Genomic DNA, 172,262 nt, shown 5'->3' on the forward strand with positions numbered 1-172,262 from the left:
CCGAGAGGTGTGTTGATAGACAGAATTTGCCTGGCGGCTGTAGCGCGGTGGTCCCACCTGACCCCATGCCGAACTCAGAAGTGAAACGCCGTAGCGCCGATGGTAGTGTGGGGTCTCCCCATGCGAGAGTAGGGAACTGCCAGGCATCAAATTTAGTGTGCTGATATGGCTCAGTTGGTAGAGCGCACCCTTGGTAAGGGTGAGGTCCCCAGTTCGACTCTGGGTATCAGCACCAATTTTTCGGTTAAAGTTTGGCACTTAGAAAAGAATTTGTCTGGCGGCTGTAGCGCGGTGGTCCCACCTGACCCCATGCCGAACTCAGAAGTGAAACGCCGTAGCGCCGATGGTAGTGTGGGGTCTCCCCATGCGAGAGTAGGGAACTGCCAGACATCAAATAAAAACAAAAGGCCCAGTCGAAAGACCGGGCCTTTTGTTTTATCTGTTAAACGCCGGGCTGTATCCGGCGCATGACTTTAATGAATAACCTGCGACAAAAACGCACGAGTGCGTTCAGATTTGGGGTGAGCAAAAAACTCATCCGGTGCTGCCTGTTCAACAATCTCGCCAAGATCCATAAAGATCACCCGGTCGGCCACTGTACGGGCAAAGCCCATTTCATGGGTAACACACAGCATGGTCATGCCTGATTGTGCCAGACCTATCATGGTATCAAGCACTTCTTTTACCATTTCAGGATCCAACGCTGATGTGGGTTCATCGAATAACATGATTTTAGGTTTCATGCACAGTGAGCGTGCAATGGCTACGCGCTGTTGCTGCCCACCAGAGATTTGCCCGGGATATTTATGCGCATGTTCAGCAATGCGAACTCGCTCAAGGTAGTGCATTGCCAGAGCTTCAGCCTCTTTTTTTGGCATCTTTTGCACCCAGATCGGTGCCAGCGTGCAGTTTTGCAGGACCGTCAAATGAGGAAAGAGATTAAAGTGCTGAAAGACCATGCCAACTTCTTGTCTGACGCGCTCAATATTGCGGATATCTTCATTGAGTTCGATCCCATCCACCACAATACGTCCTTGCTGATGCTCTTCCAGATGGTTGATACAGCGGATAGTTGTCGATTTACCCGAACCGGAAGGTCCGCATAATACGATGCGTTCTCCCTGCTTTACCTTCAGGTTGATGTTTTTCAGGACGTGAAACTGTCCGTACCATTTGTTGACGTTTTCCAGCGTAATCATCGCGTCGGTAGACGGCATTAATAATTGGCTCATAAATTCCTCAGTGCGGTGTACGCCCGGTGTTAAAACGTTTTTCCAGATGTTGGCTGTAACGCGACATGCTAAAACAGAAGATCCAGTAAATCAGTGCAGCGAAAACATATCCTTCCGTCGACATACCCAACCATGCAGGGTCCACAGTTGCCTGCTGCACGCTACTGAAGAGATCAAACAGGCCGATGATGATGACCAGACTGGTATCCTTAAACAGGGCGATAATCGTGTTAACCAGACCCGGAATAACCAGCTTGAGGGCTTGCGGAAGAATGACCAGCCCTTGCATTTTCCAGTACCCTAACGCCAGTGATTCAGCGGCTTCATACTGACCTTTTGGTAGGGCCTGTAACCCTCCGCGAACCACTTCTGCGACATACGCCGACTGGAAAAGAATCACGCCGACCAGCGCCCGGATAAGTTTGTCGATACTGGTCCCTTCGGACATAAACAGAGGAAGCATGACCGAGGACATAAAAAGGACGGTAATCAACGGCACACCGCGCCAGAACTCAATGAAAATGACGGATAAAATCCGCACGACTGGCATATGAGACCGACGTCCAAGCGCCAGTAAAATACCCCACGGAAGCGCGCCCGCAATCCCCACGGATGCAATGATAAGCGTCAGTGTTAATCCGCCCCACTGTCGGGTTTCTACGCGCTCAAGTCCGAAAAAACCACCGTACATCAACCACCAGACCACCACGGGATAAACGACGGCCCAGACGGCGATATAGCGGCCACGGTGAGGAATAGATTTCCAGAACATAGGGACGATAGAGGCCAGGCCAATGATCAGGGCCAGATTTACGCGCCAGCGCTGATCGTGGGGATAAAGTCCATACATGAATTGCCCAAAGCGTTCATGAATGAACACCCAGCAAGCCCCTGCTTTGGTGCAGTCTGCGCGGGTTGAACCGACCCAGTTGGCCTGAAAGAATACCCAGTTCAGCAGTGGCGGAAGAAATGACCAAATCAGCCAAATGCACAGCAGCGTGAGCAGGCTATTTGACCAACTGGAGAACAGGTTTTTACGCACCCAGAGTAGACTGCGGCTTGCCGGGTTACTGTTCTGACGCGAGGGGTGAGACAGCAGTGCTTTTGTCATCATGGCTCCTTAGCGCTCAATCAGTGCAATACGGCGGTTATAAATATTCATCAGCAGAGAAATGCTCAGGCTGATGATCAGGTACACCGACATCGTGATAGCAATGGTTTCAATGGCTTGCCCTGTTTGATTGAGTACCGTGCCGGCAAACAGTGAAACCATATCCGGATAGCCAATGGCGGCCGCAAGTGAGGAGTTTTTGACGATATTCAGATACTGGCTGGTTAATGGGGGAATGATGACGCGCAGCGCCTGTGGGATGATCACCTGGCGCAGTGTCACCGGATTTGGTAGACCCAGCGAGCGTGCTGCTTCATGTTGGCCATAAGGAACGGCCTGGATTCCCGCTCGAATAATTTCTGCAATAAACGCCGAGGTATACACTGAAAGCGCCAGCGTCAGGGCAGCCAGTTCGGGAATAAGCACCATACCGCCACGGAAGTTAAAACCGCGAAGGGCGGGGATATCCCAGTGAAGCGCTGCGCCAAACAGCCACTGTGAGATCATCGGTAAAAGCACGATCAGCGCCAGAGCTGTGGGCCAGGTCCGGCGTAGCTGACCGGTTTTAGTCTGGTGCATTCTGTTGTAGCGAAATAGCCCGATAGTGACGACGATAGCGATAATTACAGCGCCGCAAAAGGCAAAAAATCCTTCTCCTATTTGCGGTGCCGGAATATAGAGTCCCCGGTTACTCAGAAACATCAAGTCCAGCGCGTTAACGGCCTGACGTGGGCCGGGCAGGTTACGTAATACGGCGAAATACCAAAAGAAGATCTGCAGCAGCGGCGGTATATTGCGGAACGTTTCGATGTAGATCGTCGAGAGCTTTCGTAATAACCAGTTATCTGACAGGCGTGCCAGTCCGAGAAAGAAACCAATAATTGATGCGAAAACAATACACAGTGCAGAAACCAATAGCGTATTGAGCAGGCCAACGATAAAGACACGGCCATACGTATCGCCTTGCTCGTAATCGATCAGATGCTGGACAATACCAAATCCGGCGCTGCGATCGAGAAAAGAGAATCCCGAGGTAATACCGCTATTGTTCAGGTTATTTATCGTGTTATGGATGAGATAGACCGCAATGCAGATGACCGCAATGACGGCAAGTATTTGAAATAACCAGGCGCGGACCGCAGGGTTAGCAAAGGATAACGATCCTTTTACGATTGAGCGGCGATGGAACATAAGAAAACCTCGGTAACTATGACTCTGGACTGAGCGCCGCAGTCGCGGCGCCCGTTACATCACTACGCATTAGCGCACCGGCGGCGCATATTGAATGCCACCGTTATTCCAGAGGTTGTTCTGTCCACGTTTGATCTTCAGTGGGCTTTCCGATCCCACGTTACGCTCAAAGATCTCCGAGTAGTTACCTACCTGCTTGATAATGTTGTAAGCCCATTTGTTATCAAGCTTCAGATCCTTGCCATAATCCCCTTCTTTGCCTAACAGGTGTGCCATATCCGGCGTTGCAGGATTAGCCGCTTTTTCATCGACGTTTTTCGAGTTAACGCCCATTTCTTCCGCATTCAGCATGGCGAACAGCGTCCAGCGAACAATGGAGAACCACTCATCGTCCCCACGACGTACGACAGGTCCCAGCGGTTCTTTAGAAATAACTTCTGGCAGGACAATCCACTCCGCAGGATTACTCAGCTTGATTCGCAGGGCGTACAACTGAGACTGGTCGGAAGCCAGCGTGTCGCAGCGCCCAGATTCCAGAGCTTTAGCTGATTCATCCGAGCGGTCAAAGGTGACAGGGGTGTACTTCATGTTGTTGGCTTTAAAGTAGTCAGCCACGTTCAGTTCGGTATCTGTTCCTGCCTGGATACAAACCGTTGCGCCATCCAGCTCTTTAGCACTCTTAAGACCCGCTTTATTGTGGGTAAGAAAACCAATGCCGTCGTAATACGTTACGCCAGTGAAAGACATTCCCATTCCTGCGTCACGAGAGGAGGTCCAGGTGGTATTACGAGAGAGCATGTCGACTTCACCTGATTGTAGTGCGGTAAAGCGTTCCTTGGCGGTGAGCGGGGTATATTTTACTTTGCTATCATCGCCAAATACGGCGGAGGCAACGCCACGACATACGTCGACATCAATACCTGAGAACTTACCGCTTGCATCGGCATAAGAAAAGCCAGGCAACCCGTCACTGATCCCACACTGCACAAAACCTTTTTTCTTTACGGCATCAAGTGTTGCGCCGGCATGTGCCTGATTTGCAACCGCAAGCAGCACGCCGGCCGCAGCCAGGCTGGCTATTATCATCTTTTTCATAGAGCATCCTGTGTGGAGGAATTATTGTTATGGAAACGTTCTGAAAACGTCTTTTACCTGTCTGTGGCTATGGCCATACTCTTTTAAGCAAAGGTAGTGCCAGGTTTTTGCGCACGATTATTCGACGCAATATCCAGAGTGTAGACAGGAAAAAATAAATGCAGCGCCCTGAAGTGGTGCAAAATTGAAACGTAAGCCACATTTCGGCGCAAAAAATTTAAAAATCAAACCGGACGCGTGATAACGATTTCGTACGTTAATATTGATGACGTGAGAATAATGAAAAGAAAGCGCGCTGTTACGAAGAACTGAAAAAATGCTAATTTCAAATCGTGGATATGTGAGGAAAATCTATAATAATTTTATTATACGTTGAGTGCTATATACCAACGTTTTGTCTTATATGAAGATTTAATTCTTATTGCAAAAAGCGCGGTACCCACCGCGCTTTTAAGAAGATTTATTTGGTCAGGGCGACTATCCCAAGCGTCAGCCCGGCAACGGCTGCTGCGCCACCGGCGATGGCACCGGCTGTTTCCCAGTTATCCTGCGTGGTGCCTTTCATACAGGTATTGGTATGAACCAGGCGTCCCTGATCGTCGTAGACAGGTACGCAAGGAGAATCGTGTGCACAGCCGGCCAGGAATGCGGTAAGCAATGCAACGGATATTAATCTTTTCATGGTGTTACCTCAAAAATAAGCGTTTCGCTAATTGAGCAAAGACAAACGCTAAGCCATCTGCGAACTCGGCGATTATTTTACCACTTCTTAAAAAAATACTGACATGAGGAATAATCTCAATTCATGTGGATTGTAAAAATAATGGATAAAAAGAAAGGTGACTGGCGAGTTTTTCAGGAAGGGTTTATTAGAAATAAATGGCTATCTTATTAATAAATAAAGAGGGGCATCTTAGGTGAAAAAGGCGTCCGAAGACGCCTTTATTTTACAAATTAAACGTTGCGCCGACTAAAACGCCGTCTGACGACAACGAAGAAGACGGGGACGAAGAAGATTGCCAACAATGTCGCGGTCAGCATGCCTCCCATTACGCCTGTACCGACCGCATTCTGTGCCCCGCTACCCGCTCCGTGGCTGATAACCAGAGGCATAACCCCCAGAATAAACGCCAGGGATGTCATCAGGATTGGACGAAGACGCATGCGTGACGCCTCCAGTGTGGCTTCAATCAACCCTTTACCTTCTTTATCCATCAGGTCTTTGGCAAACTCCACGATAAGGATAGCGTTTTTGGCGGAAAGACCGATGGTAGTCAGCAGACCTACCTGGAAGTAAACGTCGTTATTCAGACCGCGTATGGACGCCGCCAGAAGCGCACCGACCACGCCGAGCGGTACAACCAACATGACTGAAAATGGAATAGACCAGCTCTCATACAATGCGGCGAGACACAGGAAGACGACAATTAACGAAATAGCGTATAACGCAGGTGCCTGATTGCCGGAGAGCCGTTCCTGATATGACATCCCCGTCCAGTCATAGCCGATACCGGTTGGCAGCTGTGCTGCCAGGTTTTCCATGAGCGCCATGGCTTCACCGGTGCTTCGACCCGGCGCGGCCTCTCCCAGTATTTCCATTGATGGCATACCGTTGTAACGCTCCAGGCGGGGTGAACCATAAATCCAATGCGACGAACTGAACGCAGAGAATGGCACCATTTCACCATTCCCACTACGTACGTAGAGATTGTTGATGTCATTGGGTAACATACGGAACGGCGCGTCAGCCTGAACGTATACCTTTTTCACTCGGCCATGATCGATAAAATCGTTCACATAGGTGCCGCCAAGGGCCGTGGAAATCGTTTGGTTTATATCCGACAGACTTACGCCTAACGCCTGGGCTTTTTCCTGATCAATATCCAGCTTAAATTGTGGGGTATCTTCCAGACCGTTAGGGCGCACGCGCACCAGCAAATCTGGATGTTCTCTCACCATACCCAGCAACTGGTTCCGGGCTTTCGTCAGTTCTGTATGACCGAGGTTAGCCTGATCAATTAACTGAAAATCAAAGCCGGTCGCGGTACCCAGTTCAAGAATGGCAGGCATGTTGAACGGGAACACCAGTCCATCTTTAATCTGGCTGAACGCCCTGGTCGCACGTTCGACGATAGCCGTCACGCCGTTTTCATCGCCCGAACGCTCTTCCCATGGTTTGAGGCTAATAAAGACGATACCGGAGTTCTGTCCCTGGCCGCTAAAGCTGAAGCCATTAACGGTGAACACCGATTTTACGTTCGCTTTTTCCTGGTTCAGGTAGTAATTCTGAATCTGATCCAGCACCTGCTGTGTGCGCGTCTGTGTCGCACCGGCAGGAAGTTGCACCATTGTCATAAAGACCCCCTGATCCTCTTCGGGCAAGAAGGAGGTAGGGAGGCGTAAAAACAGAACAGCCATTCCGCCGACGATAAGAACATATAGCAACAAGTAGCGTCCGGTTTTGCGCAGAATACCGCTGATACTATTGCTGTAATGCCCGACGCTTTTATCGAACAGGGCGTTAAACCATCCGAAAAAACCGCCTTTCTTTTCAACATGTCCGGCGGAAACGGGTTTTAGCAGCGTTGCGCAAAGCGCTGGCGTAAGAATGAGGGCGACCAGAACAGAAAGCGCCATCGCTGAAACAATGGTCAGAGAGAACTGGCGGTAAATGGCGCCGGTCGAGCCGCCAAAGAACGCCATGGGGATAAATACCGCCGAGAGCACCATCGCGATCCCGACCAGTGCGCCCTGGATCTGGACCATGGATTTCTGCGTCGCCTCTTTGGGCGGCAGTTTCTCTTCCGCCATGACGCGTTCGACGTTTTCTACTACCACGATGGCGTCATCGACCAGCAGGCCGATGGCCAGCACCATTCCGAACATCGTTAGCGTGTTGATGGAGAATCCGAATGCGGCGAGGATCGCGAATGTTCCCAACAGCACGACAGGCACTGCGATAGTTGGAATCAGCGTGGCGCGCAGATTTTGCAGGAACAGGTACATCACCAGGAAGACGAGGATGATGGCTTCAAACAGCGTTTTCACCACCTCGTTAATCGAGATTTTTACAAATGGTGTAGTGTCATAGGGGTAAACCACTTGCAAACCTTGCGGGAAGAAAGGTTGTAACTCAGCCAGCTTTGCTTTGACGCCTGCGGCAGTATCCAGCGCGTTTGCACCGGTCGCCAGCTTAATGCCCAGGCCTGTTGCAGGCTGACCATTAATTTTCGTCACCATGTTATAGTTTTCGCCGCCGAGTTCGATGCGGGCTACATCTCTGAGGTGAACCATTGAGCCATCCTGGCCCACCTTCAGCGTTATGCGGCCAAACTCTTCCGGCGTTTTCAGGCGCGTCTGAGCAATAATGGAGGCATTAAGTTGTTGACCCTGGACGGATGGTGCGCCTCCCAGTTGGCCTGCGGCAATCTGATTGTTTTGCGTTCTCAGTTGATTGATAACGTCCAGCGGAGTCAACTGATATTTGTTCATTGCGTTGCTGTCGAGCCAGATGCGCATTGCGTACTGTGCACCAAACATCTGGACATCGCCGACACCTGCTGTTCGGCTTATTGCGTCTTTAACGTTAGACGCCACATAGTCGGAAATATCATCCTGCGTCAGATTGTTATTATCGGAGACAAAACCCGCCACCATCAGGAAACCGCTACTGGATTTCTCGACGCTGATCCCCTGCTGCTGTACTTCCTGTGGCAGTAAGGGCATCGCTAACTGTAATTTGTTTTGCACCTGGACCTGTGCGATATCCGGGTCAGTACCCGACTCAAAAGTCAGAGTAATGGTGACGCTCCCGGAGGAATCGCTGGTGGAGGACATATACATCAGGTTATCGATACCGTTCATATTCTGTTCGATAACCTGCGTAACCGTGTCTTGTACTGTCTGCGCATCCGCACCTGGGTAGGTGGCAGAAATAGCGACCGCAGGAGGTGCAATGGTCGGATACTGTGCAACGGGCAGTTGCATGATTGCCAGAGCCCCTGCCATCATCAGAATGATGGCCAGAACCCAGGCAAAAATAGGGCGATTGATAAAAAAGTTAGCCATGTCCGGTTACCTTATTGCGCAGTTTTTGCGGCTGGAGTTTCGGTATCGGTGGTTGCTTTAACCTTTACGCCGGGACGCGCTTTCTGCAATCCGCTGACGATAACCTTATCGCCAGGCTGTAAGCCCTCGCTGATTAACCACTTATCACCTATCGCCTGTGTAGCAACGACGGTGCGAGCCTCGACCTGACTCTTGTCATTGACAACCATCACCGTTGCATCGCCGCGTGGCGTACGTGTTACCCCTTGTTGGGGAACGAGAATGGCATTCGGCTGGACGCCTTCATCAATACGAGCACGCACAAACATGCCCGGCAGCAGCGTGTGCTGTGGGTTAGGGAATACGGCCCTGAGGGTGATGGATCCGGTACTTTCATCAACGGTGACATCAGAGAACTGCAACGCACCTTTCAGCGGGTACGACTGACCATTTTCCATCACCAGTTCGACGGTACTGCTGGCGCTGTCTTTATGCAGGCTCCCTTGCTCAACGGACTGTTTAAGGCGCATAAAGTCATTACTGGACTGTGTTACGTCGACGTAAATAGGATCAAGTTGTTGCACGGTAGCAAGTTCAGTTGCCTGGCCATTCGTGACTAATGCGCCTTCGGTGACGTTAGATTTACCGATACGTCCGCTAATGGGCGATGTCACTTTGGTGTAGGCCAGGTTGATACGAGCGCTTTCGACCGCCGCTTTTGCCGCGATAACGGAGGCATCGGCCTGGCGAGCATCAGCAATGGCCTGATCGTACTCTTGCTGGCTGATGTACTTAGTGCCAACCAGCGGGACATAACGTTTTACCGTTAAATGTGCGATAGCTGCTGCCGCTTCACTCTTTGCCAGTTCGCCTTTGGCGCTGTCGTAGTCGGCCTGGTAAGTCGCAGGATCGATCTGATAAAGCGACTGACCGGCTTCAACATCGCTTCCCTCGGTGAAATTCCGTTTAAGTACAATCCCGCTGACCTGAGGACGGACTTCAGCAATACGAAATGCTGTTGTGCGCCCAGGTAATTCGGTCGTCACGGCTAAAGGCGCCTTTTCGACGACATGGACAGTCACCTGCGGCTCTGCGGGGTGAGCTTGTGTTTCTCCCTGATCGTTACAACCGGCGAGTAATACAGCGGACATGATGATGAATGAGGGCAGGAGTGAAAACCTGGCATTTTTCGTCATTTCTATTCCTTAAAAAAACGAACGCTCGTTATTAACCGGGTAACGCAGAGGCGATAACGCGCACAAGTGAAAATAATGGTTGGCTATCCTACAAATTATTAGCTTGCGATGTAAGCAATACTTATTTATGGGCGCGATACACGGCACGTAAAAACAAAAAAGGATTTATCTTCGGTTGTTTCATTATGGTTTTAATAGTAATGCAATGATGCGCATAAACACATATTGAAATAAGTATTTGGTTGGTGAATATATTGGTGGTTGTTATTTGTTTTGTTTATTCGTGTGCAATATCCATAATTAACTGTTTTAGAACTCGTCTAAATAAACGCTAAGTGATACATTTGTTCCGTTTAGCAAATATTACATAAGAAAGTTAATCATTCTCTACCTTACCTCAGACAGTCGAAACCATGGCCAGAAAAACGAAAGCTGATGCCCTCAAAACACGACAGCACCTGATAGAAACAGCGATTATGCAGTTTGCCGTGCGTGGTGTTAGCAATACGACGTTAAACGACATTGCGGATGCCGCCAGCGTGACCCGGGGGGCGCTCTATTGGCATTTTGAAAATAAGACGCAATTGTTCAATGCGCTATGGTTACAACAACCTCCATTACGCGATCTTATTCAGGATAAGCTTATTGGTCGTTGGGGTGATAATCCTTTACAGCGGCTGCGTGAAAAGTTTGTGGTGGGATTGCAATATATTGCACAGAATCCTCGCCAGCAGGCATTAATGCAAATTTTATATCATAAATGTGAATTTCATAACGATATGATATCAGAAAAGACCATTCGCGATAAAATAGGTCTCAGTCATCAAAGCATTCGTGATTCACTGCAAAAGTGCGTGGATGAAAATCTGATTGCCACCAGTCTGGATTTAGATGTCATCATCATTATTCTGCACGGTAGCTTTAGCGGAATAATAAAAAACTGGTTAATGAATCCAGTGAGTTATGATTTGTATGGGCAAGCGCCAGTATTAGTTGATAACGTATTAAAAATGTTAAGCCCAGACGGCTGTGTAATGCAATTAATGCAGAGTGAAAATCAGCCAGGATAGTTTTAGCCGCCAGGGCCTGACGGCTGTCGACGTTTTTTTCGTCGTGCTATTCGAGGTCGACGCAGTTGACCAGCTTGAGGGGGTTTACAGAATTCATATTCCGGCACTTATCGTGCTCCGTTGTCATCAGCTCTATCCACTGAATGAGCAGCGCATCAAAGAGAAAAACGAAGACCGCAAAAACAACCAGCCACCAATACTTGCGAATCATTACCAAACCCTGTGTATTCATGCCCAAGCGTGCAGGGAATATACACGAAATCTGCAAGCTGAAAAGCAGACTTACAATGCCTTTACTTTGCTGAAAGATCGCCGCTCTTTGCTGTTAATCGACTCTTTTTAGACAGATTTTTTGTCTTCCGCTTTTTCACCTTTGCAAGTTCATTCTCTGAAAAATGCGAACCAATGCTCATTCTTCTGAGCCCCATTTTTACGTACTCGGCATTGATTTCAATCCCGACAAACTTGCGACCTAATTCCACGGCAGTGGCACCGGTAGTGAAGCTACCGGCAAACGGATCCAGCACGCTGTCATCTGGACTGGAGGAAGCCAGAATGATGCGTTCAAGGAGGGCTTTGGGTTTTTGAGTCGGGTGATTTTCGTATTCGTCCATCAGATAACGAACGCGTGGAAACTCCCAGACATTGCCTGGTACTTTTTTCTGGTTGTAAGGTTGGGGCGGGTTCTTTCTGTAGTCTATCAGTGCACGTTTAGCGCCCGTTTTGGCTTCAACCAAAATATCATCACGATTAAACGTGTAGTTTTTCTGATCTTTTACCATCATCAGAAGCGGTTCATACATCGAACCAAAGTGATTTTTGGCCTGCACCCCGGAGCTATCGTATGACCACACGATACGGCTCTTGATGGTAAAGAGCTGGCGGCATTTGAGATCGATGTACGGCATGTTCTCCGTACTGTTCATGATGTACATGGTGCCGTGTGGTTTGAGAATGCGATGGCACTCGTCAATGCACTCAAACAGCCATGCCAAAAATGCCTCTTCGTCCCAGGATTCCACCATCCCGTCAAAGTCTTTACCGATGTTATAAGGTGGGTCGGCGAAAATGAGATCGACGCTTTCTGACGGCAGCTTTTTCAGTTCGGTCAGAGCATCACCCAGGATTATCTTTTTAGATTCATCGCCAAAATAGACAGGTTCACATCTTGCGTTCATCGCCAAAGCCTCCCGTGTGACGTTAATAAAAAAGGCGCTTCCCCATGCCGAGTAGCGCCTTTTAAAACAAACATTTCGCTGATTAGTATCAGTTCATGCCGTATTTTTTCAGTTTTTTACGCAGCGTACCACGGTTGATGCCCATCATCAGGGCAGCACGGGTCTGGTTACCGCGGGTGTATTGCATCACCATGTCCAACAGGGGCTGTTCTACTTCAGCCAGTACCAGCTCATAGAGATCGTTAACATCCTGACCATTCAATTGAGCAAAATAGTTCTTCAGTGCCTGTTTAACCGAGTCACGCAGGGGCTTTTGAGTTACCTGATCCTGAGAGTTAACGGTAGAAACGGTCAGTACGTCAGAATTTACGCGTTGTTCGAACATAGTTCTGTCAGCTCTTTATTTCTGTTTACGCAAAATTTTCGAAGTATGCCTCCAACGCCGCCAGCTGTTCGCTGGAATCTTCAATGGCGTTGAATGTGCGCCGAAACTGGTCATCCGGAGCGTGTTCCTGGAGATACCAGGATACGTGTTTACGCGCAATTCGGTACCCTTTTGCCTGACCATAAAAGTCGTGCAGTTCCCGAACGTGCGCACAAAGCAAGCGCTTCACCTCTGCCAGAGGCAGCGGGGGCAGCAGCTCCCCAGTGTCCAGATAATGCTGGATTTCCCGAAAGATCCAGGGTCTTCCCTGAGCTGCACGTCCTATCATCAGGGCATCCGCCCCCGTATAGTCGAGTACAGCTCTGGCTTTATGCGGGTCAGTAATGTCGCCATTCGCGATAATCGGAATGGAAACTTTCTGCTTAACTGCCCGAATACTGTCGTACTCAGCATCTCCATTGAACAAACAGGCGCGGGTGCGTCCATGAATGGTCAGAGCCTGAATGCCACAGTCTTCAGCCAGTTGGGCAATCTCTACGCAGTTACGGTGTTCCGGAGCCCAGCCGGTGCGAATCTTGAGTGTGACAGGAACGTCCACTGCATTGACGACCTCGGTTAGTATTGATTTCACTAGATCCGGGTACTGCAAGAGGGCTGAACCTGCGAGCTTGCGATTCACTTTTTTAGCCGGACACCCCATATTGATATCAATAATCTGGGCGCCGCTTTCCACGTTAATACGTGCGGCATCGGCCATCTCAACAGGGTCGCTACCGGCAATTTGCACCGTGCGAATTCCTGGCTCATCAACGTGCACCATCCGTAAACGAGATTTGTCACTTTCCCAAACCTGCGGGTTAGAAGACATCATCTCGGATACCGTCAATCCTGCTCCCATCTCATAGCACAGCGTCCTGAATGGTCTGTCAGTGATGCCAGCCATAGGTGCTGCGATCAGGCGATTTCTGAGCTGGTATTGTCCGATGCGCATGAGTTAAGAAATGACCATACTGTGACTGCAAGGCGGCGTATATTACGCATTTTTCGCACGAGATGAAAGGCCAAACTTTGACCAATCCACTGAGGTGGATCAATGAATTGCTGGTTAAGTACACAGTTTCAAATTAAAATCTTTAATAATCAGTTTGATACGTGGTTGTGCTAATTTTTCATCCGTTTATAAATTCCGAAAACTTCTCTTTTTTTATTACGGCCAGCCTCAGGTTATCAGGATAAAAAGCTGTTTTTGTGAGCAAATAGTGGCTTTGTAATGCGATCTCGCTCTCATTTCCGCAAATCCTTTTGCGAAAAAAAGAGCGATTATTGCGTTACCAACGGTAACGAGAGGGGATTATTTTTTCTGACCGGTAATGCGGCACCACTCTTCTTTCTCGATAACCGGATCGAGCGTAAAGAGTTCGGCATAGGCCTCACAGACGCTTTCCGCCTGGCTGGCAAGAATGCCAGAAAGACCCAGTAAACCGCCCTCAACGGGCAGTACGCTGATTAACGGTGCCAGTTCACGTAATGGGCCTGCGAGGATGTTTGCGACCACCACGTCGGCTTTCATCGCCTCTGGCTGGTCTTTCGGCAGATAAAGCTCCAGACGCTCAGAAACGCCATTACGCTGGGCGTTATCACGGCTGGCCTGAATTGCTTGCGGATCGATGTCTACGCCGATGGCTTTTGCCGCACCCAGCTTCAGTGCCGCAATGGCAAGAATGCCGGAGCCGCAGCCGAAGTCGATGACGGTTTTGCCGTTTAGATCGAGACCGTCCAGCCATTGCAGGCATAGGGAAGTGGTGGGGTGAGTGCCGGTACCAAACGCCAGACCCGGGTCCAGCATCACGTTGACGGCATTCTCATCCGGGACATCGCGCCAGCTTGGGCAAATCCACAAACGTTCACCAAAGCGCATCGGGTGGAAGTTATCCATCCATTCGCGTTCCCAGTCTTTGTCTTCGAGCTGTTCGATTTTATGCGCGAAGCCTGCACCCAGCAGCGGATGCTGCTCCAGGATGGCAACCACTTCTTTCATGTCGGTTTCTGCATCGAACAAGCCGATAACGTCGGTATCTCCCCACAGGCGAGTCTCGCCCGGCAGAGGCTCAAATACCGGCGTATCATGCGTGTCCTGGAAAGTAATGGAAACGGAGCCCGCTTCCATCAGCGCATCGCTCAACTCTTCAGCGTTGGCACCGGTCGTGTTCAGTTTCAGTTGGATCCATGGCATGGCAAAACTCTTTTATTTATCAGTAGTCAATATGGCGGCTTGCGGGACGGCAGAACCGAAACGGTTGCCGATCAGGAAAGCCAGCAAGCTTATCAGTAACGAGGGCACAATCGGGTGGAAACCCAGGTACTGAATGTTAAATGTAGCGAGTACGGCATAAAGAACGCCGCCGATAATCATCGCGCTCAAAGCGCCCGCCGCGTTTGCACGCTCCCAGTACAGGCCCAGTACCAACGGCCACAGGAAGACGGCTTCCAGCCCGCCAAACGCCAGCAGGTTAAGCCAGATAATCATCTCTGGTGGTTTCCAGGCGGCCAGTAGCAGTAACGCGCCGAGCAACAGGGTAATCACTGCCGACATGCGCTTCAGCCGGGTTTCGTTTTTCAGCTGTTCCGGACGCAGGTTCAGGTACAGATCCTTAATGATCGTAGCGGAACTTTGCAGCAATTGGGCATTGATCGTCGACATGATCGCGGCCATGGGGGCCGCGAGGAAGATCCCAGCAGCTACCGGCGGCAACACTTTGACCATTAGCGTAGGGATAACCAGATCCGGCACTGTCAGATCAGGGATCACCGCACGCCCCAACGCACCCGCCAGATGCATACCAAACATCAGGATCGCCACTACGATGGTGCCGATGATAATGCCGCGGTGTACAGCTTTGCTGTCTTTATAAGAGATGCAGCGTACTGCTGTATGCGGCAGCCCAATTACGCCAAAGCACACCAGTACCCAGAATGAGGTCATGAACGTGGGTGACAGAATGTCATCCGCGCCTTGCGGCGAGACCAGTTTAGGGTCGATAGTTTGCAGGGTTACCACCGCATTGCTGAGGCCACCGGCAGCATGAACGACGCCGACCAGCAGAACAATAGTACCAATCAGCATCACCATACCCTGCATGGTGTCGTTCAGTACGCTGGCGCGAAAACCGCCGAACGCCGTATACAATGCGATACTGACGCCAAAAATAAGCAAACCGGTTTCGTAAGGTATACCCGCAGCGGTTTCAAGCAAACGTGCGCCGCCAATAAACTGTACGGTCATTGCTCCGACAAACGCGACCAGCAGGCTAAGGCTTGCCAGCCACACAAGCAGGCGACTCTGGTAGCGGGCAAACAGCATATCGTTGAGGGTAACGGCATTATAACGGCGCGCCAGAATCGCGAATTTCTTACCAAGAATCCCCAGAGAAAGCCAAACGGCGGGCAACTGGATCATCGCCAGCAGCACCCATCCCAGCCCGTATTTGTAAGCGGCGCCAGGACCGCCAATAAACGAGCTGGCGCTAATGTAGGTTGCCGTTAGCGTCATGGCTAATACGACCCCGCCCATCGAGCGGCTGCCGAGGAAATATTCATTCAGGAAAGTGCCGGTCGATCTCTTACGCATGGCGTAAACGGAAAGACCGAAGACCACCAACAGATAGGCGACCAGCGGCAAAATAACTTCAAGCTGCATCGTCATCCTCCAACGGAATGTCGCGATAGATAAACTTCACCATCGCCCAGCACAGCACGATGAAAACCAGCGGCGTTAGCAGGCAGGCCATTTCGAACCAGTGTGGTAAGCCGGTAAAACCGAGCGTGGAATCTGGTAAGTAAGCGGCCACTAACCATGTGGCAAGATATAAAAGGGTCAGCCACAGCGCCCAGCGCGCCTCTTTATGGGCCTGAACAAAACGAGCGTCCATTTTTTGTCCCTTGTGGATAAAGAAAGCGGGGATTGTACCTTATGGCACGTGCGGGAGGGGAGAAAAACAAAAGGCCGGAATTTCCGGCCTTTTCAGTTAACGCACGCTTACTTTTCCTGAAGTCCGAGTTTTTTCTCCAGATAGTGGATATTGGTTCCACCGTGCTGGAAATGCTCGTCATTCATGATGCGGATCTGCAGATCAACGTTGGTTTTGATACCGTCGATGATCAGTTCCTGCAACGCGTTTTTCATACGGGCGATTGCTACGTCGCGGTTTTCGCCATAGCAGATCAGCTTACCGATCATTGAGTCATAGTACGGAGGTACGGTGTAGCCTGCGTAAATATGAGACTCCCAGCGCACACCAAAGCCACCTGGCGCGTGGAAACGCGTGATTTTACCCGGGCTTGGCAGGAAGGTGTTCGGGTCTTCGGCGTTGATACGGCATTCTACCGCATGGCCTTTAACCACAACTTCATCCTGCTTGATGGACAGCGGTTGTCCCGCAGCGATGCGCAGCTGCTCTTTGATCAGGTCAACGCCGGTGATCATTTCGGTTACCGGGTGTTCAACCTGAATACGGGTGTTCATTTCAATGAAGTAGAACTCGCCGTTTTCGAACAGGAACTCGAAAGTACCTGCACCGCGATAGCCGATATCAACGCACGCTTTGGCGCAACGCTCGCCGATGTAGCGACGCAGTTCCGGAGTAATGCCCGGTGCTGGCGCTTCTTCGACGACTTTCTGGTGACGACGCTGCATGGAGCAGTCACGTTCTGCCAGATAAATCGCGTTACCCTGACCGTCCGCCAGCACCTGAATTTCGATGTGGCGTGGGTTTTCCAGGTACTTCTCCATGTAAACCATGTCGTTGTTGAAAGCCGCTTTCGCTTCCGCTTTGGTCATGGAGATGGATTGCGCCAGTTCGGCATCGCTGCGCACGACGCGCATACCGCGACCGCCGCCGCCGCCGGAGGCTTTGATAATAACTGGATAACCGATGCGCTTCGCATGAGCGCGGTTAGCGTCCATGTCGTCGCCCAGCGGGCCGTCAGAGCCTGGGACTGTTGGTACGCCAGCTTTCTTCATCGCGGTAATTGCGGACACTTTGTCGCCCATCAGGCGGATGGTGTCGGCTTTCGGGCCGATGAAGATAAAGCCGGAACGTTCTACCTGTTCAGCAAAGTTGGCATTCTCTGAGAGGAAGCCATAGCCCGGGTGAATTGCCACTGCGCCGGTGATTTCAGCAGCGCTAATGATAGCCGGGATGTTCAGATAGCTTTTTACGGACGGAGCCGGGCCAATACAGACCGTCTCATCCGCCAGCAATACGTGTTTTAAATCGCGATCCGCGCTTGAATGCACAGCGACAGTCTTGATGCCCAGCTCTTTACAGGCACGCAGAATACGCAGGGCGATCTCACCGCGGTTGGCGATAACAATTTTATCCAACATGTTCGCCTCGTTATTCGATGACGACCAGCGGCTCGTCAAATTCTACCGGTTGACCGCTTTCTACCAGAATCGCTTTCACTACACCGGATTTGTCGGCTTCGATCTGGTTCATCATTTTCATGGCTTCAACGATGCACAGGGTATCGCCCGCATTCACTTTCTGGCCGATTTCGATGAACGCTTTCGCATCTGGGCTCGGGGTGCGGTAGAACGTACCAACCATTGGGGAGCGTACGATGTGACCACTGATTTCCGCTGCTGCCGGAGCTTCCATACTTGGAGAGGCAGTTTGTGCGACAGCGTTAGACAAAGCTGGCTGCTGCATCACTGGTGCAGCATAAGCCTGTTGCATCATTGGAAAACTTGCAGCTGGCGCCGCACGGCTGATGCGTACAGACTCTTCGCCTTCAGAAATTTCCAGTTCGGAGATGCCTGATTCTTCAACCAGCTCGATCAGTTTTTTAATCTTACGAATATCCATGAGTGGGTTCCGTACTCTTTGTTTAGTGAGATTGTGACAAGCGTTTTACCGCCGTCTGTATAGCATTTTTATAACAGTGAGTGACAAGATGCCACGCATCTCAGGCATTGCACTGGGTGCGGTTGCCATTAAGTGAGATTGCCAGACTTGTTAGTCATTGTGCGGCTATCTTCTGCCATTTTCGGGTAAAAGACAAAATATACCTTCAACATGCGAATGTCACCCTTTCAGCGCTCTAAAAACGCTACCGGGGATAGCAAAGTCGCACATTATAACTATTTCGTAGCAATTGGCAGCTAAATACTGGTCTTATCAGGGAAGATAATCAACCGTTAACATGTAAAGAAAATCTGATCGTCCACATTTTGTAACGCACTGCACATAACGTGAAACTACCGCCACCACTGGCGAAACTTCTTGTAACGGCAGGCTAACAACACCACAGCGAGTGCTGCATAAATAATCGGTTGAGGGGAGATAATTTTTACCGACCACAGATAATGTATGGGTGCCAGGATCGCCACAAAATAGACGAAGTTGTGCAAATACTGCCAATTTTTGCCCAGTTTTCGCTGAGCCGACTGGGTGGAGGTTAACGTGAGGGCGAATAATATGCCCCAACTGGCAATGCCCAGCATCAAATAAGGTCGCGTGATTAATTCCCGTCCTAACAGCGCCAGATTATGAATGCCCAGTTCCAGGAGTGCGTAGCTGGTTAAATGCAACGTTGCCCAGGCGAAACACCATAGCCCTAACAGGCGCCGTGTGCGTATCAATAATGGCTGTTTAGCGTAGCGCGCGAGGGGAGAGACCAGCAAGGTCGCCAGCAAGAATTTCAGAGCTGTCCTACCGGTAAAGTGCTGGATATCTTTGACCGGGTCTGCGCTCAGACTACCGTGATTCACCGCCCAAAATAGCCAGACAAACGGTAAAAAGCCGGCAAGGTGCAGGCAAACTTTCAGCCCGGTAATGTGCTTTGCAGTCAGGCGCACTCAAAAATTCTCCTGCAGGTTAAGACCACGGTACAGCGAAGCGACCTCGTCGGCGTAACCGTTAAACAGCAGCGTGGGTTGGCGCTGAACGTCCAGAATACCGCCTGCGCCAATAAAACGCTCAGTGGCCTGGGACCAGCGCGGGTGATCGACATGCGGATTCACGTTGGCATAAAATCCATATTCATTGGGGGCGGCCAGATTCCAGGTTGTCGGGGGGCGTTCGCGGGTTAGTTTAATACTCACGATCGACTTAATGCCTTTAAATCCGTATTTCCACGGCACAATTAAGCGAATGGGCGCGCCATTTTGTGGGGGAAGAGCTTTTCCATAAACCCCCACGGTAAGCAGAGTGAGTGGATGCATAGCTTCATCCAGACGCAGTCCTTCGATATAGGGATACTTGAGCCCGCCGCCAATAAAGCGATCTTTTTGTCCGGGCATTTCATCCGGTGCGTAGATCGTTTCGAAGGCGACATATTTTGCGTTGCTGGTGGGTTCAACCTGCGCCAGCAGTTTATGTAACGGAAAACCAATCCACGGCACGACCATTGACCAGGCTTCCACACAGCGCATCCGGTAAATCCGTTCTTCCAGTGGGAAACGGGCGGTCAGCGCATCGTGATCGAGGGTGAGTGGCTTTGCCACCTCACCACTGATTTTTAACGTCCACGGATCGGTTTTCAGACTGCCAGCATTGGCTGCCGGATCCGCTTTATCGAGACCGAACTCATAGAAGTTGTTGTAGCCAGAAACTTTATCCGCTGGCGTTAAAGGAAGCGAATTTTGCCAGGCGGCGGGTTTACTGAAATCAAGCGGCTTACCCGCGGGCGCGGGCGGGCGGTCATTCCCCTTAAACCAGCTAAGAAGGTCAGCCTGCGCAGAGAGGGGGAAAGACAACGCGGCGGCGCTGATTCCTAATGCTTTCAGTACCTGGCGGCGTTGCATAAAAAAAGCCGACTCGTCAGTGACGTCGGCTTCTGTAAATGGACGTAATTTCTTCATAACAGACTCCCGGCTTACGCGTCATAACTGACAGGGGACGCGTAGTTAATATGGCAGGGAGTCTGTAGATATGCCGCGAAATTTCGTTAATTAAGTGTAAATTTCTGCGCCAGAGCCTGTTACTTCACCTTCACCAGCGTACGACCTTGCACCTGGTTATTGATGATGGCATCGGCAAACTTCGGCGCATCCGCCAGCGTAATCTCCGTGGCGGCCTGAGCATAGAAAGAGTCCGGTAGATCCTTAACCAGACGCGCCCAGGCTTCTGCCCGGCGTGCCGGCGGGGTCATCACCGAGTCCACCCCTTGCAAACGAACGTTACGCAGAATAAATGGCATCACCGTCGTCGGCAGAGCGAAACCGCCAGCCAGGCCGCAGGCGGCAACGCAGCCACCGTAGTTCATCTGTGCCAGGACTTTTGCCAGAACTTTGTCGCCAACGGTATCAACCGCACCAGCCCACAGCTGTTTTTCCAACGGGCGAGATTCAGCAAATTCATCGCGGCTAAGGATACGGTTAGCGCCCAGGCTCTTCAGGTAGTCGTGAGTGCTTTCGCGACCCGAAACCGCCGCAACCTGATAACCCAGCTTATGCAGTAATGCCACGGCCGTGCTGCCCACGCCGCCGCTGGCGCCGGTGACGACAATTTCACCGTCTTGCGGGCGAATACCTGCATCTTCAAGCGCCATGACGCACAGCATGGCGGTAAAGCCAGCGGTACCGATGACCATGGCTTTACGTCCGTCCAGCCCTTGTGGCAGCGCAACCAGCCAGTCGCCTTTCACGCGTGCGCGTTCGGCCAGTCCACCCCAATGATTTTCACCCACGCCCCAGCCGGTCAGTAAAACTTCCTGACCTGCATGAAAACGGGGATCTTCGCTTGCGCGCACGGTACCGGCGAAATCGATACCAGGAATCATCGGAAAATTGCGAATGATTTTACCCTTGCCGGTGATAGCCAGGGCGTCTTTATAGTTCAGGCTTGACCAGTGGACATCCACCGTCACATCGCCTTCCGGTAGCTGATTTTCGTCGAGGGGTTGAACGGATGCGAGGGTTTTTCCGTCCTGCTGTTCTAAGATCAAAGCCTGCATAACCTGTCCTCAATTCGTATAGTGGATTGGAAAATTATTAATGAAGACTATACTCGCTAATCAAAACATGATGCCGATTCCGCGCAATAAATTGCCAGATATACCTAATTTGGTAGTATGCCCACACTGTTTGTATAAATGGACGGATTTTGCGTTCAGTTTTGCATTTTCGCGCCGCTTTATCACTTTCATGCCTGTTTCATAACTGTCGGAGTTAACACAAGGATGCGATTAACGACGAAATTTTCAGCTTTTGTGACGCTGCTTACAGGGTTAACGATCTTCGTAACTCTGATCGGCTGCTCGCTGAGTTTCTATAACGCGATTCAATATAAGTTCACCACCCGTGTTCAGGCGGTGGCGACGGCGATTGATACGCACCTTGTCTCCCGCGATGTCGTTGCGCTAACCCCGCAAATCGATGAACTGATGGTTTCGGTTGATATCGTGCGCGTCGAACTGCTACAGGGCGAACACGTGGTGTATGACCACTCCCGAACCAGCAGCTACCGCCCGGCGGGGACGAACAATCTGTATCGTGATGTCACCGTCCCGTTGGTCAAACACCCGGGCATGTCGCTGCGTCTGGTTTATCAGGATCCAATGGGCAACTATTTCCATTCGCTGATGACTACCGCACCGCTCACGTTGGCGATTGCTTTCATTATACTGATGCTCTTTTTGTCTGTGCGCTGGCTTCAGCGTCAGCTTTCAGGTCAAGAGTTGCTGGAGATTCGTTCAACGCGCATTCTTAACGGCGAACGTGGACCGAACGTGCGGGGGACTGTTTATGAATGGCCTGCGCGTACCAGTAGCGCGCTCGATATGCTGCTGACCGAAATTCAAAGTGCCCGCGAGCAACGTAGCCGACTGGATACGCTGATTCGTTCCTATGTGGCGCAGGATACAAAAACCGGGCTAAGCAACCGCCTGTTCTTTGATAACCAACTGGCAACGCTGCTGGAAGATCAGGAAAAAGTGGGATCGCATGGCGTCGTGATGATGGTACGCCTGCCGGACTTTACGCTGCTGCGCGATAGCTGGGGAATTACCCTTGCTGAAGAACAAATTTCAACGCTAATCAATTTGTTGTCGACTTTTATGACGCGCTATCCGGGCGCGTTGCTGGCGCGCTACCACCGTAGCGATTTTGCCATCCTGTTGCCACACCGCACGCTGAAAGAGGCGGAAAGTATTGCCGGGCAATTATTAAAAGCGGTAGATGCGCTTCCGGCTAATAAAATGATCGACCGTGCCGATATGGTTCATATTGGCATTTGTGTTTGCCGCAGCGGTCAGTCGACGGAACAAGTGATGGATCACGCCGAAGCCGCCACGCGGAACTCGGTATTGCAGGGTGGGAACAGCTGGTCGGTCTATGATGACTCACTACCGGAAAAAGGTCGGGGTAACGTACGCTGGCGAACGCTGATCGAACAGATGCTCAGCCGGGGTGGACCAAGAATTTATCAAAAGCCTGCGGTAACCCGTGAAGGTCGGGTGCACCACCGGGAGCTGATGTGCCGTATTTTTGATGGCAGCGAAGAGGTTATTTCGGCGGAATATATGCCGATGGTCCTGCAGTTTGGCCTGGCTGAAGAATATGACCGTCTGCAAATCAGCCGTCTGATCTTACTGTTGGGCTATTGGCCGCAGGAAAACCTGGCGATGCAGACAACGGTTGAATCGCTAATTCGCCCACGTTTTCAGCGCTGGCTACGTGATACGCTGATGCAGTGCGAAAAATCATTACGCAAACGCATAATTATTGAACTTGCTGAGGCAGATGTCTGTCAACATATCAGCCGGTTACAGCCCGTCATCAGATTGATGAATGCGCTGGGTGTGCGAATTGCCGTTACGCAGGCGGGTTTAACGCTGGTGAGCACCAGTTGGATCAAAGAGCTTAACGTTGAGTTATTGAAGCTGCATCCAAGCCTGGTGAGGAATATTGATAAGCGAACCGAAAACCAGCTCCTGGTGCAAAGCCTGGTGGAGGCTTGTTCTGGAACACCAACGCAGGTTTACGCCACGGGCGTTCGTTCGCGTAGCGAGTGGCATACGCTGACGGAACGCGGAGTTGCGGGTGGGCAAGGGGATTTTTTTGCCGCATCACAGCCACTTGACACTAACGTGAAAAAATATTCGCAAAGATACTCGGTTTAACCTGCCGTTTAATTCGTTTTCACGTAGAATAACGCGCGCTGTGCCTTCTGGGGGTGTGCTTGTCTGCTCGCCAGGTTGTAACAGCAAACATGCAGGTGAATGACCTTTGACAGGTTGCAAACAAAAGCGAGGAGTGCTGCTGATTTATTCAGCCCTGATGGACTCAGGCCGATTTTGTAACAAAGGAAACGAACTGCACTAATTTTCACCGTAGCAGATGATTTTTGCGCCTTGTCGCTGCTGCGTGTGGTTGGTAAAGTAAGCGGATTTTGTTTTCCGCCCCAGCTTTCAGGATTATCCCTTAGTATGTTGAAAAAATTTCGTGGCATGTTTTCCAATGACCTGTCCATTGACCTGGGTACCGCGAATACCCTTATTTATGTAAAAGGACAAGGCATCGTATTGAATGAGCCTTCTGTTGTGGCCATTCGTCAGGATCGTGCCGGCTCGCCAAAAAGCGTAGCCGCAGTGGGCCATGACGCGAAGCAGATGCTGGGTCGTACACCGGGCAATATCGCTGCCATTCGCCCAATGAAAGACGGCGTTATCGCTGACTTCTTCGTGACTGAAAAAATGCTCCAGCACTTTATCAAACAAGTGCACAGCAATAGCTTCATGCGCCCAAGCCCGCGCGTACTGGTATGTGTACCGGTTGGAGCAACTCAGGTTGAACGCCGCGCGATCCGTGAATCCGCCCAGGGCGCAGGTGCCCGTGAAGTATTCCTGATCGAAGAGCCGATGGCGGCTGCGATCGGGGCGGGTCTGCCAGTTTCTGAAGCAACCGGTTCTATGGTTGTGGATATCGGTGGTGGTACAACTGAAGTTGCGGTTATCTCCCTGAACGGCGTGGTTTACTCCTCTTCTGTACGTATTGGCGGCGACCGCTTCGACGAAGCCATCATTAATTATGTTCGTCGTAACTACGGTTCTCTGATCGGTGAAGCCACCGCAGAACGTATTAAACACGAAATCGGTTCCGCTTATCCGGGCGACGAAGTGCGCGAGATCGAAGTTCGCGGGCGTAACCTGGCAGAAGGTGTTCCACGCGGCTTTACCCTGAACTCCAACGAGATTCTGGAAGCCCTGCAGGAACCGCTGACCGGTATCGTGAGTGCGGTGATGGTTGCACTGGAACAGTGTCCGCCAGAACTGGCGTCTGACATCTCCGAACGCGGCATGGTACTGACCGGTGGCGGTGCTCTGCTGCGTAACCTTGACCGTTTGTTAATGGAAGAAACCGGTATTCCAGTTGTTGTTGCTGAAGATCCGCTGACCTGCGTGGCGCGCGGTGGCGGCAAGGCGCTGGAAATGATCGATATGCACGGCGGCGACCTGTTCAGCGAAGAGTAATCGGATGCAGGTAGGGTAGCCCGCGGGTTGCCCTTCCGCTCTGATACGAGAATACGCATAGACTATGAAGCCAATTTTTAGCCGTGGCCCGTCGCTACAGATTCGCCTTATTCTGGCGGTGCTGGTGGCGCTCGGCGTTATTATTGCCGACAGCCGCCTGGGTACGTTTAGTCAAATACGAACGTACATGGATACCGCCGTCAGTCCTTTCTACTTTATCTCAAATGGTCCTCGTGAATTACTCGACGGCGTTTCGCAAACGCTGGCTTCGCGTGACCAACTCGAACTTGAAAATCGGGCGTTGCGTCAGGAACTGCTGCTGAAAAACAGCGAGCTGCTGATGCTGGGGCAATATAAACAGGAGAACGCGCGTTTGCGTGAGCTGCTGGGATCGCCGCTGCGTCAGGACGAACAAAAGATGGTGACGCAGGTCATCTCAACGGTTAATGACCCTTACAGCGATCAGGTGGTGATCGACAAAGGGAGCGTTAACGGTGTCTACGAAGGTCAACCGGTTATTAGCGACAAAGGCGTTGTGGGTCAGGTCGTAGCGGTGGCTAAACTGACCAGCCGCGTGCTGCTGATTTGCGATGCGACGCATGCTCTGCCCATTCAGGTACTGCGTAACGATATCCGCGTGATCGCTGCCGGTAACGGCTGCACCGACGATCTTCAGCTCGAACACCTGCCGGCCAACACCGACATTCGCGTTGGCGATGTGCTGGTTACCTCGGGTCTGGGGGGACGTTTCCCTGAAGGCTATCCGGTTGGTGTTGTTTCTTCCGTTAAGCTGGACACTCAGCGCGCTTATACCGTGATTCAGGCACGCCCGACCGCAGGTCTGCAGCGTCTGCGTTATCTGCTGCTGTTGTGGGGCGCCGATCGTAACGGCGCAAATCCGATGACGCCAGAGGAAGTGCACCGCGTTGCCAATGAACGTCTGATGCAAATGATGCCGCAAGTTCTGCCTGCACCAGATGCCATGGGGCCGCCTGCGCCAGTGCCAGCTCCCGCAACAGGCGTGACTCCAGCGCCTGCGGGTACCACGCCGCCACAACCTGCTCCGCGTAAGCCGGGAGGACAGTAAGTGGCAAGCTATCGTAGCCAGGGACGTTGGGTGATTTGGCTCTCGTTCCTTATTGCACTGTTGCTGCAAGTCATGCCCTGGCCGGACGATATTCTGGTTTTCCGGCCAAACTGGGTACTGCTCATCTTGTTGTACTGGATCCTGGCGCTGCCGCATCGCGTAAATGTGGGCACGGGGTTTGTGGTGGGTGCCATACTGGATCTCATCAGCGGCTCCACGCTTGGCGTGCGCGCATTGTCGATGAGTATCATTGCTTATCTGGTCGCGCTGAAATTCCAGCTATTCCGTAACCTCGCGCTCTGGCAACAGGCGCTGGTGGTCATGTTGTTATCACTGGTCGTGGATATTATTGTTTTCTGGGCCGAGTTTTTAGTGATCAATGTCTCTTTCAGACCCGAAGTGTTCTGGAGTAGTGTAGTGAATGGTGTGCTTTGGCCATGGCTATTCTTACTGATGCGTAAAGTCCGTCAGCAGTTTGCGGTGCAATAAGGTTGATATGAATACTCTGTATCTTGCTTCTGGTTCTCCACGTCGTCAGGAGCTGCTCGCTCAGCTTGGTGTTACCTTTGAACGGCTGGTGCCTGGGATTGAAGAACAGCGACACCCGCAGGAGAGCGCGCAGCAGTATGTTTCGCGTCTGGCACGCGAAAAAGCGCAGGCTGGCGTGGCGCTGGCGCAGCGCGATTTGCCGGTATTGGGTGCGGATACCATTGTTATCCTTAATGGCGAAGTGCTGGAAAAACCACACGACGCCGCCCATGCCGCAGTAATGCTGCGCAAACTGTCGGGCAAAACGCATCAGGTCATGACCGCCGTGGCATTGGCCGACCGCCGGCACAGTCTGGACTGTCTGGTGGTGACGGAAGTGACGTTCAGAGCACTAACCGATGAGGACATCGCGGGCTATATTGCCAGCGGTGAACCAATGGATAAAGCAGGTGCATACGGTATTCAAGGGTTGGGTGGCTGTTTTGTCAGGAAGATCAATGGCAGCTATCACGCCGTAGTCGGCTTACCGCTGGTAGAAACGTATGAGTTGCTGACCAATTTTAACGCACTGCGTGAGAAAAGGGATAAACATGACGGCTGAATTGTTGGTAAACGTAACGCCATCGGAAACTCGGGTGGCTTACATTGATGGCGGTATTCTGCAGGAAATTCATATTGAACGTGAGGCGCGACGCGGAATCGTAGGCAATATCTACAAAGGTCGTGTAAGTCGTGTACTTCCGGGTATGCAGGCGGCTTTTGTAGATATTGGACTGGATAAAGCCGCATTTCTTCACGCTTCAGACATCATGCCGCACACCGAATGCGTGGCGGGTGAAGAACAAAAACAGTTCACCGTGCGCGACATTTCTGAACTGGTGCGCCAGGGCCAGGATCTGATGGTGCAGGTGGTAAAAGATCCGTTGGGTACTAAGGGCGCACGCCTGACGACGGACATCACGCTTCCTTCCCGTTACCTCGTCTTTATGCCAGGTGCTTCGCACGTTGGTGTTTCCCAACGTATCGAAAGCGAAACCGAACGCGAACGCCTGAAAAAAGTGGTGGCGGATTACTGCGATGAACAGGGCGGATTCATCATTCGCACAGCGGCGGAAGGCGTCTGCGAGGAGGATCTAGCCTCAGATGCTGCCTACCTGAAGCGCGTCTGGACTAAAGTCATGGAGCGTAAAAAGCGCCCGCAAACGCGCTACCAGATGTACGGCGAACTGGCGCTGGCGCAGCGCGTGTTGCGTGATTTTGCTGATGCCCAGCTTGACCGGATCCGCGTTGACTCTCGTCTTACTTATGAAGCGTTGCTGGAGTTCACAGCGGAATATATCCCCGAGATGACCAGCAAGCTGGAACATTACAGTGGGCGCCAGCCCATTTTTGATCTCTTTGACGTTGAGAATGAAATCCAGCGCGCGCTGGAACGCAAGGTTGAACTGAAATCCGGCGGCTATCTGATCATCGATCAAACTGAAGCAATGACCACCGTCGATATCAATACCGGAGCGTTTGTTGGGCATCGTAATCTCGACGACACTATCTTTAATACTAATATTGAAGCAACGCAGGCCATTGCTCGTCAGCTGCGTCTGCGTAACCTCGGCGGCATTATCATTATCGATTTTATCGACATGAATAATGAAGATCACCGTCGACGGGTACTGCACTCTCTGGAACAGGCGCTGAGCAAGGATCGCGTAAAAACCAGCATCAACGGTTTTTCACAGCTGGGCCTGGTGGAGATGACGCGCAAACGCACGCGTGAAAGCGTGGAACATGTGCTGTGCAACGAGTGTCCGACCTGTCATGGGCGCGGTACGGTGAAAACCGTGGAAACTGTATGCTATGAAATCATGCGCGAAATCGTGCGGGTACACCATGCATATGACTCCGATCGTTTCCTGGTTTATGCATCTCCGGCAGTGGCTGAAACCCTGAAGGGTGAAGAGTCACATGCGTTGGCGGAAGTGGAAATCTTTGTCGGCAAACAGGTTAAAGTACAAGTCGAACCGCTGTATAACCAGGAGCAGTTCGACGTTGTCATGATGTAATCTGGCCTGGTAAACGCCCAATGGCGATACCTTGCAGGCCGGAGAAGGCGTTCACGCCGCCATCCGGCAAGACGGTTTTGTGAGTCACATTTTTTGGTAGACAAGGAGAGGCGCGTGAGGCGATTGCCGGGGATATTACTGCTCACTGGAGCCGCATTCGTTGTCATCGCAGCGCTGCTGGTCAGTGGGCTGCGCCTTGCGCTGCCTCATCTTGATAGCTGGCGTCCGGCCATCCTTGGCAAGATTGAATCCGCCACCGGTCTGCCCGTCTCCGCCAGCCAACTTTCCGCTAGCTGGCAAAATTTCGGGCCTACTCTTGAAGCGCGCGATATCCACGCGCAGCTTAAAGATGGCGGTGAATTTTCGGTAAAGCGCGTTACATTAGCGCTGGATGTCTGGCAAAGCCTGCTGCACATGCGCTGGCAGTTTCGCGATCTCACCTTCTGGCAGTTGCAGCTGCGTACCAACACCCCCATCCAGCGCAGCGAAAGCGGTGATGGAATTGAAGCCGGCCACCTGAGCGATCTCTTCCTGCGTCAGTTTGATCATTTCGATCTACGCGACAGCCAGATTAGCTTTTTAACCCTCTCAGGCCAGCGTGCAGAACTGGCGATCCCGCAGCTTACCTGGCTTAACGGTAAAAACCGACATCGCGCTGAAGGCCAGGTCAGTCTCTCCAGTTTGACCGGGCAGCACGGTGTTATGCAGGTTCGAATGGATCTGCGTGATGACAACGGGCTGTTGAATAACGGTCGGGTCTGGCTGCAGGCCGACGATATCGACGTCAAGCCGTGGCTGGGTAAATGGATGCAGGATAATGTCGCGTTGCAAACCGCGCGTTTTAGCCTGGAAGCATGGATGACGATCAGAAAAGGTGTCGTTTCCGGCGGCGATGTCTGGCTGAAAAAAGGTGGGGCAAGTTGGCTGGGAGAGAGTCGTACGCACACGCTCTCCGTCGATAACCTGACGGCGCACATCAGCCGCGAGCAGTCGGGCTGGCAATTCTCCATTCCCGATACCCGTATCACGATGGATGATAAACCCTGGCCAAGCGGGGCGTTAACGCTGGCCTGGATCCCTGAACAGGAAGTCGGCGGCGAGAATAACAAACGCAGCGACGAGCTACGCATCCGCGCCAGCAATCTGGAGCTGGCCGGGTTAGAAGGGCTGCGTCCGATGGCGGCCAAGTTATCGCCTGCGCTGGGTGATATCTGGCGGGCCACGCAGCCGAGCGGCAAAATAGATGTGCTGGCGCTGGATATCCCGTTACAGGCAACAGAAAAAACTCGCTTCCAGTCCTCGTGGACCAATCTGGCCTGGAAACAGTGGAAGCTGCTGCCAGGGGCAGAACATTTCTCCGGTACGCTCGCGGGCAGCGTTGAAAACGGGGCGCTCACTGCTTCCATGAAGCAAGCTAAAATGCCGTATGAAACCGTCTTTCGCGCACCGCTGGAAATAGAGGATGGCGTAGCGACGCTAAGCTGGCTGAAGAATGATAAAGGTTTCCAGTTAGATGGGCGCAATATTGATGTTAAAGCGAAAGCGGTACGCGCACGCGGTGGTTTTCGCTATCTGCAGCCCGCCAATGATGAGCCATGGTTGGGCATTCTGGCAGGTATCAGCACCGACGATGGCTCTCAGGCCTGGCGTTACTTCCCGGAAAACCTGATGGGCAAAGAGCTGGTTGATTACCTCAGCGGCGCTATTCAGGGCGGCGAAGCGGATAACGCCACGTTGGTGTATGGCGGCGACCCGCATCTGTTCCCGTATCTACACAATGAAGGGCAGTTCCAGGTACTGGTGCCGCTTCGCAATGCGAAGTTTGCTTTCCAGCCCGACTGGCCCGCGCTGACTGACCTTAATATTGAACTGAACTTCATTAACGACGGTCTGTGGATGAAGACCGATAGCGTTAATCTGGGCGGTGTGAAGGCCAGTAATCTGACGGCTAACATCCCCGACTATGCCAAAGAAAAACTGCTGATTGATGCCGACATCAACGGGCCGGGCAAGGCGGTTGGACCTTATTTTGATGAGACGCCATTGAAGGATTCACTCGGCGCTACGCTTGAGCAGTTGCAGATTGACGGCGATGTGAATGCTCGCTTACATCTTGATATTCCGCTAGACGGCTCGCTGGTTACCGCCAAAGGTGACGTCAACCTGCGTAATAACAGCCTGTTTATTAAACCGCTCGACAGCACGCTGAAGAATTTGAATGGTAAATTCAGCTTTATCAACGGCGATCTGAAGAGCGAGCCGATGACCGCGAACTGGTTTAATCAGCCTCTGAACGTCGACTTTTCCACGACCGAAGGGGCGAAAGCCTATCAGGTAGCCGTGAATCTGCAAGGTGACTGGCAGCCAAGCCGCATGGGGATTTTACCGACGCAGGTCAACGACGCGTTGAATGGCAGCATAGCGTGGAATGGCAAGGTAGGAATCGATCTTCCGTATCATGCCGGGCCGACCTACAACGTTGAGTTAAAGGGCGACCTCAAGAATGTAAGTAGTCACTTACCTTCTCCACTGAATAAGGCGGCCGGTGAGGCGTTGCCGGTGAACGTTAAGGCCAACGGCAATCTGCGCAGCTTTGATCTGACCGGCAACGCTGGCAGCAAGAATCATTTTAATAGCCGCTGGCTGCTGAATCAGAAACTGACGCTTGACCGCGCAATCTGGGCGTCGGAAAGCCGCACCGTGCCAGCGTTACCCGATCAACAAGGCATAGAGCTTAATCTTCCCCCTATGGATGGCGCGCAATGGCTGGCGTTATTCCAGAAAGGCGCTGTGGATAACGTGGGCAGCAACGCTAACTTCCCGCAGCGCATCACGGTGCGTACGCCATCGTTATCCCTGGGCGGTCAACAGTGGAATAATTTGAGTATCGTTTCTGAGCCTGCGAGCAATGGCTCCACCGTGCAGGCGCAGGGCCGTGAAATTAACGCCACGCTGGCTATGCGCAATAATGCGCCGTGGCTGGCCAATATTAAGTATCTTTATTACAACCCAAGCGCGGCAAAACCGTCACAAAATAGTACGCCAGCCTCGCCGTTCTCAGCCATCGACAACGTCAGCTTCCGTGGCTGGCCGGACCTTCAGCTGCGCTGTGCCGAGTGCTGGATGTGGGGACAGAAATACGGGCGCATTGACGCCGATGTAGCGATTAAAGGCGACACGCTGACCTTGAGTAACGGTCTGTTGGATACGGGTTTTGCCAGACTGACCACCGACGGCGTGTGGGTGAATGCGCCGGGCAAGGAGCGAACGTCGCTGAAGGGTAAACTGAGCGGCAATAAAATTGACTCCGCAGCCGGTTTCTTTGGCGTATCAACGCCGATTCGCAATTCTTCATTCAACGTGGAGTATGATCTGCATTGGCGTAATCCGCCGTGGGATCCTGATGTAGCCTCGCTGAATGGTATTTTGCGTACCCGGCTGGGCAAAGGCGAACTTACCGAACTCAGTACCGGACATGCGGGGCAACTGTTACGTCTGCTAAGCTTCGATGCGTTACTGCGTAAACTGCGCTTTGATTTTAGCGACACCTTCAGCGAAGGCTTCTATTTCGACTCGATTCGCAGCACGGCGTGGATCAAAGATGGTGTGATGCATACCGACGACACGCTGGTGGACGGTCTGGAAGCCGATATTGCGATGAAAGGTTCAGTGAATCTGGTACGCCGGGATCTGGACATGGAAGCCATCGTTGCACCAGAAATATCTGCCACCGTAGGCGTTGCCGCCGCGTTTGCCGTCAACCCGATTGTTGGTGCGGCGGTGTTTGCCGCCAGTAAGGTGCTGGGGCCGCTGTGGAGCAAAGTCTCGATTCTGCGCTATCGCATCACCGGTCCGGTCGATAAGCCGCAAATTAACGAAGTTCTGCGTCAGCCGCGCAAAGAAAGCCAGCAATGATTTGACGGGGGCGAGTAATTGCCCCAATCTCAGTACATAGTATTGCCGGATGGCGCAGCGCTTATCCGGCCTACAGCAGCCTAACAACGTAGGCCGGATAAGGCGTTTTTTTCCGCTATCCGGCAGAATTAAATGAGTAATCAAAACGATGAGTCTGAACCTGGTAAGTGAACAATTGCTAGCGGCAAATGGCCTGAAACATCAGGATCTGTTTGCCATCCTGGGCCAATGGCCGAACGCCGTCTTGATTACGGCGATCTCTATTTTCAGTCGAGCTATCACGAATCCTGGGTTTTAGAAGACCGCATCATTAAAGATGGTTCTTACAATATCGATCAGGGCGTTGGCGTGCGCGCCATCAGCGGCGAGAAAACAGGGTTTGCCTATGCAGACCAGATTAGCCTGTTGGCGCTGGAACAAAGCGCTCATGCCGCGCGTACTATCGTGCGTGACAACGGTGACGGCAAAGTAAAAACGCTGGGGGCCGTGGAGCATCAGGCGCTTTACACCTCGGTTGATCCGTTGCAGAGCATGAGCCGCGAAGAAAAACTCGATATCCTGCGCCGCGTAGACAACGTGGCCCGTGCCGCCGACAAACGCGTCCAGGAAGTGACCGCCAGCCTGACCGGTGTTTATGAACTGATCCTGGTGGCCGCGACTGACGGTACGCTGGCCGCTGACGTCCGCCCGCTGGTACGTTTGTCCGTAAGCGTACAGGTCGAAGAGGACGGTAAGCGTGAGCGCGGCGCCAGCGGTGGCGGCGGTCGTTTTGGCTATGACTATTTCCTTGGCGACCTCGATGGTGAAGTCCGTGCCGACGCGTGGGCGAAAGAGGCCGTACGCATGGCGTTAGTCAATCTGTCCGCGGTAGCAGCGCCTGCTGGTACGCTGCCGGTAGTACTCGGCGCTGGCTGGCCTGGCGTTCTGCTGCATGAAGCGGTCGGTCATGGTCTGGAAGGTGATTTTAACCGCCGTGGCACCTCGGTATTCAGCGGTCACATGGGTGAGCTGGTGGCGTCAGAACTGTGTACCGTTGTGGATGATGGCACAATGGCGGACCGTCGTGGTTCTGTGGCTATCGATGACGAAGGGACACCGGGTCAGTACAACGTGCTGATCGAAAACGGCATTCTGAAAGGCTACATGCAGGACAAACTGAATGCGCGCCTGATGGGCGTAGCGCCAACGGGTAACGGTCGCCGTGAATCTTACGCGCACCTGCCGATGCCGCGTATGACCAACACCTATATGCTGCCGGGGAAATCCACGCCGCAGGAAATCATCGAATCCGTTGAATACGGTATTTATGCGCCTAACTTTGGCGGCGGTCAGGTAGATATCACCTCCGGGAAATTTGTATTCTCGACGTCCGAAGCGTACCTGATTGAAAACGGTAAAGTGACCAAACCGGTGAAAGGCGCAACGCTGATTGGCTCCGGTATCGAAGCGATGCAGCAGATTTCGATGGTGGGTAACGACCTGAAACTGGATAACGGGGTTGGCGTTTGCGGTAAAGAAGGACAGAGCTTGCCGGTGGGCGTGGGCCAGCCGACGCTGAAGGTGGATAACTTGACCGTAGGTGGCACCGCGTAACGACCCGGTCGCCGGATAGCGCTCAGCGTATCCGGCCTGGAATGTGCGTTGGCACTGAATGTAGGCCCGGTAAGCAAAGCGCTACCGGGCTTTTTTATTTCTCTTTGCCCCGGCCGTACATCCCCTGAAACAGCTGCGCCACATCGACAAAATAATCCGTCAGATAGTTAATCACCACCTGGACCTTGAGCGGTAGTTTGTCTTTTTCGGTATACAGCGCATAGACCGGACGTGGATCCGACTGGTAGCGGGGCAGCAGGATCTCCACTTCGCCACGATTGATCTCATTGATCACCCACATCAGCGGCACATAGGCAATACCCGCGCCTGCGGCCAGCCAGCGCACCAGCGTCATCGGATCGTTAGTCACGAAGCGCCCTTCTGGGATCAGGCGGGTAGAGATCCCCTCCGGAGCGATAAGTTCGAATTCATTATCCGGGCGCACGCTGTATTCCAGCCACGAGTGGTTACTGAGATCGGCGGGTTTTTCCGGCACGCCAAACTGCGCGAGATAGCTTTTAGCGGCGCAGACCACCATCGGCATGGTTCCCAGGCGACGTGAAAACAGGCTGGAGTCCTGCAACGCGCCGACGCGAATAACCACGTCCAGACCGTCGGCGATTAAATCCGGTGCCGGGATGCCTGTTACCAGATTTACCGTCAATCCTGGATACTCTTTCAGCATCGTTGCGGTCAACCCAGCGAGGACATTTTGTGCCATGGTTGAAGAACAACCAATGCGCAAGGTGCCGATGGGCGTGTTATTAAAGGCATAAAGCTGCTCGTGAACATCCTGTGCTTCGTGCAGCATCCGGCGGCAGCCCTGATAATAAATTTTACCGGCTTCGGTTAGCCCAATGCTGCGTGTGCTGCGGTTTAGCAGCTTGACCTGTAGCTCATCTTCCAGTTTAGAGACCGTCTGGCTTATCGATGAAACGCTCATTTGTAACTGTCTTGCGGCGGCGGTGAAGGAGCCCAGTTCGACAACTTTGGCAAACACCGACATACGTTTTAATCGTTCCATTGTTCACTCTGACTTAAAAGTGATTTAGATCACATAATATAGATAACAGCATAACAGTTACGTTAATATATTATTATTCAAATAACAGCTATGTCGCTCTCGCCTGGCTCATCCTTGCCCTTCTCTGCGGTGACATACGCTAGAAAATCTATCACCTGCACTCTCTTAAGCTACCAAGGTCAACATGAGTCTGTTTCCCGTTATCGTGGTGTTTGGTCTGTCCTTCCCACCGATTTTTTTCGAATTACTTTTGTCACTGGCGATTTTCTGGCTGGTGCGCCGGGTACTGGTTCCAACTGGCATCTATGATTTTGTCTGGCACCCGGCTCTGTTTAACACCGCGCTGTATTGCTGCCTGTTCTATTTAATAACGCGCCTGTTCGTTTGAGGTTGAAGTGAAAACACTAACAAGAAAACTCTCCCGTACGGCCACGACTCTCGTACTGGTCATTCTGGCCTTCATCGCCATTTTCCGCGCATGGGTGTTCTACACCGAGTCGCCGTGGACGCGAGATGCGCGCTTCAGCGCCGACGTTGTGGCCATAGCCCCGGATGTCGCCGGGCTTATCACTAACGTTAACGTTCATGATAATCAACTGGTGAAGAAAGACCAGGTCCTGTTTACCATCGATCAGCCGCGCTATAAAAAAGCGCTCGAAGAAGCAGAAGCAGACGTCGCCTACTATCAGGTGTTATCACAGGAAAAACGCCAGGAGGCCAGCCGTCGTAACCGGCTGGGCGTGCAGGCTATGTCTCGTGAAGAGATCGACCAGTCAAACAATGTCCTGCAAACCGTCTTACACCAGCTTGCGAAAGCGCAGGCGACCCGCGACCTGGCGAAATTAGATCTGGAACGTACCGTCATTCGCGCGCCAGCAGATGGCTGGGTGACTAACCTGAACGTCTACAGCGGCGAATTTATTACTCGCGGCTCTACGGCGGTGGCGTTGGTCAAACAGCATTCTTTTTATGTGCTGGCCTATATGGAAGAAACCAAGCTGGAAGGCGTCCGCCCTGGGTATCGCGCAGAGATCACCCCGCTGGGCAGTAATCATGTGCTGAAGGGCACCGTTGATAGCGTGGCGGCTGGCGTAACGAATGCCAGCAGCACGCGGGACGCAAAGGGTATGGCGACCATTGATTCCAATCTTGAATGGGTGCGTCTGGCGCAGCGTGTACCGGTGCGAATTCGTCTTGATGAGCAGCAGGGAACCCTGTGGCCTGCGGGGACTACGGCTACCGTCGTCATTACCGGCAAGCAGGATCGCGATGCAAGCCGGGAATCCTTCTTCCGTAAAATGGCGCACCGCCTGCGCGAGTTTGGCTAATCGTGATGGGCATTTTCTCTATTGCCAACCAGCATCTCCGCTTTGCGGTAAAACTGGCGTGCGCGATTGTACTGGCGCTGTTCGTTGGCTTTCACTTCCAACTTGAGACCCCGCGCTGGGCGGTGCTGACCGCCGCCATTGTGGCGGCTGGCCCGGCCTTTGCCGCTGGCGGAGAGCCCTATTCTGGTGCTATACGTTATCGCGGTATGCTGCGTATTGTCGGGACATTTATCGGCTGTATTGCTGCACTGATCATTATCATCAGCATGATCCGCGCCCCGTTATTGATGATCCTGGTGTGTTGTATCTGGGCCGGTTTTTGTACCTGGATCTCGTCGCTTGTGAAGATCGAAAACTCCTATGCCTGGGGACTTTCGGGCTATACGGCGCTGATCATCGTCATTACCATCCAGGCTGAACCGCTGCTGACGCCGCAATTTGCGCTCGAACGCTGTAGTGAAATAGTGATGGGGATTGTCTGTGCTATTGTGGCCGATCTGCTCTTTTCGCCCCGTTCGGTGAAACAGGAGATTGATGTCGAACTGGACAGCCTGCTGGTGGCGCAGTATCAGCTTATGCAGTTGTGCATTAAGCATGGTGACAGTGAAGAAGTGGACAAAGCCTGGGGCGATTTAGTCCGGCGTACGGCGGCAATGGAAGGCATGCGAAGTAACCTGAATATGGAGTCCTCACGCTGGGGGCGGGCTAACCGCAGGCTCAAAGCATTGAACACGCTGTCACTCACGCTCATCACGCAGTCCTGCGAAACCTATCTTATTCAGAACACTCGACCCGAACTGATCACTGATACCTTCCGCGAGTTGTTCAATATGCCGGTTGAAACGGTGCAGGATGTTCATAAACAGTTGAAGCGGATGCGGCGGGTGATTGCCTGGACCGGTGAACGCGAAACGCCGATTACGATATATAGTTGGGCTGGCGCCGCGACGCGCTACCTGTTGCTCAAACGCGGTGTACTGAGTAATACCAAAATTAGCGCCACGGAAGAAGAGATCCTGCAAGGTGAGCCAGTAGTGAAGGTGGAGTCTGCCGAGAGCCATCATGCGATGGTCAACTTCTGGCGCACCACGCTTTCTTGTGTGCTGGGAACTTTATTCTGGCTGTGGACCGGATGGACCTCCGGCAGCGGCGCAATGGTGATGATTGCGGTTGTCACTTCGCTGGCAATGCGTTTACCCAACCCGCGCATGGTGGCGATAGACTTTATTTACGGTACGTTGGCGGCGTTACCGCTCGGGGCGCTCTATTTCCTGGTGATTATCCCCAATACCCAACAAAGCATGTTGTTACTGTGCCTGAGCCTGGCGGTGCTGGGGTTCTTTCTGGGTATAGAGGTACAGAAACGACGGCTGGGATCAATGGGGGCGCTGGCCAGCACTATTAATATCATCGTGCTGGATAACCCGATGACCTTCCACTTTAGCCAGTTCCTTGATAGTGCGCTGGGGCAAATTGTTGGCTGCGTGCTGGCATTTATCGTCATTCTGTTGGTGCGCGATAACTCTCGTGACAGAACGGGTCGCGTGTTGCTCAACCAGTTTGTCTCGGCGGCGGTTTCAGCGATGACCACCAACGTGGTACGTCGTAAAGAAAACCATCTCCCGGCGCTTTATCAGCAGCTGTTTTTGCTGATGAACAAATTTCCCGGCGACCTGGCGAAGTTTCGCCTGGCGCTGACGATGATCATTGCGCATCAGCGCCTGCGCGATGCGCCGATACCGGTAAACGAGGATCTATCCGCGTTCCATCGCCAGCTTCGTCGCACTGCGGATCTCGTGATTTCCGCAGGAAACGACGACAAGCGCCGGCGCTACTTTAGCCAGTTGCTGGAAGAGCTTGAGATCTATCAGGAGAAATTAATCATCTGGCAAGCGCCACCGCAGGTGACCGAGCCGGTAAAACGACTTAGCGGGATGCTGCACAAATACCAGCATGCGCTGACCAGTAATTAAGAGTTGGAAACCGACGCTAAAGGCGTCGGTTTTTTTATGGCTATACTTACCTGAAAATGCAGGAGGTTCCTGCATATTGATGGTCTGTAGAGTGACTGGCGTCGGGATGGTGGCTATAGATGAACATCTATACATTTGATTTTGACGAGATAGAAGACCAGGGGGATTTCTACCGTGAGTTTACGCGCGCGTTCGGTCTCGCCCGGGAAAAGGTGGTTGATTTAGATTCTCTGTGGGAGGTGGTTATCGGGGACGTTTTACCGCTGCCGCTGGAGATTGAATTTGTTCATTTGCCGGACAAGCTACGCAGGCGATACGGCGCGCTGATTTTACTGTTCGATGAAGCGGAAGAAGAGCTGGAAGGACAGTTGCGCTTTAACGTTCGTCACTCAATGTAAGGCATAAAAAAGCCCCCGGCAGGCGGGGGCAAGTCGTCGGACTAGACGACGAGGGTTTATTTGTAGAGTTCTGCAGTCGCGTGCCAGTGAGCGCCTTCACGGAGTTCGGTGACGCGATAGCTGCTGGCACCCGCTTTTTCAGCTTTAGCGGCGATGGCCTGACGCATGTCCATTGGTGAGCTACCGATCTGAGATACGGAGATGCTGCCCATGGATTGCAGGTTCTGTGCTTCTTGTGAGTTCACCTGAGTCACTGCGGCGCTTGCACCGAAAGAGAGAACAGAAAGAAGGCTTAAGGTTGCAATAGTTGTTTTGATTTTCATGATATTTACCTCGTCGAATTCTTTTATTGGGGTCTGCGTTTCGTGACCCTCATCACAAAATCAAGTATACACTAATCACTCGATAAATTAATACCACGCTAATTGTTTCCGTGCGGATTAAGTGTTAAGAAAAATATTTTTTATAACCAAACAGAATTAAAAATAGGGTTTTAAACATCGGTTTTATAATAAATTCAATTAAATCAATGAGATATGAATTTTTGCAAAATGTGCGTTTTTAACTCTTCATATTCGCTATGTGAATGACTTTTGACGGTTAAACGCACCATTTGTTAAATCAATGACAGTGGATAATAGAGGGAGGAGGGTGGATACAGAGGTTTTCCCCGCCGCGAGGCGACGGGGAGGAAGTATTACAGTTCTTGTTCGAACAGTTCCAGAATGGCTTCGTACAAATCTTTTACCGTAAAACCCTTAGCTGGGGTGGTGAAGATGGTATCGTCACCGGCAATTGTACCCAGAATCCCTTCCGCTTTACCTAATGAGTCCAGCAGACGTGCAATCAACTGAGCAGCGCCAGGGCTGGTATGAATAACCACAACTGCATCGTTATAATCGATATCCAATACCAGATTTTTCAGTGGACTGGATGTTGTAGGTACCCCTAACTCTGCCGGCAGGCAGTACACCATTTCCATTTTCGCATTGCGGGTACGCACGGCGCCGAACTTGGTCAGCATGCGAGAAACCTTGGACTGATTGATATTATCAAAGCCCTGATCCTGCAACGCGAGGACGATTTCGCCCTGAGAGCTGAACTTTTCTTCTTTAAGCAGCGCTTTAAACGCCTTTACTAATTCTTCTTGTTTTGCCGAGCTTCGCATAAGTCACCCGTAATATGGCGGTAGAAACAACATTATTGTGCATACAGATGAATTTTTATGCAAACAGTCTGCCTTGTTCAAGGCTGAAATAATGTTATGAAAGAGCGGAATTTTATCAAATTTCGTTATCAAGAAACATGCCTGTGTCACGGCTCGCAAATAAGGTTAAAAGTAAATTAAATGTTATCAAATTGATGTTGTTTTGAGAGGTGGGTAGGGTATATTGTCAGCACCTGTTGGAAAGTTGCTCTACTGTGCGGGTGGTTTTGAATTACGTAACTTAGGTTTTATTTTACGTAAGTTAAATGCATAAAAGCCAAATTTGCGTGACTACGCATTCTTGACGCGTGGTTGTTGTATTCGTTGGATTTGTGAATTAAGGTCGCCGCCGCGGAGCAATAGACACTTTGCTTATCAATATAATAAGGAGTTTAGGATGAAAGTTGCAGTCCTCGGCGCTGCTGGTGGTATCGGTCAGGCGCTAGCATTACTGTTAAAAACCCAACTGCCTTCAGGTTCAGAACTCTCCCTGTACGACATCGCTCCAGTAACGCCTGGCGTGGCCGTTGATTTGAGCCATATCCCTACTGCTGTGAAAATCAAAGGCTTCAGCGGCGAAGACGCTACCCCTGCACTGGAAGGTGCTGATGTGGTACTGATCTCTGCGGGTGTCGCACGTAAACCGGGTATGGATCGTTCCGACCTGTTCAACGTTAACGCCGGTATCGTGAAGAACCTGGTGCAGCAGGTTGCTAAAACCTGCCCGAAAGCATGTATCGGTATCATCACCAACCCAGTGAACACGACCGTTGCTATCGCTGCAGAAGTGCTGAAAAAAGCAGGCGTATACGATAAGAACAAACTGTTTGGCGTGACCACGCTGGACATCATCCGCTCCAACACCTTTGTTGCGGAACTGAAAGGCAAGCAGCCTGGTGACGTTGAAGTCCCGGTTATTGGCGGCCACTCTGGCGTGACCATTCTCCCGCTGCTGTCACAAATCCCTGGCGTGAGCTTCACTGAGCAAGAAGCGGCTGACCTGACCAAACGTATCCAGAATGCGGGTACTGAAGTTGTGGAAGCTAAAGCCGGTGGCGGATCTGCAACCCTGTCTATGGGTCAGGCTGCAGCACGTTTCGGCCTGTCACTGGTTCGCGCGCTGAGCGGCGAAAAAGGCGTGGTTGAATGTGCTTACGTTGAAGGCGACGGCCAGTATGCTCGCTTCTTCTCTCAGCCGCTGCTGTTGGGTAAAAACGGCGTAGAAGAACGCCAGTCTATCGGCAAGCTGAGCGCATTTGAGCAGAGCTCGCTGGAAGGTATGCTGGATACGCTGAAGAAAGATATCACCCTGGGTGAAGAGTTCGTTAAATAACGCCTTTATGTAGGCCGAATGACGGTGTTTAACGCTTTATCCGTCCTACAAATATCGCGAATTTGACGCATAAAAAAACCGGAGCTATCTCCGGTTTTTTTACATCATTTCGTTTGTGATTTAGTTTGTAGCCGGGTATTCCTGAATCGTTACCTGCAGCGTCAACTGCTTGTCATCACGCATCACGACAACAGAGATAACCGAACCTGGGCGAATCTCTGCCACCTGGTCCATGGTTTCCAGCGCAGATACTGCCGGTTTGTTATTGACCGAAATAATCAGATCGTTAACCTGAATTCCTGCCTGCGCAGCCGGACCGTCTGGAGCCACTTCGTTAACCACAATCCCCTGAATTTGATCCATCCCGCCGCCCTGGGCGTGCAGTGGCGCAATTTCGCGACCGCTGATGCCGATGTAGCCACGAATCACGCGCCCGTCACGAATCAGCTTATCCATGATTTTGGTTGCCAACTGAAACGGAATAGCAAAGCCGATCCCTTCCGGGGTTTCGCCATCGTTGCTCTTATCAAATGACAGCGTGTTAATACCCATTAACTCGCCCAGCGAGTTGACCAACGCGCCGCCGGAGTTGCCGTGGTTGATGGAGGCATCCGTTTGCAGGAAGTTTTGCCGTCCAGTCGGGTTCAGGCCAATACGACCGGTGGCGCTGATAATCCCCTGAGTGATGGTTTGCCCAAGGTTGTACGGGTTACCAATGGCGAGGACGACATCGCCGATGTGCGGCACGCGTTTGTTATTAATTGGAATTGTCGGCAGTCCGCCAGTCGCGTTGATTTTCAGCACCGCAAGATCGGTTAACGTATCAGAACCCACAAGCAGCGCTTCGAATACACGCCCATCCTGCAACGCGACGATGATTTGGTCGGCATCATTAATGACGTGCTTATTGGTAATGATATAGCCGCGCTGATCCATGATAACGCCTGAGCCGAGTGTGCGGATCTCAAGCTGGTTATGTGCTGTGCTGTTCATACTACGGTTATAAACGTTAACGACGGCAGGCGCTGCACGGCGAACCGCCGGGTTATAGCTGGCGGGCGTTTCATCTGCACTGTCGAACTGTGGCGCGGTAAGCGTATTTATTTTTCGCAGAGAGGGCATCGCGGCCAGCAGAATAGCGCCGACGATTAAACCAATCGCGACCGAACGTAAAAGCTTCACAAACATGATGGCGGCGTCATTAATAAAGGGAACGGCAGCAGCATATCACGAGTTTACCGGACATCACACGGGGGGCTGATGTCCGGTTGCATGCGTTAACGCAGGAGCAGGTAAATACTCTCGTTACCGCGCACTACCTGCAGAGCAATGATCGACGGTTTCGTTTCCAGCACTTTACGCATTTCGGCGATCGAGTTTACACGATCGCGGTTAACGCCAATGATAACGTCATCTTTATGCAGACCGGCCTGCGCGGCTGGGCTACTTTTTTCAACGTTATCAATTTTGATGCCTTTGGTGCCGTCTTTAAGCTGACCGTCACTGAGCGTAGCCCCTTGCAACGCAGGAGCAATCATCTCCGCGCTGGCGGACGATGATGTACTGGTATCCAGGGTTACTTCAACCTCCAGCGGTTTACCGTTACGCAGCAGGCCCAGTTTGACTTTGGTCCCTGGTTCGGTTGTCGCTATGCGTGAACGCAGTTCGGCGAAGCTGTTGAGCGGTTTGCCGTTGAGGCTGGTAATGACATCACCAGACTTCACACCTGCTTTTGCGGAGCCAGAGTTAGGCAGAACCTCGCTGACAAACGCGCCGCGCTGCACGTCCAGTTTGAACGCTTTGGCGATATCGGCAGTCATTTCGGTGCCTTTAATTCCCAGCAGACCACGTTTGATTTCACCAAACTGCATCAGTTGCTGCGCCAGCGTGCGTGCCATATTGCTCGGGATCGCAAAACCAATACCGATGCTACCGCCGCCGGGGGCCAGAATCGCGGTGTTAATGCCAATCAGCTCACCATTGAGGTTAAGCAACGCGCCGCCGGAGTTACCCCGGTTGATGGAGGCATCGGTCTGAATAAAGTTTTCCAGACCTTCCAGGTTCAACCCGCTGCGACCCAAAGCCGATACGATGCCGGAGGTGGCCGTTTGCCCCAAACCAAACGGGTTACCCACGGCCACCGCGAAATCACCGACGCGGAGTTTGTCGGAGTCGGCAATGGCAATTTGCGTCAGGTTGCTGGGGTGTTGAATTTGCAGCAGAGCGATATCGCTCTGGTCGTCGCTGCCGATAAGCTTAGCGTCGAACTCACGGCCATCATTAAGCTGAACGCTGATTTTTTGCGCCTGATTGATGACGTGATTATTGGTCAGGACGTAGCCTTTGGCGGCATCAATGATGACCCCGGAACCCAGCCCTTCAAAAGGTTGTGCAGGTTGATCGGGAAGTTCATCACCAAAAAACTTTTTGAACTCTTCCGGGACTTTCTGCCCCTGAGCGGCGGTGCCTTCGACCCTTACGCTCACTACGGCAGGTAACACTTTCTCCAGCATCGGGGCGAGGCTGGGGAGCGCAGCCTGACCGGGAACCTGGCCGGGAATCGACGCTGCGGCTGGGAATGGCGCCGAGAGAGTTAACCCGACACTTAACGCTAATGCACTCAACAGCTGGGTGTGTTTTTTCATGGATCCTGCTCTCGTACCTTGAGTAAACGGAAGATGATTCAAAACAGTTTGATGTTATTGAATTTTCGGTTTGGTCACAATGAGGCTAACGACTAAATAATAGCTGGGACAGGAAGAGAAGCGGAGGGCGCAATTGCTGCGCCCAATAAATTTCTTAACGATGTGCAGTTAGTCGCGCTTTGCGCCACTACGCAGCAGGCCAGATGCGCCTTCAGAATAGTCACGCGGCATCTGAACCGGCGCCTGATCGTTACCCGCTTCGGACTCTGCCAGACGATTACGGAACGGATTATTTTCCGGTGACATACCCGGCAGCAGGTTGCTGGAGCTTTTAGCCATATGCTGATAGATCTGACGATAATCGTCCGCCATGTTATCCAGCAGTTCAGCGCTGCGGGCAAAGTGGCTCACCAGCTCTTCGCGGTACTCTTCCAGCTCAGCTTTATTTTTTTCCAGTTCGTACTGCAATGCCTGCTGTTGGCGTAATTTACGATTACCAAAACGCATGGCTACAGCACCAATAATGATACCGACGACTAACCCAATTAGCGCATATTCCCAGGTCATGAACATCTCCCGTTGTCTTGTGTTTCCGTAGGGTGTTGGCTTTAGGCTCCATGCCCGCGCCTGATTATGCCACTATAACCGCTAATCCCGTAGAAGTGGAATCCCGTGTTTATATCACGTAATGTAGAACGGCCTTTTTTTCGTCAACCGTGAGCGACGGCACATCGATTCTCAAGGAATAACAATAACATCATGCAAAGCCTTTCCCCGACATCGCGTTACCAGCAAGCCCTCAAAGACGGCAGTCATCAGCCCGACAACGTACAACAAGAAGCAGTGAATCGACTGGAAACAATTTTCCAGGCGCTTTCGACGCCAGCACGTCCTGCGCCGCAGGAGAGCGGACTGATGGCGCGTTTTGGCAAATTGCTGGGAAAACGTGGGTCACCGACCAATGCGCCGGTGCGTGGTCTGTATATGTGGGGCGGAGTCGGGCGCGGAAAAACGTGGCTGATGGATCTGTTCTTCCATAGCCTGCCGGGCGGGCGTAAACAGCGTTTGCACTTTCACCGTTTTATGCTGCGCGTCCATGAAGAGCTTACGGCCCTGCAGGGGCAGAGCGATCCGCTGGAAATCATTGCCGACCGCTTTAAGGCTGAAACGGACGTGCTGTGCTTTGACGAATTTTTTGTTTCTGACATCACCGACGCCATGCTGCTCGGCGGTCTGATGAAGGCGCTGTTTGCCCGTGGTATTACGCTGGTGGCAACCTCCAATATTCCGCCTGATGAGCTGTATCGCAACGGTTTGCAACGCACGCGTTTTCTTCCTGCCATTGATGCCATCAAACAGCATTGTGACATCATGAATGTCGATGCTGGCGTCGATTATCGTCTGCGCACCTTAACGCAGGCGCATTTGTGGTTGTCGCCACTGAATGAGGAAACCCGCCAGCAGATGGACAAGCTCTGGCTGGCATTAGCGGGAACGAAAGGTGAACACGCTCCGACGCTGGAGATCAATCATCGTCCGATGCAGACGCTGGCCGTCGAAAACCAAACGCTGGCGGTGTCGTTCACCACGCTCTGTGTCGATGCACGTAGTCAGCATGACTACATTGCGCTATCGCGTCTGTTTCATACGGTGCTGTTGTCTGATGTGCCGGTCATGACGACGCTGATGGAGAGTGAAGCGCGGCGTTTTATCGCACTGGTGGATGAGTTCTACGAACGCCACGTTAAGCTGGTGGTCAGTGCGGCCTCACCTCTTTATGAAATCTATCAGGGCGAGCGTCTGAAGTTTGAATTTCAGCGTTGTTTGTCGCGTTTGCAGGAGATGCAAAGCGAAGAGTATCTGAAGCGGGAACATTTAGCCGGTTAAACCTGCCGCAAATCACATAAAGGGGTCGATCTTTGACCCTGACTTCTCTATAATCTTGCGACCCCACGTTACGAGAGAGTTTTTTTCCCAAAACTTTCTATGCGCCGGCATAGGCTATTCGAAGGGGTAGGTTTGCTGGACAATGTCGTGTGAACCTCAACTGACAAAACGTTTGGGTGTTCACCAACGTGTAACTTATTTATTTGGGTAAGCTTTTAATGAAAACTTTTACAGCTAAACCAGAAACCGTAAAACGCGACTGGTATGTTGTTGACGCGACCGGTAAAACTCTGGGCCGTCTGGCTTCCGAACTGGCTCTGCGCCTGCGCGGTAAGCACAAAGCGGAATATACTCCGCACGTAGATACCGGTGATTACATCATCGTTCTGAACGCTGACAAAGTTGCTGTAACTGGCAACAAGCGTACTGACAAAGTGTACTATCACCACACCGGTCACATCGGCGGTATCAAACAAGCGACCTTTGAAGAGATGATTGCTCGCCGTCCTGAGCGTGTGCTTGAAATCGCGGTTAAAGGCATGCTGCCAAAAGGCCCGCTGGGTCGTGCTATGTTCCGTAAACTGAAAGTTTACGCTGGCAACGAGCACAACCACGCGGCACAGCAACCGCAAGTTCTTGACATCTAATCGGGATTATAGGCAATGGCTGAAAATCAATACTACGGCACTGGTCGCCGCAAAAGTTCCGCAGCTCGCGTTTTCATCAAACCGGGCAGTGGTAAAATCGTAATCAACCAACGTTCTCTGGAACAGTACTTCGGTCGTGAAACTGCCCGCATGGTAGTTCGTCAGCCGCTGGAACTGGTCGACATGGTTGAGAAACTGGATCTGTACATCACTGTTAAAGGTGGTGGTATCTCTGGTCAGGCTGGTGCGATCCGTCACGGTATCACCCGCGCTCTGATGGAGTACGACGAATCCCTGCGTGGCGAACTGCGTAAAGCTGGCTTCGTTACCCGTGATGCTCGTCAGGTTGAACGTAAGAAAGTCGGTCTGCGTAAAGCACGTCGTCGTCCTCAGTTCTCCAAACGTTAATTGTACTCTGCTTCGGCAGACAACAATTTGCGAAAAAACCCGCTTCGGCGGGTTTTTTTATCGTTACTGCTCTCCGTATAACCACGGTAATCCGCTGATTGCCACCTCTTTTTCCCCATTTCAAGAATCGACTCACCACAAAGGTCACAAAATCTGGTAAACTATCATCCAATTTTCTGCCCAAATGTCCGGTATCGTTCATTTTTTGTTTGTATTTTGAACAGTAATGGCTTTCCCGAATATGGGTGACATCACTTCTGGCTGGCCACTTAGTGGCTGGTAGCAGTAAAAATTCTGAATATACCTGGAGGTTTTCATGGCTGTCGCTGCCAACAAACGTTCGGTAATGACGCTGTTTTCTGGTCCTACTGACATCTATAGCCATCAGGTCCGCATTGTGCTGGCTGAGAAAGGTGTTAGTTTCGAGATTGAGCATGTGGAGAAGGACAATCCACCGCAGGATCTGATCGACCTCAACCCGAATCAGAGCGTACCGACACTGGTGGATCGTGAGCTGACCCTGTGGGAATCTCGCATCATTATGGAATACCTGGATGAGCGCTTCCCGCATCCGCCGCTGATGCCGGTTTACCCGGTTGCGCGTGGTGAAAGCCGCCTGTACATGCAGCGTATTGAAAAAGACTGGTACACGCTGATGAACGTCATCGTGAACGGTTCTGCTTCTGAAGCCGAAGTCGCGCGTAAGCGTCTGCGTGAAGAACTGCTGGCAATTGCACCAGTATTTGGCCAGAAACCTTACTTCCTGAGCGACGAGTTCAGCCTGGTAGACTGCTACCTGGCGCCGCTGCTGTGGCGTTTACCGCAGCTGGGCATTGAATTCAACGGTGCAGGTTCGAAAGAACTGAAAGGGTACATGACTCGCGTCTTTGAACGTGATTCTTTCCTGGCTTCTCTGACTGAGCCTGAACGTGAAATGCGTCTGGGCCGGGGTTAACCTGTATGGATTTGCCACAGCTAACACCACGCCGTCCGTATCTGCTGCGCGCATTCTATGAGTGGTTGTTAGACAACCAGCTTACGCCGCACCTGGTGGTGGATGTGACGCTTCAGGACGTGCAGGTTCCTATGGAATATGCGCGTGATGGGCAAATTGTTCTGAATATCGCACCGCGTGCGGTGGGTAACCTGGAACTGGCTAACGATGAAGTGCGCTTTAACGCGCGCTTCGGTGGTGTGCCGCGTCAGGTTTCTGTACCGCTGGCGGCAGTTCTGGCAATTTATGCTCGTGAAAATGGCGCCGGTACTATGTTCGAGCCGGAGGCCGCCTACGACGAAGATGTCGCCAGCTTAAATGATGACGACAACGACGCAACTGGTTTTGAAAGTGAAACGGTCATGTCGGTCATTGATGGCGATAAGCCTGACAATGGCGACGACAACGATCCGGATGACACTCCGCCGCCGCCTCGCGGTGGGCGTCCAGCGCTACGCGTAGTGAAATAAAAAACAGGCCCTTTGGGGCCTGTTCTGTTTTCTGCCTTCGGGATCAGTAAAACAGCGTGATGGTGGCTATCATATTGACCACAAATCCCACCGCCATCGGAATGGCCGTACGTTTTACCACTTCAAAGGGCGATACGCCCGCAATACCTGATGTCACCACAATGACCGCTGTAATGGGGGATACCGCCCGGGCCAGCGTAGTAGCAAAATGCATCGGCATAATCATCACTACCGCAGGAATATGTAGTCCGGCGGCAATATCTGGAATCAGGCTGGCAAAAGACATAAACGGCGCGTTACCTGACCCCATGACAATCGCACAGGCGGCAATGACCACGGCCATGATGATCATCACGCCGATACCGCCAAGGCCGGAATGCTCTGCACCTTTTATTACGGCGTCGACAGTCCCGATAGTCGTCAACCCTTTCGCAAAGATCTCACCGGCGACCACCAGCGTGACAACGTTGGCAAACTGGGTTCCCATGCCATCAAAGAAGGCCTGCACGTCATCCATCGTTTCGCGCAGATTATGTTTATGCAGGAACTCGACAAACATCGTCAGCGTCATGCTCATCAGCATGACCACCACCAGATTCAGCTCTGTTTTCATTAACCCCATATGTGCCAGGGCAAGCGAGCCCAACATCAGAAGCAACGGCATGACGGGTAGAATGGCGTAATAGAGAGGTGGCACGTTTTCCAGCGTCTTTTGTTCAGCGAATCCGTTGCTTTCCGGGAATGCTTTTTTATCAAACTGCCGCTGAACGAAAAAATGTGCAATAGCGACGGCGACGATAACGCACGATGCGACGGGTAACTGATAGTGAAAGAAGTAGGTAGCGATTTTCATGCCCGCCACCTGCGCGGCAAAAATAGAGTTGGTTTCCAGAATGCCCCATTCAATTGACATTGAAGTGGCAATGACCGCCACCGCGGATAAACGGCTCACGCCAAGACTGACCAGCGTCGGGAACAGCGTCACCATCAGCAGCATGCCTAACCCGGAAGCGCTGGTGATGAACTGCGCCATGATCTGACCAATCACATAGGTGGCGGCAAGAACAACATAGGGTGAGCGGATTAGCTTAAGCGGGCGGCTTAACAGGCTAACCATCGCTCTGCTGGCCCCCATCCTGTCCATATAACGGGCATAACCACCTACTGCCATGATTGATAACCCTAGTCCGGCCGCCCGATTGGAAAGCATACGCAGAATTTCGTTGTAAATATCGACCAGTAGATAGCCGCTGCTCTTGTCGTTAGCGACCAGCGCACCGTAGCCTAGCCAGACGCCGCAGATCATCAGGAAGATCCCCGCGGCTGCCAGCACTACCTGCGGTTTGTAGTTTTTGAGGATCAGGTAACCCATCGTTAATAAAACGATGACAGAGATAATGATGCCGAACATTGTTTCACTCCATGCCAGAGAAGAAGATAAATCCGGTAATAACGCTGTTGTCCAAACGGATGTTATATTTTTTCGGGCGATTTTTATGGAGTGAATATCTTATTTTTAATTCGATGTTTAAATTATTTATCGTTATAAAATAGATGGTTATGATAATTTATCACGTTCATATTCATAAATTTCACGAAGCGAATATGATTGTTTTCAATTAAAGATAAGCTGAATGTTTTAGCGTAACAAAATATCCGGATGCGTTAGACCGCCAATAAGCCCGACAGTCTGATTGACCATCATTTCACCCTGCTTTCGATCCTGTGTTAGGATAAACCCGCTGTTATTTGTCACCACGACTTAGCTGAATGGGCCCTATGAACGCATTTGATTCGCAAGCTGAAGACTCTCCATCCACCATTGGCCGTAGCTTACGCAACCGCCCGCTGGCGCGTAAAAAGCTGTCTGAAATGGTTGAAGAAGAACTGGAGCAGATGATTCGTCGTCGGGAATTTGGCGAGGGCGAACAGTTACCGTCTGAGCGGGAACTGATGGCCTTCTTTAACGTGGGCCGTCCTTCTGTACGAGAAGCGCTGGCAGCGTTAAAACGCAAAGGTCTGGTGCAAATCAACAATGGCGAGCGCGCCCGCGTTTCGCGTCCTTCAGCTGATACCATTATCAGCGAGCTGTCCGGTATGGCGAAAGATTTCCTCGCGCATCCCGGCGGCATTGCCCACTTCGAACAGCTGCGACTGTTCTTTGAATCCAGCCTGGTTCGATACGCCGCAGAACATGCGACGGATGAGCAAATCGACAGACTGGCGAAAGCACTGGAGATCAACAGCCAGTCACTCGATGACAATACGCTGTTCATTCGCTCGGACGTTGATTTTCATCGCATACTGGCGGAGATCCCGGGCAATCCCATCTTTATGGCTATCCATGTTGCGCTGTTAGACTGGCTGATTGCCGCCCGTCCGACCGTAGCCGACCAAGAGTTGTATGAGCACAATAACGTGAGTTATCAGCAGCATATCGCTATTGTGGACGCGATTCGTCAGCGCGACCCTGAGGAAGCTGACCGCGCACTGCAAGAACATCTCAACAGCGTTTCCGCTACCTGGCACGCCTTCAGCAAAAGTAAAAAATTGCGTAAGTAATCGCGATCCTGACGATCGTTTAGTGAGACAGATCGCACTATAAGCGTTCTGTATTGTATTGCTGCTTATTTGATCTGGTATAACAGGTATAAAGGTATGCAGTCAGATAACACTAATCATCATCAGAGGTAGCTATGGCAAGAGATTTAAAAGGCGTAATGCCAGCGTTGTTAACCCCATTCGATAGCCAACAGCGACTGGACATTGAGAGCCTGCGCCGCCTGGTGCGTTTCAACATTGGGCAAGGGATCGACGGGCTCTATGTCGGTGGGTCTACGGGTGAGGCATTTGTCCAAAACCGCGTTGAGAGAGAGCAGGTACTGGAAATTGTTGCCGAAGAAGCGAAAGGCAAGGTGACGCTGATCGCTCACGTTGGCACAGTGAGTACCGAAGAGAGCCAACAGCTGGCGAGTGCCGCGCATCGCTACGGCTTTGATGCGGTTTCAGCCGTCACACCGTTTTACTATCCGTTCAGCTTTGAAGAGCACTGCGATCACTACCGTGGAATTATTGATTCCGCTGATGGCTTGCCGATGGTGGTCTATAACATCCCGGCGCTGAGCGGCGTAAAACTGACGCTGGATCAAATCAACACGCTGGTGACGTTGCCGGGCGTTGGCGCGCTGAAGCAAACCTCAGGCGATCTCTATCAGATGGAACAGATCCGCCGCGCTCACCCCGATCTGGTGCTTTATAACGGTTATGACGAGATCTTCGCTTCTGGTCTGCTGGCGGGCGCTGATAGCGGTATCGGTAGCACTTACAACATTATGGGATGGCGTTATCTGGGAATTGTGAAAGCGCTCAAAGAAGGCGACATCCGGACGGCGCAAAAGCTGCAAACCGAGTGCAATAAGGTTATCGATCTGCTCATTAAGGTTGGCGTGTTCCGCGGCCTGAAGACGGTATTGCACTATATGGACGTGGTTTCTGTTCCGCTGTGCCGTAAACCATTTGCCCCGGTAGATGAACAATATCTGCCGGAACTGAAAGCGCTGGCCCAGCAATTAATGCTGGAACGCGACTGATCGGACGCCGGATAGCACAATGCTTATCCGGCCTGCAAAAACAAGACTCGTAGGCCGGATAAGGCGAATCCGCCATCCGGCACCACAACGAAAATAAAGATCGTCGGGAGAGTAAAATGAGTACTTCTACCCAGAGCATCCCGTGGTATCGCCATCTCAATCGGGCACAATGGCGGGCATTTTCTGCCGCCTGGCTGGGATATTTGCTTGATGGTTTTGATTTTGTATTAATCGCCCTTGTGCTGACGGAAGTACAAGGCGAATTCGGACTGACGACGGTACAAGCGGCCAGTCTGATTTCGGCTGCTTTTATCTCCCGCTGGTTTGGTGGGTTAATGCTGGGAGCGATGGGCGACCGTTATGGACGCCGCCTGGCGATGGTCACCAGTATCATTCTGTTCTCTGTGGGGACGCTGGCCTGCGGCTTCGCGCCGGGCTACACCACCATGTTTATCGCCCGCCTGGTTATCGGTATGGGGATGGCTGGTGAGTACGGCTCCAGCGCAACTTATGTTATTGAAAGCTGGCCCAGGCACCTGCGAAACAAAGCCAGCGGCTTCCTGATTTCCGGCTTCTCTGTAGGCGCAGTGATCGCCGCCCAGGTCTACAGCCTGGTGGTCCCGGTCTGGGGATGGCGCGCGCTGTTCTTCATCGGCATTTTGCCGATTATCTTCGCCCTCTGGCTGCGTAAAAATATTCCGGAAGCGGAAGACTGGAAAGAGAAACACGAAGGCAAAGCGCCGGTACGCACGATGGTGGACATTCTCTACCGGGGCGAACATCGGGTTATCAATATTGTGATGACTCTCGCCGCCGCAACCGCGCTGTGGTTCTGCTTTGCAGGCAACCTGCAAAATGCGGCTATCGTGGCGGTCCTTGGCCTGATATGCGCGTTTATCTTCATTAGTTTTATGGTGCAAAGCAGCGGGAAACGCTGGCCGACGGGCGTCATGCTGATGGTGGTTGTGCTGTTTGCCTTCCTTTACTCGTGGCCGATTCAGGCGCTGCTGCCAACCTATCTGAAAACTGAACTGCTGTATGACCCTTCCACTGTCGCCAGGGTGCTCTTCTTTAGCGGCTTTGGCGCGGCGGTCGGTTGTTGCGTCGGTGGTTTTCTTGGCGACTGGCTGGGCACGCGTAAGGCCTATGTCTGCAGTCTGCTGGCTTCGCAGTTGCTGATTATTCCAGTGTTTGCGATTGGCGGCTCAAACGTCTGGGTACTGGGTTTACTGCTGTTTTTCCAGCAAATGCTCGGTCAGGGGATCTCCGGGATCTTACCAAAACTGATTGGCGGCTATTTCGATACCGACCAGCGTGCGGCGGGTCTGGGCTTCACCTACAACGTGGGTGCACTGGGCGGGGCGCTGGCACCGATCATCGGTGCGCTGATTGCCCAACGACTGGATCTGGGCACCGCGTTGGGATCGCTCTCTTTCGGCCTGACATTTGTGGTGATCCTGCTGATTGGTCTCGATATGCCGTCTCGCGTACAGCGCTGGCTGCGGCCTGAAGCATTGCGTACGCATGATGCCATTGATGGCAAACCGTTTAGCGGGGCCGTGCCGTTCGGCGGCGACAAAAGCACCATGGTGAAATCCAAAAGTTAATCCGTTTGCCCGGTCCTGCGCCGGGCAATAGTCATAAGGGAATAAGCATGTCGTTACTTGAACAACTGGATATCAAGATTGCCGCGAACGGCGGGCTGATTGTCTCCTGCCAGCCTGTTCCTGACAGCCCGTTAGATAAACCGGAAATTGTTGCGGCGATGGCGCTGGCCGCAGAACAGGCTGGCGCGGTGGCGTTACGCATTGAAGGGGTGGAAAACCTGAAAGCGACCAGGGCGGTAGTTTCGGTGCCGATTATCGGCATTCTCAAACGTGACCTTGATGACTCTCCGGTTCGCATCACCGCATATCTCGAGGATGTTGATGCGTTAGCGCAGGCAGGCGCTGACATCATCGCCATCGACGGTACCGATCGCGTACGTCCGGTACCTGTAGAAACCTTACTGGCACGTATTCATCATCACCAACGCCTTGCGATGGCTGACTGTTCGTCCATGGCGGATGGCATGGCCTGCCAGAAACTCGGTGCCGAAATCATTGGCACTACCCTTTCTGGTTATACCACGCCAGAAACGCCCGAAGAGCCGGATCTGGCTCTGGTGAAGTCTTTAAGTGACGCGGGTTGTCGGGTGATTGCTGAAGGGCGTTACAACACGCCAGCGCAGGCCGCTGAGGCGATGCGTCATGGCGCATGGGCGGTGACAGTCGGCTCAGCCATTACCCGGCTGGAGCACATTTGCCAGTGGTACAACACAGCGCTTAAAAAGGCGGTGCTATGACCACGCTGTCGATTGATATTGGCGGCACCAAACTGGCTGTCGCACTGGTAGACAGCAGCCTGCAAATTCAAGAGCGTCATGAATTGCCGACGCCCGCCAGCAAAACACCGGATGCTCTGCGTACCGCGTTACAAGCACTGGTTGCGCCGCTACAGGGGCAGGCAACGCGGGTGGCGATCGCCTCAACGGGGATTATCCGCGACGGTTCTCTACTGGCGCTGAACCCGCACAACCTCGGCGGGCTGCTGCATTTTCCTCTGGTGCAAACGCTAAAAGATCTCACCGCTTTGCCGACGCTGGCAGTCAATGACGCGCAGGCCGCGGCGTGGGCTGAGTATCATGCGCTTGGCGGCGAGTACCGCGATATGGTGTTTATCACAGTCTCCACCGGTGTAGGCGGCGGGGTGGTAAGTGATGGGAAGCTGCTGACCGGGATTGGCGGTCTGGCCGGGCATCTGGGACATACGCTGGCTGATCCGCATGGGCCGGTGTGCGGTTGCGGGCGTGTGGGTTGTGTCGAGGCGATCGCTTCCGGTCGTGGGATCGCGGCGGCTGCCGAAGGCGCGCTTGCTGGATGCGACGCAAAAACCATTTTTAGCCGCGCCGGGCAGGGTGATGAGCAGGCCAGTCGGTTGATCCATCGTTCGGCACGTACATTGGCAAGGCTTGTCGCCGATGTGAAGGCCACGATCGATTGCCAGATTGTGGTGATTGGCGGCAGCGTGGGGCTGGCAGAAGGGTATCTGGCGCTGGTGGAAAACTATCTGGCACAAGAGCCTTCGGCTTACCACGTAGAATTACGGGCGGCGCATTACCGTCATGACGCTGGATTACTGGGGGCCGCGCTGTTGGCCCAGGGAGATTGATTATGATGTCAGATGAGTTGCGTTCATTGCCTTCTGCCGGATTACATCCGGTCTTGCAGCAGGCGTTAACGCTGGCTGTTGCGGCGAATCCGCAGGAGAAAACGCCAGGGCGCTACGAGTTGCAGGGCGATAATATTTTTATGAATGTTATGCAATTTGCAACGCAGAGCCCGGAGCAAAAGAAAGCGGAACTGCACAGGGAGTACATTGATATTCAGGTGCTGTTATCTGGTGAAGAACGCATTCTGTTCGGGATGGCTGATTCTGCTCGTCAGTGCGAAGAGATGCACGTGGAGGATGATTATCAGCTGTGTAGCCAGATTGCCGATGAGCAGGCGATGGTACTGAAGCCGGGAAGATTTGTGATTTTTATGCCGGGCGAGCCGCATAAGCCGGGCTGCGTGGTACAGGCTCCGATGGACATCAAAAAGGTGGTGATCAAGGTGCGCGCCAGTTTATTACACACCTGACGATGAGAGTGACGGTGTCGGATGGCAAGGCTTGCGCCATCCGACACCGGATATTACAACCTAGCGCTTAAACGTCACCGCTTCTGGCTGCGTCAGATGCAGCGTCGTTTGGCTCGGCACAGTCTCGGCAATGATTCGCCCGTGACGAATGGAATAACGTGCAGGCGTCTGGCGACGAACCGCGTCAAACCCATTCTCTGCCGGTAAAATCACCAGGTTCGCGGAATTCCCCACGCTCAGACCGTAGTCCTGCAGGTGCAGGGTTTTCGCGCTGTGGGTGGTGATCAGATTCAGGCCATCGTTAATTTGTCCGTATCCCATCAGCTGGCACACATGTAACCCCATGTGCAGTACCTGCAGCATATTCGCGGTGCCCAGCGGATACCACGGATCGAAGACGTCATCATGGCCGAAGCAGACGTTGATCTCCGCCTCCAGCATCTCTTTGACGCGTGTGACGCCGCGGCGTTTAGGATACGTGTCAAAGCGCCCTTGCAGGTGAATATTCACCAGTGGATTCGCGACAAAGTTAATGCCGGACATTTTCAACAGGCGGAAAAGACGGGAAGCATACGCGCCGTTATAGGAGTGCATTGCCGTAGTATGGCTGGCGGTCACGCGCTCGCCCATATTGTCGCGATGGGCCAGCGCCGCGACGGTTTCAACAAAGCGTGATTGCTCATCGTCAATTTCGTCACAGTGCACGTCGATAAGTCTGTCGTATTTTTGCGCGAGGGCGAAAATTTTGTGCAACGACTCCACGCCATATTCACGCGTAAATTCAAAGTGGGGGATAGCGCCAATGACGTCGGCCCCCAAACGCACGGCCTCCTCTAATAACGCTTCACCGTTGGGATAAGAAAGAATGCCCTCTTGCGGGAACGCGACAATCTGTAGCTCTACCCACGGAGCGACTTCTTGCTTCACCTCCAGCATGGCTTTCAGCGCGGTCAGCGTTGGGTCGGAAACGTCAACGTGAGTGCGGACATACTGGATGCCGTTGGCCATCTGCCACTTAAGAGTCTGCATGGCGCGCGCTTTCACGTCATCGTGAGTGAGCATTGCCTTACGTTCGGCCCAGCGCTCAATGCCTTCAAATAACGTACCAGACTGGTTCCAGCTCGGCTCCCCCGCGGTTTGCGTGGTATCCAGGTGGATATGTGGCTCAACGAACGGTGGGATTGCCAGGCCACCTTCGGCATCAAGCACTTCCCCCTGCGGCAACGTAACGGCGTCCTGAGCCTCAATTCGGCTGAAGCGTCCGTTTTCAACCGTGAGCTGCCACAATCCTTCGCGTCCCTGTAAACGCGCCTGACGAATGGTGATGTTATTATTCTGCATGGCTGACCTCTGGTGATTTAGCAAGGCTGCGATTGAAAAGTGGGTTCAGCAGGATATAGCTGAATACGCCGCCGAGTACGGCGTTGACGGGCACGATACCGGGAATATAGTGACCGGCGGCAATGCCCAGTGCAACGGACAGGATAGCTATCCAGTTTACGGAAATAAATTGTGCTTTGCTGAAGTCGGCATATCGGCGATGGTTCAGCAGATAGTCGGCGATAATCACTCCACCAATTGGAGGAATCGCTGCCGACAAAAATGTCAGCCAACCGACAAAGTTATTGTAAAGCCACAGTGCGCACAGTGTGCCGATAATACCGTTAGCCACCGACAACGAACGGCTGGAAAGGCCGGTAATATTGGCAAATCCCAAACCTGAAGCGTAGAGCGCATTGTCGTTGGTGGTCCAGATATTCAGGCCGAGAACCACAATTGCGGGCAGCAGCAGGCCCTGAGCAATCATTACGTCAGAGATGTCCGCCTGTCCAACAGCGGCGGCACCCGCAGCGCCGAAGATAAACATCAACGAGTTGCCAAGGAAAAATGCCACCATGGCAATCAGTACCGCACCTTTGGCGTTGCGGCCAAAGCGGACAAAGTCGGCGGTTAACGTGCCTGCGCTGATAAATGAGCCGACCACCAGCGCCAGTGCGGTGGAGAAATTCAGCGGTGTCTGCGGCACTATCGCTTTTAAATGGTCTAAACCGCCGACATCGCTCACCGCCAGCCAGACGGAGTAGCTGCCAAGAACGACGATGGCAGGTACGGCGATGATAGATAAAACGGTCAGCGCCGAGATGCCAAAAAAGATAGTCAGGGTCATCAACAGACCGGAAACCGCAATCAGAACATTGACGTCAATCCCCGTCGCTTTGCCAACCGGGATAGCAAACATGGCCACACCAACGCCAAACCAGCCTACCTGTGTACCGCCTAAGAGCAGTGAGGGAAGCCATGAACCTTTCAAACCAAATGAGTAACGTGCCAGAAGGTGGGTTGAGAGCCCTGTTTTTGCGCCGATAAAACCGAGAAATGCAGTGTAAATACCGAGGAGAAGATTACCGAAGAGAACTGCAAGGAAGAAATCATTATAGGAAAGACCGGTACCGAGTGTGCCACCGGTCCACATACTGGCGGAAAAAAATGTGAGTCCCAACATGACAAACGTTAGTGGAATCACGCCCTTCCGCGCCGCCAGAGGGACGGGGCCCTGGCTATAATTGTTGTCCTGCGACACAACGCCTCCATGAATTTTGCCCAAAAAATCCGCCGCATAATATACAGTTCTCAGAATAAAGCAAACGTTTCCGTATGTTTTTTTAGTTCTCTTTCACGGTGTTGATAGAGGGGAGGGGGCAGGGGTATTGCGAGGAATCTGGCATCTCATCAGCGTTTGAAGATGAGATGCCAGAGGACGCTTACTTACACTTCCAGGTAGTTCAGGATACCGTCTGCCGCTTTACGACCTTCGGCAATCGCGGTGACTACAAGATCCGAACCACGCACGATGTCGCCACCAGCGAAGATTTTTGGGTTGCTGGTCTGGAAGGCGTTATCGCTGCGTTCCGGAGCAATAATACGGCCCTGAGAATCCAGCTCGACGCTGTGCTCTTTCAGCCACTCCATACTGTGCGGGCGGAAGCCAAACGCCAGTACCACCGCATCAGCTGGAACAACGTGCTCGGAACCGGCGACGATCTCCGCGCGGCGACGCCCCTTCGCATCCGGTTCGCCCATTTCGGTGCGCGCCATTTTCACGCCGCACACTTTACCGTTGGCATTCACTTCCACGCCTAAAGGCTGGACGTTGAACTGGAACTCGACGCCTTCTTCACGCGCGTTTTTCACCTCGCGTTTGGAACCCGGCATGTTCTCTTCGTCGCGGCGATAGGCGCAGATTACGTGTGCCGCGTTCTGGCGAACCGAGGTCCGCACGCAGTCCATCGCGGTATCGCCACCGCCGAGAACAACGACGCGTTTGCCTTCCATGCTGATGTACGGCTCGTCACTGCTTTCGCCAAATCCCATCAACTGTTTGGTATTGGCGATCAGGAACGGCAGGGCATCAAATACGCCGGAAGCGTCTTCGTTTTCCAGCCCACCGCGCATCGACTGATAGGTACCTACGCCAAGGAACACGGCATCGTAATCCTTCAGCAGATCGTTGAGCTGCACGTCGCGGCCCACTTCCACGTTTAGTTTGAACTCAATACCCATATCGGTGAAGATTTCACGGCGACGGGTCATGACCTCTTTCTCCAGCTTGAATGCCGGGATCCCGAAGGTCAGCAGACCGCCGATTTCCGGGTGGCGGTCAAATACCACCGCCTTCACGCCGTTGCGGGTCAGCACATCAGCACAGGCCAGGCCCGCCGGACCTGCACCGATGATCGCCACGCGCTTGTCCGTCTGGCGAACGCCAGTCATATCCGGACGCCAGCCCATCTCGAACGCTTTATCGTTGATATAGCGCTCTATGTTGCCGATAGTCACCGCACCGAACTCATCGTTTAGCGTGCAGGATCCTTCACAAAGACGATCCTGCGGGCACACTCGGCCACAGACTTCCGGCAGAGTGTTAGTCTGGTGCGACAGTTCTGCCGCTTCAAAAATACGTCCCTCATTCGCCAGCTTAAGCCAGTTCGGGATGTAGTTATGTACCGGGCACTTCCACTCGCAGTACGGGTTGCCGCAGGAAAGACAGCGATCTGCCTGTGCTTTGGCCTGGCCTTCAGAAAACGGCTCGTAGATCTCGATAAATTCGATCTTACGGATCTTCAGCGGTTTCTTCGGTGGATCAACGCGCTGCAGGTCGATAAATTGGTATACGTTCTGACTCATTGCTGCTACCCCTTACTGCGCCTGCACACGCAGCTCTGCTGCGCTACGACTACGGTGACCCAACAGTGCTTTCACATCACTGGATTTCGGTTTTACCAGCGCGAATTTCGCCGAGAATGCTGGCCAGTTCGCCAGGATCTCTTCGCCGTGTGAAGAACCGGTATGTTGTACGTGCTCGGTAATCAGACCGCGCAGGTGTTCCTCATGAATAGCCAGCGAGTCCACGCTCAGTACTTCTACCAGTTCCGGGTTCACGCGTTTGCGGAATTCACCGTCTTCGTCGAGCACGTAGGCGAATCCGCCGGTCATGCCCGCACCGAAGTTGACGCCGGTTTTGCCGAGAATACACACGATGCCGCCGGTCATATATTCACAGCCGTTGTCGCCAATACCTTCAACCACGGTAATAGCGCCGGAGTTACGCACCGCAAAACGCTCACCCGCACGACCCGCAGCAAATAGGCGGCCACCGGTAGCACCATACAGGCAGGTGTTACCAATGATGCTCGCCTCATGGCTACGGAAAGCAGAGCCAACCGGAGGACGCACTGCCAGCAGGCCGCCCGCCATGCCTTTACCGACATAGTCGTTGGCATCGCCTGTCAGATACAGCTCCACGCCGCCCGCGTTCCACACGCCGAAGCTCTGGCCTGCGGTACCGCTGAAGTGCGCTTTAATCGGGTCAGATGCCAGCCCCTGATCGCCGTGCGTCTGAGCGATATAGCCCGACAGCGATGCGCCGACGGAACGGTCGGTGTTGCGGATATCGAACCAGAAGGTTTTGCTCTGGCGCTCATCGACAAACGGTTTCGCCTGCTGTAACAGCTGGGCGTTCAGCACGCCGTTATCAAACGGCGGATTGTTTTCAGTGCAATGCAGCGCTTTACCTGGATGCGGTTCAGCGGTTTCCAGCAGACGAGACAGCTCCAGTTTCTGCTGCTTGGCGGTAAACCCTTCCAGCTCTTTGAGCAGGTCGGTACGACCAATCAGATCCACCAGACGTTTCACGCCCAGTTGCGCCATCAGCTCGCGAGTTTCGCGGGCGATAAATTCAAAGTAGTTAGTCACTTTGAACGGCAGGCCGTGATAGTGGTTCTTACGCAGTTTGTCATCCTGAGTTGCCACGCCGGTTGCGCAGTTGTTCAGATGGCAAATACGCAGGTATTTACAGCCCAGCGCGACCATGGGGCCGGTGCCGAAACCGAAGCTTTCTGCACCCAAAATTGCCGCTTTAATGATATCGACGCCGGTTTTCAGACCGCCATCGACCTGCAGACGGATCTTGTGACGCAAACCGTTAGCCACCAGCGCCTGCTGGGTTTCCACCAGACCGAGTTCCCACGGGCAGCCCGCATATTTCACTGAGGAGAGCGGACTTGCACCGGTACCGCCATCGTAGCCGGCAATGGTAATTAGATCCGCATAGGCTTTCGCCACGCCGGTGGCGATGGTACCGACGCCTGGTTCAGAAACCAGCTTCACCGAGATCATCGCTTTCGGGTTGACCTGTTTCAGGTCGAAAATCAGCTGCGCTAAGTCCTCGATAGAGTAGATATCGTGGTGCGGCGGTGGGGAGATCAGCGTCACGCCCGGCACCGAATAACGCAGTTTGGCGATGTACGGGGTGACTTTATCACCCGGTAACTGACCGCCTTCGCCCGGCTTCGCGCCTTGAGCGACTTTAATCTGAATGACATCAGCATTGACCAGGTACGCTGGGGTTACGCCAAAGCGACCGGAAGCCACCTGCTTAATGCGCGACACCTTGTTAGTGCCGTAGCGCGCCGGATCTTCGCCGCCTTCACCGGAGTTCGAGTTACCGCCGATGCTGTTCATGGCTTCGGCCAGCGCCTCGTGTGCTTCCGGGCTTAATGCCCCGATAGACATCGCTGCGGTATCAAAGCGTTTAAACAGTTCGGTTGCGGGTTCTACTTCGCTAATGCTTACGGCTTCATCGCCAGGTGTAATCGCCAGCAGATCGCGCAGCGTGGCCGCCGGACGCTCATTGACCAGCTTTGCATATTCCTGATAGTCGCTGTACTCGCCGCTTTGTACTGCCTGTTGCAGCGTGCGCACCACGTCCGGGTTGTAGGCGTGGTATTCGCCGCCGTGAACGTACTTCAGCAAACCGCCCTGGCTGATAGGCTTACGCGCCAGCCAGGCATGTTTGGAGAGGTTCAGCAGATCCTGCTGGAAGTCGGTAAAACCCGCGCCGCTGATGCGACTGACCACGCCCTGGAAGCATAAAGCCACAACATCATCGTGCAGACCAACGGCTTCAAACAGCTTCGAGCAGCGGTAAGAGGCGATGGTCGAGATGCCCATTTTGGACATGATTTTGTACAGACCCTTGTTGATGCCGTTACGGTAGTTCAGCATCACGGTCCGGTAATCTTTGGCAATCGCCTGAGTGTCGATCAGACGTCCCAGCGTTTCATACGCCAGATACGGATAAATGGCCGTCGCGCCAAAACCGAGCAGAACGGCAAAATGGTGCGGGTCACGGGCGCTGGCGGTTTCAACGATGATGTTGGCATCGCAACGCAGGCTTTGTTCTACCAGACGTGTTTGTACTGCGCCAACGGCCATCGGTGCCGGAACCGGCAAGCGGTTTTTTGCGATATTACGGTCAGAGAGCACCAGCAGCACCGTGCCGTTACGCACCATCTGTTCAGCCTTATCGCACAATGCTTTGACGGTCTCTTCGAGCGTGGTTTCGGTCACGTCGAAGGTGATATCCAGTCGGTCAGCGCGATAATGCTCCTCTTTCATGGTGGTGAGCTGGGTGAAATCGGAGTACAGCAGGATCGGCGACTTAAAGCTCAGACGGTGCGCCTGACCTTCGGCTTCGCAGAAGACGTTCATCTCACGACCGATGCTGGTGGCCAGCGACATGACGTGCGCTTCACGCAGCGGGTCGATCGGCGGGTTGGTGACCTGGGCAAACTGCTGGCGGAAGTAGTCATAAATGATGCGCGGCTGGCTGGAGAGCACGGCAAACGGGGTATCATCACCCATTGAACCGACCGCTTCCTGACCATTTTCACCGAGCACGCGGATAACGGAATCCAGCTCTTCAGCGCTGTAGTTAAACTGTTTCTGGTAGCTGGCGAGGGTGTCATCGTCCAGTTCACGGCTGCCGACCTGATCGTCAGCCAGGTCTTCGAAAGGCACCAGACGGCGGACGTTCTTCTCCATCCACTCTTTGTAGGGGTGGCGGCTTTTCAGATCGTCATCGGTTTCAGCCGAATGCAGAATGCGCCCGCTGCGGGTATCGATAACCATCAGCTCCCCAGGGCCGACGCGACCTTTCTCAACCACTTCATCCGGCTGATAATCCCAGATCCCGACTTCAGAAGCGCAGGTAATCAGCTTGTCTTTGGTGATGACGTAGCGCGCCGGACGCAGGCCGTTGCGGTCAAGGTTACAGGCGGCAAAGCGACCGTCGGACATAACGATACCCGCCGGACCATCCCACGGCTCCATGTGCATGGAGTTAAAGTCGAAGAACGCGCGCAGCTCCGGGTCCATATCTGGGTTGTTCTGCCAGGCCGGCGGCACCAGTAGACGCATGGCGCGGATGATATCCATCCCACCAGCCAGCAGCAGTTCCAGCATGTTATCCATCGAGCTGGAGTCGGAGCCGGTTTCGTTAACGAACGGTGCGGCGTCGTGCAGATCAGGGATCAGTGGCGTCTGGAATTTATAGGTACGAGCGCGCGCCCACTGGCGGTTGCCGGTGATGGTGTTGATTTCACCATTGTGCGCCAGGTAGCGAAACGGTTGCGCCAGCGGCCAGCGTGGTACGGTGTTGGTGGAGAAGCGCTGGTGGAACAGGCAGATGGCCGATTCCAGACGCAGGTCCGCCAGGTCCAGGTAAAAGCGCGGCAGATCCGCCGGCATACACAGACCTTTATAGATATTGACCAGGTTCGACAAGCTACAGACGTAGAAGTCTTTATCTTCCTGGAGGCGTTTTTCGATACGACGGCGCGCGATGAACAGGCGACGCTCCATATCACGCGGACGCCAGCCCGCAGGGGCATTAACAAAAATTTGCTCGATACGAGGCAGGGAGGAGAGCGCAATTTCACCGAGAACACCTTCGTTAGTCGGCACGTCGCGCCAGCCGACAATCGACAGGGTCTCCTGCTGTAATTCTTCTTCTACAATGCGACGAGAAGCCGCTGCCAGCTCAGCGTCTTTATTTAAAAAGATCATGCCGACGGCGTAGTTTTTGGCTAAACGCCAGCCGCGCTCTTGCGCTACGATGCGGAAAAAGCGGTCAGGTTTTTGTAACAGCAGGCCGCAACCATCGCCGGTTTTTCCATCGGCAAGAATTGCGCCACGGTGCTGCATGCGGGCCAGTGCGTGTATGGCGGTACGCACTACCTTGTGGCTAGGTTCGCCTTCTATGTGGGCGATCAGGCCGAAACCACAGTTATCCCTCTCAAGGGATTTATCGTACAACATATCAGTGAACCTCCCCAGGCTCTGCGGGATTCCCATCTGGACCGTTGCGCACGGGCACACCAAGAGCATGGCGACGGGGTTTGCGTGTCATACGCTTACCTCGCATTCGCCCTCTTTATCCTTTTCGCACAGGTCAAACAAGTTTGAGGACTTGCTTCAGAGGGAATCTCAATTACTGCATAAATATGATGAGCAGACTGCTCATCCAGAAAGCTTCCAGCGGATTTCCAAGTTATCGGGAATCCACACACAGGTCAAATGGCAATCTTATTTATGCAAAAATGTGCTATTGGGCAATTAACTTTATGAAAATATTGAAATAAAAGGGTTTTATACATTGATATAACCTGAGGAGGATGCCCTGGGAAGTGTGATCTGTCTCACTGTAAGAGAGGCCGGATATCTCTCGTCCTCCCTTTGTTTATCGATATACTTGGCATTTTATGCTGGTTTTTAGAGTTTTGGCGTCTTAAAGATACTGTTTTTACGCTGAGAGTATAAGAAGATAAAAAAAACAGCTGGATATAAGGAAAAGTAATTATATTTTGAGTGAATGGAATTTCGATTATTTTGATTTGTTATGCAATAAATAAAGGCTCGCCAGGGCGATTGATCCAGGTCATCGCCGACTGGGGCAAAAAATGGCAGGCTTTGGCCTCTTTTCAAGGCGCGGTCTACCAGATTATGCAGTTACAGAAATTAGTCAATATGTTTGGTGGGGATCTTTCTCGCCGTTATGGGCAAAAGGTTCATAAACTCACGCTGCACGGCGGATTTAGCTGTCCAAACCGTGATGGCACCATCGGACGCGGCGGATGTACTTTCTGTAATGTCGCCTCGTTTGCCGATGAAGCACAGCAGCACCATTCAATTGCCGAGCAGCTTGAGCATCAGGCGCAGTTGGTCAATCGCGCCAGACGCTATCTGGCCTATTTCCAGGCTTATACCAGCACCTTTGCGGAAGTACAGGTGCTGCGTTCGATGTATCAACAGGCGGTCAGCCAGGCCAACATCGTCGGGTTATGCGTTGGGACGCGCCCCGATTGCGTGCCGGATGCGGTACTCGATCTGCTTTGTGAGTATAAAGACCTCGGCTATGAGGTATGGCTGGAGCTCGGTCTGCAAACTGCGCATGACAAAACTCTGCACCGGATAACCGCGGCCATGATTTTGCCTGCTATCAGAACACCACGCGGCTGGCGCGCGAGCGCGGGCTGAAAGTGTGCTCACACCTGATTGTTGGCCTGCCGGGAGAAGGACAGGCAGACTGTCTGCAAACCATGGAACGTGTGGTGGAGACGGGCGTTGACGGTATTAAGCTGCATCCGCTGCATATTGTGAAAGGCAGTACGATGGCAAAGGCCTGGGAAGCTGGACGGCTGAACGGAATTGAACTGGATGACTACACGGTTACCGCCGGGGAGATGATCCGCCATACGCCGCCAGAGGTGATTTATCACCGAATCTCTGCCAGCGCGCGTCGCCCAATGCTGTTGGCTCCGCTATGGTGTGAAAACCGCTGGACCGGGATGGTCGAACTGGATCGCTATCTCAATGCTCATGGTGTTCAAGGCTCTGCGCTTGGCACTCCGTGGATTCAGCCTGGGAGCTAACCATCCGGCAATCTGCGCCTGCTTGCCTGATGACGCTACGCTTATCAGGCCCACGTTGAATCTCTCCTCGGTCATTTCACCGATAACCTCCGCATTTCTTGCACAATCTTCAACGTCACGCTGAGAATTGAGTATTATTGTGCCAAGTTGTCGTGAAGGAACCCTCTATGAAGCAAATCCGTATGCTGGCGCAATATTACGTCGACCTGATGATGAAATTGGGTCTGGTGCGCTTTTCGCTGTTATTGGCGCTGGCGCTGGTCGTGTTGGCGATTGTGGTGCAGATGGCTGTCACCATGGTGCTGCATGGCCAGGTAGAAAGCATTGATGTTATCCGCTCTATCTTTTTTGGTCTGTTAATTACCCCCTGGGCCGTCTATTTTCTGTCAGTGGTGGTGGAGCAACTGGAAGAGTCCCGGCAACGCTTGTCACGACTGGTACAAAAGCTGGAAGAGATGCGCGAGCGCGATCTCAAGCTCAATGTGCAGTTAAAAGATAATATTGCCCAGCTTAATCAGGAAATTGTTGAGCGCGAAAAAGCCGAAGCGGAGCGCCAGGATACGTTCGAGCAGTTGAAGGTTGAAATCAAAGAGCGCGAAGAAGCGCAGATTCAGCTTGAGCAGCAGTCTTCCTTTTTACGCTCTTTCCTTGATGCCTCGCCGGATCTGGTTTTTTATCGTAATGAAGATAAAGAATTTTCCGGCTGTAACCGTGCCATGGAACTGCTGACCGGCAAGAGCGAAAAGCAGTTGGTGAATTTAAAACCGGCTGATGTTTACTCCCCTGAGGCGGCAGAAAAGGTCATTGAAACCGACGAGAAGGTGTTCCGTCATAACGTCTCGCTCACCTACGAACAGTGGCTGGACTATCCTGACGGGCGCAAAGCCTGCTTTGAAATTCGCAAAGTACCTTACTATGACCGCGTAGGTAAGCGGCATGGTCTGATGGGTTTTGGGCGCGATATTACCGAGCGTAAGCGTTATCAGGATGCGTTAGAGCGCGCCAGCCGCGATAAGACCACCTTCATTTCTACCATCAGCCACGAACTGCGCACCCCGCTTAACGGCATTGTCGGCTTAAGCCGGATCCTGCTGGATACGGATCTGACCGCTGAGCAGGAAAAATACCTGAAAACAATCCACGTCTCTGCCGTGACGCTGGGGAATATTTTCAACGATATTATCGACATGGATAAAATGGAGCGACGTAAAGTTCAGCTCGATAACCAGCCGATCGATTTCACCAGCTTTATGGCGGATCTGGAAAACCTCTCTGGCCTGCAGGCGCAGCAAAAAGGGCTGCGTTTTGTACTTGAGCCGACGTTACCACTGCCGCATAAGGTCATTACCGACGGCACGCGTTTGCGCCAGATTCTGTGGAATCTGATCAGCAACGCCGTGAAGTTTACCCAGCAGGGGCAGGTAACCGTGCGGGCGCGCTATGACCAGGGGAATATACTGCATTTCGAAGTTGAAGATTCCGGGATCGGTATTCCGCAGGATGAGCAAGATAAAATCTTCGCCATGTATTATCAGGTGAAGGACAGCAATGGCGGCAAACCGGCAACGGGAACCGGGATTGGTCTGGCCGTATCGAAGCGTCTGGCGAAAAACATGGGCGGTGATATTACGGTCTCCAGCCAGGCTGGCAAAGGCTCCATCTTTACGCTGACCGTGCATGCGCCTGCGGTAGCGGAAGAGATTGAAGACGCCTTTGAAGACGACGACATGCCGCTGCCAGCCCTGAATGTGCTGCTGGTGGAAGATATCGAACTGAACGTTATTGTCGCGCGTTCAGTGCTGGAAAAACTGGGCAACAGCGTGGATGTCGCCATGACCGGGAAAGCCGCGCTGGAAATGTTCACGCCGGGCGAATATGACCTGGTGCTGCTGGATATTCAGCTACCGGATATGACCGGTCTGGATATCTCGCGCGAGCTGACGCAAAAATACGCCCGTGAGGACCTGCCGCCGCTGGTTGCGCTTACCGCCAACGTTCTGAAAGATAAAAAAGAGTATCTGGACGCGGGAATGGACGACGTGCTGAGTAAGCCGCTGTCGGTTCCGGCGTTAACCGCCATGATCAAAAAATACTGGGATACCCGAAACAAAGAGGAGAGCACTGTGACATCTGAAGAGAGCAGTAAATCGCAAGCGCTGTTAGATATTCCTATGTTGGAACAATACCTCGAGCTGGTGGGACCGAAGTTAATAACCGACGGGCTGGCGGTGTTTGAGAAGATGATGCCGGGATATTTGAGCGTGCTGGAGTCCAATCTGACCGCACGGGATAAAAAAGGCGTTGTTGAGGAAGGCCATAAAATTAAAGGCGCGGCAGGTTCCGTGGGGCTGCGCCACCTGCAACAGTTAGGTCAGCAAATCCAGTCGCCAGATCTTCCAGCCTGGGAAGATAATGTTGCTGAATGGATTGAAGAGATGAAGCAGGAGTGGCAGCACGACGTGGCGGTATTGAAGGCCTGGGTGGCGAGCGCGGAAAAAAAATGACCCCGGCTTGACCGGGGTGCGCGAATACTGCGCCAACACCAGGGAAATCGTGGCTGCGCCGTAAATTATTATCATTGTTTACAAGGGCGCAGCCCTAATTTTCAGGCCGCACGCAGTTAAGATAGCAAATCTTAAATAATTTGTTACATGAATCAGTTAAATGTGTGAAGCGTAGCATTTAAATCATAATAACTAATATGTTTCAGCCAGTTGAGAAAGGAGTATCACGATGAAAAAAGTGGGTGTAGTGCTCAGCGGATGTGGCGTGTATGACGGCGCAGAGATCCATGAAACTGTTCTCACGCTTCTGGCGATTGCCCGCAACGGCGCTCAGGCTGTCTGTTTCGCACCGGATAAACAACAAGCGGATGTGATTAATCATCTGACCGGCGAGCCGATGCAGGAAACGCGTAATGTGCTGATTGAAGCCGCCCGTATAACACGCGGTGATATTCGCCCACTTGCTCAGGCTGTCTCAACGGAACTGGATGCGTTGATCGTGCCAGGCGGGTTTGGCGCGGCCAAAAATCTGAGCAATTTTGCCAGCCAGGGCAGTGAGTGCCGGGTTGATAGCGACTTAGCTGCGCTGGCGGTGGCTATGCATCAGGCGGGTAAGCCGCTGGGATTTATGTGCATTGCGCCTGCCATGTTACCTAAAATTTTTGACTTTCCGCTGCGTCTGACCATCGGTACTGATATTGATACGGCAGAGGTGCTGGAAGAGATGGGCGCAGAACATGTGCCTTGTCCGGTTGATGACATTGTCGTTGATGAAGACAACAAAATCGTCACCACTCCCGCCTATATGCTGGCGCAGGACATCGCTCAGGCTGCGAGTGGTATCGATAAACTGGTATCACGTGTGCTGGTGCTGGCTGAATGAGAAAAGGAGTTACCGCCTTTCTGCGACGTATCTTTCTGCGGGCGGTCGTTGTCCTCGCCGTATTCTGGGGCGGGGGCATCGCACTTTTCAGCGTGATGCCAGTCCCTTTCTCTGCCGTGATGGTCGAGCGGCAACTGAGCGCATGGCTGTCCGGTGATTTCGGTTATGTGGCGCACTCAGACTGGGTGAGCATGGATGAGATCTCTCCGTGGATGGGACTGGCGGTGATCGCCGCGGAGGACCAGAAGTTTCCCGAGCACTGGGGATTCGATGTTTCCGCCATAGAGAAAGCGCTGGCGCACAACGAACGTAATGAAAACCGTATTCGCGGGGCGTCGACGTTATCGCAACAGACGGCAAAAAACCTCTTTCTGTGGGATGGACGTAGCTGGGTGCGTAAAGGTTTCGAAGCCGGGCTAACGCTGGGTATGGAAACCGTCTGGAGCAAGAAGCGTATTCTGACCGTTTACCTGAATATTGCTGAGTTTGGTGATGGGGTTTTCGGCGTGGAGGCAGCGGCGCAGCGCTATTTCCATAAGCCAGCCAGTCGGCTGAGTCTGTCTGAAGCGGCCTTGCTGGCTGCGGTATTACCCAATCCTTTGCGTTTTAAAGCGAATGCGCCTTCTGGTTATGTACGTAGCCGTCAGGCGTGGATTATGCGCCAAATGCGCCAGCTAGGCGGTGAGTCGTTTATGCGGGAAAATAAGCTGTATTAATGGGTTTATTGCCGGATACGGATCCGGCCTACGGGAGTGTGACGTTGCCGTGTAGGCCTGATGAGCGCAGCGCTTCAGTTACTCGACTAATCTTCATCAAATCCTGAATTAAACAGGGCAATCACCGCTGCCAGGGCTTCCACTTCCTGTGGACCCGTGGCTTCAACTTCTATCTGACGCCCTTTGGCGGAATCCAGCATCAGCAGAGCGATAACACTGTTTGCCTCGGCTTCCGTTCCTTCATCATTACGCAGCAAAACTTCTGCTTCAAAACCCTGCATCAATTCAAACAGTTTCATGGCTGGGCGAGCATGCATACCCAGCTTATTCGTGATTTCAACAGTTTGCTTCACGGTCATGATTTACGTTTTTCCAGCGTACGATGGCGTGACTGTACGTTTTTACCGCGTGAGCGGAAGTAGTCTGCCAGCTGCTCTGCAATATACACCGAACGGTGTTTCCCGCCGGTACAGCCGATAGCTACGGTGAGGTAGCTGCGGTTGTTGGTCTCCAGCATGGGTAACCATAGCTCAAGATAGCTGCGAGTCTGGTAGATAAAATTGTGTACTTCTGTGTGCCTGTCAAGAAAGGCGGCGACGGGGCGGTCAAGACCGGTCATCGGGCGCAGCTTCGGATCCCAGTGCGGGTTAGGCAGGAAACGCACGTCAAAGACGTAATCCGCGTCAATTGGGATACCGTGTTTGAAACCAAAGGATTCGAATACCATCGTCAACTCGCGTTCACGCTTGCCCAGCAGGCGGGTACGCAACATTTCCGCCAGTTCGTGCACGGACATTTCGGAGGTATCCACGATCAGGTCAGCACGAGAGCGCAGCGGCTCCAGCAAATCGCTTTCCTTATCGATAGCGCTCTCCAGAGATAAGTTCTTGCTGGAAAGAGGATGCAGGCGACGCGTGTCGCTGTAGCGGCGAATCAGGGTGTTACGATCGGCGTCAAGGAACAGCAACTGTGGTGAGAAGCCTTCAGGCAGATTGTTCATTGCCTGCTCGAAAATCTCTGGGGACTCAGGCATGTTGCGCACATCAATGCTGACGGCCGCAGAAATCTGGCGATCGGCCAGAGTACGAGCCAGATCGGGCAACAGCACTACGGGAAGGTTATCCACGCAGTAAAAACCCATATCTTCCAGCGCTCGCAGGGCGACAGATTTTCCTGACCCCGAACGACCGCTGACGATCATCAGTACCATGTACTGTTTCTCCTCACAACGACAAAAAAGGATGCCATTGGGTTGTTATGCTTCATCCAGTCCACCTTCGGTGTCCGTGATGATTTGATACAACTCCTGGTCACTCTGTGCTGCGCGCAGGCGGCGGCAGATGGTTTTATCGGCCAGACGTTTGGCGACCAGCGACAACGTATGCAAATGCGTCTTGGTTTGGTCTGCCGGAACCAGCAGGGCGAAAAGCAGATCGACGGGTTGATTATCAATGGCGTCGAAAGCAATAGGCGTTTCAAGTTGCACAAACACGCCAACTGCGCGCATCGTGTCTTCTTCCAGCTTTCCGTGCGGGATAGCAATTCCATTACCGATGCCGGTACTGCCCATTTTTTCACGCGTCAGAATGGCTTCAAATACCACCTGAGAGGGCAAGCTGAGCTGTTTTGCCGCCAGTTCGCTGATGATTTCCAGCGCGCGTTTCTTGCTTTGGCAGTGAACGCCAGCGCGTGTACATTCCTGGTTAAGAACATTGCTCAGTTGTAGAGTCGTATCGTTATTTGTCATAATTTCACCTAAGCGCTAACTGTACAAATGGCCCGTTGTGCTACACAACAGGCCGTCCTGCACCCGCTAACTGCCCGGACAAGTTAGTGCTGTTTCAGTTTATCTTTATGTTTTGTTAACTGCCGAGCCAGTTTATCAATTAAACCGTCAATGGCGGCGTACATATCCTGACCTTCCGCGCTGGCATGAATTTCGCCACCGTTCACATGCAGTGTTGCATCCGAGATATGTGTCACCTTCTCCACTTTCAACACAATATAGACCTGATTAATCCGGTCGAAATATTGTTCTAGCTTGGCGAATTTTGTATTAACAAATTCGCGTAAGGCTTCAGTAATTTCGACGTTGTTTCCAGTGATGTTGAGCTGCATAGTGTCTTCCTTATCGGTTGGGTCAGACCAGCTGTTTGCGCTGGTTCGACGGCGGAATGGATAAAGACTCTCGGTACTTCGCAACAGTGCGGCGTGCCACCATGATACCCTGTTCTGACAGCATAGAGGTTAACTTGCTGTCACTCAGCGGTTTCGCGGGGTTTTCCGCAGCAATTAATTTCTTCACCAGTGCACGGATAGCTGTGGATGAGGCTTCGCCTCCGCCTTCAGTGTTAACGTGACTGGAAAAGAAATACTTCAATTCAAAAATGCCGCGCGGACTGTGCAGATACTTTTGCGTGGTCACTCGGGAAATGGTCGATTCGTGCATCTCGACGGCCTGGGCGATATCCGCCAGCACCATCGGTTTCATAAACTCTTCGCCTTGATCAAAGAAGGCTTGCTGCTGTTCAACGATACAGCGACTGACGCGCAGCAGCGTATCATTGCGACTTTCCAGGCTTTTAATCAGCCACTTTGCATCCTGCAGATTGCTACGAATAAACTGGCTGTCAGCGTCGTTGCGCGCGCTGTTGCACATGGCGGCGTAGTGCTGGTTAATCTGCAACCGTGGAATGCTGTCGCCGTTGAGTTCGACCACCCAGCGATCGTTATGCTTACGCACCAGTACATCCGGAATAACGTATTCTGGCTCCCCGGTCTGGATAGACTGCCCAGGTCTGGGGTCCAGGGACTGAATAAGATTGACGGCTTCTTTCAGCACATCTTCTTTCAGCCGGGTTACGCGCATCAGCGTGCGGAAGTCATGGTTGGCTAACAGATCGAGGTGATCGCTGATGATCAGGCGCGCTTCTTCCAGCCACGGCGTGGCTTTATCAAACTGGGAAAGTTGGATCAATAAGCAGTCGCGGAGATCTTTGGCCGCCACGCCCACGGGATCAAAACGCTGAATGCGTTTAAGCACGGCTTCGATTTCGTCCATGCCGACGTCGTCATCGCCCATGCTTTCGAGAATATCGTCCAGGGTTACGGTGAGATAACCGGTTTCGTCTACCGCATCAACAATGGATGTCGCAATTGCGCGATCGGTATCCGAGAACGGGGTCAGCTCCACTTGCCACATCAGGTAATCCTGCAGCGATTGCGTGGTCTCACCCTGATACACAGGCAGTTCGTCGTCGATGTAATCCCCGCTGGTGCCAGAAGGCGTACCGGCGGTGTAAATTTCATCCCAACTGGCGTCAAGCGGCAGCTCCTCTGGCATCTCTTTTTGTTCGAGAGCATCTGCGGTGTCGAGGGATTCGCTGTCCTGTTTTTCCTGGGTATCAATTTCGTCGTGAAGATCGGTTTGCTCGAGCAGTGGATTACTTTCCAGCGCTTGCTGAAGTTCTTGCTGAAGTTCCAGCGTGGACAGCTGCAACAGACGGATAGCCTGTTGTAGCTGAGGCGTCATCGCCAGTTGTTGGCTAAGCCTGAGTTGCAAACCTTGCTTCATGTTCAGAGTTGTTCTCTCCTGCGGTGACGTGAAGTCTTCTACCCTATCAGAGTCTGAAGTCTTCCCCAAGGTATACGCGTTTAACGTGCTCATCCTGCAGTATTTCTGTTGGCGTGCCATGCGCGATCAGGTGGCCCTGACTCACGATGTAGGCGCGCTCACACACTGCCAGCGTTTCGCGAACGTTATGGTCGGTAATCAGCACCCCAAGCCCGCTGTCGCGCAGGTGTTCGATGATCCGTTTGATATCAATAACGGAAATCGGGTCAACACCGGCAAACGGTTCATCCAGCAGGATAAATTTCGGATTCGCGGCCAGTGCGCGGGCGATCTCCACGCGGCGTCGTTCACCACCGGAGAGCGACTGTCCCATGCTGTCACGCAGGTGTTCGATGTGGAACTCTTCCATCAGCTCGTTGGCGCGATCTTCCCGCTGCTCGCTGGTAAGATCGTCACGAATTTGCAGCACCGCCATCAGGTTATCAAACACGCTCAGGCGACGGAAAATAGACGCTTCCTGCGGCAAGTAGCCGATGCCGCGACGCGCGCGCGCATGCAGAGGCAGTAGGCTGATGTCTTCGTCATCAATGATAATGTTGCCCGCATCACGCGGGACAATGCCGACCACCATGTAAAAGGTCGTTGTCTTGCCCGCACCGTTAGGACCGAGCAGACCGACGATCTCCCCGGAGTTGACGGTCAGACTGACATCTTCCACCACACGGCGGCCCTTATAGGCTTTTGCAAGGTTCTTTGCAGTTAATGTTGCCATAACGAATCAGTTACCTTTTTTCTCTGCCGGAGCCTTGTTTTTGTCCTGCAACTGCGACGGTACCAGAACGGTGGTGACGCGTTTGCCTTTATCGCTGAAGGCCTGCATTTTCTGCTCTTTCACCAGATAGGTGATCTTATCGCCCGTGATGTTGCTATCGAGCTGTTCCAGGTAAGCCTTACCGGTGAGAACGACGAAGTCTTTCGCCAGTTCATAATGCATGTGTGAGGCGTGGCCTTTAACCGGTTTACCGTTGTCCTGCATCTGGTAAAAGGTTGCAGGATTACCGTAGCCATCAATGACTTCTTTACCGTCTTCACCGCCAGGGCGGGTCACGACGACTTTATCGGCGTTAATTTTGATGGTGCCCTGAGTCACAATCACGTTGCCAGTAAAGGTCACCACGTTGCCTTGCATATCAAGAGACTGCTGGTCTGACTCAATGTGAATCGGCTGCTCGGTATCGCCGGTAACGGCGAATGCCGGGATGCTGGCGGCCAGAAGTGCGCTGGCAAGCACAAGATTAAGGCTGAGTTTGTTTGTTTTGGATTTCATATGAGGTTCTAACCTTTTCAATCAGCTCGGCGTTCTTGCTGCGTAAGTTGCCGCGCATCTTCAGTCCGCTGGAGTTAAATGTTGTGCCATATAACGTGACGAGATCATCGGAAGTGACGTCTTGTGTCACCAGGTTAATCTGTGCGTTATCGGTCGTAATTCTGCGTAGTTGAGAGTCGGGCACCAGGGCGTTGACCTCAACATGGCCGTACAGATATAGCATCCGATCGTTGGTCAATTTGGCTTTATCAGCCTTGATCGTCCAGGTCGGTACTTTATCCTTATCAAATGTGGTTAATACCGGTTGAGTAAACCACGAAACCGCTTGTTCCGAATAATATTCAACGTTTTGCGCGATCAAGTGATAGCTCAGTGCGCCTTCGGGACTATACACAACGGTATCAGTATGTTCGCTCTTATAGGTTGGCTCGTTGTTATTTACGACGACCTCAGCGGTGTCGTCTTTGTCTGCCAGATTAATACCAATCATCACAAGGACAGCCAGCGACAGTAGAATGATAACCCAACGTCTGGTTTTGCTCATATCGATTGCCCTTTGGCCTCGTCCAGTTTGCCCTGCGCCAGGAGTAATAAATCGCAGACTTCACGTACCGCGCCGCGTCCCCCATCGATGCGGGTGACATAATCGGCCCGCGGGATCAGCAAAGGATGAGCATCCGCCACCGCCACGCTTAATCCCACTTGTGCCATCACCGGCCAGTCGATCAGATCATCGCCAACGTACGCAACATTTTCAGGAGCGATCGCCAGTTTGCTAAGGAGATCGTTAAAGGCGACCAGTTTGTCTGACTGCCCCTGATACAAATGCGTGATCCCCAATGTGGCACAGCGATCTTCTACAAGTTTAGCCTTTCGTCCGGTAATAATGGCAACCTCGATACCGGAAGTGAGCGCACAGCGAATTCCGTAACCATCGCGGACGTTAAAAGCCTTCAGCTCTTCACCGTTGTTGCCCATATAAATCAGACCATCAGACAGTACGCCATCCACATCCAGGATCAGCAAACGGATGTTCTCTGCCCGGGTGATAACGTCTGTGCTGACGGGTCCATAACAGGTCGCAAGCGACGCACCTGCTTTACTCATTTTCTTTATCCTTGAGTTTCTTACACTACACCTGCACGCAGCAGATCATGCATATGTAACACACCAAGTAACCGGTCGCCATCAGCAACCATTACCGAGGTGATATGGCGGGACTGCATTAAGTTCAGGGCATCGACGGCAAGAATGCCCGGACGCACGCGAATGCCGCCAGGGGTCATCACATCGGCAATGCCTAACTGGCGAACATCAACGCCCATATCGAAGACGCGACGTAAATCGCCATCGGTGAAAATACCGTCAATCTTCATGTCATCATCGCAAATGACGGTCATGCCGAGATTTTTACGCGTGATCTCAAGTAAGGCGTCACGCAGGCTGGCGCTTTTAGTCACATGCGGGATCTCATCGCCCGTATGCATAATATCGTTAACGCGCAGTAAAAGCTTACGGCCTAGTGCGCCACCGGGATGAGATAACGCAAAATCTTCCGCGGTAAAGCCACGCGCTTTTAATAATGCCACGGCTAGCGCATCGCCCATCACCAGCGTTGCGGTCGTGCTGCTGGTCGGCGCCAGGCCTAACGGGCAAGCTTCCTTGGGCACTTTAACACACAGATGCACATCTGCCGCACGCGCCATGCTGCTTTCCGGACGACCGGTCATGCAGATAAGCGGTACATGAAGACGTTTTAACACCGGGATTAACGCCGCTATCTCATTGGATTCTCCGGAGTTAGAGATGGCGATGACTACATCCTGCGGCGAGACCATGCCCAGATCGCCATGTGCGGCTTCGCCTGGATGCACGAAAAATGAGGGGGTGCCGGTGCTGGCAAATGTGGCCGCCATTTTCCGCCCGATATGTCCAGATTTCCCCATCCCCATCACCACAACTTTGCCCGGGCAGCTGAATATTTTCTCGCAGGCGAGAGTAAAATTTTGGTTGATGTACTGATCAAGCTCCGCCAGGCCTTCACGTTCAATTGCCAGGACTTCCTTGCCTGCTTGCTGAAAGTCAAAACCCGGTTGCAACTCTAAGTGCGACATAATGCGTTTCCAGTTATCCAACGAGAAGTGGCGATAACCAATACAGCATCGCCAGCCATATGATAAAACCGCCGGTCAGCAGCGCACCCGCGCCGCGACCAATCTGGCGCGGACGTCGCCAGCAGAGTAGTGCAAAAATTACGCTCACCAGCAGCATGACGCTATAGTCACGGGTGAAGGCCATCGGATTAACTTCCCCCGGCGTAATCAGCGCCGGCAGTCCGAGGACGATAACAATATTAAAAATGTTCGCGCCGATGATGTTGCCGACGGCAATATCGTTTTCACCTTTACGCAGACCCGCAATTGCCGTTGCCAGCTCCGGCAGGCTGGTACCAATGGCGACAACCGTCAGCCCGATGGTGAGTTCGCTCATGGCGAAGTAGTTCGCCAGTACGGTTGCGTTATCTACCACCATACGTGTTGCCATTGGCATAATAATTAGCGCAATACCCAACCACAAAAAGGCGACCGGTAACCCGCCTTCGCGTGGCAGTTCCGCGATCTGCTCGCGGGTCAGGCTGTCGTTACCTTGTCGCTCAGCCAGACGGGCGATCTTAACAATGAATAACAGCCATAGCACGGCCAGAAGCAGAAGAAAGAAACCATCGCTGCGACTCAATTGCCCGTCATACAGGACCGATGCGGCTAAGATGCTTACCAGCAACATTAGCGGTAATTCACGACGCAGAACATCAGAATGCACGGTAAAAGGATGAATCAGCGCCGACAGGCCTAAAATAAGCAGTATGTTGGTAATGTTAGAGCCGATGGCGGTACCGACGGCTAAATCAAGCTGCCCGTTCATCGATGCGGCAACGGAGACAATTATCTCGGGTAACGATGTACCAATACTGACCACGGTCATCCCGATGATAATGGGGGGAATACCGAAGTTTCGACATAAAATGGATGCGGCAAATACCAGTCGGTCGGCACCGTAGACCACCAGAAGTAAACCAATTATTAACAGCGCCGTCGCTAAAAGCATCTAAAGTCCTTTCTTCAGGTATACTCGCCGGTCCACTTGAAGGATTTCTGGAAGCCGTCACGAATTCTTAATTTTGACTTTATGCGGCTAAAAAGTAAAACAAATGCCAGCTTTCGCTAACCAGGACAGGTAATAATCTGTAAATATGTTGGGTTCAGGGCTAAATTGAGCGCCAAGCTCTTCGATCAACGAGGCAATAGTAAAGGATGAATCAATGGGTCAGTCTGTGGCGAATCTAATCGATATGCGCGATGTCAGCTTTTCCCGAGGCGACCGCTGCATCTTTGATAATATTTCCCTGACGGTGCCGCGTGGTAAGGTGACGGCGATCATGGGGCCATCAGGCATCGGCAAAACGACGCTGTTGCGTCTGATCGGCGGACAAATCTCCCCGGATAAGGGCGAGATCCTGTTTGACGGCGAAAATGTCCCGGCCATGTCCCGTTCGCGTTTATTTACCGTGCGTAAGCGCATGAGCATGCTATTCCAGTCTGGTGCGCTGTTTACTGATATGAATGTGTTTGACAACGTTGCATACCCGTTGCGCGAGCATACAACGCTGCCTGCGCCGCTGCTGAAAAGCACGGTAATGATGAAGCTCGAGGCCGTTGGCCTGCGGGGCGCGGCAAAATTAATGCCTTCTGAATTATCCGGTGGGATGGCGCGTCGTGCCGCGTTAGCACGTGCTATCGCGCTGGAGCCAGACCTTATTATGTTTGATGAGCCGTTCGTCGGCCAGGATCCCATCACCATGGGCGTGCTGGTGAAGCTGATTTCTGAACTGAACAGCGCGCTGGGCGTCACCTGCGTGGTGGTTTCCCATGATGTGCCAGAAGTGCTGAGTATTGCGGATTACGCCTATATTATGGCGGACAAAAAAATAGTGGCCTACGGTAGTGCTCAGGCGCTGCAAGAAAATGCCGATCCGCGTGTGCGTCAGTTCCTCGATGGCATTGCCGATGGACCGGTTCCGTTCCGTTACCCGGCGGGCGACTACCACATCGATTTACTCAAAACAGGGAGTTAAGCCACCCATGTTGTTAAATGCGCTGGCATCACTCGGACATCGGGGAATAAAAACCCTCAGGACGTTCGGGCGAGCCGGATTAATGTTGTTCAATGCAGTTGTCGGCAAGCCGGAGTTTCGCAAACATGCGCCGCTGCTGATACGCCAGCTCTATAATGTCGGTGTCTTATCGATGCTGATCATTATTGTTTCTGGCGTGTTCATCGGCATGGTGCTGGGGTTGCAGGGATACCTGGTGCTGACGACCTACAGTGCGGAAACCAGCCTCGGTATGCTGGTGGCGCTGTCATTGCTACGTGAGCTGGGGCCGGTGGTTGCGGCGCTGTTGTTTGCCGGGCGGGCTGGATCGGCCTTAACCGCAGAGATTGGCCTGATGCGGGCGACCGAGCAGCTTTCCAGCCTGGAAATGATGGCCGTCGACCCACTGCGCCGAGTGATCTCCCCACGTTTTTGGGCCGGTGTGATTTCATTGCCGCTGCTGACGATTATATTTGTCGCGGTGGGGATCTGGGGTGGGTCGTTGGTTGGCGTAAGCTGGAAAGGTATTGATGCAGGCTTTTTCTGGTCGGCTATGCAAAATGCCGTCGACTGGCGTCTGGATCTGGTCAACTGTCTGATTAAGAGCGTGGTGTTTGCCATTACGGTCACATGGATTGCATTGTTCAATGGTTATGATGCTATCCCGACCTCTGCCGGGATTAGCCGGGCAACGACACGCACCGTAGTGCACGCCTCTCTTGCCGTTCTGGGGCTGGATTTTGTGCTGACCGCACTGATGTTTGGGAATTGAGTTCATGCAAACGAAAAAAAATGAAATTTGGGTCGGGTTATTCCTGCTGGTTGCGCTGCTGGCCGCGCTGTTTGTCTGCCTGAAGGCGGCGAACGTCACCTCAATGCGTACTGAACCGACTTATACGATTTATGCGACCTTTGATAATATCGGCGGTCTGAGAGAGCGCTCTCCGGTGCGGATTGGCGGGGTCGTGGTAGGACGCGTATCGGACATCTCGTTAGATCAGAAAACGTACCTGCCGCGCGTGACGCTGGAAATTGAATCGCGTTTTAACCATATTCCTGACACCAGTTCTCTGAGCATCCGTACTTCCGGTCTGTTGGGCGAACAGTATCTGGCATTGAACGTAGGTTTTGAAGATCCTGAGCTGGGAACGTCTATCCTCAAAGATGGCGGTACGATTCAGGACACGAAATCTGCGATGGTGCTGGAAGATATGATTGGTCAGTTCCTTTACAACAGCAACAGTAAAGGTGATGACAATAAGAATTCTGGCGATGCGCCAGCCGCAACTGAAGGCAATAATGAAGCCACTACGCCTGCGGGCGCAACGAAATAATCTCAGGAGAATCGACGTATGTTTAAACGATTGATGATGGTGGCTATGCTGGTGATTGCTCCACTTAGCGCGGCAACCGCAGCGGACCAGACGAACCCGTACAAACTGATGGATGAGGCGGCGCAGAAGACGTTTGACCGTCTGAAGAACGAGCAACCTAAAATCCGTTCCAACCCGGATTACCTGCGTCAGGTGGTCGATCAGGAACTGCTGCCTTACGTGCAGGTTAAGTATGCAGGCGCACTGGTACTGGGCCGCTACTACAAAGATGCGACACCGGCTCAGCGTGACGCCTATTTCGCCGCATTCCGTGAATATCTGAAGCAGGCTTACGGTCAGGCGCTGGCGATGTACCACGGCCAGACCTATCAGATTGCCCCTGAGCAGCCGCTGGGTGATGCGACCATCGTGCCTATCCGCGTAACCATCATCGATCCAAACGGTCGTCCTCCGGTACGTCTGGATTTCCAGTGGCGTAAAAATTCCCAGACGGGTAACTGGCAGGCGTATGACATGATTGCTGAAGGCGTAAGTATGATCACCACCAAACAGAATGAGTGGAGCGACCTGCTGCGTACGAAAGGTATTGATGGCCTGACGGCACAGCTGAAATCTATTTCTCAGCAGAAAATCACGCTGGAAGAGAAAAAATAATGACGCAGTCACTCACCTGGATGCGTGAAGGCGACAAGCTGGTGCTGGTGGGAGAGCTGGATCAGGACGTGTTAAACCCATTATGGGATGCGCGAGTTGAGGCGATGAAAGGGGTATCCTGTATCGACCTGAACCAGATTTCCCGGGTGGATACCGGTGGTCTGGCATTACTGCTGCACCTGATTAATGAGGGCAAGCAGCAGGGGAACAGCGTTTCGCTCGCTGGCGTTAACGATAAAGTGTACACGCTGGCGCAGCTTTACAATTTGCCTGACGACGTTCTTCCGCGTTAATTTTTGTAAGCCGGATAAGGTCTTGTGCCGCCATCCGGCAACTCCTCTGCGGGGGATCTGCCACTAAAGCCTTGTCTGATTTATCAGCGGGGCTTTTTGCTTATTTATGACAGCGCCACTTTGCTCTAAGATGTTGGGCTGTTTTCACTATCTGACGAATGAAGAGCCCATGGAAAATAATGAAATTCAGAGCGTGCTGATGAATGCACTCTCCCTCCAGGAAGTCCACGTTTCTGGCGACGGCAGTCACTTTCAGGTTATTGCCGTGGGTGAGATGTTTGAAGGCATGAGCCGGGTCAAGAAACAGCAATCGGTCTATGGCCCGTTGATGGAGTACATTGCGGACAACCGCATTCATGCCGTGTCGATTAAGGCGTTTACTCCAGCGGAATGGGCGCGCGATCGCAAACTTAACGGTTTTTGAGCTACGGGTGATATGCCGGTAGCGAAGATAAATTCTTAACAGAGAATAGAATAATGGATAAATTTCGTGTTCAGGGGCCAACCAAGCTCCAGGGCGAAGTCACAATTTCAGGCGCTAAAAACGCCGCGCTGCCGATCCTGTTTGCGGCGCTGCTGGCTGAAGAACCTGTAGAGATCCAGAACGTCCCGAAACTGAAGGATGTTGACACCTCAATGAAGCTGCTGAGCCAGTTGGGGGCGAAAGTTGAGCGTAATGGTTCTGTGCACATTGATGCACGTGACGTGAACGTCTTCTGTGCGCCGTACGATCTGGTCAAAACCATGCGTGCATCCATCTGGGCGCTTGGGCCACTGGTTGCCCGCTTTGGCCAGGGCCAGGTTTCACTGCCGGGCGGCTGCACCATCGGCGCGCGTCCGGTTGACCTGCACATTACTGGTCTGGAGCAGTTAGGCGCGACTATTAAGCTTGAAGAAGGCTATGTGAAAGCGTCCGTTGATGGCCGCCTGAAAGGCGCGCATATCGTCATGGACAAAGTGAGCGTCGGCGCGACGGTCACTATCATGTGCGCAGCAACGCTTGCCGAAGGCACTACCATCATCGAAAACGCCGCGCGTGAACCGGAGATCGTGGATACCGCGAACTTCCTGATTGCGCTGGGCGCAAAAATCACAGGCCAGGGTACCGATCGTATTACCATCGAAGGCGTTGAGCGCCTCGGCGGCGGTGTGTATCGCGTTCTGCCTGACCGCATCGAAACCGGTACTTTCCTGGTCGCAGCGGCAATTTCTCGCGGCAAAATTATCTGTCGTAATGCACAACCTGACACGCTGGATGCCGTTCTGGCGAAGCTGCGTGATGCGGGAGCGGATATCGAAGTCGGTGACGACTGGATCAGCCTGGACATGCACGGTAAACGTCCGAAAGCGGTCAATGTGCGCACGGCACCGCACCCGGCGTTCCCTACCGATATGCAGGCCCAGTTCACGTTGCTGAACCTGGTGGCAGAAGGGACGGGTTTCATCACGGAAACCGTGTTTGAGAACCGCTTTATGCACGTGCCTGAGCTGAGCCGTATGGGCGCTCACGCAGAAATCGAAAGCAATACCGTGATTTGCCACGGCGTGGAAACGCTCTCCGGCGCACAGGTTATGGCGACCGATCTGCGCGCATCTGCAAGCCTCGTGCTGGCAGGGTGTATTGCTGAAGGTACGACGGTAGTCGATCGTATTTATCACATCGATCGCGGCTATGAGCGCATCGAAGATAAACTGCGCGCGCTGGGCGCAAACATTGAGCGCGTGAAAGGCGAGTAATCGTCTACGTCTCTTGTAACCCCCAGTTCTGTGAACCGGGGGTTACTACTCATCAGTGTTCATTCAGGATTCTGTTTCTCTTTGCGTCCCCTCATCATCCGCGTTCTGTCGATAAACTCATGTGTTTTTGCATCGTGATAGCGTGACGGCCAAATCACCCACGGGTCGGTTCCCAACGATCGGGCGATAATCAACTCACCTTTTGGCCATGGGCGTGTTAACGCATTGGCCAGCGTTGATGAGCTTAATCCATTTTTACGTGATTCAGCGGCCATTGAGGTCCCTTTCTTGCGCAGCCCGGCGATGATATCGGCCGGATGCCAGTCAATCAGCTTGTTTTCCATAAACTCATCTCTCCTTTGGTTATCGACTTATGGTTCCACGATCGGTTGTGGAGATACTATAACGCCCGGAGAACGAATGTTCTAAAATGTTCATGTAAAGTGTGAGTATATTCAGAATATGCCAAATTTATGCGAAGGTTACTGGAGAGGGGGACGTGTTTATTGGAATTTATAAAAGCATCCCGTGCAGGGCACGGGATGATGAAAGATGCCGCAGGGTATTAACGGTCGCGCTGTACAGCGATATGCGCCAGACCAATCAGCGCTTCTCTCCACGGCGTATCAGGCAGTACCTGCAGCGCAGCGATGGCCTTATCAGCCTCTTCTTCTGCACGTTGGCGAGTCCACTCCAGGGAACCACAGGCGTTCATCGCTTCCAGAACAGGCTCCAGAAGGTGACGGCCATTACCCTGCTCAATAGCCTGGCGGATCATTTGTGCTTGTTCAGGGGTGCCGTGGCGCATGGCATGCAGCAGCGGCAGCGTTGGTTTACCCTCGTTGAGGTCATCACCGACGTTTTTACCCAGTTGCTCGCCATCCGCGTTGTAATCCAGCAAATCGTCAATTAACTGGAAAGCAGTACCGAGATAACGGCCATAATCCTGCAACCCTTTCTCTTGTTCTTCGCTGCAACCAGCCAGAATGCCAGAGCATTGGGCAGCCGCTTCAAACAAACGCGCGGTCTTACTGTAGATAACGCGCATATAGTTTTCTTCAGTGATGTCCGGGTCGTTGACGTTCATCAACTGCAAGACTTCACCTTCGGCGATGACGTTGACCGCTTTCGACATGACTTCCAGCACTTTCAGCGAACCGAGGCTGGTCATCATCTGAAAAGCGCGGGTATAGATAAAATCGCCGACCAGCACGCTGGCCGCATTGCCAAACGCCGCATTCGCCGTGGCTTTTCCGCGGCGCATGTCGGACTCATCCACAACATCGTCGTGCAACAGGGTCGCGGTGTGGATAAACTCGATGAGGGCTGCAATCGTAACGTGCGCATTTTCCTGGTAGCCAACTGCACGCGCGGCGAGTACGGCGATCATTGGGCGAATGCGTTTTCCGCCGCCGCTAACGATGTAGTACCCCAGTTGATTGATCAGCTGCACGTCGGAATTGAGCTGTTCAAGGATTGTCGCATTGACCCCCGCCATATCTTGCGCGGTTAACTCATTGATTTTTTCTAAATTCATCGCAAAAGCCGGGCTTCTCGCCCCGATTACCTCACTGTATCGGAAGGTAACGTCGGGTTTAGGGTTATAAATATATGCTGATTGTACTGAAAAAACGCCATAGATAAACGTTACCGTACGTGTTGTGTTTTTTTTCTTCATGTATTGACGTAGCACTTGTCAAAGGCTCGCGTTTTGCGTAATATTCGCGCCCTATTGTGAATATTTATAGCGCACTCTGAATCATCAAAAAGGTGTGCGCGGAAGCGGAGTTTTTTATGTACGCGGTTTTCCAAAGTGGTGGTAAACAACACCGAGTAAGCGAAGGTCAGACCGTTCGCCTGGAAAAGCTGGACATCGCAACTGGCGAATCTGTTGAATTCGCAGAAGTTCTGATGATCGCAAACGGTGAAGAAGTCAAAATCGGCGTTCCTTTCGTTGATGGCGGCGTTATCAAAGCTGAAGTTGTTGCTCATGGTCGTGGCGAGAAAGTTAAAATTGTTAAGTTTCGTCGTCGTAAACACTACCGTAAGCAGCAGGGCCATCGTCAGTGGTTCACTGATGTAAAAATCACTGGCATCAGCGCTTAAGTTAAGGGGAGCAGATTAAATGGCACATAAAAAGGCTGGCGGCTCGACTCGTAACGGTCGCGATTCAGAAGCTAAACGTCTGGGCGTAAAACGCTTCGGCGGTGAAACAGTTCTGGCTGGTAGCATCATCGTTCGTCAACGTGGTACTAAATTCCACGCTGGCTCCAACGTTGGTTGCGGCAAAGACCACACTCTGTTTGCTAAAGCAGACGGTAAAGTGAAATTTGAAGTGAAAGGCCCGAAAAACCGTAAATTCATCAGCATCGTTGCTGAATAAGTTTTTCGCGTCCCGGTAACGGATAAAAGCCCCGCAACACGTTGCGGGGCTTTTTACATTCGACGGCCGGTAAATACGCTCGTCGCGCCGTGATAACCCGGAAACGAGCCCTTGCAGGGAATACGGCATGAAGCAGCAGGCAGGTATTGGTATTCTGTTAGCACTCACAACGGCAGTATGTTGGGGCGCTTTGCCAATAGCGATGAAGCAAGTGCTGGAGGTGATGGAGCCTCCTACCGTGGTGTTCTACCGTTTTTTAATGGCAAGCATTGGCCTTGGCGCTATTCTTGCGGTTAAAAAAAAGCTCCCTCCGCTGCGTATTTTTCGCAAAGCGCGTTGGCTGATACTGTTGGCTATCGCTACCGGTGGGTTGTTCGGTAACTTCATTCTGTTTAGTTCATCCTTGCAATATTTGAGCCCAACGGCTTCGCAGGTTATCGGTCAGCTGTCACCGGTTGGTATGATGATTGCCAGCGTCTTTATCCTGAAAGAAAAGATGCGCGGTACGCAGGTGATTGGCGCCATTATGCTTCTGAGCGGCCTGGTTCTGTTTTTTAATACCAGTCTGATCGAAATTTTTACCCGTCTCACCGATTACACCTGGGGCGTTATCTTTGGTGTTGGTGCGGCGATGGTCTGGGTGAGCTATGGGGTCGCGCAAAAGGTGTTATTGCGCCGCCTGGCATCACCGCAGATCCTGTTTTTACTGTACACTTTATGTACGATTGCGTTGTTGCCGTTGGCTAAACCCGGTGTCATCACGCAGCTCAGTGACTGGCAGCTGGCATGCCTTGTATTCTGCGGCCTGAATACGCTGGTAGGATACGGTGCTCTCGCGGAAGCGATGGCGCGTTGGCAGGCGGCACAGGTGAGCGCCATTATTACGCTCACTCCGCTGTTTACGTTGTTATTTTCAGATTTATTATCACTGGCCTGGCCCGATTTCTTCGCCAGACCGATGCTAAACCTATTAGGTTATCTCGGTGCGTTTATCGTGGTTGCGGGCGCGATGTATTCCGCCATTGGTCATCGAATTTGGGGCGGTTTACGTAAGCATGAAACGGTGGTTTCGCAGCCCCGCTCAGGCGAATGATTTACGGAGAGTAAAATGAAGTTTGTTGATGAAGCATCGATTCTGGTCGTTGCAGGTGATGGCGGTAATGGTTGCGTCAGCTTCCGCCGCGAAAAGTACATCCCAAAAGGCGGTCCGGACGGTGGAGACGGTGGTGATGGTGGTGACGTTTGGCTGGAAGCCGACGAAAACCTGAACACGCTGATCGATTACCGTTTTGAAAAATCATTCCGCGCGGAACGTGGACAGAATGGCGCGAGCCGTGATTGCACCGGCAAGCGTGGTAAAGATGTCACGATTAAAGTGCCTGTAGGTACGCGTGTAATCGATCAGGGCACGGGCGAAACCATGGGCGACATGACCAAACACGGTCAGCGTCTGATGGTCGCTAAAGGCGGCTGGCACGGTCTGGGTAATACCCGTTTCAAATCCTCGGTCAACCGTACTCCGCGTCAGAAAACGATGGGTACACCGGGCGATAAACGCGATCTGATGCTGGAGCTGATGCTGCTGGCGGACGTGGGGATGCTGGGCATGCCAAACGCCGGTAAATCGACGTTTATCCGTGCGGTGTCCGCGGCGAAGCCGAAAGTCGCTGACTATCCGTTCACCACTCTGGTTCCGAGCCTGGGTGTGGTACGTATGGACAACGAAAAGAGCTTCGTGGTTGCCGACATTCCGGGTCTGATTGAAGGCGCGGCTGAAGGCGCAGGCTTGGGTATCCGCTTCCTGAAACACCTGGAACGCTGCCGCGTACTGCTACACCTCATTGATATCGATCCGATTGACGGTTCCGATCCGGTTGAAAATGCCCGTATCATTATTGGCGAGCTTGAAAAATACAGCCAGGATCTGGCGTCTAAACCGCGTTGGTTAGTGTTCAACAAAATTGATTTGCTGGATAAGGCTGAAGCGGAAGAGAAAGCGAAAGCGATAGCTGAAGCGTTAGGCTGGGAAGGTAAATATTACCTGATCTCCGCCGCCAGCCAGTTGGGCGTGAAGGATCTCTGCTGGGATGTGATGACCTTTATCATCGAGAACCCGATTGTTCAGGCTGAAGAAGCGAAACAGCCAGAGAAAGTCGAGTTCATGTGGGATGATTATCACCGCCAGCAACTCGCTGAAGTCGAAGACGAAGCAGAAGATGACTGGGATGACGATTGGGACGAAGACGACGAAGAAGGCGTTGAGTTCATCTACAAGCGTTAATCACATTAAAAACCCCGGCCATGTTGCCGGGGTTTTGTTTCCAGGTTTCAGAAGGCCGGATTAGGTGCGTTAGCGCTGCCATCCGGCAAACATACTCAGTTATTCTGATAAATATCCTTGTATAACCGGCTCTCGAAGCGGACCAGTGGAATACGGCGATTACGCTGATCAGCTGGCTCTACCGCATAACCAGACAGATACTGCACAAATGCCATGCGCTGACCGCTTGCCGTGGTGATGAAGCCTGCCAGGTTATAGACCCCCTGCAGTGAGCCTGTCTTCGCCGATACTTTGCCATCTACGCCAGCCTGATGCAGACCCGCACGGTATTGCAAAGAGCCGTCATGGCCTGCCAGCGGCAGCATGGTGATAAAATTCAGCTCGTTATCGTGCTGAGCGATATATTGCAGCACCTGCATCATGGTCGCCGGGGCAATCAGGTTATGGCGGGAGAGCCCAGAACCGTCGGCAATAATGGTGTTGCCGATATCAATACCCGCTTGCTGACGCAGAATCTGGCGTACGGCATCAGAACCTGCTCGCCAGGTACCTGGCACGTTAAATCGTGCATGGCCAATCATACGGAAAACGGTATCGGCAATCATGTTGTCCGATTTTTTCAGCATAATCTTAAGCAGGTCGTGCAGCGGCGCCGACTGCTTACTGGCTACCACGGTCCCCGGCTCGTTGACCAGCGTCTGGCGCAGCAGAGTCCCGCTGTAAGTGATACCAGCTTGTTTTAGCTCATCTTTGATAATCGCCCCGGCATAGCTGGCGCCGTCCTGAATAGCGAATGCCAGCGGCAGCGGATCGGCTCGTTGGGGCAGACATCCGGTCAACGTAAAGCGGTTGAGATCGCCTGGAACCACGTCCAGTTCACAATATTGCGCTTCGGCAGAGCCACGAGCGAGAGTACGCACCTGACTGAACATGGTGACCGGGTAGTAAGATGCCACGCGGATAAAGGCGAGATTGTTAGGTTTTTGCGCGCTATAGAGTGAAACCGAGAAACAGTTACGATCGACAATGGCTGCCGCGGGCGGTGCGCTAAAACACTGCGTCATGTCGTTCCAGGGCCAGCCAGGCGCTTTATCATGGCTGGCGAAAATGGAGGTGTCGATCATGACATTTCCGGCAATTTGCGTCACGCCTGATTTTTTCAGGGTTGCCACCATATTGCGAATATCCTGACGTTTTAGCGTCGGATCGGCACCAAATCGCGCCACTAAGTCACCTTTCAAAACGCCGCCTTCCACGTTGCCTTTAGTCTCAAGCGTGGTGGTAAAACGAAAGTCAGGCCCGAGCTGAATCAATGCCGCCAGCGCGGTGATCACTTTCTGGGTACTGGCCGGCAGCGCCATCTGCTGGCTATGGTAATCAATAGCAGGAGCAGGTGCGCCAACCTTCTGTACCATAAGGGCGAGGTTGGCCCCGGCAGGGAGCTGATTGATATACTCGTCGACGTTCGCAGCCTGAACGCTGAACGCTATACTGGCAGTCAATCCAATGGTAAATCTGGAAAATCGCATAATCTCGCGCTAACAACCTGGAAACAGGCCGTCATACTACGGCGCAACGCCCCAAAAAGTAAACGATGACCCATAGGGAACTCCAGGGTAAAATGATCATCAAATAGAGAATTGTAGCTGACCTGGGACCCTGAGCCCCGGGTCGGTATTTTTTTGCTTCTGACTCTGGCATGGCGTATGCCAGAGTGGGCTTAGCAGCCGGGGTGAGAGCAGCCGCCCCCTACAGGAATGTTCAAGAGGTATAACAAATGCAAGCTATCCCAATGACCTTACGTGGTGCTGAAAAACTGCGCGAAGAACTGGATTTTCTGAAATCGGTGCGCCGTCCTGAAATCATTGCCGCTATCGCAGATGCGCGCGAGCATGGCGACCTGAAAGAAAATGCAGAGTATCACGCGGCGCGCGAACAGCAGGGTTTCTGCGAAGGGCGCATTAAAGATATCGAAGCTAAACTGTCCAACGCGCAGGTTATCGACGTCACAAAAATGCCGAACAATGGTCGCGTAGTTTTCGGCGCGACGGTTACCGTGCTGAATCTCGATAACGACGAAGAGCAGACCTGGCGTATTGTCGGCGATGATGAAGCCGATTTTAAACAGAACCTGATTTCGGTGAACTCGCCTATTGCTCGTGGCCTAATCGGTAAAGAGCAGGATGACGTGGTGGTTATTAAAACGCCGGGCGGTGAAGTTGAATATGAAGTAACGAAGGTAGAATACCTGTAATTCGCATCTTGGTTAAGATGTTGATACATTGTAAAGAAAGGAAAAAGGCCGCTTAGCGGCCTTTTATCAACGAAGAGAGCGTGGCATTTTGCTCTCCTGCTAGCGGAAAATCCCGCGTTTTACACAAACTTCGTGTGCAACTTTGGGATATTCTTAGCGTGGCAGCGAGATTTTACGTTCTTTAGTCGGGCGATACAGTACCAGAGTTTTACCGATGACCTGTACATTGCAGGCGCCGGTTTCGCGTACGATAGCTTCCACGATCAAGGTTTTAGTATCGCGATCTTCCGAGGCGATTTTCACCTTGATAAGTTCATGGTGCTCTAACGCTTGTTCAATCTCGGCCAGTACCCCTTCGGTCAAACCATTGTTGCCAAGCATAACTACAGGCTTGAGCGGATGTGCCAGACCTTTCAGGTGCTGTTTTTGTTTAGTACTCAGATTCATCGTATATTTTTGCTTACGTTGGGATTGAAAACGGGTCATTCTACCGCCATCTCCCATATATCGCCAAATAGCTGTGTAGAAATTTACACCATTGGTTACGATGAACTGCCCTTTGGGAATGTGAAATGACAGGTAAAAAGCGTTCTGCCAGCTCGAGTCGCTGGCTTCAGGAACACTTTAGCGATAAATATGTTCAGCAGGCGCAGAAAAAGGGGTTACGTTCCCGTGCCTGGTTTAAACTTGATGAAATACAGCAAAGTGACAAAATTTTTAAACCGGGGATGACGATTGTTGATCTCGGTGCTGCACCCGGTGGCTGGTCGCAATATGCGGTTACGCAGATCGGCAACACTGGCCGCATTATCGCTTGCGATCTTTTACCTATGGATCCAATCGTTGGTGTGGACTTCCTTCAGGGCGACTTTCGTGATGAATTAGTCCTGAAAGCGTTACTTGAGCGCGTAGGTGACAGTAAAGTACAAGTTGTCATGTCTGATATGGCGCCAAATATGTGTGGAACACCGGCGGTGGATATTCCCCGGGCCATGTATCTGGTAGAGCTGGCGCTTGGAATGGCTCGTGATGTATTAGCGCCAGGTGGTAGTTTTGTAGTGAAGGTGTTCCAGGGCGAAGGCTTCGATGAGTATCTAAGAGAGATTCGCTCCCTGTTTACGAAGGTCAAAGTTCGTAAGCCGGACTCTTCTCGCGCCCGTTCGCGTGAAGTGTATATTGTAGCGACCGGGCGTAAACCATAACCGGTAGATTTCAAACGAAAGTTTGAAAGAAACTGGATATAGAGTATCCTGACGCTGTTTTTAACACAGTTGTAATATGAGGTTAATCCCTTGAGTGACATGGCGAAAAACCTAATTCTCTGGCTGGTCATTGCCGTTGTGCTGATGTCAGTATTCCAGAGCTTTGGGCCCAGCGAGTCTAATGGCCGTAAGGTTGATTACTCTACCTTCCTGCAAGAGGTCAATCAGGACCAGGTTCGTGAAGCGAAGATCAACGGACGTGAGATTAACGTTACCAAGAAAGATAGTAACCGTTACACGACCTACATTCCGGTTAACGATCCGAAGCTGCTTGATAACCTGCTGACCAAAAACGTCAAGGTTGTTGGTGAACCGCCTGAAGAGCCGAGCCTGCTGGCTTCTATCTTCATTTCCTGGTTCCCAATGCTGCTGCTGATTGGTGTCTGGATCTTCTTCATGCGTCAAATGCAGGGCGGTGGTGGCAAAGGTGCCATGTCGTTCGGTAAGAGCAAAGCGCGCATGCTGACGGAAGATCAGATCAAAACGACTTTTGCAGACGTTGCTGGTTGCGACGAAGCAAAAGAAGAAGTTGCTGAGCTGGTTGAGTATCTGCGCGAACCGAGCCGTTTCCAGAAGCTGGGCGGTAAAATCCCGAAAGGCGTTCTGATGGTCGGTCCTCCGGGTACGGGTAAAACCCTGCTGGCGAAAGCTATCGCAGGTGAAGCGAAGGTTCCTTTCTTCACCATTTCCGGTTCTGATTTCGTGGAAATGTTCGTGGGTGTCGGTGCATCTCGTGTGCGTGACATGTTCGAACAAGCCAAGAAAGCGGCACCGTGCATCATCTTCATCGATGAAATCGACGCCGTAGGTCGCCAGCGTGGTGCAGGTCTGGGCGGTGGTCACGATGAACGTGAGCAGACACTGAACCAGATGCTGGTTGAGATGGACGGCTTCGAAGGTAACGAAGGCATTATCGTTATCGCGGCAACTAACCGTCCGGACGTTCTTGACCCTGCGCTGCTGCGTCCAGGCCGTTTCGACCGTCAGGTTGTGGTTGGTCTGCCGGATGTCCGCGGTCGTGAACAGATCCTGAAAGTGCATATGCGTCGCGTACCGCTGTCTCCGGATATCGATGCGGCAATCATTGCACGTGGTACGCCTGGCTTCTCCGGTGCTGATCTCGCGAACCTGGTCAACGAAGCGGCGCTGTTTGCAGCTCGTGGCAACAAGCGTGTTGTATCGATGGTTGAATTCGAGAAAGCGAAAGACAAAATCATGATGGGTGCGGAACGTCGCTCCATGGTGATGACGGAAGCGCAGAAAGAATCTACCGCGTATCACGAAGCAGGCCACGCGATTATCGGTCGCCTGGTACCGGAACACGATCCGGTGCACAAAGTGACGATTATCCCGCGCGGTCGTGCGCTGGGTGTGACTTTCTTCCTGCCTGAAGGCGACGCAATCAGCGCCAGCCGCCAGAAACTGGAAAGTCAGATCTCCACGCTGTACGGCGGTCGTCTGGCGGAAGAGATCATCTACGGTGTTGAACATGTTTCTACCGGTGCGTCGAACGACATTAAAGTCGCGACTAACCTGGCGCGTAACATGGTTACTCAGTGGGGCTTCTCCGAGAAACTCGGTCCGTTGCTGTACGCTGAAGAAGAAGGCGAAGTGTTCCTGGGACGTTCTGTGGCGAAAGCTAAACATATGTCCGATGAAACGGCTCGTATTATCGATCAGGAAGTTAAACTGCTGATTGAGCGTAACTATGACCGTGCGCGTCGTCTGCTGAACGAAAACATGGACATTCTGCACTCGATGAAAGATGCGCTCATGAAATATGAGACCATCGATGCGCCGCAGATTGATGATCTGATGGCTCGCCGCGAGGTACGTCCGCCAGCGGGTTGGGAAGAACCGGGTTCTTCTAACAACAACTCTGGCAGCACCGGCAAGCCGAGTGCGCCGCGTCCGGTTGATGAACCGCGTGCGCCGGACTCTGGCACCATGTCAGAGCAACTGGGCGACAAATAAGTTATCGTTGATGATGACCGTGTTCTAATTTAAAACCCTGGGGCTTGCCCCGGGGTTTTTCTTATTTGTATATTCAAGATGTTATCAGGGATAAAACTATGAAACTCTTTGCTCAGGGGTCTTCACTGGATCTCAGCCATCCGCACGTCATGGGGATTTTGAACGTCACGCCAGATTCCTTTTCCGATGGTGGTGCGCACAACTCTCTGGTTGAGGCGGTAAAACACGCAAACCTGATGATTAACGCCGGGGCGACTATCATTGATGTGGGTGGTGAATCCACACGTCCAGGCGCGGCCGATGTGAGCGTGGAAGAAGAGTTGCAGCGAGTGATCCCGGTGGTGGAGGCGATTGCTCAACGTTTTGAAGTGTGGATTTCGGTCGATACTTCAAAAGCAGAAGTGATTCGCGAGTGCGCCAGAGTCGGCGCACATATCATTAATGACATTCGCTCACTCTCGGAGCCAGGGGCACTGGAAGCCGCAGCAGAAACCGGATTACCGGTTTGTCTGATGCATATGCAGGGTCAGCCGAAAACCATGCAGGAAGCACCAAAGTACGAGGATGTTTTTGCTGATGTAAATCGTTACTTTGTTGAACAAATAGCACGCTGCGAGCGGGCTGGAATCACAAAAGATAAATTGTTGCTCGACCCCGGGTTCGGATTCGGTAAAAATCTCACTCACAACTACACATTACTGGCACGTTTGGCTGAGTTTCATCATTTTAATCTGCCATTGCTGGTTGGAATGTCACGAAAATCAATGGTTGGCCAGTTGTTGAATGTGGGGCCATCCGAACGCCTGAGCGGGAGCCTTGCGTGCGCGGTCATTGCGGCAATGCAGGGGGCGCATATCGTTCGTGTCCATGACGTCAAAGAAACCGTAGAAGCGATGCGTGTGGTGGAAGCCACATTGTCTGCAAAGGAAAATAAACGCTATGAGTAATCGTAAATATTTTGGCACCGATGGGATCCGTGGTCGCGTAGGCGACGCCCCAATTACCCCTGACTTTGTGCTCAAACTGGGTTGGGCTGCAGGAAAAGTGCTGGCACGTCATGGTTCACGTAAAATTATTATCGGCAAAGATACGCGTATTTCTGGCTATATGCTGGAGTCCGCACTGGAAGCGGGTCTGGCTGCCGCCGGACTGTCGGCTTCTTTCACGGGCCCAATGCCAACACCCGCCATTGCGTATCTGACGCGCGCCTTCCGTGCTGAAGCCGGGATTGTTATCTCCGCTTCGCACAACCCGTACTATGACAACGGGATTAAATTCTTCTCCATCGATGGGACCAAACTGCCGGATGCAGTTGAAGAAGCTATCGAAGCCGAAATGGAAAAAGCGATCACCTGCGTGGACTCGGCTGACCTGGGTAAAGCTACCCGTATCGTTGATGCTGCCGGTCGTTATATCGAGTTTTGCAAAGGCACCTTCCCGAATGAATTGAGTCTGAGTGAGCTTAAAATTGTGGTGGATTGCGCTAATGGTGCGACGTACCACATTGCGCCAAATGTACTGCGTGAGCTGGGCGCAAACGTGATTGCTATTGGCTGTGAGCCAAACGGTGTGAATATCAATGAAGAAGTCGGCGCTACCGACGTCCGTGCCCTGCAGGCGCGCGTGATGGCGGAAAAAGCCGATCTGGGTATTGCGCTGGATGGTGACGGCGACCGCGTCATTATGGTTGACCACGAAGGCAATAAGGTCGATGGCGATCAGATCATGTACATCATTGCCCGTGAAGCCCTGCGTCAGGGGCAACTGCGCGGTGGTGCGGTAGGCACGCTGATGAGCAATATGGGCCTCGAGCTGGCGCTGAAACAGTTGGGTATTCCGTTTGCCCGTGCGAAAGTCGGCGACCGCTACGTACTGGAAAAAATGCAGGAAAAAGGCTGGCGTATCGGTGCTGAAAACTCAGGCCATGTGATCCTGCTGGACAAAACCACCACCGGTGACGGTATCGTCGCGGGCCTGCAGGTACTGGCGGCGATGGTACGCAACCATATGAGTTTGCACGACCTGTGCAGCGGCATGAAAATGTTCCCGCAACTGCTGGTTAACGTACGTTACACCGCAGGTAGCGGCGATCCGCTGGAACATGAAAACGTGAAAGCGGTGATGGCTGAAGTTGAAGCTGCACTGGGCAATCGCGGACGTGTTCTGCTGCGTAAGTCAGGTACTGAACCGTTAATTCGCGTGATGGTTGAAGGTGAAGATGAAGCGCAGGTGACTGAATTCGCTCACCGTATTGCCGATGCCGTCAAAGCGGTGTAATCACTAAAGACAGTGAAAACCGGAGTCTGGGACTCCGGTTTTTTTTTACTGTACGGGAAGCGACTGTTTATGTCGGCGCTGCCAGAAGTAACCACCGATCATTAATATTACAAGGACTGCCAGCCACGGCAGAACCGCCAGCAAATGCCCTGACCGGGCAAAGGTCAGCGCAATCATCAGTAACCAACCGCCCAGCATCGGAATCGCGGTGCGCTTAACAATATCCACAGGTGAGACGCCTGCAATTCCCGCGATAGCAATGATGACGCCGGCAATGGGGGATAACGTACGACCAATACCCGCCGATATCTGGATAGGCAACATCATGACTGCGATGTCGCTACCGATATGACGGCTGATGTCCGGTACCATTGGGGCGAAGGAGAAAAACGCGGCATTTCCTGAGCCCATTAGCGCTGAAATTGCAAAGGTGATCAGGGTCATCAGCAGGATAATAGAGGCGGCGCTGAGGCCAAATTCACCGGAAAGCGACAGCAGCGCATCGACGGCGCCAATAGCTTTCAGTCCGGCTGAAAAGACTTCACCGGCGATAATCAGCGTGACGACGGTGGCAAAAACGCTGCCCATGCTGTCAAAGACTTTTTGTACGCCTGCCATCACCTCGCGCGCCTTACGATGACGGCAATACTCACAAACCAGGGTAATGGCGAGGCTTATCAGTACGGCGGTATCCAGCGTAATTTTGAGCGAACTGAATACTAAATCACTGCACACCAGCATCAACACCAGAGGTAGCATGGGCAGAAAAAGCCAGGCGATCGGTGCTTCAGTTTCATCGGTCGACGTTAATGTCTGCATCTGCTGAGCCACACCGTCACTGCTTTCCCGATGGTCGAAAAAGCGTTGCACAACAATATGTAACAGGGCGATGAACAGAATAACGGGGACGACGATCGGCAACTGATCCTGCACGAAATAGTTCACCACCTCGATGCCTGCGGTTTTGGCGGCGAGAACCGAGTTGCCGGAACCTGGACCAAATTCAACCGCACAGGTACTGGCGATAACGGCGGCAACGGCAGCGCGGCTACAGCCAAGACGGGTCAGCAGCGGGTAGAGCGTCGCCATCAACAGCAGACCCAGCCCGGTGGCGCTGCTGATAAACAGCGACAGGAATTGACCCAGCAACAGCGCCAGCCCCAACAGCAGATACGGTGAGTTCAGGCGTTGCAAAGGGCGAGATGTCACCCGAACCAGCACCTGGCTTGCGCCAATGGCCGACATATATGTAGCGAAACCACCAATCAGCATAATTTGCAGCCCAAGGCCGCCGAGGCGCACGCTCAGGGTATCGCGAATAAACTCGAAGGCATCAAAGGGGCCGAATCCGGTGCTTTTTTTCACCAGGTCACTGAGCGTGGTCATCCCGCTAAAATGCGCGATAAGCAGCAGCACAATCCCGGTCAACAGCAACACTGACTGGGGGTGATATTTTTTGAGGATCAGACGTCCGGCAAAAATGATGGCAATTAGCGCCAGTAATAATGACATTCTTGCCCCCTTACTCGAAGTTGCCAGTAACCAGGCACTCGCCATCCCGCAGCAACGGCTTACCCGCAGCGAACAGATGGGCCAGCGAGAGGTCATCATTGAGTACACAGATATCGGCACGTTCCCCGGCGCAGAGCACGCCGCCGGAAATACCCAGCGAGCGCGCAACGTTTGCCGTCAACATCGCGATCGCTTGTGGCACTGGGATCCCCACATCAATCAGACGAGGAAGAAGATTAAGGTTACCTGCGACCGGTGCCGCGCTTAAGCCTTCCACAATACCCTGGGCGTTAAAGCGCGGAACGCTGCCATTACCATCAGAGCTGATCGTGATGCGATCGGCTGGAACCTGGGCTTCCAGAGCGTGGAGGATTGCCTGCTCCTGAGGCATAAAGCGACTACCGCCAGACGTAACGTCGATATGGCCGCCACGATGAGCGAACGCAATCGCCTGTTCGAACAAGGGCGCTGTTCTCGCAACATGGGTCGGTGAAATGTGGTGAATCGGAATGCCTGCATCACACAGCTCAATAAGCTGCGACATCCCTTCCGGCAGATTCCCAAGATGTACATGCAGTAACCCTTTTTTGCCTGCCAGCAGGGAAGCCACGCGGATATCGCTTACTATTCTCAGCAATTCCTGGAAAGAGGGGTAAGAACCACGGTGATCGGCGAGGGCGATTTTGACGCCAAGAATCGCCGGGATGAAGGTCATGTCATCGCGGATGGATCGCGTAATGGTTGGGCTGGGTACCGCGTAGGCTCCCGTATGCATAAATGCGCGTAATCCCTCAAGGTTGAGAGACTGCATTTTGGCGTAGAGGTCTTTGGGCGAACGAGAAATGGCATCGGTACCTAACACGCCGACAACCGTGGTAATACCTGCCTGAATCAGATCGCGTAGCTTGACGGCTGGCGTTCGGCTGGCAAATCCAGCCTCGCCACCGCCACCGGTAAGATGGACATGTTGATCTATTATGCCTGGGATAACCCATTTGCCATGACAATCGATGACCTCGTCGACGCCATCAAACAGGGAAAGATCTTTTTCTACCGCCACAATTCGGTCGGCATGAATGAGCAGGGAGCAGAGGCCTAAATCCTCGGGAGAAAAAACACGGGCATTGGTCAATAAAGTAAACATATCGGTCCTGTCAAACGTCGTGGGTGAGAGTCGGCAGGTGAAAGGAATATTGTTGTTATGATGCCCACCATAAAGCCATTACTATAACTATGACTATTACCGATTTGGTATTGGAGGATGCGGTTATGGCATGGTGGAGAGTTCAACGTGGATTGTAAGTGGCTGGAAGATTTTCTGGCATTGAGTCAGCATGGAAACTACTCTCAGGCCGCGGCGCAGCGGCATATTACTCAACCCGCACTCAGTCGGCGTATAAAGGCGCTGGAAGAGGTGTTAGGGGTGCCGTTGTTTGACCGGACCACGACCCCCGTTACGCTGACACGCTATGGTGAACGCTTTGAACCCTATGCCCGGCACGTCCTCAGTACACTAACAGAGGCGCGCCACGAGCTATCGGCGATGACGCCAGCAACGGACAATACGCTGGTGATGGTTAGCCTGCATACGCTGTCGGTGAATATCCTGCCGGATATGATCAACTATCTGCGACAGAGTGAACCGCAGTTAAATTTTACGGTTAATGCCAGTATTCAGGGGATAGACAACCACTTTAACGCCTTGATAGATCGGCAAATCGATCTTCTGGTGACCTACGATTTACCGTCTTCGCAGCCGGGGCTGGAGATTGCCGGAGGGTTAAAACGTTCACTATGGCGGTATGAGCGATTTATACCGGTTATTTCTGCGCAGTTGGCTAATGCGCTTAACGATCCGCATGTGCCGATCCCATGGCTATGCTATAGCGACTACACCTTTGTCAGACGCATTATTGAGCCAGTTGAACAACGCGTCCGCCCACGTCTGAAAAAAGTGTTTGAGAGTGGTTTAAGCGAAACGATACGAGAAATGGTGCTGCGGCATATGGGAATGGCATGGTTACCCGAATCGATGGTGGCGGAAGAGTTGGTGAACCAGCAAATTATTCACTGCTGGCCAGAAAACGCTGACCTGATTTGTGAAATCCCCGTTGTGGTATGGGCGAATCTTGACGATCAACGCGCCGTCATGCAGAGATGCTGGGAGAAGTTGCTGCGTTTTTGATTGATATGGCGATTTTTTCCGCAGTTGATACAATGCCAACAAATTGCCCTTGCGAAGGTTATTCGCTTTGGTTAGTATTCACACCCGCTTCAGTGGGAAACAGTAAACATTCCCGCTTTAATGGTCGAAGCATTGTACGCGGCAACTCCGCAAGGAACAGGTTGATTATGCACGAAGCTCTTTTAGTAGTTTTCCTTATTGTGGCAATTGGCCTGGTAGGCTTGATCATGCTGCAGCAAGGCAAAGGCGCTGATATGGGAGCCTCTTTTGGCGCAGGCGCTTCTGGTACTCTGTTTGGTTCAAGTGGTTCTGGTAACTTCATGACCCGCATGACAGCTGTATTGGGAACCTTGTTCTTCATCATCAGTCTGGTGCTGGGTAACATGAACAGCAATAAGACCAATAAAGGAAGTGAGTGGGAAAATCTGAGTGCACCGGCGAAAACCGAGCAAACTCAGCCAGTTGCTCCGGCTCAGCCGACCAGCGATATCCCACGCTAAGTATTCTGTACCGAGGTGGTGGAATTGGTAGACACGCTACCTTGAGGTGGTAGTGCCCTAACGGGCTTGTGGGTTCGAGTCCCATCCTCGGTACCAAATTCCAAAAAAAAGACGCTGCAAAGCGTCTTTTTTTTCGTCTGTCATTTGTGGTAGTTCTGTAGGTCGGATAAGACATTTAGGACGCCATCCGACTATTACAATACCTGATGATGCCAGGCTTATCAGGCCTCAGGGTAACAGAACATCCCTATTTTATGCGCATAAAAAAGGCCGCTTTCGCGGCCTGAAGATGATGAATATTTACTTCGCCTTGTTTTCCAGATTCTCAACCTGCGGCAGGCCGGTTGTGGAAGAGGCGGTCAGCAGGCCGGACTGCGCATAACCGAACAGCTTCTCGCGGGTATCAGTGATATCCAGATTACGCATGGTCAACTGACCGATACGATCATCCGGAGAGAATACTGAGTCGCCTTTTTCCATCGTCAGACGTTCTGGTTTGTAAGTCAGATTGTCAGACACGGTGTTGAGGATTGAGTAATCATTACCGCGACGCAGTTCCAGCGTCACTTCACCCGTAATCTGGCTGGCAACCCAACGCTGCAGACCGTCACGCAGCATCAGCGCCTGAGAGTCAAACCAGCGGCCCTGATACAACAGACGACCAAGCTGGCGACCGTGCGCGTGATACTGCTCGATGGTGTCTTCGTTGTGAATCCCGGTCAGCAAACGCTCATAGGCGATGTGCAGCAATGCCATCCCCGGAGCTTCGTAGATGCCCCGGCTTTTCGCTTCAATGATACGGTTTTCAATCTGATCGCTCATACCCAGACCGTGACGACCGCCGATGCGGTTGGCTTCCAGCATCATCTCAACGTCGTCGCTGAAGGTTTTACCGTTCAGCGCAACCGGATGACCCTGCTCAAAACGCACGGTGACTTCTTCTGCCGGGATCTTCACGCTCTCATCCCAGAATTTCACGCCCATAATCGGGTTGACGATTTTGACGCTGGAGTTCAGAAATTCGAGGTCTTTTGCTTCGTGGGTCGCCCCGAGCATATTGGAGTCCGTGGAGTACGCTTTCTCAACGGACATCTTGTAGTCGAAACCACAGGCAATCATAAATTCGGACATCTCATGGCGACCACCGAGTTCATCGATAAAATCGGTATCCAGCCATGGTTTGTAAATCTGCAGTTCGGCGTTGGTCAGCAGACCGTAACGATAGAAGCGTTCAATATCGTTACCTTTATAGGTGCTACCGTCACCCCAGATATTAACGCCATCTTCTTTCATGGCCGCAACCAGCATGGTGCCAGTGACAGCACGGCCCAGCGGAGTGGTATTGAAATAGGTCAGTCCGCCGGTGGTGTTGTGGAATGCACCGCACTGAATCGCAGCGATCCCTTCGGCAACCAGCTGCTTACGGCAATCTACCAGGCGAGCATTCTCAGCACCATATTCCATTGCACGGCGAGGAATGGCGTCATAGTCATCCTCATCCGGCTGGCCCAAATTCGCAGTATATGCATATGGGACAGCCCCTTTTTGTCGCATCCACAGCAGTGCTGCACTGGTGTCCAGGCCGCCGGAAAAAGCGATACCAATACGTTGACCTACCGGGAGATGCTTGAGAATCGTCGTCATAAAATAAAACCCTGCTTGATAGACTGGTGAAGAGGTCGGCTTATTATACTAATTGCATTTTTATGCAAAATAAGTGAGTTTTCATTTAATCATCTTTTCTGGATGACAGGAAGAGTTTAGTGATAATTTCGTTAAATATCGGTGCGGGTGACACATTTATCTGGTCGAATATTCGCTGGGCAGCATTCATTGATTTGCATAGTCGTAACAAGGTTGACATACCGCATAGTGAATCAATATACTGTGCGCAGATTTTACGTCCCGTCCTCGGTACCAAATCCCAGCAGTATTTGCATTTTTTACCCAAAACGAGTAAAATTTGCCACGTTTCAGGCGCGGGGTGGAGCAGCCTGGTAGCTCGTCGGGCTCATAACCCGAAGGTCGTCGGTTCAAATCCGGCCCCCGCAACCACTTTCCCTTAGAGTTCTTTTTCAAATATACTGTGAAGACTTAGGCCTTCGTAGCTGGATTTGAAAAAAATTCTTTCGGAAGGTTTTCCGAACCGCAGGTGCGGTTATAGGGTTCAGTTATATAAAGCCCCGATTTATCGGGGTTTTTTGTTATCTGACTACAGAATAACTGGGCTTTAGGCCCTTTTTTTATGTCTTGGGGGTGGGCTTGTCCACATTAGAGCAAAAATTAACAGAGATGATTACAGCGCCAGTTGAAGCCCTGGGCTACGAGTTGGTCGGCATCGAATTTATTCGTGGTCGCACATCCACACTGCGCATCTATATTGATAGTGAAGATGGCATCAATGTTGATGATTGTGCTGATGTGAGCCATCAGGTAAGCGCCGTGATGGATGTCGAAGACCCAATCACCGTTGCCTACAACCTGGAAGTCTCCTCTCCGGGTCTCGACCGTCCTCTGTTCACAGCTGAACACTACGTGCGTTTCCTGGGTGAAGAAGTGACGCTGGTTCTTCGTATGGCGGTACAAAACCGTCGTAAATGGCAGGGCGTTATCAAAGCGGTGGATGGTGAGATGATCACGGTCACAGTCGAAGGTAAAGATGAAGTGTTCGCGCTGAGTAATATCCAGAAGGCGAACCTGGTTCCCCACTTTTAACAGTCTGGATTGAGGTGAAAAGCCCGCGATGAACAAAGAAATTTTGGCTGTTGTTGAAGCCGTATCCAACGAAAAAGCGCTGCCACGCGAGAAAATTTTTGAAGCGCTGGAAAGTGCGCTGGCTACAGCAACAAAGAAAAAATATGAGCAAGAGATCGACGTTCGCGTAGAAATCGATCGTAAAAGCGGTGATTTCGATACCTTCCGTCGTTGGGTAATCGTAGAAGAAGTTACTCAGCCGACCAAAGAAATTACGCTGGAAGCGGCACGCTTCGAAGACGAAAGCCTGAACGTGGGCGAATATGTTGAAGATCAGATTGAATCTGTCACCTTTGACCGTATCACCACCCAGACCGCGAAACAGGTTATCGTACAGAAAGTACGTGAAGCCGAACGCGCAATGGTTGTCGATCAGTTCCGCGAACACGAAGGCGAAATCGTCACCGGTGTGGTGAAGAAAGTTAACCGCGACAACATTTCTCTGGATCTGGGCAGCAATGCTGAAGCCGTGATCCTGCGTGAAGACATGCTGCCGCGTGAAAACTTCCGCCCAGGCGACCGTATCCGTGGCGTTCTTTACTCTGTACGCCCGGAAGCGCGCGGTGCCCAGCTGTTCGTAACCCGTTCCAAACCGGAAATGCTGATAGAGCTGTTCCGCATTGAAGTGCCGGAAATTGGCGAAGAAGTGATCGAAATTAAAGCGGCTGCTCGCGATCCGGGTTCACGTGCGAAAATCGCCGTTAAGACCAACGACAAGCGTATTGATCCGGTCGGCGCCTGTGTGGGTATGCGCGGTGCGCGCGTTCAGGCGGTTTCTACTGAACTGGGCGGCGAGCGTATCGATATCGTCCTGTGGGATGATAACCCGGCGCAGTTCGTGATTAACGCAATGGCGCCAGCAGACGTCGCTTCTATCGTGGTGGATGAAGACAAACACACCATGGATATCGCGGTTGAAGCCGGTAACCTGGCTCAGGCGATTGGACGTAATGGTCAGAACGTCCGCCTGGCTTCACAACTGAGCGGTTGGGAACTCAACGTGATGACCGTTGATGACCTGCAGGCGAAGCATCAGGCTGAAGCACATGCAGCCATTGATACCTTCACCAAATATCTCGATATCGATGAAGATTTCGCGACGGTTCTGGTAGAAGAAGGTTTTGCGACGCTGGAAGAACTGGCCTACGTGCCAATGAAAGAGCTGCTGGAAATTGACGGCCTGGATGAACAGACCGTTGAAGCGCTGCGCGAGCGTGCTAAAAACGCACTGACCACTCTGGCACTGGCCCAGGAAGAAAGTCTCGGTGATAACAAACCGGCTGACGATCTGCTGAATCTGGAAGGATTGGATCGTGAGATGGCTTTCAAACTGGCTGCCCGTGGTGTTTGTACGCTGGAAGATCTCGCTGAACAGGGCATTGATGATCTGGCTGATATCGAAGGGTTGACCGACGAAAAAGCCGGTGAGCTGATTATGGCTGCCCGTAATATTTGCTGGTTCGGCGACGAAGCGTAATAAACTGTAGCAGGAAGGAACAGTATGACAGATGTAACCGTAAAAACGCTGGCTGCAGAGATACAGACCTCCGTGGATCGCCTGGTACAGCAATTTGCTGATGCAGGTATCCCGAAGTCTGCTGACGACTCTGTGTCCGCACAAGAGAAACAAACCTTACTGGCGCATCTGAACCGTGAAAACGGCTCAGCGCCCGATAAGTTGACATTGCAGCGTAAAACGCGCAGTACTCTCAATATTCCAGGTACCGGTGGAAAAAGCAAATCGGTACAAATCGAAGTCCGCAAGACACGCACCTTTGTGAAACGCGATCCGCAAGAGGCTGAACGCCTTGCCGCGGAAGAGCAGGCGCAGCGTGAAGCGGAAGAGCAAGCCCGTCGTGAGGCAGAAGAAGCTGCCAAACGCGAGGCGCAACAAAAAGCCGAACGTGAGGCCGCAGAACAAGCTAAGCGTGAAGCCGCTGATAAAGCGAAACGTGAAGCTGCGGAAAAAGACAAAGTGAGCAATCAACAGACCGACGATATGACTAAAACCGCCCAGGCCGAAAAAGCCCGCCGTGAAAATGAAGCCGCAGAACTGAAGCGTAAAGCGGAAGAAGAAGCACGTCGCAAGCTTGAAGAAGAAGCGCGCCGCGTAGCGGAAGAAGCTCGCCGTATGGCGGAAGAAAACGAGAAGAATGGTGTGAATAACGCTGAACCTGTTGAAGATACCAGCGATTATCACGTCACCACCTCTCAGCATGCTCGCCAGGCAGAAGACGAGAACGATCGCGAAGTAGAAGGCGGTCGTGGTCGTACTCGCAGCACGAAAGCAGCGCGTCCGGCGAAGAAAGGTAACAAACACGCTGAATCTAAAGCTGACCGTGAAGAAGCGCGTGCAGCGGTTCGCGGCGGTAAAGGCGGTAAGCAGCGTAAAGGTTCCGCTCTGCAGCAGGGCTTCCAGAAGCCGGCTCAGGCCGTTAACCGTGACGTTGTGATCGGCGAAACCATCACCGTTGGCGATCTGGCGAACAAGATGGCAGTCAAAGGTTCTCAGGTCATCAAAGCGATGATGAAGCTGGGCGCAATGGCGACCATTAACCAGGTCATCGACCAGGAAACCGCACAGCTGGTTGCCGAAGAGATGGGCCACAAAGTTATCCTGCGTCGTGAAAACGAGCTGGAAGAAGCAGTAATGAGCGACCGTGACACCGGCGCTGCGGCAGAACCGCGCGCACCGGTAGTGACCATCATGGGTCACGTTGACCACGGTAAAACGTCTCTGCTGGACTACATTCGCTCCACGAAAGTTGCCTCTGGCGAAGCGGGCGGCATTACTCAGCACATCGGTGCGTACCATGTTGAAACTGACAACGGTATGATCACCTTCCTGGATACCCCGGGTCACGCCGCGTTTACCTCCATGCGTGCTCGCGGTGCTCAGGCAACGGATATCGTTGTTCTGGTTGTTGCAGCAGATGACGGCGTGATGCCGCAGACTATCGAAGCTATCCAGCACGCGAAAGCGGCAGGTGTGCCGGTAGTGGTTGCAGTCAACAAAATCGATAAACCAGAAGCGGATCCAGATCGCGTTAAAAACGAACTGTCCCAGTACGGCATCATGCCGGAAGATTGGGGCGGCGAGAGCCAGTTCGTCCACGTTTCTGCGAAAGCGGGTACCGGTATTGACGAACTGCTGGATGCTATCCTGCTGCAGGCCGAAGTACTGGAACTGAAAGCTGTGCGTAAAGGTATGGCGAGCGGTGCGGTTATCGAATCCTTCCTGGATAAAGGTCGTGGTCCGGTTGCTACCGTGCTGGTACGTGAAGGTACGCTGAACAAAGGCGACATCGTACTGTGTGGTTTCGAATACGGCCGCGTTCGTGCGATGCGTAACGAACTGGGTCAGGAAGTACTGGAAGCGGGTCCGTCTATTCCGGTGGAAATCCTGGGTCTGTCCGGTGTTCCGGCTGCGGGTGACGAAGTTACCGTTGTTCGTGACGAGAAGAAAGCCCGTGAAGTTGCACTGTACCGTCAGGGCAAATTCCGTGAAGTTAAACTGGCTCGTCAGCAGAAATCTAAACTGGAGAACATGTTCGCCAACATGACCGAAGGCGAAGTTCACGAAGTGAACATCGTTCTGAAGGCCGATGTTCAGGGTTCTGTAGAAGCGATTTCCGACTCTTTACTGAAACTGTCTACCGACGAAGTAAAAGTGAAGATTATCGGTTCTGGCGTAGGTGGTATCACCGAAACCGACGCGACCCTGGCTGCGGCATCCAACGCGATTCTGGTTGGCTTCAACGTCCGTGCTGATGCCTCTGCACGTAAAGTTATCGAATCAGAAAGCCTGGATCTGCGTTACTACTCCGTCATCTATCATCTGATCGACGAAGTGAAAGCAGCGATGAGCGGCATGCTGTCTCCGGAACTGAAACAGCAGATCATTGGTCTGGCTGAAGTTCGTGATGTGTTCAAATCACCGAAATTCGGCGCTATCGCAGGCTGTATGGTTACCGAAGGCACGATTAAACGTCACAACCCAATCCGCGTACTGCGCGACAACGTGGTTATCTATGAAGGCGAGCTGGAATCCCTGCGCCGCTTCAAGGATGACGTCAACGAAGTCCGTAACGGCATGGAATGTGGTATCGGCGTTAAGAACTACAACGACGTTCGCGTTGGCGATATGATCGAAGTGTTCGAGATTATCGAGATCAAACGTACCATCGCATAATCTTCGTCGTCTTTTGGGCCGCAACTGCGTTGGCTGCGCTCGATCACCCCGGTCACATAGTTATCTATGCTCCCGGGGATTAACGAGTTTTCCGCCTTGCTGCAACCCAAAATCCTTAGAAGATGATTAAGTGTAGGCTGGGGAAGCGAAGCGCCACCCGGCAAGAAATTTAAAAAGGGGCTTATGGCCCCTTTTTTGTCTTTATTCTGGAGAATTTATTATGGCGAAAGAATTTGGTCGCCCACAGCGTGTCGCGCAGGAGATGCAGAAAGAAATCGCACTCATCCTGCAACGCGAAATCAAAGACCCGCGTGTTGGTATGATGACCACCGTATCGGGTGTTGAGATGTCCCGAGACCTGGCATACGCTAAAGTGTTCGTGACTTTCCTCAACGATCAGGACGAAGCTGCCGTGAAAAACGGCATTAAGGCACTGCAGGAAGCCTCTGGTTTTATCCGCTCTCTGCTGGGTAAAGCAATGCGTTTGCGTATCGTGCCTGAGCTGACCTTCTTCTACGACAATTCGTTAGTTGAAGGGATGCGCATGTCCAACCTGGTGACCAGCGTGGTGAAACATGACGATGAGCGTCGTGTGAACCCAGCGGATGACAGCAAGGAGGACTGATGAGTCGTCCTCGTCGTCGTGGTCGCGACATTCACGGTGTTCTACTGCTGGATAAGCCGCAGGGCATGTCCAGCAATGACGTACTGCAAAAAGTAAAGCGCATCTACAATGCCAACCGCGCGGGACATACCGGCGCGCTGGATCCGCTGGCGACAGGCATGCTGCCTATCTGCCTCGGTGAAGCGACTAAGTTTTCCCAGTATTTGCTGGATTCTGACAAACGCTATCGTGTGGTTGCCCGTCTGGGCCAGCGTACCGACACCTCCGATGCCGATGGGCAAATCGTGCAGGAGCGTCCGGTAACCTTCAGCGCAGAGCAGCTTGCGAGCGCGCTGGAGACTTTCCGCGGCGATATCGAGCAGATTCCGTCAATGTATTCGGCGCTGAAGTACCAGGGTAAAAAGCTGTACGAATATGCGCGTCAGGGCATTGAAGTGCCGCGTGAAGCGCGCCCGATTACCGTCTATGAGCTGCTGTTTATTCGCCACGAAGGTAACGAGCTGGAGCTGGAAGTTCACTGCTCCAAAGGCACTTATATTCGCACCATTGTTGACGATCTCGGGGAGAAGCTGGGCTGCGGCGCGCACGTAACGTATCTGCGTCGTCTGACGGTCAGCAAGTATCCGGTGGATCGTATGGTTACGCTGGAACACCTGCATGAGCTGGTTGAACAGGCCGAACAGCAGAACATTCCGGCGGCGCAGCTGCTTGATCCTTTGCTGATGCCAATGGACAGTCCTGCATCGGACTACCCTGTTGTTAATTTGCCTTTAACATCGTCGGTTTACTTTAAAAATGGTAACCCGGTACGGACGTCAGGTGCGCCGCTTGAAGGGCTGGTGCGCGTGACGGAAGGCGATGACGGCAAGTTTATCGGCATGGGGGAGATGGACGATGAAGGTCGTGTCGCCCCTCGTCGCCTGGTGGTTGAGTATCCTGCATAGCGCTCTCTGTCTTGCGATAAAAGGGCGCTGCGAGTAGAATACTGCCGCTTAACGTCGCGTAAATTGTTTAACAATCTGCGTGGCGTGTACACAAAATCATTCGAGCTGCATCAAGGCGGCAGGTCTGAGGATCCTCAGGAGCTTACTCAGGTAAGTGACCGAGGTGAGCGGATACAGCCAGCGCAGGGTCAGTTTGAAGAAGGCGTGTATACACTGGGATAGCTGAATTAGAGATCGGCATCCTTTCATTCTTAACACTTTGGAGTTTTAAAATGTCTCTAAGTACTGAAGCTACCGCTAAAATCGTTTCTGAGTTTGGTCGTGATGCAAACGACACCGGTTCTACCGATGTTCAGGTTGCTCTGTTGACTGCACAGATTAACCACCTGCAGGGCCACTTTGCAGAGCACAAAAAAGATCACCACAGCCGTCGTGGTCTGCTGCGCATGGTTTCTCAGCGTCGTAAACTGCTCGACTACCTGAAACGTAAAGATGTTGCACGTTACACCGCGCTGATCGAGCGTCTGGGTCTGCGTCGCTAATTCTTTCGAGTTTCAGAAAGAGGGGGCCTTCATGGCCCCTTTTTTCCAGCAGATGGCAGCAATTCGCTGGAAACTAATGTATTGTTGCTATGAATGATCTTCCGTTGCAGAGGTTCGCGCGGCTAATGAGAGGCTTTACTCATGCTTATGGGTTAGGGTTGTCATTAGTCGCGAGGATGCGCAGAAGATCGGGTATTAACGATGGCGCAAAAATGTGCCGTCAAAAAATAGAGAAAGGATATTAATTTGCTTAATCCGATCGTTCGTAAATTCCAGTACGGTCAGCATACCGTTACGCTGGAAACCGGCATGATGGCGCGTCAGGCGACTGCCGCTGTTATGGTTAGCATGGATGACACTGCGGTATTCGTTACCGTTGTTGGCCAGAAAAAAGCGAAACCAGGCCAGGACTTTTTCCCACTGACCGTTAACTATCAGGAGCGTACCTACGCTGCTGGCCGTATCCCGGGTAGCTTCTTCCGTCGTGAAGGCCGTCCGAGTGAAGGCGAAACTCTGATCGCGCGTCTGATTGACCGCCCGGTTCGCCCGCTGTTCCCGGAAGGCTTCGTTAACGAAGTTCAGGTTATCGCGACCGTTGTTTCCGTTAACCCGCAGGTTAACCCGGATATCGTGGCAATGATTGGTGCATCTGCTGCGCTGACTCTGTCTGGTATCCCGTTCAACGGCCCGATCGGTGCTGCACGTGTTGGTTACATCAATGACCAGTACGTACTGAACCCGACTCAGGACGAACTGAAAGAAAGCAAGCTGGACCTGGTTGTTGCTGGTACTGAAGCTGCCGTACTGATGGTTGAATCCGAAGCTGAACTGCTGAGCGAAGACCAGATGCTGGGCGCTGTAGTATTCGGCCACGAACAGCAGCAGGTTGTTATTCAGGCTATCAACGAGCTGGCGAAAGAAGCTGGCAAACCGCGTTGGGACTGGCAGCCAGAAGCCGTCAACGAAGCGCTGAACGCACGCGTTGCCGCACTGGCAGAAGCTCGTCTGAGCGATGCTTACCGTATCACTGACAAACAAGAGCGTTACGCTCAGGTTGACGTGATCAAATCTGAAACCATCGCGACTCTGGTGGCTGAAGACGAAACCCTGGACGCTAACGAACTGGGTGAAATCCTGCACGCTATCGAGAAAAATGTTGTTCGCAGCCGCGTACTGGCAGGCGAGCCGCGCATCGATGGCCGTGAAAAAGATATGATCCGTGGTCTGGACGTGCGTACTGGCGTTCTGCCGCGTACCCACGGTTCCGCACTGTTCACCCGTGGTGAAACTCAGGCGCTGGTTACTGCGACCCTAGGCACCACTCGTGATGCGCAGAACCTTGACGAGCTGATGGGCGAGCGTACTGACAACTTCCTGTTCCACTACAACTTCCCTCCGTACTGCGTAGGTGAAACCGGTATGGTCGGTTCTCCGAAGCGTCGTGAGATTGGTCACGGTCGTCTGGCGAAGCGTGGCGTACTGGCAGTGATGCCGGAACTGGATAAATTCCCGTACACCGTACGTGTGGTTTCTGAAATCACCGAATCTAACGGTTCTTCTTCCATGGCTTCCGTATGTGGTGCTTCTCTGGCGCTGATGGACGCAGGCGTGCCGATCAAAGCTGCCGTTGCGGGTATCGCGATGGGTCTGGTGAAAGAAGGCGACAACTTTGTTGTTCTGTCTGACATCCTGGGCGACGAAGACCACCTGGGCGATATGGACTTCAAAGTGGCGGGTTCCCGCGACGGTATCTCTGCACTGCAGATGGATATCAAAATTGAAGGTATCACCAAAGAGATCATGCAGGTTGCTCTGAACCAGGCTAAAGGTGCGCGTCTGCACATCCTGGGTGTGATGGAACAAGCGATCAACGCACCGCGTGGTGACATTTCTCAGTTCGCTCCGCGTATCCACACCATCAAGATCAGCCCGGACAAGATCAAAGACGTTATCGGTAAAGGCGGTTCTGTTATCCGTGCTCTGACCGAAGAAACCGGCACCACCATTGAAATTGAAGATGATGGTACTGTGAAGATTGCTGCGACCGACGGCGAGAAAGCGAAATATGCTATCCGTCGTATCGAAGAGATCACCGCAGAGATCGAAGTAGGCCGTATCTACAATGGTAAAGTGACCCGTATCGTTGACTTTGGCGCATTCGTTGCCATTGGTGGCGGTAAAGAAGGTCTGGTACACATCTCTCAGATCGCTGACAAACGCGTTGAGAAAGTGACCGATTACCTGCAGATGGGCCAGGAAGTACCGGTCAAAGTTCTGGAAGTTGATCGCCAGGGCCGTGTACGTCTGAGCATTAAAGAAGCAACTGAGCAGTCTCAGCCTGCAGGCGAACCGGAAGCTCCGGCAAGCCAGGGCGAGTAAGGTTGCCATTGCCCTCCGTGAAAGCGGAGGGCTTTTAACCCGGCAGGACGCCTTGTTAGCAACCGGGGAACCTGGACGTTCATTCAATCGTTGTCTTCGGGAGTGGGAAATGAAGCCTTTTTTGCGCTGGTGTTTCGTTGCGACAGCACTCACGCTGGCTGGATGTAGTAATTCCGCCTGGCGTAAGAGTGAAGTCCTCGCAGTACCATTGCAACCGACTTTGCAGCAGGAAGTGATTCTGGCACGTATGGAACAAATTCTTGCCAGTCGGGCTTTAACCGATGACGAACGCGCACAGCTTTTATATGAGCGCGGAGTGTTGTATGATAGTCTCGGTCTGAGGGCACTGGCGCGAAATGATTTTTCACAAGCGCTGGCAATCCGACCAGATATGCCTGAAGTATTCAATTACTTAGGTATATATTTAACGCAGGCAGGCAATTTTGATGCTGCCTATGAAGCGTTTGATTCTGTACTTGAGCTTGATCCAACTTACAACTACGCGCACTTAAATCGCGGTATCGCATTGTATTACGGCGGTCGCGACAAGTTAGCGCAAGATGATCTGCTAGCGTTTTATCAAGACGATCCCAATGATCCTTTCCGTAGTCTGTGGCTTTATCTCGCCGAGCAGAAGCTCGATGAGAAGCAGGCTAAAGAAGCGTTAAAGCAACGCTTTGAGAAATCGGATAAAGAGCAATGGGGATGGAACATTGTCGAGTTCTACCTGGGCAACATTAGCGAAGCAACGCTGATGGAACGCCTAAAGGCGGACGCAACGGATAACACCTCGCTCGCTGAGCATCTCAGTGAAACCAACTTCTATTTAGGTAAGTACTACCTAAGTCTGGGGGATTTGGACAACGCTACGGCATTGTTCAAACTGGCGGTGGCTAACAACGTTCATAACTTTGTTGAGCACCGATACGCATTGTTGGAATTATCGCTCCTGGGCCAGGACCAAGATGACCTGGCAGAATCGGACCAGCAATAGCTGACGTACACATCAGCCCGTAATCTTTTTTGATTGCCATCACCTTCACGGGTGAGGGCGTTGTTGTTCGTTAATACACCTACTTTGAGCCGGTTCACACTTTTCAATGAAAATTGCAGATCAATTTCATGATGAGTTATGTAGACTGGCCGCCATTAATTTTGAGGCACACGTACTACATGGCTGAATTCGAAACCACTTTTGCAGATCTGGGCCTGAAGGCTCCTATCCTTGAAGCCCTTACCGATCTGGGTTACGAAAAACCATCTCCAATCCAGGCAGAGTGCATTCCGCATCTGCTGGGCGGCCGCGATGTTCTGGGTATGGCCCAGACGGGTAGCGGCAAAACTGCAGCGTTCTCTTTACCGCTGCTCAACAATCTTGATCCTGAGCTGAAGGCACCTCAGATTCTGGTGCTGGCACCGACCCGCGAACTGGCGGTTCAGGTTGCAGAAGCCATGACGGATTTTTCTAAACACATGCGCGGCGTGAACGTGGTTGCCCTGTACGGCGGCCAACGTTATGACGTGCAATTACGTGCCCTGCGTCAGGGACCACAGATCGTTGTCGGTACGCCGGGCCGTCTGCTGGACCACCTGAAGCGCGGTACTCTGGACCTCTCCAAACTGAGCGGTCTGGTACTGGACGAAGCTGATGAAATGCTGCGTATGGGCTTCATCGAAGACGTTGAAACCATCATGGCGCAGATCCCGGAAGGTCATCAGACCGCTCTGTTCTCCGCGACTATGCCGGAAGCGATTCGTCGTATTACCCGCCGCTTTATGAAAGAGCCGCAGGAAGTACGCATTCAGTCCAGCGTAACTACCCGTCCTGACATCAGCCAGAGCTACTGGACCGTCTGGGGCATGCGTAAAAATGAAGCGCTGGTGCGTTTCCTGGAAGCAGAAGACTTTGATGCGGCGATTATCTTCGTTCGTACCAAAAATGCGACCCTGGAAGTGGCAGAAGCGCTGGAGCGTAGCGGTTATAGCAGCGCTGCACTGAACGGCGACATGAATCAGTCCCTGCGTGAGCAGACTCTGGAGCGTCTGAAAGATGGCCGTCTGGATATTCTGATTGCTACCGACGTTGCGGCCCGTGGCCTGGACGTTGAGCGTATCAGCCTGGTTGTTAACTACGACATCCCGATGGATTCCGAATCTTACGTTCACCGTATCGGCCGTACCGGTCGTGCGGGCCGTGCGGGTCGCGCGCTGCTGTTCGTTGAGAACCGTGAGCGTCGTCTGCTGCGTAACATCGAACGCACCATGAAGCTGACTATTCCGGAAGTAGAACTGCCGAACGCAGACCTGCTGGGCAAACGCCGTCTGGAAAAATTCGCCGCTAAAGTACAGCAGCAGCTGGAAAGCAGCGATCTGGATCAGTACCGTGCTCTGCTGGCGAAAATGCAGCCGGAAGAAGAACTGGATATCGAAACGCTGGCAGCCGCACTGCTGAAAATGGCTCAGGGCGAACGCCCGCTGATCCTGCCGCCAGATGCGCCGATGCGTCCGAAACGCGAATTCCGCGACCGTGACGATCGTGGTCCGCGTGACCGCAACGATCGTGGCCCGCGTGGTGACCGTAATGAGCGTGGTGGTGAAGACCGTCCGCGTCGTGAACGTCGTGACGTTGGCGATATGCAGCTGTACCGCATTGAAGTGGGCCGTGATGACGGTGTTGAAGTCCGTCATATCGTTGGTGCGATTGCTAACGAAGGCGATATCAGCAGCCGTTACATCGGTAACATCAAGCTGTTTGCTTCCCACTCTACCATCGAGCTGCCGAAAGGTATGCCGGGCGACGTGCTGCAGCACTTTACCCGTACTCGCATCCTGAACAAGCCGATGAACATGCAGCTGGTTGGCGATGCAGTTCCGCACACCGGTGGTGAGCGTCGTGGCGGTGGCCGTTTCAGCGGTGAGCGTCGTGAAGGTGGTCGTGGCGAAGGTCGTGGTTTCAGCGGTGAGCGTCGTGAAGGCGGTCGTAGCGAAGGTCGTCGTTTCAGCGGCGAACGTCGTGAAGGCAACCGCGGTCCGCGTCGTGACGATTCTTCTGCTCCGCGTCGTGATGATTCCGCTGGTCGTCGTCGTTTCGGTGGTGATGCGTAATCCATGCGAAATTACGGTTTAATACCGTAAAGTAAAATATACAGCCCCGATCTCAACAATCGGGGCTTTTTTTATTTCATTTGTACTCGTGTACTGGTACAGTGCAGCACATTGAAATGTAGTCACAATATAAATGACTGGAGAGATGGCTAAATGGCAACACTAACCACCACCCAAACGTCACCTTCGCTGCTTGGCGGCGTGGTGATCATCGGCGGCACCATTATTGGCGCAGGGATGTTTTCTCTGCCAGTGGTCATGTCCGGGGCGTGGTTCTTCTGGTCAATGGCGGCGCTGATCTTCACCTGGTTTTGCATGCTGCACTCCGGACTGATGATCCTTGAAGCTAACCTCAATTACCGCATTGGTTCCAGCTTTGACACCATCACGAAAGATCTGCTGGGCAAAGGCTGGAACGTTGTGAACGGCATCTCGATTGCTTTCGTTCTCTATATCCTTACCTATGCGTATATCTCGGCGAGTGGTTCGATCCTGCATCACACCTTCTCGGAGATGTCGCTGAACGTTCCGGCGCGTGCGGCGGGTCTTGGTTTTGCGCTGCTGGTGGCGTTCGTGGTGTGGTTAAGCACCAAAGCGGTTAGCCGCATGACGGCGATTGTGCTGGGCGCGAAGGTGATTACTTTTTTCCTGACCTTCGGCAGTCTGCTGGGGCATGTTACGCCCACGACGCTGTTTAACGTGGCGCAGAGCAACGCTTCGTATACGCCGTACCTGCTGATGACGTTACCGTTCTGCCTGGCCTCATTCGGCTATCACGGCAACGTCCCGAGCCTGATGAAGTATTACGGCAAAGATCCGAAGACCATCGTTAAGTGCCTGGTGTACGGCACGCTGCTGGCGCTGGTGCTGTATACCGTATGGTTGCTGGGGACGATGGGTAACATCCCGCGTCCGGAATTTATCGGTATTGCGCAGCAGGGCGGTAACATTGATGTGCTGGTACAGGCGCTGAGCGGCGTGCTGAACAGCCGCAGTCTGGATCTGCTGCTGGTGGTGTTCTCCAACTTTGCGGTGGCGAGTTCATTCCTCGGCGTCACGCTCGGTCTGTTTGACTATTTGGCGGATCTGTTTGGCTTTGATGACTCGGCAATGGGACGTTTTAAAACGGCATTGCTGACGTTTGTCCCGCCGATTGTCGGTGGCCTGCTGTGGCCGAACGGTTTCCTGTACGCCATTGGCTATGCAGGGCTTGCCGCGACCATCTGGGCCGCCATTGTTCCGGCGCTGCTGGCCCGTAAATCTCGCGAGCGTTTCGGCAGCCCGAAATTCCGTGTCTGGGGCGGCAAGCCGATGATTGCGCTGATCCTGGTATTCGGTATCGGCAACGCGGTTATCCATATTCTGTCGAGCGTGAATTTGTTGCCTGTGTACCAGTAACCTTTTAGTGCCGGATGGCGGTTGCGCCTAATCCGGCCTATACGATCTCGTAGGCCCGGTAAGCCAAATGCCACCGGGCAAAACAACGATTACCCCACCAACTCTTCTTTCACCTGCATCGCCAGGTCAAACGAATGTAGACGTGCCTGATGATCAAAAATCTGGCCGTTAACCATAATTTCATCGGCCTGGGTTTCACGCAAAATGGCGTCGAGACCGTGTCGCACTTTCGCCTTATCACCAACCAGCGACATGCTCAGCGCCTGTTGTACGCCGTACTGCTCAGAAGCGGACCACAGCTGATGCATATTCTCTACTGGTGGCGGTAGCTGGCCGGTTTCGCCACGACGTAGTTTCACAAACGCCTGCTGCATTGAGGTGAAAAGAAATTCGGCATCGCGGTTGCTGTCGGCGGCAATGATGTTGATGCACACCATCGCATACGGCTTTGCCAGACGCGCTGAGGGCTTGAACTGGGTGCGATACAGATGCAGCGCCTGATGCAACATATCCGGAGCAAAGTGGGAGGCGAAGGCAAATGGTAGGCCGAGCTGGGCTGCCAGCTGTGCGCTGTACAGACTGGAGCCTAATAACCAGACCGGGATCTGCTCGCCGTAGCCGGGAACCGGGCGTACATGGGGATTAGGATCGCGGGCGTCGAACCAGTCCACCAGTTCAGCTACGTCGCGCGGGAAGTTATCGATATCACCACTCATATGGCGGCGCAACGCGCGCATGGTCGGTTGGTCGCTACCCGGCGCGCGGCCAAGCCCGAGATCGATTCGTCCCGGATACAGCGTATTCAGGGTACCGAACTGCTCGGCGATCACCAGCGGCGAATGGTTGGGCAGCATAACGCCGCCAGAACCAAGATGCAGCGTGGTGGTATTGGCCGCCAGATAGCCAATCAGCACAGAGGTCGCCGCGCTGGCGATGCCGGTCATATTGTGATGTTCTGCCAGCCAGTAGCGGTGGTAGCCGCGCTTTTCGGCCAGTCGAGCGAGATCAAGCGAGTGTGTGAAGGCCTCTTTTGCCGAAGATCCTTCAGGGATCGGCGCCAGATCCAGCACCGAGAACGGAATAGTTTTGTCAGTCATAACGGCTCACTTTGTTACCGGTTAATCTTTTAATACTGCATTAAAGATTAGCGAATGTTGTTAACAAAGTGAGCTATTAATCACGGCTGTAGTTCAAGACCTGCCAGCCGTTTCCAGTAGCCGTTGCAGTCGCTGTGGGCAGCAAGCGGCAATGGGGCAGTGCCATTTTCATTGGCGCGGAAGGCATCAAGCATGGCGAACGTGTCGTTGCCTGAAGGGGACAGACGCACAATATCAACCAGGCCTTGCATCGACGTCAGCTCGTTGCCGAGGTTGTAAACATAGCCGCTCATGGTCTGGATGCCGTTGAGGACAAAGACCTGCTGATTCTCCTGCGACAGCACATCGCGCCCATTCGGGTATTTGATGCAGCAGGTTTCACACTCGTCTTTTGGACGGTCTTCAGAGCGTGCGGTAAAGCAGCGGGCAGAGTACGCCAACGGCAGATGCCCGTAGCTCAGTACCTCAACTTCAAACTGATTGCGAATACCCAGCTCTTCACACTGGTTGAGCAGATTGACCAGCCAGTCACGGGACAGTTCTACCGGCATACACCAGCGCACCATGCCCTGCCTGAGCAACAAACGCAGGGTTACCGCGTTGTAGCAGTTGAGTGCATGCCCGGCGACAAACGGCAGCTTACGCTCGGCGCACATGTTTACCACGCCGAGATCGCTGGCTTCCAACAGGAAGTCGCCGTTTTCGACATAGCGCTTCAGTTCTCCCAGCTCAGAGGAGGCCTGCACCAGCGCCAGCGTTGACAGCACCACCTGTTTACCGCTGCCAGCGAGCGATTTCGCCATATCGATCCAGTCGCCTACTTTGGTAGCGCGGCGTTTACTGCACACCGCTTCGCCAAGATAGATAACGTCGGCCTGGCTGGTGGCTGCCTGCTGATAAAAATCTTCCAGCGTTTCTTTCGGCCAGTACCACAGCACCGGCCCTAAGGAATATTTCATTGCTTCTCTCACTGCCATTTACGGTGATACGCGCCAAGCGTGGTCTGCGTGCCTTCGGACATTGAACCGAGCGTTTCCATCCACGCGGCCTGTGGGGCGTAGTTTTGCGGGTCGGCCATACAGCGGTCGATCGCCTGGCGCCACACTTTCGCCACCTGGCTGACGTAGGCCGGGCTACGCTGACGCCCTTCGATTTTCACCGAGGCAATATTGGCCGCCAGCAGTTCTGGCAGCAGCTCCAGCGTATTCAGGCTGGTGGGTTCTTCCAGCGCATGATAGCGCTCGCCATCAACCAGATAGCGGCCTTTACACAGCGTCGGATAACCGGCGTTTTCTCCGTCCTGATAACGGTCGATCAGCACTTCATTAAGACGGGATTCCAGCCCTTGTTGGGTCTGCTGCCAGCGAACAAAACGGGCAGGGGAGCAAGCGCCAACCGTATTAGGAGACTCGCCCGTCAGATAGGATGAAAGATAGCAGCGGCCTTCCGCCATAATGCACAGACTGCCAAAGGCGAACACTTCCAGGGGAACTGGCGTGACGCGAGCGAGTTGCTTCACCTGGTGAATAGACAGTACGCGCGGCAGTACCACGCGGGCGACATCAAAGTTGCGATGATAGAAATTAATCGCCTCTTCATTGGTTGCGGATGCCTGAACAGAGACATGACGCTCAATATGCGGGTAGCGCTCTGCGGCATACTCAAGCATGGCGAGGTCGGCGAGGATCAGCGCATCCGCACCCAGTTGCGCCGCCATATCTACGGCACGTTGCCAGCGCGCGTAACCATCCGGATGCGCAAAGGTGTTAATCGCGATGTGCAGCTTACGGCGGTGCTGATGGACAAAACTCACCGCTTCCTGCAATTTTTTCTCGGTAAAATTAAGGCCGGCGAAATGACGGGCGTTGGTATCATCTTTCAGCCCGATGTAGACCGCATCAGCGCCGTTCTCGATGGCCGCCTTAAGCGCCGGGAGGTTTCCGGCAGGGCAGAGCAGCTCCATAATTTATCCTGAACGTTGCGCCGTAAAGGGCGCAGAAATGTTAACGAAGAGGGATTTTAGTTAACCTTGCTGAGACAATTTTTGATTTGAGGCAGTTAAAGTCGTATTGGTGATACCAATAAGAGGTAACAATTTCGTAGCGAATTGTTGATTTATGCCGCTATGTCGTTTATTTGATATGGCAAAATAGCAGGATAATTGAAACAGGGAGTAAAGCTCGTGTTGGATAAACTGCGTTCACGCTTAGTACATTTTGGTCCTTCTCTGATGAGTGTACCGGTTAAACTGACGCCCTTTGCGCTGAAGCGCCAGGTTCTGGAGCAGGTCCTGAGCTGGCAGTTTAGTCAGGCGCTGGCCGATGGGGAGCTGGAGTTTCTCGACGGTCGCTGGCTGAGCATTCATGTGCGTGACATTGGCCTTAAATGGTATACCTCTGTTGAGAACGATAAACTTATCGTCAGCCAGAATGCAGAGGCGGATGTGAGTTTTAGCGCGGATGCCAGCGATCTCCTGATGATCGCGGCGCGTAAGCAGGATCCGGATACGCTGTTCTTCCAGCGTCGCCTGGTGATTGAAGGTGATACAGAATTAGGGCTGTATGTTAAAAATCTGATGGACGCCATCGAACTGGATCAGATGCCTAAAGCGTTGCGCGTCATGCTGATGCAGTTGGCGGATTTTGTTGAGGCGGGAATGAAAACGTCGCCAGAAACCAAACAGACTTCGGTAGGTGAGCCATGCTGATTCGAGTTGAAATTCCCATTGATGCCCCAGGTATTGATGCATTGCTGCGTCGTTCATTTGAGAGCGATGCGGAAGCGAAATTAGTGCACGACCTGCGTGAAGACGGTTTCATAACGCTGGGTCTGGTTGCTACCGATGACGAAGGTCAGGTAGTGGGTTACGTCGCGTTCAGCCCTGTCGATGTCCAGGGCGAAGACCTGCAATGGGTAGGCATGGCGCCGCTCGCGGTGGATGAAAACTACCGTGGGCAGGGCCTGGCGCGTCAGCTGGTCTATGAAGGACTCGATTCCCTGAACGAGTTTGGTTACGCCGCGGTGGTTACGCTGGGCGATCCGGCGCTGTACAGCCGCTTTGGTTTTGAGCTGGCTGCCCATCATGACCTGCGTTGCCGCTGGCCGGGCACCGAAAGCGCGTTCCAGGTTCATCGCCTGGCGGACGATGCGCTGGAGGGTGTGACGGGCCTTGTGGAATACCACGACTACTTCAATCGTTTTTAAGCGCCGGGGGTTTGCAGGCTGCTCAGTAGTGCCTCAAGCCCTTCGCCTTCAACAAGGCGCTCTTTCTGCCGCTTTGTAAGCTGTTTGACGCGATATTCTAAGCGCAGGGCCAGCGAACGGTCGCCGACCTGAGCCGCAAATGCCAACGTGAGTTCCCCCTTTCCGCGCAGCGCCTTCGCGCCTTTCCCACTTTGATGCTGCTTATAGCGGCGCTGCACATCGGTGGTTATTCCGGTGTATAAGGCGTTGTCCGCAGTACGGATCAGGTACAGATACCAGGGTGTCATTGTCACCATCGACGTGATAATTTTCAGGCCTACAGTATAAAAGAGAACAGAAATGGAAACACTGACTGCGGTGACCCGCTGGCTGGCAAAGCAGCACGTCGTGACCTGGTGTGTACATCATGACGGTGAATTATGGTGCGCCAATGCGTTTTACCTGTTTGATGCGCAGAAGATGGTGTTCTATGTGCTGACCGAAGAGAAAACGCGCCATGCGCAGATGTCCGGGCCGCGCGCGCCGATTGCCGGCACGGTAAATGGTCAGCCCAAAACGGTCGCCCTGATTCGTGGCGTACAGTTTAAAGGGGAAATCCGGCGTCTTGAAGGGCAGGAGAGTGAAGCCGCGCGTAACGCCTACAACCGCCGTTTCCCGGTCGCCAGAATGCTGCCAGCGCCCGTATGGGAGATTCGACTGGATGAAGTCAAATTCACGGACAACACGCTGGGCTTTGGCAAAAAAATGCACTGGCAACGTGATCTATAGTTAATAGAGTGATTAAAGAGTCAGGGGAAGATTAGCGATGAGTCAGGTATTAATAACAGGCGCAACGGGGCTGGTAGGCGGAAATTTGCTGCGTATGCTGCTCAATGAACCCCGGGTCAATGCCATCACGGCACCGACGCGTCGACCGCTGGCTGATACGGCTGGCGTCTATAATCCCTATGATCCGCAGCTAACCGATGCGCTGGCGCAGGTCACCGATCCGGTAGATATTGTCTTTTGTTGTCTGGGAACCACCCGGCGTGAAGCGGGTAGCAAAGAAGCGTTTATCCATGCTGACTATACGCTGGTGGTAGACACGGCCCTGACGGGGCGTCGATTGGGCGCTCAGCATATGCTGGTGGTCAGTTCGATGGGTGCCAATGCCAATTCACCGTTTTTTTATAACCGGGTGAAAGGGGAAATGGAGCAGGCCCTGATCGCGCAAAATTGGCCGCGGCTGACGATTGTTCGGCCTTCAATGTTACTCGGAGAACGGGATAAACAGCGGGCGAATGAGAGGTTTTTAGCGCCGTTATTTCGGCTGCTGCCGGGGAACTGGAAGTCGATTGAGGCGCGTGATGTAGCCCGGGCTATGCTGGCGGAGGCACTGGCGCCTGGACATGAAGGCGTTTCGATCCTGACCTCTTCCGAACTGCGCGAAAGAGCCAAATAAAATGCCGGAGAGGACGCTCTGGCGTCGCCATCCGGCATTTGTAGCTTGTCTTACTTAATAAACGTAAAAGCCGTAGTGACGCGTTTCACGCCGCTTACCCGGCTGGCGATGTCTGCCGCAGCCTTCGCTTCACGTTCAGTTACCAGACCCAACAGGAACACTTCCCCGTTTTCGGTGGTGACTTTCACGTTAGAGGATTTCACCTGATCGCTGGTCAGCAACTGGGAACGTACTTTAGTGGTTATCCAGGTATCGTTAGACGCATCGCCCAGGCCGATTGGCTGACCCTGACGGATCTCGTTAAAGACCTCAGTGGTACCTTCTACGCCCATCGCAATCTGTTTTGCTCGCGCAGACAGTTCGCTATTTGGCGACTGACCGACCAGCAGCACTTTACCCTGATACGCGCTCACGTTGATACGCGCCTCTTTCTTGATCTGGGCATCTTTCGACAACGCGGTATTGACGCGTAATTCCAGGGTTCCGTCATCTACCTGGGTGCCTACACTGCGAGGATCCGTCGCGGCTTTGGTGCCGACAGCAGCAGTTCCGACAACGGCGGCAGCGACACAGCCTTGCAGTAGCAGGGCAGCGATAATCACAGCAAGCGGCGAAAATGCCTTCATGTGTACTCCTTAATCATCCTGGTGAGGGAAAAGCGTGTTATCGATGAGATCGCAAAGGCAGTTGACCGTCAGCATATGCATTTCCTGAACGCGGGCGCTGTGGTGTGAAGGGATACGGATTTCAACATCCTGCGGCCCCAGTAACCCGGCCAGCTCCCCTCCGTCATACCCGGTCAGTGCGACAATTGTCATGTCGCGTGTCACGGCAGCTTCAACGGCTTTTACGATATCGCGGCTATTACCACGCGTAGAGATTGCCAGCAGAACATCACCTGCATGTCCCAGCGCACGGACTTGTTTTGCATAAACTTCGTCGTGCAGGCGATCGTTGGCAATCGCAGTTAAGACCACATTATCAGTATTTAGTGCAATCGCAGGTAAACTTGGGCGCTCTGTTTCAAAACGATTGATCATGCTGGCAGCAAAATGCTGTGCGTTGGCAGCGGACGTCCCATTACCACAACAGAGAATTTTGTTGCCATTGAGCAGGGACTGAACCAGCGTCATGGCTGCACGGGAGATCGCATCCGGAAGTGCTTCAGCCGCAGCTATCTGAGTTTGAATGCTTTCTGTAAAGCAGACTTTAATTCTATCTAACACGCTAATCCTTAAGAACCAGGCTCTGAATCTTCAACTATGAGCGGTCGTTGAACGCGTCCTTAAACCACTCAACATCATTTCCGGTGAAGGCTAACACATCGAACCGGCAATCCACAGTATCAAAACTTCCATTGTGGCGCGCAAGCCACAAGCGGGCAGTCTGTAATAATTTGTGTTGTTTGCTCCGGGTCACACTCGCCGCTGCACCGCCAAACTGGGCTGAGCGCCGATAGCGAACCTCAACAAATACGGTGGTGTTGCCTTCACGCATTATCAGGTCGATTTCGCCGCCACGCTCATGCACGTTGGCGGCGATAAAATGCAGTCCCTTGCTCTGCAGCCAGTCACGCGCGGTGGATTCCCACGCGTCACCGGTCTGTTTACTCGTTAACTGGCGGGGACGACTTGTCCTTGCTGGTATTTGAGCCATGATAACTTCCTGTTAATCACACAATCCTGCGTTGCGGTTAAGGCTCCGGTGTTGCCGTTAATTTCGAAACCCTGCACCTGACGCATTTGCGAGAAGTGGTTGGCAAGCGACCAGGCATCGACGCCCATCGCGTACATACGTGCCAGCGAGTAGTCGTTACGAACCGCGCCCAGCGCCTGCTGCATGAGAGGTGCGTTAGCGCCTGCCAGCATCGGAATTTCGCTGTACTGCAAGCCTTCCATCTCCAGACGGAAATCCGGGCCGGCAGTTCCCTGCGCGCTACGGGAGCTGGCGTACAGCGTGGCACCGCTCTGGCTACCGTTGCGCATGGCGATCATCGGCTTTATAAATGCAATTTCTTCCGGCGTTGCCAGAATATATACGGCATCAACACGACCGCTGCCGCCGGTGATTTGCGCATCGGTAGGCGCTGCCGGGATGGTCAGACCGCCAATCGTCACGCCAGGCTGCGCGGGTACAGAAGAGGCGACCGGGCTGCCCGTCAGGGAAATCCCCGAGCCGCCGTTGACGCCCATTTTCAGCTCAGCGGTGGAGCCGAACTTCTGCTGCAGCACCACGCCGCCACCCAGTTTTTGCCACTCCTGTGCAAAGGCGTTGGCAACGCGATCGCCTAACGAACTCCGCGGGATCAACAACAGCGGCGTCTGTTTTCCTTGATCGCGAATGTGGCGTGCTGCGTCGCGCGCTTCATCTTCTGGCGACAGAGCGAAGTAGCAGACGTTCGGCAGGTTTTTCACCGACTCCGGCTGATTAAGCGCCAGGACGTTTAATGGCGTGTTGCTTTTCATCAGCTCTTCAACATTGTTCTTCAACAGTGGGCCAACCACGATGCTGGCGCCATCCTGCTGAACCTGAGTCAGGATCTGATTCAGCGGCTGTGATGACGTGTCGTAGATTTTCAGCTCCGCGGACGGATTCGCTGGTGCGCTGGCGGTTGTTGGCTGCGCAGGCGCTGTTGGCTGTGGGGCTGTAGCTTCTGGCTGTGCTGGCGTCTCGTTGGTCAGATCGCTTACTGACGCCTGAGCCGGGCTGGCAACACCGTCAGTCGTTTGCGGCTGTTCCGTGGTCGTCGCAGCCGCTGTATCCGCAGCAGGCGCGGCAACAGCAGGGTCCGCTACGGGTTGAGTACCCATATTTTTCGCAGCTTCAAAGCCTTGCTGAATAGTACGGCCAAATACAGCGGCCTGACCGTTCAGCGGCAGCAGCAGAGCAATTTTGCTGGTGGAAGCGGGTTTAAAGCTCTGCACGTTAACCAACTGCGTTGGCAACAGTTTTGCCCCCGGGTTTTGTGGATAACGTTTCTGCCAGTCAGCAATACCGGCTTTCATCATGTCTGGATCGTTACGGTTATCGAACCAGACGCGCTGGAGATCTAACCAGCCTTGCAGCACGTTTTCATCCGCATTGATGACCAGCGTCTGCGCTTGCTCCTGGGTCATGGATGACAGCGCCTGCCAGGTGGCATCCATGTTTTTCTGCTTAGCGTTCGCGGCCAGCAGCGGTTCCTGGGCGATCAGGGCGCGCAGTAGCGTCAGCGATGGACGACCCTGGTTGACGTCGATTTGCGCCTGCCAGTATCTCGCCTGCTGGTTTTGATCAAAATCGGCGGGGGTTAGCTTATCCAGCAGGGCCTGTGCGCCAGCGACATCTTTCTGCGCGAGCTTAATTTCGACGGCCAGCAGTGACTGCTCACGACGCTGGGTATCGCTTAGCTTCTGTGGTAGCTGGTTGAACAGCTCGATAGCCTGCTGGCTCTTGCCTTCTTTCAGCAGTGCACGAATGGCGAGTAATTGCCAGTTGGTCTTGCTATCATCTGAGCTTTGCTGCATTTGTTGCAGATAAAAGCCGGAATCAGCCTGCGCAGTGCCCTGCATATGGGCTGCACTCTGGTCTGGCGCCTGGGTGCCACAGCCTGCGAAAATCAGTGCAGCCAGAATGACTGGTAGCGCGCGTGCGGCTTTCAAACGAGAAAATGTTGAGGGTACCATACTGTATCCAGTGATATTTTTTTACTCAATGCTCAATATTAAATCGGCAATACGGACGACACAATGAAACAACACGAATCGGCGGATAATTCTCAAGGCCAACTCTTTATTGTACCTACTCCTATAGGAAATTTGGCTGATATTACCCAACGAGCGCTCGAAGTTTTACAAGCCGTTGATTTGATTGCCGCTGAAGACACTCGTCATACAGGACTCTTGTTACAACACTTCGCGATTAACGCGCGTTTGTTCGCTTTACATGATCACAACGAGCAGCAAAAGGCCGAAACGCTGGTGGCGAAGCTTAAAGAAGGGCAAAACATTGCGCTGGTTTCTGATGCCGGAACGCCGCTGATTAACGATCCTGGTTACCATCTGGTACGGACCTGTCGCGAAGCAGGGATCCGCGTTGTTCCCCTGCCAGGCCCTTGCGCGGCGATTGCTGCCCTGAGCGCTGCAGGTCTGCCTTCAGACCGCTTTTGCTATGAAGGTTTTCTGCCTGCCAAATCGAAAGGGCGTCGTGATGCGATGAAAGCCATTGAGGCTGAACCGCGTACGCTTATTTTTTATGAATCCACCCACCGTTTGCTGGATAGCCTGGAAGACATGGTTGCCGTCTGGGGCGAATCCCGCTACGTGGTGTTGGCGCGTGAGTTGACCAAAACCTGGGAAACCATTCACGGTGCGCCGGTCGGCGAACTGCTGGCGTGGGTCAAGGAAGATGAAAACCGTCGTAAAGGCGAAATGGTGCTGATTGTCGAAGGACACAAAGCGCAAGAAGACGACCTTCCGGCTGATGCGCTGCGTACGTTGGCCTTATTGCAGGCAGAGCTGCCGCTGAAAAAGGCCGCCGCACTGGCCGCTGAGATCCACGGCGTGAAGAAGAATGCGCTGTATAAGTACGCGCTGGAACAGCAGGGGGAGTAACAGTGAGCACCTACCAACCACCTTTCGTCATCACTCCATTGATCCTCAATCAAGTCATTGAAATTGGGGAGTTGATGGGAAATTGGGCGGCGATGGCTGGTAGGGCATCTCCTCTTTTGCGCAAAGAGAATCGTATTCGTACTATTCAGGCTTCTTTAGCGATTGAGCATAATTCGTTGACTACGGAACAAGTCACCGCTCTGATGGAGGGGAAACGTATTCTGGCTCCGGCTAAAGATATACAGGAAGTCAGAAATGCGATTCTGGCCTATGAAAAAATGTCAGAGTGGAAAAGTGAAAGACTCTCCGATCTTTTACAGGCACATCAAATCCTGATGATGGGGCTTGTCGATAACCCGGGTCAATTGCGATCCGGCAATGTCGGTGTTTACAGGGAGAAACAGCTTATCCATATGGCCCCACCGGCGTCACAAGTTCTTCGATTGATGAATGACCTACTGGGCTGGTTAAAAACGACAGAGCTCCACCCACTGATTGCTGGTGCTATTTTCCATTATGAATTTGAATTCATTCATCCTTTTGCCGACGGCAATGGACGGATGGGCCGGTTGTGGCAGACATTAATCCTCCGTGAGTGGCGATCGGAATTGGCGTGGTTACCAGTAGAGACACTGATCCACTACCAACAGGATCGCTACTACCAGGTGTTAGGGCAGTGCGATCGGCAAAGTAGCTGCACGCCATTTATAGAATTTATCCTTGAAAACATCATCTTTGCTTTGCAAGAGGGATTGGGGAAATCATCAGCCCTGTCGGAAGAAATGTCGGAAGAAATGTCGGAAGAAATGTCGGAAGAAATGTCGGAAGAAATGTCGCCTGATTTACTGGATATTGAAAAACGCATACTACAAATCTTGTCGAATCAGCCAGGCAGATCCGCCAAAAGTATCGCTGATGAGTGTGAAATCTCAGCCCGAACTGTAGAACGCTATCTGAAAGCGTTGCAGCTAAAAGGCAAACTGCAACGCGTTGGCGCGACGAAAGGGGGGCTATGGAGGGTAATTTAAACGACCAGCAGTTCAACCCCTGTTTTGGCCAGCGCTGATTTATCCTGTTTGCTGATACTGTCGTCGGTTATTACGCAGTTAATCTTCTCCATTGGAAGTACCTGATTAAAACCTCGTCGGTTAAATTTTGTTGCATCCAGTACGGCAATAACCTTATGTGCCGCAGCAGCCATCACGCTACTAATCGAATAGCCTTCGTTGAATGTCGTTATACCATTAGTGGCATCAATCCCGTCGGCGCCAACGAACATCAGGTCTGCGCTTATCCCTTGAAGGGAACGTTCAGCGATAGTGCCATGCATTGAATGAGTTTTGTGACGCACCGTGCCGCCGCAGACGACCAGCGTAATGTCTTTGTTTTCCGATAACGTAAACGCAGCGGGCAGGCTATTGGTAATAACTGTGATATTACTTTTTCGGTTTAGCGCCTCAGCGATCAGTAAGGTCGTGCTTCCGCTATCCAGAATCACGGTCATTCCTTCCTCGACCATTGCCGTTGCAGCCTGAGCGATCCGCTTTTTGGGATCGCTGGCAAGCTGATACCGATCTTCTAATAATACTTCCTGATTGTCACCTTCAGCCAGATGGCTTCCTGGTTTTGCCGCACCGCCATGAAAACGGGTGACCAGACCCTTCTCTTCTAATAACCGCAGGTCGGCGCGAATGGTTACTTCAGAAATACCAAAGGTATTCGAAAGATCCATTACCAGTACGCTACCCTGCGTATTAATCAGGTCGACAATTTTATTCCTTCTCTCAAATGAGTTCATATTGATTTGCCTGATAATTTGACTGCCACTAGTTTAATCGAAGGATTGCGAAAGGTGAACGCTAAATTTCGAAAGTAAATGTGAGCCAGCGCAGGTTGCTGGCTCGTTGGGTCAGGAGAGTTTGAGCAGAATTTTCCCCTGCATCGGCGCGCCATTGAGTGACTTGACTGCGCTGGCAAAGCTGTCGGCATCACCACTGTGGGCAATTAACGGCTCAAGCTGTAAGCGTTTCTCCGTGAGTAAACGGGCAGCGGTTTCCCACTCTTCTCCAGGCCATGGGCTGGAATAGTTCATCCAACTGCCAAGGATGGTTAACTCTTTACGCAATATTTGCCCAAAAACACCTGAAGCTAGCGCCAGATCGTGATGCAGCGTACCGACTAATGCCAGTTGAGCGCGAGGTCCGGCAATTTCGATCGACAGAGTAACAGTTTGTGGGGTTCCCGCAGTCTCCAGGATGAGTTGGTCAAATTGAATGTTCTCCAGACTGGAGTAGATCTCGATCGCACTCATCTCCCGACTGTTAAACACATAGGTTGCCCCCAGTTCTTTTGCTAACGCCAGCTTCTGCGGGTTGATATCAATCGCCGTGATGCTTTTTGCGCCGAGTTCGCGAGCACATTGCATTGCCAGTAAACCGATAGTACCTGCACCAGCGATGATCACGTTTTTGCCTTCGCATCCCTGAGCGAGGTGAAAAGCATGCAGGCCAACGGTAATGGGCTCAATGAATGCGCCATCATCAATCGGCATTTCTGAAGGCAGGCGGAACAGGTTGGCGCGTTTTACCACCACATATTCTGCATTGCCGCCTTCGCTGCGCGATCCGACAAACTGATATTGCTTACACAATGAGAAATATCCACGCTCGCACTGAGGACAGTGGAAGCAGGGGAGCAACGGTACGCAGGCAACGGCATCTCCGGGTTGTAGATCGGTTACGCCCGCGCCGTAAGACTCAACATAGCCACTGAACTCATGCCCAAGTGTGATTGGATAATAGTGAGCGCCATGATTGAAGACTCGGGGAATATCTGAGCCGCAAAGCCCTGAACTGACCACCTTGACCAGTACATCTTCATCAGTTTGCAGTTGTGGTATGGGACGTTCTTCAACGCGTACGTCGCCCTCAGCGTGAATAACCACTGATTTCATAAGTGTCTCCAGAAAAGTGAAGGGGAGCAAATGCTCCCCAGAAATTAAGATGCGGTCTGGCTTTCTGTTATGGCTGCCGCTTTTTCAGCCGCCACGAAATTACGCGCCCGACGCCAGGTCAGCAGTACACCCAACAGGTAAATAGCACCGATAATGATGAAACCCACCACGTTCTGCCAGGTGAAGAGCTGGATTAGCAGCCAGGTGATTGGGGAACCGCCCTGGTCCATTGAAGCCACCATGCCACCGGCTTTCAATGCGCCCGCATTGGCGGCTAGCTGGGTATGTAAACCAATGGTTTGCGTGGCTATCCACAGGGTGATACCCATGATGATGACGCCGGAGATCAGCGTGCGGAAAAGGTTTCCCTGATGAACGGCTACCGCCATGGCGACAAAGAAACCAATGGTCGCGAGATCGCCGAATGGCAGAACCTGGTTTCCTGGTACCAGAACGGCAATCAGAATGGTCAGCGGGATAAAGATAAGACTGGCGGAAACCACTGACGTATGGCCGAGCAGTAGCGCAGGATCCAGGCCAATCAAGAACTCCTGGCCACCAAATTTTGCCTGCAGGCGCTTGCGAGCATGCTTTGCAATGGGAGTGAGTCCATCCATAATCGGTTTAATGACGCGCGGCATGAGCAACATAACGGCAGCTGTTTTAACCGCCAGTTGGAGCACAGCTTTAACGTCATACCCTGCCAGCATGCCGATCACTAACCCCATCACAAAACCGACGGTGACGGGCTCGCCGAAGGGGCCGAAGCGTTTTTGTACATCATCCGCACTGAAATGAATGCGGTTCAGACCTGGGATTTTTTCAATGATCGTATCAACCAGGACCGCTATCGGGCCCAGATATGCCGAGGAACCATGTGGAATGGCGATGCCTTCCAGGCCAAAAAAGTCGCGCGTGTCTTTGGCAAACCAGTCGCCCAGTTTGTAGACGAAGGCGGCATGAACAACCACACCGAGGATGCCCAACCAGTATGAACCGGTCGCCAGATGCAACATGGCGCCGGTAAACGTCATATGCCAGATATTCCAGATGTCGACATTCACCACACGGGTCATGCGGGTAACCAGCATCAGGATATTCACCCCAATGGCGACAGGAATCGCAATTAACGCAATTTGCGAAGCCCAGGTCATCGGTGATGAACCAGGCCAGCCGACATCGATGACGTGCAGGTTAATTTGAAACTGTTCTGCCATTGCTTTTGCGGCAGGTCCAATAGAGTCCAGCATCAGGCCGATTACCAGGCCGATGCCGACAAACCCAATCCCGATATGCAGACCAGATTTGAAACAATCCCCGAGCTTCATTCCCAGCAATTTTGAGAAGATGATGATCACTAACGGCAGCATAACCGTTGGACCTAAATCGAGGATATAACGCATTATTTCGCTAAACATGGCGTTACCCCACGAGGATGGTCAGGATTTTTTGCTGCAATGCTTCGATACCCACGCCTGAGACAAAAGGCATGCCGTGAACCACCGGGATATCGCCAAATGTACGGTCAACGCGAGCCGTGGTACAAATGAGGTCTGCGCCGTCCATATAGGTTTCGATTTCTGTTACACGACACTGAACCAGGTCGAGTTGTATATTGTTGGCTTCACAGAGTTCTTTAATTTCTTCCGCAGCCATTGTTGAAGTTGCTACAGCACCGCCACAGGCCACAATTACTTTACGTTTCATAGGGTATTCCTTTTATTATCAGTTTTTTATCAAATCTGGGCACAGAGCTCAGACTCAAGGATTTTTTCCCGAAAGAGCATTGCCAGTTCTGCATCGGGCGCATTCAGTAATGCTTCAATGGTGTTCGGGTTTTGTAGCTCACTAAACAGACGACGCAGGAGCTTCAGTTGTGCCGTCGGGTTCTCAACGATTAAGGCGATAATTAAAGAGACGGCGATCTCTTCATCATCATCCGCTTGTTGAAAGTTGACCGGTGTATCCGGGCGAATCAGATAGATAGCAGGAGATTTAGCATGGACAGCTTCACAATGTGGAATCGCAACGGATGACGTTCCAGCGCTATTCCAGTTGGAAAGGTTGCTTCACGCTCAATCAGGGCCTGCGGGTAACTTTCGTGCACGACCCCTTTGGCCAGCATCTCCTCCCCAATATGTGTCAGCGCATGCTGACACGAGCTAAAGTTAATTCCTGTTCGGACAAAAAGTTGGCTCATATATTCTCCTGATTTCAGGCAAGTGCTGGTGCGCAACCAAAGCGATAGGCGCGCAGAACGTCCTGAATTTTGTCGATAATCAGATTGTGTGGCGTCGCGGTTAACGTTCCTTCAGACAGACGCTCAAATTGCACGGGCATAAACTGGCTAATTAGCCCCAGTGGTAAAGCGACGTCATTAAGATTGGTTATTAATTTCTCTACGCTTTGACGAATGCGGGGATGCGGCCAGTAGTAACGAATACGGTCGGAGAGACTGAAGTGAATATCAACCATCGCCTGACTCCAGGTTGGGCGATAGTATTTTTTCCAGTAGTCCGGTTCATTCAACATAACTTCGTCAATCACTTCCAATACCCGGCTTCTTTGCTCCGGAGATACCAGTTCATTTTCCATTTGCGCAAGGGCAAAAATAGCTTCACGCAGAGCGAAGGTGAGTGCTGGACCCACTTTCAAAATCGCATAGTGATCGCGTACCAGCGCACGGTATGCCTGGCGGGTTTGATAATCTGTGGAATGCGCTTCGTAGACCATTGGGGTCTCTTTGATCCAGGCGGAAAGCGCTTTTGCAGCTTGTGGCTGATAGTGAATAATTTGAGTGTGATCGAATTCGACGCCGGGCTGGACCACAATGGCGATTACGCGCGTTAACGCTTCTTCAAGCCCTAATGCACTGAAGGCAACCTGATGGGTTTCCAGTGTCCGGGCGGCATCTTCTTCACGTGTGACATGAACGCTACCGATGGTGGTGGCTTCTCCACCAGGTACGGGAACTTCAGTGCCAATCACGTAAGTCAGTTGGCGTTTCTGTTCTTCGGTTGCTGTTGATTCTGCTGCCTGGCAAAGTATGGCTGCTCGCTGAGCAACAACCATCGGGTCTAGCGGTGTCGGATCGTCAGCGCAGGACATTGAAGCATCAAGATGGATTTTGCTGAATCCTGCGGCGACGTAAGCTTTAATCAAGGCTACGGATTTCTCCATCGCTTCTGCCGCTACTTCATTTTGCCAGCAGTTAGGGCCGAGGTGATCGCCCCCCAGGATCAGTCTTTCTCGAGGGAAGCCAATTTCTTGTGCGATGCCATAGACAAAATCACGGAAATCGGCGGGTTTCATCCCGGTATAGCCACCAAACTGATTAACCTGATTAGACGTTGCTTCGATCAGAACTTTACTGTCCGTATTGAGATCAAAGCGTAATGCGGATTCAATGACCAACGGATGTGCTGAACAAACAGAACAAATACCTAAATGTTCACCTGCTTTATGACGAGAGATTATTTCTTTCACTTCTATCTCCGATATCTTTTGTTTATCTTCATAATATTTTTGGATTGAAGGCAAAGGGTAAAAGCAGCTTTCGTGATCCAGCTTTAAAACAGACCTTTGCCAGAATTCATACAATTCATATTAATCAGTTACTTATAGTTTTCCTTCGCAACCGCAGTCGGCAATGACTTTACGTACCACTTCTTTCATGGCGGCTTTTGCTGGCATCATGTAATGCCGTGGGTCATTCGCATTGGTATTTGTACTCAGATAGGTTTTGAGTGCGCCAGAAAAGGCGATTTTGAGTTCGGTAGCGACGTTGACTTTGCAGATCCCTAAAGAGATGGCACGCTTAATATCATGTGCTGGCAGGCCGGATGCGCCATGTAGAACCAGTGGAATATCAACGGACTGACGAATTTCTGTTAGCCGTTCAAAATCCAGTTTAGGTTCAGTGCTATACAGTCCATGAGCTGTGCCAATCGCGACCGCCAGTGAGTCGATACCGGTTTTTTCCACGAACTCCCGAGCCTGTTCTGGGTGGGTATAAAGCGCATCTTTTCCGTCCACGATTAGGTCATCTTCTTGTCCACCCAACCGTCCGAGCTCAGCTTCAACGCTAACGTCATAGCGGTGGCAGTAATCCGTTACGTGTTTAACTAACGCAATGTTGTCGACAAACGGCAGATGGGAACCATCGATCATGACGGAGCGAATACCTGTAGCGACTTTCTCTTCAATATCGGTGGCGCTTTCATGGTGATCGAGATGGATGGCGAGAGGATGGTTCCAGCATCTTGCCAGTTCACTGGCGATTGCAACGATATTACCGACACCGGCATAGCTAAAAGTGCCAGGCGTGCCGGCGACGATCAACGGAGAGCGTAGTTCGGCTGCTGTTTCCACGACAACCTGTAAGGTCTCCAGGTTGTGAATGTTAAACGCCGGTACGGCATAGCCTTCTCGCTGTGCCTTCTTCAGCATCATTTTGCTTGAGATGATAAACATACTTCCTCCGAAGTCTTTCGATTGCTTTCTTCGAAATAAAGTATAGGGTTTCGTAACGTTTTTTTGTGATTTCGATCTGATAAATGAAAGTTTCGAAAGAAAAGGGAGGGTTGCGAAAGTATATGGCAAAAAAAAAAGCATGCCCGAAGGCATGCTCATGAAGAAAAAACGTGGATAATCAGGTCACTGGCGCCGGGTTAAACACCGCCAGCTGGTTATGCAGTCCCCATTGATCCGAGAAGGTTTTCTTACGCCCACTGGCGACGTCGAGAATAAACTCGAACAGTTTCAGACCCACGTCTTCAATGGTTTCTTCCCCGGTGGCGATGGTGCCTGCGTTGATGTCCATCAGGTCAAACCAACGGTTGGCCAGCTCGGTACGGGTCGCCATTTTTATCACCGGCACGGCCATCAGGCCGTACGGCGTACCGCGACCGGTGGTGAACACCTGCACGGTGATCCCGGAAGCGACCTGCTGCGTACCGCAGACAAAATCACTGGCGGGTGTAGCCGCGTAAATCAGGCCGCGTTTGGTTGGGCGTTGGCCCGGCGACAAGACTTCGACAATCGCGCTCTTGCCAGACTTGGCAATAGAACCCAGCGCTTTTTCCACCACGTTTGCCAGACCGCCTTTCTTGTTGCCAGGAGAAGGGTTGGCGCTGCGATCCGTTTTGCCCATATCAAGGTAGTTATCGTACCAGGCCATCTCTTCAAGCAGGCGTTTACCTACTTCTTCGTTAATCGCACGTGGGGTCAGAAGATGGATGGCATCGCGCACTTCGGTAACCTCAGAGAACATTACGGTGGCGCCGCAGCGTACTAACAGGTCGGAGGCATAACCGACCGCCGGGTTGGCCGTCACGCCTGAAAACGCATCGCTGCCGCCGCACTGCATGCCGACCACCAGTTCTGACGCCGGGCAGGTTTCACGCTGGCGTTGATTGAGTTTTGCCAGATGGCGTTCGGCCACCTGCAAAATATCGGCAACCATCGATTGAAAGCCAACGTGTTTTTCATCCTGCAGGCTGACGATGCTGGCGCTGTCGACCGGAATACTTTTCACGTCGTGCGTGCCTTCCAGCAGGCGCTCTGGCTGCAGTTTTTCGCAGCCGAGTCCAATGACCATCACTTCACCGCCAAAGTTCGGGTTTAGCGCAATATTGTGAATGGTACGAATCGGCACGATGGCGGCTGGGGCATTAATCGCCACGCCGCAGCCGTACAGGTGATTGAGTCCGACCACGCCGTCAACGTTCGGGTATTTGGGCAGCAGATCGCGCTCAATGATTTTCACCACATAATCCACCACGCCCGCCACGCAGTGCACGCTGGTGGAAATACCGAGCAGATTCTTGGTGCCGACACTACCGTCCGCATTGCGATAACCTTCGAAGGTGTAACCCTCAAGAGGCGGCAGCGGCTCTGGCACTTTGGTTGCCAGCGGCAGCGTCTCCAGCGGCGGGGCCTTGGGTAGCTCAACCATTGATTCATCAATCCAACTGCCGCGTGGGATATCGCGAACGGCATAGCCTATCACTTCGCCATAACGCACGATTTCGCCGCGAACAGGAATATCCAAGAGCGCCACTTTATGTCCCTGGGGAATATGTTCAATGAGTTCCAGTCCGTCTGGAAAACGCGTCCCAGCTTTCAGACCATTGTCATTGACAATTATCGCCACATTATCTGTTTCGTGAACTTTAATATAAAACGCCGTTGGCGATTCTTGTCTGATTTCGATGTCGGCCATTGTCCAGTATTCTCCAACAAGGTGGTGATAATAGTGTGGATATTTATATTTTGAATCTAATTATAAGTAATAAAGATTCGGTATCGTGAAATAAGAATGTCAGGAGTTTATCGCCAAGAATGTGATGATGATCACTTAAACTCAGCAAGGCCGCCCCACCAGGGGTAGCAATACGTAAATGTGTGCATTAGCGCCCATGTATGTGTGCATATGCCCAAAACATTATTTTAATAACGCATGTTTAATGAGCGCTTGCACAATGATTAACGTGGCGCTGCTGATTATACTAAATCACGGTTTCATAGCGTCTGATAAATTATTATGCATTCTTATTATCAGTAATTTATCACCAGGAATATCTACCCAATAATAATAAAAATTTAATGTACCCGAGGTAATTAGAATGATTCTGGATACAGTTGTCGAGAAAAAGAAAGGCACGCACACCCGTTACTTAATATTGCTGATAATATTTATCGTTACAGCCGTTAACTATGCGGACCGTGCAACGCTGTCAATTGCCGGCACGGAAGTGGCGAAAGAGTTACAGCTCAGTGCCATCTCAATGGGGTACATTTTCTCCGCTTTCGGCTGGGCTTACCTGTTAATGCAAATCCCCGGCGGCTGGCTGCTGGATAAGTTCGGTTCTAAGAAAGTCTACACCTACAGCCTGTTCTTCTGGTCGCTGTTTACCTTCCTGCAGGGCTTTGTAGACATGTTCCCGCTGGCCTGGGCGGGTATTTCAATGTTCATCATGCGCTTTATGCTGGGCTTCTCGGAAGCGCCGTCCTTCCCGGCGAATGCCCGTATCGTGGCGGCCTGGTTCCCGACGAAAGAGCGCGGTACGGCGTCCGCAATTTTTAATTCCGCACAGTATTTCTCTCTGGCGCTGTTTTCGCCGCTGCTGGGCTGGCTGACCTTCGCCTGGGGCTGGGAACACGTCTTTACCGTGATGGGCGTGATTGGTTTTGTGCTCACCGGACTGTGGGTAAAGTTTATTCATAACCCAACCGATCACCCGCGTATGTCGCAAGAAGAGCTGAAGTTTATCTCTGAAAACGGCGCGGTCGTGGATATGGACCATAAAAAGCCGGGTGATGTGAAGTCAGGCGGTCCTAAACTGCATTATATCAAGCAGTTGCTCACTAACCGTATGATGCTCGGCGTGTTCTTCGGACAGTATTTTATCAACACAATTACCTGGTTTTTCCTCACCTGGTTCCCGATTTACCTGGTACAGGAAAAAGGCATGTCGATCCTGAAAGTGGGCCTGGTGGCTTCGATTCCTGCGCTGTGCGGATTTGCCGGTGGCGTACTCGGCGGCGTGTTCTCTGATTATCTGATTAAACGTGGCTTCAGCATCACTCTGGCACGTAAGCTGCCGATTGTGCTCGGAATGCTGCTCGCCTCGACCATTATTCTGTGTAACTACACCGATAACACCACCCTGGTGGTGGCGCTGATGGCGCTGGCGTTCTTCGGTAAAGGCTTCGGGGCGCTGGGATGGCCGGTGATTTCCGATACTGCGCCGAAAGAGATTGTCGGTCTGTGCGGTGGGGTATTTAACGTATTTGGCAATGTGGCTTCCATCGTCACCCCGCTGGTGATTGGGTATCTGGTGAGCGAGCTGCACTCATTTAATGCTGCGCTGATGTTTGTAGGGTGCTCGGCGCTGATGGCAATGGTTTGCTACCTGTTTATTGTCGGTGACATTAAACGTATGGAATTGCAGAAATAAACAAAGGTGTAAGCGATGAATAACACGATTTTTCCGAATAAGTTTAAAGCGGCTCTCGCGGCGCAACAGATTCAGATTGGCTGCTGGTCTGCATTAGCCAGCCCAATCAGTACCGAAGTTTTAGGCCTGGCGGGTTTTGACTGGCTGGTGCTGGACGGCGAACACGCGCCGAACGACATATCGACGTTTATCCCGCAATTGATGGCGCTGAAAGGCAGCGCCAGCGCGCCGGTAGTGCGCGTACCGACCAACGAGCCGGTAATTATCAAACGCCTGCTGGATATCGGATTTTACAATTTCCTGATCCCGTTCGTGGAGACGGAAGAAGAGGCGGTGAACGCCGTGGCGTCGACCCGCTATCCGCCGGAAGGTATTCGCGGCGTGTCCGTATCCCATCGCGCCAATATGTTTGGCACCGTACCGGACTACTTTGCGCAGTCGAATAAGAACATCACCATCATCGTGCAGATCGAAAGTCAGCAGGGCGTCGATAACGTTGACGCAATCGCGGCGACAGAAGGCGTCGACGGGGTCTTCGTCGGCCCAAGCGATCTGGCTGCGGCGTTAGGCCACCTCGGCAATGCGTCACACCCTGATGTGCAGAAAGCTATCCAGCACATTTTTGCCCGCGCGAAAGCACACGGCAAACCAAGCGGCATTCTGGCCCCGGTAGAGGCGGATGCGCGTCGTTATCTGGAGTGGGGCGCGACGTTTGTTGCCGTTGGCAGCGATCTTGGCGTGTTCCGTTCAGCCACGCAAAAATTGGCTGATTCTTTTAAGAAATAACCCCCCTCGACAGTAGAGAGAGATAAAGACATGACAATGAAAGTTGGTTTTATTGGCCTCGGTATTATGGGTAAACCAATGAGTAAAAACCTCCTCAAGGCAGGTTACTCGCTGGTGGTTGCTGACCGTAACCCGGAATCCATTGCGGAAGTGATTGCCGCAGGCGCAGAAACCGCCGCCACGGCGAAAGATATTGCCGAGCAGTGCGATGTGATCATCACCATGCTGCCGAATTCTCCGCATGTGAAAGAAGTGGCGCTGGGAGAGGGCGGCATTATTGAAGGGGCGAAACCGGGGACAGTGCTGATCGACATGAGCTCCATCGCGCCGTTAGCCAGCCGTGAAATCAGCGACGCGCTGAAAGCGAAAGGCGTGGATATGCTGGACGCGCCGGTAAGCGGCGGCGAACCGAAAGCCATCGACGGTACTCTGTCGGTGATGGTTGGCGGTGATAAAGCGATTTTTGACAAATATTATGATCTGATGAAAGCGATGGCAGGTTCCGTGGTACATACCGGTGACATCGGCGCGGGTAACGTCACCAAGCTGGCGAATCAGGTGATTGTGGCGCTGAACATTGCGGCGATGTCGGAAGCGCTGACGCTGGCGACCAAAGCGGGCGTAAACCCGGATCTGGTGTATCAGGCGATCCGTGGTGGGCTGGCGGGAAGCACCGTACTGGATGCGAAAGCGCCAATGGTTATGGACAGAAACTTTAAGCCGGGTTTCCGTATCGACCTGCATATTAAAGATCTGGCGAACGCGCTGGATACCTCTCATGGCGTTGGCGCTCAGTTACCGCTGACTGCTGCAGTCATGGAGATGATGCAGGCGCTACGCGCTGATGGGCTGGGCACCGCCGATCATAGCGCACTCGCATGCTACTACGAAAAACTGGCGAAAGTGGAAGTCACTCGCTAACAAGAAGGGCGCGGATGCGCGCCCTGTATTTCTTGCCTTGCGCGGCACTGTCAGGCTACATAACTATGAAAATCGTAATTGCCCCAGACTCTTATAAAGAAAGCCTTTCTGCCACCGAGGTAGCTCAGGCAATAGAAAAAGGATTTCGGGAAATTTTCCCCGATGCGCAATATGTTTCTGTCCCGGTTGCCGATGGCGGTGAAGGAACGGTCGAAGCCATGATTGCCGCTACGCAGGGGAGTGAACATTCGGCGTGGGTGACAGGGCCGCTGGGCGAAAAAGTGAATGCCTGCTGGGGCATGTCTGGAGATGGTAAAACCGCGTTTATCGAAATGGCGGCAGCCAGCGGTCTGGCGTTAGTTCCTCCTGAAAAGCGTAACCCGTTAGTCACCACGTCGCGCGGCACCGGGGAGTTGATTTTGCAGGCGCTGGATAGCGGTGCGCAGAGCATCATTATTGGTATTGGCGGCAGTGCGACCAACGACGGCGGCGCGGGTATGGTGCAGGCGCTGGGGGCGAAACTCTGCGACGCCAACGGGACAGAGATTGGCAACGGTGGTGGAAGCCTGGAGAGTCTGAACACCATCGATATAACGGGCCTGGATCCGCGCTTAAAAACCTGCTCAATTCGCGTGGCCTGCGATGTGACCAATCCACTTACCGGCGATACTGGCGCTTCGCGCATTTTTGGCCCGCAGAAAGGGGCGACGGAAGAACGCATTATCGAACTGGACCGCAATCTGTCTCACTATGCCGACATCATTAAAAAATCGCTGCGGGTTGATGTGAAAGACGTTCCTGGCTCTGGTGCGGCAGGCGGAATGGGCGCCGCGTTAATGGCTTTTTTAGGTGCGGAGTTGCGCAGTGGTATTGAGATTGTGACCCAGGCGCTCAATCTGGAAGAGCATATTCATGACTGTACGCTGGTGGTGACCGGAGAAGGGCGGATTGACAGCCAGAGCATTCACGGCAAAGTGCCGGTGGGGGTGGCGAATGTCGCGAAGAAGTACCACAAGCCGGTAATTGGTATTGGCGGCAGCCTGACGCGCGATGTGGAGGTGGTGCATCAATATGGTATCGATGCGGTGTTTAGCGTATTAACCACCATCAGCACGCTGGAAGAGGCCTTTCGTGGGGCATTTGATAATATTTATCGCGCTTCAAGAAACATCGCCGCCACGTTGGCGATAGGAATGCGCAGTGCGGGGTGACAATGCCCCGCAAACCCTCTATACTGCGCGCCGAAGCTGACCAGACAGTCGCCGCTTCGTCGTCGTCCTCTTCGGGGGAGACGGGCGGAGGGGAGGAAAGTCCGGGCTCCATAGGGCAGGGTGCCAGGTAACGCCTGGGGGGGAAACCCACGACCAGTGCAACAGAGAGCAAACCGCCGATGGCCCACGCAAGTGGGATCAGGTAAGGGTGAAAGGGTGCGGTAAGAGCGCACCGCGCGGCTGGTAACAGTCCGTGGCACGGTAAACTCCACCCGGAGCAAGGCCAAATAGGGGTTCACAAGGTACGGCCCGTACTGAACCCGGGTAGGCTGCTTGAGCCAGTGAGCGATTGCTGGCCTAGATGAATGACTGTCCACGACAGAACCCGGCTTATCGGTCAGCTTCACCTCTTTATAAAAACCCCGCTTCGGCGGGGTTTTTGCTTTGTAGGCAGACTGTCCACGACGCTATACTCAAAAGAACGCGGCTTATCGGTCAGCTTCACCTCTTTATAAAAACCCCGCTTCGGCGAGGTTTTTGCTTTGTAGGCAAGTGAGATGAATGACTGTCCACGACGCTATGCTCAAAAGAATGCGCCTTATCGGTCAACTTCACTCTTTATAAAACCCCCGCCTCGGCGAGGTTTTTGGCTTTATAGACCGGGTAAGACGTTTACACTGCCATCCGGCAGACGTTTTTCCTGTCGTGTTGTAGTTGGTTCACCACGAATCAGGCCTTTATTTCCCATTCATCTCATCGTTATTTTACCTTTATTTACGCGCTGAACTTCTTTTATCTAAGGGAATGTCTCGCGGGATATTTCATTTTTTGTGATGACTAGCACAAAACGCTGCGCGATACGTTTTTATCGAGAATAATCGAACGCAATCGATCGCCATCACAAAATTACTGGCTGATAAATCGTACAAAACTACTGTTAATGCAATGTTGCATTTGATGGTTCTTTGTGTGTTTTGGTTTAAATATTAATAAATGCAATGTTTCTTTACAAACAAATAAGGCTAAAAAACGTGATGCATAACGTTATTTGACCACTATAAACGATAAAATATAATTATATTTGATAAGTTGCTTATTAAATTTAAGCGCTGTTTTGCCTGGTAATTACTCTGTAATTGATTGAAATATAGCCTTTCGTGGTTTTAAGAAATAGCAGGAGAAATGGTGTTGTTATAGCCATAAAAAATCGTTATCCCCCCATCTTTTTTTGATTAAAGTCAGGATAAAGTGAGATCGATATTTCATATCTATATGATTATTAAGTGATTTCAATTTAAATAATAGTCTTACAAAATGTAAGTCAAGGGGATTTGTGAGTGGTAGCACATATCCTCGTTCGCTTAATTTGGTACACTTCCTGCCGTCAACAAAGTAATTAGCGCAGGTCGATATGAATACTATTACACTCCCTAAAACACAGCACTTAGTGGTCTTTCAGGAAGTCATTAGAAGCGGTTCTATCGGCTCAGCTGCAAAAGAATTAGGTTTAACTCAACCGGCTGTCAGCAAAATCATTAATGATGTAGAAGCTTATTTCGGTATTGAGTTAGTCGTACGCAAAAATACTGGTGTGACATTAACTCAGGCAGGTCAGGTTATGCTCTCATGGTCTGAATCTATTACCCGTGAAATGAAGAACATGGTTGATGAGATGAACAGCATGACGAGCAATGCGGTCGTTGATGTGTCGTTTGGCTTTCCTTCACTGATTGCCTTCACCATCATGTCCGGCATGATTAAAAAATTCAAAGAAGTGTTCCCGAAAGCGCAGGTTTCCATGTATGAAGCTCAGCTCTCCTCGTTCTTACCTGCGATTCGTGACGGGCGTCTGGACTTCGCGATCGGTACGCTGAGTGATGAGATGAAACTGCACGATCTGCATGTTGAACCGCTCTTTGAGTCAGACTTCATCCTGGTTGCCAGCAAGTCCCGAACATGCACCGGCATCACCTCGCTGAGCGCGTTGAAAAACGAACAGTGGGTGTTGCCACAAACGAATATGGGGTACTACAGTGAACTTCTAACCACGTTACAAAATAATGGCATCAGCAGTGAAAACATCGTTAAAACAGACTCCGTCGTTACGATTTATAATCTTGTTCTCAATGCTGATTTCTTAACAGTAATTCCCTGCGATATGACCACACCATTTGGCTCAAACCAGTTTATTACTATCCCGGTAGAAGAAACCTTACCCGTCGCGCGTTATGCCGCCGTATGGTCGAAAAATTATCGAATTAAAAAAGCAGCATCTATTTTGGTGGAATTAGCCAAAGAGTATTCATCATATAATTGTCGGAGACGAAGGCAATTAATTGAAATTGATTAAAGATTGAATTTGTTTTAACACGAAATCAACGCCATCTGTCTATTTCTGACAATGGTCACGGCTATCTATTTACTTTAATACCCTAGTAAGAGGTTCTAATGCACATTACATACGATCTCCCAGTTGCAATTGAAGATATCCTCGAAGCGAAAAAAAGACTGGCGGGGAAAATTTATAAAACGGGAATGCCTCGCTCTAACTATTTTAGTGAACGTTGCAAAGGGGAAATTTTCCTCAAGTTTGAAAATATGCAGCGTACCGGTTCATTTAAAATCCGTGGTGCGTTTAACAAGCTCAGTTCATTAACCGAAGCTGAAAGATGTAAGGGCGTGGTGGCTTGCTCTGCAGGTAACCATGCGCAAGGGGTTTCTCTCTCCTGCGCCATGCTCGGAATCGACGGCAAAGTGGTCATGCCGAAAGGCGCGCCGAAGTCTAAAGTTGCTGCAACCTGCGATTATTCCGCAGAGGTTGTGCTGCACGGCGACAACTTCAACGACACCATCGCTAAGGTTAGCGAGATTGTGGAAACTGAAGGCCGTATCTTTATTCCACCATATGATGACCCGAAAGTGATTGCTGGTCAGGGGACTATTGGTCTGGAAATTCTGGAAGATCTGTACGATGTCGATAACGTGATTGTGCCAATTGGCGGTGGCGGACTGATTGCTGGTATTGCGGTGGCAATTAAATCTATTAACCCGACTATTAAAATTATTGGCGTACAGTCTGAAAATGTTCATGGCATGGCGGCTTCTTTCCACGCTGGAGAAATAACCACGCACCGAACGACCGGCACCCTGGCGGATGGTTGTGACGTTTCCCGCCCGGGTACTTTAACGTATGAAATTGTTCGTGAGTTGGTGGATGACATTGTCCTGGTCAGCGAAGATGAAATTCGCAACAGCATGGTGGCATTAATTCAGCGAAATAAAGTTGTGACTGAAGGTGCCGGCGCGCTGGCTTGCGCAGCATTATTAAGCGGGAAATTAGATAGCTATATCCAGAACAGAAAAACAGTCAGCATTATTTCTGGCGGTAATATCGACCTTTCTCGTGTATCTCAAATTACTGGTTTAGTTGACGCTTAATATACTTCGTTGAGGATAGGATATGAGTACTACTGATAGCATTGTATCCAGCCAGACAAAACAGTCGTCCTGGCGCAAATCGGACACCACCTGGACACTGGGTTTATTTGGTACAGCCATCGGCGCCGGGGTGCTGTTCTTCCCTATCCGCGCAGGTTTTGGCGGACTGATCCCCATTCTGATAATGCTGGTGTTAGCATACCCCATCGCCTTCTATTGCCACCGTGCGCTGGCACGCCTGTGTCTTTCCGGTTCTAACCCTTCCGGTAACATCACAGAAACGGTTGAAGAGCACTTTGGTAAAACGGGCGGCGTGGTTATCACGTTCCTCTACTTCTTTGCGATTTGTCCGCTGCTGTGGATTTATGGCGTCACCATTACCAACACCTTTATGACCTTTTGGGAAAACCAGTTGCAGATGCCAGCGTTAAACCGTGGCTTCGTGGCACTGTTCCTGCTGCTGCTGATGGCATTCGTCATCTGGTTTGGTAAGGATCTGATGGTTAAAGTAATGAGCTACCTGGTATGGCCGTTTATTGCCAGCCTGGTGCTGATCTCTCTGTCTCTGATTCCTTACTGGAACTCTGCGGTTATCGATCAGGTTGATCTCAGCAATATCGCTCTGACTGGCCATGACGGCATCCTGGTTACCGTGTGGCTGGGTATTTCCATCATGGTGTTCTCTTTCAACTTCTCACCAATCGTTTCTTCCTTCGTGGTCTCTAAACGTGAAGAGTATGAGAAAGATTACGGTCGCGAATTTACCGAGCAGAAATGTTCAAAAATCATCTCCCGCGCCAGTATGCTGATGGTTGCCGTGGTGATGTTCTTTGCCTTTAGCTGCCTGTTCACGCTCTCTCCGGCAAACATGGCGGATGCGAAAGCGCAGAACATTCCAGTACTGTCTTACCTGGCGAACCACTTCGCTTCACTGTCCGGTTCGAAGTCCACCTTCGCGACCGTTCTGGAGTACGGCGCTTCAATCATCGCACTGGTTGCTATCTTCAAATCTTTCTTCGGCCACTACCTGGGCACGCTGGAAGGTCTGAACGGTCTGGTGCTGAAGTTTGGTTACAAAGGCGATAAAACTAAGGTTTCCGCTGGCAAACTTAATACCATCAGCATGATCTTCATCATGGGCTCAACCTGGGTTGTGGCTTACGCCAACCCGAACATCCTGGACCTGATTGAAGCAATGGGCGCGCCGATTATTGCCTCTCTGCTCTGCCTGCTGCCGATGTATGCCATCCGTAAAGCGCCGTCACTGGCGAAATACCGTGGCCGTCTGGATAACGTGTTTGTTACCGTGATTGGTCTGCTGACTATCCTGAACATTGTCTACAAACTGTTTTAATCCTTAAGCTCAGGATGAGCGGAGTAGTGAAATGAATGAGTTTCCGGTAGTACTGGTTATTAACTGTGGTTCGTCTTCCATTAAATTCTCAGTGCTGGATGCAGCGAACTGTGAAGTTTTAATGGCGGGAATCGCGGACGGTATTAACTCTGAAAATGCGTTCATAGCAATTAATGGAGGAGAGCCAGCTAAGCTGGCTCACCACAGCTACGAAGACGCATTAAAAGCAATCGCCGTTGAACTGGAAAAACGTAATTTAATGGACAGCGTGGCCTTAATTGGCCACCGCATTGCCCACGGTGGAAATATCTTTACCGAATCAGCAATTATTACTGACGACGTTATCGATAATATTCGCCGGGTATCGCCTTTAGCACCGTTACATAATTATGCGAACCTCAGTGGGATTGAATCCGCACAGCACCTTTTCCCAGGCGTGCAGCAGGTTGCGGTATTTGATACCAGCTTCCACCAGACGATGGCCCCAGAGGCCTATCTTTACGGTCTACCGTGGAAATATTTTGAGGAGTTAGGCGTTCGTCGTTATGGCTTCCACGGCACGTCGCACCGCTATGTATCTCAGCGAGCGCATGAGCTTCTTGAGCTGCAGAGTGATGACTCCGGTCTGGTTGTGGCTCACCTGGGGAACGGCGCGTCAATCTGCGCGGTGCGTAACGGGCAGAGCGTTGATACCTCAATGGGCATGACGCCGTTGGAAGGGTTGATGATGGGCACACGCAGCGGTGACGTCGATTTCGGCGCCATGGCGTGGATTGCCAGCGAAACCAACCAGACGCTGAGCGACCTTGAGCGTGTTGTGAATAAAGAGTCCGGTTTACTGGGTATTTCCGGTTTGTCCTCTGACTTACGTACGTTAGAAAAAGCCTGGCACGAGGGACATGAGCGTGCGCAGCTGGCGATTAAAACGTTTGTGCATCGTATCGCGCGCCATATCGCCGGACATGCCGCTTCGCTGCATCGTCTTGATGGGATTATTTTCACCGGTGGAATAGGTGAGAACTCGGTATTAATTCGTCGTCTGGTTATTGAACATCTCGCCGTTTTAGGGGTGAATATCGACAGCGAGATGAATAGCCTGCCAAATTCCCATGGCGAAAGAATTATCTCTAATAAAGATGCTCGTGTTATTTGTGCGGTTATTCCCACAAATGAAGAGAAAATGATTGCGCGTGATGCCATTGCGTTAGGCAAAATTAATATACCAGTAGAATTTGCATAATTAATTTTCAGCAGAGAGATTATTTTTCATGAAGGTAAATATCGATACCAGCGATATGCTGTATGCCGAAGCCTGGAATGGCTTTAAAGGTACGGACTGGAAAGAGGAAATTAATGTCCGTGATTTTATTCAGCACAACTATACGCCTTATGAAGGGGATGAATCTTTCCTCGCCGAAGCAACGCCAGCGACCACTGCATTGTGGGAAAAAGTCATGGCGGGCATCCGTATTGAAAACTCGACGCACGCGCCGGTTGATTTCGATACCAATATTGCCACCACGATAACCGCACATGATGCGGGTTATATTGAACAAGAACTGGAAAAAATCGTTGGTCTGCAAACGGATAAGCCGCTCAAGCGTGCTCTGCATCCGTTTGGCGGCATCAACATGATCAAAAGCTCTTTTGATGCTTATGGTCGTGAGATGGATGCTGATTTTGAATACCAGTTTACTGAACTGCGTAAAACCCATAACCAGGGCGTATTCGACGCCTACTCTCCGGATATGCTGCGCTGCCGTAAATCCGGCGTGCTGACCGGTCTGCCGGACGGCTATGGCCGTGGTCGTATCATCGGCGACTATCGCCGCGTCGCGCTGTACGGTATCCGCTACCTGGTACGCGAGCGTGAACTGCAGTTTGCCGATCTCCAGTCGAACCTGGAGTGGGGCCAGAATCTTGAAGCCACGATTCGCCTGCGCGAAGAGCTGTCTGAGCACCGTCGCGCCCTGCTGCAGATGCAGGAAATGGCAGCGAAGTACGGCTGCGATATCTCCCGCCCGGCGCGTAATGCGCAGGAAGCGGTGCAGTGGGTTTACTTTGCTTACCTGGCTGCGGTGAAATCTCAGAACGGCGGCGCAATGTCGCTGGGCCGTACCGCATCGTTCCTCGACATCTACATTGAGCGCGATTTCAAAGCGGGAATTTTAAACGAGCAGCAGGCGCAGGAGCTGATCGACCACTTCATTATGAAGATCCGTATGGTGCGCTTCCTGCGTACGCCGGAATTCGACACCCTGTTCTCAGGCGACCCTATCTGGGCGACTGAAGTTATCGGCGGCATGGGGCTGGATGGCCGCACGCTGGTAACGAAAAACTCGTTCCGCTACCTGCATACGCTGCACACCATGGGACCGGCGCCTGAGCCGAACCTGACGGTGCTGTGGTCTGAAGCGCTGCCGATTGCCTTCAAAAAGTACGCCGCCCAGGTGTCTATCATCACCTCGTCTTTGCAGTATGAAAACGACGATTTGATGCGTGCCGACTTTGACAGCGATGACTATGCCATTGCCTGCTGCGTAAGCCCGATGGTTATCGGCAAACAAATGCAGTTCTTCGGTGCGCGTGCCAACCTCGCCAAAACGTTGCTGTACGCAATCAACGGCGGCGTGGATGAGAAGCTGAAAATTCAGGTTGGGCCGAAAACGGCACCGCTGATGGATGACGTGCTGGATTACGATACGGTGATGGAGAGCCTGGACCACTTTATGGACTGGCTGGCCGTGCAGTACATCAGCGCGCTGAACATCATCCACTATATGCACGACAAGTACAGCTATGAAGCTTCGCTGATGGCGCTGCACGATCGTGATGTCTATCGCACGATGGCTTGTGGTATGGCGGGTCTGTCCGTGGCGGCGGATTCTCTGTCGGCTATCAAATACGCCCGCGTGAAACCGATTCGTGATGAAAACGGTCTGGCTGTCGATTTCGAAATCGAAGGCGACTATCCGCAATACGGCAACAACGACGAGCGAGTAGACAGCATTGCCTGCGACCTGGTTGAACGCTTCATGAAGAAAATTAAGGTGTTGCCAACCTACCGTAATGCGGTGCCGACGCAGTCCATCCTGACCATCACCTCCAACGTGGTGTACGGACAGAAAACCGGTAACACGCCGGACGGACGTCGCGCAGGTACGCCGTTTGCACCAGGGGCTAACCCGATGCACGGTCGCGATCGTAAAGGCGCGGTTGCGTCGTTAACCTCGGTGGCCAAACTGCCGTTTACCTATGCCAAAGACGGCATCTCGTACACCTTCTCCATTGTGCCGGCTGCACTGGGCAAAGAAGATGGGGTGCGTAAAACCAACCTGGTTGGTCTGCTGGACGGTTACTTCCACCATGAAGCGCATGTGGAAGGTGGGCAGCATCTGAACGTTAACGTTATGAACCGTGAAATGTTGATGGATGCTATTGAGCACCCGGAAAACTATCCAAACCTGACGATCCGCGTGTCTGGCTATGCGGTGCGCTTCAACGCGTTGACCCGTGAACAGCAGCAGGATGTTATTTCACGCACTTTCACCCAGGCGCTCTGACGCCGGAGGGATTATGAGAAAAGTTATTGCAACCGAATGTGCGCCAGGGGCGATTGGGCCTTACGTACAGGGCGTGGATCTGGGCAGCATGGTGTTGACGTCAGGTCAAATCCCGGTGTGTCCACAGACCGGTGAAGTGGCAGAAAACGTGGCCGATCAGGCACGTCAAAGCCTGGAAAACGTGAAAGCGATCGTCGAGTCCGCAGGTTTGAAAGTGAGCGATATCGTGAAGACTACCGTTTTCGTATCCGACCTGAACGACTTCGCCACCATTAACCAGGTGTACCAGCAGTTCTTTGATGAGCATCAGGCTATCTACCCCACGCGCAGTTGCGTACAGGTCGCCCGCTTACCAAAGGATGTGAAGCTGGAGATTGAAGCCATCGCCGTACGTGGCGACACGCTGTAATCCCTTGCGGGGCGATCTCAGGATCGCCCCAATCCTTAATGAGTGTGAAACCTGGTCTTCACTGAACGGCAATCCGAGGGTGTGGATATGATTAGCGCATTCGATATTTTCAAGATTGGCATTGGACCTTCCAGCTCCCATACCGTGGGGCCAATGAACGCAGGTAAAAGCTTTATCGATTTGTTGGTCAGCAGCGGAGAACTCCGCAGAACCACGCATATTGTGGTCGATCTTTACGGATCGCTTTCCCTGACCGGGAAAGGTCATGCGACAGATGTCGCGATCATGATGGGGCTGGCCGGTAACAGTCCGCAAAACGTTAATATAGACTCAATCGCTGGTTTTACTCAGGAAGTGGCCCGTACCGGACGTTTGCCGGTTGCTGAGGGCACGCATGTTGTCGATTTCTCTCCAGATGAAAATATTCTCTTTCATACCGAAACCCTGCCACGCCATGAAAATGGCATGCGTATCACCGCGTGGAACGGCACCGAGAGGCTATTAAGCAAAACTTATTACTCCGTCGGCGGTGGTTTTATCATTGAAGAGGAGCAATTTGGGCAGGTGCATGATGTTGAAGCACACGTGCCCTACAATTTTCATTCCGCCAGCGAACTGCTGAAACTGTGCGAGCGCAATGGGCTGTCTGTTTCCGGCTTGATGATGCAAAACGAGCTGGCGATGCGCAGCAAAGAGGAAATCGATGCTGGCTTTGCCGCCATTTGGGACGTCATGCACGCCGGGATTGAGCGCGGCATGAACACCGAAGGCGTCCTGCCGGGGCCGCTTAACGTTCCGCGTCGCGCCGTGGCGTTACGTCGGTTGCTGGTTTCCAGCGATAATCTGTCCAGCGACCCGATGAACGTTATTGACTGGATCAACATGTTCGCGCTGGCCGTGAGCGAAGAAAACGCCGCCGGGTGCCGGGTTGTGACGGCGCCGACCAACGGTGCATGTGGGATTATTCCCGCCGTATTGGCCTATTACGACAAGTTCCGCCGTCCGGTGAATGCGAACTCCATTGCCCGCTATTTGCTGGCCGCGGGGGCGATAGGCGCGCTGTATAAGATGAACGCCTCTATTTCTGGTGCTGAGGTGGGCTGCCAGGGTGAGATTGGCGTAGCCTGTTCAATGGCGGCTGCCGGGCTGACAGAACTGCTGGGCGGTAGCCCGTCGCAGGTCTGCATTGCAGCGGAAATCGCCATGGAGCATAACCTGGGGCTGACCTGCGATCCGGTAGCCGGACAGGTGCAAATACCGTGCATTGAACGTAATGCGATCAACGCAGTAAAAGCCGTCAACGCCGCGCGCATGGCGCTACGTCGAACGTCAGAACCACGCGTTTCGCTCGATAAAGTGATCGAGACCATGTATGAAACGGGCAAAGATATGAACGACAAATACCGTGAAACCTCACGCGGTGGGCTGGCAATTAAAGTGGTTTGTACCTGAGGTGAAAAGCCGTGCCTGGTAAGCGCAGCGCTATCCAGCAATAAATTATTCAATATGGCATGATAAAAAAGGTGCACGTTAGTGCGCCTTTTTTGTTGTGATCTGCTTCAAATATAGAAATTCAATTCTTTATATTGAAATAAAAGAGAAAATATTTCTTAACTTTTAGAAATTACAGGGGTTTGTTTGTGAAGTTTTTCTCTGATCCTGCGCGTATGATTTCCTCATTACTCCAATAGCTCACCTGCACCGTAGTACTGCGTATCGCATTGAGGCAGTACGAAAAAAATATAAAAACCTCTACCTACACATTGAGCGGAAAATTATGGAAACGGCAACGAATAACAGCGTAATACTCGACGCATCTGCTCCGGCACGTCGGGCGGGAATGACCGAAAGTGAATGGCGTGAAGCCATTAAATTCGACAGCATGGACACCGGCTGGGTCATTATGAGTATCGGTATGGCAATTGGTGCGGGGATTGTTTTTCTTCCCGTCCAGGTGGGTTTGATGGGGCTGTGGGTGTTTTTGCTCTCCTCTATCATTGGCTATCCAGCCATGTATCTGTTCCAGCGTCTGTTTATTAATACGCTGGCTGAGTCCCCTGAGTGTAAAGACTACCCGAGCGTGATCAGCGGCTATCTGGGTAAGAACTGGGGCATCCTGTTAGGTGCGTTGTATTTTGTGATGCTGGTTATCTGGATGTTCGTCTATTCCACCGCCATCACCAACGATAGCGCCTCCTACCTGCATACTTTTGGTGTTACTGAAGGGTTACTGTCCGACAGCCCGTTCTATGGCCTGGTGCTGATTTGCATCCTGGTGGCTATCTCGTCCCGCGGGGAAAAACTGCTGTTTAAAATCTCCACCGGTATGGTACTGACCAAGCTGCTGGTGGTGGCGGCGCTTGGCGTGTCGATGGTTGGGATGTGGCATTTATATAACGTAGGTTCACTGCCGCCGATGGCGCTGCTGATCAAAAACGCGATTATCACGCTGCCGTTTACCCTGACCTCGATTCTGTTTATTCAGACCTTAAGCCCGATGGTTATCTCCTATCGTTCTCGCAATAAATCCATTGAAGTGGCACGCCATAAAGCCCTGCGAGCCATGAATATTGCGTTCGGTATTCTGTTTGTGACCGTCTTTTTCTACGCCGTTTCCTTCACGCTGGCGATGGGCCATGACGAAGCGGTTAAAGCTTATGAGCAGAACATTTCCGCTCTGGCGATTGCCGCGCAGTTTATCAGCGGCGCGGGTGCTGGCTGGGTGAAAATCGTCAGCGTTATTCTGAACATCTTTGCCGTAATGACCGCTTTCTTCGGCGTTTACTTAGGGTTCCGTGAAGCCACTCAAGGGATCGTGATGAACGTGCTGCGCCGCAAAATGCCAGCCGAGAAAATCAATGAGACCCTGGTTCAGCGCGGCATTATGGTTTTCGCTATCCTGCTGGCGTGGGGAGCCATTGTGCTCAATGCGCCGGTACTGAGCTTCACTTCTATTTGTAGCCCTATCTTCGGCATGGTGGGATGTCTGATCCCGGCCTGGTTGGTCTACAAAGTTCCTGCACTGCACAAATACAAAGGCGCTTCCCTGTATCTGATTATTGTCACGGGCCTGCTGCTGTGCGTTTCTCCGTTCCTGGCATTTTCCTGAGATATCTGAGCAAAGGTTGTTGTTATGTTTGAGACTACATTGAATCCATTATGGGATAGTTTTATCCGCGCGGTGCAGGAAGAAGTTAAGCCTGCGCTGGGCTGCACGGAACCTATCTCTCTGGCTCTGGCGGCAGCGGTCGCCTCCTCTGAGCTGGACGGCGCGGTTGAACGCATTGATGCGTGGGTCTCACCGAACCTGATGAAAAACGGCATGGGCGTTACCGTGCCGGGTACCGGAATGGTTGGGCTGCCTGTCGCGGCGGCACTGGGTGCGCTGGGGGGAAATGCCCACGCCGGTTTAGAGGTACTGAAAGACGCCTCGCCTCAAGCGATTGCCGATGCGAAAGCGATGCTTACCGCCGGGAAGGTCGCGGTGATGCTGCAGGAGCCATGCGAGGACATTCTCTTCTCCCGTGCGAAGGTTTATAGCGCTGAGGGATGGGCGTGCGTGACGATTGTTGGTGGTCATACCAACATTGTGCACATTGAGACCAATAAGGGCGTGGTGTTCACGACAGAACAGAACGCTCAGGAAGAGGAGCAGGAGTCACCGTTGGCGGTATTGTCCCACACGTCGCTGGAAGAGATTCTGGCGTTCGTGAACGCGGTACCGTTTGAGTCAATCCGCTTTATTCTCGATGCGGCAAAACTGAACGGTGCGCTTTCCCAGGAAGGGCTGCGCGGTAACTGGGGCTTGCACATCGGAACCACGCTTGAGAAGCAGTGCGCGCGTGGCCTGCTGGCGAACGATCTCTCCACCTCTATTCTGATCCGCACCAGTGCGGCATCGGATGCGCGAATGGGCGGGGCGACGCTTCCGGCAATGAGCAACTCGGGCTCCGGTAATCAGGGGATTACCGCGACCGTTCCGGTAATGGTGGTGGCTGAGCACTTTGGTGCGGATGAAGAGAAACTGGCGCGTGCGCTGATGTTGTCTCACCTGAGCGCTATCTACATCCATCATCAGCTTCCGCGTTTGTCTGCACTGTGTGCGGCAACCACGGCGGCGATGGGCGCCGCGGCGGGGATGGCGTGGATTGTTGATGGTCGCTACAACACCATCGCGATGGCAATCAGCAGCATGATTGGCGACGTGAGCGGAATGATTTGCGATGGTGCCTCAAACAGCTGCGCGATGAAAGTTTCAACCAGCGCATCTGCGGCGTGGAAAGCGGTGCTGATGGCGCTGGATGACACCGCAGTGACCGGCAATGAAGGGATTGTGGCGCACAACGTGGAGCAATCGATCACGAACCTGTGTGCGCTGGCATGTCGCTCGATGCAGGAAACCGACAAGCAGATCATTGAGATCATGGCCAGTAAGGCACATTAATCTGCAGGCCGGGTAAGGCGGAATCGCCCCCGGCATAACTCTAAGCCGCCTTTTCAGGCGGCTTCTTCGTCTTCCAGACGTAGCTCGGCATCCGCCACAATCGCTTCCAGCTCTGTCAGCATTTCTTCATAGCCGAAGGTCACAGTATCCTGTTTTTTCGGCTCAACCTGCGGCTGGCGTTTTTTTGATGATTTCTTGCTCAATAGTCGTACTCCATTGTTTTCCCTGACTATACGGGCAAATCTATCAGCAAAGCGCGCAGCGCGGTATCGGCGACTAACGTTATGTTAGTTTCGTCACGAATAAATGCGCCATCGCCGCAGGTGAGCGCTTCCTTTTCGGCGCCAGATGTCACCGCATGGAATCTGCCGTGGATCGACTGTAAGTAAGCCCGCGGCCCATGTAACTGAAAACTCAGCGATTCACCTTGTTGCAGTTCAACGTGGTGCACCCATACCTGTTGACGCAGATGCAGGCTGCCTTGTTCTCCATCCGGCGAGGCGAGCAACTGATGCTTACCGGCATTCAGCGTGGCTTTCTGTACGCAGGCGTTTTCGCGCTGCGGGCAGGCATCCAGCCAGAGCTGCATTCGGGTTAACGGTTTATCTTTGCTGATATTGTGTTCGCTGTAGCTAATTCCCGGCTGTGTGGCGAGCAGTAAAACTTCTCCTGCCTTGGCCTGGATATGGTTACCTTCACTGTCGCGATACTCCGCTTCCCCTTCGAGGATCAGATTGACGATATCTACCTTCGGATAGGTACGTGCCTGGAAAGAGGCTCCCGGTGCCAGAACTTCCTGGTTCAGAACACGCAGCGAGGCATAACCCAGCAGTTTAGGATCAAAATAGTGTCCAAAGGAGAAGGTATAACGGGCCTGCAGCCAGCCGTAGTCTGCTTGCCCGCATTGTTTGGCTGTACGGGTAGTAATCATAGTTCTTGACCTCTCTTTACTTCCTTTTATGTTAAATGGCTAGACGCTGCATTGTTAGCCAGATATTCTGCCCGGTATGTTCAAATTTCCTGAATGAGAACGAGATGGCCAAAGAAAGGGCTTTAACGCTTGAGGCGTTACGCGTCATGGACGCAATAGACCGGCGTGGCAGCTTTGCCGCCGCGGCGGACGAACTGGGGCGCGTTCCTTCCGCGCTCAGCTATACCATGCAGAAGCTGGAGGAAGAGCTGGACGTCGTGCTGTTCGACCGTTCAGGTCATCGCACAAAATTCACCAACGTCGGGCGTATGCTGCTGGAACGTGGGCGTGTACTGTTGGAAGCTGCGGATAAGCTGACCACCGATGCCGAAGCGCTGGCTCGCGGTTGGGAAACGCATCTGACCATCGTCACCGAAGCGCTGGTGCCGACGGCGGCGTTTTTCCCGCTGATCGACAGACTTGCCGGGAAGGCCAATACCCAGCTTTCCGTTATTACCGAAGTTCTGGCCGGGGCGTGGGAGCGTCTGGAGCAGGGGCGGGCGGATATCGTGATTGCGCCGGATATGCATTTTCGCTCATCTTCGGAAATCAACTCGCGCAAGCTGTACTCGCTGATGAACGTATATGTGGCGGCCCCGGATCATCCAATTCATCAGGAGCCGGAACCGTTATCGGAAGTCACCCGCGTGAAGTACCGCGGAATCGCGGTGGCGGACACGGCCCGCGAACGCCCGGTGCTGACGGTTCAACTGCTGGATAAACAGCCGCGTCTGACGGTGAGTTCGATAGAAGATAAACGCCAGGCGCTGTTGGCCGGCCTTGGCGTGGCGACGATGCCATACCCGCTGGTGGAAGAGGACATTGCGGCGGGTCGGTTGCGTGTGGTTAGCCCGGAATCGACAAGCGAAATTGATATTATTATGGCCTGGCGTCGAGACAGCATGGGCGAAGCGAAATCCTGGTGTTTGCGGGAAATTCCCAAGCTGTTTGCGGGTAAATAGCAGGGCTGTTACGCCGGATGCGGTGCAAATGCACCTTATCCGGCCGACAAGATGGTGTATTACATCAGGACAGTTGTTTCGGGTCAGCGCCGAAGCGGTTGCTCCCCTGAGTCCCATTTTGACAGTTGAAAATGATGATTACCAACCAGCCTACGATCGGGATCAGCAGCACCAGTAGCCACCAGGCCGAGCGGTCGGTGTCATGTAAACGCCGGAACTGCACCGCCCACCACGGGATAAAGACCAGAACCCCATAAATCGTCGTTAATATGCCTTCCCCTCCGGCGCGTTCCCAGCCAAGCATTCTGTCCAGAATGCCCAGCACGAACGTAAAGATGATGTTGACCAGCACAAACATCCAGTATTCTTTACGACGCGCGCGGCCCCCAAAACCAAAGTAGTTCTTTAATACGTTTAAATACCAATCCATTTTTGCCTCGTTCTGTATTCAATTACTTGTTTTTAAAGCAATCAAAATAAGAATAGCCGTGAATGGAATACTGGTAAATATTTGCTGTATTAATTATTTGGCCCCCAAAGGGGACCCGTGTAAATCAGGCAAAACGGTCATCACGCCCGTGGGGTTCGTTGAGGTCCTGCCACGGTCCGACAGAAATAATGCCGGTCGGGTTAATGGTTTTGTGGCTACGGAAGTAGTGATTGCGGATGTGATCGAAATTAACGGTCTCCGCAATGCCTGGCATCTGGTAGATATCGCGCAGGAAACCGTACAGGTTCAGATAGTCGCTAATCCGGTGTTTGTCGCACTTGAAGTGCGTCACATACACAGGATCAAAGCGCACCAGCGTAGTCCACAGGCGAATATCGGCCTCTGTTAACTGGTCCCCGGTCAGGTAGCGATGTTGCCCAAGGATCTGCTCCAGTCGCGCCAGAGATTGAAAGACTTTTTCTACGGCGTCGTCGTAGGCTTCCTGACTGGTGGCAAATCCGGCTTTATACACGCCGTTATTGACGTTGTCATAAATCCAGCCGTTGAGCTCGTCGATTTTAGTTTGCAGAGCGGGTGGATAGTAATCCCCGGCTTTCGCGCCCAGCGCATCAAACGCAGTGTTAAACATACGGATGATATCTGCAGATTCGTTGCTGACAATGGTGTGGTTCTTTTTGTCCCACAGCACCGGAACGGTCACCCGACCGCTGTAGTGCGGATCGGCGTGTAAATAGAGTTGATAAAGAAATTCGTGCTGATACAGGGTATCGCCGGTTGCCGCCGGGAAGTTATCGTCAAAGGTCCAGCCGTTTTCCAGCATCAGCGGATGCACAACGGAAACGGAAATAAACGGTTCCAGCCCTTTGAGTTTACGCAAGATCAGCGTGCGATGCGCCCACGGACAGGCCAGAGAAACGTAGAGATGATAGCGGTCTTTTTCGGCGGCGAAACCCCCTTCGCCCGTTGGACCGGGTGCGCCATCCGCAGTGAGCCAGTTACGGAAAGCTGATGCAGAGCGTTGAAATTTTCCCCCGGTTGATTTGGTGTCATACCAGGTGTCATGCCATACGCCGTCAATGAGTTGTCCCATGATTTTCGCCTCCTCAGATAGCAAAAGCGAGGAGATGTCTCCTCGCTTTTTGATGCGTTTAGTATAGCTCGCTTACCATTTTTTATTCAGTACACGGTCGATGCTGAATGCGCCCGGACCGGTGATAGCCAGCAGCAGGAAGCCGCCTGCGATGGTCAGGTTTTTCATAAACATCAGAGAGTTCACACCTTCCGCAAAGTTGCTGTGGAAGAGGAACGCCGTCAGCAGCGTGAAGCCCGCGGTGAACAGCGCAGTAGTACGGGTCAGGAAACCAAACAGGATGGCCAGACCGCCGCCAAACTCAAGCAGGATAACCAGCGGTAACATAAATCCTGGGACGCCCATGGCTTCCATGTACTGTTGGGTACCCGCATATCCGGTGATTTTTCCCCAACCTGCGGTAATAAACAGGATTGGCATCAGAATGCGTGCTACCAGTACACCAACATCTTCTAATTTCTTCATCATACTCTCCAGGAAACCACCCAGGCGGCTTATTGTGTTTTTTTGTGCAACGACGTCGCAGAGTGCGTCGTTGCTGTCGATGGAGAGAATCATAAACGCGGCTAATGACAATTGTTAGCAAGGAAAACTGTCAGAAATTTTCAAAAAATTTGAGGTTAGGGGCAGGAGAGGTGATTAGCCGCGCAGTTGCTGTTGTCTGATGGTCGATTTAACCAGACGCCAGATGCTCCACACGCTAAAGCCGCGTTTAGCCCAGCGTACCAGCAGATTCGGGTTACGAATGGTGCGAACCGCCATAATACTGCTTCCGACCAACACCCAGCTACGCAGGTTCAGCAGCGTCTTCCAGCCACGATCGTAAACTTCGGTGGCTTCCAGCCAGTCGCGGCGAGTGGCAGACAGATCCAGCCTTTGCTGCTGGATCTGTCCAAGCAGTTGCGCCTTACGTTGTTGACGTTCGACTTTACTGCTCATTATGCATCATCCTCCAGGGCCTGCCTGTCGTTAGCGAGTTCATTGCGCGTATGGCGTAGCAGCGTTGTTTTACGCGCTTTACTCAGCGTCCATAGCCCGCCGATAAGCGCTAAAAGCAACAGCACAACGGTGGTGGCAATCATGGCGTTCAGGCGATACTGCGGGTCTATGGCCCAGATGATAAGCACCATCAGACTCATCAGACCAAACGCCGCGAACAGCATGGTCAGCCCAAGCATCAGCAGGATCTGGATGAGATTGGCTTTTTCCTCTTCCAGCTCAACGACGGCCAGCCGCAGCCGCGTCTCTACGATCTCAACGAGAATCGTCAGGATCCGCTGTCCAATACCCAGTACGCCTTTGCCTGGACCTTGTGCGTGTTGAGAGTCTGCCATTATTAACGGCGCGACAGCAGTACACCAAGTACCACACCGACTGCAGCGCCAATGCCGACGCCTGTCCATGGGTTTTCGCGTACGTAGTTATCGGCTTTTGCCGCGGCCTCACGGGTCTGTTTGGCAATCACATCGCTGGTTTCGCTCAGACGATGGCGGCTCTCGCGTAACGCATGTTCGGCTTTACTGCGAATTTTACTCATCTCTTCCTTCGACTTATCGCCAGAGGAGCTAAGTACTTCTTCAAGCGTATCCGCAAGAGATTTCAGCTCAGCGCGCAGGTTTTCCGTAGCATTATCTTTCGACATAGTTTTCTCCAGTTGAGTGGCTAGTTACCGTACTTAGTAATCGCGTGTCTCGAGTTCTTTCAGCTCTTGCTGAGCTTCCGCAAGCTTATGTTCGCGCTTGGCTATCTTATCCGCATCGCCTTTTTGCTTCGCCTCGGCCAAATCACGTTGACGCTCGGCTATCTCATTTTTCTGCTCGGCGATTTTTTTCTGATGGTCGGCGCGCAGTTTGCTGTCAGTACAATTTGCCCGAACTTCGCTCAGCGCTTTGTTCAGACCATTGATGCGGTTTTGATTGTTGTGCTTTTCGGCATAGCTTATCTCCCGCTGAATATCCTGTTCTTTTTCCTGACAGAGGGTGGAGGCGTAACTGCCGGCACTGAGAGCGAAAAGACTAATTGCTAAAGCGATGCGGTATTTCATTCTTGAACCTTCCATTGTGATTCGACCTTGTGGCTTTGGCCGATGCTCCAGAATAATAAAGCAATGGGTCATAAACCCAGTTTATTAATCATAGGCGCTAAATGATGAAATCACCAAAGTGAGTGATCTAATTCAGATTCCTGGAGATTAACCAAAACGGTGCGGGGTATCACGTAAGCGGGATAACCACTGTACCGCCTGATTATCATCATCCTGCTGAGCAATAACGAAACCGTGCGGTAACGTTCGGTCCAGCACGACCTTTGCGGCTGCGCTTTGCGCGCTGGAATCAAAGGTGATCAGCAGCGCGTCATTTTGCGGAGTAATGCTTTTAAAGCGAATGCCGTTGGCGTCCAGGTGATGCCAGATAGAGAAGCCATCAGGCATGGTGGCTCCCTGGTTTACAGCACGAATGGCAAGCGTTGACTCCTGCTGGCGGATGACCGACCAGGTCAGGAGCAGCGCGCCGATAAACAGCATAAAAGTAGTCGTCCAGGCCAGTCGTCGGAGTGTTATGCATGATTTCAGCATAATTTACCCTCGGTTCCCGTATTTCTTTTTCCAAAGCACAACCAGGGAACCTGCCAGACCAAACACCAGTAACACCACGGGAAGCAGCATCAGACAAGACATCAGCTGATCTTCATATTTGAGAAACACTGGCGTTTTGCCCAGCAGATAGCCAAGCGTTGTGAGAATCAGAACCCAAAGCAGTCCGCTCATCCAGTTAAAGAACTGAAAGCGCGCATTGTTCAGACCGGACAATCCTGCGATGGTCGGCAGTAATGTTCTGACAAACGCGATAAAGCGACCGACCAACAGGGCAGACAAGCCATGCTTATGGAACAGATGATGTGCGCGCTGATGGTAGTGCGCGGGTAGATGAGACAGCCAGTTTTGAACGGTGCGGGTATTTCCCAGCCATCTCCCCTGGATATAGCTGAGCCAGCAACCCAGGCTGGCCGCGGTGGTGAGCAGCAGTACCGTTTGCGGAAAACCCATCGCGCCTTTAGCGATAAGTACGCCGACCAGTACCAGTAGACTGTCGCCAGGTAAAAAGGCTGCTGGCAGCAGTCCATTTTCCAGAAACAAAATGGTAAACAGTACGAAATAGAGCATGCCAATCATGGAGGGATTGGCCAGCGTTTCAAAATCCTGAGCCCATAAAGCATTCAGTAATTGAGTCAGTAGTTCCATTCAATATTCCTGGAGAATCGGTTGTCGTCATGCCGGTATTCTGGAGTTTGTAACGCCGCAATTTTATTGGTGTTTTTTACATGGATCGCGGTCTGACACAAATTCACGGCCTGAACTATTCCCTGTAAAGTTGTGAAGTAAGCAAGCTCTCAAACACAAAAATTCAAATAACAACTAATTGTAACAAAGGTCAACGTAGTCCGTTATAGAAATTACGGGTGTTGTCCTGTGATTTTGCTTATCGCAATGGAGGGAGGCGAGAGGATTTACACAGGCTGACACTTTATACCTAATGCTTACCAAGCGTCAGAAACAGGCGCTTTGTCGCGCCTGCATCGTTAAGATTGTTTATTTTGCGCCGTTAGCTGCCGTATCGAGATGAATGACGGGATTATCGGTAAAAAGATAACGGTCTGCGTTGAATTCAAAATCATCGCTGGTTTCGTTAAACAACATCTGCTTTGTGTTCTCAAGATGCTGCCACATCGCCAGTTTGGCGGCGTGTGGATCTTTGCGAATCAGCGCCCGCAGGATCTGGTCATGGTCGTCGCACCAGTTATCTATCGTGCGCAGGTCGATGTGGTCGTGCAGCTTCTTCCAGTAGGGGTTGTGAATACGCTGAGTCCACATTTTTTCAACAATCGCGGCCAGGGCAGAGTTCTGTGTTGCCAGCGCGACCTGCACATGGAACTGGAGATCCCACTCGGAGTCACGAAAGCTTTTTTCGTTACGCGACTTCTCCTGAATTTCCATCAGTTTCATGATGTCCTGTTTGGTCACCTGGGTGGCGGCAAACTCGGCAATGTTGCTTTCTATGAGCTGGCGAGCCTGGAGCAGCTCAAACGGACCGTAGCTGGCGAATTCCAGACTTTCATCTGGCGCGACATAGTGTTTGGGTTGGTTTGAAATGACGTGGATCCCCGATCCTTTACGCACTTCAACGTAGCCCTCAACCTCGAGCATGATAATCGCTTCACGAACCACGGTGCGGCTGACATTTTTTTCATCGGCGATAAAGCGCTCGGCGGGGAGTTTGTCACCCACCAGGTAGACACCCTGCTCAATGCGTTCTTTCAGATCAGCGGCAAGTTGTTGGTACAAACGTCGTGGTTCGGTGATTTCCATATGCGCTCCAGGCATGATACGGCAGACTCTATTTGTTATACCACTTTTGCGATTACGGCTCCACTCGCGGCGATAAAAAAGCCGCCAGATGACTGGCGGCTTAGATTACATAACCTTGTTAAATCGTGTCTGGTTAACTTTGCGCAGCGGGATCGCCAGTTTGCGAAGCTGACTCTACCTCGCTGGCCGATTTGTTCTGCAATACCGTCCAGATGACTAACGCGCCGAGCAGGTCGAATACCGCCAGTACGGCGAACAGCGGGCTGAAGCCGATGGTGTCAGCCAGCGCGCCAACGACCAGCGCAAACAGCGTACTTGCAAGCCATGCGGACATACCGGTCAGACCGTTCGCGGTTGCCACTTCATTACGACCAAATACGTCAGAAGAGAGCGTGATCAGCGCACCGGACAGCGCCTGGTGAGCAAAGCCGCCGACGCACAGCAGGGCGATAGCAATGTACGGGCTGGTGAACAGACCGATCATCCCTGGGCCAATCATCAGCAATGCGCCCATGGTGACGACCATTTTACGGGAAACGATCAGGTTAACGCCGAACCAGCGCTGGAACAGCGGCGGTAAGTAACCCCCTACGATACAGCCCAGGTCAGCAAACAGCATCGGCATCCAGGCAAACATCGCAATCTCTTTCAGGTTAAAGCCGTAGACTTTAAACATGAACAGCGGGATCCAGGCGTTGAAGGTACCCCAGGCCGGCTCTGCCAGGAAACGCGGCAGCGCGATGCCCCAGAACTGGCGGTTACGCAGGATCTGACCGAGAGACATTTTCTTGGCGGTGCTGTTTTTATGCTGTGATTCCTGACCATTCAGAATGTAATCACGTTCTTCATCAGACAGTTTTTTCTGGTCGCGTGGGTGTTTGTAAAATACCAACCAGCACATGGCCCAGATGAAGCTCAGGGCACCGGAAATAATAAATGCCATCTGCCAGCTGTGCATGACGATAGCCCAGACGACCAGCGGCGGGGCAATCATCGCGCCGATAGAAGAACCGACGTTAAAGTAACCCACGGCGATTGAACGTTCTTTTGCCGGGAACCATTCAGAGCTGGCTTTCAGACCCGCAGGGATCATCGCAGCTTCAGCGGCACCGACTGCGCCTCGCGCCAGCGCCAGTCCACCCCAGCTACCAGCCAGTGCGGTCGCGCCACAGAAGACGGCCCACAGAACGGCGAACATCGCGTAACCAATTTTTGTGCCGAGCACATCGAGCACATAGCCGGCAACGGGTTGCATTACGGTGTAAGCAGCAGAATACGCTGCGATGATATAGGAATACTGTTGGGTGGAGATGTGTAACTCTTCCATCAGAGTTGGCGCAGCTGCCGCCACAGTGTTACGTGTCAGGTAACCCAGCACGGTGCCAAGTGTCACCAGTGCGATCATGTACCAACGTAACCCTTTAATTTTACGCATGTAAAACCTCATCGTTTTGTTATGTCCGCGAACGAGCGGTCATCTTCCAGTTCAGGGAGGAGGATGTTCTTTTACGAGGGGGTAACCGAAAAAAAGCCGGTACTCCCCGAACTCTGCCATGTCAATATTTGTGCTAATTCGGTTTCCGTACCGGTTAATCCGATGGTGATACATCGGTAATTTGCATTCCGTCGGCTTATGTATCGCGACGGCAAAAAGATAACTTGTCATACAGCTTTAAAAGGTGAGTGCCATCACAAAAGTGTGAATCTTCGTGTGGTCATTATTTCGATTCAGCAAAGCCAGTGCTGGTGCGGCTTGGCGCGAGGTTTACCTCTTTGAGAGTAATTTTTTTGTCGCCATTTGTTGATCTAACTCACGAAAATATCTTCAGTGTATGGAAATTGGTGTGATAACTTTGTCAACATCAAAACATAAGCAATCTGACGCACTCGCTGAGAGGAAGACGATAATGACCCCGTTTATGACTGAAGATTTCCTGTTGGACACCGAATTTGCCCGCCGTCTGTATCATGATTACGCCAAAGACCAGCCAATCTTCGACTACCACTGCCATTTGCCACCGCAACAAATCGCGGAAAACTACCGTTTTAATAACCTGTATGACATCTGGCTGAAGGGTGACCACTACAAGTGGCGTGCGATGCGTACTAACGGCGTCGCTGAACGCCTGTGTACCGGCGATGCCTCCGATCGCGAGAAGTTTGACGCCTGGGCCGCCACGGTTCCGCACACAATCGGTAACCCGCTGTACCATTGGACCCACCTCGAATTACGTCGCCCGTTTGGTATTACAGGTAAGCTGCTGTCTCCGGCAACGGCTGACGAAATCTGGAACCAGTGCAATGAACTGCTGGCGCAGGACAAATTCTCCGCACGCGGCATCATGCAGCAGATGAACGTGAAAATGGTCGGTACCACCGATGACCCGATCGACTCTCTGGAGCATCACGCGGCCGTTGCTAAAGACGGAAGCTTTGATGTGAAAGTGCTGCCGAGCTGGCGTCCGGATAAAGCCTTTAACATTGAGCAGGCGACCTTTAACGACTATATGGCGAAGCTCGGTGAGGTGTCTGACACGGATATCCGCCGCTTCAGCGACCTGCAAGCTGCGCTGACCAAACGTCTGGATCACTTTGCGGCTCACGGCTGTAAAGTCTCTGACCACGCGCTGGACGTGGTGCTGTTTGCTGAATCTAACGAATCTGAACTGGATAGCATTCTGGCACGCCGCCTGGCGGGTGAAACGCTGAGCGAGCATGAAGTTGCCCAGTTTAAAACCGCGGTGCTGGTGTTCCTCGGTGCGGAATACGCGCGTCGTGAATGGGTACAGCAGTACCACATCGGCGCGCTGCGTAATAACAACCTGCGTCAGTTCAAACTGTTGGGTGCGGATGTTGGCTTCGACTCATCAACGATCGCCCGATGGCCGAAGAGCTGTCCAAACTGCTGAGCAAGCAGAACGAACAGAACCTGCTGCCGAAAACCATTCTCTACTGCCTGAACCCGCGCGATAACGAAGTGCTGGGCACCATGATCGGCAACTTCCAGGGCGAAGGTATGCCGGGCAAGATGCAGTTCGGTTCCGGCTGGTGGTTCAACGATCAGAAAGACGGTATGGAACGTCAGATGACGCAACTGGCCCAGCTCGGTCTGCTGAGCCGTTTCGTCGGCATGCTGACCGATAGCCGTAGCTTCCTTTCATATACGCGCCATGAATACTTCCGTCGCATCCTGTGCCAGATGATTGGCCGTTGGGTTGCTGCAGGTGAAGCGCCGGCAGATATCCAGCTGTTGGGTGAAATGGTCAGAAATATTTGCTTCAACAATGCGCGTGATTATTTCGCCATTGAACTGAACTAAGGCCTGGGTGAAGGTATGCAATACATCAAGATCCATACGCTGGATAACGTCGCGGTAGCGCTCGCTGATTTGGCTGAAGGAACCGAAGTCACCGTTGATGGGCAAGCGGTAATCCTGCGCCAAGCGGTTTCTCGTGGCCATAAATTCGCTTTATGCGATATTGCGCAAGGCGAAAACGTCATTAAATACGGTTTGCCAATCGGTCATACATTGGTGGACGTGGCGGCGGGTGAGCATATTCATGCTCACAACACGCGCACGAATCTGAGCGACCTGGACACGTATAGCTACCACCCTGATTTTCAGGCAGAGCTTGTTCAACCCGCCGATCGCGATGTACAGATCTACCGTCGTGCTAACGGCGAGGTCGGCGTACGCAACGAACTGTGGATCCTGCCGACGGTCGGCTGCGTCAACGCCATGGCGCGTCAGATGCAGACCCGCTTTCTGAAAGAGACCAACGACGCCGAGGGTATCGACGGCGTGCATCTTTTCAGTCACACCTACGGCTGTTCGCAACTGGGTGACGACCACATCAACACCCGTACCATGCTGCAAAATATGGTGCGCCACCCGAATGCGGGTGCGGTGCTGGTGGTCGGCCTGGGCTGTGAAAACAACCAGGTTGATGCCTTCCGCGAAACTTTAGGCAAGTACGATCCTGAGCGTGTTCACTTTATGGTCTGCCAACATCAGGAAGACGAAGTGGAAGCGGGGATTGAACATCTCCATCAGTTGTACAACGTGATGCGTAACGATAAGCGTGAGCCGGGTAAACTGGGCGAGCTGAAGTTTGGTCTGGAATGCGGCGGCTCTGACGGCCTGTCCGGTATTACCGCCAACCCAATGCTGGGACGTTTTTCCGACTACGTGATTGCCAACGGCGGCACCACCGTGCTGACTGAAGTACCGGAAATGTTCGGTGCCGAGCAGCTGCTGATGGACCACTGCCGTGACGAAGAAACCTTCGGCAAGCTGGTGACCATGGTCAATGACTTTAAGCAGTACTTCATTGCTCACGACCAGCCGATTTACGAGAATCCATCGCCGGGCAACAAAGCGGGCGGGATCACCACGCTGGAAGATAAATCTTTGGGCTGCACGCAAAAAGCGGGCTCCAGCCAGGTGGTGGACGTACTGCGCTACGGCGAACGCCTGAAGACACACGGCCTGAACTTACTGAGCGCGCCGGGTAACGATGCGGTTGCTACCAGTGCCCTCGCGGGCGCGGGCTGTCATATGGTGCTGTTCAGCACCGGCCGCGGTACGCCGTACGGCGGTTTTGTGCCGACGGTGAAAATTGCGACCAACAGCGAGCTGGCGGCCAAGAAAAAACACTGGATCGATTTTGACGCCGGACAGCTGATCCACGGTAAAGCGATGCCTCAGCTGCTGAGCGAGTTTGTCGATACGATCGTTGAGTTCGCCAATGGCAAGCAAACCTGCAACGAGCGCAACGATTTCCGGGAACTGGCTATCTTTAAAAGCGGCGTAACATTGTAATTACCCTTCATCTTTCGCGTGACAGTCGCGTTGGCTGCGTCCATTCACCCCGGTCACTTACTCCAGTAAGCTCCCGGGGATGTCTGAACTTACCGCCTTGCGGTAGCACGAAATCTATTGGGTAATCGAAATGGAGTGGATTTTAAAAACGGCGTTTCATAATATGGAGCGCCGTTTGCTTTTGCGTTTCCTCACAAGGATCTCCCATGACCGCGTATTGGCTGGCCCAGGGCGTAGGTGTCATCGCCTTTTTGATCGGCATTACCACCTTTTTCAATCGAGATGAGCGCCGGTTCCGGCTGCAACTCGCCGTCTACAGCGCCACCATTGGCGTGCATTTTTTTCTGATGGGCGCCTGGCCTGCGGGAATGAGTGCAGAGCTAAACACCATCCGCACACTCGTCTCGATGCATACCCGCAAACTATGGGTAATGACCGTTTTTATTATCCTCACCCTGGTTCTCGGGCTGGCGAAATTACAGCATGCGATGGAGCTGTTGCCGATTATCGGCACGCTGGCCAGCACCTGGGCGCTGTTTCGCTGCCAGGGGCTGACCGTGCGCTGCGTAATGTGGTGCGCAACCGCCTGTTGGGTTATCCATAATTTCTGGTTGGGATCGATTGGTGGGACGATGATCGAAGGTAGTTTTCTGGTGATGAACGGCCTGAACATTATTCGCTTCCGGCGGATGCAAAAACGCGGAATTGATCCATTCAAAATTGAAAAAAGCGTACAAGAAGAGAACCCCTCCGTCCGGTGACGGAGGGGCAGAGATTAGCCGCGCAGGGCGTTATTTGCCAGACGTTCGTCTTCAGCCTGGCAGGCCGCAGCGGTAAACAGGACGTCTGTAGAAGAGTTCAGCGCCGTTTCACAGGAATCCTGCAATACGCCGATGATAAAGCCAACGGCAACGACCTGCATGGCGATGTCATTCGGGATACCGAACATATTACATGCCAGTGGGATCAGCAGCAGAGAACCCCCCGCCACGCCCGATGCGCCGCAGGCGCACAGCGAAGCCACCACGCTCAGTAACAGCGCCGTCGGTAAATCGACCGGAATACCCAACGTATTGACCGCCGCCAGCGTCAACACGGTAATGGTGATCGCCGCGCCTGCCATATTGATGGTGGCTCCCAGCGGGATAGACACCGAATAGGTATCACGATCCAGGTTCAGCTTCTCACACAGCGCCATATTCACCGGAATGTTTGCCGCGGAGCTGCGGGTAAAGAAGGCGTACACGCCGCTTTCACGCAGACAGGCCAGCACTAACGGATATGGGTTGCGGCGAATTTTCCAGAATACCAGCAGCGGGTTGACCACCAACGCTACCAGCAGCATACAGCCTACCAGCACGGTCAGCAGATGTGCGTAGCCCCAAAGCGTGGCGAAACCGGTGGTTGCCAGCGTGGAGGAGACCAGGCCGAAGATACCGATCGGCGCGAAACGAATCACCAGCTTCACCATAAAGGTAACAGCGTTGGACATATCGTTGACCAGATTTTTGGTCGTTTCATTACCGTGACGCAGCGCAAAGCCCAGACCGACGGCCCAAACCAGGATGCCGATGTAGTTGGCGTTAAGCAGTGCATCAATTGGGTTAGAAACCATGCTCATTAGCAGGCCACGCATCACTTCGATAATGCCGGACGGCGGTACGATATCGCTGGCGCTGCTGGAAAGATGCAGTGTCGATGGGAAGGCGAAGCTGAAGACAACGGCCGCTAACGCTGCGGAAAATGTTCCGAGCAGGTAGAGGAACAGTATTGGGCGGATATTGGTTTTTTGCCCGTGCTGGTGGTTGGCGATAGAAGCCATTACCAGCATCAGAACCAGAATTGGTGCGACGGCTTTTAACGCGCCGACGAACAGAGTACCCAGTAAACCAACGGCTTCTGCCGCAGGTTTTGACACCAGTGCCAGTAAAATCCCCAGAACCAAACCGATCAAAATTTGTTTAACCAGGCTCCCTTGCGCCAAGCGCGAGAATAGCCCCGATGAACGTTGCGTAGTCATGTAGTAATCCTTTCATTGTGTTGTTGCCCTGCCTTTGTGCGTTCTGTAGACGCATCTTTCAGGATGAGGCAAATGTTTGCATGGCTGAGTATAAGGAAAGAACAGGGTTCTGGAAGCGAAATATCCTGGATTTCGCGTTGAGATCATATTTTATAACTTTGAGTTAACATTATTTTGACATGATAAACAAAAAGCCCGACGCACGCAGTGTGCTGTCGGGCTTTTCAGCTAGCAGATGAAACTTACTGTATTTGTTGCTTTTTATCGTGCTGGTGGTTGACCCAGGCGTTCACAATCAGCGTCACAAACAGAATGCCAAATACCACGCCTAACGAGATAGCGATCGGGATATGGTAGAAATCGACGATCAGCATCTTAATACCGATAAACACCAGAATGACCGACAAACCGTACTTCAGCATGGAGAAACGCTCCGCCACGCCCGCCAGCAGGAAGTACATTGCGCGCAGACCCAAAATAGCAAACAGGTTTGAGGTCAGCACGATGAACGGGTCGGTAGTGACGGCAAAGATAGCCGGAATACTGTCGACGGCGAAAATGACGTCGCTCAGCTCAACCAGAATCAACACCAGCATCAGCGGCGTAACAAACAGCAGGCCGTTTTTACGCACGAAGAATTTTTCATCTTCGATGGTATCGGTCATGCGCAAATGACCGCGCAGCCAGCGTACTAACGGTCTGTCGCCAATACCGGAAGCATCTTCTTTCGCCAGCGCCATCTTCACGCCGGTAAACAGCAGGAATGCACCGAACACGTACAACAGCCACTCAAATTGGGTGATAAGCCAACTGCCGGCGAAGATCATGATCGTACGCAGAACAATGGCTCCCAGCACGCCATACACCAGTACCCGACGCTGCAACGCAGGCGGTACGGAGAAGTAGCTGAACAGCATCAACCAGACAAAGACGTTATCTACTGCCAGCGATTTTTCGATCAAATAGCCGGTAAGGAACGCCAGCGCCTGTGGGTCGGCAACGGCGCGGCCCTGGGTTTGTGCCAGGTACCACCAGAAGACGGCGTTAAACAGTAACGACAGCGTTACCCAAACGATTGACCAGGCCGCAGCCTGCTTCATCGACATCGTATGCGCGCCACGACGACCCTGCAACAGCAGGTCGATGGCCAGCATAATTACCACCACGACAGCGAAGCCACCCCATAACAACGGTGTGCCGACAGTATTCATTGTATTTCCCCATGCATAAAAAAAACGGCCAACGCCGAATGACGTTAGCCGCTGCTTTTTATGCATAGACCTTGCCATTCGGCAAGGTCTCACTTACAACAACAAAGGAATACGATGGCGTATTCCTTTGTTATCGCCCGGCGACCGGATGTGGTTTTTCACACATCGTAATGACGATCAACCGACAACGAAGTTACTCCCCTTTGCGGGTTACAAAATATTACAGGCCATGCATTCAGTCAATGGCCTGCAACATTCGTTTTACATACCTTTACGCTGTCAGCGATGTTACCGCTTCATCTGCCGGGAAAATCACACCGGTCTGGCGGCGAATCTCTGTTTGCAGTTTGGCGGTGATACGGCTGACGGCCAGTGCGGGGTGATCCACTTCGCCGGATTCAACCAAATGAGCAAAAGCCTCTGCCTCATACAGCATAGTATTGATGTGCTGAGGCGTCGTCAGATCCTGGGTTTTCCCCCCGCGAGGAACGAAGCACACTTTCTGACACTCGGAGATATGCTCGATCACCAGCGATCCCTGCTCGCCCTGAATTTCACTGGCTAACACCGAGTCGCTTACTTTTGAGTGCTGGAGTGTGACGCTGAAATCACCGTAATTCATCACCACCACGCCGTGGGCATCTACGCCGCTTTCCAGCAGACTGGCGCTGGCCTGAACGCTTTGCGGCTCACCCCACAGCGCAACCGCTGAGGCCAGGCAGTAAAAACCGATATCCATGATCGAGCCATTTGAGAACGCCGGATTAAACGTGTTCGGATTTTCACCGTCCAGATAGCGCTGGTAACGCGAGGAGTACTGGCAGTAATTAATAAACGCTTTCCTGATTCTTCCGACTTTGGGTAGAGATTGCTGCAACAGCAGGAAGTTAGGCAAGCTGGCGGTCTTAAACGCTTCAAACAGCACGACCTGATTTTCGCGCGCGCAGGCGATAGCGGCTTCGGCTTGCGCCAGGTTTGAGGCCAGCGGCTTTTCGCAAATAACATGCTTTTTGTGCCGCAAAAACAGCTCGGTCTGCGGGAAGTGCAGGGAGTTTGGACTGGCGATGTAGACGGCGTCGATCGCCTCGCTTTGCGCCATCGCTTCCAGTGAGGTAAACAGATGCTCGACGGGGTAATCGTTGGCGAAGGTCTGCGCCTGTTCAAGGCTACGGGAATAGACCGCGGTTAACTTATATTTGCCGGTTTCATGGGCGGCATCGACAAACTGGCGGGTGATCCAGTTTGTGCCAATTACTGCGAAACGTATCATAATGGCCTTCAGGCTGCGAAAAGGGATCCTTTCGTCAATTTAGCATGCCCTGAAGACAAAGCCAGTGCGCGACTACGCAGTTTGCTTTAACGATTGTTGCGTTAACCACAGGCGGGTATCGAACTCCAGTTGATGATACTGAGGCTCCATATGACAGCACAGCTGGTAAAACGCTTTGTCGTGCTCTTTTTCTTTCAGATGCGCCAGTTCATGAACGACGATCATGCGTAAAAAAGGTTCAGGGGCATTGCGAAACACGGTGGCAACGCGGATCTCCGCTTTGGCTTTTAGCTTACCGCCCTGCACGCGAGATACGGCGGTATGCAGCCCCAGCGCATTCTTCAGAACGTGTATCTTGCTGTCATACATGACTTTATTCAGCGGCGGGGCATTACGCAGGAACTGATTTTTCAGATCCTGAGTATATTGCCAGAGCGCTTTGTCGGTCGCGAAATCATGCGTCCCCGGATAGCGCTTCTCCAGCACTGCGCCCAGACGCTGTTCAGCAATCAGCGTTCTCACCTGAGAAAGCAAATGTTCCGGGTAGCCCTGGAGATAAGTTAGTTGGTTCATCTTTGCCCATGCCAATCATAAAAAGTGTATACTCACGCACCCTTTTCAGGGATACGCCGAAATTTTACCATTCAGGAGGGCCGATGAGCCACATAGACAACGGTTTCCGTTCGCTGTCACTTAAACGTTTCCCGGAAACGGATGACGTTAACCCGCTGCTGGCGTGGGAAGCGGCAGATGAATATCTGCTGCAACAGCTGGACGATACCGAGATTAGCGGCCCGGTGCTAATCCTGAATGATACCTTTGGCGCGCTGGGCTGTGCGCTGGCGCAACATTCGCCGTACAGCATTGGCGACTCCTATCTCAGCGAGCTTGCCACACGCGAGAACCTGCGTCACAACGATATTGCCGAGTCGAGCGTCAAGTTCCTCGACAGTACGGCTGACTACCCGCAGGCGCCGGGCGTGGTGCTGATTAAGCTGCCAAAAACCATGGCGCTGCTGGAGCAGCAACTGCGCGCGCTGCGCGAAGTGGTAACGCCGCAAACGCGTATCATCGCCGGGGCAAAAGCGCGTGATGTGCATACTTCGACGCTGGAGCTGTTTGAAAAAGTGTTGGGTCCAACCACCACCACGCTGGCGTGGAAAAAAGCCCGTTTAATCAACTGTACGTTCAGCAAACCTGAGCTGGCCGCTGCCTCGCAAACGCTAAGCTGGAAGCTGGAAGGTACCGAATGGACTATCCATAACCACGCCAACGTCTTCTCCCGTACCGGACTGGATATCGGCGCGCGCTTTTTTATCGAGCATCTGCCGGAAAACCTCGAAGGGGAGATTGTTGACCTCGGCTGTGGTAACGGTGTCATCGGTATGACGCTGTTGGCGAAGAACCCGGAAGCCAGCGTGGTATTTGTTGATGAATCGCCGATGGCGGTGGCTTCAAGCCGCTTGAACGTGGAAAGTAACATGCCTGAAGCGCTGGATCGCTGTGAGTTTATGATCAACAACGCGCTGTCGGGCGTCGAACCGTTCCGCTTTAACGCCGTGCTGTGTAACCCACCGTTCCACCAGAAGCACGCGCTGACGGATAACATTGCCTGGGAGATGTTCCACCACGCTCGCCGCTGCCTGAAAATCAACGGTGAGCTGTACATTGTGGCTAACCGTCACCTTGACTACTTCCACAAGCTGAAGAAGATTTTCGGCAACTGCGTGACCATCGCCACCAATAATAAATTCGTGGTGCTAAAAGCGGTCAAAACCGGTCGCCGCCGCTAATCGTGTGTGCCGGATGGCGGCGTGACCGCCTTATCCGTATATGGACACCTCCCGTTATGCAAGCCATTCTGCATTTTGTGTGACGGGGGTAAGATGCTGTCGTATATCCGGCCTCTCTTTCGGTACCGTCGTACCCGGCCATGATGTTATCTGCACACCTGGTTCCATTCGGCCTGCCGGCTTTGCTTTCGCAGGGAGCCTTCGGATAAACCGGAG

158 protein-coding genes, 3 tRNA genes, 2 rRNA genes, 1 other RNA gene and 5 pseudogenes are annotated in these 172,262 nt (G+C 52.5%); 88 read left to right on the plus strand and 81 right to left on the minus strand.

What is annotated here, in order from left to right:
• The first annotated feature begins 29 nt into the window (after window positions 1-29).
• The 3 genes from rrf (B9P82_RS17690) (at window position 30) to rrf (B9P82_RS17700) (ending at window position 389) form a co-directional block, all read left to right on the plus strand.
• Window positions 30-145, plus strand: a 5S ribosomal RNA gene (rrf, locus tag B9P82_RS17690).
• 14 nt (window positions 146-159) lie between these two features.
• Window positions 160-235, plus strand: a tRNA-Thr gene (locus B9P82_RS17695).
• A 38-nt stretch (window positions 236-273) separates the two neighbouring features.
• Window positions 274-389, plus strand: a 5S ribosomal RNA gene (gene rrf / locus B9P82_RS17700).
• A gap of 84 nt (window positions 390-473) precedes the next feature.
• On the opposite strand, the gene B9P82_RS17705 is transcribed toward rrf (B9P82_RS17700), so the two are convergent.
• The 7 genes from B9P82_RS17705 to B9P82_RS17735 form a co-directional block, all read right to left on the minus strand.
• Entirely contained in the window at window positions 474-1,232 is a 759-nt protein-coding gene (locus tag B9P82_RS17705) for an amino acid ABC transporter ATP-binding protein (RefSeq protein ID WP_016154732.1), read from the minus strand.
• A gap of 7 nt (window positions 1,233-1,239) precedes the next feature.
• On the minus strand, window positions 1,240-2,343 hold the full coding sequence (locus B9P82_RS17710) for an amino acid ABC transporter permease (protein ID WP_101700708.1): 1,104 nt from the start codon (window positions 2,341-2,343) through the stop codon (window positions 1,240-1,242).
• Between the two features lie 9 nt (window positions 2,344-2,352).
• Complete coding sequence (locus B9P82_RS17715; RefSeq protein ID WP_101700709.1) at window positions 2,353-3,534, minus strand: amino acid ABC transporter permease; 1,182 nt, start codon at window positions 3,532-3,534, stop codon at window positions 2,353-2,355.
• 69 nt (window positions 3,535-3,603) lie between these two features.
• Entirely contained in the window at window positions 3,604-4,629 is a 1,026-nt protein-coding gene (locus B9P82_RS17720) for an amino acid ABC transporter substrate-binding protein (RefSeq protein WP_003025295.1), read from the minus strand.
• A gap of 460 nt (window positions 4,630-5,089) precedes the next feature.
• Window positions 5,090-5,311 (minus strand): lipoprotein, encoded by a 222-nt coding sequence (locus B9P82_RS17725; protein ID WP_003025292.1) that lies wholly within the window; start codon window positions 5,309-5,311, stop codon window positions 5,090-5,092.
• Between the two features lie 272 nt (window positions 5,312-5,583).
• Window positions 5,584-8,697 carry an efflux RND transporter permease subunit gene (locus B9P82_RS17730; protein ID WP_016157598.1) on the minus strand — a complete coding sequence of 1,038 codons (3,114 nt, stop codon included), beginning with the start codon at window positions 8,695-8,697 and terminating at the stop codon, window positions 5,584-5,586.
• Window positions 8,698-8,708: 11 nt separating this feature from the next.
• A complete protein-coding gene (locus B9P82_RS17735) occupies window positions 8,709-9,872 on the minus strand; it encodes an efflux RND transporter periplasmic adaptor subunit (protein ID WP_047499795.1) in 1,164 nt (387 codons plus the stop codon).
• Window positions 9,873-10,285: 413 nt separating this feature from the next.
• Here B9P82_RS17735 and envR point away from each other — a divergent pair, with 413 nt between their 5' ends.
• Entirely contained in the window at window positions 10,286-10,942 is a 657-nt protein-coding gene (gene envR, locus B9P82_RS17740) for an acrEF/envCD operon transcriptional regulator (protein WP_101700710.1), read from the plus strand.
• 46 nt (window positions 10,943-10,988) lie between these two features.
• Here the strand turns inward: envR and B9P82_RS17745 are convergent, their stop codons facing one another.
• The 12 genes from B9P82_RS17745 to B9P82_RS17805 form a co-directional block, all read right to left on the minus strand.
• On the minus strand, window positions 10,989-11,153 hold the full coding sequence (locus tag B9P82_RS17745) for a DUF2556 family protein (RefSeq protein ID WP_003025279.1): 165 nt from the start codon (window positions 11,151-11,153) through the stop codon (window positions 10,989-10,991).
• A gap of 82 nt (window positions 11,154-11,235) precedes the next feature.
• The gene (gene yhdJ / locus B9P82_RS17750; RefSeq protein WP_047413935.1) at window positions 11,236-12,120 is read right to left on the minus strand and encodes an adenine-specific DNA-methyltransferase; all 885 of its coding nucleotides are present in this window, start codon (window positions 12,118-12,120) and stop codon (window positions 11,236-11,238) included.
• A gap of 88 nt (window positions 12,121-12,208) precedes the next feature.
• Complete coding sequence (gene fis / locus B9P82_RS17755) at window positions 12,209-12,505, minus strand: DNA-binding transcriptional regulator Fis (RefSeq protein WP_000462905.1); 297 nt, start codon at window positions 12,503-12,505, stop codon at window positions 12,209-12,211.
• Between the two features lie 25 nt (window positions 12,506-12,530).
• Window positions 12,531-13,496: a tRNA dihydrouridine synthase DusB gene (dusB, locus tag B9P82_RS17760; RefSeq protein WP_003025224.1), complete on the minus strand. Its 966-nt coding sequence runs from the start codon at window positions 13,494-13,496 to the stop codon at window positions 12,531-12,533.
• A gap of 360 nt (window positions 13,497-13,856) precedes the next feature.
• Window positions 13,857-14,738, minus strand: a complete 882-nt coding sequence (gene prmA / locus B9P82_RS17765) for a 50S ribosomal protein L11 methyltransferase (protein WP_016154723.1) — start codon at window positions 14,736-14,738, stop codon at window positions 13,857-13,859.
• Window positions 14,739-14,750: 12 nt separating this feature from the next.
• Window positions 14,751-16,202, minus strand: coding sequence for a sodium/pantothenate symporter (gene panF / locus B9P82_RS17770; protein ID WP_016157593.1), 1,452 nt, complete (start codon window positions 16,200-16,202; stop codon window positions 14,751-14,753).
• Complete coding sequence (locus B9P82_RS17775; protein WP_016154721.1) at window positions 16,192-16,434, minus strand: YhdT family protein; 243 nt, start codon at window positions 16,432-16,434, stop codon at window positions 16,192-16,194. The genes panF and B9P82_RS17775 overlap by 11 nt, the downstream gene beginning before the upstream one ends.
• Window positions 16,435-16,541: 107 nt before the next feature.
• Window positions 16,542-17,891: an acetyl-CoA carboxylase biotin carboxylase subunit gene (gene accC / locus B9P82_RS17780; protein ID WP_003828838.1), complete on the minus strand. Its 1,350-nt coding sequence runs from the start codon at window positions 17,889-17,891 to the stop codon at window positions 16,542-16,544.
• Between the two features lie 10 nt (window positions 17,892-17,901).
• A complete protein-coding gene (gene accB / locus B9P82_RS17785) occupies window positions 17,902-18,372 on the minus strand; it encodes an acetyl-CoA carboxylase biotin carboxyl carrier protein (protein ID WP_003025210.1) in 471 nt (156 codons plus the stop codon).
• 392 nt (window positions 18,373-18,764) lie between these two features.
• Window positions 18,765-19,364 (minus strand): protein-methionine-sulfoxide reductase heme-binding subunit MsrQ, encoded by a 600-nt coding sequence (gene msrQ / locus B9P82_RS17795; RefSeq protein ID WP_101700711.1) that lies wholly within the window; start codon window positions 19,362-19,364, stop codon window positions 18,765-18,767.
• Window positions 19,365-20,369 carry a protein-methionine-sulfoxide reductase catalytic subunit MsrP gene (gene msrP, locus B9P82_RS17800; protein ID WP_046275076.1) on the minus strand — a complete coding sequence of 335 codons (1,005 nt, stop codon included), beginning with the start codon at window positions 20,367-20,369 and terminating at the stop codon, window positions 19,365-19,367.
• Window positions 20,370-20,488: 119 nt separating this feature from the next.
• Entirely contained in the window at window positions 20,489-21,463 is a 975-nt protein-coding gene (locus B9P82_RS17805; protein ID WP_047358541.1) for an acrylyl-CoA reductase (NADPH), read from the minus strand.
• 225 nt (window positions 21,464-21,688) lie between these two features.
• Between B9P82_RS17805 and csrD the strand changes: the two genes are divergently transcribed.
• From csrD to tldD, 8 genes and pseudogenes are all read left to right on the plus strand, one after another.
• On the plus strand, window positions 21,689-23,629 hold the full coding sequence (csrD, locus tag B9P82_RS17810) for an RNase E specificity factor CsrD (RefSeq protein WP_016154717.1): 1,941 nt from the start codon (window positions 21,689-21,691) through the stop codon (window positions 23,627-23,629).
• A 306-nt stretch (window positions 23,630-23,935) separates the two neighbouring features.
• Window positions 23,936-24,979: a rod shape-determining protein MreB gene (gene mreB, locus B9P82_RS17820; RefSeq protein WP_000913396.1), complete on the plus strand. Its 1,044-nt coding sequence runs from the start codon at window positions 23,936-23,938 to the stop codon at window positions 24,977-24,979.
• Window positions 24,980-25,043: 64 nt separating this feature from the next.
• Window positions 25,044-26,066: a rod shape-determining protein MreC gene (gene mreC, locus B9P82_RS17825; RefSeq protein WP_016154716.1), complete on the plus strand. Its 1,023-nt coding sequence runs from the start codon at window positions 25,044-25,046 to the stop codon at window positions 26,064-26,066.
• Window positions 26,067-26,555, plus strand: a complete 489-nt coding sequence (gene mreD, locus B9P82_RS17830) for a rod shape-determining protein MreD (RefSeq protein WP_003025196.1) — start codon at window positions 26,067-26,069, stop codon at window positions 26,553-26,555.
• Window positions 26,556-26,562: 7 nt separating this feature from the next.
• Window positions 26,563-27,156, plus strand: coding sequence for a Maf family protein (locus B9P82_RS17835; protein WP_101700712.1), 594 nt, complete (start codon window positions 26,563-26,565; stop codon window positions 27,154-27,156).
• The gene (gene rng, locus B9P82_RS17840; RefSeq protein WP_003828822.1) at window positions 27,146-28,615 is read left to right on the plus strand and encodes a ribonuclease G; all 1,470 of its coding nucleotides are present in this window, start codon (window positions 27,146-27,148) and stop codon (window positions 28,613-28,615) included. The genes B9P82_RS17835 and rng overlap by 11 nt, the downstream gene beginning before the upstream one ends.
• A gap of 114 nt (window positions 28,616-28,729) precedes the next feature.
• The gene (gene yhdP / locus B9P82_RS17845) at window positions 28,730-32,530 is read left to right on the plus strand and encodes an AsmA2 domain-containing protein YhdP (protein ID WP_101700713.1); all 3,801 of its coding nucleotides are present in this window, start codon (window positions 28,730-28,732) and stop codon (window positions 32,528-32,530) included.
• 148 nt (window positions 32,531-32,678) lie between these two features.
• A pseudogene (tldD, locus tag B9P82_RS17850) lies at window positions 32,679-34,123 on the plus strand (metalloprotease TldD).
• Window positions 34,124-34,217: 94 nt separating this feature from the next.
• On the opposite strand, the gene aaeR reads toward tldD, so the two are convergent.
• Window positions 34,218-35,147, minus strand: coding sequence for an HTH-type transcriptional activator AaeR (aaeR, locus tag B9P82_RS17855; RefSeq protein WP_016157586.1), 930 nt, complete (start codon window positions 35,145-35,147; stop codon window positions 34,218-34,220).
• 184 nt (window positions 35,148-35,331) lie between these two features.
• Between aaeR and aaeX the strand changes: the two genes are divergently transcribed.
• The 4 genes from aaeX (at window position 35,332) to B9P82_RS17875 (ending at window position 38,846) form a co-directional block, all read left to right on the plus strand.
• On the plus strand, window positions 35,332-35,535 hold the full coding sequence (aaeX, locus tag B9P82_RS17860; protein WP_003025177.1) for a p-hydroxybenzoic acid efflux pump operon protein AaeX: 204 nt from the start codon (window positions 35,332-35,334) through the stop codon (window positions 35,533-35,535).
• Between the two features lie 7 nt (window positions 35,536-35,542).
• Entirely contained in the window at window positions 35,543-36,475 is a 933-nt protein-coding gene (gene aaeA, locus B9P82_RS17865) for a p-hydroxybenzoic acid efflux pump subunit AaeA (RefSeq protein WP_016154711.1), read from the plus strand.
• Window positions 36,476-36,480: 5 nt separating this feature from the next.
• Window positions 36,481-38,448, plus strand: coding sequence for a p-hydroxybenzoic acid efflux pump subunit AaeB (gene aaeB / locus B9P82_RS17870; protein ID WP_101700714.1), 1,968 nt, complete (start codon window positions 36,481-36,483; stop codon window positions 38,446-38,448).
• A 119-nt stretch (window positions 38,449-38,567) separates the two neighbouring features.
• On the plus strand, window positions 38,568-38,846 hold the full coding sequence (locus B9P82_RS17875) for a barstar family protein (protein ID WP_016154709.1): 279 nt from the start codon (window positions 38,568-38,570) through the stop codon (window positions 38,844-38,846).
• A gap of 56 nt (window positions 38,847-38,902) precedes the next feature.
• On the opposite strand, the gene yhcN is transcribed toward B9P82_RS17875, so the two are convergent.
• Both yhcN and argR read right to left on the minus strand, forming a co-directional pair.
• Window positions 38,903-39,169: a peroxide/acid stress response protein YhcN gene (gene yhcN / locus B9P82_RS17880; protein WP_003025165.1), complete on the minus strand. Its 267-nt coding sequence runs from the start codon at window positions 39,167-39,169 to the stop codon at window positions 38,903-38,905.
• 374 nt (window positions 39,170-39,543) lie between these two features.
• On the minus strand, window positions 39,544-40,014 hold the full coding sequence (gene argR / locus B9P82_RS17885; protein WP_003025162.1) for a transcriptional regulator ArgR: 471 nt from the start codon (window positions 40,012-40,014) through the stop codon (window positions 39,544-39,546).
• 436 nt (window positions 40,015-40,450) lie between these two features.
• Here argR and mdh point away from each other — a divergent pair, with 436 nt between their 5' ends.
• Complete coding sequence (gene mdh / locus B9P82_RS17895; protein WP_008785953.1) at window positions 40,451-41,386, plus strand: malate dehydrogenase; 936 nt, start codon at window positions 40,451-40,453, stop codon at window positions 41,384-41,386.
• 120 nt (window positions 41,387-41,506) lie between these two features.
• Here the strand turns inward: mdh and degS are convergent, their stop codons facing one another.
• The 3 genes from degS to zapG all read right to left on the minus strand — a co-directional run bounded on the left by degS (window position 41,507) and on the right by zapG (window position 44,598).
• On the minus strand, window positions 41,507-42,574 hold the full coding sequence (degS, locus tag B9P82_RS17900; protein ID WP_003025154.1) for an outer membrane-stress sensor serine endopeptidase DegS: 1,068 nt from the start codon (window positions 42,572-42,574) through the stop codon (window positions 41,507-41,509).
• Between the two features lie 89 nt (window positions 42,575-42,663).
• On the minus strand, window positions 42,664-44,031 hold the full coding sequence (gene degQ / locus B9P82_RS17905; RefSeq protein ID WP_016154708.1) for a serine endoprotease DegQ: 1,368 nt from the start codon (window positions 44,029-44,031) through the stop codon (window positions 42,664-42,666).
• A 168-nt stretch (window positions 44,032-44,199) separates the two neighbouring features.
• Complete coding sequence (zapG, locus tag B9P82_RS17910; protein WP_003025147.1) at window positions 44,200-44,598, minus strand: Z-ring associated protein ZapG; 399 nt, start codon at window positions 44,596-44,598, stop codon at window positions 44,200-44,202.
• Between the two features lie 192 nt (window positions 44,599-44,790).
• Here zapG and zapE point away from each other — a divergent pair, with 192 nt between their 5' ends.
• From zapE to sspB, 5 genes are all read left to right on the plus strand, one after another.
• Window positions 44,791-45,918 (plus strand): cell division protein ZapE, encoded by a 1,128-nt coding sequence (zapE, locus tag B9P82_RS17915; RefSeq protein WP_101700715.1) that lies wholly within the window; start codon window positions 44,791-44,793, stop codon window positions 45,916-45,918.
• A 218-nt stretch (window positions 45,919-46,136) separates the two neighbouring features.
• The gene (gene rplM, locus B9P82_RS17920; protein WP_003025141.1) at window positions 46,137-46,565 is read left to right on the plus strand and encodes a 50S ribosomal protein L13; all 429 of its coding nucleotides are present in this window, start codon (window positions 46,137-46,139) and stop codon (window positions 46,563-46,565) included.
• A gap of 15 nt (window positions 46,566-46,580) precedes the next feature.
• Window positions 46,581-46,973, plus strand: a complete 393-nt coding sequence (rpsI, locus tag B9P82_RS17925) for a 30S ribosomal protein S9 (RefSeq protein WP_003025138.1) — start codon at window positions 46,581-46,583, stop codon at window positions 46,971-46,973.
• A 316-nt stretch (window positions 46,974-47,289) separates the two neighbouring features.
• Window positions 47,290-47,928 (plus strand): stringent starvation protein SspA, encoded by a 639-nt coding sequence (sspA, locus tag B9P82_RS17940; RefSeq protein ID WP_003025132.1) that lies wholly within the window; start codon window positions 47,290-47,292, stop codon window positions 47,926-47,928.
• A gap of 5 nt (window positions 47,929-47,933) precedes the next feature.
• Complete coding sequence (gene sspB, locus B9P82_RS17945) at window positions 47,934-48,437, plus strand: ClpXP protease specificity-enhancing factor (protein WP_047358534.1); 504 nt, start codon at window positions 47,934-47,936, stop codon at window positions 48,435-48,437.
• 43 nt (window positions 48,438-48,480) lie between these two features.
• On the opposite strand, the gene dcuC (B9P82_RS17950) is transcribed toward sspB, so the two are convergent.
• Window positions 48,481-49,848, minus strand: a complete 1,368-nt coding sequence (gene dcuC / locus B9P82_RS17950; protein ID WP_019077796.1) for an anaerobic C4-dicarboxylate transporter DcuC — start codon at window positions 49,846-49,848, stop codon at window positions 48,481-48,483.
• A gap of 359 nt (window positions 49,849-50,207) precedes the next feature.
• On the opposite strand from dcuC (B9P82_RS17950), the gene nanR reads away from it, so the two are divergent.
• The 6 genes from nanR (at window position 50,208) to nanQ (ending at window position 55,707) form a co-directional block, all read left to right on the plus strand.
• A complete protein-coding gene (nanR, locus tag B9P82_RS17955; RefSeq protein ID WP_016154704.1) occupies window positions 50,208-50,999 on the plus strand; it encodes a transcriptional regulator NanR in 792 nt (263 codons plus the stop codon).
• Between the two features lie 134 nt (window positions 51,000-51,133).
• Window positions 51,134-52,027 (plus strand): N-acetylneuraminate lyase, encoded by an 894-nt coding sequence (gene nanA, locus B9P82_RS17960; RefSeq protein WP_101700716.1) that lies wholly within the window; start codon window positions 51,134-51,136, stop codon window positions 52,025-52,027.
• A 116-nt stretch (window positions 52,028-52,143) separates the two neighbouring features.
• Window positions 52,144-53,634 carry a sialic acid transporter NanT gene (gene nanT / locus B9P82_RS17965; protein ID WP_016154702.1) on the plus strand — a complete coding sequence of 497 codons (1,491 nt, stop codon included), beginning with the start codon at window positions 52,144-52,146 and terminating at the stop codon, window positions 53,632-53,634.
• Between the two features lie 47 nt (window positions 53,635-53,681).
• Window positions 53,682-54,371 (plus strand): N-acetylmannosamine-6-phosphate 2-epimerase, encoded by a 690-nt coding sequence (locus B9P82_RS17970; protein ID WP_019077794.1) that lies wholly within the window; start codon window positions 53,682-53,684, stop codon window positions 54,369-54,371.
• Window positions 54,368-55,237 (plus strand): N-acetylmannosamine kinase, encoded by an 870-nt coding sequence (gene nanK / locus B9P82_RS17975; protein WP_101700717.1) that lies wholly within the window; start codon window positions 54,368-54,370, stop codon window positions 55,235-55,237. Before B9P82_RS17970 ends, nanK begins: the two co-directional genes overlap by 4 nt.
• A 2-nt stretch (window positions 55,238-55,239) precedes the next feature.
• Window positions 55,240-55,707 (plus strand): N-acetylneuraminate anomerase, encoded by a 468-nt coding sequence (gene nanQ / locus B9P82_RS17980; protein ID WP_047358529.1) that lies wholly within the window; start codon window positions 55,240-55,242, stop codon window positions 55,705-55,707.
• A gap of 60 nt (window positions 55,708-55,767) precedes the next feature.
• Here nanQ and B9P82_RS17985 read toward each other — a convergent pair whose 3' ends face one another.
• The 4 genes from B9P82_RS17985 to gltB form a co-directional block, all read right to left on the minus strand.
• Entirely contained in the window at window positions 55,768-57,048 is a 1,281-nt protein-coding gene (locus B9P82_RS17985) for a cytosine deaminase (protein ID WP_047358528.1), read from the minus strand.
• Window positions 57,038-58,288, minus strand: a complete 1,251-nt coding sequence (gene codB, locus B9P82_RS17990; protein ID WP_016154697.1) for a cytosine permease — start codon at window positions 58,286-58,288, stop codon at window positions 57,038-57,040. Before codB ends, B9P82_RS17985 begins: the two co-directional genes overlap by 11 nt.
• 185 nt (window positions 58,289-58,473) lie before the next feature.
• Window positions 58,474-59,892, minus strand: a complete 1,419-nt coding sequence (locus B9P82_RS18000) for a glutamate synthase small subunit (protein ID WP_047358526.1) — start codon at window positions 59,890-59,892, stop codon at window positions 58,474-58,476.
• A gap of 12 nt (window positions 59,893-59,904) precedes the next feature.
• Window positions 59,905-64,365, minus strand: coding sequence for a glutamate synthase large subunit (gltB, locus tag B9P82_RS18005; RefSeq protein ID WP_049040924.1), 4,461 nt, complete (start codon window positions 64,363-64,365; stop codon window positions 59,905-59,907).
• A gap of 684 nt (window positions 64,366-65,049) precedes the next feature.
• On the opposite strand from gltB, the pseudogene B9P82_RS18020 reads away from it, so the two are divergent.
• The 4 genes and pseudogenes from B9P82_RS18020 (at window position 65,050) to mtgA (ending at window position 70,081) form a co-directional block, all read left to right on the plus strand.
• Window positions 65,050-65,978, plus strand: a pseudogene (locus B9P82_RS18020) (TIGR01212 family radical SAM protein).
• Window positions 65,979-66,145: 167 nt separating this feature from the next.
• A complete protein-coding gene (gene arcB, locus B9P82_RS18025; RefSeq protein WP_019077790.1) occupies window positions 66,146-68,482 on the plus strand; it encodes an aerobic respiration two-component sensor histidine kinase ArcB in 2,337 nt (778 codons plus the stop codon).
• Between the two features lie 229 nt (window positions 68,483-68,711).
• A complete protein-coding gene (gene elbB / locus B9P82_RS18030; protein ID WP_016154692.1) occupies window positions 68,712-69,365 on the plus strand; it encodes an isoprenoid biosynthesis glyoxalase ElbB in 654 nt (217 codons plus the stop codon).
• Window positions 69,362-70,081 (plus strand): monofunctional biosynthetic peptidoglycan transglycosylase, encoded by a 720-nt coding sequence (mtgA, locus tag B9P82_RS18035; protein ID WP_101700719.1) that lies wholly within the window; start codon window positions 69,362-69,364, stop codon window positions 70,079-70,081. Before elbB ends, mtgA begins: the two co-directional genes overlap by 4 nt.
• 86 nt (window positions 70,082-70,167) lie before the next feature.
• Here mtgA and npr read toward each other — a convergent pair whose 3' ends face one another.
• The 11 genes from npr to B9P82_RS18090 form a co-directional block, all read right to left on the minus strand.
• On the minus strand, window positions 70,168-70,440 hold the full coding sequence (gene npr, locus B9P82_RS18040) for a PTS phosphocarrier protein NPr (protein ID WP_003828770.1): 273 nt from the start codon (window positions 70,438-70,440) through the stop codon (window positions 70,168-70,170).
• Window positions 70,437-71,291 carry an RNase adapter RapZ gene (gene rapZ, locus B9P82_RS18045; protein WP_003025085.1) on the minus strand — a complete coding sequence of 285 codons (855 nt, stop codon included), beginning with the start codon at window positions 71,289-71,291 and terminating at the stop codon, window positions 70,437-70,439. Before rapZ ends, npr begins: the two co-directional genes overlap by 4 nt.
• 45 nt (window positions 71,292-71,336) lie before the next feature.
• Window positions 71,337-71,828, minus strand: a complete 492-nt coding sequence (ptsN, locus tag B9P82_RS18050) for a PTS IIA-like nitrogen regulatory protein PtsN (protein ID WP_016154690.1) — start codon at window positions 71,826-71,828, stop codon at window positions 71,337-71,339.
• A gap of 83 nt (window positions 71,829-71,911) precedes the next feature.
• Window positions 71,912-72,199, minus strand: a complete 288-nt coding sequence (hpf, locus tag B9P82_RS18055; RefSeq protein WP_038634275.1) for a ribosome hibernation promoting factor — start codon at window positions 72,197-72,199, stop codon at window positions 71,912-71,914.
• A 22-nt stretch (window positions 72,200-72,221) separates the two neighbouring features.
• Window positions 72,222-73,655, minus strand: coding sequence for an RNA polymerase factor sigma-54 (gene rpoN / locus B9P82_RS18060; RefSeq protein ID WP_016154689.1), 1,434 nt, complete (start codon window positions 73,653-73,655; stop codon window positions 72,222-72,224).
• A gap of 46 nt (window positions 73,656-73,701) precedes the next feature.
• Window positions 73,702-74,427, minus strand: coding sequence for an LPS export ABC transporter ATP-binding protein (gene lptB, locus B9P82_RS18065; protein ID WP_003025073.1), 726 nt, complete (start codon window positions 74,425-74,427; stop codon window positions 73,702-73,704).
• Window positions 74,428-74,433: 6 nt separating this feature from the next.
• Window positions 74,434-74,982 (minus strand): lipopolysaccharide ABC transporter substrate-binding protein LptA, encoded by a 549-nt coding sequence (gene lptA, locus B9P82_RS18070; protein ID WP_016154688.1) that lies wholly within the window; start codon window positions 74,980-74,982, stop codon window positions 74,434-74,436.
• Window positions 74,951-75,526: an LPS export ABC transporter periplasmic protein LptC gene (gene lptC / locus B9P82_RS18075; protein ID WP_016154687.1), complete on the minus strand. Its 576-nt coding sequence runs from the start codon at window positions 75,524-75,526 to the stop codon at window positions 74,951-74,953. Before lptC ends, lptA begins: the two co-directional genes overlap by 32 nt.
• On the minus strand, window positions 75,523-76,089 hold the full coding sequence (gene kdsC, locus B9P82_RS18080; RefSeq protein ID WP_046276014.1) for a 3-deoxy-manno-octulosonate-8-phosphatase KdsC: 567 nt from the start codon (window positions 76,087-76,089) through the stop codon (window positions 75,523-75,525). The genes lptC and kdsC overlap by 4 nt, the downstream gene beginning before the upstream one ends.
• Before the next feature lie 20 nt (window positions 76,090-76,109).
• Window positions 76,110-77,096 carry an arabinose-5-phosphate isomerase KdsD gene (kdsD, locus tag B9P82_RS18085; RefSeq protein WP_016154685.1) on the minus strand — a complete coding sequence of 329 codons (987 nt, stop codon included), beginning with the start codon at window positions 77,094-77,096 and terminating at the stop codon, window positions 76,110-76,112.
• 13 nt (window positions 77,097-77,109) lie between these two features.
• Window positions 77,110-78,087, minus strand: coding sequence for a calcium/sodium antiporter (locus tag B9P82_RS18090; RefSeq protein ID WP_016154684.1), 978 nt, complete (start codon window positions 78,085-78,087; stop codon window positions 77,110-77,112).
• Window positions 78,088-78,301: 214 nt separating this feature from the next.
• Here B9P82_RS18090 and mlaF point away from each other — a divergent pair, with 214 nt between their 5' ends.
• The 7 genes from mlaF to murA all read left to right on the plus strand — a co-directional run bounded on the left by mlaF (window position 78,302) and on the right by murA (window position 83,150).
• Window positions 78,302-79,114 (plus strand): phospholipid ABC transporter ATP-binding protein MlaF, encoded by an 813-nt coding sequence (gene mlaF / locus B9P82_RS18095; RefSeq protein ID WP_016154683.1) that lies wholly within the window; start codon window positions 78,302-78,304, stop codon window positions 79,112-79,114.
• 7 nt (window positions 79,115-79,121) lie between these two features.
• Entirely contained in the window at window positions 79,122-79,904 is a 783-nt protein-coding gene (gene mlaE / locus B9P82_RS18100) for a lipid asymmetry maintenance ABC transporter permease subunit MlaE (protein ID WP_003025053.1), read from the plus strand.
• Window positions 79,905-79,908: 4 nt separating this feature from the next.
• Window positions 79,909-80,466 carry an outer membrane lipid asymmetry maintenance protein MlaD gene (mlaD, locus tag B9P82_RS18105; RefSeq protein WP_016154682.1) on the plus strand — a complete coding sequence of 186 codons (558 nt, stop codon included), beginning with the start codon at window positions 79,909-79,911 and terminating at the stop codon, window positions 80,464-80,466.
• Window positions 80,467-80,484: 18 nt separating this feature from the next.
• Window positions 80,485-81,120, plus strand: coding sequence for a phospholipid-binding protein MlaC (gene mlaC, locus B9P82_RS18110; protein WP_016154681.1), 636 nt, complete (start codon window positions 80,485-80,487; stop codon window positions 81,118-81,120).
• On the plus strand, window positions 81,120-81,413 hold the full coding sequence (gene mlaB / locus B9P82_RS18115) for a lipid asymmetry maintenance protein MlaB (protein WP_016154680.1): 294 nt from the start codon (window positions 81,120-81,122) through the stop codon (window positions 81,411-81,413). The genes mlaC and mlaB overlap by 1 nt, the downstream gene beginning before the upstream one ends.
• Before the next feature lie 169 nt (window positions 81,414-81,582).
• Window positions 81,583-81,837 (plus strand): BolA family iron metabolism protein IbaG, encoded by a 255-nt coding sequence (gene ibaG, locus B9P82_RS18120; protein ID WP_003025040.1) that lies wholly within the window; start codon window positions 81,583-81,585, stop codon window positions 81,835-81,837.
• A 53-nt stretch (window positions 81,838-81,890) separates the two neighbouring features.
• The gene (gene murA / locus B9P82_RS18125; RefSeq protein ID WP_003839949.1) at window positions 81,891-83,150 is read left to right on the plus strand and encodes a UDP-N-acetylglucosamine 1-carboxyvinyltransferase; all 1,260 of its coding nucleotides are present in this window, start codon (window positions 81,891-81,893) and stop codon (window positions 83,148-83,150) included.
• Between the two features lie 59 nt (window positions 83,151-83,209).
• Here murA and sfsB read toward each other — a convergent pair whose 3' ends face one another.
• Both sfsB and ispB read right to left on the minus strand, forming a co-directional pair.
• Entirely contained in the window at window positions 83,210-83,494 is a 285-nt protein-coding gene (gene sfsB / locus B9P82_RS18130) for a DNA-binding transcriptional regulator SfsB (protein ID WP_016154679.1), read from the minus strand.
• A 221-nt stretch (window positions 83,495-83,715) separates the two neighbouring features.
• Window positions 83,716-84,687 carry an octaprenyl diphosphate synthase gene (gene ispB / locus B9P82_RS18135; RefSeq protein WP_019077785.1) on the minus strand — a complete coding sequence of 324 codons (972 nt, stop codon included), beginning with the start codon at window positions 84,685-84,687 and terminating at the stop codon, window positions 83,716-83,718.
• A gap of 257 nt (window positions 84,688-84,944) precedes the next feature.
• Between ispB and rplU the strand changes: the two genes are divergently transcribed.
• The 4 genes from rplU to cgtA all read left to right on the plus strand — a co-directional run bounded on the left by rplU (window position 84,945) and on the right by cgtA (window position 87,814).
• Window positions 84,945-85,256 carry a 50S ribosomal protein L21 gene (gene rplU, locus B9P82_RS18140; RefSeq protein WP_003025032.1) on the plus strand — a complete coding sequence of 104 codons (312 nt, stop codon included), beginning with the start codon at window positions 84,945-84,947 and terminating at the stop codon, window positions 85,254-85,256.
• A gap of 19 nt (window positions 85,257-85,275) precedes the next feature.
• Window positions 85,276-85,533 (plus strand): 50S ribosomal protein L27, encoded by a 258-nt coding sequence (gene rpmA / locus B9P82_RS18145; protein WP_003025030.1) that lies wholly within the window; start codon window positions 85,276-85,278, stop codon window positions 85,531-85,533.
• A 127-nt stretch (window positions 85,534-85,660) separates the two neighbouring features.
• Window positions 85,661-86,626 (plus strand): DMT family transporter, encoded by a 966-nt coding sequence (locus B9P82_RS18150; protein WP_016154677.1) that lies wholly within the window; start codon window positions 85,661-85,663, stop codon window positions 86,624-86,626.
• Between the two features lie 15 nt (window positions 86,627-86,641).
• Window positions 86,642-87,814, plus strand: coding sequence for an Obg family GTPase CgtA (gene cgtA / locus B9P82_RS18155; protein ID WP_016154676.1), 1,173 nt, complete (start codon window positions 86,642-86,644; stop codon window positions 87,812-87,814).
• 95 nt (window positions 87,815-87,909) lie between these two features.
• Here the strand turns inward: cgtA and dacB are convergent, their stop codons facing one another.
• Window positions 87,910-89,343 (minus strand): serine-type D-Ala-D-Ala carboxypeptidase, encoded by a 1,434-nt coding sequence (gene dacB / locus B9P82_RS18160; protein ID WP_101700720.1) that lies wholly within the window; start codon window positions 89,341-89,343, stop codon window positions 87,910-87,912.
• Between the two features lie 248 nt (window positions 89,344-89,591).
• On the opposite strand from dacB, the gene greA reads away from it, so the two are divergent.
• A complete protein-coding gene (gene greA / locus B9P82_RS18170; protein WP_016154674.1) occupies window positions 89,592-90,068 on the plus strand; it encodes a transcription elongation factor GreA in 477 nt (158 codons plus the stop codon).
• A gap of 153 nt (window positions 90,069-90,221) precedes the next feature.
• Here greA and yhbY read toward each other — a convergent pair whose 3' ends face one another.
• Complete coding sequence (gene yhbY, locus B9P82_RS18175; RefSeq protein WP_003025016.1) at window positions 90,222-90,515, minus strand: ribosome assembly RNA-binding protein YhbY; 294 nt, start codon at window positions 90,513-90,515, stop codon at window positions 90,222-90,224.
• Window positions 90,516-90,640: 125 nt separating this feature from the next.
• Between yhbY and rlmE the strand changes: the two genes are divergently transcribed.
• The 4 genes from rlmE to glmM all read left to right on the plus strand — a co-directional run bounded on the left by rlmE (window position 90,641) and on the right by glmM (window position 95,581).
• Window positions 90,641-91,270, plus strand: coding sequence for a 23S rRNA (uridine(2552)-2'-O)-methyltransferase RlmE (gene rlmE, locus B9P82_RS18180; RefSeq protein ID WP_003025015.1), 630 nt, complete (start codon window positions 90,641-90,643; stop codon window positions 91,268-91,270).
• Window positions 91,271-91,369: 99 nt separating this feature from the next.
• Window positions 91,370-93,304, plus strand: a complete 1,935-nt coding sequence (gene ftsH / locus B9P82_RS18185; RefSeq protein WP_019077783.1) for an ATP-dependent zinc metalloprotease FtsH — start codon at window positions 91,370-91,372, stop codon at window positions 93,302-93,304.
• 98 nt (window positions 93,305-93,402) lie between these two features.
• The gene (folP, locus tag B9P82_RS18190) at window positions 93,403-94,251 is read left to right on the plus strand and encodes a dihydropteroate synthase (protein WP_047413952.1); all 849 of its coding nucleotides are present in this window, start codon (window positions 93,403-93,405) and stop codon (window positions 94,249-94,251) included.
• Window positions 94,244-95,581 (plus strand): phosphoglucosamine mutase, encoded by a 1,338-nt coding sequence (glmM, locus tag B9P82_RS18195; RefSeq protein ID WP_047413953.1) that lies wholly within the window; start codon window positions 94,244-94,246, stop codon window positions 95,579-95,581. Before folP ends, glmM begins: the two co-directional genes overlap by 8 nt.
• A 45-nt stretch (window positions 95,582-95,626) precedes the next feature.
• Here the strand turns inward: glmM and dcuC (B9P82_RS18200) are convergent, their stop codons facing one another.
• Both dcuC (B9P82_RS18200) and iadA read right to left on the minus strand, forming a co-directional pair.
• Entirely contained in the window at window positions 95,627-97,093 is a 1,467-nt protein-coding gene (gene dcuC, locus B9P82_RS18200) for a C4-dicarboxylate transporter DcuC (protein WP_016157568.1), read from the minus strand.
• 10 nt (window positions 97,094-97,103) lie between these two features.
• A complete protein-coding gene (gene iadA / locus B9P82_RS18205; RefSeq protein WP_046275529.1) occupies window positions 97,104-98,237 on the minus strand; it encodes a beta-aspartyl-peptidase in 1,134 nt (377 codons plus the stop codon).
• Window positions 98,238-98,384: 147 nt separating this feature from the next.
• Here iadA and B9P82_RS18210 point away from each other — a divergent pair, with 147 nt between their 5' ends.
• The 3 genes from B9P82_RS18210 (at window position 98,385) to B9P82_RS18220 (ending at window position 99,874) form a co-directional block, all read left to right on the plus strand.
• Window positions 98,385-99,278: a LysR family transcriptional regulator gene (locus B9P82_RS18210; protein ID WP_101700721.1), complete on the plus strand. Its 894-nt coding sequence runs from the start codon at window positions 98,385-98,387 to the stop codon at window positions 99,276-99,278.
• Between the two features lie 167 nt (window positions 99,279-99,445).
• The gene (gene secG / locus B9P82_RS18215) at window positions 99,446-99,778 is read left to right on the plus strand and encodes a preprotein translocase subunit SecG (protein ID WP_101700722.1); all 333 of its coding nucleotides are present in this window, start codon (window positions 99,446-99,448) and stop codon (window positions 99,776-99,778) included.
• A 9-nt stretch (window positions 99,779-99,787) separates the two neighbouring features.
• Window positions 99,788-99,874: transfer RNA gene (locus tag B9P82_RS18220), tRNA-Leu, on the plus strand.
• A 204-nt stretch (window positions 99,875-100,078) separates the two neighbouring features.
• Here B9P82_RS18220 and argG read toward each other — a convergent pair.
• Entirely contained in the window at window positions 100,079-101,422 is a 1,344-nt protein-coding gene (gene argG / locus B9P82_RS18225; protein WP_003024998.1) for an argininosuccinate synthase, read from the minus strand.
• 334 nt (window positions 101,423-101,756) lie between these two features.
• Here argG and B9P82_RS18230 point away from each other — a divergent pair.
• The 12 genes from B9P82_RS18230 to mtr all read left to right on the plus strand — a co-directional run bounded on the left by B9P82_RS18230 (window position 101,757) and on the right by mtr (window position 115,717).
• Window positions 101,757-101,833 (plus strand) — tRNA-Met (locus tag B9P82_RS18230).
• A gap of 207 nt (window positions 101,834-102,040) precedes the next feature.
• A complete protein-coding gene (gene rimP, locus B9P82_RS18235; protein ID WP_003024996.1) occupies window positions 102,041-102,493 on the plus strand; it encodes a ribosome maturation factor RimP in 453 nt (150 codons plus the stop codon).
• Window positions 102,494-102,521: 28 nt separating this feature from the next.
• Complete coding sequence (nusA, locus tag B9P82_RS18240; RefSeq protein ID WP_003024992.1) at window positions 102,522-104,009, plus strand: transcription termination factor NusA; 1,488 nt, start codon at window positions 102,522-102,524, stop codon at window positions 104,007-104,009.
• 24 nt (window positions 104,010-104,033) lie between these two features.
• A complete protein-coding gene (gene infB, locus B9P82_RS18245) occupies window positions 104,034-106,724 on the plus strand; it encodes a translation initiation factor IF-2 (RefSeq protein WP_016154667.1) in 2,691 nt (896 codons plus the stop codon).
• 220 nt (window positions 106,725-106,944) lie between these two features.
• On the plus strand, window positions 106,945-107,349 hold the full coding sequence (gene rbfA, locus B9P82_RS18250; protein ID WP_003024988.1) for a 30S ribosome-binding factor RbfA: 405 nt from the start codon (window positions 106,945-106,947) through the stop codon (window positions 107,347-107,349).
• Window positions 107,349-108,293, plus strand: coding sequence for a tRNA pseudouridine(55) synthase TruB (gene truB, locus B9P82_RS18255; protein WP_047358518.1), 945 nt, complete (start codon window positions 107,349-107,351; stop codon window positions 108,291-108,293). The genes rbfA and truB overlap by 1 nt, the downstream gene beginning before the upstream one ends.
• Window positions 108,294-108,565: 272 nt before the next feature.
• Window positions 108,566-108,835, plus strand: coding sequence for a 30S ribosomal protein S15 (gene rpsO / locus B9P82_RS18260; protein ID WP_000059465.1), 270 nt, complete (start codon window positions 108,566-108,568; stop codon window positions 108,833-108,835).
• Window positions 108,836-109,081: 246 nt separating this feature from the next.
• Window positions 109,082-111,214 (plus strand): polyribonucleotide nucleotidyltransferase, encoded by a 2,133-nt coding sequence (pnp, locus tag B9P82_RS18265; RefSeq protein WP_008785911.1) that lies wholly within the window; start codon window positions 109,082-109,084, stop codon window positions 111,212-111,214.
• Between the two features lie 109 nt (window positions 111,215-111,323).
• Window positions 111,324-112,208, plus strand: coding sequence for a lipoprotein NlpI (gene nlpI, locus B9P82_RS18270; protein WP_003024982.1), 885 nt, complete (start codon window positions 111,324-111,326; stop codon window positions 112,206-112,208).
• Window positions 112,209-112,314: 106 nt separating this feature from the next.
• Window positions 112,315-112,395 carry a protein YrbN gene (gene yrbN, locus B9P82_RS28295; RefSeq protein WP_010723222.1) on the plus strand — a complete coding sequence of 27 codons (81 nt, stop codon included), beginning with the start codon at window positions 112,315-112,317 and terminating at the stop codon, window positions 112,393-112,395.
• Complete coding sequence (locus tag B9P82_RS18275; RefSeq protein ID WP_047413955.1) at window positions 112,388-114,319, plus strand: DEAD/DEAH family ATP-dependent RNA helicase; 1,932 nt, start codon at window positions 112,388-112,390, stop codon at window positions 114,317-114,319. The genes yrbN and B9P82_RS18275 overlap by 8 nt, the downstream gene beginning before the upstream one ends.
• Before the next feature lie 153 nt (window positions 114,320-114,472).
• Entirely contained in the window at window positions 114,473-115,717 is a 1,245-nt protein-coding gene (gene mtr / locus B9P82_RS18280) for a tryptophan permease (protein WP_016154664.1), read from the plus strand.
• A gap of 89 nt (window positions 115,718-115,806) precedes the next feature.
• Here mtr and B9P82_RS18285 read toward each other — a convergent pair whose 3' ends face one another.
• From B9P82_RS18285 to B9P82_RS18295, 3 genes are all read right to left on the minus strand, one after another.
• Window positions 115,807-116,814, minus strand: a complete 1,008-nt coding sequence (locus B9P82_RS18285; protein WP_016154663.1) for a luciferase-like monooxygenase — start codon at window positions 116,812-116,814, stop codon at window positions 115,807-115,809.
• Window positions 116,815-116,894: 80 nt separating this feature from the next.
• Complete coding sequence (locus B9P82_RS18290) at window positions 116,895-117,773, minus strand: U32 family peptidase (RefSeq protein ID WP_049270845.1); 879 nt, start codon at window positions 117,771-117,773, stop codon at window positions 116,895-116,897.
• An 8-nt stretch (window positions 117,774-117,781) separates the two neighbouring features.
• Entirely contained in the window at window positions 117,782-118,777 is a 996-nt protein-coding gene (locus B9P82_RS18295) for a ubiquinone anaerobic biosynthesis protein UbiU (RefSeq protein ID WP_016154661.1), read from the minus strand.
• Between the two features lie 219 nt (window positions 118,778-118,996).
• On the opposite strand from B9P82_RS18295, the gene B9P82_RS18300 reads away from it, so the two are divergent.
• Together B9P82_RS18300 and B9P82_RS18305 are read left to right on the plus strand one after the other, a co-directional pair.
• Window positions 118,997-119,521 (plus strand): ubiquinone anaerobic biosynthesis accessory factor UbiT, encoded by a 525-nt coding sequence (locus B9P82_RS18300; RefSeq protein WP_016154660.1) that lies wholly within the window; start codon window positions 118,997-118,999, stop codon window positions 119,519-119,521.
• Window positions 119,515-120,018, plus strand: coding sequence for a GNAT family N-acetyltransferase (locus tag B9P82_RS18305; RefSeq protein ID WP_016157563.1), 504 nt, complete (start codon window positions 119,515-119,517; stop codon window positions 120,016-120,018). The genes B9P82_RS18300 and B9P82_RS18305 overlap by 7 nt, the downstream gene beginning before the upstream one ends.
• Here B9P82_RS18305 and B9P82_RS18310 read toward each other — a convergent pair.
• Window positions 120,005-120,314 (minus strand): annotated as a pseudogene (locus tag B9P82_RS18310) (GIY-YIG nuclease family protein). The gene B9P82_RS18305 and the pseudogene B9P82_RS18310 overlap by 14 nt on opposite strands.
• Window positions 120,315-120,357: 43 nt before the next feature.
• On the opposite strand from B9P82_RS18310, the gene B9P82_RS18315 reads away from it, so the two are divergent.
• Together B9P82_RS18315 and B9P82_RS18320 are read left to right on the plus strand one after the other, a co-directional pair.
• Window positions 120,358-120,786, plus strand: a complete 429-nt coding sequence (locus tag B9P82_RS18315) for a YhbP family protein (protein ID WP_016157562.1) — start codon at window positions 120,358-120,360, stop codon at window positions 120,784-120,786.
• 37 nt (window positions 120,787-120,823) lie between these two features.
• Window positions 120,824-121,459, plus strand: coding sequence for an NAD(P)H-binding protein (locus B9P82_RS18320; RefSeq protein ID WP_016154656.1), 636 nt, complete (start codon window positions 120,824-120,826; stop codon window positions 121,457-121,459).
• A gap of 50 nt (window positions 121,460-121,509) precedes the next feature.
• Here the strand turns inward: B9P82_RS18320 and dolP are convergent, their stop codons facing one another.
• The 4 genes from dolP to B9P82_RS18340 are packed head-to-tail and all read right to left on the minus strand — an operon-like array spanning window position 121,510 to window position 125,124.
• Entirely contained in the window at window positions 121,510-122,085 is a 576-nt protein-coding gene (gene dolP, locus B9P82_RS18325; protein ID WP_003024954.1) for a division/outer membrane stress-associated lipid-binding lipoprotein, read from the minus strand.
• Window positions 122,086-122,094: 9 nt separating this feature from the next.
• Window positions 122,095-122,685 (minus strand): DnaA initiator-associating protein DiaA, encoded by a 591-nt coding sequence (gene diaA / locus B9P82_RS18330; protein ID WP_003024948.1) that lies wholly within the window; start codon window positions 122,683-122,685, stop codon window positions 122,095-122,097.
• A gap of 34 nt (window positions 122,686-122,719) precedes the next feature.
• A complete protein-coding gene (locus B9P82_RS18335; RefSeq protein ID WP_019077774.1) occupies window positions 122,720-123,115 on the minus strand; it encodes a YraN family protein in 396 nt (131 codons plus the stop codon).
• A complete protein-coding gene (locus B9P82_RS18340; RefSeq protein ID WP_101700723.1) occupies window positions 123,073-125,124 on the minus strand; it encodes a penicillin-binding protein activator in 2,052 nt (683 codons plus the stop codon). The genes B9P82_RS18335 and B9P82_RS18340 overlap by 43 nt, the downstream gene beginning before the upstream one ends.
• A 63-nt stretch (window positions 125,125-125,187) precedes the next feature.
• Here B9P82_RS18340 and rsmI point away from each other — a divergent pair, with 63 nt between their 5' ends.
• A complete protein-coding gene (gene rsmI, locus B9P82_RS18345) occupies window positions 125,188-126,051 on the plus strand; it encodes a 16S rRNA (cytidine(1402)-2'-O)-methyltransferase (RefSeq protein WP_016154652.1) in 864 nt (287 codons plus the stop codon).
• A 2-nt stretch (window positions 126,052-126,053) separates the two neighbouring features.
• Complete coding sequence (locus B9P82_RS18350) at window positions 126,054-127,079, plus strand: Fic family protein (protein ID WP_101700724.1); 1,026 nt, start codon at window positions 126,054-126,056, stop codon at window positions 127,077-127,079.
• On the opposite strand, the gene B9P82_RS18355 is transcribed toward B9P82_RS18350, so the two are convergent.
• The 8 genes and pseudogenes from B9P82_RS18355 to garD form a co-directional block, all read right to left on the minus strand.
• Complete coding sequence (locus B9P82_RS18355) at window positions 127,076-127,849, minus strand: DeoR/GlpR family DNA-binding transcription regulator (RefSeq protein WP_003828620.1); 774 nt, start codon at window positions 127,847-127,849, stop codon at window positions 127,076-127,078. The two genes, B9P82_RS18350 and B9P82_RS18355, sit on opposite strands and share 4 nt — an antisense overlap.
• A 111-nt stretch (window positions 127,850-127,960) precedes the next feature.
• Complete coding sequence (gene gatD / locus B9P82_RS18360) at window positions 127,961-129,004, minus strand: galactitol-1-phosphate 5-dehydrogenase (RefSeq protein ID WP_101700725.1); 1,044 nt, start codon at window positions 129,002-129,004, stop codon at window positions 127,961-127,963.
• A gap of 44 nt (window positions 129,005-129,048) precedes the next feature.
• Complete coding sequence (locus tag B9P82_RS18365) at window positions 129,049-130,422, minus strand: galactitol-specific PTS transporter subunit IIC (RefSeq protein WP_016154648.1); 1,374 nt, start codon at window positions 130,420-130,422, stop codon at window positions 129,049-129,051.
• A gap of 4 nt (window positions 130,423-130,426) precedes the next feature.
• Window positions 130,427-130,711 (minus strand): PTS galactitol transporter subunit IIB, encoded by a 285-nt coding sequence (gatB, locus tag B9P82_RS18370; RefSeq protein ID WP_003828616.1) that lies wholly within the window; start codon window positions 130,709-130,711, stop codon window positions 130,427-130,429.
• Between the two features lie 29 nt (window positions 130,712-130,740).
• Window positions 130,741-131,204: pseudogene (gatA, locus tag B9P82_RS18375) on the minus strand (PTS galactitol transporter subunit IIA).
• Between the two features lie 14 nt (window positions 131,205-131,218).
• The gene (gatZ, locus tag B9P82_RS18380; protein WP_016154646.1) at window positions 131,219-132,490 is read right to left on the minus strand and encodes a tagatose-bisphosphate aldolase subunit GatZ; all 1,272 of its coding nucleotides are present in this window, start codon (window positions 132,488-132,490) and stop codon (window positions 131,219-131,221) included.
• 132 nt (window positions 132,491-132,622) lie between these two features.
• Window positions 132,623-133,477, minus strand: coding sequence for a tagatose bisphosphate family class II aldolase (locus tag B9P82_RS18385; protein WP_047358513.1), 855 nt, complete (start codon window positions 133,475-133,477; stop codon window positions 132,623-132,625).
• Window positions 133,478-133,655: 178 nt separating this feature from the next.
• Window positions 133,656-135,227 (minus strand): galactarate dehydratase, encoded by a 1,572-nt coding sequence (garD, locus tag B9P82_RS18390; RefSeq protein WP_016154637.1) that lies wholly within the window; start codon window positions 135,225-135,227, stop codon window positions 133,656-133,658.
• Between the two features lie 403 nt (window positions 135,228-135,630).
• Here garD and garP point away from each other — a divergent pair, with 403 nt between their 5' ends.
• From garP to B9P82_RS18465, 14 genes are all read left to right on the plus strand, one after another.
• Window positions 135,631-136,965: a galactarate/glucarate/glycerate transporter GarP gene (gene garP / locus B9P82_RS18400; protein WP_003024898.1), complete on the plus strand. Its 1,335-nt coding sequence runs from the start codon at window positions 135,631-135,633 to the stop codon at window positions 136,963-136,965.
• Between the two features lie 15 nt (window positions 136,966-136,980).
• Entirely contained in the window at window positions 136,981-137,751 is a 771-nt protein-coding gene (garL, locus tag B9P82_RS18405; RefSeq protein ID WP_005131731.1) for a 2-dehydro-3-deoxyglucarate aldolase, read from the plus strand.
• A gap of 30 nt (window positions 137,752-137,781) precedes the next feature.
• Window positions 137,782-138,672, plus strand: coding sequence for a 2-hydroxy-3-oxopropionate reductase (gene garR / locus B9P82_RS18410; RefSeq protein WP_016154635.1), 891 nt, complete (start codon window positions 137,782-137,784; stop codon window positions 138,670-138,672).
• A gap of 65 nt (window positions 138,673-138,737) precedes the next feature.
• Window positions 138,738-139,883: a glycerate 2-kinase gene (garK, locus tag B9P82_RS18415; RefSeq protein ID WP_047358544.1), complete on the plus strand. Its 1,146-nt coding sequence runs from the start codon at window positions 138,738-138,740 to the stop codon at window positions 139,881-139,883.
• Window positions 139,884-139,915: 32 nt separating this feature from the next.
• Window positions 139,916-140,292, plus strand: an RNA gene (gene rnpB, locus B9P82_RS18420) — RNase P RNA component class A.
• A gap of 1,002 nt (window positions 140,293-141,294) precedes the next feature.
• Window positions 141,295-142,233, plus strand: coding sequence for a transcriptional regulator TdcA (gene tdcA / locus B9P82_RS18425; RefSeq protein WP_003828596.1), 939 nt, complete (start codon window positions 141,295-141,297; stop codon window positions 142,231-142,233).
• Between the two features lie 98 nt (window positions 142,234-142,331).
• Window positions 142,332-143,321, plus strand: coding sequence for a bifunctional threonine ammonia-lyase/L-serine ammonia-lyase TdcB (gene tdcB / locus B9P82_RS18430; protein WP_003828594.1), 990 nt, complete (start codon window positions 142,332-142,334; stop codon window positions 143,319-143,321).
• Between the two features lie 22 nt (window positions 143,322-143,343).
• The gene (gene tdcC, locus B9P82_RS18435; protein ID WP_016154633.1) at window positions 143,344-144,675 is read left to right on the plus strand and encodes a threonine/serine transporter TdcC; all 1,332 of its coding nucleotides are present in this window, start codon (window positions 143,344-143,346) and stop codon (window positions 144,673-144,675) included.
• A 31-nt stretch (window positions 144,676-144,706) separates the two neighbouring features.
• Window positions 144,707-145,915, plus strand: a complete 1,209-nt coding sequence (tdcD, locus tag B9P82_RS18440) for a propionate kinase (RefSeq protein WP_016154632.1) — start codon at window positions 144,707-144,709, stop codon at window positions 145,913-145,915.
• A gap of 28 nt (window positions 145,916-145,943) precedes the next feature.
• The gene (gene pflB, locus B9P82_RS18445; protein WP_016154631.1) at window positions 145,944-148,238 is read left to right on the plus strand and encodes a formate C-acetyltransferase; all 2,295 of its coding nucleotides are present in this window, start codon (window positions 145,944-145,946) and stop codon (window positions 148,236-148,238) included.
• Between the two features lie 13 nt (window positions 148,239-148,251).
• Window positions 148,252-148,647 (plus strand): enamine/imine deaminase, encoded by a 396-nt coding sequence (locus B9P82_RS18450; protein ID WP_016157544.1) that lies wholly within the window; start codon window positions 148,252-148,254, stop codon window positions 148,645-148,647.
• An 87-nt stretch (window positions 148,648-148,734) separates the two neighbouring features.
• Window positions 148,735-150,099: an L-serine ammonia-lyase gene (gene tdcG / locus B9P82_RS18455; protein ID WP_047358951.1), complete on the plus strand. Its 1,365-nt coding sequence runs from the start codon at window positions 148,735-148,737 to the stop codon at window positions 150,097-150,099.
• A gap of 325 nt (window positions 150,100-150,424) precedes the next feature.
• A complete protein-coding gene (locus tag B9P82_RS18460) occupies window positions 150,425-151,756 on the plus strand; it encodes an SLC5/6 family protein (RefSeq protein WP_016157542.1) in 1,332 nt (443 codons plus the stop codon).
• Window positions 151,757-151,780: 24 nt separating this feature from the next.
• Entirely contained in the window at window positions 151,781-153,091 is a 1,311-nt protein-coding gene (locus B9P82_RS18465) for an L-cysteine desulfidase family protein (protein ID WP_016154627.1), read from the plus strand.
• 53 nt (window positions 153,092-153,144) lie between these two features.
• Here the strand turns inward: B9P82_RS18465 and B9P82_RS18470 are convergent, their stop codons facing one another.
• The gene (locus B9P82_RS18470) at window positions 153,145-153,294 is read right to left on the minus strand and encodes a hypothetical protein (RefSeq protein WP_016157540.1); all 150 of its coding nucleotides are present in this window, start codon (window positions 153,292-153,294) and stop codon (window positions 153,145-153,147) included.
• Window positions 153,295-153,320: 26 nt separating this feature from the next.
• Complete coding sequence (locus B9P82_RS18475; RefSeq protein WP_101700726.1) at window positions 153,321-154,022, minus strand: pirin family protein; 702 nt, start codon at window positions 154,020-154,022, stop codon at window positions 153,321-153,323.
• Window positions 154,023-154,126: 104 nt separating this feature from the next.
• On the opposite strand from B9P82_RS18475, the gene yhaJ reads away from it, so the two are divergent.
• Window positions 154,127-155,023, plus strand: coding sequence for a DNA-binding transcriptional regulator YhaJ (gene yhaJ, locus B9P82_RS18480; protein WP_016154624.1), 897 nt, complete (start codon window positions 154,127-154,129; stop codon window positions 155,021-155,023).
• A 64-nt stretch (window positions 155,024-155,087) separates the two neighbouring features.
• Here yhaJ and B9P82_RS18485 read toward each other — a convergent pair whose 3' ends face one another.
• The 11 genes from B9P82_RS18485 to B9P82_RS18535 form a co-directional block, all read right to left on the minus strand.
• Entirely contained in the window at window positions 155,088-155,453 is a 366-nt protein-coding gene (locus tag B9P82_RS18485) for a DUF805 domain-containing protein (protein ID WP_016154623.1), read from the minus strand.
• A 124-nt stretch (window positions 155,454-155,577) separates the two neighbouring features.
• Complete coding sequence (yqjG, locus tag B9P82_RS18490) at window positions 155,578-156,564, minus strand: glutathionyl-hydroquinone reductase YqjG (protein ID WP_016154622.1); 987 nt, start codon at window positions 156,562-156,564, stop codon at window positions 155,578-155,580.
• A gap of 72 nt (window positions 156,565-156,636) precedes the next feature.
• Window positions 156,637-157,029 (minus strand): DoxX family protein, encoded by a 393-nt coding sequence (locus B9P82_RS18495; RefSeq protein WP_003024847.1) that lies wholly within the window; start codon window positions 157,027-157,029, stop codon window positions 156,637-156,639.
• Between the two features lie 174 nt (window positions 157,030-157,203).
• Window positions 157,204-157,503, minus strand: a complete 300-nt coding sequence (locus B9P82_RS18500) for a YqjK-like family protein (protein ID WP_101700727.1) — start codon at window positions 157,501-157,503, stop codon at window positions 157,204-157,206.
• Complete coding sequence (locus B9P82_RS18505) at window positions 157,503-157,898, minus strand: phage holin family protein (RefSeq protein WP_016157537.1); 396 nt, start codon at window positions 157,896-157,898, stop codon at window positions 157,503-157,505. Before B9P82_RS18505 ends, B9P82_RS18500 begins: the two co-directional genes overlap by 1 nt.
• Window positions 157,899-157,900: 2 nt before the next feature.
• Entirely contained in the window at window positions 157,901-158,206 is a 306-nt protein-coding gene (locus B9P82_RS18510; protein WP_003024832.1) for an ElaB/YgaM/YqjD family protein, read from the minus strand.
• Between the two features lie 33 nt (window positions 158,207-158,239).
• Window positions 158,240-158,608, minus strand: a complete 369-nt coding sequence (locus B9P82_RS18515) for a DUF1090 domain-containing protein (RefSeq protein ID WP_016154619.1) — start codon at window positions 158,606-158,608, stop codon at window positions 158,240-158,242.
• Window positions 158,609-158,755: 147 nt separating this feature from the next.
• Window positions 158,756-159,124 carry an EnvZ/OmpR regulon moderator MzrA gene (mzrA, locus tag B9P82_RS18520; protein ID WP_029139667.1) on the minus strand — a complete coding sequence of 123 codons (369 nt, stop codon included), beginning with the start codon at window positions 159,122-159,124 and terminating at the stop codon, window positions 158,756-158,758.
• 18 nt (window positions 159,125-159,142) lie between these two features.
• Window positions 159,143-159,805 (minus strand): DedA family general envelope maintenance protein YqjA, encoded by a 663-nt coding sequence (gene yqjA, locus B9P82_RS18525; RefSeq protein WP_003024820.1) that lies wholly within the window; start codon window positions 159,803-159,805, stop codon window positions 159,143-159,145.
• 348 nt (window positions 159,806-160,153) lie between these two features.
• A complete protein-coding gene (exuR, locus tag B9P82_RS18530) occupies window positions 160,154-160,930 on the minus strand; it encodes a transcriptional regulator ExuR (RefSeq protein WP_046274732.1) in 777 nt (258 codons plus the stop codon).
• Between the two features lie 133 nt (window positions 160,931-161,063).
• Window positions 161,064-162,365: an MFS transporter gene (locus B9P82_RS18535; RefSeq protein WP_016154616.1), complete on the minus strand. Its 1,302-nt coding sequence runs from the start codon at window positions 162,363-162,365 to the stop codon at window positions 161,064-161,066.
• A gap of 484 nt (window positions 162,366-162,849) precedes the next feature.
• Between B9P82_RS18535 and uxaC the strand changes: the two are divergent.
• From uxaC to B9P82_RS18550, 3 genes and pseudogenes are all read left to right on the plus strand, one after another.
• A pseudogene (gene uxaC, locus B9P82_RS18540) lies at window positions 162,850-164,249 on the plus strand (glucuronate isomerase).
• A gap of 15 nt (window positions 164,250-164,264) precedes the next feature.
• Entirely contained in the window at window positions 164,265-165,752 is a 1,488-nt protein-coding gene (locus tag B9P82_RS18545; protein ID WP_101700728.1) for a UxaA family hydrolase, read from the plus strand.
• A gap of 206 nt (window positions 165,753-165,958) precedes the next feature.
• Entirely contained in the window at window positions 165,959-166,513 is a 555-nt protein-coding gene (locus B9P82_RS18550; RefSeq protein WP_016154613.1) for a YgjV family protein, read from the plus strand.
• A gap of 14 nt (window positions 166,514-166,527) precedes the next feature.
• Here B9P82_RS18550 and sstT read toward each other — a convergent pair whose 3' ends face one another.
• The 4 genes from sstT to B9P82_RS18570 form a co-directional block, all read right to left on the minus strand.
• A complete protein-coding gene (gene sstT, locus B9P82_RS18555) occupies window positions 166,528-167,772 on the minus strand; it encodes a serine/threonine transporter SstT (protein WP_016154612.1) in 1,245 nt (414 codons plus the stop codon).
• A gap of 242 nt (window positions 167,773-168,014) precedes the next feature.
• Window positions 168,015-168,983: a TerC family protein gene (locus tag B9P82_RS18560; protein ID WP_016154611.1), complete on the minus strand. Its 969-nt coding sequence runs from the start codon at window positions 168,981-168,983 to the stop codon at window positions 168,015-168,017.
• A gap of 271 nt (window positions 168,984-169,254) precedes the next feature.
• The gene (locus B9P82_RS18565; protein ID WP_016154610.1) at window positions 169,255-170,253 is read right to left on the minus strand and encodes a Gfo/Idh/MocA family protein; all 999 of its coding nucleotides are present in this window, start codon (window positions 170,251-170,253) and stop codon (window positions 169,255-169,257) included.
• A gap of 72 nt (window positions 170,254-170,325) precedes the next feature.
• Window positions 170,326-170,826: a M48 metallopeptidase family protein gene (locus tag B9P82_RS18570; RefSeq protein WP_016154609.1), complete on the minus strand. Its 501-nt coding sequence runs from the start codon at window positions 170,824-170,826 to the stop codon at window positions 170,326-170,328.
• Between the two features lie 83 nt (window positions 170,827-170,909).
• Between B9P82_RS18570 and rlmG the strand changes: the two genes are divergently transcribed.
• Window positions 170,910-172,046 carry a 23S rRNA (guanine(1835)-N(2))-methyltransferase RlmG gene (rlmG, locus tag B9P82_RS18575; RefSeq protein ID WP_016157532.1) on the plus strand — a complete coding sequence of 379 codons (1,137 nt, stop codon included), beginning with the start codon at window positions 170,910-170,912 and terminating at the stop codon, window positions 172,044-172,046.
• Window positions 172,047-172,262: the final 216 nt, after the last annotated feature.

It is taken from the genome of Citrobacter sp. L55, from assembly GCF_002850715.1.
Lineage (GTDB): Bacteria > Pseudomonadota > Gammaproteobacteria > Enterobacterales > Enterobacteriaceae > Citrobacter > Citrobacter braakii.

Excerpts from the sequence above, each read along its gene's own strand:
- sfsB (WP_016154679.1), bottom strand. The coding sequence starts at position 83,494 with ATGGAAAACAAGCTGATTGACTGGCATCCGGCCGATATCATCGCCGGG.
- nusA (WP_003024992.1), top strand. The coding sequence starts at position 102,522 with ATGAACAAAGAAATTTTGGCTGTTGTTGAAGCCGTATCCAACGAAAAA.
- lptA (WP_016154688.1), bottom strand. The coding sequence starts at position 74,982 with ATGAAATCCAAAACAAACAAACTCAGCCTTAATCTTGTGCTTGCCAGC.
- B9P82_RS18335 (WP_019077774.1), bottom strand. The coding sequence starts at position 123,115 with ATGGCTCAAATACCAGCAAGGACAAGTCGTCCCCGCCAGTTAACGAGT.
- B9P82_RS18285 (WP_016154663.1), bottom strand. The coding sequence starts at position 116,814 with ATGACTGACAAAACTATTCCGTTCTCGGTGCTGGATCTGGCGCCGATC.
- accC (WP_003828838.1), bottom strand. The coding sequence starts at position 17,891 with ATGTTGGATAAAATTGTTATCGCCAACCGCGGTGAGATCGCCCTGCGT.
- B9P82_RS18340 (WP_101700723.1), bottom strand. The coding sequence starts at position 125,124 with ATGGTACCCTCAACATTTTCTCGTTTGAAAGCCGCACGCGCGCTACCA.
- sstT (WP_016154612.1), bottom strand. The coding sequence starts at position 167,772 with ATGACTACGCAACGTTCATCGGGGCTATTCTCGCGCTTGGCGCAAGGG.
- B9P82_RS17725 (WP_003025292.1), bottom strand. The coding sequence starts at position 5,311 with ATGAAAAGATTAATATCCGTTGCATTGCTTACCGCATTCCTGGCCGGC.
- B9P82_RS18305 (WP_016157563.1), top strand. The coding sequence starts at position 119,515 with ATGCTGATTCGAGTTGAAATTCCCATTGATGCCCCAGGTATTGATGCA.
- rapZ (WP_003025085.1), bottom strand. The coding sequence starts at position 71,291 with ATGGTACTGATGATCGTCAGCGGTCGTTCGGGGTCAGGAAAATCTGTC.
- msrP (WP_046275076.1), bottom strand. The coding sequence starts at position 20,369 with ATGAAGAAATTACGTCCATTTACAGAAGCCGACGTCACTGACGAGTCG.
- mreB (WP_000913396.1), top strand. The coding sequence starts at position 23,936 with ATGTTGAAAAAATTTCGTGGCATGTTTTCCAATGACCTGTCCATTGAC.
- B9P82_RS18315 (WP_016157562.1), top strand. The coding sequence starts at position 120,358 with ATGGAAACACTGACTGCGGTGACCCGCTGGCTGGCAAAGCAGCACGTC.
- nlpI (WP_003024982.1), top strand. The coding sequence starts at position 111,324 with ATGAAGCCTTTTTTGCGCTGGTGTTTCGTTGCGACAGCACTCACGCTG.
- B9P82_RS18495 (WP_003024847.1), bottom strand. The coding sequence starts at position 157,029 with ATGAAGAAATTAGAAGATGTTGGTGTACTGGTAGCACGCATTCTGATG.
- B9P82_RS18485 (WP_016154623.1), bottom strand. The coding sequence starts at position 155,453 with ATGGATTGGTATTTAAACGTATTAAAGAACTACTTTGGTTTTGGGGGC.
- B9P82_RS18560 (WP_016154611.1), bottom strand. The coding sequence starts at position 168,983 with ATGAATACTGTCGGCACACCGTTGTTATGGGGTGGCTTCGCTGTCGTG.
- rplU (WP_003025032.1), top strand. The coding sequence starts at position 84,945 with ATGTACGCGGTTTTCCAAAGTGGTGGTAAACAACACCGAGTAAGCGAA.
- rlmG (WP_016157532.1), top strand. The coding sequence starts at position 170,910 with ATGAGCCACATAGACAACGGTTTCCGTTCGCTGTCACTTAAACGTTTC.
- murA (WP_003839949.1), top strand. The coding sequence starts at position 81,891 with ATGGATAAATTTCGTGTTCAGGGGCCAACCAAGCTCCAGGGCGAAGTC.
- B9P82_RS18290 (WP_049270845.1), bottom strand. The coding sequence starts at position 117,773 with ATGAAATATTCCTTAGGGCCGGTGCTGTGGTACTGGCCGAAAGAAACG.
- rsmI (WP_016154652.1), top strand. The coding sequence starts at position 125,188 with ATGAAACAACACGAATCGGCGGATAATTCTCAAGGCCAACTCTTTATT.
- B9P82_RS18535 (WP_016154616.1), bottom strand. The coding sequence starts at position 162,365 with ATGCGTAAAATTAAAGGGTTACGTTGGTACATGATCGCACTGGTGACA.
- accB (WP_003025210.1), bottom strand. The coding sequence starts at position 18,372 with ATGGATATTCGTAAGATTAAAAAACTGATCGAGCTGGTTGAAGAATCA.
- ispB (WP_019077785.1), bottom strand. The coding sequence starts at position 84,687 with ATGAATTTAGAAAAAATCAATGAGTTAACCGCGCAAGATATGGCGGGG.
- B9P82_RS18510 (WP_003024832.1), bottom strand. The coding sequence starts at position 158,206 with ATGTCGAAAGATAATGCTACGGAAAACCTGCGCGCTGAGCTGAAATCT.
- tdcG (WP_047358951.1), top strand. The coding sequence starts at position 148,735 with ATGATTAGCGCATTCGATATTTTCAAGATTGGCATTGGACCTTCCAGC.
- fis (WP_000462905.1), bottom strand. The coding sequence starts at position 12,505 with ATGTTCGAACAACGCGTAAATTCTGACGTACTGACCGTTTCTACCGTT.
- elbB (WP_016154692.1), top strand. The coding sequence starts at position 68,712 with ATGAAAAAAGTGGGTGTAGTGCTCAGCGGATGTGGCGTGTATGACGGC.
- yhdJ (WP_047413935.1), bottom strand. The coding sequence starts at position 12,120 with ATGAACGCAAGATGTGAACCTGTCTATTTTGGCGATGAATCTAAAAAG.
- greA (WP_016154674.1), top strand. The coding sequence starts at position 89,592 with ATGCAAGCTATCCCAATGACCTTACGTGGTGCTGAAAAACTGCGCGAA.
- B9P82_RS18515 (WP_016154619.1), bottom strand. The coding sequence starts at position 158,608 with ATGAAATACCGCATCGCTTTAGCAATTAGTCTTTTCGCTCTCAGTGCC.
- B9P82_RS18465 (WP_016154627.1), top strand. The coding sequence starts at position 151,781 with ATGTTTGAGACTACATTGAATCCATTATGGGATAGTTTTATCCGCGCG.
- pflB (WP_016154631.1), top strand. The coding sequence starts at position 145,944 with ATGAAGGTAAATATCGATACCAGCGATATGCTGTATGCCGAAGCCTGG.
- tdcB (WP_003828594.1), top strand. The coding sequence starts at position 142,332 with ATGCACATTACATACGATCTCCCAGTTGCAATTGAAGATATCCTCGAA.
- rpsI (WP_003025138.1), top strand. The coding sequence starts at position 46,581 with ATGGCTGAAAATCAATACTACGGCACTGGTCGCCGCAAAAGTTCCGCA.
- dusB (WP_003025224.1), bottom strand. The coding sequence starts at position 13,496 with ATGCGCATCGGACAATACCAGCTCAGAAATCGCCTGATCGCAGCACCT.
- rpmA (WP_003025030.1), top strand. The coding sequence starts at position 85,276 with ATGGCACATAAAAAGGCTGGCGGCTCGACTCGTAACGGTCGCGATTCA.
- aaeX (WP_003025177.1), top strand. The coding sequence starts at position 35,332 with ATGAGTCTGTTTCCCGTTATCGTGGTGTTTGGTCTGTCCTTCCCACCG.
- B9P82_RS18365 (WP_016154648.1), bottom strand. The coding sequence starts at position 130,422 with ATGTTTAGCGAAATAATGCGTTATATCCTCGATTTAGGTCCAACGGTT.
- lptB (WP_003025073.1), bottom strand. The coding sequence starts at position 74,427 with ATGGCAACATTAACTGCAAAGAACCTTGCAAAAGCCTATAAGGGCCGC.
- B9P82_RS18460 (WP_016157542.1), top strand. The coding sequence starts at position 150,425 with ATGGAAACGGCAACGAATAACAGCGTAATACTCGACGCATCTGCTCCG.
- dcuC (WP_019077796.1), bottom strand. The coding sequence starts at position 49,848 with ATGTTCGGCATCATTATCTCTGTCATCGTTTTATTAACGATGGGTTAC.
- ftsH (WP_019077783.1), top strand. The coding sequence starts at position 91,370 with ATGGCGAAAAACCTAATTCTCTGGCTGGTCATTGCCGTTGTGCTGATG.
- kdsD (WP_016154685.1), bottom strand. The coding sequence starts at position 77,096 with ATGTCGCACTTAGAGTTGCAACCGGGTTTTGACTTTCAGCAAGCAGGC.
- B9P82_RS18090 (WP_016154684.1), bottom strand. The coding sequence starts at position 78,087 with ATGCTTTTAGCGACGGCGCTGTTAATAATTGGTTTACTTCTGGTGGTC.
- B9P82_RS17970 (WP_019077794.1), top strand. The coding sequence starts at position 53,682 with ATGTCGTTACTTGAACAACTGGATATCAAGATTGCCGCGAACGGCGGG.
- rpoN (WP_016154689.1), bottom strand. The coding sequence starts at position 73,655 with ATGAAGCAAGGTTTGCAACTCAGGCTTAGCCAACAACTGGCGATGACG.
- rlmE (WP_003025015.1), top strand. The coding sequence starts at position 90,641 with ATGACAGGTAAAAAGCGTTCTGCCAGCTCGAGTCGCTGGCTTCAGGAA.
- B9P82_RS18275 (WP_047413955.1), top strand. The coding sequence starts at position 112,388 with ATGGCTGAATTCGAAACCACTTTTGCAGATCTGGGCCTGAAGGCTCCT.
- dolP (WP_003024954.1), bottom strand. The coding sequence starts at position 122,085 with ATGAAGGCATTTTCGCCGCTTGCTGTGATTATCGCTGCCCTGCTACTG.
- ptsN (WP_016154690.1), bottom strand. The coding sequence starts at position 71,828 with ATGACAAATAACGATACGACTCTACAACTGAGCAATGTTCTTAACCAG.
- envR (WP_101700710.1), top strand. The coding sequence starts at position 10,286 with ATGGCCAGAAAAACGAAAGCTGATGCCCTCAAAACACGACAGCACCTG.
- folP (WP_047413952.1), top strand. The coding sequence starts at position 93,403 with ATGAAACTCTTTGCTCAGGGGTCTTCACTGGATCTCAGCCATCCGCAC.
- B9P82_RS18150 (WP_016154677.1), top strand. The coding sequence starts at position 85,661 with ATGAAGCAGCAGGCAGGTATTGGTATTCTGTTAGCACTCACAACGGCA.
- csrD (WP_016154717.1), top strand. The coding sequence starts at position 21,689 with ATGCGATTAACGACGAAATTTTCAGCTTTTGTGACGCTGCTTACAGGG.
- degQ (WP_016154708.1), bottom strand. The coding sequence starts at position 44,031 with ATGAAAAAACACACCCAGCTGTTGAGTGCATTAGCGTTAAGTGTCGGG.
- sspA (WP_003025132.1), top strand. The coding sequence starts at position 47,290 with ATGGCTGTCGCTGCCAACAAACGTTCGGTAATGACGCTGTTTTCTGGT.
- hpf (WP_038634275.1), bottom strand. The coding sequence starts at position 72,199 with ATGCAGCTCAACATCACTGGAAACAACGTCGAAATTACTGAAGCCTTA.
- garD (WP_016154637.1), bottom strand. The coding sequence starts at position 135,227 with ATGGCCGACATCGAAATCAGACAAGAATCGCCAACGGCGTTTTATATT.
- rng (WP_003828822.1), top strand. The coding sequence starts at position 27,146 with ATGACGGCTGAATTGTTGGTAAACGTAACGCCATCGGAAACTCGGGTG.
- B9P82_RS17835 (WP_101700712.1), top strand. The coding sequence starts at position 26,563 with ATGAATACTCTGTATCTTGCTTCTGGTTCTCCACGTCGTCAGGAGCTG.
- mlaD (WP_016154682.1), top strand. The coding sequence starts at position 79,909 with ATGCAAACGAAAAAAAATGAAATTTGGGTCGGGTTATTCCTGCTGGTT.
- B9P82_RS18505 (WP_016157537.1), bottom strand. The coding sequence starts at position 157,898 with ATGGCAGACTCTCAACACGCACAAGGTCCAGGCAAAGGCGTACTGGGT.
- B9P82_RS18550 (WP_016154613.1), top strand. The coding sequence starts at position 165,959 with ATGACCGCGTATTGGCTGGCCCAGGGCGTAGGTGTCATCGCCTTTTTG.
- B9P82_RS17710 (WP_101700708.1), bottom strand. The coding sequence starts at position 2,343 with ATGACAAAAGCACTGCTGTCTCACCCCTCGCGTCAGAACAGTAACCCG.
- ibaG (WP_003025040.1), top strand. The coding sequence starts at position 81,583 with ATGGAAAATAATGAAATTCAGAGCGTGCTGATGAATGCACTCTCCCTC.
- yhaJ (WP_016154624.1), top strand. The coding sequence starts at position 154,127 with ATGGCCAAAGAAAGGGCTTTAACGCTTGAGGCGTTACGCGTCATGGAC.
- gatB (WP_003828616.1), bottom strand. The coding sequence starts at position 130,711 with ATGAAACGTAAAGTAATTGTGGCCTGTGGCGGTGCTGTAGCAACTTCA.
- garL (WP_005131731.1), top strand. The coding sequence starts at position 136,981 with ATGAATAACACGATTTTTCCGAATAAGTTTAAAGCGGCTCTCGCGGCG.
- zapE (WP_101700715.1), top strand. The coding sequence starts at position 44,791 with ATGCAAAGCCTTTCCCCGACATCGCGTTACCAGCAAGCCCTCAAAGAC.
- nanQ (WP_047358529.1), top strand. The coding sequence starts at position 55,240 with ATGATGTCAGATGAGTTGCGTTCATTGCCTTCTGCCGGATTACATCCG.
- mtgA (WP_101700719.1), top strand. The coding sequence starts at position 69,362 with ATGAGAAAAGGAGTTACCGCCTTTCTGCGACGTATCTTTCTGCGGGCG.
- aaeB (WP_101700714.1), top strand. The coding sequence starts at position 36,481 with ATGGGCATTTTCTCTATTGCCAACCAGCATCTCCGCTTTGCGGTAAAA.
- yrbN (WP_010723222.1), top strand. The coding sequence starts at position 112,315 with ATGAAAATTGCAGATCAATTTCATGATGAGTTATGTAGACTGGCCGCC.
- npr (WP_003828770.1), bottom strand. The coding sequence starts at position 70,440 with ATGACCGTGAAGCAAACTGTTGAAATCACGAATAAGCTGGGTATGCAT.
- lptC (WP_016154687.1), bottom strand. The coding sequence starts at position 75,526 with ATGAGCAAAACCAGACGTTGGGTTATCATTCTACTGTCGCTGGCTGTC.
- mlaE (WP_003025053.1), top strand. The coding sequence starts at position 79,122 with ATGTTGTTAAATGCGCTGGCATCACTCGGACATCGGGGAATAAAAACC.
- exuR (WP_046274732.1), bottom strand. The coding sequence starts at position 160,930 with ATGGAAATCACCGAACCACGACGTTTGTACCAACAACTTGCCGCTGAT.
- tdcA (WP_003828596.1), top strand. The coding sequence starts at position 141,295 with ATGAATACTATTACACTCCCTAAAACACAGCACTTAGTGGTCTTTCAG.
- B9P82_RS17985 (WP_047358528.1), bottom strand. The coding sequence starts at position 57,048 with ATGCAGAATAATAACATCACCATTCGTCAGGCGCGTTTACAGGGACGC.
- tdcD (WP_016154632.1), top strand. The coding sequence starts at position 144,707 with ATGAATGAGTTTCCGGTAGTACTGGTTATTAACTGTGGTTCGTCTTCC.
- yhbY (WP_003025016.1), bottom strand. The coding sequence starts at position 90,515 with ATGAATCTGAGTACTAAACAAAAACAGCACCTGAAAGGTCTGGCACAT.
- zapG (WP_003025147.1), bottom strand. The coding sequence starts at position 44,598 with ATGACCTGGGAATATGCGCTAATTGGGTTAGTCGTCGGTATCATTATT.
- B9P82_RS18570 (WP_016154609.1), bottom strand. The coding sequence starts at position 170,826 with ATGAACCAACTAACTTATCTCCAGGGCTACCCGGAACATTTGCTTTCT.
- mdh (WP_008785953.1), top strand. The coding sequence starts at position 40,451 with ATGAAAGTTGCAGTCCTCGGCGCTGCTGGTGGTATCGGTCAGGCGCTA.
- panF (WP_016157593.1), bottom strand. The coding sequence starts at position 16,202 with ATGCAGCTTGAAGTTATTTTGCCGCTGGTCGCCTATCTGTTGGTGGTC.
- nanA (WP_101700716.1), top strand. The coding sequence starts at position 51,134 with ATGGCAAGAGATTTAAAAGGCGTAATGCCAGCGTTGTTAACCCCATTC.
- B9P82_RS17715 (WP_101700709.1), bottom strand. The coding sequence starts at position 3,534 with ATGTTCCATCGCCGCTCAATCGTAAAAGGATCGTTATCCTTTGCTAAC.
- yhcN (WP_003025165.1), bottom strand. The coding sequence starts at position 39,169 with ATGAAAATCAAAACAACTATTGCAACCTTAAGCCTTCTTTCTGTTCTC.
- argR (WP_003025162.1), bottom strand. The coding sequence starts at position 40,014 with ATGCGAAGCTCGGCAAAACAAGAAGAATTAGTAAAGGCGTTTAAAGCG.
- aaeR (WP_016157586.1), bottom strand. The coding sequence starts at position 35,147 with ATGGAACGATTAAAACGTATGTCGGTGTTTGCCAAAGTTGTCGAACTG.
- secG (WP_101700722.1), top strand. The coding sequence starts at position 99,446 with ATGCACGAAGCTCTTTTAGTAGTTTTCCTTATTGTGGCAATTGGCCTG.
- B9P82_RS17730 (WP_016157598.1), bottom strand. The coding sequence starts at position 8,697 with ATGGCTAACTTTTTTATCAATCGCCCTATTTTTGCCTGGGTTCTGGCC.
- truB (WP_047358518.1), top strand. The coding sequence starts at position 107,349 with ATGAGTCGTCCTCGTCGTCGTGGTCGCGACATTCACGGTGTTCTACTG.
- mlaC (WP_016154681.1), top strand. The coding sequence starts at position 80,485 with ATGTTTAAACGATTGATGATGGTGGCTATGCTGGTGATTGCTCCACTT.
- B9P82_RS18500 (WP_101700727.1), bottom strand. The coding sequence starts at position 157,503 with ATGAGCAGTAAAGTCGAACGTCAACAACGTAAGGCGCAACTGCTTGGA.
- nanK (WP_101700717.1), top strand. The coding sequence starts at position 54,368 with ATGACCACGCTGTCGATTGATATTGGCGGCACCAAACTGGCTGTCGCA.
- B9P82_RS18295 (WP_016154661.1), bottom strand. The coding sequence starts at position 118,777 with ATGGAGCTGCTCTGCCCTGCCGGAAACCTCCCGGCGCTTAAGGCGGCC.
- argG (WP_003024998.1), bottom strand. The coding sequence starts at position 101,422 with ATGACGACGATTCTCAAGCATCTCCCGGTAGGTCAACGTATTGGTATC.
- B9P82_RS17705 (WP_016154732.1), bottom strand. The coding sequence starts at position 1,232 with ATGAGCCAATTATTAATGCCGTCTACCGACGCGATGATTACGCTGGAA.
- infB (WP_016154667.1), top strand. The coding sequence starts at position 104,034 with ATGACAGATGTAACCGTAAAAACGCTGGCTGCAGAGATACAGACCTCC.
- rbfA (WP_003024988.1), top strand. The coding sequence starts at position 106,945 with ATGGCGAAAGAATTTGGTCGCCCACAGCGTGTCGCGCAGGAGATGCAG.
- B9P82_RS17875 (WP_016154709.1), top strand. The coding sequence starts at position 38,568 with ATGAACATCTATACATTTGATTTTGACGAGATAGAAGACCAGGGGGAT.
- gatD (WP_101700725.1), bottom strand. The coding sequence starts at position 129,004 with ATGAAATCAGTGGTTATTCACGCTGAGGGCGACGTACGCGTTGAAGAA.
- degS (WP_003025154.1), bottom strand. The coding sequence starts at position 42,574 with ATGTTTGTGAAGCTTTTACGTTCGGTCGCGATTGGTTTAATCGTCGGC.
- cgtA (WP_016154676.1), top strand. The coding sequence starts at position 86,642 with ATGAAGTTTGTTGATGAAGCATCGATTCTGGTCGTTGCAGGTGATGGC.
- B9P82_RS18545 (WP_101700728.1), top strand. The coding sequence starts at position 164,265 with ATGCAATACATCAAGATCCATACGCTGGATAACGTCGCGGTAGCGCTC.
- nanR (WP_016154704.1), top strand. The coding sequence starts at position 50,208 with ATGGGCCCTATGAACGCATTTGATTCGCAAGCTGAAGACTCTCCATCC.
- B9P82_RS18450 (WP_016157544.1), top strand. The coding sequence starts at position 148,252 with ATGAGAAAAGTTATTGCAACCGAATGTGCGCCAGGGGCGATTGGGCCT.
- arcB (WP_019077790.1), top strand. The coding sequence starts at position 66,146 with ATGAAGCAAATCCGTATGCTGGCGCAATATTACGTCGACCTGATGATG.
- rplM (WP_003025141.1), top strand. The coding sequence starts at position 46,137 with ATGAAAACTTTTACAGCTAAACCAGAAACCGTAAAACGCGACTGGTAT.
- iadA (WP_046275529.1), bottom strand. The coding sequence starts at position 98,237 with ATGTTTACTTTATTGACCAATGCCCGTGTTTTTTCTCCCGAGGATTTA.
- tdcC (WP_016154633.1), top strand. The coding sequence starts at position 143,344 with ATGAGTACTACTGATAGCATTGTATCCAGCCAGACAAAACAGTCGTCC.
- B9P82_RS17805 (WP_047358541.1), bottom strand. The coding sequence starts at position 21,463 with ATGCAGGCTTTGATCTTAGAACAGCAGGACGGAAAAACCCTCGCATCC.
- mtr (WP_016154664.1), top strand. The coding sequence starts at position 114,473 with ATGGCAACACTAACCACCACCCAAACGTCACCTTCGCTGCTTGGCGGC.
- kdsC (WP_046276014.1), bottom strand. The coding sequence starts at position 76,089 with ATGAGTAAAGCAGGTGCGTCGCTTGCGACCTGTTATGGACCCGTCAGC.
- prmA (WP_016154723.1), bottom strand. The coding sequence starts at position 14,738 with ATGCCATGGATCCAACTGAAACTGAACACGACCGGTGCCAACGCTGAA.
- garK (WP_047358544.1), top strand. The coding sequence starts at position 138,738 with ATGAAAATCGTAATTGCCCCAGACTCTTATAAAGAAAGCCTTTCTGCC.
- dacB (WP_101700720.1), bottom strand. The coding sequence starts at position 89,343 with ATGCGATTTTCCAGATTTACCATTGGATTGACTGCCAGTATAGCGTTC.
- garP (WP_003024898.1), top strand. The coding sequence starts at position 135,631 with ATGATTCTGGATACAGTTGTCGAGAAAAAGAAAGGCACGCACACCCGT.
- B9P82_RS18475 (WP_101700726.1), bottom strand. The coding sequence starts at position 154,022 with ATGATTACTACCCGTACAGCCAAACAATGCGGGCAAGCAGACTACGGC.
- B9P82_RS18000 (WP_047358526.1), bottom strand. The coding sequence starts at position 59,892 with ATGAGTCAGAACGTATACCAATTTATCGACCTGCAGCGCGTTGATCCA.
- nanT (WP_016154702.1), top strand. The coding sequence starts at position 52,144 with ATGAGTACTTCTACCCAGAGCATCCCGTGGTATCGCCATCTCAATCGG.
- mlaB (WP_016154680.1), top strand. The coding sequence starts at position 81,120 with ATGACGCAGTCACTCACCTGGATGCGTGAAGGCGACAAGCTGGTGCTG.
- B9P82_RS17745 (WP_003025279.1), bottom strand. The coding sequence starts at position 11,153 with ATGATTCGCAAGTATTGGTGGCTGGTTGTTTTTGCGGTCTTCGTTTTT.
- B9P82_RS18565 (WP_016154610.1), bottom strand. The coding sequence starts at position 170,253 with ATGATACGTTTCGCAGTAATTGGCACAAACTGGATCACCCGCCAGTTT.
- dcuC (WP_016157568.1), bottom strand. The coding sequence starts at position 97,093 with ATGTCATTATTACTGGCGCTAATTGCCATCATTTTTGCCGGACGTCTG.
- B9P82_RS18320 (WP_016154656.1), top strand. The coding sequence starts at position 120,824 with ATGAGTCAGGTATTAATAACAGGCGCAACGGGGCTGGTAGGCGGAAAT.
- garR (WP_016154635.1), top strand. The coding sequence starts at position 137,782 with ATGACAATGAAAGTTGGTTTTATTGGCCTCGGTATTATGGGTAAACCA.
- B9P82_RS17720 (WP_003025295.1), bottom strand. The coding sequence starts at position 4,629 with ATGAAAAAGATGATAATAGCCAGCCTGGCTGCGGCCGGCGTGCTGCTT.
- B9P82_RS17735 (WP_047499795.1), bottom strand. The coding sequence starts at position 9,872 with ATGACGAAAAATGCCAGGTTTTCACTCCTGCCCTCATTCATCATCATG.
- mreC (WP_016154716.1), top strand. The coding sequence starts at position 25,044 with ATGAAGCCAATTTTTAGCCGTGGCCCGTCGCTACAGATTCGCCTTATT.
- sspB (WP_047358534.1), top strand. The coding sequence starts at position 47,934 with ATGGATTTGCCACAGCTAACACCACGCCGTCCGTATCTGCTGCGCGCA.
- B9P82_RS18385 (WP_047358513.1), bottom strand. The coding sequence starts at position 133,477 with ATGTTTATCATCTCAAGCAAAATGATGCTGAAGAAGGCACAGCGAGAA.
- B9P82_RS18355 (WP_003828620.1), bottom strand. The coding sequence starts at position 127,849 with ATGAACTCATTTGAGAGAAGGAATAAAATTGTCGACCTGATTAATACG.
- glmM (WP_047413953.1), top strand. The coding sequence starts at position 94,244 with ATGAGTAATCGTAAATATTTTGGCACCGATGGGATCCGTGGTCGCGTA.
- yqjG (WP_016154622.1), bottom strand. The coding sequence starts at position 156,564 with ATGGGACAACTCATTGACGGCGTATGGCATGACACCTGGTATGACACC.
- B9P82_RS17775 (WP_016154721.1), bottom strand. The coding sequence starts at position 16,434 with ATGGACGCTCGTTTTGTTCAGGCCCATAAAGAGGCGCGCTGGGCGCTG.
- rpsO (WP_000059465.1), top strand. The coding sequence starts at position 108,566 with ATGTCTCTAAGTACTGAAGCTACCGCTAAAATCGTTTCTGAGTTTGGT.
- mlaF (WP_016154683.1), top strand. The coding sequence starts at position 78,302 with ATGGGTCAGTCTGTGGCGAATCTAATCGATATGCGCGATGTCAGCTTT.
- yqjA (WP_003024820.1), bottom strand. The coding sequence starts at position 159,805 with ATGGAACTACTGACTCAATTACTGAATGCTTTATGGGCTCAGGATTTT.
- gltB (WP_049040924.1), bottom strand. The coding sequence starts at position 64,365 with ATGTTGTACGATAAATCCCTTGAGAGGGATAACTGTGGTTTCGGCCTG.